This window comes from Pantoea sp. y20 (genome assembly GCF_054903455.1).
The window spans coordinates 1,899,802-2,129,022 of the sequence record NZ_CM142816.1 but is presented as its reverse complement, the minus strand read 5'-3'; the positions used below and the strand labels follow the sequence as shown (position 1 = coordinate 2,129,022).

Sequence of the window (229,221 nt, the reverse complement as noted above, 5' to 3'; positions counted from 1 at the left end):
TCTAACCCGCGTGGAATAAGGCATCATCCGACAATAAAAAATTTTCATCGAAATAAGTGACGTCGTAACAGATGGGGCGCACGCAGAGGAAACTGGTCTGGTGAATTTTCAGCTAGCCTTGTTAGAAATTAAGGAGACGTATGACTGAAACTGCAGAATTGAACACGGAACATCGCCACTGGATTCTTATCGGCTGCATGCTCGCTATGTTTATGGCGGCGATTGAAGTCACCATCGTAGCCACCGCCATGCCGACCATTATTGCCGATCTTGGCGGCTTTTCGCAGTTTGGCTGGGTATTTTCCATCTATCTACTGACGCAAGCCGTTAGCGTGCCGCTGTATGGCCGACTGGCAGATATGTGGGGCCGCAAACGGCTGTTGTTTATCGGTGTTTCGCTCTTTTTACTGGGATCGATTCTGTGCGGATTTGCCCACAGCATGGCGTGGCTGATCCTGTTTCGCGCTTTTCAGGGGTTAGGTGCCGGGGCGATAATGCCGCTAACGTCCACCATTGTGGCGGACGTCTATTCGCCGCGCGAACGCGCCAACGTCCAGGGCTGGCTCTCCAGCGTCTGGGGCGTGGCGGCAATCATTGGTCCGCTGAGCGGCGCGTGGCTGGTGCAGCACTTTAGCTGGTCGGTGATTTTCTGGGTCAACGTGCCGATTGGCGCCATCGCCATGCTGCTGCTGGCGCGTTTTCTTCCATCGCGCGAACAAAATCAGGCCACCACGCTCAATCTCACCGGCAGCTGCTGGCTGATGATCTGCGTAACGGCGTTGCTGGTCGCGCTGCTGCAGGCAGAAGTGCTCGGTTTCTGGCTGGTGCCGTTCCTGCTGCTGGCGGTCATTGCTGCCTGGCGTTTAAAACAGCATGAACAGCGTGCTGATGCGCCGCTGTTCCCGCTGGAAATCTGGCGCAGCCGGCTTATCGTCGCTGGCAACATTGGCAACCTGATCATCGGTGCCAGCATGATGGGCATCAGCGCCTTTCTACCAACCTGGATTCAGGGCATCACCGGCGGCACGCCGCTGCAGGCCGGCAGCGCACTGGCGATGATGTCGATTGGCTGGCCGCTGGCCAGTACATTGAGCGGTAGGTTGATGCTTATCACCTCCTATCGCTTCACCGCGCAGTTGGGCGCGCTGCTGCTGATTGCGGGCAGCGCATTACTGCTGCTACTGCGCAGCGACAGCTCAATCGTGCAGGCCGGATTCACCGCCTTTGTGATTGGCACCGGCATGGGCATGACCAGCACCACGTTTCTGGTATCGGTACAGAACCATGCGCATTACGATATTCGCGGCATTTGCACCGCCTCAATCATGTTCAGCCGCATGATCGGGTCGGCGATTGGTACCGCGTTATTGGGCGCGGTGCTGAACCTCAATTTGTCGCTGCGTCTGCCGCAGGCCGACGATCCGATGCAGAAAATCATGTCGCCTGAAAGCCGTCAGGCGCTGTCGGAGGCGACATTGCATGACTGGACCGGACAAATCGCCAGTTCTTTACATTGGGTGTTTGTAGTGTCGTTGCTGATTGCGCTGCTAACGTTGTGGGTGGCGTGGATAATGCCGCGGCAAAGGCCGGAAGTGGAGTAAAAGCAGGGCGGCCAGAGAGCCGCCCGAAAGTTTACTGCGCTGGCGTATCCTGAGAGCTGCCCGCGCTGTCTGGCACGGTGCTGTCACCATCACGGCCATTTTTCTTGTAGACGATTTTCTGTGTGTCGTTCTCACAATGACCCACAACCTGGCCGCCGACCTGATCGGCTTGATCATTGGCCACGATATCCAGCGTGAAATCCGATTCGGCGACGCCGTTGTTAATGATTTTTTTGCTGATGTCCGCTTTGACGCTTTCACAAGACGCTTGCGCCAATAGCGGCAGCGACAAGATCGCCATCAGCAGAACTGCATTACGTTTTTTCATCATTCACTCCTTTGGTCAGAAATCCTGTCAAAACTATAGCAGTGATAAACGATTAAGGTGCAATTGGACGTCCGGTGCGGCGGTCGAGGCAGCGCAGCGTATTCGGTTCCCAATAGGCGTTAACGTTATAGCTCTTCTCGCAGGAGTCGCGGGTATCAAAGGCTTTGTCCGCTTTATCAAACTCTTTCTCAACGCGCGTATTGACCTTATTACGCAGGTTTTTGGTATCGTTCCACTGCTCTTTGCTCTGGCGCGCGGCTTCATTACTGGAGGCGCTGCTGCCATCTTCAATAATCAGGCGATCGGTTTTGGCCGCAGCGATGGGCGCAGCCATTAAAAGGCTCGACGTCACCACGGTAGCCAGCAGGGCGGAAAACAGTTTTTTCATCGTCATTTCCTTCAGTTAACACCAGCACAGCCGGGATCGCGGCTGTAACAACCATGGCCGCTAGTATATCATCGCTGCTTCTTTGCTCACCAGCGGTGAGCGCTTTGTTTAGCTTAGCGAGAGATTTTCTATGCTGGTCAAAACCGCCTTGCTGTTTTTTATCACTGCGATAGCGGAAATTGTTGGCTGTTTCCTGTCGTGGCTATGGTTGAAGAAGGGCATGACGGCGTGGCTGCTGGTGCCGGCCGCGGCAAGTCTTACGCTGTTTGTCTGGTTGTTAACGTTGCATCCCGCCGCGAGCGGGCGCGTTTATGCGGCCTATGGCGGCGTATACGTGCTGACGGCGCTAATCTGGCTGCGCGTGGTGGATGGCGTAAAACTGAGTACGTGGGATTGGGTCGGTGCGCTGGTCGCCTTGAGCGGCATGTTGATTATCGTGACCGGTTGGGGCCGCGCGTAATCATCGGCCACACCGGCGTGCGATATCAGGGGGAAACATCCCGATGAGGTCGTCGCGGCGAAAGCCGCCGGAGCGCCTCACAGGATGGTCGCCCCGGATATTTCGATCAAACAGCGTGTAACCGCGATTAACCTTTATGCACCTTCAGTCCCGCGGTGGTTTGCGTCACCGGCATAATCTCCAGCGTATTGATGTTGACGTGCTTCGGCAGCGTCGTCACCCAATACACCGCTTCGGTGACATCTTCCGCCGTCAGCGCGGTGGTGCCTTCATAAACCTGGCCCGCTTTATCGTCATCGCCCTTGAAGCGCACGTTTGAGAACTCGGTGCCGCCCACCAAACCTGGCTCGATATCGGTCACGCGCAGCGCGGTGCCGTGCAGGTCGGTACGCAGATTCAGGCTGAACTGGCGCACGAACGCTTTGGTCGCGCCATACACGTTGCCACCCAAGTAAGGCCAGCTGCCGGCAATCGAACCGATATTCACGATATGACCAACATTGCGCTCAACCATTGCCGGCAGCACCGCACGCGTCATGTACACCAAACCTTTATTGTTGGTGTCGATCATATTTTCCCAGTCTTCGATATTGGCTTTGTGCGCCGGTTCCACACCTAACGCCAGGCCAGCATTATTAACCAGCACATCAATATTGCGCCATTCAGCGGGCAGGGAGGCGATCGCTTCATCGATGGCGGCACGATTACGCACGTCCAGCTGAACGGTGTACAGATTGTCGCCCAGCTCATCTTTCAGCTCTTTTAAACGCTCAGCGCGACGTCCGCTGGCGATCACTTTGTGACCTGTAGCAATGAAGCGGCGGGTGATACTTTGACCAAAACCAGCAGTTGCGCCAGTAACAAAAATAATCATCTCACTGTTCCTTATACGATTTCAGGTTATCAGCCACACCTTAGCATTAACCTCGAACCCATGCTCATGAAAACCCAAAGCAGCGTGTTGCAGGATTTTTCCTGCACATTACGAGTGCAATGGCGCACCACAAAGACGCATCCCAACAGGCGATAATCACGCCATACGCAGTAAAACTCGCCGCAATGTTAAATAGCAACCGTTTGCGATAGCAGGCAACCGGTTGCGCATACGTTTGCTCGCCAAGCTTGACACAAAAACGCATCAAAACAACCTATTATATTGAAAGTAAACAATATTTTTTGTTATTTGCATTGGCATGCGCTTTGCAAACTATCTTTAAGGCAATCACCTGCACTCATAAAAAAGCACCAAGGAACCATTATGCCTTACGCACCCGAAACGCTGCTGCGCGCCAGCTTCTTTGATTTCACCGCACTGGCCGCGCAGCCAGACGACATCGCTGCCAATGCACGCTATCTCGAAGATGGCTTATTAACGCTGCGTGACGGCAAAGTGGTCAGCCTTGAAAGCTGGCAAATCGCGGAAGGGCGCGTTGATCCCACGCGCGTCACCGATCTGCGTGGCAAACTGATCGTGCCCGGCTTTATCGATACCCATATTCATTATCCGCAAACCGAGATGATCGGCGCCTTTGGCGAACAGCTGCTGGAGTGGCTCAACCAATATACCTTCCCGGTGGAGAGCCAATATCACTGTCCCGATCACGCGGCAAAAATGTCGGCGTTCTTCCTGCACCAGCTGCTGTCGAACGGCACCACCACCGCGCTGGTGTTCGGCACCGTGCATAAGCAGTCGGTCGACTCGCTGTTCAGCGCCGCGCAGCAGCTGGATATGCGGCTGATCGCTGGCAAAGTGATGATGGATCGCAACGCGCCTGAATACCTGACCGAAACGCCGGAAGAGAGTTATCAGCATACGCGTGAACTGATTGAGCGCTGGCATCAGCGCGGTCGCCTGAGCTATGCGCTCACCCCGCGCTTTGCACCGACCTCGTCGCCGGAATTGCTGGATAAAGTGCGTCAGCTGCGCGAGGAGTTTCCTGATGTCTGGATGCACACGCACCTAAGTGAAAATCCGCAGGAGATCGCCTGGGTAAAAGCGCTATTCCCGGAGCGCGCAGGCTATCTTGATGTTTATCATCATCACCAACTTACCGGCAAACGCAGCGTGTTCGCGCACTGCCTGCATCTGGAAGATCAAGAGTGGCAATGCCTGCATGACACCGATTCATCAATTGCCTTCTGCCCGACCTCAAACCTGTTCCTCGGCAGCGGCTTATTCAACATCAAACGCTGCTGGCAGCAGGGCGTGCGCATGGGCATTGGCACCGACGTTGGCGCAGGCACCACCTTTAATCTGCTGCAAACGCTGGGCGAAGCCTACAAAGTCGGCCAGCTACAGCAATACAAACTCAGCGCCTGCGAAGCGTTTTATCACGCCACCTTAGGCGGCGCGCACGCGCTCGATCTGGATGACGTTATCGGCAATTTTAACCCCGGCAAAGAGGCCGATTTCGTGGTACTCGATGCGGCTGTGTCGCCGCTGCAGAAGCTGCGCAATGCCAACAGCAAAGACATCTGGGAGCGGCTGTTTGTAATGATGACGCTTGGCGACGACCGCAACATCGCGCAAACCTGGGTGAGCGGCAAGCCGGTTTGGCAGCGCGAAAGTGAGGAGCAAATCGCATGATCCAGTTCTTACTCAACGATCGTTTAATCACCGAACGTGAGCTTGATCCCAATCTCACCGTGCTTAACTACCTGCGCGGCCAGCAGCAGCGTCGCGGCACCAAAGAGGGCTGCGCGTCTGGCGATTGCGGTGCCTGCACCGTCACGCTCGGTAAAGTGGTGGATGGACAGATGCAGTATCAGGCGGTGAATAGCTGTTTAACGCTGGTCAGCAGCCTGCAAGGCAAGCAACTGATTACCGTGGAAGATCTCAAACAGGGCCGCGAACTGCACAGCGTGCAGCAAGCGATGGTGGATTGCCACGGCTCGCAATGCGGCTACTGCACGCCGGGTTTCGTGATGTCGCTGTTTACTCTGCAGAAAAACAGCGCTGGCTGGGATCGTCATCAGGCGGAACAGGCGCTGGCGGGTAATTTATGCCGTTGCACCGGCTATCGTCCGATCATGGATGCGGCGCAGCAGGCGTGTGAACAACCTGATGCGGATGCCTTCCGTGCTAATGCACCCGCGCTAGTGCAGCGTTTACAGGCGCTCAGCAACAATGAAGTACAGATCATCGAAGCCGCGGGCAGCCGCTGCTACCTGCCGAAAACAGTAGCGCAACTCGCCGAGCTCTATCAGCAATATCCTGAAGCCCGTCTGGTGGCTGGCGGTACCGATCTGACACTGCAAATCACTCAGCAATATCAGCGCTTGCCGCTGCTGATCGCGCTGGAGCAGATTGATGAGTTGAAGGTCTGCCACGAAGATGAAACGCATCTTTATCTCGGTGCTGCCGCCTCATTGCAGCATTGCTATCAGTTTTTAGCGCAGCACATTCCGGCGTTTAGCAGCATGCTGGAGCGTTTTGCCTCATTGCAAATTCGTAATCAGGGCACGCTCGGCGGCAACATTAGTAACGCATCGCCGATTGGTGATTGCGCGCCGATGCTGCTGGCTTTAAATGCGCATCTGGTTTTGCAGCAGGGTGAAAAGAGGCGAGAAGTCCCGCTCGATCAATTCTTTACCGCCTATCGCCAAACGGTCTTGCTGCCGGGTGAATTCATTCGCAGCATCACCATCGCTAAAGTGACGGTGTCACCCAACTTTGCGGCGTGGAAAGTGGCTAAACGGCTGGATGATGATATTTCCGCAGTTTTCGCCGCTATCAATCTGCACATCGCGGAAGGGGTAATTGTGGAAGCGCGGCTCGCCTTTGGTGGTATGGCCGCCACGCCGAAACGCGCGCTGGCGGCTGAAGCACAACTGCTGGGCCAGCCGCTGCATCTCAGCGCCATCGAAAAAGCCTGCGCCGCGCTAAGTGTGGATTTCCAGCCACTAAGCGACTTCCGCGCCAGCGCCGATTATCGCCTGCAGGTGGCGCGCAATCTGTTGCGCCGCTACTACGCACAAGCGTCTGGCGAGCTGACCATTACTGAGGTATCGCGCTATGTCTCATAACCGTCCGGAACTGAACGAAACGCTGCTGAAAGCCCAGTTTGCCACCGACATGCAAACGGGCGTCGGGCGCAGCAATAAACATGAAAGTGCCGACAAGCATGTCTCCGGTGAAGCGCTGTATATCGACGACAAGCCGGATCTGCCGGGATTGCTGCATCTCTGTCCGCGTCTGAGCGAGCATGCGCATGCGCGCATCACCAAACTGGATGTGCAGCCATGTTACGCGGTGCCGGGCGTAGTCAGCGTGCTGACGTGGCGCGATGTGCCGGGCCTCAACGATGTCGGTCCGCTCGAACCGGGCGATCCGCTGCTGGCGCAGGACACAATCGAATATTTCGGTCAAATCGTCATTGCCGTCGCCGCTGATTCACCGGAAGCGGCGCGTGCCGGCGCCGCAGCGGCGATTGTTGAGTACGAAGCGCTACCGGCCGTCCTCGACGTGCGTGAAGCGCTGGAACAGCGTTTCTTTGTACAGCAGCCGCACATTCACCAACGCGGTGATGCTGACGCTGCGCTGGCGCGGGCGTCACGCCGTATTCAGGGCGAATTTCACATCGGCGGTCAGGAACATTTCTATCTGGAAACCCAGACGGCGCTGGTGATCCCCGGCGAAGATGACAGCTTGCAGGTGTTCTCCTCGACGCAAAATCCCACCGAAGTGCAGAAGCTGGTGGCGGAAGTGATGGGCATCACCATGAACAAAGTCACCATTGATATACGGCGCATGGGCGGTGGCTTTGGCGGCAAAGAGACGCAGGCGGCAGGCGTGGCGTGTTTGTGTGCCATCGCCGCGCGTCAGCTGCGTAAACCGGTAAAAATGCGTCTGGCGCGCCGCGACGATATGAAGATCACCGGCAAACGCCATCCGTTTTTTGTCCGCTACGATGTCGGCGTCGATGACAATGGTCGCTTCTGCGGCGTGAAGATCGATCTGGCCGGCAACTGCGGTTATTCACTCGATCTCAGCGGATCGATTGTCGATCGCGCGATGTTCCACGCCGATAACGCGTATTACCTCGGCGATGCACTGATTACCGGCTATCGCTGCCGCACACATACCGCCTCGAACACCGCGTACCGTGGCTTCGGCGGGCCGCAAGGCATGGTGGCGATTGAGCAGATCATGGATCACGTTGCGCGCGAAGTAGGAGTAGATCCGCTAGAACTGCGCAAACGTAACTATTACGGCAAAACCGATCGCAACATCACCCATTACCACCAGCAGGTGGAAGACAATCTGCTGGATGAGATGACGGAGCAATTAGAAACCAGCAGCGAATACGCCGCGCGGCGTCGTGACATCAGCGCATTTAACGCCAGCAACCGTTTTATGAAACGCGGACTGGCGCTGACGCCGGTGAAATTCGGCATCTCATTTACCTCCAGCTTCCTCAATCAGGCCGGCGCGCTGATTTTGATTTACACCGATGGCACGGTGCAGCTCAATCACGGCGGCACCGAAATGGGCCAGGGCTTAAACACCAAAGTGGCGCAGATTGTGGCGGAAGTGCTGCAGATTGATATCAGCCAGATTCAGGTGACCGCCACCGATACCGGTAAAGTGCCCAACACCTCGCCAACCGCAGCGTCCAGCGGGGCCGATCTCAACGGCAAAGCGGCGCAAAATGCCGCACAAATCCTGCGCGATCGCCTAACCGAGATGCTGTGTCAGCAACATCAATGCGCGGCAGACGCGGTGCATTTCAGCAACGGTATCGTGCGCGTCGGCGAGAAGCACTTCACCTTCGCCCAGGTTGCACAGCAAGCGTGGCTTAATCAGGTGCCGCTTTCTGCCACCGGTTTCTACAAAGTGCCGGGCATCCATTACGATCGCGCCGCCGGACGCGGCAAACCGTTCTATTACTTCTCCTACGGCGCGGCCTGCTGCGAAGTGCTGGTGGATACGCTGACCGGCGAATACCGCTTGCTGCGCGCCGACATTTTGCATGATGTGGGCGCGTCGCTGAATCCGGCCATTGATATCGGCCAGGTTGAGGGCGGTTTTGTGCAGGGCATGGGCTGGCTCACCTGCGAAGAACTGGTGTGGAACGACAAGGGCAAATTGCTCACCGATGGCCCGGCCAGCTACAAAATCCCGGCGATCAGTGATGTGCCCAGTGATTTGCGCGTCACGCTGGTTGAGAACCGCAAAAACCCGCAGGACACGGTGTTCCACTCCAAAGCCGTCGGCGAACCGCCGTTCATGTTGGGCATCGCCGTGTGGTGCGCATTGCAGGATGCGGTTGCCAGCGTTGATAACTATCGTCGCCATCCGCAGCTGGACGCACCCGCCACGCCGGAGCGAGTATTCTGGGGGATTCAGCGCTTATCAGGAGCGGACCATGATTTATCATGACTGGATCAGCGTGTTGCACAGCCTGCGGGAAAAACGCGAAAGCTGCGTACTGATTACCGTGCTCAGCGAGCGGGGCTCTGTGCCGCGCGATCGCGGTAGCAAAATGGTGGTCAGCGCCACTGACACTTTTCTCACCATTGGCGGCGGCCATCTCGAATATCAATGCATTGCTCAGGCGCGAGAGATGCTGCAGCAGCGCTGCACTCAACCGCGCAGTGAAGAGTTTGCGCTGGCTGCACGTCTCGGCCAATGCTGCGGTGGTCACGCCACTTTGCTGTTTGAACCGCTGATGCAGCAGCAGCCGGAAATCCAGGTGTACGGTGCAGGTCACGTTGGCCAGGCGCTGGTAAATCTGCTTGCCACTTTGCCGTGCCGCATCACGTGGATTGACAGCCGCGCCGCGCAGTTTCGCGCCGTGCCGCCCGGCGTGACGGTGCGTCAGGTTGAGGATCCGATTGACTGCGTGCAGGAAGCCGCGCCCGACAGCTATTTTGTGGTGATGACGCACGATCATCCACTCGATCTGGCGCTCAGCGAAGCGATCTTGCGCCGCGGTGATTTTCGCTATGCCGGTGTGATTGGTTCTGCCACTAAAGCGCAGCGCTTTCGCTATCGCTTAGAGGGCAAAGGCATTGCGGCAGATTCCCTCGCACGTTTGCGCTGCCCGATTGGTTTGGCGGATGTGAAGGGCAAGTTACCGGCGGAAATTGCCGTCGCGGTGGCGGGAGAAATCATCAGCGTTTATCAGCAGCAGGCGATAAGTTGTTGAGTGACGAGGAAACTGCCAGGATAGAACCATCCCGCCGCCACCGTGCGGCGTTGCTGATTATCAGGAGCGATAATGAATTCACGAGCTAATCCGTTTTTCACCGCCAGCACCTTGCCGTATCAAACCCCGCCATTTGACCAGATTCAGGAAGAGGATTTTCTGCCGGCGCTGGAGGCGGGGATTGAAGAGAAACGGCGCGAAGTGGCGGCGATCGCCAGCAATCCTGACGCGCCAACCTTCGCCAACACCTTTGAGGCGCTGGAGCGTAGCGGCCAGTTGCTGAAGCGCGTGAATCTGGTGTTTGGTGCCATGACTTCCGCCAACACCAGCGATCGCCTGCAGGAAATCGATGAACTGATTACCCCGCAACTCACCGCGCTCAATGATGAAATCTACCTGAACAGCCAGCTGTTTGCTCGCCTCGATACCGTTTACCAGCATCGCGGTTCGCAGTGCCCGGATGCCGAAGCGATGCGGCTGGCGGAAGTCACCTGGCAGCATTTTCGGCTGGCCGGTGCCAGCCTGAGCGACGCGGATAAAACCCAGCTGCGCGCCTGCAATCAGGAGCTGGCGAGCCTCAGCACCCGCTTCGGTAATAAGTTGCTGGCGGCCACCAAAGCCGGTGCTTATGTGGTGAGCAATGTTGCGGCGCTGGCCGGATTAAGCGAGGAAGAGTTGGCGCATGCCAAAGCGGCGGCCGAAGCACGTGGCTTGCACGGCGAATGGCTGATTGCTCTGCAAAACACCACGCAACAACCGGCGCTGCAGGCGCTGGAAGTGCGCGCCACGCGTGAAGCGCTGTTCCAGCAGGCGCTAACACGCAGCGAGCAGGGCGATGATAACGACACGCGCGACATCGTGTTACGCATGGCGCAACTGCGCGCGCAGCAGGCGAGTTTGCTCGGTTTCAAAACCTATGCCGAATGGAGCATGCAGGATCAGATGGCGAAAACGCCGGAGGCGGCTTTTGCCTTTATGCGCAATATTGTCCCTGCCGCGCGGGCCCGCGCGGAACGCGAAGCCGCCGACATTCAGCAGGCCATTGAAGCCGCGCATCACCGTTTTCCGCTGCGCGCCTGGGACTGGAGTTTTTATGCCGAGCAGGTGCGTAAAGCCCAATACGCGCTGGATGAGAGCCAAATCCGCCCGTACTTTGAGCTGAATAACGTGCTGGAAAAAGGTGTATTCTGGTCGGCCAGCCAGCTGTTTGGCATTCGCTTTAGCCAGCGCCACGATCTGCCGGTTTATCATCCGGACGTTAACGTCTACGAGATTTTCGATGCCGACGACACGCCGCTGGCGCTGTTCTACACCGATTTCTTTAAGCGTGATAACAAAAGCGGCGGCGCGTGGATGAGTAATTTCGTCGACCAAACCACGCTGCTCGGCACCAAACCGGTGATCTACAACGTGTGCAATTACACCAAGCCGCAGGCAGGCCAGCCGGCGCTGCTGAGCTGGGATGAAGTGATCACGCTGTTCCACGAGTTTGGTCATGCGCTGCACGGTTTGTTCGCCACGCAACGCTATCCGAGCTTGTCGGGTACCGCCACGCCGCGCGACTTTGTCGAGTTCCCGTCGCAGATTAATGAGCATTGGGCCAGCAACGAAGCGGTGTTTGCCAACTATGCGCGCCATTACAAAACCGGAGAGGCGATGCCGGCTGAGCTGCGTGACAAGATGGTGCGCGCCGCGAAGTTCAACAAAGGTTACGACATGACCGAACTGCTGGCCGCCGCGCTGCTGGATCTGCAGTGGCATTCACTGACCACGCACGACAATCCGCAGGACGTCAGCCACTTCGAGCTGCAGGCGCTGGCCGCCGAAAACATTGCGCTGCCGACGGTTCCGCCCCGTTATCGCTCCAGCTATTTCCGCCATATCTGGGGCGGCGGCTATGCAGCCGGTTATTACGCCTATATCTGGACGCAGATGCTCGCCGATGATGGCTATCAAGCCTTTGTCGAACGTGGTGGATTAACACGTGAAAACGGTCAGCAGTTCCGCGAACATATTCTGTCACGCGGTAACAGCACCGATTTGCAGCATCTGTGGCTGGCGTGGCGCGGCAAAGAGCCGGAGATCGGCCCTATGCTGAAAAATCGTGGATTAGAGTCGTAGAACCGCCATTGATGGCGACCTGGTTCAACCCAGCGGACCGCCTTCAATGGTATCGCACATGCCGGCCAGCACGCGCTCGCCGGTTTCGTTTTTCAAATCTGCATACCACGCCGCCGTCACTTCCGCGTCTTTAGCGTGCGTCACATCGCAGCGCTTACGGGCTTTCAACACCAAATCTTTGGTGCGCTCAACGCGTCGGGCTTCATAGCGCAACAACGCATCCTCAATCCCTAAAGAGTGTGACGCCAGCGTCTGCGCCAGCACCACCGCATCTTCCATCGCCGCACAACCGCCTTGCCCGATATCCGGCGTGGTGCTGTGTGCGGCATCGCCCAGCAACGCCACGCGACCTTTAACAAAACGGCTAAACGGTTCGATGTCGTGGATTTCCACACGGTTGGTGGTTTCCGGATTGAGGCGTTCAATCAGACGCTGCACCGGTTCGGCCCAGCCGCTGAAGTAGCCTTTGAGATCATTTTTCAACGTTGCGCGATCTTCCGGCAAGCCTTTTGGCAGCGGAACATCAAAGAAGAAATAGAAGCGGTTATCGCTGACCGGCATCAGCGACACGCGTTTGCCTTCACCGACAAAAGTGGTCCATTGATCGGCGGGCGCAATCGCTTCATCAATCGTCACCAGGCCGTTCCAGTTGACGTAACCGGCGTAACGACGTTCCACGCTTTCACCCAGCACATAGTGGCGGATCACCGAGTGCGTACCATCGGCGGCAATCAGAAAATCACCTTCGGCCTGGCTACCGTCATCAAACCATGCGGTGACGCCATGCTCGGTTTGCTCAACCTGCGTGACGCGTTTACCAAAGCTAATGCGCGAACGTCCGTAGGTATCGATCAGCATCGCCTGTAACTCCGCGCGCGCCACCGGATAGGGATATTCCCCCACCTGCTGCACCAGCGGTTTCATGCTGAAGCGGGTGAGCGTGCTGCCGCTGTGCGCATCGTTGTAGGCCATAAACGCCATGTTGCCGCCCAGTGCGCGCAGCGGCTCTTTCATGCCCAACGCGTTGAGACATTTCACGCCGTTAGGCCAGATAGAGATCGCCGCACCCACCGGCTTCATCTCTTTCACTGCTTCAAATACGGCGGTGTCAAAACCCGCTTTCTCCAGCGCAATCGCAGCACTCATACCGCCAATGCCCGCGCCAATCACAATCGCTTTCATATCCGTCTCCTTTGCTATGCATTAAAGACTGCAACTTTTGTACCAGGTTGGAAGATTGGCCGAATGGAGGCTAACTCATTGATTTAAAATCAACGAAGCAGCATCTGATCTTGCCGCTCTGCACTACAGTGGCGCACGCCCATGCACTGCAGCAAGGCAACTTCTGTGTAAGAGTGAATCGATTGTTTCAGCATGGTAATTGGCTCCGCAGCAGCCATACTCATTACACCCGTTCTGCGAGGACTCAATCATGAAATGGATAATGGCTTTTACCTTGTTGTTCAGCGCCAGCGTGCTGGCACAACCGCAATGGCAGCCGGAGCGAAAAGCATCGGTGGTGCAGCTGACGCCGATTGCCGCGAAGTGCGATGTTTCAGCCTGTCAGCAAAACTGCTATGTGCAGCAATCACAGTGTAAAAATGACAATAACGGCGGCTGCGGCTCGCTGGCACAAATTTGCGTACAAAACTGTGCCAGTCAGTGTCGTTAAATGAAATAAATCTGTCATAACCGAGTGCTAGCGTGTTTCCCCGGCAAGGTAATATTTTGATAACAGGGGAAAATAATGAAAACCCGCTTCACACTGATTGCATCGGTTATTCTGCTGGCACAGCAGGCACATGCGGTTTCACTGCCCGATGCGGCCGCGCTGGCAGGCTTAACCTCCACCGGTTCCACCTCCGCTTATAGCGATCTCGAACAGCAATCGCTGCAGGCTGAACGTCAGGCGCTGCAAGGTGACAGCAGCACGTTGACGCGCGAGCAACTGGAAAAAGTCAAACAGACCGCGAAACAAGCTGATACGCAGTGGCTGAAAAACAGCGGCTACGATTTCAAAATGAAAGAGAACCAGCAGGCCGGAATTGCTCTGCTTTCGGGCTTTAGCACGTTGCCCGCCAGCGTACTTGATGCCAGCCAGGCCACCGTCACCCACATCAACCTGAACGCCACGCAAAATGTGCGTCATCAGGCCCTGGCCGATGCAGAAGCCATCAGCTATCTCTATTTCCTCTCTGATGCGCTTGGTCCGCGCCTTGGCAAAGCCTTCCTCGCCGCTTACGACAAAGGTGAGATCGGCAAAGCCGCCGCGCTGATCAAAGCAAGTGAAGTCAGCGCCAGCGCGGCGAAAAAGCACTTTAACTATCCGCGACCGTTCCTGCGCGCGGGCAACAGCATTCATCTGGTGCCGGACGATGTGGTGGTCAAAGACAACGTGCGTTACACCGCCGACGGCGGCTCTTTCCCGAGCGGCCATACCAACACCGGTTATACCGATGCCTTGTTGCTGGCCGAAATGGTGCCGGAACGTTTTGAAGCATTGGTGATGCGCGGCGCACGCTACGGTTATTCGCGTTTAGTGTTGGGCGTGCATTACCCGCTGGATGTGATGGGTTCGCGCATGGTAGCGCAGCGCAACGTGGCGAATTATCTCAACGATGCGCGCTATCAGGCACTGTTTAGGGAAGCGCGTAATCAGTTGCGTGCCGCGCTGGAAAAAGAGTGCGGCACGTCGCTGGCAGAGTGTGCGCGCAGCAATGGCAAGGACGATCCTTATCGCTTACCGGCGATGAAGCAGTTCTATCGTTTCACCATGAGTTACAACCTGCCGAAAGCCAATGTGCAGAACGCGCCTGTCAAAGTCCCGCAGGGCGCGGAGATCCTGCTAAAAACCGCGTTGCCGCAGCTGTCTGATGCGCAGATTCGTAGCCTGATGGTGAAAAGCGCGCTGCCAAACGGCTATCCGCTGTCTGGCAATGATGCAGATCAGTCATTCTGGCAACGTGTGGATTTAACGGCGGCGTATGCTTTAGCGAAACCGGCGCGTTGATATTTTGCTTTAAATTCGGTGCGGGCGCAGACACATCTGCTGCGTCACGGGCCGTCCTCGCGCCGCTAGCGCGGTGCCTTCGGCTTCTACGTTGTGCCAACGGACCGTTCGGGGATCGGCCGTCCTGGCCGGCCCCGAACTGCCTCACGCATCCATGCGTGAGGCTCCTGGCCCAACGTAAAATCCTCAGCGCTGTGGATAGCCCTTTTGCCGCAGCAGACGCGCCAGCGCCTTTAGCAAATGTGTCCTTTTCAACAACTCGCACTGAAGCAATACCCTCGTCACGCTTTAATCCGGCGATCAAGCGCGAAGGGCGCTGAAGTAGCTTGTGCAAATAGGGCCGCAGCGGCGGGATGGTCGGGATTGAGAATGGCGTTGTCTTCGCCGGTCAAAATGCTGGGTACCGTTAATAGCAAAGGAAAGCCGCCTTGCACATCGAGGAATGCGGCGCCAATCGCCTGTGTCTCTTCTTGCTGCTGATACTTTTGCCAATCGTCGGGCAGTTTATTGCTGTCCAGCGCCATGATTTCGCTTTCAGGAATCGGCAGAGTAAAAATCACAAAGCGACTTTTCTCCAGCATCGCTTTACCGGCATGCACCACCAGTTCCAGCGTGGCGAGCGCCTTTGAACTGCTGAGATACACCGTCTTAATGCCGGGCGGATTCCAGCGTCCGCCCCATTTTTCAGCGCCAGCGCCGCTAAATGCCTCGCTGGCGTACTCTTCTTTCACGAGTCGATAAAACAGCCGATAGGGAGCATCCGGTTCCTTCCGTTGCGTCATTACACAATTACTCCGTGTTCCAGGCGACCAATCAGCGTTAACACCGCATCACAACCCGCAGGCGTGCTCAGCATCTCCATCGGCAATGCATCATCCAGTGCCAACGCAGGTTGATACATCCAGTGCATGGCAGCGTCAACGTCACCGGCAAATAATTGCAATACGGCATCCAGAATTTCGAACACCTGATACACGCGCGCACCTTGCTCCACCGAGAGTTGCGATCCGGCTTTCTCGCGGCGGCGATAGGTATTGCGATCGATAGACACCATCTGGGCCACATCCAGCGGCGTTGCTTTTAGCACCGTGGCCGCGCGTTCAACGATGCCGACATCCAGACCTTCGGTGATCAACTGGTGCGCTTTCAGCGGATTACGCGGTAAGCCCATTTGATCCATAAACGATTGCTGAGCGTGCTGGATCAGCGTGGGATCGAAGACGCGTGCGGCATTGCCGTGATTGAATGGGGATGCAGTTGTCATAACAACCTCCTGAACAATGTTCATTTGAACATTTTGATAGCTCAAGTGTACATCACTGCGCAGGGGTTGTCATTTTTTATACGATCTTAAAACTAATGCATTGTTAATAAACAATAATCAACTGGCTTCCTGCCACATCTCGCGCATCGCCAGCTCCAGCTTTTTAAACACCTGATAGCGTACGTCGTGAAACGCAACGCGCTCTGGTCGCGGCAACAATTTGCCGGGATTGATCTGCACCGCCTGCTGCGCGGCCTCGGCAAGATTGCGCCACGCGCCGACGCCCACACCGGCACACAAGGCGGCGCCCAGCGCGCCGGTCTCTTTGCACTCCGCCACGCGAATCGGTATGCCTAACACGTCAGCAAACATCTGCGGCCAGATGCAACTGCGCGCCGCGCCGCCCGACAAAATGGCCTGCGTAAAAGGGATGCCTGCCGCACGCAAGCGATCAATATGCGCCCGATGGGCAAAGGTCACGCCTTCAAACAGCGCAAACAGCATATCGGCGCGCGTATGCCAGCCGCCTAAGCCATAAAACCCGGCCTTGGCCGGTTCCGATTTGCGTCCGGAATAAAGATAAGGATGATAGAGCGGTAGCTGGGCATTGGGTTGCACGTGCGCCACGCTATCGCTGCTGCGCGCCGCGCCCTGACCGCCGCGACCATCGTCAAATTCGCGCAGGAACCAGTCGAGATTCGCCGCCGAGGTGGCGCTGGCCTCAATCGCCATATAACGGTCGGACTCAATAATGGAGTTCATAAATACCGGGCGCAGATAATCGGGTTTATCTACCACCACCTGATTGATGCTCCACGTACCGGCGACAATTGAGGCTTCACCGCTGTTCACCACGCCAGAACCCACGGCGCTGGCCACCACATCAAATATGCCCGCCACCACCGGAATGCCCGCCGGTAATCCGGTGAGTTGGGATGCACGTTCTGTGACATGGCCAACCACCTCGCAGGATTCACGCAGTGCGGGCAGCAGGGCGAGCGCGTCTTCGATGTCGTACAGCGCCATCAATTCACGGCTGTAGCTGCGCGCACGATAATCAATTAAGCCGGCACCGGCGGCATCTGAAAAATCAGCGCTAATCGCACCGCTGAGAAAATGGGCGATAACGTCTTTCGCGCAGAGTAAATGGCCGATTTGCGCCCAGCGCTCGGGTTGATGTTGCTTAATCCAGCTGATCAATACCGGCGTTGCCGCAGGCCAGGGTTTTTGCAGCGAAATCTGGTAGATGCGCTTATCCGCGCCGCTCATTTCCAGCGCGTGCACCGTGTCACAAGCTCGATGATCGATAGATTGAATACCAAACAGCGGCTGCTGATGCTTATCCAGCGCGTACAAACCGTTGCCGTGACCGGCCGCGCCAACCGCAATCACATCGCTGGCGGGCGTCTCCGCCTGCTGCAGACAACGGCTCACCGCATCGCTGACGCCATGCCAGATATCCGCTACCGGCCGTTCGGCGTAGCCTTCCTGCGGACGATGGGTTTCTCCCGCGCACTCGGCCACCGACAATACGCGACCGCTGAGATCAAACAGCACCGCTTTGATCATGGTGTTTCCGGCATCAATACCAACTATCTTCATATCCGACTCCGTGCAACTGGCGAAGACGGCGCACCGCTTAAGCGCCGGTGCAGGTAAGGCTTAACCCTGCTGATAGATTTCCAGGGCGTCCGCGCCGCTGGCGCCCTGATGAATAATCGCCATCAGCGCTTTCACCACGCGTGACGGATTATCGTGTTGATAAACATTGCGGCCATACACCATACCGCTGGCACCTTGCGCCATCAGCGCAGCACTTTTCGTCAGCACGCCAGCCAGTTCACCTTTGCCGCCGCCGCGTACCAGCGTGGGACAGCGCGCCGCTTCCACCACGCGATGAAAATCTTCCACGTTCTCAGTGGGATCGGCTTTGATGATATCGGCACCTAACTCACGCGCCAGCCGCACCAGCGGCACAATTTTTTCGACATCGCCGAGTGAGCCGTAAGCCGCGCCTTGTCCGGCGGGGGCCATCACCAGCGGCTCAATCATCAGCGGCATGGCGTAGCGATCGCAAGCCTGGCGCAAGCGGCCAATATTTTCGACGCACATGCGAAAAATGCCCGGTTCATCCGGGATCAGATAGAGATTCACTACCACTGCGGCGGCGTCCATCTGCAACGCGGCAAGAATCGGTTCATCCGGATTGTGCAGCACCGCCCACATTTCCCGGTGACGCGCCGCGTTGTAGGCATTGCCCACATCGGTGCGCATCACCAGCGCCGGTTTGCGTCCCGCCACACGCTGCAGCAGATCGGCCTGACCGTAGTTGACCTGAATCGCATCCGGTTGCGCGGCGACCAGGTTATCCATCACGCCCTCAATATTCTCCAGTCCGATGAGAAAATCGGGCTCGTTGGCGATACCGTGATCAATGGCGACATCCAGGCATTTACCGTGCTGAAACAGACGCTGCATGCGCACTTTATTGGTTACTAACATGTCGTGTTTCCTCCTGAAAAACCGTCGGGTAAAGGCCGGTAAGCCCGTGCAAACGTGCCAGATTGGCGCAGCCGCGCTGCAGCTGCTGCGCGCGTTCGCTATCGCTCCAGCCGAGCGCTGCGGCCATGATCTGCGCGATCTCCTGCACCAGCGGCGCGGTGAGTTCACCGCAAATCGCCAGCGAGGTGCGGCGCACCAGCAAATCCTCCAGCTGACAAACCTGCTCGTGCTCAATCAGATACCGCAATTCGACATCGCTGTAGGCGGCGTGATGCTGCAACATTTGCTCGCCGTGCTGCTGGATCAGCGCCAGCAGCGGCAGGGCGCGGCTGCCGTAACGTTTGGCGAGTTGCATCACGCGCGGCAGCGGCACGCCATAACGCTGCGCTAGTTGCGCCAGCCACGCGGTTTGTCCTGAAGGTTTGGGGAAATCACGTCCGCCGCCAATCGGCACATCACCACTCGAGACCTGACGTTTTTCGCCGAGCAGCCGCAGCACGCGATCCGCCGCCTCTTCACCAAACTGGCGGAAAGTGGTCCATTTGCCGCCGACTAAACAGAGCGTGCTCCAGGCGCGATTGGCGTCAGCCGGCAACACCACTAACGAGTGATTACGCGAGATTTGGCCGTTGAGTTTAGCCTCGCTGGCGGGCAGCGGACGTACGCCGCAGAAGGTGTAAACGATGGCGGAATCCGCCACCTCGATATGCGGGAAGACGAAGCGCAGTGACTCCAGGATATAACTCTTTTCCTCCTCTTCGCACACCACTGCATCGGGATCGTCCACGCGGATATCGGTGGAACCCACCAGCACCTTGCCAAACCACGGAAACATGATGCAGACGCGGCCTTCCTGGTTTTCGAAATAGACCATTTCGCCGTCCAGCATCTGCAGCAATTCAGGATGATCGAGGATCAGATGCGAACCTTTGGTGCCGCCAATCAGCTTTGGCAGATCGCGGTTGGAGGTGATGCGTTGGTTAAGCTGGTCGATCCATGCGCCACCGGCATTCACCAGCACATGCGGTTGCAGGCTAAATCGCTCACCGCTCAACGCATCCTGCAAAATAACCGTTTCGCCCTCGGCGCTGACCAGCTGCAGATAATTGAGCGCCAGCGCCTCTGGACAGGCTTTTTCGGCATCATCAATCAGCTCAAATCCCAGCCGCTCGGGCGCGCTGATCCAGGCATCGTAATAGCTGGCGCTGTATTTCACCCAGGGCGCGAATCCCGGCCAGCGGTCACGCGTGGCGGCTTCATTGCGCACCTGATGCTTCGGCATCGATCCATATTGGCGGGTGTAAATGTCATACAGGCTAAGCCCGGTTTTGATCAGCAACGCCCCGCGCCGCGTCGGTTTATCGCTCAGGCGTAGAAAACGGCGGGTAGCATTCACTAAACCGCCAGCGAGATTATCGATCGGCACCGTGGTGCGTAGGGGGAAAACATAGTGCGAAGCATTTTTCAGCAGGCGATCGCGCTCGGTAACCGACTCTTTGACCAGCGTAAATTCACCGGTTTCCAGATACCGCAAACCGCCATGAATCATGCGCGACAGCGCACCGCTGGCGGCCTGGCACCAGTCGCCTTTTTCCACCAGAATCGCCGGAATGCCCTGTAACGCCAGCTCACGAAACGTACTGATACCGTTGATGCCGCCGCCGACAATCAACACCGGTGTCGATGAACGCAGGCGCAGGGCGCTCAGACGTTGTTCGCGGGTTTTAATGTTATCCATGAGATGCTCCTCGGCTCAGGGCCAATTCCAGTACGCCTGCCGCAGTCGATTCATCAGTGACCATGCCTTTCAGCCACTGACCGTGCAGCACGCAGTCAATCGGGTCCACTTTGTCACGACCAGCCACCACCGCCATTGAGAAGGGAATGCGTTGCAGTTCAGGCAACGTCAGGCCAACCAAACGCCGGTTGGCATCGAACGGAGCCGGTTGGCCGTTAGCATCCAGCAGCCAGGCTAACAGTTCACTGCGCGCACCGCTGGTTTCAATGCTGGAGGAAGCATGGCGCGCCGAGAGGTTAAGATCGTAGTAGCTGGAATTGTCGCTATGAATTGATCCTAAACCCACTACCGCTAACGTGGCGTTACGCGCTTTATCCAGCACCTGGTCGACGGCGCTAATGCCCATCAGCATGTCGCGTTCATCGGCAGAATCAGTAAAAAGCGGGGCGTGAATCTGCCATGCGTGTCCGCCAAGACGCGCCGCCATTTCCGAGGCCACATGATTGACGTCGGTGTAATGTTTGCCTTGCACGCAGCCCAGCGCGGGTACCACTTGAACATCGTATTTACGTGAGGGTTGTAATGCTTCAACCAGCGCACTTACACCTTTGCCACCAGTAATAGCAATGACATCGCCATCCTTTAAGCGTGATAACAAATATTCTGCCGCCGCTGCGCCGACCATTTGCAGACTATGATCCTCACTGCGTGCAACGTTCGGCGCCACCACCACCTGTTGCAACTGACCGAGGGCAGCCAGATCGCTCTCCAGTTGATGTGCTGAAAGCCAAGGGGATTTGATGGTGATTTCCACCATGCCGCTCTCCTTGCCCTGACGTATCAGACGATTAACACTGGCAACCGATAAGCCGGTTTCAACCGCAATCTCCGACTGTTTCTTGCCATCGAGGTAATACATCACCAGAACCTGGTAAATCTGACGCGCGCTATGAAACGCAGGGTGCTCATTAGCGAATTCCATGGGCGATAATTCCTTATGCAGCACGGTATTTATTCAGTAAGTGATCGATTGAGACGGCGGCCAGTAAAATCAAACCTTTAATCAACTCCTGCCAGTAAACGGAGACGTTGATTAATATTAGCGAGCTGGTGACGATCGACAGCAATGCAACACCAAGCACCGCGCCAAGAATTGAGCCAGTGCCACCTTTCAGACTCGCGCCGCCAATGACCGCCGCTGCAATGACATTCAGTTCCATACCGACACCAAAGGTTGGCGTTGCAGAGCCAAGACGTGCCATATAAATAATGCCGGCGAGTCCTGCCAGCGTAGAGGTCAGTACTGTGACCCACAATTTGATGCGATTAATGTTGATGCCGGAATAGGCGGCGGCACGTTCATTACTGCCGGTGTAGAACACTTTGCGAAATAACGTGGCTTTACGCAGCAAGAAGTCGAACAGTGCGACCAGCACGAAGAACAGCAGGATAACGAACGGAACGCCCCACAGAACGCCCTGGCCGATAAATTTGAAACTCACGGGCAGGGTAAATAATGATAGCGGCGTTCCCTGAGTGACGATCATACACAGGCCGCGCACGATAACCATCGCCGCCAGCGAAGCGATAAAGTGACTGAGGCCGATTTTTGTTACCGTCAGCCCCATTAAAAAGCCAGTCAGCGCCGCCGCCGCAATGCCGCCTACGCCAGCCAGCCAGGGATCCACGCCGCTAAGAAATAGCTGCCCAGCGACCACCATTGAAAGACAAACCACTGCGCCAACCGAAAGGTCGATACCGCCAACTATTAGCAGAATAGTCATGCCAATCACCACAATGCCTTCAATTGAAAACGACAGTAGCATCGCCTTCATGTTGGCCCAGGTGAGAAAGTAGGGGGAAGTGAAACTCATCACCATGAAGATCAGTGCAATGATCGCAATCAGTCCCACTTCGCGCTGTTTATGAATGCCGCCAAACAGAGACCAACGCGATTTTTGCAGTGTAGGCAAGGTGGTATTCATTGTCATACAGCCTCCGCTTCTGGAATGATGCCAGCCGCTAGCCGCATCAGGTTCTCTTCATTCATTGCCTCACCGGTTACTTCTCCGCTCATGCGCCCTTCATGAATCACGATGATGCGATCACACAGGCCAATGAGTTCCGGTAACTCTGATGAAATCACGATTAAACCCACACCGCTGGCCGCCAGTTTGGCGAGGATACTGTAGATCTCAGCCTTGGCGCTGACATCCACGCCACGTGTTGGTTCGTCAAGAAATACAATTTCCGGCTGTACCGATAATACGCGTGCTAGCGCGACTTTCTGCTGATTCCCACCTGATAGCGACGACACCGGATCGCTTAATTTGGCAAGCTTGAGTTTCACTTGCTTTGCCAGCGCCTCTGACTGCTGACGCTCAAGCTGCGGACTGATCAACAAACGATGATGACTGACTGCGTTGACATCCAGAGCCGAAATGTTCCATTCGATCGGCATCGTTAAAAAAAGTCCGGCATCTTTGCGATCCTCCGACAAATAGACCATGCGCAGCGCAATACTCGCGGCGTAATCCCTCAATGTCACAGCTTTGCTCTTGATACGGATTGCGCCACGTTTGATGGGCAGTAAACCGCAGATACCCTGCGCAATTTCGCTGCGTCCTGCCCCCATCAAACCGCCAATGCCAAGGATTTCGCCGGGACGCAAATCAAAATTGATATCGTGGAAGTGTTTGCCATCGCCAAGCTCACGCACTTCAAGCAATGGTGAAGCGGCGCTAACTGGGCGTTTATCAGGATAGAGTTGCGACAGTTCTCGTCCGACCAAACGTGTAATCACTTCATCGGGCGTCATGTTTTGCAGCGATGAACTGTGTACCGTAAAGCCATCGCGCAGAATGGTGACGTGCTGGCATAGCGCAAAAATCTCTGCCATGCGATGGCTGATATAGACCACTGAAATACCTTGCGCCTGCAACTGGCGCACAATCGTAAACAGCGTTTGAGCCTCTGGTTCGGTTAGCGCGGCGGTGGGTTCATCCAGAATGAGCAGTCGACAATCCAACGTCAGCGCTTTGGCGATCTCCACCAGTTGCTGCTGAGAGAGAGAAAGTTCACCGACTTTTTTAGTCACCGCTATCGGCGCGAGTCGATTCATCACCTGCTGCGCTTTATCACGTAGTACTTTATGCGGCATGAGAACGCCGCGCTGGCCAGCGGCATGCGCCATCCAAATGTTTTCATAAATGCTGATATCAGGACAAAGAGCAATTTCCTGATGTACCAGACCAATGCCAAGACTCTGTGCTTCACGTGGTGAGCGAATGGTCACGGCCTTGCCACACAGCAATATCTCGCCACCATCTGGACGCAAAATGCCATCAATAATGTTCATCAACGTTGATTTTCCAGCGCCATTCTCTCCGGCCAGCGCATGAATTTCTCCCGCGCGGAGGGTGAGATCTACCCCCTGTAAAGCCCGTACCGCGCCAAAACTTTTAGTGATGCCACGTAATTCCAATAGTGCTGTCATAATCGTCGCCTTACTCATTGATGCCTTTAGTGCCGCGGCGTTTCAGATAAGCATCCCAGCGGAAATCATCGGCGTTGTCTTTAGTCACCACCGCATAACCGTTATCAAGGATTGGGAAGGCAAAAGGATTGGTCCCGTTGCGTTTGGCGTCATTCATCGGATCGATCAGTTCAGGATGAGCAGCAAGGAACAAGGTCATAAAACCCATATAGCCCTGGATGCCCTGATTTGGATTGATTGCGCCAAATACCTGACCGCTTTTAATCATATCCAGCACCTTAGCGTTGACATCCACGGTCATCACTTTCACTTTGCCGCCGTTTTCAGCCACTGCCTGCGCAGCACCAATCGCAGAGCTGGCTTCCGGCATAAAGATGCCTTTCAGATTGGGGTTCGCCTGCAACATTGAGAGTACGGCGTTATAGGCTTTCGAAGGGTCCTGATTCGTCGCAGCGCGTGCGACTAATTTGTTGTCAGGAAAGGCGGTTTTCATCTCATTAATAAACGCAGTGACACGCCTATCGTGATTATCCTGACCGGGGTTTTCCAGCACCGTAAATTCGGCACCTTTACCCATTGCTTTCCCTAGTTCGTCGGCTGCAGCTTTACCCTCACGGAAATTGTCTGAGGTGATATAAGCAACGCGTTTACTGTTAGGTGAATCGGCGGCAAACGTCACCACTGGAATGCCCATTTCAGCAGCACGATTAATGGGCTCAATAAAGGGGTCAGGATTCATCGGATGAAGAAAAATACCGGCGGGTTTTTGTGCCAGGATTTGTTCAAAGCTTGAGAGTTGCTGGTTAACGTCATAAGCGGGTGTGCCACCGTATACGGTCTTACAGCCCAGCTGATGCGCAGCCTGCTTGAACATTTCGTAAACCGGGAACCAATACTCTACGCCTGTCACCATCACGTTCATGTAGTAAGTTTCGCCGGGTTTACAGCGAAATTGAGGCGCATCCGCTGCTTGCGTGATGCTGGTGAAACTGCCCGCCATGAACAAACTGGCGAGTAGAACAGTGATTTTTTTCATGTTTATTCCCCGGAACTGACGCTGAATGTGTATGGCTCAGCCGTGACGACAAAACGCGGAAAAACGAGCCGGGGTTGACCTTGAAAATTATTTCTTATGCATGAAATAATTTTCAAAAGGTATAAAAGCTGGCGGGGAAAAGATCAAACGTTGGTTAATGAATTGTTTCTGACTTGTGAGTGCGTTCACTAATTGCGCAAGGGGCTCTTACCGTTTTACACATTTAGTGACGAAAGCTATTTACGCATCCAGCGCTGCAAACGTGCCAACTGGGACGTTCAGCCAGGAAAGAGGAAACCTGGCCTGCAGTGATAATAAAAATCGCATTCACCGTCAGGCTAATCACGATTGAACATCAATGTAAAATAGGAATTAATTAATGCTCATCACGTTTAGCGGATTACCCGGCACCGGCAAAAGCACCATTGCGCGCTTATTAGCGCAGCAGATCGGCGCGGTGTATTTACGCGTCGATACTATCGAACAGGCGTTGCGATCGGGTGAAGAGAGCGAGAAAGCGATCGGGCCGGAAGGATATTTCGTTATCTACGGATTGGCGCGCGACAATTTGCTGCTCGGTTCCACCGTTGTTACCGACTCGGTTAACGACCTGCAACTGATCCGCAACGCATATCGCGATATCGCCTTGTTGAGCGGTGCGCCGCTGCTGGAAGTCGAAGTAATCTGTTCCGATCGTAACAAACATCGCTTTCGCGTCGAAAATCGCGCTTCCGATATTAAAGATTTGAAGCTGCCGGATTGGCAGGCAGTTGAACAGCGCGAATATCAAGCCTGGGAGCGCGATCATTTGCAGCTTGATAGCGCCTTAATCTCGGCGCAGCAGTGCGTGGATGCCATTCTACAAGCGCTGCCTAAAACGTCACAATCCTGATCTTTCAGTGGTGGCGTAAAACGCGCCGCCACTTTCACCTGAAACCCATTCTTCGATCTTAATGTGATCAACCTCCGGATTCGGCGGTCGCATTATTGTTTATTGCTGCGCATTTGTTATGAATGAAGCTTACTTTAGTTTCGAATGAAAAGAGCAAGTTAACGAATCGGAGCATGTCATGAATCATACTTTCACTTCATTGCAACAACCTGATGATTTCAAACATAACGTTCGCCTGTTGAAAAGGGTGTTAAGAGAGCAGATCGGCGATGTCGAAGGTCTGTTTGAACAAGTCAGAAGCAAAATCGTCAGCGAAATTGCCGCTGCTCGCGCGGAAGAGGCGCAAAACGGCAGCGCGTGGCCGCAGGTGAGTCAGCAGGATATTGCGGCGGGACGTATCACCGATGAGGTGAAGGATCATATTCGTCGACGCGGTTGTGTAGTGGTGAAGCAGACATTCCCGCGCGATCAGGCGCTGGCCTGGGATGAATCAATGCTCAAATACCTCGATGACAATGATTTCGACAACGTCTACCAAGGGCCGGGCGATAACTTCTTTGGCAATCTTGATGCGTCACGTCCGGAAATCTATCCGATTTACTGGAGCGATGCGCAGATGTCCGCGCGCCAAAGCGATGCCATGGCCCAGACGCAATCTTTCCTCAATCGCTTGTGGACGTTTGAGTCGCGCGGCTCGCGCTGGTTTGATCCTGACGTCAGCATCATTTATCCCGATCGTATTCGTCGCCGCTTGCCGGGCACCACCTCCAAAGGTCTTGGCGCGCACACTGATTCAGGCGCATTGGAGCGTTGGTTACTGCCGGCGTATCAACAGGTGTTCAGCAAAATTTTCACCAACCAGTTTGATCAATACGATCCCTGGGATGCGGCGCATCGCACTGAAGTGAATGAGTATCAATCGGGGACTACCACCAAGTGCTCGGTATTCCGTACCTTCCAGGGCTGGACCGCGCTGTCGGATATGCAGATTGGTCAGGGCTTGCTGCATGTGGTGCCGGTGCCGGAAGCGATGGCCTATTTGTTACTGCGTCCGTTGTTGAAAGATGTACCGGAAGATGAGCTTTGCGGCGTTGCGCCGGGCAAAGTGCTGCCGGTTTCAGCGCAGTGGCATCCGGAACTGATTGAGGGCTTGTGTTCGATTCCCGCGCTGCAGGCGGGCGATTCGGTTTGGTGGCATTGTGATGTGATCCACTCGGTCGCGCCGGTAGAGGATCAGCAAGGCTGGGGCAATGTAATGTACATTCCCGCCGCACCGCTGTGTGAGAAAAATGCCGCCTACGCTACCAAAGTGGCGCAGGCGCTGGCCAGCGGTGCGTCGCCTGGCGATTTCCCGCAGGAGGATTATGAAACGCAGTGGCGCGATCGCTTCACCCTCGACGCGCTGAATGCCAATGGTCGCCGCAGTCTGGGATTGGGCTAAATTTCTGGTAAGCTTGACAAAAATTTCACAGCAGCGGGTGTTATGAACGCACGTCATCAGCAGATTATCCAATTGGTCAGCGAGCGCGGCAGCGTCAGCGTAAATGAGCTGGCGCACACCACCGGCGTCTCAGAAGTGACGGTGCGTCAGGATCTCAATCTTCTGGAGAAAGGCGGCTTTCTGCGCCGCGTGCACGGTTCCGCCGTGGCGCCAGAAAGTGATGATGTTGGCGCACGTATGCAAACCCGCTTCGCGGTGAAAAAGCGTCTGGCCGAGTACGCGGCGTCGCTGGTGAACAGCGGTGAAACGGTGTTTATCGAAGGCGGCAGTACTAACGCCTTGCTGGCGCGTGAACTGAGTGAACGCAACGATATCACCATCATTACCGTGAGCCATTACATCGCCGGATTGCTGCGCGAAAAGGGCGGCGATGTGATCATCCTTGGCGGCCTGTTCCAGAAAAGCAGTGAATCGGTGGTGGGGCCGCTGACGCGTCTGTGTATTCAGCACCTCAATTTCCACAAGGCGTTTATTGGGATTGATGGCTGGGATGCAGTCACCGGCTTTACCGGCCGCGATATGCTGCGCTGTGACGTGGTCAACGCCATCATGGAAAAGCCTACACACACCATCGCGCTGACGGATTCCTCAAAGTTTGGCCAGATTCATCCGTTTGCGCTGGCACCGCTTCAGCCGTTTAACCAACTGATCACCGATGCCGAACTGGAGGCGAGCTATCAAAAAGCGCTGCGTGAGAAGGGCGTGGAAGTGAGTTTGGTCTAGCTCACGCAATCAGCTATTCAAGTGAAAAAGGATTGATGAACTGCCTGTGCCACAAGCTTTCCCAATCCACCTTGCTCAAATCGGCTTCATCACAAACATGATGCCAATAGGTTTCAATCGACGTTTTTAACAGCATGAAATGCGCATGCGCGTCAGCGCGACTCAAAGCAAAGTGATGAGCGGCATCCAGGCAGCTGCTTAAGCGACTAAGATTATTGTTGCCACTTATCAGCATCGCCTGCGAGGCTTCGTTGCCAGCACGACCTTGCGGGCAAATATCATAAGCAGGCGTTAGACTGAAGCTTTTACCATCCCAAAAGGCGGCATGATTGCGGGCATGGTCATCGGTATTGCCGCAGAGAATATTGAAGCAAAGCCGTTTATACAGCTCCAGCAAAGTCTCTTTGGGCGAGGCAAAACGTTGACGAATAATTTCAGCGAGTGTTTCGTAGCTGGCATAACGCGCCAGCATATCGTCGAGTTCAAACAGGGTCAGCGCCGAAAGCATCACTTTTCGCGTCCATCCATCGGCTTTATGTTCGCGATCAAAGCGCTCAATCATGATCACATCGCGTCCGGAGGCTTTGACTAGCTTCACCGGAGCGACATGCAATCCTGCCAACTGCGCCAACCGCATCGCCAGGAATTCGCCTTTCACCACGTTCCAGACATCCGCACTGGCAGAAAATTTCGCGATGTATTTTTTTCCCTCGGCCTCGATCAGCGCTTTTGGCCGCGCGCCACCGATCGACGTCCCATGGAAAAGCGCCTGATCCAGTTCGGGTGTTAGCGGCACGCCTTTTTCAACCCGATCAGCCGACTCCAGTAATTCAGGAAGGGTGACATTTGCAGTTGAGCGCGGAATGTATTCCGTTGCTGAGTGCTGGAAATCCAGGGCACCAATGCGATCTGAACCGGACTCAATGAGATACGTCAGCTCATCGAGTATTCCGGTATCGACGTTCGCGCCTTTCCGTCCCATTCGACGGTTGATAATGACACGGCGTCCCCAGGCATCAGGTGCGCTGTCACGGATACATCCCGCAATGTTTAACCCATTCAGCGGCGGAATAACGCCAGTCCGCAGAGGAAGTTCATTGGGATTGAGCGGAATGCGGTTTTCTCGCTGCAGATAACTACGACCATAGTTGAAAAGCAGCGTACCGCCTTCAGCCTCAAGCCTGCCCGCCACCACTGGTGATGTTTCACCAGGCAGCCATATCCATACGTAAGCGTCTCTAAAACGCGCTTCAGAAGTCATCCTTCACCTTCCTGCTACTCTTTTTTTTACTGGTGTGTTTGGGTAACAGCTTGAGCTTTTCTTCAACACGATTTCGATGACTGACCAATGATGGCAAACTCACCTCTGCATCAAACAGGGGAATGCCCAATATGGCCGCAATCTCGAAATAACTGCCAATCTGACATTTCACGTCGCCTTGCTCAATGCGATGTAAAGTCCCACGCGAAATACCGGCTCTTTCTGCTAACTCGGATACTGGAATTTGCTTCTCGATACGTTCAGCACGAATCAAGGAAGCTAATAGGGCAATCGCTTCCTGAGCATAGCGTGAGGTGGGTGAAGTGAAAGAAGCCATGATTTGTTCCATACAGGGTACCAATAAACATTATATGTACTATATATGGAACATCATAGCCTGGTGTGAAGGGTTTTATCAACGGCGCATCATGTCAGAGATGTTCACTGTGTAGTACCAATTACGCTTATTGTTATTACATAGAGAACATTTCATCATTATACTTCAATCCACTAATGCCTGCGCGGTGACCTCATCCGTGATCAAACCGGTCACCAGACCGCTGGCCAGCACTGCGCGAATCGCGGCGACTTTACTGGCGCCGCCCGCCAGGGCGACAATCTCTGCGCGATGCGAGAGATCGAGATCCACTGACAACGTGCGGGCCGTTAGGTTGGTGTGAATCATCTGTCCGCTGGCATCGAAGAAGTGGCCCAGCAACTCGCCGACCGCGCCGGATGAGGAGATATCATTGATCTCCGCTTCATCAATCATGCCGGCTTCAACCAGCTGAGCGGCGGGTTCCACGGTGCCAATTCCCACCAGTTTGACTTCACTCTGCGCCGCCATGGCAAACACCTCGCTCACGCCGCGCTGCGCCAGTAACACTTCGCGATCTTCCTGGGTATTGGCAAAGAAAGGCACGGGCATCGTGTAGGCCTGCGCACCGGTTTTCTCGGCGATGCGGTGCATAACGTCGTGAGGATTGAGCGCGTAGTTGCGGGTTAAACAGCCGAGCAGCGAGACAAAGCGCATATGCGGCGCATCAATACGTGGCAATTGATGGATGGCGGCGGAAAGGGTGCGGCCATGCCCCAGACCTAAGGTGGTAGAAGGCGACGCGGTGAGCAGGTTACGCAGGTAATCCGCGCCCGCCATGCCCAGCGCGCGCACCGGCAAGCCTTCTTCGCCAAGATCGGGGGCGACATGACAGAAGTTAAGCGCGAATTTCGCGCGCAGCCGATCTTCTAGTGCGACGCAGGCGACGATATCACCATCAATCGACACCTTCACCGCGCCTTCCGCCACCATGCGCGCAATCATGCGGTGCGTTTTCACCGACGGCAGCCCGAGTCGTTTCGCCACTTCCGCCTGCGTTAAACCGCCGACGTAGTGCAGCCAGGCGGCGCGCAGCGCCAGAGATTCGTCGCGTTCAGTCGAGGTTGGTGCCGGTTTCATGGGTTGTCCTTTGGTTTATATGGTGCGCTTAAGCCCTCATCCCAACCTTCTCCCACAAGTGGGAGAAGGGGCCGATCGAGCAGCTTGCGCGGACAGTTCCCTCGCCCGCTTGCGGGAGAGAGTTAGGGTGAGGGGAAACCGCGCACCTCACTCCGCCAAATGCAGATCCTGCACGCCGGTATCAATATGCCCGGCCCAGAAGGCGACGCTTTCGGCGATCTCCGCCACCACGTTGCTATCGGTTGGCTCGCGCTCTTTAAAGCTCAGCTCAAGGCAGATCTCATTATCCTGCGCTCCGCCGCGCGCCAGCGCGTCCAGCAGCGGCTGCGGCTGAATGCGGCCGCCGGCATTGTACTGCAATGTAAAAGGTCTGTGTCCGCCTTTATCCAGCATGCTCTGTTTAATATGGATAATCGGCGAGTAGCGCGGCACCGCTTCAGCCCACGCATAAGGATCGTAATCGCGCGGATCGGCGGAAGTGACATCTCCGTGATCGATATCCGCCATCATCCACATCGGCAGCGCCATTGGGGCAGCACTCAAACGCTGCTGCAGCGCCAGACAGGCCGGAATGGTTTCGCCGAACTCGCGGCCCACGCTCATGGGTTCCCAAAACAGGTATTTCAATCCGGCGGCTTTGGCGTGTTCGGCAACGTCGGCCCAGCAATCAATGGCAATGTCGATCAGTGCGTCGCGGCGCGCAACATCGTTGAAATCCTGCTGGGTAAAGATGGCGAACTGCGAACCCACCGCGTCGCCGCCCAGCTCGGCGGTGATATCAGCGAAGGTTTTAAACCAGCCAACATAATAGCGGCGTACTTCGACATCAGGATGACCAAAATGGTTGAGGCGACCATAGGGTCCGGTCATGCCGGAGGTCACGCGCACGCCGGTGGCGCGTAGCGCCTGCTGCATCTTGCGCGTCATGCGCATGATGGTCGCAGCAGGCCAGCCGGGATTGATAAATTCATGGGTGAGCTGCACATCACGGATGCGGATCTGCTGCGCCACGGTGGTAATCAAATCCTGCGGGTCGGCAAAGCGGTTCACCAACGGATTAGTATTCAGTGACAGCGTTAACGGCATGATTCACCTCTTATCCGGCATGCGCACGCAGCGGCGCGGGAGCAGCAAAGGTGGCGTTGAACCACAGGGTGAAAGCCTGTTGCTGCGCGTCATCGAGGTGCAACTTATGCTTGGTGCGGCGCCACAACACATCCTCGGCCTGCTGCGCCCACTCGTTTTCCACCAGATAACGCACCTCGGCTTCGTACAGCTGCCCACCAAAATGGCGGCCAAGATCGCCCAGCGCATTGGCATGACCGATCAGCTTATCGATACGCGTGCCATACAGCCGCGCATAGTGTTTACGCAGCGCCTGCGGTAGCCACGGCCAGCGCGCTTTGACCTGCTCTAAGAAACTGTCGAAATCGGCGTGTGGCATATCGCCGCCCGGTAAGGTGGCGCCCCGCGTCCAGTCCGCGCCCATGTTGGGGAAGAACGGTGCCAGTTTCTGTATCGCGTGTTCAGCCAGCTTGCGGAAAGTGGTGATCTTGCCGCCAAACACATGCAGCAGCGGGGCGTTTTGTTGATCGTCGAGGTCAAACACGTAATCACGCGTCACCGCCGACGGATTGCCTTTGCCGTCATCAAACAGCGGACGCACGCCGGAGAAGCGCGTGATCACATCACTGGCGCGCAGTTTCACCTTGAAGTAGCGATTCACCACGTCGATCAGGTATTGCTGCTCGCTGTCGTCAGCGGTGACCGCTTCCGCTTTGCCTTGCCACGGAATATCGGTGGTGCCGATCAGCGCTTTATCGCCTTCATACGGGTTGATAAAGATCACCCGCTTGTCGGTGTTCTGCACCAGATACGCCTGCTGACCTTCCCAGAACTTCGGCACAATGATGTGCGAGCCTTTAACCAGCCGCACGTTGCGACTGCTTGTGGTGTGCGTGACCTGATTAACGATATCCAGCACCCACGGTCCGGCGGCGTTGACCAGCACTTTGGCAAACACGGTGCGTGAGGTACCGCTGGCATCCTGCAGGGTGATTTCCCACTTGCCGTTATGACGTGTCGCCGCTACGCAGCGGGTACGCGGCAGAATGGTGGCGCCGCGCTCGGCGGCATCCAGCGCATTCAGCGTCACCAGCCGCGCATCATCCACCCAGCAATCGGAGTACTCGAATCCTTTACTGTAACTGTCCAGCAGCGGCGCACCTTCAGGATCGCGGCGTAAATCCAGCGAACGCGTGCCCGGCAGTTTCTGACGGCCGCCAAGGTGGTCATAAAGAAACAGGCCAAGGCGTACCAGCCACGCCGGGCGATCGGTTGGGCTATGCGGCAAGACAAATCGCATCGGCCAGATGATATGCGGTGCGGCGTTGAGCAGCACTTCGCGCTCGATCAGCGCCTCACGCACCAGTCGAAACTCGTAATACTCCAGATAACGCAGCCCGCCGTGCACCAGCTTGCCGGAGCGCGATGAGGTGCCCTGCGCGAGGTCATCTTTCTCACACATCATTACCGACAATCCGCGACCGGCAGCGTCACGCGCGATACCGGCACCGTTGATACCGCCGCCAATCACAAACAGATCCAGCATGTGTTCACTCATGATTTACTCCTTAAAACTGTTTTAGCGCGTGCCAGGCGGCAGGAAGATCGTTACGCAGCTGCTGATAGGTGGGGAACAGCTGGTTGTAGCGCTGCATCAGTTCGCTCGCTGGCGCTTCGGGCGCATCCAGCAGCGGCATTACCCAGGTTTTGACGCAGCTCTCCATCGACGGATACGCGCCAATCGCCACCGCCGCCATCATCGCGGCACCGGCCGCTCCGGCTTCGTCGCGCTGGCTGATGCGCACCGGCGCACCAATGCAGGCAGATAAAATCTGGCGTAACGGCTGCGAACGCACCGCGCCGCCGGTTAAACGGATTTCTCCCGGCAAACTGCCCATCGCCTGATAGCAATCGCGCGCTGCAAAACCGATGCCTTCAATGACCGCCCGCACCAGATCGCCAAAATTGTGGGTGTAACTCAGGCCGGTAAAGCTGGCGCGCGCCTCGGCATTAACAAACGGTCCGCGCTCACCGGCAATCGAGATATACGGGTGATAGAGCAGGCTGCCGGGCTTCGCCGCGTTGAGCCAGCGATCGATATGTCCCACCAAACGGGCATGATCGATTTCACAGCCAAAGCTGTTAAGCAGATCGCTGGCGAGATTCAGCAACCAGTCGAGATTGAGCGTCGAGGCCATATTGGTTTGCACCTGCGTGACATAGCCCGGCCACGGCAGCGGGATCACGTAGCCGGTTTGTGCCGGATTCAGCCACACCTCATCAATGGTGACGCTGCGCAGATGTACGCCGGTCGAGCCAACAATCGAGCAGGCCGTATTGGCTTCGCCGGTGTGCACGCCTGCGCCAAGCGCGGTCATCGCCATATCGACATAACCGAGGCAGATTGGCGTGCCAGCCCGTAAACCGGTGGCCTGCGCGGCTTCCGCGGTTAACGGATGCGTGGTGTCTGTGCCTTCAATGATCTCCGGCAGCAGATGACGATGCTGTTCCAGCCCCAGCGCGGCAATCACCTGATCGTCATAGCGCTGGTGGCGGAAGTTGCCAAAGGTAAAGCTGGCCTCAGAGGGGTCGGTGGCGCGGATGCCGGTGAGATTGAGGTAGAGCCAATCTTTGCAGTGCAGCGCCACTTCGCTGTTAGCTAACAGCTCGGGATAGAAGTGATCCATGTGCGCCAACTGCGATCCCTGCTGACAGGTGTTGAGTCCGGTGCCGGTGGCGCGAAAGCGGGCGGCGGCTAACGGGTGCTGATTGAGTTTTTCAACCGTTGGTGCCGCGCGCGCATCCAGCCAGATCCAGGCATCGCCGACCGGCTGATTGTTGGCACCCACCAGCCAGCTGCCGTCGCCTTGCGCGGTGACGGCCACGGCAACCACCCGCGCGGCCAGGTTGTCGACACGCTCGCCCAGTTTGCGTATCGCCGTGACTGCATCCTGCCAGGTTTGGCTCATTGACTGCTGCGCTGCGCCGCCTTCGCTGCGGTAATAACGGTTACGCACCGATGCGCATGCCAGTTGCGTGCCTTCCAGATCAAACGCCACCGCTTTAACCACCGAGGTGCCGGAATCCAGACCCAGAATGATATCGCCACTGTCCACATACACCTCCGAAAGAAGAAGAGTTCAATTCATCGCCGCCAAAACCGAAAGGTGTTAACGGGCTGTGATGAATTTGCTAAATAATGTCTTACACCACTTCTCACTGAGATAACATATCAACTGTATTATTTTTCGATAAAACCAATAAATTTCACATGAAATAGCGATTGCGATCACGAATCAGGCGTCAAAACCTTACAGATTGAAATGAGATAACACGGCGAACAGGCTGATAAGGCGGGGTTTATTGCGCTTTGTGATGGGGCCGACATCAATTAAGCGATCCAGATCGCTCTCCTGAAAAAATTGCGCGTCACCTGTTGACAATTTAGTCACATCAGCACAATTCTCATCACACAAGTTATCACATTTATAACATTATCGGCGCGATTATCGCAGCTGATGTCAGTGAGAGGTCACGTTATGTCCGATGTCTCAATCCAGGCCCAGCAAATTTCCCGCAAGCGCGTCCAGCGTTACGCCACCCTCGGCGTGATGGTGATTGCGCTGATCGCGGCGATGGCGCTCGACACCAAGGTGGTAAAAATTGGCTCCGCCGAAGATGCGCAGGAGCAAGGCTTCTCGCCCGAGAGTTACGGCCAGAAAACCTTCCCGACCATCCAGCAGGATGTGGCATCACGCGCAGTAGACGCCAAAACGTTAGCCGATGCGCTGCAAACTAATCAGCAGGAAGCGGTGCAGAAATATGGCGTTGGCGCACCGCTGCCGGTCTTTGCCGTCAAGTTCTCCGGCGTGGTGCAAGCCGGGCAGATGGGCATCTTCCCGATGAAAATCGATGGATTAGCAGGTGATATGCAGGTGCGGCTGCAAACCGGTCCAGCGATCACTGGTACCGATCTGCGTGACGCTAACGGCAAGATCCAGTTCGGTGATTTCACGAACCAAATCGAATATCAAAATGCCGGCTCCGCCATCAATCGTGCGATGAAAAGCGCGGTGCTTGACAAGCTGGATCGTGATGCGTTGCCGGGAAAAACCGTGCAGGTGGTTGGCGTGTTCCGCTTACTCAACGCGAAAAACTGGATGGTGACGCCGGTCAGCTTGGAGGTGAAATGAAACCGTTCAACCTCAATCCCGCCTTGCTGAAAGGCGAAGTGATCCTGCAAGCGCGCAACGTCAGCAAAGTGTACGGCTCCACGCACGCGCTGAAGGGCGTCAATTTCGAAATTCGTCGTGGCGAAGTGACCACGCTGTTTGGTGAAAACGGCGCGGGTAAATCGACGCTGATGAAAATTTTGTCTGGTGTGATTACGCCAACAACCGGGGAAATCTTGCTACACGGCGAGGAGAAGACCTTTCGAGCCGCCACCGAAGCGCGTGACTGTGGCATCTCGATTATCCATCAGGAGCTGAATCTCGCGCCGAATATGAACGTGCGCGACAACATCTTTATGGGCCGCGAAATCATGAAGCCGGGCGGCGTCGATTATGCCGAAGAGGCGCGCGTGACGGCGCACCTGATGGCGGCGCTGGAGGAGGAGATCGATCCGCTGACGCCGGTGGAAAACCTGCGTCTGGGACAGCAGCAGATTGTGGAGATTGCCCGCGCGCTGTCGGTGAATTCGCAGATTCTGATCATGGATGAACCGACCTCGGCTCTGAGCGCGGCAGAAGTGGCGGTGCTATTTCAGGTGATCCGTGATTTAACCAGCCAAGGCGTCGCGATTGTCTATATCTCGCATCACCTGGAAGAGGCGCTGGAGATTACCGATCGGGCGGTGGTGCTGCGCGATGGCGTGATGACCGCCTATGCCAAACGCGATGAGATCGATCTCGAATGGATCGTGCGCAACATGGTGGGCGATCACTTTGATCTGGGATCGCCGCCGCAGGGCTACGACTTCGGGCTGCCGGCGCTAACGGTAAAAGATCTGACGCTGAAAAGTAAAACCGGCATTCGGCTGGTGGACAACTTATCGCTGGCGGTGCAAGCCGGGGAGATTGTCTGCATTTACGGGCTGATGGGCGCGGGGCGCACCGAGCTGCTGGAGTGCATCGCCGGACGTCTGCAGCAAAGCAGCGGTCACATTCTATTGCAGGACACCGATATCTCCGCGCTAACCATCTCACAACGCATTCAAATTGGGCTGGCGCTGGTGCCGGAAGATCGGCAGCGCGATGGCCTGGTACAAACCATGTCGGTGGGTGAAAACCTGTCGCTGGCCAGCATCGGCGACTTTGTACGCGGACTGGTGCTCTCCAGAAGCCGGGAAAAACAGCTGGTCAACGACAGCATTCGTAACGTGACGGTGAAAACCTCTGGCGGCGATGCGGCGATTGGATCGCTCTCCGGCGGCAATCAACAAAAAGTGGTGATCGGCAAAATGCTCGCCACCCGTCCCAAAGTGATACTGCTGGATGAGCCGAGCCGCGGCATCGACATCGGCGCTAAAGCGGAAGTGTTTCGCCTGCTGGCGGAGAACGCCAAAAAGGGGCTGGCGGTGGTGTATACCACTTCGGAAGTGGGCGAATGCCTGAGTATTGCCCATCGCATTGTGGTGATGAGCAAAGGGCGCATCTCCGCCATCTTCGACGCAAGCGTCAGTAAAGAACGCATTATGGCCGCTTCAGGCGAGTCTCTGGTGGCATGACATGAAAAGTGGAGCAAAAGGTATGACTGACAGAACCCAAACGCTGGACACGCCGCCGGTGGTCAACAAGAATAAAAGCGACAAGCAGCTGAATGTGGCGCGTCTGCTGCTGGAAGGGCGCGCGTTTATCGCGCTGCTGGTGATTATTGCTACCTTCTCCATGTTGTCGTCCAACTACTTTACCGGCGCTAACTTTCTCACCATGGCGTCGCACGTGGCGATCTTCGGTTTGCCGGCGATCGGCATGCTGCTGGTGATCCTCAACGGTGGCATTGATTTATCGGTGGGCTCCACGCTGGGTCTCGCTGGAGTGATGGCCGGATTTATGATGCAGGGCATCAACCTCGAAGCGCTCGGCGTGGTGCTCTATCTGCCGGTGTGGGCGGTGGCGATTTTGACGCTGGTGGTGGGCGCGCTGGTGGGATTAGTCAACGGCGTGCTGATCGCTTGGTTCCGCGTTCCGGCCTTCGTCGCCACGCTCGGCACCATGTATGTGGCGCGCGGCATTGCGCTGCTGATCACTAATGGTCTGACCTACAACAAACTCTCCGGCAGCGAAGCGCTGGGGAATACCGGCTTCGACTGGCTCGGTTTTAATCGCCTCTTCAATATCCCGGTTGGCGTGCTGGTGCTGGGCGTGGTGGCGCTGGCGTGTGGTTTCCTGCTTAGCCGCTCAGCGTTTGGTCGCTGGCTGTACGCGTCGGGTGGTAACGAACGTGCGGCCGATCTGTCAGGTGTGCCGGTGAAGCGCATCAAAATCAGCGTCTATGTGTTGTCTGGCGTCTGCGCGGCACTCGCCGGGCTGGTGCTCTCCTCACAGCTCACCTCGGCCGGCCCAACTGCTGGTACCACTTATGAACTGACTGCGATTGCGGCAGTGGTGATTGGTGGTGCGGCCCTGACCGGTGGACGCGGCAACGTGCGCGGCACGCTGCTTGGCGCGTTCGTGATTGGTTTTCTCTCTGATGGCCTGGTGATTATCGGCGTCTCTGCTTACTGGCAGACGGTGTTCACTGGTGCCGTGATCGTGCTGGCGGTATTGCTCAACACCTTGCAATACGGACGACGCGCTCGCTAACTCACGCGCGCTGTTTCAGCAGCGCGCGGATATCCGTAAAACCTGTACCCCAAATAATAACGGAGCACCAACTATGTTCACTAAACGTCTCTTCATCGCGGCTGCGGCTATGGCTATCACCACTTTTGCTGCACCCACCTGGGCAGATAACGGGTTAATGACCATCATCGTTAACGATCCTTCCAACCCTTACTGGCTAACGGAAGGCCAGGTAGCGCAGAAAGCGGCGGAAAAGCTGGGCTACAGCGCCAAAGTCAGTGCGCACAAAGGCGATACCAATACCGAAAGTCAACTGATTGATACGGCGATCACCAATAAATCGAAGGCGATTATTCTCGATCCGGCGAACGCCGATGGTTCGGTCGGCTCGGTGAAAAAGGCCATCGCCGCCAATATTCCGGTATTTATCATCAATGCCGAACTGAACCAGAGCGGGCTCGCCAAAGCGCAGTTGGTTTCTAACAACGCGCAGGGAGCGGCGGTTGGCGCAATGGAGTGGGTGAAGCAGGTGGGCGATAGTGCGAACTATGTCGAGCTGGTCGGCCCGCCGTCAGATAATAACGCCGCTACCCGCGCCAACGGTTTTGATACGGTGCTGTCGCAATATCCCACGCTGAAGAAAGTCGGTCAGGAAGTGGCTAACTGGGATCGCACACAAGGCTTCAACAAAATGCAGTCACTGCTGCAAGCCAATCCCAACATCAAAGGCGTGATCAGCGGCAACGACGAAATGGCGCTGGGCGCGATCGCTGCGTTGAAAGAAGCTGGCAAGCTGAATCAGATCAAAGTCGGCGGTTTTGACGGTTCACCGGATGCGGTTGACGCTGTGAAAGCCGGTACGCTGGCCTACACTGTGATGCAGCCGGTGGCGCAGTTCGCGCAGAAAGCGGTAGAGCAGGCGGATAGCTTCCTGAAAACCGGTAAGACCGGTGCGGCCTCCGAGAAGCAGCTGTTTGACTGCATCCTGATCACTAAAGAGAACGCCGGTAACTTTGCTTCACCGTTTGTTCTGAAGCAGTAAAAGTTGCGCAATAAATTGCGCCACTACGCTATGTGCGTTTTTTATAACAACCACCTTTGAAACGCACGTATTCGTAGCGGCGCGATTTATCACGCAGTGTAACGTTAGTCGCAATTTGCCAAAATCCGTATTAAACGCTGTAATGAGTGCCGAAAACGCTTCTCGCTTCACTTTCCCGGATGAAATATGGCGCATAACCCGCAGGACTCTTCACTTGGCGTATTTATGGCCGAAACCTTACCCAGCGATAGCCGCCAGGCGCGTCAACTGGCCCGTCGCCAGTTAATCGCCGAAGCGGTGATGGCAGAAGGGGCGATCCGCATCGAAGACATCACCGATCGCTTCGGCATCAGTTTGATGACCGCCCATCGTGATATCGACGAAATGGTTGAGCGCGGCCTGCTGCATAAATCGCGCGGCGTGGTGTCTGCGACGCCAACCAGCCTGGTTGAATCCAGCGATATCTATCGCGCCACGCGTCAGCTGGAGGAGAAACAGGCGATTGCCGATGTCGCCGCTACCTATCTCGAACCGGGACAGGCGATTTTCCTCGATGATTCCACCACCGTGCAGCAGATGGCGCGGCTGCTCTCGGCGCGTGCGCCGCTGACGGTAATTACCAATTCCCTGACCCTCATGAACGAGCTGCGCAATGGCCGCGATATCACATTGATGGGCCTCGGCGGACAGTTCTATCACTGGTGCAATGCTTTTATGGGCCGCATGACGCGGGATGAAATTGCCAGCCTGCGCGCGGATGTGTTTTTCGTCAGCATGTCAGCGATTATCGATGATGCAGTGTTCCACCAATCCGCCGAAACGGTGGAGACTAAGCGCGCGATGTTTGATGCCGCGCAGAAGCGCATTCTGATGATGGATAACACCAAGTTTGAACGCCGGGCTTTGCACCGTTTTGCGCATCTGAGTGAATTCGATGTGGTAATTGTTAATCAGGGCACGCCGGTGCCTATTTTGCGACGGATGCAGGATTTAGGCGTAAATGTGGTGGTCGCCCCGGTGAAAATAAATCATTCGGTTAATGTCTGAAAAGGCGGGTACCTTAAATGGCGACCTTTATATGGCATGCCAATCTTTACATTAATTTAAATATATCCCGCCTCGTTGATTTTTTTTACTTTCTTTAATCTGCTCAGCGTCTTATTCGGGGATTTCCTGGTTATGTACGCTGCGTAGTGCTCTATGGTTATTATTCGGCCCTGGTTCAGAATAATGAGGTATCTGATGCTGATTAAACTTAAACGCACACGAACGCATGATGAGGACAGGAATCTGGCAATGTGGCTCGCCACGGCCGCCGGCGTGCTCAATGCAATCGCCTTGGGGGCGTTTGGCTTTTTCCCCTCGCATATGTCAGGTAATACCTCTCAATTATCCAGCGAAGTATCGAACGTTAATTTCCGTGATATCACCTTTTTAGCCACCATCCTGTTTGCCTTTGTTTGTGGTGCGGTCACGGCGAGAATGGTGGTGATCAGCGGATTAGCCAATGGCAATCGCATTATATTCTGCCAAATATTGTGGGTTGAAGGGCTGGCCTTAATAGCGTTATCGCTGTTTGAAATGTTCTTTTATTCGTCGGCCAACAACCGGGAAGTTATTGTCATTCTGGGCTTCCTGATGGGCGTGCATAATTCAACCTCTACGCAGTTATCCAATGGTCGCGTGCGCTCCACCCATATTACCGGCACGTTGACCGATGCCGGAATTTCGCTGGCATCGGTATTAGCCGCTCTGTTCCGCCGCGATCCGTCGAAACAACTCTCGGGCCAGAAACGTCAGCTGTGGACGCATCTGACCACGATATTTTCCTTCCTGATCGGCGGGATTGTAGGCCTGATGATGTTTAAACATCTAGGTTTTAAAGCCATGTCGATTGTCGGCGGCATACTGCTGATTGTTGCCACATTGGCGATGGTGAGAACGGTAGCACGGGTAAAGCGAGCGGCTTCCTGACATGATGGAACGTGTGCAAGGCGGCGACTTTTTCGCCGCCTCGCTAGTGCCAGCCGCAAATAAGAATTTTTACCTTCCGTCTCATCATAAAACACCTTAAATTCACGCCGACGAGCAGTGCCAGTCACAACAGATTGGGTATTTTAACAACAATCAAATAAACACTTTTGCATGCCATCTATTCATGGCAGTGAGGCTTTGTATGCTTTTAAAACGCAGCTGTAATATTGCTATTGTCGTACTGGTCATGTTTTCTGTTACCGCGTGTGGCATGTCGCATCGTGGCAGAAATACCGCGATTGGTGCTGGTGTTGGTGCGGTAGGCGGTGCGGTACTTACCGGTGGTAGCACCTTCGGTACATTGGGTGGCGCGGCGATCGGTGGTTTAATCGGACACGAAGTTAGCAGGTAAGGAAATATTCTCGCGTAACTATGAACTTTATTTCACTCTCATTTATGCTGCATAGGATATCAATACTGTTCCTACCGCAAAATGAGGTGATGACATGGAGTTCCACCGTAAAAACTGGCATGAGAAAGCCTTCGATTTAGCGAATCGAGGTATTTCACTCGATTCGCTGGGTGAACATCAGGCTGCAGCCTGTTCATGGGGTGCAGCCGCTGAATTAGCCAAAGCGCATCTTCGAGATGACGATATCTATTTCTGGATCATGAGCGGCTATGGCGCAATATTAATCCAGTGTCAGCGCTATCAGGAAGCAATTGAAGCGGCGAAAGAAGCCCTCGACAGGGAAGCGCAACTCAACCAAATACTTTCCCGAATGACGCTTGCGCGTGCGCTCTATGCTCTGGGTGCAATTGATGGCGCAAAATTTTATTTTCAGCAAATTTATGATATGAAAGGTGATGGCATTTTTGCTGCTTTACCCGAATTCGAACACGCCACCCTGAAGGATTTAGTCCGTTTCAGGAAATAACCGGAGAGGCTTTCTCTCCGGTTATCCTTCAAAAAACCAGCTGGACTTTAGCCGCACGCTCTTTATCCGCCGCCAGCTCCAGTGCGGCATTACCGGCAGTCTTTGCGCTCCTGCGTTAAGGACCATCACCGGCAGGCACGGACCGGGAGTGGGTATCATCCCGTTTTCCTGTACCAGTTGGGTAAATTCAAGCGCTCTGCTAAGCCGCTTATTGTCGACGACCGCGCCCTGATCAATCTCTGAAAGCCGATCGTAAGTGGAGCAGGGAAGAGCAATGCCGTTTAGACGGGGTTCTTTTTTCCCGTCAGGGTAATGGTAGGCGTCTTGACGAGCAGAAGCTCCATGATTTGGCTGGTTGCATCATCACTATAGACCAGCAGCATGCAGGCAGGACCGCGTTCCTCAAACCAGCGGTGATCGCAGCCGTCGATCTGTATCAGCTCGCCAACGCAGGCGCGACGATAGCGCGGCTGCTGGATCCTCGGCGCACGCATTTTCCGGGGGATCCAGAGTCCGGCGCGAACCATCAGCTGACGCACGGTCTCTTTAGCCAGCACAACGTCATGGAGTTCGGCCAGCTTCTCGCAGGCGAGCGTCGGAACAAAGTCGGCGTAATTATCTCGAATGACGCCCAGAGCAAGTTCAGCAAGGCCAGGAACAAGCTGCCGATTACCGCGCAATCCACGGCGGCGGTTCGCCAGTGCCAGCGGCCCGGACTCGCGGTAACGCGCAAGCAGACGCCGGCAGTGGAGATCCGTAAGGCCAAGTCGTTGTGATGCAAGCGAAGTGGTGAGCCTGCCATCAATGACGTCCTGCAGGATCTTGAGGCGGTTAACTTCATTCATCGTAAAGCACTCCGAACCGTAAGCCGTCATCAGTTGCGTCCTCAGCCGGGAAACCCTGGAAAGAGGACGATAAAGCGGACATCTCAATATAGCCAGAGGCGGACATCCGAATTTAGCCGCTACAACCAAAGGGCGCATAATGTATATTATGTTAAATGAAGTATCTCATTGCGCACTTCAACCATCATCCGCTCATCACCTGCCTTCTTTCACCTCCGTCACCAACAATCCGTAACCCGCGATCATCCCGGCGACGGACTGTTGAACGCACGTTGCCGTTATCTGCGCCCTTTAATCACCGACGCCTTCCAGTTGAAATCACTGACTTCACTCTCTTTCAACGATTCAGGTTTCTTCCTGCGCGTTGGCGTTTTCTTTGCCTTTTCAGCCAGCGCTTTCTCTTTGGCCAGTTTCGTCGTCATAATCTGCTGCCGGGCTTCCGCAGTGAACTCTTTCTCTTTCTTTGCATCCGGCTCTTTGCCAGTGCGCTGGCGATACTTCTCCATCAATCCCTTAAACGCTTCTTCTACTGCAACGCGTTCACTGAGATTGAACTGATCGATGGAAATCATTTTCTTGTCGTTCATAGCGTACCGTCCAATAGTGATTTTCTGGCAACAAGTGTACAGCATTTACCGGCAATGAAGATCGCACCATTGCCGCTTACGTGGCTTTCTTGTAACCTTTGCCGTCAACATTTTAAGGATTTCCTATGAACGATCATCGCTCCAAAGATCCCTTGCACGGCGTCACGCTTGAGATGCAAATTAATGCGCTGGTCGCCCATTATGGCTGGGCCGAACTGGGTAAACTCATCAATATCAACTGCTTCAAAAGCGATCCAAGCGTTAAATCGAGCCTGAAGTTTTTACGCCGCACACCCTGGGCACGCGCTGAGGTTGAAGCACTGTATCTGGATTCACTGGATGATTTTGCTGCGGATAAGGCAGATGATTCCGCGCCAAATCCCTGGACTATGGGCAAGGATCAGTAATTTCTGGCGACAAAACCGGCAGCGCTACGTGAATTCTCGGCAACTTCCACCCTGCTCTTTTTGCAGAATTCACGTAGCGACGTCATATCAACTCCTCCGTTCTATCCATTTCATAACTTCCCAACCTTGCCCGCGTCATCACATTTTCCAATGACCGATCGTATTGTAAGTTTTCATGCTGCATGACAATATCGCCACATGTATATACATGTACCACCAAGAGAAGCCACATCATACTAACAATAATTTCCCATCTTTAGCCGTTTTAGCGAGGAAACTATGTCAGCCGAATCACCTGCAGCAGATCACGCCGGCGCAGAGAAACAGCGCCTGTCAGAAACGCGATCCATTGATTACATTCCTCCGAGCGAACGCCACGGACATCCTTTCAGCCAGTTCACCTTGTGGTTTGGCGGCAATTTGCAAATCACCGCCATCGTAACCGGCGCACTGGCCGTGGTGTTGGGCGGCGATGTGGTGTGGTCGATCATCGGCTTGCTGGTTGGGCAAGTTGTGGGCGCGGCGATCATGTCACTGCATGCCATTCAGGGACCGCGTCTCGGATTGCCGCAAATGATCACCAGCCGCATGCAGTTTGGCGTATATGGTGCGGTGATTCCGTTGGTGTTGGTGTGCATCATGTATGTCGGATTCTCTGCCAGCGGCACGGTGTTGGCCGGACAGGCGCTCGCCAAACTGATTAATACCAGCAATGCGTCAGGCATGATCCTGTTCAGTGCGATTATCGTCGTCATCGCGGTGCTGGGATATCGCGTGATTCACAAGCTCGGTAAAGTAGCCAGCGTGATTGGCGTGCTTGCCTTTGTTTACCTGTTTATCACGTTGCTCTCAACCCATGATCTGTCCGCGGTGTGGCAGAACCAGCATTTCACGGTCGCTAACTTCCTGCTTGCGGTTTCGTTGTCGTCGTCATGGCAGATTGCATTTTGCCCGTATGTTTCTGACTATTCGCGCTATTTACCGGCTAACGTCTCAGCCAAAAAACTTTTCAGCTGCGTTTTCTTCGGCACGGTTTTAGGAACGCAGGCTTCAATGACGTTGGGTGTAATTGTCGCGGCGATTGTCGGTAAGGCTTTCTCTGGCAACGAGGTTGGCTATATTGTCAGTTTAGGCAGCAGCGCTACGATGGCGATGGTGATCTATTTTGCGATCTGCTTCGGCAAAATCACTTTCACCACGCTGAATGCTTACGGCAGCTTTATGTCACTCACCACCATTGTTTCTGGCTTCCGTCAGAAAACCGCATTAAGTCGTGGCGGCCGCATTCTGTTTGTGGTGTTGATGGTGACGATTTCTTGTGTGATTGCGCTGATTAGCGAACCCGCTTTCCTGAAATCATTCACCCATTTCCTGCTGTTTTTACTGGCCTTTTTTGTGCCGTGGAGCGCAATCAGCCTGACCGATTTCTACCTGATCACCAAAGGTAAAGTCGATGTACCGGCACTCTCCCAGCCCAACGGACGTTACGGTCGCTGGAACTGGGCGGGCATAATTGTCTACTTCTGCGGCGTGCTGGTACAGTTGCCGTTCATTGATAATCCACTGCATCACGGTTCGTTAACCTGGATTTTTGCCGGTAATGATGTGTCGTGGATTATTGGCTGGATTGTCACCGCACTGTTGTGGTCAGCCGTAAGAAAGGTCGATCGTCGAGGGACCTTGTCGCACTCTGTTTACCCCAATCAGTGACATTGTCACGCATATCATATTTATGAATCGCGCTCACAAGTGCTTGCAACTTTGAGCGCATTATCATTCAGCCAGCCCACCGCTACACTTTAACTAACGAGAAATATAAGCAACTGTAAGGCGCACCTGGTCGCCATTAATGGCAATCCTTAGGGATTATTTGTAACTCACCACCGTCACCCAATTGGCGTCACCGCCGGCCGGTGCTTCGCCAACGCGCTTTAGCGCCCCGCTTTCTTGATCAATGGCATAGCTGCCGGTCACCGCACTCTTTTCGCCGCTGGCAATCAACCAACGTCCGTCAGCGGTGATCGCGATGCCGCGCGGCTGTTTCTCGACTTGCCAGCTATCAATCAGCGTCAGTTTGCCGTCTGCTTTGTTAATCCGGTATCCGCTGATGGTGCTGCTGGTCCGCTCGCTGACATAGAGAAAACGGCCATCGGGCGTCAGATGAATATCGGCCGCCCAGATGCGCGGCGTGGTGTCGCTGTAGCCCGGCGGTCGCTCTTTGCCGTGTTGCAGTTGATATTTTTCCGCTACCGCATTCGGCGTCTCCGCCACTTTCACCAGCTCACCGCTGGCTTCACGACGAAACTGCGTGATGATGCCGCCCATCTCGCCGATGTTGTAGAGATAGCGATTATCCGGCGACAACACCGAATGGCGCGGTCCGTTTTCTGTCGCCGTTTTCACATAGCCGTTGCCTAACCCCGACAGTTCGCCTTCGGCGCTCAGTTTCAATTGCAGCACGCGGTCGGTGCCGAGATTGCCGACATAAGCCTGCTCGCCGCTCGCATCGACAATCACCGAGTGCGCGGCATGTCCGGTTTTGTAGCTGCCGACCGGCGGCGCCATCAGCTTGCCATCGTTATTGAGTCGGTAAACGTGCACCACATCGCCATCATAGGATGCACCCAGCAGAAAACGACCCTGCGGATCCGTGCTGATGTAGGGATAACTGGCCGCAGCGGATACGCTATTCAACTGGCTGAGATCGCCCGTTATGCTGTCGATGTTCCAGCTCACCAGTTGCAGCGGTTTACTGCGAATCGCGGCGTACAGATGTTTATGATCGGCGCTCAACGCCATCGGCATCACCTTGCCGCCGGCCTGAGTGCGTCCCAATAGTTGCAATGCACCGGTTTGCTCATTCAGCGCGTAGCGCGCGATGGTGCCATCATCGGCTTCTGAAACGTAGACAAAAGTCTGCGCCAGCAACGGCGCGCTGGCGGCCAACGACGCTAATAGCGTTGCCGCGCGTAATAGGTTCTTCATGCTGCTTCCTTAGCGTACCAATGACGGACGTTTGGCGTCATAGCGCCAGTTATCGATCAAAAACTGCATCCCCAGCGCATCGTTGCGATTTTTATCCGGCAGCGCGTTATATAGCGCATGCGCCTGTTCGATGCGATCCATATCCAGCTCGATGCCCAATCCCGGCCCCGGCGGTAACTCCAGATAACCATCGCGGATCTGCGGCGGTTGACGCGTAAGCTGCTGACCATCCTGCCAAATCCAGTGCGTATCAAAGGCGGTTTGACGATCGCCAGGCGCGGCGGCACCCAGGTGCGCCACCATCGCCAGCGAAATATCAAAATGGTTATTGGAGTGGCAGCCGGTTGTCAGCCCCCATTCGTTGCACAGCTGCGCCACCACGTTGGCGTTACGCATCGTCCAGAAGTGCGGATCGGCGAGCGGAATATCAATGGCATTCAGTTGCAGCGCATGATGCAGCTGGCGCCAGTCGTTGGCGATCATATTAGTCGCGACCGGCACGCCGGTGGCGCGGCGAAACTCGGCCAGCGTTTCCCGACCGGAATAGCCTTGTTCAGCGCCACAAGGATCTTCCAGATACGGCACCTTTCCCGCCAGCTGCTTGCCAAAGCGAATCGCCTCATCCAGCGACCAACTGGCGTTAGGATCGACGGTGACGCGTGCTTCTGGGAAGCGCGCCAGTAGCGCTTCCACCGTTGCCACTTCCACTTCGCCTGCCTGCACGCCGCCTTTGAGCTTGAAGTCGCGGAAGCCGTATTGCTCAACTGCCGCTTCGGCCAGTCGCACCACGGCCTCGCTGTCCATCGCCGCTTCATGACGCAGACGGAACCAGCCTTCTTGCTCATGCTCCCCTGATCGATAGTGCATATTGGTGCGCTTGCGATCGGCGATGTAGAACAAATAGCCCAGCACCGGAATGCGGTCGCGCTGTTTACCGCTGGCGAGCAGGTCCGCTACCGGCAGGTTAAACAGCTTGCCCTGCAGATCCAGCAGCGCCGCTTCAATGGCGGCGGCGGCGTTATAAAACTTCTCCGGATTCATCTGCGGGATATGAATGTCGTTGGTGTGTGGGGTTTGTTGCTGACGTGCCTCGCTGCTGAACAACTGGCTCAGCGTCGCGTTGAGACGCAGCAGCGAACTGCCTTCAATCAGCGGGCGAAACTGTTCCAGCAACTGCAAGGTGGATGCATGACACGGCGTTTCGCCAACGCCGGTATGTCCGGCGGAATCGGTCAATATCACGATGATGCGCGTGAAGTAGCAGTTATGGGCGCCGCCAATGTTCAATAACATGCTGTCGTAGCCGGCAACCGGCACGATGCGCATCGATTTAATGACTGGACTGTCTGACATGGTTTCTCTCCGTGTGACCGAAAGCGGGTGGAACAGGTTTGCGACGCAGCAGCAAATAGAGTCCGGTAACCACAGACACGCTGGTTAGCGCGTAAAGTCCGCCGGTGGTGCTGCCGGTGTGCATTTCGAGGTAGCCGAATACCGTGGGCGCAAAGAAGCCACCGAGGTTGCCAATCGAGTTGATCAGCGCAATGCCGGGCGCGGCAATCGAGGCGGGTAATTCACTTTGCGGCATCGGCCAGAAGAACGCCGCGCTCACTTTGGATCCGATGCAGGCCACAATCATCGCCACAAAGCCAAACCACGGCGTACCCAGCGTGGCCATAAAGGTGCCGCACGCGGCGATCAGCATGGCGATGCCGAGCCCTTTGTCCAGTTTATCGCGATAGCGGTCGGTAGCTTTGCCGAGCAGAAACAGCGCGACGATAGCGAACAGCCACGGCACGGCGGTCAGCAATCCGGTTTCAAAGCTGTTGAAGCCCTGAATACGCTGAATGATTTGCGGCAGCCAGAACACTAACGTGTAGCCGGTCATGGTCATGGTGAAGAAGATCAGGCAGTAAGACAAAAGGCTGCGATCGCTGATCAAGCCCCAGCGGCCGTGTTTCACCGCGTGCTCTTCGCGCGCATCATCTTCCAGCGCTAACTGCTGCGCCAGCGCCTGTTTCTCGGCATCGCTCAACCATTTCGCGCCTTGCGGTTTGGATACCAGCACAAAGGCGGCCAGCAAGCCGATCACCATCGATCCGCCGCCTTCCACAAACATCACCCATTTCCAGCCCGCGATGCCGCCAACATCATGCATCATCAGAATGGCACCGGTGAGCGGACCGGAGAATAGAAAAGCGCTGGCGGTGGCGCTCAACACCAACGCGGTAGCTCGCCCTCGCCACGCATTCGGCACCCATTGACGAAAATAGAACAGCACGCCAGGGAAGAAGCCGGCTTCCGCCACGCCGAGCAGGAAACGCAGCAGATAGAAATGCAGCGGCGTACTCACAAAACCGGTAAGCACCACCACCATGCCCCACGTAATCATGATGCGCGTCAGCCACACGCGTGCGCCGAGTTTCTTCAGCATCATGTTGCTCGGCACTTCAAACAGCGCATAACCGATAAAGAACAGCCCCGCGCCTAAGCCGAAGGCGGCCGCACTAATGCCTGCATCCGTTTGCAGTTCGGCTTTTACGAAGCCAATGTTAGCCCGGTCAATCTGGTTCACAATTAACATCAGCGCCAGCATCGGAATGATGCGGCGGAAGAACTTGCCGATAGCCGAGGCGATATGCGCGTCATGATCGGGCGATAATACGTATTGTTGTTGTGTCATGCGTCACCTGTAGGGAGAAAAGCATCGCTATAGGTATATGCAGCAGAGTGTGGCCAGGTGTATGTGGCATTGCCCGAGACCGCTTAGGCAAATGCCCTATGATTGTTAAAATTCATGGTGTTATATTAATTCGCGTCGACAAGTTTACGCTTGGTTTGTGCGCTGGCTCACTACAGGCCCCGTGCCTGAGCATACCTCACATTAAACTGAGCGACTTTCGTTCGCCATAGGCTCAGATTGTTTCAGTTTTGCCGTGCGGCGACCGAGCAAAGGGCGCCTGGCCGCGCCCTCTGCACTCCCGGGCCTTGCGCCAGCCCAATCCGCCGCTGCGCGGTACCTTCAGTCATTCACGATTCCTGACGGACCGGCGCCGATTCGCTCCTGCTCAGAGCCGCCTCTCGCCGCATCCATGCGGCTCGCCCTGGAATCCCTCATTCGTTCAGCGGTTTGGGATGTCGCCTCAACACCCGCGCTGCTGCATCAATGCATTAATTTGACTCACCATCGCTATAAATCCCGTAGGGTCACCATTTATGGTGATCTGGTACACAAATGGCCCAGGTTCCATAAAGTGCTTTCTCAGAAGTTGTTATTTGAAGACATTCGGGTAGTTACAGCTATGAAAACTAAGATAATGTAGATAATTAATTTACCTGAAGGACAAATCCTCCCGATAAAGCAAGTAACTTCAAAAGTTACATATTGAAAATTCATGCAAGGATGAGGTCAATCCTCATCAAATAAAGTGTTTAGGTCTTCTAGCTGTGGAAATGAGAAATCAATGGCTGAAAGTTTCAATCCCAGTGACGTCAAATAAAGAGTAAATGCTTTCAACGATCCCGCGTAATGGCCGTTTTCAATCTGTGAAATAACCGTGCGATGAATGCCTGCACGCGTCGCAGCGTCGGCTTGAGTCCAACGGTTAGCCTTGCGCCTTTCCTGACATTTAGCGCCTATTGCTTGCAAACCAGGCAACATAAAACCTCTATTGTTGGTATATGATAACAATGTCTATATTTTTACCAAAATGTTATCATATAGCAACACTTAAGTTCTGCACAGGCGGCCTTAATGCCTTTTCCTCGTCTACACTTGCCTCACGTGGAAACGCTAATAGAGGTAAAAATGTCGCAATCTAATCAACGTAATCAAGCTTGGCTATTAGCCTCACGCCCGCATGGCGAACCGGTAAAAGAGAATTTCCGCCTGGTGGAGCAGCCCATTCCTGACGTGAAGGACGGCCAAATCCTGCTGCGCACGCTCTATTTGTCGCTTGACCCCTATATGCGCGGGCGCATGGATGACAGCAAATCTTATGCTGCACCTGCTGAACTCGACCAACCGATGGTTGGCGGCACGGTGAGCGAAGTGGTGGAATCTAAACACGCGGATTTCCAGCAAGGCGATGTGGTCCTCGCGCAAAGCGGCTGGCAAAGCTATGCGGTTTCGGACGGAAACGGCGTGGCGAAATTGGGCGATCTGCCCCATCCTTCCTGGGCGCTGGGCATTCTCGGTATGCCGGGCTTTACGGCCTATATGGGCTTGATGGATATCGGCCAGCCAAAACAGGGTGAAACCCTGGTGGTCGCGGCGGCTACCGGCCCGGTCGGTGCAACGGTGGGTCAGCTTGGCAAACTCAAAGGCTGCCATGTCGTCGGCGTTGCGGGGGGTGAAGAGAAGTGTCGTTATGCGATTGAGAAGCTCGGTTTCTCCGCCTGTATCGATCACCATCGTGACGACTTTGCGGAACAACTGGCGGCTGCCTGCCCGGACGGCATTGATATCTACTTCGAAAACGTTGGCGGCAAAGTGTTTGATGCCGTATTTCCGTTGCTGAACACCGCGGCGCGCGTGCCGGTGTGTGGCCTGGTTTCTGGTTACAGCAGCCGCGAATTACCGCCAGGCCCAGATCGCACCCCGCAAATCATGGGCGGCATTCTTAAACGTCGTATTCGCATGCAGGGCTTTATCATCTTCCAGGATTACGGCGACCGTTATCCTGAATTCCTCAAAGCGATGACGCCGCTGGTGGAGCAACAAAAAATCCACTACCGCGAGCACATGATCGACGGGCTGGAAAATGCCCCGCAGGCGTTTTTCGATATGCTAAAAGGCAAAAACTTCGGTAAAACCGTGGTGAAAGTCGCGCAGTAAACCGTTGTGTTAACGCTATTTTTCACTTTGCATAGCCGCAATTGAGATATGGCGCGCGCTGAGCGCATGAGAAGATATTTTCCCTACATCGTCATTATCGGGAGTTCTCATGTCGCTCAGCCAAACCCACATCCTGAAGGTCAATTCCCAACAGCCTGAAGCACCCATTCCCTTACCTGCTGAACCGGCGCATATCATTCGTGATGATGCCGAAGCCATTGAGATTGCTCAACGTCTGGCCACAGAGTTTGCGCGTGACGCCGCACTGCGCGACCGCGAAGGCATCTTGCCGCTCAACGAATTGGATGCATTCTCACAAAGTGGCTTGTGGGCGATGGCGATCCCTAAAATCTATGGCGGCGCGGGCGTATCCTGGGTGACGGTGGCGAAAGTCATCGCCATCATTTCGGCGGCAGATTCCGCACTCGGTCAGCTACCGCAGAACCATTTAGCCGGCGTGGCGCATCTGGTGGCGGATGGCAGCGAGGCGCAGAAACAAGAACTACTGGGCGAAGTGCTGGCTGGCTTGCGCTGGGGCAACGCTTTCTCCGAGAAGAATTCGCGCACCGTCGCCGATTTCCAGACGCGTTTTCAGCGTGAAGGTGATGACGTGGTGATCAACGGCGAGAAATTCTACGCCACCGGCGCGCTGCTGGCGCATCGGATTCACGCAGTGGCGCTCGACGACCAGGATCGCGCGCATCTGATCGTGCTGGATCGCAACACGCCGGGCGTGACCATCATTAACAACTGGTCGAGCTTTGGTCAGCGCACCACGGCATCGGGCACCGTGCTACTGGAAAACGTGCGCGCCCCGCAATCCCGCGTGATCCCGGCTTATCAGGCGTTTGAGCGCCCGACTGCCGCCGGTCCGATTTCGCAGATTATTCAGGCGGCGGTGGATGTGGGCATTGCTCGCGGCACTGTTGAAGACACGCTGCATTTTGTGCGCGAGCGGTCACGTCCGTGGATTGATAGCGGCCAGGAGCGCGCATCCGATGATCACTTTACGCTGGCGGCAGTCGGGGATTTGAAAATTCGCCTGCACGCCGCTGAAGCCTTGCTGTGGCGCGCTGGCGAAGCGATTGATCTGGCGCTGCGGCAACCCGATGAAAGCACGGTTGCAGCAGCAACGGTTGCTACCGCTGAAGCCAAAGTGTTAACTACCGAAATCGCTATTCTGGCAGGTAACAAGCTGTTCGAACTGGCGGGTACGCGCTCAACGCTGCAGGAATTCAACCTCGATCGCCACTGGCGCAATGCGCGCACCCACACGTTGCACGATCCGGTGCGCTGGAAGTATTACCATGTTGGCAATTATTACCTCAATGGCACCCCGCCGCCGCGCCATGCCTGGAGTTAACGGTGGCGAAAACGTGCCGCTGGATGGTCAGCCGTGAGTCGCGGCTGACCAAACAACCGTTCGCGCAAGGTTACGGCGTGCGCAGGCGTTTCGCGGATAAGCCCTCGGCTCCGCAGCACCGGCATCACATGCTGGATAAAATCCTCAAAGCTGCCGGGACTAATCGCCCACGCCAGATTGAAACCATCAACACCCGACTCCGCGGCAAACTGTTCCAGCTGATCGGCAATGCTCTCTGGGCCGCCGATCAGCAGCGGATGCAATCCGCCAATGCCGATGTAGCGCGCCGCATCACGCAGCGTCCAGCGTTTTTGATCGTCAATGCGCGTCAGGCTGGCTAAGGCTGAGCGACAGGCATCGGTTTCACGAAACGCCAGCGGCGTATCCAAATCCTCCTGTGACCAGTCGATACCGGTCCACGCAGAGAACAGTGCCAGCGCGGCCTCTTCGCTGATGTACTGCTGATAATCGCGATATTTAGTCTGCGCGGCTTCATCACTCTCTGCGGTGATCACCGTGATCGCTGTGACGAAACGCAGCGAAGCCGCATGGCGCCCTTCTGCTGCGGCTAACTGGCGAATGCGTTGGATATCCGCAGCAATGGCCTGCGGCGTAACGCCGCCGAGAAATATCACTTCCGCGTTGCGTGCAGCGAATTGCGCCCCGCGACTGGAGGTTCCCGCCTGAAACAGCACCGGCGTGCGCTGCGGACTGGGCTCGCTTAGGTGCGCATCCGGTACCTGATACCAGCGCCCGGCATGCTTGATAGCGTGCACTTTGGCCGGATCGCTATACACGCTGTTTTGCTTATCGCGCCGCACCGCGTCCTCTTCCCACGATCCTTCCCACAGCTTGCCGGTGATATCGAGAAACTCCTGCGCGCGATCGTAGCGTTCATCGTGCGGAATTTGCTGCGTCAGCCCCAGATTACGTGCCGCTGAATCCAGCATTGACGTCACCACATTCCAGGCGATGCGTCCGTTGCTCAGGTGATCAAGCGTGGTGAATTTGCGTGCCAGCAGATACGGCTGTTCGTAGGTGGTGGAAACGGTAATACCAAAGCCCAAATGTTGCGTCACCGCTGCCATTGCAGAAACCAGCAATAGTGGATCGTTAACCGGCATTTGTGTCGCCAGACGCAACGCCGCGTCCGGCTTGTTTTGCCACACGTCCAGCTGGCCCAGCGCATCGGCGATGAACAGCGCATCAAACCCGGCGCGATCCAGCTGTTGGGCAATATCGGTCCAGTAACGCAATTCGGTATAGCGATGAGCCTGATCCTGCGGATGCCGCCACAATCCTGCGGAGATGTGGCCCGGCACATTCATCATAAAACCAAACAGTAAAAACGGTGCCCGGCTCATCTTTGACCTCTCTCAGCTGTGACGACGCGCGCGCAGAGCCCCGACGGCCAGCACAATGAAAATTAATCCGCCGGTGGCGACCTGTTGCCAGTAAAAATTCCAGCCGACCAGCAGCAAGCCGTTGGCGATAAAGCTCAGCAGCACCACGCCAAGCAGCGTGCCTAACACATTGGGCCGACGTGATGGCGCGAAGGTGGCGCCAATAAAACTGGCACCAATCGCATTCAGCAGATAGGCATTGCCCGACAGCGGCACCCAGGCTTTGACGTTGGCCGCCAGAATCAAACCGACGATACCGGCAATCAACGCTGCGAGAATAAACGCCAGCGCAGTGAGTCGTTTCACTGGCACGCCCGAATGCTGCGCAACGCTGTACTGCTCGCCCATCACCCGCAATGAACGGCCGGTGGCGCTGCGATGCAGCAACTGATAGAGCGCCAGCGCTACCAGCAACAATAGCCACAACGGCAGCGGAATGCCGAGCAGCGCGCCGTGACCTATCGCCGAAAACCCATCGGGCAGTTTCTGGCTCAGCAGATAAACCGGTTGTCCGCCATTTGACGACAGCTGCTGCACGCTTTGTCCGATAAACAGCGTGCCAAGCGTGGCGAGAAACGGCTCCACGCCCAACTGTGTCACCAAAAAGGCGTTAAACACGCCAACCAGCAGCGCGGCAATTAATGCCGCGAACAGCGCCACTGGCAAACTGACCTGATGCAGCACCAGTGTCACCAAAACCAGACAGGCAATATCGATCGCCGTGCCCACCGAGAGATCAATCGCGCCAATGCGTGTCACCAACGTCATCGCCAGGGCGACGATCGCCAGCGGCGCGACGTTATTGAGCAACACACTGCGAATATTGGAGACAGTGGCAAAAGCGGGCGCCGCGACAATAAAGAACACGAGCAGCGCTACAAAGGTCAGCACGATGATGGCGCGCAGCCAGCCGGTCTGGCGCGGGCGTGGCGCGACAGGTGATAACAAAGAGTCAGACACCTTGCGTTCTCCTTGACTGGCGACGACGTAACAGCGCGGTTAACGCCACCACTAACAGGATCAACACGCCTTCGACGCCGTTTATCCAGTAACTTGAGACATTGATCAGCTGAAAGCCGTTGGCAATCAGGCTGAGAAATAGCGCGCTAATCAGTGCGCCGCCAAGTGTCGGCACCAGACGACGGGAAAACACCACGCCCAATAGCGCCGCCGCGATCACCATCAACAGATTGTCGTTGGCGCCAGGCGAACTGCCGCTTAGTAGCGACACCGACGCAATTGCCGCGATAGCCGCGCTGACGCCACACAACACGTAGCTCAAACCCTGATAGCGTTTAACGCCGATGCCCGCCGCATTCGCCGCCTGCGGATGGCTGCCCACCGCCTGCAAGCGCAGGCCAAAGGACGTCAGGCGGCTCAAGGCGATCACGCCAAACGCCAGCAGCAGAAACGACCAGCCCAGCCACGACACCGCTAGCGGACCGTTGCCTAACAACAGATTTTGCAGATCGCTGCTGGCTGACACCGAGGCGTTGCTGGTCAGCACCATTTCCAGGCCGATAGCGATATTCATGCTGGTGAGCGTTGCCAGCAGCGGCAAAATCCCCAGCCAGACAATCGCCAGCGCGTTAAACAAACCCACAGCCGCACCGGTTAACAGCGTCAGCAGCAAGGCAATCGCGATGGGCTGACCGGCGTTGAGCTGGCTGGCAAACACCGCCGCACTTAGGCCAAGGTTGGCGGCAATCGACAGATCAATGCCGCCGGTAATACCCTGCAAGCCGCCGCCGCTTAAAACCAGCGTTAAGCCAAGCGCCAGCGTGCCAACCACCGCGGTCTGCTGCAGCACGTTGCCAAGATTCATCACCGTAAGAAAAATCGGCGACAGCCAGGCAAAGACGGCTAAAACCAGCACAATAATCAGCAGCGAAACGTGTTGCAGCCACTGCTGACCGCGCACGCTGCGTGGCGCTGCAACCGGTGCAGATTGGGTAATATCACTCATGAAGCTCGCTCCGTTAACGCGCCGGTGCCCGAAGCCCAGGAGAGAATTTCCTGATGGCTGGTGTGCTGTGCCTCCAGCGTGGCGACATGTTCGCCGCGCGCCAGCACCATAATGCGATCGGCCAGCGTTTGCAGTTCGAGTAAATCGGTGGAGAACACCAGAATCAGGGCGCCATCATCAGCCAACTGCTGCAATGTGTGATAAATCGCCGCCTTAGCCGCAATATCAACGCCCACCGTGGGCTCATCCAGCAAATACAGGCGCGCACCGGTGTTTAACCATTTGGCCAGCACCGCTTTCTGTTGGTTGCCGCCCGAAAGCTGACGCAGCGCCGCCAGCTGCCCCGGCGTGCGAATATCCAGTTGCTGAATGTTCTTCGCCACCAGTTCGCTCTCCGCCTGACGCGAAACGCCACCCCAGCGCAGCAAGCGCTGCACCGTGGTTAAGGTGACATTGTCACGCAGTGACAGATCCAGCGCGACGCCGTTGGCGCGGCGATCCTCCGGTACAAAGGCGATACCGCGTTTCACTGCGGCATGCGGTGAAGCCGGCACGCCGCTCACTTCGCCCAGCGTAACCTTGCCGCTGACGCCGTTTTCCAGCCCGAACAGCGCGCGAATCAGCGCTTTACCGCCGGAACCTAACAAGCCGGTGATGCCGATGATTTCGCCTTGTCGGCCGGTGAACGACACACTGTGAAAACTGCCGGGCGCGCTGAGCGCAGTAACCTGCAGTACTTGCGCACCGGCGCGGCGCGACTGACGCGGTGCCAGTCCATGACGCGCGTCGCCTACCATCGCCGCGATCAGTGCCGCCGGTGATAGTTGATCTGCGTCGAACTGCGCCACGTCTTTGCCATCACGTAGCACCGTGACGCGTTGGCACAGCTCCTGAATTTCATCGAGATAGTGCGAAACATAAAGCAGCGCGATGCCCTGCTGGCGCATGCGTTCAATTACCCGGAACAGCGCATGCACTTCATGGCGCGCCAGCGCGGCGGTCGGTTCATCCAGCACCACCACGCGCGGCGCGTTTTGCAGCACGCGACAGATTTGCACCAGTTGCTGCTCCGCCACGCTCAGCGTGGCGATCAACGCATCAGGATCGAGTTGCAAACCAAAGTGCTGCTGCAGCTGCTGCTCTGCCTGCTGGCGCATACGACGTCGCAGGATAAACGGCGTACCGGCTAAGCGCGGTTCGTTGCCGAGCCACAGCGCTTCTGCCACCGTCAGCGAGCCAGGCAACAATCGCTCCTGATGCACGATGGCGATGCCCTGGCGTTGCGCCTGCGCGGGCGTAGCGAGCGTAAGCGGCTGGCCATCCAGCTCGATGCTGCCGCGATCGGCGGCGTGGATACCGCCTAACACTTTGATCAGCGTCGATTTGCCCGCACCGTTATGGCCAATCAAGCCGTGAACTTCACCGGCATGCACGCTGAGCGACACCGATTGCAGCGCAGGCACGCCATCAAAAGCTTTGCTGATGGCGTGTAGTTGCAGTAGTGGCGCGTTATTTGCCATCCGTTTGACCCAGGGTTTTCTGCGCTTCGGCAGCGTTCTCTTTGGTCACCAGAATCGACGGCACATAGGTTGCGGGTGGCAGCGAACGATCGCCAGCGAGGTATTTCGCCACGTTCTGCACCGCAGTTTGGCCAATCACATACGGCTGCTGCGCCACCACCGCTGCCGCGCTGGATTTGGGATCTTTAACCAGTGACACCACATCCGGGCTGCCATCCACCGCGTACGTTTTGATTTCGTTGCGTCCGGCAGCGTCTACCGCCTGCGTGGCGCCGATTTGCGGCACATCCCACGCCGCCCAAATCGCCTGCACTGAACCTTTCGGATATTTATTCAGTAATTGACTGATTTGCGCATACGCATCCTGCACGGTATTCGGGATGACATCGCGCAATTCAGGTTGGATAATTTTAATTTTCGGATACCACTTCAGCACGGCTTTTAACTGGTCGTAGCGCATTGCGACTACCGGCACGCCATAGAAACCGTTAAATACCAAAATATTGCCTTCGCCGCGCAGGTCATTTACCAGTTTTAACGCTAACTGTTCGCCAATATAAAAATTATCCGATGTGGTGACGTTAATACTGGATGGGCTGGCGGTATCAACGGTAAATAAAGGAATGCCCGCTTCGCGGATTTTTTTCAGCCAGGGTTCCAGCACCGACGCTGTGCCGAGGGTTTCAATGATGGCATCCGGTTTTTGCGCAATAAGCGTCTGAATCTGCGCAATTTGCTGCGACTCTTTACGCCCGCCATCCAGCGCAATCGGCGTTCCGCCAAGGCGCTTCACCTCATCGATTTGTCCCTGATAAGCTTTCAAATCCCAGTAGTGATCGGTACCCGCGACGGTGATGCCAATGCGTTTACCCGCCAGCGACGGAATCGGTTGATCCTCGGCGTGCGCCATTCCTGATAATAGTGATAGAGAAGCCAATAACAGACCTGCCAGGCGGTGCTTTTTCATTCTTAATATCCCTGGAAACTATAAAATAATGTTGTGTGACGCCTGTTATCTGGCGTGTGAAATAAAAATTATCACAGCCATTTTTTATCCATAATGCTATTTTCTCCTTAGGCTAGCTGGCGATTGGTAATAGCCAATCCGCACTAGTTCGGTGCGTTTTTTCCCGCTGCGCTTTGTCGGTTTTTTATGCACAGTTACGTAAAGATACTGGTAATCCATACAGATAAGGTTCAGGATGGTCACTCATCCTGGATTAGCACCCACGGCCATTCACCCTCTATCTGAGGGCTCGTAATGAACTTTTATTCAACTGAAACCGTTTGCGCCATTACCGGTGCCAACCGCGCCAATTTACGTCGCTGGTTGCGCGGTGGATTAATTTCTGAGAATCACGTCAATAAGGATTGGAGCCGACATCAGGTTGATGAAGTGCTCGCCATGATGGCATTGACCTCGGGTGGCGCCACGCTGTGGCAAATCTATCAAGGTCGACACTGCGGGCTCGATTACTCTTCGTCTGGTTGGGTGGCACGCCGCGGCGATCTGTTACGGCAGCTGGAGTTAGGCTCTGATCGAGAACTAGCGCGTACTGTGCGCAATCTGGCGGGCGATTACAGCAGCGACGATTTCGTCAATGTGCTGATGAAACCGCTCAACCGCTGGCTGCGTGATGATACGCGTCGCGGCGCATCACGCAGGTTAACGCGCTTTCATGAAGCGATCGTTCATCACAGCGACTGTGTAAAACGCGCTTCAGCCCGTCAGCAGCAGATGCCACTGTTACTGGAAGTGGTCAGCACCGGCGATGAAACGGAAGTGTGGCTGGAAGCCATTCGCCTTACCGGACAAGGGTTCTGCGTCGAGGTGGATCAAACCTCACAACCGATGCGGTACAGTTCAGAAAGCCGCCACGATCATCACCTGCTGTGGTGCGGAGCCGGGATCAGCCATGAACGCATGACCCAGTTCCAACGCGGATTACGTTCCGGTAAACCGGTGATGCTGAGCGGACCCGATCGCAGCGTTCATCCGGCTGTCGCTGAAGCCAGAGTCGCTTAGCCGGTGCTTTATGCACCGGTCTCATCGCTTATCCCATTCCGCACTTTGCTTATTCAAAAGAAGTAGTTAGCCACGGCAACAACGGTTAAGTCACATCACTCACTCTTCTGCTACGCTCTCGCCTCCCAATCAGGAGGATCCATGAGTTCATTAATCGATATTTTCACCAGTCATAAAAGCGATCGCAGTTTTACCGACCTTCCCGTTGCGGATGCGGTGCTGGATCGCATCATTTCGGCCGCCTATCGCGCGCCAACCTCGGTGAACTCGCAGCAGGTCTCTTTGGTGGTGACGCGCGATGCTGAAAGACGCGCACAAATCTCCCAGATTGCTGGCGGTCAGCCGTGGATTGCCAAAGCCCCGGTGTTTATTACCCTGGTGCTGGATATGCATAAATCGCGTCTGGCGATGAACGCTATCGACCGCGAGCAGATCGCGCAGCAGAGCATCGAAAGCATTGTGTCGGGCTCAACCGATGTGGGTATTGCGTTGGGTTCTATCATGGCGGCAGCGCGTGCAGAAGGTTTGGGCATTGTGCCGATTGGCGGTATTCGTCGCGATGCGCAGGCGTTAATCCGCTTACTGGATTTGCCGGAATATACTTTCCCAGTGGCGGGCGTGGTGATTGGCCATGTCGATCAGCCTGCGCATCAGAAGCCGCGTCTGCCGCTGGCCACCTTCCGCCATGAAGAGCGCTATCAACGTGATGGACTGGAGCAACACATCGCTGCCTACAATCAGGAGATGGTGCAGCACTGGAAAAATACCGGACGTGAGGATGGCGAGAGCTGGAGTGAAAGCGTTAGCGGTTATTATCACAAGATTTACTTCCCGCACGTGCTGGACGCGCTGAAGAAGCAAGGGTTTGGCAACGACAAGTGACGGTTTTTCCCCGCGCGCTGTGCGCGGGGAAAGAGAATTAACGCCCTTTCTTCTTACGACCCGGCTGGGCGAAACGCTGGCGATTAGCCGGTTTTGCCCCCGCTTTTTCACCCGGTTTAGCGCCAACCGCCGCGGGCTTTTTCGCCGCGCTGGCGGGTTTCTTTTTCGCCTGCGTCTTCTGCGTTTTTTGATCTTCGGATGATGAGTCTTCAATCAGTTTGAACAGATCGATCAGCTCGTCATCGGTCAAATCGCGCCACTCGCCGAGCGGAATCCCTTTCAGGCTGACGTTCATGATGCGCGTACGTTCAAGCTTGGTCACTTCAAAGCCGAAGTGCTTGGTCATTCGACGAATCTGACGATTCAGCCCCTGAACCAGAATAATGCGGAAGACAAAGGTCGACTCTTTTTTAACTTTGCACTTTTTGGTGACGGTGCCGAGCATCGGTACGCCCGCGCCCATTCCGGCAATAAATTCATCGGTGATCGGTTTATCAACGGTGACCACATACTCTTTTTCGTGGTTATTACCGGCACGCAGGATTTTATTCACCAGATCGCCGTGGTTGGTGAGGAAAATCAGTCCCTGCGAATCTTTATCCAGGCGACCAATCGGGAACACGCGCTTGCTGTGATTAACGAAATCACCAATGTTGTCACGCTCACCCTCTTCCATGGTGGTGATGATGCCCACCGGTTTGTTCAGCGCAATCAGCACTAAATCTTCTTCGTCACGCGGCTCAATCAGCTGCCCGTTCACTTTGACTTCATCCCCTGCAAACACCTGCGCACCGACGGCAGCGCGTTTACCGTTAATGAACACGTTGCCTTGCTCGATGTAACGATCGGCATCGCGGCGTGAGCAGATTCCGCTCTCGCTGATGTATTTGTTCAGGCGTGTGGATGAGTTAGGCAGCATGGTTCCTCCGAAAAAAAACGGACTATACAGCAACCTTAGGCGTTGGTTAAGCCTCGCGACAATCATCAGCATTTCTCTTACCACGATATAACAGCACACTAACAATGTGGTTGTTGTCAGCGGATCGATCAGCGACAATTCGCACCCATCGTTTTTTCTTATGACAGAGTGATTCCGTAATGACAAATCAGCCATCGGTGACGTGGATAACCTCCGTGCGCACCTTTCTGGCCCGCCTTTGGCCTCATCCGTTACCGGGAGGCAGAAAGCAGATGGTCATCGCCAGCATTGGCGCGGGATTGGGTTTAATGATGACCAGCCTGACCAGCCACTGGCTGCTGGGTGGAGTGAATCTGTGGTTTGTCGCGCCGATGGGCGCTTCAGCGGTATTGCTGTTTGGTCTGCCGAACAGCCCGCTGGCGCAGCCGTGGTCAATTGTCGGCGGCAATCTGGTGGCGGGCGTTGTTGGCGTCACCACCGCGCTGTGGGTTTCCCATCCCGCGCTGGCGTGCGGCATCGCGGCCTGTGTGACGATTGCGTTGATGTTTCAACTGCGCTGTTTGCATCCACCGAGCGGCGCGGTGGCGCTGACCGCAATTTTGGGCGGTAACGGCGTTCAGCAACTGGGTTACCACTTTATTCTGACGCCGGTGCTGTTGAACTCGGTTTGCCTCGCGCTGCTGGCGTTGCTGTTTAACAATCTCGCCGGACGCCGTTACCCGCATCCGCTGGCGGCAACGGAAACCAAAGCGCCGCCTGTGGTGATCAACGTAGCGATTACGCGTGAAGATCTGCATCTGGCGCTGGAGAGCGGTGAAGTGCTGGATATCGATGAGGATGATTTGCAGCAGTTGCTGCAACGCGCCGAAGAGATTGCGACTCTTCGTCAGCGCGGGCAGATGCCGGCATCATCATGAGTGGTCGCCATAAATGGCGACTCGACACCATATTCTTTCACGATGACTTCATCGCCCTCAATTTCAACCACCGCAAACGGCACCTCTTCTGCCCCATCCAGCATCCCTTTGAGCGTATAGAAGCCTGTTTGACCGATGCGCGCAAAGCCGCCGCGATGATCGTGCCCAGAGAAACAGCATTGTATGTTGTAACTAGAAAGCAGCTCTGCCAGCGCGCTGCCGTTGAGTAAGTTGTGGCTGTTATGCGGCGCCAGCGGATAATGCCCAAACACCACCACTTTCTCCCCTTGCTGCTGGGCTTGCTGCAACTGCTGCTCAATCCACGCCATTTGCTGCGTTCCTACCGCACCGTTCCAGGGTTTCGCCTGCGGCTGCTGGCGCGCGGTCAGGTCCACCAGCATCGCCTCCGCCTGCTTGCGATCGTCACCGTTCTGCGTGTTGCAATAGAGGCTGATGTCGTTGCCGTCATAAACAATAAAACGCCAGCCCTGCAGCCCAAAGGCGTAATAGCTTTTGGGTAGCGCAGCGGCTTCGTTGAGATGCTGCGCGATGGTCTGCGCATCGTGATTACCCAGCACCACCGCATGTGGATGTTCGAGGCGATCGTAAATCGGCAATATCGCCGCGTAGCTGTTCCAGTCGCGATCGACTAAATCCCCCAGCGTAACGACAAAATCCAGCGGCTGCTGATTCAACACCGCAATCGCCTGCGGCAGCTTATGCAGCGCGTGACGATAGTAGAGATTTTTCGCCATATCGGCGTCGATGTCGGCATATTGCGGATCGGCAATCAAACCAAAACGCAGCGTGCTGCTCAGCGGCGCGGAACGCACATCGGGCAAGGCATAGAGCTCGGCGACATCGCCCAGCAGTTCACGCTGCAGTTCAGTCAGCGGATGCGGATAAGACACGAAAAGCACTCCTTAGCGAATACCAGCACGCATAAACGATTGAATAAACTGACGCTGGAAGATCAGGAACAGCACCAACAGCGGCAACGTCGTCATTAACGTAGCAGCGCCAATCAACGCCCATTGCACGCCCTGCTCCGGCGCCGAGAACAGTTGCAGGCCCACGGTGAGCGGCCGCACGTTGACCGAATCGGTGATCACCAGCGGCCACAGGAAATCATTCCAGTGGAAACTGATCGACACCAGCGCAAACGCCACATAGATTGGCTTCGCCAGCGGGATGTAAATCTTGCGCAGAATGTAAAAGCGGCTGGCACCTTCCACAATCGCCGCCTCTTCCAATACCAGCGGAATACTTTTAAAGGTCTGGCGCAGCAGAAAGATGGCGAAGGCCGAGGAGAAATACGGCAGCGCGATGCCGGTCAGCGTATCGCGGAAACCCAGCGCGCCGATGGTTTTGTAGTTATTCAGAATCAGCACGTCGGGGCTGATCATCAGCTGCAGCAGGATCAGCGCGAAGATCGCGCCGGAGAATTTCAGGCGGAAGCGCACTAACGCGTAAGCGGCCATGGTCGCCAGAATCAGCTGCACCACCACAATCATCAGCACCAGCAAGCTGGTATTGAGGAAGTAGCGACCAAAGGGCGCGGCGTGCCAGGCATTAACGAAGTTCTGTAAGGTCAGCGGCGAAAAAAGCGAAAAGCCCGCCTGATCGGATGCCGGATGAATCGCCACCCAGATCGCCACCAGAACCGGTAAAAACCACAGCAACGCGGCAAGCCCAATGCCCATATTCAGACACAGGCGACCAAACGTGATTGTCGGCTTCATTGGTAATGGGCTCGCTTGTCCAGCAGGTTGAATTTAAGCAGCGCAATCGCGGCGAGGATCACCAGCAGTACCACCGTCATTGCCGCTGCGGCGGGCATATCCCAGAAGCTGAAGGCAGTGCGATAGATGTAGAACAGCAGCAGGCTACTGCTGTTATTCGGCCCGCCGTTGGTCATCGCGATTACCTGATCGACGATGCGAAACGCATTCATCGAGGCATTGATCAGCACAAACAGTGTGGTAGGCATCAGCAGCGGCCACTGCACGCGGCGGAAGAAATAGCGGCGTGACGCCCCTTCTATCTGCGCGGCTTCGCTGAGGCGCGGATCGATCTGCTGCAAAGCGGCGAGATAAAAGATCATAAAGAAGCCCGCTTCGCGCCATACCGAAACCGCCATCAAACAGTACAAGGCACTACCCGGTTCGCCGAGCCAGTTCATCGCCGGCAGCGAAAACAGCGCCAGCAGCTTATTCAGCAAACCCAACTGCGGCGTGTAGAAAAACAGCCACAGATTGGCGATGGCGATCATTGGCAGCAGCGAAGGAATAAAGAACGCAGTGCGCACCAGCGCATTGGCACGCATGTGACGATTGACCGCCAGCGCCATCAGCAGCGCCAGCGTTACCGCCAGCGGAATGGTGATCAACGCATACAGCAGGTTATTCCACAGCGACTGAATGAAGATGTCGTCATCCAGCAGCGCAAGATAGTTATCTAGCCCAACAAAATGGGCTGGACGACCGTTACGTGCTGCGCTGAACAGGCTTTCCCATACTGTCGCAACCGCCGGATAGTGCGTAAACAGCAGTAAAAAACTCAGTGCCGGTAAAATCAGCAGGTAGCCATACAGCTGCATCGACCATAACCGGGGACGACGAACCGGCGCGGCGGTGAGAATCGTGCTCGTCATTATTGATAAGACTTCAGCAGACGATCGGCTTGCTTCTGCGCGCCTTCCAGCGCTTCGGCTGGCGTTTTCGCCTGCGTCACCGCCGCTTCTACCGCGTGATTGAGCGCATCCTGAATCTGCACGCTGTTGTAAGTCGAGAGTTCTGGCTGCGCATACTTCAGCTGTTCACGCGCCACCAATGCCTGAGGAACCTCTTTAACGTAATCCTTCATCACCGTGGTATCCCATGCCGCCGGAGAGATCGCTACATAACCGGTGGCGATGCTCCAGCGCGCCGCCTGCTCGGGTGAGGTTACCCAACGGATAAACTCCATCGCCGCTTTCTGCTGTTCTGGCGAGGCATTTTTAAAGACATACAGGTTGCCGCCGCCGGTTGGGCTGCCGCGCTGGGTTTTCTCCGGCAGCATCGCCACACCGAACGGGAATTTCGCGTTATCACGCACGTTGGTCAGGTTGCCGGTGGTGGTCACCATCATGGCAGTTTTGCCGCTGATGAAGTCCTGCGGCGTGGTGCCCCACGCAATGGCACCCTTTGGCGACACGTCCTCTTTCTGGCCGAGATCGGTCAACCACTGCAGCGTTTCCACGTTGCCCGGCGTATTGAAGTGCACCGCTGTGCCTTTGCCGTTATCCAGGCGACCGCCGTTGGTGGCGGACAAGCCCTGGAAGTTCCAGTAGCCGTTTGGTGTGGACGGAATCTCGATGCCCCATTGGCTGACGCCGTTGGCATCTTTGATCGTGAGTTTCTTACTGAACTCGACCAGCTGCTGCCAGTTGGCCGGTGGCGTATCGGCATTCAAACCGGCTTTCTCAAACGCCCGTTTGTTCCAGTACATCACCACGGTTGAACGCTGGAACGGTACGCCCCACACTTTGCCGTCAATGTGACGCAGAAACGCCGGGTAGAAACCGTCGATCCATTTTTTGCCTTCCTCGCCCTGCGCTAAATCGCTGGCCGCCACAATCGCACCGGCATCAATCAGTGAATACGCTTCGATATCACCGATTACCGCCAGCTGCGGCGCGTTGCCACCACGAAAGGCGGTCAGCGCTTTGGTCACGGTGGTGGCGTAGTCACCGGTATACACCGGCTGAATGCTCACGTCCGGATGCACTTTCTGGAAATCCGCCACCAGCGAATCAACGGTGTGGCTCACTTTGCCACCCACCGCAATCGGGTAATACATTTGCAGCTTGACCGGTTCAGCCGCAAAAGCTGAGGTGGTGACGGCGAGGACTAATGCAGAAAGACGTGAATAACGAATCGCAGACATGATTTTCCCTTGGGCAAATGACAACGGTTAAACAGCGTATTTTTTCTGTGAAGCAAACATCTGTTGTTCTGCTGGCACGCAGCGCTTACCGCTCTCGCGATGAAACAGATATTGCCGCGCGGCGGACCACTGCAATCCCACTTCACTGCCATCGGTGAAGCGCTGCATGCCCGGCACTTTGATGGTCAGCGGTTCGCTGATGCCAGCAAGCAGGCACACCAGCAAGGTATCAGCGCCCATATATTCAGAACTGATCACCCGCGCGGTCAGCGCCGCCTGTTCTGCGGCTATCAGCTGGATATCTTCGGCACGCAATCCAAGGCTCAGCGGCGCGTCGCGGTATTCCACTACCGGCGCGGTGAGATGCAGCAGATAGTGATGCGCGCCATTGCGCTGCAGCGGCAGGATATTCATCGGCGGTGCGCCAATGAACTGTGCGGCAAACACGCTAGCGGGATTGTTGTAGAGATCGTCTGGCGTGCCGTGCTGTTCGATGTGGCCATCGTTGAGCAGGATAATGCTGTCGGCCATGCTCATCGCTTCAGTCTGATCGTGCGTGACGTACAGCATGGTCAAACCGAGTTTTTTCTGCAGCGCGCGGATTTCACGGCGCATGCTTTGCCGCAGCCTGGCGTCGAGGTTCGACAGCGGCTCATCCATTAAACACAGCGTGTTATTGGCGATCACCGCACGGCCCAGCGCCACGCGCTGCTGTTGTCCGCCGGAGAGCTGCGACGGCAAACGATCCAGCAGCTTATCCAGCTCCATCAGCTTGCTGACGTTATCAAGGCGTGCAGCAAAAGACTGTTTCTCCTCACCGCGCGCTTTCAAACCAAACAGCAGGTTTTCACGCACGTTAAGGTGGGGAAACAGCGCATAGGACTGAAACACCATCGATAGCTTGCGCTGCGACGGCGGCAGATGGGTGATGTCGGCGTGTTTAAAGTGGATCGCCCCGCGATCGGCTGTTTCCAGCCCGGCGATGGTGCGCAGCAGCGTCGATTTACCGCAGCCCGAAGGACCGAGCAGCGCGACAAACGCGCCTTCTGCCGCGTCGAAGCTGATGTCGTCCAGGGCGGTTTTCTCGCCCCAGGCTTTAGTGATGTGGTGAAGCGAAAGGTGGCTCATGCATCCGCAATCCAGAAATCAGAATGGCGGTAAGCTAGCGGAAGGAAATGAAGGTTTTATGTCATTGCGGTGACCGCGCGGTTAATCAGATGCGCAATGAATTGCGCTCTTATGACTTTCTACTGATTAAAATAGTGCTGATGCAAAATCGCAGCACCATCATCAATCGCTTTCATCAATATCTTTTCACTGGTGACCGCATCGCCGGCCTGTAACGCTTCCAGCAGGTGATCATAGTTATGATGCCCATTCACCACCTCGGCCGGCTGCGGATAGAGATAGTTAAAGCACGGACCGATCTGCACCCAAAGCTGTTCGATCAGTGCCTCTAGCGTTGGCATTTGCGCATAGCCATAGAGCGTAAAACGGAACGCGCGATTGGCTTCTAACGCCGACTCGGCATCACCGCTTTGTTTGGCTTGCATAAAGCGCGTGCAGAGTTTTTTCAGCTCGGAAATCTGTTTTTTTCCCAAAAATGGCGTCGCCGCCCTCACCGCTAATCCTTCAAGCTGCTTACGAATTAGCGTAATCTCATCAAAGCGCTGGCGTGTCATTTCCGGCACCAGAAACGCCGCAGCTGGCGTGGCATCCAGCGCTCCGGCAGAAACCAGTCGCAATAATGCTTCGCGTACCGGCGTGATGCTGGTGCCAAGCTGCGCCGCCAGATCGCGCGTTACCAGCCGTGCACCAGGTTTTAACTTGCCAACAATCAGCGCGCTGCGCAGTGACGATTCCACCTGCGCGGTCAAACTCATGCGCTGCGCTTTATCCATTTCGATCATACGTTGAGGGCCTTCTACTGAAATTCGCAAATGGTAAGTTATTTTTAATGTTTTATTGCCAACTTGCCAGATTATAGGATATATCATGTATTACAAATAAGCACAGTCTTGATTCTGGCAGTATCCACTCTTTTCACTACCTTGCCGTTGGCAATTTTGGGAAACGTTATGAGATTACCTGCAGTGAAGTTTGCCACCACCGCGTTGCTATTTGCTCTGATGCCAGCCGTACAGGCAGCGGAACTGACCATTGGCCAACCCACGTCTGCCACGGCGATGGATCCCGGCTTTCTCAAAGAATCTGCCACCTTAGTTGACAACCTCTTCGATACCTTAGTGCGCCGCGCCGATGACATGTCATTACAGCCGGGCTTAGCCACTGAGTGGAAAGCGATTAACGACACCACCTGGCAATTTACCCTGCGCCAGGGCGTGAAATTTACCGATGGCGAGCCGGTGAACGCCGAAGCGGTGAAGTTCTCCATCGATCGTATTTTAGACCCCGCCAATCACGCACCGACGATTTCCTATATCCGCACCATCAAATCAGTGGACGTGATCAACGACTATCAGGTGCAGATCCACACCAACGGCCCGGATCCTCTGCTGCCCACGCGCATGAGCCGCTACCCGGCTTACATTGTGCCGCCAGCGTACGTGAAGAAAGTCGGCGCCAGCGAGTTCGCACGCAAACCGGTAGGCAGCGGCGCTTACAAGCTGGATAGCTTTATCCCGGATGAAAAAGTGGTGATGGTCGCCAATGAAACTTACTGGCGCGGCAAACCGGCGATTGATCGCGTTACCTGGCGTCCGATTCCCGAAGCCACCGCACGCCTCACCGCGCTGCTGACCGGCGAAGTGCAGCTGATTGAAAGCGTGCCTGCTGATTTAGTGCCCGCGCTGAAAAATCGCCCCAATGTCGAACTGGAACAGGTGAAAGGCGGCGGACTGACGATTTATCTCGGCCTTAAAGATGATGAGAAACCGCTGAGTGATGTGCGCGTCCGTCAGGCGCTTTCGCTGGCGTTAAACCGTCAGGCTTATACCCAACAGCTGCTGCACGGCTTTGGCACGCCAACCGGTACCATGGCCGGAGCCAATGACTTTGGTTATCTGGCGGTTCCAGCCACCGCGCAGGATGTGGCGAAAGCCAAATCGCTGCTGGCGGAAGCCGGTTACGCAAACGGCTTTACCCTGCGCTTCCAGGCGCCGCGCCGCTATATTGCCAGCGCCGATGTAGCCCAAGCCATCGTGCAGGATTTAGCCGCCATTGGCGTGAAAGCCGAGCTGGAGGTACCGGAATGGTCGGTTTACACCCAGCAGGTCGCGTCCCAGAAACAGGCTCCGATGTATATGCTGGCGTGGGGATCCACGCAGACGCTGGATGCCGATGCCGCGCTGTTCCCGATTCTGCGCAGCGGCGAGCCCTATTCCACCGTGCATGATGCAGAGCTGGATAAGCTGCTCGATCAAAGCCGCCAGATTGTCGATCCCGTTGCGCGCAAAAAAGTGTTAGAGCAGATTCAGCAACGCGTCGCGGAACAACAGCCGCTGCTGCCGCTGTACCGTGAAGATACCTTGTATGCGCACAGCACGTCGCTCAACTTCAAAGGCCGCGTCGATGCTCGCATCCCGCTGTTTGATCTGAGGCTGAAATGATTTCACCGGGCACCGTGCTGCAGCGCCGTCCGCGCCGCCTGATTTACGGCGATGCGGTGATCGGCAGCCTTTTGCTGATCGTGGTGATTGCCGCGTCGCTGCTCTCTCCGTGGCTGCCGTTGCCCGATGCCTTAAGTAACAATCTCAATGAGATGTTCCTGCCGCCGGGTTCGCCCGGTGCGCAAGCCACGCATTGGCTCGGCACCGATCAACTGGGCCGCGATCTGCTGGCGCGCATTCTCTCCGGGACGCGCTTGTCGCTACTGGTGGTGTTGGTCGCGGCGGCGATTGGCGCGGTGATTGGCGTCGCGCTCGGTATGATCGCCGGTTACGCCGGCGGTTGGGTTGATGCGCTGATCATGCGACTGATCGACATCCAGCTGGCGGTACCCTTTATTCTGTTGATTCTGCTGGTGATTGCGCTGATGGGCGCGTCACTGACCAACATCATTGTGATTATGGGCTGCACCAGCTGGGCGATTTATGCCCGTGTGGCGCGCGCCAAAACCTTAGAGATTCGGGAACTGGAATATATTCAGGCGGTGCGCGCCATGGGCTTTTCGCCGCTGCGCATACTGCTACGGCATATCCTGCCCAATCTGCTGACGCCGCTGGTGGTGTTGCTAACGCTGGATATCCCACGCCTGATCGTGCTCGAAGCCTCAGTGGGTTTTCTCGGTATGGGCATTCAGCCACCCACGCCAACGCTGGGCAACCTGATTGGCGAAGGTCGCTCTTACATGCTGCTGTCGCAATGGCTGGTGCTCTATCCCGGTTTGGTGATTGCAGCGCTGGTGATTGGCTGCAACCTGCTCGGCGATGCGCTGCTACGTCGCACGCATACAAGGCTGGATTAAGATGCTGAACATTCTGCTCAATCGCCTTGGCCAATCGGTATTAGTGCTGCTCGGCGTGTCGCTGCTGATTTTCTTTAGCCTGCACATGACGGGCGATCCGGCGGCACTGATGATGCCGCCCGGCTCCAGCCAGCAGGAGATCGATACTTTTCGTCATAGCATGGGCTTTGATCGTCCGCTGCTGTGGCAATACAGCCACTATCTTGGCGGCGTACTGCACGGGGATTTTGGTGAATCGCTGCGCTACAGCCAGCCGGTATTAGCGTTGATTGCCGAACGTCTGCCGGCGACGGCGCTGCTGGCGGTGAGTGCGCTGGCATGGAGTTCGCTGCTCGGTCTGCTGCTCGGCATTATCAGCGCCCTGCGGCCGCACAGCCTGTGGGATTTGTTATGCCGTCTGCTGGCCTTCTCCGGCCAGGCGATTCCGGTGTTCTGGCTCGGGCTGCTGCTGATTCTGCTGTTCAGCCTGAAGTTACAGTGGCTGCCCTCCAGCGGTTACGGCACTTTCGCCGCGCTGGTAATGCCGGCGCTCAGTCTGGGTGCGTTTTACATGAGCGCCGTGGCACGCCTGACGCGCGCCAGCCTGCTGGATGTGCTGCAACAGGATTATATCCGCACCGCGCGCGCCAAAGGGCTCAGCGCCTGGCGCATCGTGGTACGCCACGGTTTGCGTAACGCACTGATACCGGTGATCACCGTACAGGGCATGTATTTCGCCTCGCTGCTCGGCGGCGCACTGGTGACTGAGATTATTTTTGCCTGGCCCGGCATTGGTCGTCTGGCGATTCAGGCGATTCAAAACCGCGATTTCCCGCTGGTGCAGGCGATTGTGTTGCTCGCCGCCGTGGTGTTTGTAGCGATCAATTTGTTGATCGACCTGCTCTATCTGGTGCTGAACCCGAGGATTCGTTTATGAGTCGCCTTGACGCCACGCTTGAACTGCTGAGTGAACTGACGCGCTGGCCAAGCGTGGCCGGTCAGTTATCCTCGCAGCGCGGGTTGGCTGCCTGGCTGGAACAGTGGATGGTGGCGCAGCTGAATGCCGCGATCGTCTATCCGGTGGCGTCTCAAACCGATGATGTCCCGCCGCTGGTCCATGTACGCATCGATAACGGCAGCAGCAAAACCGTGGTGCTGTACAACATGTATGACGTAATGCCTGCGGATGATGCCGGCTGGGATGTGCCGCCGTTTGTCGGTGGCGTGTGTCACTGGGACGATCTCGGCGCGGTATTTGTCGGACGCGGTGCAGAGAACAATAAAGGCCCGGTCGCCGCCCTGCTGATTCTGCTACGCGAACTGCAGCAGAGCCAGCAGCTCGATTTTAATATCGAAATCCTGCTTGAAGGTGAAGAGGAAGTGGGCAGCGGCGCGCTGCGGCGTTATCTGGCGCAACAGCCTTGCCCGATTGCTCCCGCTGAAGCGGTGCTGTTTCCGTCACTGTGTGAATACGGTGGCGGCGCACCGCGCGTCTATCTCGGCTTTACCGGACTGGCCAGCGGACGCCTCAGCGTCACCGGCGGCGCATGGGGCGGACCGTCCTCCGCGATTCATGCCAGCAATGCCGGTTGGATCGCCAATCCGGCGTGGCGCTTAGTACAGGCATTAGATGCCATCGCGCCAGCAGAACACAGCGGCGTATTGGCGTGTCACGCCACGGACGATGAGGCGAATCAATTATTGGCGACCTTAGCCGCCGAATTCAGCATCGATGACGAACTGCAGTTCCGTCGCAGTCAGCGCCTGATGATCGCAGGCGACACGCTGAGCTGCCTGCAAACGCTGCTCGGCAGCGCGGTTTTAACGCTGGCGGAATTGCACAGCGATCCGCCGGGCGGACGCGGCGTCATCCCGTTCCGTGCCAGCGCGGAACTGGCGTTTCGCATCCCGCCGGGTTTCGATCAGGACGCGATGATTGCCGACGTGCAGCAGCGGCTGGCACAAGCCGATTTAGCCGGCAGCGAGCTGCACCTGTTTGATCGTTATCCCGGCGTGCGCTTTAGCCGCAGCGCCAGCGGCGTCGATGCCCTAATCGCCAGCTATCAAACGCTGGGCGCGGCACCGCAAATCTGGCCGTGGGCGCCGGGCTGTGCGCCCGCCTACGCTTTCGCGGCCGTCGCGCCCGCTTTCCTGATTGGCGGATTAGGCCACGGCGGCAACGCGCACGCCGTCAATGAGTTTGTCACGCTGGCGGGACTCGAACGCTTCCAGCAATCCATGAGCTTATGGCTCAACGCATTCAATGATTCGGCCATTGGCCGGGTCGCGCCTCACCAGGGAAACACCGCAGTACACAAAAATAAAGGTAGTAAATAATGAAATCAGTAGAAGAGTTTGAACGCGTTCCGCTCGGCTTCTTCCCCACTCCTCACGAGCCGCTGCCGCGGCTCAGTGAGGCACTTGGGATTACGCTGACGATCAAACGTGATGACTACAGTGGCTTCGGCGGCGGCGGCAACAAAGTCCGCAAGCTGGAGTATCTGATGGCGGAGGCCTGCAAAACAGGCGTGAATGTGGTGATCACCACCGGCGGGCATCAGTCGAACCACGCCCGCATGGTGGCTGCCGCCGCACGCAAGTTTGGTATGCGTCCGGTGCTGGTGTTGCGAGGCAATCCGCCCGCAAGCTGGCAGGGGAATCTGCTGCTGGATAAGCTGTTCGGGGCCGAGGTGCAGTTCCTCGATCCCGACGGCTATTTCAGCCAGATTGAAGGTGCGATGCAGGCGCACGCGGATGCGGCTCTCGCGCAAGGTGAAACCCCCATGATTATTCCGCTGGGTGGCGCAACGCCACTCGGCGCATTGGGTTATGTACGCGCAGTGGAAGAGATAGCAGCGCAGCTGGCACCCAGCCAGACGCCCGCACCCGATTTCATCGTCGCGCCCACCGGTTCCGGCGGCACGCTGGCGGGATTGCATGTGGGTACGCGTCGCTATTGGCCCAATACCCGGGTGATTGGCGTGAGCGTCAGCGCCAAAGCCGACTGGTTCCAGCCACGCATTGCCGGCATGGCGCAGGATTGTGCCGATCTGCTGCAATGGCCGCAGCAGTGGCAGCCGGAGGATATCTGGATTGAGGATGGTTATGTCGGTCAGGCGTACGGCGTGCCATCGGACGGCGGCATCGCTGCCATCTATCAACTCGCCCAACTGGAAGGCGTGCTGCTGGATCCGGTTTACACCGGTAAAGCGATGCACGGCCTGTTCTCGCTGGTCGAACAGGGGCGCATTCCGCAGGGATCGCGCGTCACCTTCGTGCATTGTGGCGGTTCTCCGGCGCTTTATCCCTTCGCCGATCGCCTGCTGGAGGCGTAATGGAAGCCTTATTGCGTGTACTGGATGAAGCCACCGTCGCGCAATTAGGCGGCGGGGATGTCGCTTTGGCGCTGGAAGACGTCAAAGCGGTGATTCAGCTGATGCGTCTTGGCGAAGCGCAGATGCCCGCCGAAAATCACATCGATCTCGGTACGCCGCTCGGTAAAGCGTATGCCTTACCGGCGCGCGTCGGCGGTAGCTACAATGCCGCAGGCGTGAAGTGGACGGCACATCGTCCACAGCGACCGGATGCGTTGCCCGCCGCCCTAGCCTTGACCCTGATTAACGATGCGCAGAGCGGCATTCCGCGCGGCTTGCTGGCCAGCGGGGCACTCACCGCGGCGCGCACTGCGGCGGTGAGCGCACTGGCGTTACAGCTGGCCGCACCGCGTCCGGTAAAACGCGTGCTGCTGCTCGGCGCCGGTTTACATGCTCAGGCGCATCTACGCATGCTGCAGCAGCTGTTTCCGCAGCTGGAACAGATTGGCGTGTGGAATCGCTCCCCTTTTAAACTCAGTGCGTTGCGCGAAGTGCAGATCGAAACCGATCTGCCGCTCGCTCTGGCGCAGCCTTATGACGCCGTGCTGACCTGTACCAGCGCCGACCAGCCGATTGTCGACGCCGCAGCGGTACGTCCCGGCAGGATCATTTTGCAGGTCGGTTGTCACGAAGTAAGTTTTGCCGCCATCAAAGCCAGCAGCAAGGTGGTGGTGGATGCGTGGGGCGATTTTGCCCAGCGCAGCGCCAAAAGCCTGTTCCAGATGTTCCGCGCCGGGGAGTTTGCTGAGCAGGATGTGGCGGCCGATCTCGCCGCGCTACTGCTGGATCACTGGCGTCCACAGCCCGATGACAGCGTCTATTTCTCCTCATTTGGCCTCAACGTGTTTGATATCGCCCTCGCCGCCCGCGTGTTGCAGGCCGCCGAGCACGACGAGCTCGGTTCGTTGCAGTCGCTGTTTTCAGGAGTCCTGCATGATCATTGATGTGCTTTCACTGCATCAGCGCCAGGCGCACGGCGAAGCGTTTCTGCTGATCGATGTCCGCGAATTTGCCGACTGGCAACGCGCCACCTTGCCTGGCGCGCAGCATTGTAACGTCTACGACTATTTTATTGAGGATTGCAGCGAGACAGGTTTAGCGGTGATGGCAGCCGAAGCCACCACCGCGCTGCAGCCGATGTTTACCGCGTATCCCAACGCCACGCCGGTGTTTTTTGAGCAGCAGGTTGGCATGCGTTCACCGCGCGGCGCCTGGTTCGCATGGCTGCTCAAGCGTGATGATGCGCTGATTCTGGATGGCGGCGTCGATGCGTGGATTGCGGCAGGCTATGAACTCACGCCGGGATTGGGATTAAGCCGTACCGTGGCGCATCCACCTGCAGCCAACGCACCCGCGTGGAATCGCGAGCTGGTGTGCAGCCGTGAACAGGTACTAGCAGCGGATGGCATGGCGGTGATCAACGTGGATGCCCGTCGCCCCAGCGAGTTTGACGGCAGCTTTGCGCATGCCTGCTGCCAGCGCGCGGGACGGATTCCACATTCTCAGCTGCTGTTCTGGGAAGATGTCATCGCCAACGGCCATTTCTTATCAGCGCAGCAGATTGCCGCACGCGCCGCGGCGGCAGGACTGAGTAAAAACGCGAAGTTGCAGGTTTATTGCCATCGTGGTGCCCGCGCCGCCACGGTGTTGGCGGCGTTGAAACTGGCGGGCTATCCCCATGTTTCGGTGTACGTCGGTTCTTGGCACGAATGGGCTGAACATCACGAACTGCCGCTGTTACACGGCAGTTGATCGCAGCGCCAGCGCCTGCTGCACGTCGGGCGCAGCGGCGAGCAGCTGGCGGGTGTAATTGTCCTGTGGATGGTTAATCACGCTGGCGGTTGCGCCGGACTCCACAATCCTGCCGTGATACATCACCACCACGCGGTCGCACAACTGACGCACCGCGCCGAGATCGTGGCTGATAAACAGCACCGATAATCCCAGCTTGTGGCGCAGCGTATTAAACAGCGCCAGAATCTGCCCGCGCACCGATAAATCCAGCGCCGCTACCGCTTCATCCGCCACCAGCAGCTTCGGCTCCATCGCCAGCGCGCGTGCAATGGCAATACGCTGACGCTGGCCGCCCGAGAACGCGCCCGGCAGACGGGTGGCATGTTCGGCCTTCAATCCCACCAACGCCAGCAGCTCTTTGACCCGCGCATCCACCGCCGCGCCTTTGCGCAGTTGCCAGACGCGCAGCGGTTCGGCGATCTGCTCACCAACCGGGATTTTCGGATTCAGGCTGGCATAAGGATCCTGGAAAATAATCTGCGTGTGGCGACGTAAGCTATGCAGCTGACGGCCCTGCAAATGCTGCCCCTGAAAATGCACTTCGCCGCCATCCGCCATAATCAGACCAATCGCCGCACTGCCCAATGTGGTTTTACCGGAGCCGGATTCGCCAATCAGTCCGACAATTTCGCCCTGCGCAATCGACAGATTCGCCGGATGCAACACGGTTTGCCGTTTGGCCGGCCACAGCGGCATGCGGCGCGGCAGCGGATAGCTTTTACTGATGTCGCGCAGCACCAGCAGCGGCGGCTGGGCAACCGGCGCAGTCGCCTCGGGGATTTGCGCTGCCGAAGCAGCAATCAATTTGCGCGTGTAAGGATGCGTTGGCGCGCCGAGCGTACTCAGCACCGCACCCTGTTCAACCAGTTGCCCTTGCTGCATCACGCAGACGCGGTCGGCGTAGCGCGCTACCACCGAGAGATCGTGGGTGATCAACAAGATCCCCATGCCCATCTCCTGCTGCAGTTCCTGCAACAGCGCCAGAATTTGCGCCTGGATAGTCACGTCCAGCGCGGTGGTCGGCTCATCGGCAATCAATAACTCCGGCTGACCGCTGATGGCGCTGGCGATCATCACCCGTTGCCGCATGCCACCCGACAGCTGATGAATATACTGCCGCGCGCGCTGCGCTGGATTGACGATGCCGACGCGATCCAGCAGCGCTATCGCTTCCTGCTGCGCCTGTTTCCAGCCAAACTGACGATGCCGCACCAGCACTTCGGCAATCTGTTCACCAATACGCAGCGTGGGATTCATGCTGGTCATCGGCTCCTGAAACACCGTGGCGATGCGGCAACCACGCAATTGCTGGGTTGTGCGCGCATCCAGCGGCTCGCCATTGAACACCACGCGGCCGCCACTCTGCTGCACGCCCGCCGGCAACAAACTCATCAGCGCCAGCGAGGTCAAGGTTTTGCCAGATCCCGATTCGCCAACTAACGCCAGGATTTCCTTGCGATCGAGATGAAAAGAGATGTTATCCACCAGCAAGCGCTGATCGTGAGTGTGCAGCGAGAGATTTTCAACCGAGAGCAAGCGCGCGTTAGTCATCAGGCAGGGATTCTCAACAAGGAAAAATACAGGATATATCCTGAACATAGCACGAACAAGACCGTTAAGTTATGGCACTGCGCGTGGCGGCATAAGGCTGTACGCCAGGTTTAAAATACGCCGTATTAACGGCGATGATCGCCGTTGAATCGTAAAATGATAAACTTTTTTGTATCATTGGTTTATATTATTTCATATCGACGGCAATAATCGCCGCCAGTTACATGATTCGCAAACGGGTGGCTTATGCTGAATGCTGAAAGTAGAAAGCGGCTGAGAAGCTTGATTCCTGCTGGCTTAATCGCGACGAAAACATGGCTGCAGGAGAACGATTTAAACCCGCACTTCATTGATAATGCAGTGAAGAGCGGCACGTTGATATCGCTTAAACCCGGTGTTTATATGCGTGAACCTGCACCTCTACTATGGAAAGGCGTGGTGACTTCGTTGCAAAGAATGCAGGAACATCCGGTTCATGTCGGCGGATTAACCGCTCTGGAGTTAGACGGTTTGGCGCACTATCAGTCGCGTGGCAAGTTAGCCAGTGTTCAGCTCTACTCGGCGGCGCCGATGCCGACCTGGTTAAACAAACTCGACATCAATACGCATTTTGATTACCACAGTACACGTAAAATCTGGCCAGAATCACTCATGCATGAGAAGAAATTCCTCCGCGAAGAGGTGTGGCATGACTCTTTGCCAGCCTTGCACTATTCCGGACCCGAAAAAGCCATGCTGGAAGTGTTAAACGACGTACCCAAAACGATCAGCTTTGAACATGCCGATCAACTTATGCAAGGACTCTCAACGCTGTCACCGCGTAAAATAGACGCACTTTTGCGAGCCTGCTCCAGTATTAAAGCAAAGCGATTATTTATGTGGCTGGCGGAAAGACATAATCATGCTTGGCTTAAACACCTGCATCCGGAGGCATATGATTTTGGCAGCGGAAAACGTGAACTTGCCAAAGCTGGCCGACTTGATAATAAGTGGAACATTACAGTGCCAAAGGAGATGTGATCGATGGACAGAACGAGTATCTATTATCGGCAGGTACAACTGCTGCTGCAAATTCTGCCATTGGTCTCTCTGCATAACTGCTTCGCCTTAAAAGGTGGAACAGCCATCAATCTTTTCATCCGGGAATTACCTCGTTTATCTGTGGATATCGATCTCGTGTTTTTACCAGCATTAGATCGCATCGCAGCATTAGCCGCGATAAAAAGGGCACTTGATGAAATTGCTGAAGAAATAAGCACCAAGCTGGTCGGCAGCAACGTTATTCGTTCTTATGAAGATAAAAATGATGCATTGCGACTGATCGTGAATCATGCAGGCGTGCAAATTAAAATTGAGTTATCGCCGGTGTTACGGGGAACCGTATATGAATCCAGAATAATGCAGGTCTGTGAATTGGTTGAAGATGAGTTTGGTTTTAGTGAAACCAACGTCGTTTCATTCGCCGACCTGTATGCAGGAAAGATTTGTGCAGCACTTGATCGTCAGCATCCCAGAGACTTGTTCGATGTCAAATTCCTGCTCGAAAATGAAGGCTTAACGGAGGCGCTCCGCAAAGCATTACTGGTTTATTTGATCAGTCACCCTCGCCCGCTTTCTGAACTGCTGCAACCACAGTTAAAAGACATTTCAGGCATCTATGATGGCGAATTTCGTAACATGGCGGAGATAGATGTGCCTCTGCAGGAACTTGAAGCAGCCAGACGTCATTTAATTGAAACGATTAATGCTGCAATTACAGATAAAGAGCGTAAGTTTCTCCTCTCTTTCAAAAATGGCCAACCCGATTGGTCGCTTCTTGAGTTATCGAATATCGATCAACTTCCTGCCGTTCGCTGGAAACTGCAAAATTTAGCGAATATGCCAAAATCCAAACATGTGGCGGCAGTTAATAAATTGAAGAGCGTTTTGAAAATTATTTAGCATTAGGCTTCATGCGCGGTAGTAAGATACGCTAACACCGCGCCGCTGCATTCATCCTTACGACTGACCATCATTAAATTCGCGGTTAATCTAAGTCATACGCCAGCGCAGACGTCGGTTCTGGATGATAGTCAGGCATATAGCCGACATCGAGCAGACCGTTGTTAATCGCCTCATAACAATGGTTGGCCGTTTAACTAAACCTTCTCCTGCGACAAACTCAGAATGGTGCGGATGTTCTGCGCGGTGGTGGCGATAATATCAATCGCGCCAGTGCGCAGTGCGCCGAGGATCGCCATCGCTTTGGTATTTTCCGCGGCAATGGCGATCACGCAGGGAATCTTGCGGAGTTCATCAATGCTCAGCCCAATGACGCGATCGTTCATCACGGTATCCACGTGCTGGCCCTGCGAATTAAAGAAGTCGTAGCCGGCGACATCGCCCGTCACGCCCTGATTAACGCTGGCGTCAATGATTTCGTGCGGCGTGAACCAGCCGAGTTTCACCATGTAGCTGTTTTCATTCATGTCGCCGATGCCCACCAGCGCCACATCCGCTTTGCGCGCGCGGTCCAGCGTCTCTTTGATGGTGCCGTTTTGCATAAACGCATCGCGCAACGCGCGGTTCTCAACATAAGCGGGCGCGTAAAGCGTTTCGCTGATGCCGCCGAACTTCTTCGCCAGACGACGGCTGATATGGTCGGCGTTAATGGCATCACCGGGACGATGCGTGCCGCCAATACCGCTGATAAACAGACAATTACGCGTCGGCACCTGGCCGGGATAATCGGCGACAGCGGCCACGTTGCGTCCTTGCCCAACGGCAACAATGGCGTCGTCTTTCAGCGACTGCGCTAAATGTGACGACACCAGCGCGGCGACCTGACGTCGCTGCTCTTCCTGATCGGGCTGATCGAGCGCTATCAGCGCACGTTGCAGTTGTGGGAAGCGATTTTGCAGCTGTTGTTCGAGGCGGGTGCTGAAGACGGGATGGTAGCGCACGTTGATTTCGACGATGCCCTCTTCGCGTGCGCGTTTGAGCAGCCGGCCGACTTTAATGCGGGAAATACCAAACTTACGCGCAATCTCCTCCTGGGTGATTTCGTCCTGATAATAGGCGACAGCTATTTCCGTCAGCAGCTCGGAGTCCTGAGAAAGCGTGTTTTTTTCCATCCGTAACCTGTCTTTTTGGGCGTTATATGAAGATGTTGCGACCACGCCATGTAGGGTGCGAATTGATGCGCACCAGGTCAACATAAATGGCGACCCTACAAAATGGGGCGAGATCTGACTTTGGCAGGGAGTTATATCATTGATACGACTCGCTTCGCCAGACCACAGCGCCGCGAGTCGATCGAGCGTCACGCTTAGCGCTTGATGGCGTCGATTTTCAGCATACGGGCAATCACGATATCCAGCTCTTTCTGATCGAAGATCTGTTTCCAGTCAGGTTTCACAATCTTCTCACGACCGTACTCCATGGCGATCATGCAGGCATCCGAGAACGGGTTGGTCGCGCGGAACGCCACGGCGAGCGCGATCTGAATATGGCCGTACAACATCGCTTTAGCCGCTTCTTCCGGCACGCCGCTGTGCTTCACGGTTTCATCCAGCGCCTCTTTCATAAACGCACCCACCATGCAGGCTACGGTTTCCACCAGCGTCGGTTCCAGATACGCCAGCTGCGTCACGGTGACCCAATGCACCTGCTCCACCGGGCCGTACATCACGCTGATCACCTTGCTCAGCTCGGCTTTCTGCTCATCAGAACCAGTTTCATAGGAAGCCGCCACGTGCTGAATCGCCGCGATACCACCGAAGGCATCGGCATGTTCTTCTTTGGTGTAACGCTCAAGGAATACCGACGGATGGCAAGGATGCGCCACCGCGTATTCAATACCATCACGATGGGCGATCAGATTGGCGTAGGCCGCCGCCGGATCCAGCGTCAGCAGAATCGCGCCCGGTTTCATCTGTGGCACCACGCCTTCAGACACTTTGCCCAGCACGATATCCGGCACCGCCAGAATCACCACGTCGCTCAATGGCACCACGAAGGCGGCATCAGAAAGTTCGCGCCCCTGCGCGCTCACCTGCTCTTGCGCCTTGGGTGAGTTCTCACAGTAAAACACCTGGTAATCGCTTTTCTGGAAGTTGGCAGAAATACGCATACCCATTTTGCCGCCCGCGCCAATCACGGTGATAGTTTTCAGTTGCACGCTCATGTTGTTACTCCTGATCTTGTTTACTACGTAAGAATTCAACGGTGCGGCGAGTCCATTCGGCTTCTCGCTCGCAGGTTACAGCGGCATCGTCTTGCCACGGCAACCAATGTTCGACGATTTGGTTAATGCCTTTATCCGCCGGGCGCACGCTGGCGATCATCCGGTCGTAATCCAGCAAGCCTTCGCCCATCGGGCAGCCGGCGAAGGTAAAGCCGATCCAGCCATCACGGCGCGTGAAGGCAAAGTCTTTGATGTGCAGATTGCCGACGCGCGCGGCGGTGTTGGCAATCACCTGCTCTGGCAGTTCGAGGCCGGCGACACAGTTGGCGGGATCGAGACACACGCCGAGCCACGGCGACAGGAACTTGTTGATCACTGACATCATCGCGCCGCTGTTCACCTGCTCGTATGTCTCCAGACAGAGACGCACCTGCTGGCGGGCAAAATCCGGCAACACCGCGCCAATCAGCTCGGCGGCTTCGTCGAGCGTGGGACGGTGATCGGCGGTGTAGAACATCGAGCGTATGACGCGCGCATCAAGGATCTCCGCCATGTGCAGATAACGACGCAGATGCGCAGTGCCGAGGCCGCGCGTGCCGAGTTCCAGCGTGATGCCGAGCGCATCAGCCTGCTGACGCAGCGTCAGCAGTTGTGCGTCAGTCCAGCTTTCAATCGCCGGATAATCGCAGATTTGAAACACCGACACATCCAGTTCGGCGGTCTGTTGCAGCATCTGCTCCAGCGTCAGCGGATGAGGGACTTTCGATGACATGCGCCAGAAAAAGGCGTAGGTACTGAGTCCGATACGGCTCATTAACAGCGCTCCTGAGCCAGCTCACTGGCTTCATCAATAATTTTTGCCAGCGCTTTGGGATCGTGGGCAAAGCGACCCAGAAACAGGCCATTTACGTCCGCGCCAAGGCGCTGAATCAGTCCCGGACCGGCACTGCCGCCGTAAATGATTTTCAGGGTGATGCCGGGCGGCGTGGCGAGCTGCTGCAATCCGGCGCACACGGCGCGGATGTAGCTGTCCGGTGCCGGTTGCGGCGCACCAATCGCCCACTGCGGTTCGTAGGCAAAGAACACCTCGCCCTTTAAGCCCTGCTGCGCTGACTCAGCCAGCGCTTCGGCCAGCTGCTGTTGGCACAGCGCGATTGCCTGCTGCGGTTCTGCCTGCACTTCTTCACCGATGCACAGCACCGGCGTGATGCCGTGACGCAGCGACATCGCCACTTTGGCGGCAATTTGCACTTTGTCTTCATGGAAATGACGACGGCGCTCGGCGTGACCAATTTCGGCCAGCGAGCAGCCTAACTCCTGCAACATACTGGCGCTGACTTCGCCGGTCCAGGCTCCGTTCTCGGCCTGGCAAACATCCTGAGCGCCCAAGCGCACCGGCGTGTCAGCGAAGATGGCTGCAACCGCCGGAATCGCCGGATAAGCCGGCAACACAAACAAGCCCACGTCGCCGTTTTTCACCGCAGCATGGTCGGCTAATGCCGCTACATCACGACACCATTGCAAGGTTTGCTGATAGCCGAAGTACATTTTTAAACTGACGCCGAGCCAGATTTTTGGCTGAGACATGCTTCAAGCTCCTTGTTCAGAGGCACTGTGTTCTTTTAGCAGATCGCCGACGGTATTGACGATTAATGCCAGCGAAATGGCTCCGGCATCCGGCGTGCCAACGCTTTTTTCTGCCAGCGGACGCGCACGCCCCATTTTTGGCACCAGCTGCGCGGTGTCCTGCGCAGCTTTATCAGCCACCTGCGCCGCCTTCAGCCAGGCGTCCGTTAACGACGCACCGGCGGCAACCGCCTCATTCAGGCTGTCGCTGAACGGCACCAGCACATCCACCATGGTTTTATCGCCAACGCGCGCTTTACCAAAGTGCATAATGCCTTCTTTTGCTTCACGTACGCCGGTGGCCACACGCTGTGCATCTGGTGTCTGACGATCGCCAAGCGCGGTACCCAATGCAGTAAGCGCCACGCCCCACAACGCGCCGGACGTGCCACCGGCTTTGTCGGCCCAGGCATCCGCCGCGCGGCACAGCAAGCTGCCCGCCCCGGCACCGCGCGCAGCGACTTCACGCGCTTTCTCAACCGCGCCCAGCACGCCGCGCTCCATGCCGATACCGTGGTCGCCGTCACCGGCCACCGCATCGATATCGCCAAGGCGTTCAGCGTTACGCTGTAACATTTCCGCCACGGATTCGAGCAACTGGAGTACGCGTTTCGCGCTCTCTTGCGATTCCGCGGTGGCTGCTGGCAAGGCTTCTTCCGTGCTTTCAATGCGCTCAGCGGCGCTTAACGGTTCGGCCACCAATACGCTGCCTTTGCGGTACGCTGGCGTATTGGTCGGCGCGCGCCACAAGGTTTCCAGCTGATCGTCCAGCCACATCAGCGTCAGTGACGCACCGGCCATATTGAAGCTGGTGACAAACTCGCCGACGTCCGGCTCAACCACCTGCAGGTTGGCGGCCTCCAGCAGTTGCGCGACGCGACGATAGACAACAAACAGCTCTTCATATTTCACCGAGCCCAGACCGTTGAGGATCACCGCCACGCGCTGACCTTCGGCCTGCGGGATATCGGCTGGCAGTTCATTGAGCAAGCGCTCCACGAAGATCTCGGCCAGCTCATCCGCACTCGGCATGTCGGTCTCTTTGATCCCCGGCTCGCCGTGAATGCCAAGTCCCAGCGCCATGCGCCCTTTTTCCACTTCGAACAGCGGATGCGAAGCGCCCGGCAGGCTGCAACCGGAAAACGCCACGCCAAACGTACGCGTGCGTTGATTCGCGTGCTGTGCCAGCTGCAGGACCTGCGATAAATCGTGACCCGCTTCAGCCGCGGCGCAGGCGGCTTTGAACACACAGAGATCGCCAGCCACACCGCGACGCTTCTCCAGCTCATCTTTACCCGCGCTGGAGATATCGTCGGTCACCGCCAGCACTTCGCAGGCGATACCTTCCGCCCGCAGACGCTCGCACGCCTGGCCGAAGTGCAGCACATCCCCGGCGTAGTTACCGAACATCAGCAACACGCCCGCGCCGTTATGGGCCGCACGCGCTACGTTGTAGATCTGCTGCGCTGATGGCGAAGCGAATAAGTTACCCATCGCCGCGCCGTGTGCCAGACCTTGTCCAACCAACCCGGCGAACGCCGGATAGTGACCGGACCCGCCGCCCACAATCACCGCCACCGTATTCGGCTGGCTGCGGGTGCTGCGCACCACGCCTCCGGTGACCTGACGGACTTTATCGGCGTTGGCGGCGACAAAGCCTTCGATAAGCTCAGCGGCAAAGGCTGAAGGTTGGTTAAACAGGTACGTCATATTAATGCTCCTGAGCTAAAGAGGTCGGCTGAGACGGCGAGCGACGGCGATTAAGTAACAGCATGAGGAACGCGGACAGCAGCATGAATCCACCCACCACAAACATCGGCAAGGCGTAGCTGTTGGTGGCGTCGTGCAGCGCGCCGGTGATGTAGCCCGCGGAGAAGCCCGCTACGTTTCCTAAGGTATTGATCAAAGCAATGGCTGCGGCGGCAGACGCGCCGGTCAGGAACTGCGTGGGTAAGGTCCAGAAATTCGGCAGTGCAGCGAAGATGGAGCTGGCGGTAATCGCAATCACCATAATGGTGGTGAACGGCGAATCCATATACAGCGCCAGCGGCACGCTGATGCCGCCTGCCAGCGCTGGAATGGCGATATGCCAGGTTTTGCAACCGCGACGCGTGGCATCTTTTGACCAGAAGAACATCACCACCGCCGCAATCAGGTACGGCACGCCGGTAATCAGCCCTTTCTGCATCACGTTAAAAGTGGTACCGAACTGCTGCTGGAAGCCCGCGATAATGGTTGGCAGGAAGAACGCCAGCGCATACAGGCCATAAATAAAGCCGAAGTAAATCAGGCACAGCATCCAGACGCGGCCGTTGCCCATCACCGAGCGCAGGCTGTGTTTTTGATGGCCCTGCTTCTGTTGATGCTCGGCTTCCAGTTCGGTGGTCAGCCAGGTTTTCTCTTCGGCGGTCAGCCACTTGGCCTGACGCGGCGAATCCACCAACCAGAACAGCGCGACGATACCAATCAAAATCGCGGGAATCGACACGCCCATAAACATCACGCGCCAGCCTTCCATGCCGAACAGGCCGTGCTGCTGAATCAGGGACGCGGCTAATGGCGCACCGAACACCACCGTTAGCGGCTGGGCAAGGTAGAACAGCGACAGAATTTTGCTGCGATGACGTCCCGGCACCCACATGCTGAGATAGAGAATCGCGCCTGGGAAGAAGCCAGCTTCGGCGATACCCAGCAGCAAACGCAGCGTATACAAGCCTTCCACACTGCTCACCCAGGTAAACAGCAGCGAGACAATGCCCCAGCTGATCATGATGCGCGCCAGCCAGCGACGCGCGCCGAACTTATGCAGCGCCAGGTTGCTTGGCACTTCCAGCAGAATGTAGCCAATAAAGAAGATGCCCGATGCCAGGCCAAACTGCAGTGCGGTGAGGCCGAGGTCTTGCGTCATGCCGTTGGGGCCGGCAAACGAAATCGCGGTGCGATCGAGGAAGTTGATAAAGAACATCAGCGCCACGAACGGCACTAAGCGCCAGGAGATTTTTCTGATGGTGGATTGTTCCACCGCTGTCATTGATGGTTGGTTCATAACGCACCTCCACGACGTGCGTGAGTGATCATTTCTTTATGTGGTGTTGACCAATCGCCAAACAGGCGCTGGCTGCAGGAGTACTGAGAGGTACGGTGTAAATGACACATGTTCGAGTCCTCGATGGGTCTTCTTGTACATTGGTATAGTCATGCGAACATATGAACACTACACGGATAATTGTGCATCTCTCAACTGCAACACGTGAAAGTGTGAGCAGCCGCATAAGATTTGATTTTGGTCAATTTATCGGATTACTACGCCCATTCGCCGGCGCACAAGCGATTTCAATGGGTTCAATGAGGTATTCAGGCGCGATCCTGATAGCAATTCATATGAACAACCATTGAACATATGATTGAGTTTGTGGCAGGCTAACTATGAACATCTTCTCGCCTGCTGAACAAACGTGCAGGCGTCATTGCACACCCTGCTGGAGAACGACGATGAAAACTATCGCAATTGGCGCCGATGATGCGGCTATCGAATTGAAAAATGTGATTAAAAAGCTGCTGGAAGAGAAAGAGTATGTGGTGACGGATTACACCAATGACGCGCAAAACGACCGTCCGATGTATCCGGATGTGGCATTTGCGCTCGCCACCGCTATCCAGAAGAACGAATTTGAGCGCGGCATTCTGCTGTGCGGCACCGGCATCGGCGTGGCGATTGTCGCCAACAAGGTGGAAGGCGTGCGCGCGGCGCAGTGCCACGACACCTTCTCTGCCGAGCGTGCTCGCAAGAGCAACAACGCGCAGATCATGACCATGGGCGCGCGCGTCATTGGTCCTGAGCTGGCGAAGAACATCGTGAATGCCTGGCTGGCATCGGAGTTTGAAGGTGGCGGCTCAACTGCCAAAGTAGACAAGATCGGTTACTACGAACAAGTATCCCACGCTAAATAAGCGCCGATGTCGCACCTCTGGAGAACCTTATGTCTACACGCCGGGAAAGAGCCAACGCCATCCGCGCTTTGAGTATGGATGGCGTACAACAAGCCAATTCGGGGCATCCGGGCGCCCCGCTGGGCATGGCGGACATCGCTGAAGTGTTGTGGCTCGACTTTTTGCAGCACAATCCACGCAATCCTCACTGGGCTAACCGCGACCGCTTCGTGTTATCGAACGGTCACGGTTCGATGCTGATTTACAGCCTGTTGCACCTGAGCGGTTACGATTTGCCGCTCAGTGAATTAAAAAATTTTCGTCAGCTGCACTCCAAAACGCCGGGGCATCCTGAATACGGTTACACCGCAGGCGTTGAAACCACCACCGGCCCGCTGGGTCAGGGCATCGCTAACGCCGTCGGTTTTGCCATTGCCGAGCGCACGCTGGCGGCGCAGTTCAACCGTCCGGGACATGACATCGTAGACCATAACACCTACGTGTTTATGGGCGACGGCTGCATGATGGAAGGCATCTCACACGAAGTCTGCTCCATCGCCGGTACGCTGAAGCTGGGCAAACTGGTTGCCTTCTACGATGACAACGGCATCTCCATCGACGGTCACGTTGACGGCTGGTTCACCGACGACACCGCCAAACGCTTCGAAGCCTACGGCTGGCACGTGGTGCGCGGCGTGGACGGTCACGATGCGGACGCGATTAAGAAAGCGGTGGAAGAAGCCAAAGCGGTTTCCGACAAGCCTTCACTGCTGATGTGCAAAACCGTGATTGGCTTCGGTTCGCCAAACAAAGCCGGCACGCACGACTCGCACGGCGCGCCGCTGGGTGCCGATGAAATCGCGCTGACCCGCAAGCAGCTCGGCTGGAACCACGGTCCGTTTGAAATCCCTTCAGACATCTACGCGCAGTGGGATGCCAAAGAAGCCGGCCAGGCGAAGGAGTCCGCGTGGGACCAGAAGTTTGCCGCCTACGCCGCCGCGCATCCGGAGCTGGCTGCCGAGTTCAAACGTCGCGTGAACAATGAGCTGCCGGCGAACTGGGCCAGCGAGTCGCAGAAGTTCATCGAGCAGCTGCAGGCCAGTCCGGCGAAAATTGCCAGCCGTAAAGCCTCGCAGAACGCCATCGAAGCCTTTGGCAAAATCCTGCCGGAATATCTGGGCGGCTCCGCTGACCTGGCGCCGAGCAACCTCACCATGTGGTCCGGCTCGAAGCCAATCAACGAAGATGCGGCGGGCAACTACATCCATTACGGCGTGCGCGAGTTCGGTATGACCGCCATCGCCAACGGTATCGCGCTGCACGGCGGTTTCCTGCCGTACACCGCCACCTTCCTGATGTTCGTCGAGTACGCGCGCAACGCCGCACGCATGGCCGCGCTGATGAAAATCCGTCAGATCATGGTTTACACCCACGACTCGATTGGTCTGGGCGAAGATGGCCCGACGCACCAGCCGGTTGAGCAGATGGCCAGCCTGCGCGTGACGCCAAACATGAGCCTGTGGCGCCCGTGCGACCAGGTTGAGTCAGCGGTGGCGTGGAAGTACGCGATTGAACGCGTGGACGGCCCGTCGGCGCTGATCTTCTCGCGTCAGAACCTGGCGCAGCAGGATCGTAGCGCTGAGCAGTTGGCTAACGTGGCGCGCGGCGGTTACGTGTTGAAGGACAGCGAAGGTACGCCAGAGCTGATCCTGATCGCCACCGGTTCAGAAGTGGAACTGGCAGTGGCTGCGTTTGATCAGCTGACGGCGGAAGGCCGCAAGGTGCGCGTGGTGTCTATGCCATCCACCGACGCCTTCGACAAGCAGGACGCGGCGTACCGTGAATCTGTGCTGCCAAAAGCCGTTGCCGCACGCGTGGCGATTGAAGCGGGTATCGCGGATTACTGGTTCAAATACACCGGCCTAAACGGCGCGATCGTCGGCATGACCACCTTCGGTGAGTCAGCGCCTGCGGATCAGCTGTTCAAAGAGTTTGGTTTTACGGTTGAGAACGTGGTTAACACGGCGAGATCGGTTTTGTGATTTGAGGTCGCTAAATAGCGACCCAACAAAAGAAAAGGCGGCTCTGTTGAGTCGCCCTTTTTACTACGCGGTGATACGAATAATTTTTTGCGTCATGCTCATGGCGGAATCAAATGGGCCGGTATTGCGCACGATTTTCACCATCACGCTGGCGCCCACCCACAGCTGATACAGGCTTTCCGCCACACGGCTCGGTTTATCATCGATAGACAGCGAACCTTCCTCAACACCCGCTTCTAGCGCATGCGCCAGTCGCGCGATAATGCCGGCCGTGCCGGTCTGTAGCGTGCCGCGCATGCTATCCGAGAGATCGGCAACTTCCGCGCCCAGCTTCACCGCCAGACACTTGCCCTGACAATCGGAGAACGATTGCGATTCACGCCACAGCTGCCAGTAGTTCATCAGCCGCTGCGCCATCGTCAGGCCCGGCTCGCTCAAGGTCGCGTCTAGCTCAGCCAGATAATCATCGAAATAGCGCGCCAGCATATCCACGCCAAAAGCCTCTTTCGAGCTGAAGTAGTGATAGAACGAGCCTTTTGGCACACCGGCATCGGTGAGGATTTCATTTAATCCGACAGCCGAAAAACCCTTGCCGGCCATAATGCGTTGGCCAGTGGCAAGGATGTGATCGCGGATTTCATTGTTATGCAATTGGGATGTAGTCGTCATAGCGTTAGATTACCAAATACTAGACCAGTCGTCTAGGCGCTAAGCATGCGTTTACTGCTGCGATAAGGGAGGCGGACAGCGGTTCGCCTCCCGATGCGTTTATTGCGCCAGTTGCTTGATCAACTGTTGCGCCGTCTCTGCTGAAGACGTTGGGTTTTGTCCGGTAATCAGCAAACCATCGCTGACGACATAGGAACTCCAGTCCGCGCCTTTCGAATACAGACCGCCCTTCGCAATCAGTTCGTCTTCCACCAGGAAAGGCACCACCTGAGTCAGGCCGACCGCTTCCTCTTCGCTGTTGGTAAAACCGGTGACTTTACGGCCTGCTACCAGCGGGTTTCCTTGCGGGGTTTTGACGTGGCGCAGCACGCCCGGCGCATGACACACCAGTGCAACGTGCTTGTTGGCGGCCAGGAAGCCTTCGATCAGCGCGATTGAGTGCTGATCTTCTGCTAGATCCCAGAGCGGACCGTGACCGCCTGGGTAAAACACCGCGTCGAAATCGGCTGGCGATACGCTGTCCAGACGCACGGTGGCGGCGAGTTGCGCGGTTGCTGCTGCGTCAGCTTCAAAGCGATGCGTTTGCTCAGTCTGGAAATCGGGCTCATTGCTTTTAGGATCTAACGGCGGATTGCCGCCTTTCGGTGACGCCAGCGTGATTTCTGCGCCAGCATCTTTGAAGGCGTAGTAAGGCGCGGCCAGCTCTTCCAGCCAGAAACCGGTTTTGCGGCCGGTGTTACCCAATTGGTCGTGTGAGGTTAGAACCATAAGAATATTCATAATCAATCTCCTGCTTGCTGGATTAAACGTCTAAACTAGACCAGTCGTCTAGCACTTGAATTCAAAGTAACAGCTAATAGACCAGTCGTCTAGAGATTAATTCATTTTTATTATTGAAATGGAATGGGCTGCTGTTTCTTACCTTTCGATCTGCTTCAGCGTACTCTGTCCCGGTTTGCCCTTTCTCACGGAACCGAAAAAATCATGTCCACCCTACGATTACTCATTTCTGACTCACACGATCCCTGGTTCAACCTCGCAGTAGAAGAGTGTATTTTCCGCCAGATGCCGACAACGCAGCGCGTGCTGTTTCTCTGGCAGAACGCCGAAACCGTGGTTATTGGACGCGCCCAGAATCCGTGGAAAGAGTGCAACACGCGACGCATGGCGGAAGACGGCATCAAGCTGGCACGACGCAGCAGCGGCGGCGGCGCGGTGTTTCACGATTTGGGCAACTGCTGCTTCACCTTTATGGCCGGTAAACCGGAATACGATAAGTCAGTCTCCACGGCGATTATCCTGCGCGCGCTGGAACAGCTCGGCATTCCGGCAACAGCCTCCGGTCGCAACGATATCGTGGTGAATGTGGATGGCGAAGTGCGCAAGATTTCCGGATCTGCTTACCGTGAAACGCCGGATCGCGGTTTTCATCACGGCACCTTTTTGATGAATGCCGATCTGTCGCGTCTCGCCGATTACCTCAATCCAGACATTAAAAAATTACAGGCGAAAGGCATCACCTCGGTGCGATCGCGCGTGGCCAACATTGCCGATTTGGTGCCAGGCATCAGCTTTGAGGCGATCTGTCATGAGGTGATTGCCGCTTATTTCGATTACTACCAGGAAGAGTGCGAACCGGAGCATATTTCCCCCGCCGCACTGCCTGATTTGCCTGGTTTTGAAGAGCATTTTGCGCGGCTAAGCAGCTGGGAATGGAATTTTGGTAACGCACCGGATTTCTCGCATCTGCTGAATGAGCGTTTTGTCTGGGGCGGCGTTGAGATCCACTTTGATGTCGAACGCGGCGTGATTTCTCGCTGCCAGATTTTCACCGACAGCCTGAACCCTTCGCCATTAGAAGCGCTGGCGTTACGTCTGCAGGGCGCGATGTATCGACCTGAAACCATACTGGCGCAATTAGCGCAGTTGAAAGCAGAATATCCTCAGCAGATGAATGAGCTGAGCGAGCTGGAAAGCTGGCTGGTGGCGAGTGTGAGCTAAGCGTAAATTGGTCGCCATAAATGGCGACCAAACATTACTTATTCTCGGGCTGTGCGACTAAATCCGGTTCTTTGCCTACCAACATCAATGTCAGACTAAACGACATAATAAGCGCAATGGCGACGCCGGAAATGGCCCAGATAAAGTACGGGCCAATATAGGCCGGCAAACTGAATATACTGGAAAGAATATAGCCGTATAAACGCACGCCAAAGAAACCGATAAAGGCCGAAGCCAGCGCACTGGAAACCGTTGCCGCAATAAAGGCTTTTTTGTAGCGCGTTAACACGCCAAACAACGCCGGTTCTGTAATGCCTAATAATGCTGAAATGGCGGCTGAAAGTATGACCACTTTGTCCTGCCGATTTTTAGTCAATTTCCAGATAGCAAATGTGGCTCCGGCAATCGACATATTTGCCATAAACATCATCGGCATCAACATGTCATAACCGCGATCGCTGAAATTCTGCAGCGCAATCGGTGTCATCGCGTGATGCATGCCGGTTAGCACCGCAACGGGGCGAATGGCACCGACAATTAAGCCAGCAAAGCTCGCTGAGATACTGAATAAGCCCTCAATAAACAGCGCCAAACCTTTGCCAAGCCAAATACCCATCGGGCCAATTACCACCAGCGCGGTTAATGCCGCCAGGAACAGGGTTAAGGTTGGGGTAAATACGGTTTTCAATACTTCCGGCATAATACGATCCACCCCGCGATGGATATAGCTGAGAGCCAGAATAGAGAAGATGACCGGGATAACGCTGGAAGCATAATTAAATACCGAAACCGGCAGCACGCCCATCAGCCAAAATGCGCTTACTGCGCCCTCCTGATGCGCCGCCAGCGATTTTGCCGCATCAATTAAAGAGGGATACATTAAACACGCCGCCACGGCTGCGGCTAAATACTCGTTGGTTTTAAAGATTTTGGCGGCGGAGACCGCTAAAAAGAACGGCAGGAAATAGAATACGCCGCTGGCGATTAAATCAATCACCATTACCGTATCGCTTTTGGCCGAAACCAGCTGTAACGCCACTAATCCGGCCAGCAAACCTTTGATCATCCCGGCGCCAGCAATGGCGGGAACAATCGGGCCAAATACGCCCGAAACGGTATCCATAAACAGCGATATCAGGCTTTTGCGCGCTTTCTCGTTTTGCGCTGGCTGAACGCCATCGTTATTTAACACCGGTACGATTTGCTCATACCAGCTATTGACCTTGGGCCCGATAATAATCTGGAATTGTTCACTCTGCATTTGCGCGCCCAATACGCCGGGCAAGGTTTTAATTTCGCTCTGGTTAACTTTATTGTCATCAATAAGGTCAAAGCGCAGACGCGTCATGCAATGCCAGACTTTATTGATATTATTCTTCCCACCCACTAAGTGGATTATATTTTTTATTACTTCCTGCGTTCCCATACGTGCTCCTGAGGGAAGAAAAACAGCCTGATGAAATCTGCACTGGATGGTAATAAATGACACTCAACAAAACAAACCAATAAATTATGACTGCGATCACAAAACCCGTTGCAACAGGGCCATTAAGTTTTAAAATAGCAAATTGGTCTGTTTTATCGCGATAAACACTCTTTTTTACTGACCAATATTTATTGGCTGAAAAAGGGTTTGCGTCTCAATAAAAACCCGGTAATGATACGCCAAAATAGCTTATCAACAGGCCTTGAAATTGAGCGCAGTCACTGCGCCACAGGAGTTTTCACGTGACCCCAACCCTCATTGAAAGTATTGAGTGTTTTATTACCCGCCCCGATCGCCATAACCTTATTACCGTACGTGTTACCACCAATAAAGGGATTACCGGTCACGGCTGCGCCACCTTTCAACAGCGTCCTTTGGCGGTAAAAACCATGGTGGATGAGTATCTGGTGCCGCTATTAGTTGGACGCGATGCCAACAATATTGAAGACCTGTGGCAGATGATGAACGTTAATGCCTATTGGCGTAACGGTCCGGTGACCAACAATGCCATTTCGGGCGTGGATATGGCGCTGTGGGATATTAAATCGCAGTTAGCCGATATGCCTTTATATCAGCTGTGGGGCGGCAAAGCGCGCGATGCGATTGCAGCTTACACCCATGCCAGCGGTGAAACGCTGGAGGAACTTTATACCTCCGTTGATAACGCCTTAGAGAAAGGCTATCGCCATATCCGCTGTCAGCTGGGCTTTTACGGCGGAACGCCGAAAGAACTCCACGCACCGGAAAATAGCACCTCCGGCGCTTATTACTCGCAGCAAGAGTACATGACGAATACGGTCGAGATGTTCCGCGCGTTGCGGGAGAAATACGGTCACTGTTTTGAAATATTGCATGACGTGCATGAGCGCTTATTCCCGCAGCAGGCCATTCAGCTGGTAAAACAGCTTGAGCCATATATGCCCTACTTCCTTGAGGATGTGCTCCCACCCGCGCAAACTGGCTGGCTAGCGCAGTTGCGTCAGCAAAGCGCGGTGCCGTTAGCGTTAGGCGAATTATTTAATAATCCCGCAGAATGGCACGAGTTAATTGTCAATCGTCGCATCGACTTTATTCGTTGTCACGTCTCGCAGATTGGTGGTATTACGCCGGCATTGAAACTGGCTGCACTGTGTCAGGCATTTGGTGTGCGACTGGCATGGCACGGACCGGGCGATATGACGCCGATTGGCGTGGCGGTTAATACACATCTGAATATTCACCTGCACAATGCTGCGATTCAGGAATTTATTCCACGCTCAACGCTGACGGATGCCATTTTCCCTGGCGCGCCGGAAATAAAAAATGGCTATCTCTATCCGCCGCAAGCATCAGGTATTGGCGTTGGCTTTGATCAGGCATTAGCGGAAAAATATCCGGTGGTTTATCGTCCGCATGAATGGACGCAGAGTCGCCTGCCAGACGGCACCATGCACACGCCATAAGTTAGCGCTGTTGCTGGCGGAAACGCAGATTATCCGGGTTATGCGGAATCAGATAGGTGCAGGTGTAATGAATATCAACGATGTCGCTGATTTCATACACCTGCCCGCCCTGCAAAATACCACGATTAATAATGTGCATCGCCGGACTGCCTTTTTTACAACCCAGTAGCGTCGCCTGTTCGCGGTTAACGCTAATCGCACGATAGCTGGTGAGTAAATGTGAGATTTGGTAGCCTTTGGACAACACATATTGCTGTATCGAGCGCTCAATAACCTCACCGTTGAGATCGGTAAATAAGGTTGCGGGCATACGCGATATTTCAATTTGTACCGCCACATTATCGACATAGCGCAGGCGGGAAAACTCCCAGATAAATGCGTTGTCGTTAATGGCAAATATCTGTTGCTCATCACTATCGGGGCGCCTTTTACGCAGGCTAAGTGAGCGGTAATGCATCTGATCAAAGCGCTTTTCGGTGATCGAATTATAAACCAGCGGGTTATTACGTACCGTTTCATTAATCCAGATACCTGATCCCTGCACGATACGTACCGCGCCGATACTCACCAGTTTCTCCAGCGCCTGGCGGATAGTGAAACGCGATACGCCATATTCTTCGGCCAGCTGGCGTTCAGGCGGTAATTTGCGCGGCGCGGAGGTATCTTCCTGATAGATCTTGCTCAGCAAATCCTGGGTAACGAACTCTTTCTTTTTCATTGAATTACCCTCCTCCGGTGTTTTATCCGCAGATGATAGCACGATGTTATATGGAGGAAGGGTTAGGTGCCCATGAATGGCGGCTCTACAGGCTTTTCTGCACCAGAAACGCAATCAGCGTTGCATCCCGCTCGCCCATCAACGCTGGCAAAGCCTTGTTATCGCTGACGGAATCGCCTTTGTGCAACCGTTCATTATCCATACGCACAATGCCGTCCAGCACGCTGACCCAGCTGGAAAAGCCTGCACGCTGTGGCACATCCACCTGTTTGCCGCGCTCCAGTTTCAGGTCATAAATGTATACCGCCTGATTCAGCGCCAGCGGCGCCTCGCTGCCGTGCGGCCCTGCCAGTAACGTCCACGCGTTTACTGCCGCACCGTCCGCGCGGGTAAAGGTATTGACCTGCGGCTCACCGCCGGTTTGCGCTGGATTAATGGTGGCCTGCAACATCTCGGTTTCGATAAAAGGCGCAGACTCGGCAAAGCGCATGCCGCTACCGGCACTCAGCAGCAGCGCGCGTTTGGCGTTAAGGGAGTGCGTTTCACCCTGCTCGGTGCTGTGCAGCAGCGAACCGCGCCAAACGTAGCTGAAAATCTCGCTATCCTGATGAGAATGCAGCGGGATAGTGGCATCCAGTTGCAGCGTCATTTGGTCGACAATCGCCAGCGGTCCAAACGCTTCACCGGGACGCTGACGGCGAATGGAAAAAGGACCATATTCAAACAGCTGATCGCGTTGGGCGCGCAGGATGTTCATGATGTTATTCCTTGATGATTTTTTCTGTCCACCATCATAGAGGTCTGAAAAATCATGAACAGCAGGCAAAACTGCTCGCTTAAATCAAAAAAACTGAACAATGCTAAAGCGCCGAAATAATCAGGTTGGGTTAATGTTTTTATTCATCGCCAGTATAGCTTTAATTGCGTAAAATAGCCGCTTTATTCTGCGAGTGTAATAATCATGAACCGAAGCGAACAGATCCTGGCCGCCGCCGAGCAATGCATGCGGCTGAAGGGCTTTCACCAGACATCGATTCAGAATATTGCCAGCCAGGCCGACGTCAGTATTGGTTTAATTTATAAATACTATAAAAACAAAGAGGCGATCATTGAGGCATTAGTCACCAATGTAGTGCAGCGGATGATCACGCTACTCAATGCCGACTTTGAACGTATCGCGCATATGAAAGGACATTATCACGAAGCGGAAGATATTGTGCCGGCGGCAGTGGAAAACAGTATTATTCTGCTGATGGAAGTGTCATCTGAAGCCACGCGTAATAATCGCATCCAACAAATCATGCTCGATGCCTGGCATGATCTTAAAAATAATTTTATTGCTCAGGAGCAGACGCTGCACCCCGAGCAGGACGCCAATGCCATTCACACCCGCTTATATGTGATGTCGCTGATTATTGACGGCATTATTATTCGCCGCTGCATGAAGCAGCGCGATATGGCGTCGGGCTTTATGCCGTTTTTCAATGCGGTGGTGAATGATGTCTATCCGCACGGGGCGGTGTAAATTCAGCCGAACAGATGCTGGCTGAGAACGCCGTTCACCCGCTGCATTTCACGTTGGTCCAGGTCGCTATCGACGAAGGCGCGACAGGCGACGCCATCGACCAGCAGCAATAAAAATTGAATGCGATTGGCGCGCTGTGTTGGATCGATATCAGGTTGTTGCGCGCGAAAAATAGCCGCTAACTCAGCAAGTAATAATTGCTCCTGCTGGGCCAGAATGGTACGCACCGATTCATTACGCGACGCCTCAGAATACATTTCCAGTAATAATTTCCGGTCCTGACTCGGCCAATGCTGCCAGAATGGCGAATCAGCGTTGATAATATCCTGAGTCGATTGTTGTGCGGGCAAATGTTGTATTAAAAACAGGCGCCAGTTCTGCGCGATGCTTTTTATTGTTTCCATTACAATAAGTTCTTTACTGCTAAAGTATCGATATATCTGTCCTGCCCCTAACGCAGATTCGCGGCTAATATCCGCCATGCTGGCGCCATGAAATCCGGATCGACTAAAACAGACTTTCGCCGCAGAAATCACCTGCTGCTGACGCTGTAAGAGAAAATCGTCATGTTCAGAGTGACTCACATTGGCTCCGAAAAAGAATTTATCGTTTTAATCCCGTCATCATACGTGATGCGTTTCCGGTGAGAAACCCAGACAATGTTTCCAATTCTTGCTTCCCCGCACGCAGGCCATGTAGCGACGCAATTTGTTGCGCGATAAATCGCGCCGCTACGAAAAGTGCAATTATTGCGCGCTCATTATTTCAGATTCTTTCAACGCCGTGCCGCCACCCATCACTTTATAGAAGGTGATCAAATTCAGGTAATAGGCTTGCTGCGTACTCACCAGATTGGTTCGGGCACTGTACAGCGTGCGCTGCGCGGTTAACGCATTGAGGTAGCTATCAACGCCGTTGCGGTAGCGCAGATCCGCCAAATGATAATAGGTTTGCGATGCCGCTACATTACGCTGCTGACTGCTGAGCTGATCGTTGATGGTGCCACGACGCGCCAGCGCATCCGCCACTTCCTGGAAGGCGGTTTGCACCGCTTTCTCATACGCCGCTACGTAATACTCTTTCTGTGCTTTGGTGTATTTCAGGTAAGAGACGTTGTAGCCGCCCTGGAAAATCGGCAGTGAAATGCTCGGTGCAAACGACCAAATGCCCGCCCCGTTTTTAAACAGCGTCGACAGATCGCTACTGCCGACGCCGCCGCTGCCCGTCAGCGTAATGCTCGGGAAGAAGTTGGCACGCGCCGCGCCGATACTGGCGTTGGCAGACTTGAGATTATGCTCGGCTTGCAACACATCAGGACGATTCAGCAACGCATCTGATGAGACGCCCGCAGGTACCTCGCGCAGTGCGTTACCTATCGATTCAATGCTGTCAGGCAGCAGGTTATCCGGCACGCTGCGGCCCACCACCAAATCCAGCGCGTTTTTATCCTGCGCCACCAGCGTGCTGTAGCTGGCGACATCGGCCTGCGCGGATTGATAGGTGGTTTCCGCAGACGAGACATCCACCATTGAGGCGATACCATTTTCCATCTGCTTGCGCGTCACCTGCCATGATTGTCGCGCGCTCTCGGCGGTCTCTTTAGCAATCGCCAGATTGCTGCGATCGGCGGCGAGCTGCAGCCAGTAATCCACGGTGTTGTACAACACCGTCAGGCGCGTGCTGCGTGCGCCCTGCAGCGTGCCGAGATAGGTTTCATACTGCTCGCGCGTCAGGCTCTGGTTTTTGCCAAACAGATCGAGTTCAAACGAACTGACGCTACCTTCTGCCGAATAACTGTTGCTGATGGCGGTTTGATTGCCTTCGCCTGTTAACGCGCGCGAACGCGTGCCGCTCACGCCGGCGCTAATAGCCGGGAACAGATTGGCCCGCTCTTCACCGTATTGCGCATGCGCGGATTTAACGCTGGCCACCGCTTCACGCAAGTCGCGGCTGCTATCCAGCGCCATCGCCACCACCTGGCGCAGTTGGGCGTCGAGCACATAATCCTGCCAGCTCAGGTCGCGGTAGTTGCTGGCTGGCGTACCTTGCAATGAACGATAGGCTTCACCGCTCGGCATCTGGCTGCTGACCGCGCCTTGCGGGCGCTCATAGTGCGGATCGAGCGACACACAACCCGACAGCAGAGCGGGAACCAATACCATTAAGAGTTTTGCCGACATGTTATTCCCCCGCCTTGGGCACAGATGCATGATTATCGTCATGCGGTATCGCCGGGAACACGCGACGCACCAGAACAAAGAACAGCGGTACAAAGAAGATTGCCAGCAAGGTAGCGGTCAGCGTGCCGCCAATAATACCGGTACCAATCGCAATACGGCTGTTGGCGCCCGCGCCGGTGGAAATCGCCAGCGGCAATACGCCAGCGGTAAATGCCAGCGAAGTCATAATGATGGGCCGCAGGCGCATCGATGCCGCGTGCGTCGCCGCCTTCACCAAGCTTTCCCCTTTGCGGTAATTGTCTTCGGCGAACTCAACGATCAGAATCGCGTTCTTCGCCGACAAGCCAATGATGGTTAACAGCGCCACCTGGAAGTAGACGTCGTTTTCCAGCCCGCGCAGGCTGATCGCCAGCAGCGAGCCGATCACCCCGAGCGGCACCACCATCATCACCGAGAACGGCACCGACCAGCTTTCATACAACGCCGCCAGGCACAGGAACACCACAATCAGCGAGATGCCATACAGCGACATCGCCTGGTTGCCGGAGAGTTTTTCCTGATAGGACAAGCCGCTCCACGCAAAAGTGGTGCCCGCCGGCAGCTTCGCCGCCAGTTTTTCCATCGCGCTGATCGCATCCCCGGAACTCTTGCCGGCCGCCGCCGAACCTTCGATTTCGTAGGACGCGAGGCCGTTATAACGAGACAGCACATCCGGGCCGTACGCCCACTCTGAGGAGGCAAACGACGCAAACGGCACCATGGTGGTATTGCTGTTGCTATCGCTGCCGCGCACGTACCAGCGATCGATATCTTCCGGCTTGCTGCGGAACTGCTGATCGCCCTGCATGTAAACCTTCTTCACGCGGCCACGATCGGTGAAGTCGTTGATGTAGCTGCCGCCAATCGCCGCGCTGAGCGTGTCGTTGATGTCGCTGATGGTGAGACCCAGCGACTGCGCTTTTTCATCGTCGATATTGACCTGCAGCTGCGGCAAATCCGGCAAGGTGTTGGCACGCACCGCGCTGAGCAGCGGATCCTGATTGGCTTCAGCAATCAGCTGATTGCGCATTTGCAGTAGCTGATCGCGCCCGGTGGCACCACGCGCCTGCAGCTCAAAGGTGAATCCGTCTGACTGCCCTAAACCGGACACCGACGGCGGCGACAGCACGAAGATCTGCGCATCACGAATGCTGGCAAGATTGGCCATGGCACGCGCGGCAATGGCATCGGCACTGTTTTCAGCACCTTTACGCTCGCTCCAGTTCTTCAGCGAGATAAAGCCAATCCCGGCGTTCTGGCCGCTGCCGGCAAAACTGAAGCCATTCACCAGCATACTGACGTTGATGTTGTCTTTTTCTTTGGTGGCGAAGTATTCCTGCACCTGACGACGAACCGCGCTGGTGCGGTTTTCCGTCGCGCCCGGTGCCAGCTGGTATTGCACCATGATATAGCCCTGATCCTCAGTCGGCAGGAAGCCGGTCGGCAAACGCATATACAGCACCGCGCAACCGATCAGCAGCACCGCGTAGAGCAGCAGATAGCGCACCGAACTGTGCAGCACATGACCCACGCCGTTGTGATAACGCGCCTGCACGCGCTCGTAGCTGCGATTGAACCAGCCGAAAAAGCCCTTTTGGCCGCCTTCTTCGTTGTGCGGTTTGAGCAGCGTGGCGCACAACGCCGGCGTCAACGTTAACGCCACGATCACCGACAGCACCATCGATGACACAATGGTGATGGAGAACTGACGATAGATAACGCCGGTTGAGCCGCTAAAGAAGGTCATCGGCAGAAACACCGCCGACAGCACCAGCGCGATACCAATCAGCGCGCCGGTGATCTCTTTCATCGATTTCTCAGTGGCCTGACGCGGCGGCAAACCCTCTTCGCGCATCACACGTTCGACGTTCTCCACCACCACGATTGCGTCATCCACTAACAGCCCGATGGCGAGCACCATGCCGAACATGGTTAAGGTGTTGATCGAGTACCCGAACAGTGACAGCACGCCAAAGGTTCCCAGCAACACCACCGGCACGGCAATCGCCGGAATCAGCGTGGTGCGGATGTTCTGCAGAAACACGAACATCACGATCACCACCAGAATCACCGCCTCGATCAGGGTTTTCACCACCTCTTCAATCGAGATTTTCACGAAGTCGGTGCTGTCGAGCGGATACGCCACTTCATAGCCCGGCGGCATGCTGCTGCGGAACTCGTCGATGGTGGCTTTCACCTGTTCGGCGGTTGAAAGCGCATTGGCGCCGGACGCCAGTTGCACCGCAATCCCTGAAGCCGGATGACCGTTCGCCAGCACGTTGGCGCTGTAATCCTCGTCACCCATTTCCACGCGTGCCACATCACTCAGATGCACCACCGAGCCGTCGCTTTGGCTTTTCAACACGATATTGCGGAACTGTTCCGGCGTTTGCAGACGTGAACGCGAACGCACGGTCGCCACCAGCTGCTGCTCTTTGCTGGCCGGTTGCGCGCCCAGCTGACCGGAGGAAACCTGGGTATTCTGGCTCTCCAGCGCGCTGGTCACATCGGACGGCATCAGCGAAAAGGAGGCGAGTTTGGCGGGATCGAGCCAGATGCGCATGGCGTATTCGGCACCAAACACCTGCACGCTACCGACGCCCGGCACGCGCGCCAGCGTATCTTCCATGTTGCTGACCATGTAGTCCGCCACATCGGCCGAGGTGCTTTGGTTGGTTTTATCGTACAGCGCCAGAATCAGCAGGAAGTCGCTTTGCGCCTTCTCCACCGTCACGCCTTGCGTGGTAACGGACGTCGGCAAGCGGCTTTCGGCCTGCTGCACTTTGTTCTGCACCTGCACCTGCGCAATATCCGGATCGGTGCCCTGCTGGAAAGTGACGCTGATTTTTACCTGGCCGGTTGAGGCGGTGCTGGTGGAATCGAAATAAAGCAAGCCGTCGAGGCCGGTGAGCTGCTGCTCGATCACCTGCGTGACGCTGCTTTCCAGCGTTTCCGCCGACGCGCCGGTGTAAGTGGCCTGAATACTGATCTGCGGCGGTGCGACGTCGGGATATTGCGCAATCGGCAGGCTTTTAATGCTGAGCACGCCAAACATCATGATGCAGATGGCAATCACCCAGGCGAATACCGGGCGGCGAATAAAGAACTGAGCCAACATAATTACTGGCCTCCGCTGCGGGCGCTGTTTGGCGTCACTTCAACTGCTTTTACCGTCATCCCGGCCTGCACTTTGGCGGTGCCTTCGACAATCAGCTTGTCGCCGCTGTTTAAACCGCTGGTCACCAGCCAGGTGTTGCCGATAACCCGATCGGTCACCACTTCCCGGCTTTGCACTTTGTTCTCGTTATCCACCACCAGCGCCGTGGCGTTGCCCTTAGCATCACGCGTGATGCCCTGCTGCGGGGCCAGAATCGCATCCTTTTTAACGCCGTTAGTGACGCTGGCGCGCACATACATGCCCGGCAACAATTCATGCTGCGGATTAGGGAAAATAGCGCGCAGCGTAACGGTTCCGGTGGCTTCATCAACCGCCACTTCAGTCAGTTCCAGCTTGCCGGGATGATCGTAATTGCTGCCGTCTTCCAGTTTTACCGTTACTGGCACCACATCGCTGCTCTGCTGGAGGGAAGCCTGCTGACGCTTCAGTTTCAGCAGTTGCACGCTGGATTGCGTGAGATCGACATAGATCGGATCGAGCGCGCGAATGGTCGCCAGCGCCGTGGTTTGCGCCGAGGTCACCAGCGCGCCCGGCGTCACTGACGAGATGCCGATGCGGCCAGAAATCGGTGCTTTGATTTGCGTGTAGTTGAGGTTGATGCGGGCGCTTTCGACGGCGGCACGATATTGATCAACCGACGCCACGTTCTGTTGATAGGTTGCCAGCGCATCGTCGGCATCCTGACGCGATACGCCATTCTCTTTCACCAGCGCGCTATAGCGCGCGGATTTTAACTGGCTGCTTTTCACTAACGCCTGCGCATTTTTCAACTGCGCAACGGCCTGATCGTAGCTGGCCTGATAGCTGGCTGCATCGATTTGATACAGCACCTGACCGGCTTTGACTTCGTCGCCTTCGGTAAACAGGCGCTTCTGGATGATACCGTCCACCTGCGGACGCACTTCCGACACCATGCTGCCCACCACGCGTCCGGTGAGTTGGCTATCGAGCGTCACCGACTCGGTTTGCAGCGTTTTCACGCCAACTTCGGTGGTCATGTCGCCCGCTGGCGGGGCGCTATTTTGGTCACAGGCGGCGAGCAATAACACCAGCCCGGCGATGACCGTGCGCTGAAAATTCTTCATGAATAATCCTGTAGTGAACGTTCATTCTCAATCGTGAGTCTACCAAATCGCGGATGTGGGCGTATGTCAGGAAAATGAAAAGAGCGCTCCTGAAAAGCGACAGCAGAATAGCGTCCCCTTTGATTGAGGATTTTTAGGGGTTAAATCGCGATAGGTTACAAAGTGTTGCTAACGATAATGAGTAATAAGTATTAATGCAAATGATTATTATTTACATGAAAGTAAACGTTAACCCGATGCGCGGTCTTGCATGCGCACCCTACGAAAAATTATGTACCACCTTTAACGCCAGCTGCGGGCTGGTTAACGGCTGACTATCGGCGCTAAACAGCCTGGACGCCGCCGCCATGGAAACCTGGGCCAGCGCCACATGATCCGCGCCCTGCTGCTTCCCGTCTGCCACCGCTTGCGCAATCATCTGCATATACGCATCCTGATGACCCGCTTTGAACGCCGCCCATGCGCCAGGAATCAGCTGCACAACAGGATGCTGTTCCACCGGCAGCGTCGCTGGGCAAAACAGCGCGCGCGTCGCCGCCAGCGTGGATTCCGCCGCACACAGCACCAGAGATTTACCCGGCAAACGGTGCACTTCATCGGCCAGCATGCGATCGGTGCGATACACCGGGCAATCATGCCCTTCAGCGTTAAAATCATCGGCGACCGGACCCAGCGTCGAGCAGGTAATCAGAATTGCGTCGAACCACGGCGTCAGGCTGCGTAACAGCTGTTCCAGCTTTTGCTGCTGAGAAGCGGTCATGCCACCGGTCAGCTCCGCTTCCGCCAGCAAATGCGGCATCACGATATGACTCAGTGCGCCGTTGCTCATGCCCAATGAGTGCGCGGCATCATCGAAAATAGCGATATTACTGGCAGCGGTATGCAGGCAGGCGATAGTCATACAGTTCCTTATCAGTGGCGTCTTTCACGGAGGTTCAATATAACCTGACAAAAACAAAAAAAGGCGCCACAGCGGGCGCCTTATTCTATTTTACAGCGATTACTTCAAACGGAATGCCACAACGCTGTCACCCGCCTGGGTGCCAAGCGAACCGTGACCGCCTGCGGCAATCACCACGTACTGCTTACCGTCTTTACCCATAAAGGTAGACGGCGTGGCTTGCGCACCGGCACTCAGCTCGGTCTGCCACAGCAGCTCGCCGGTGGTGCTGTCGTAGGCGCGGAAGAAGTTATCCGCTGTTGCACCGTGGAACACCAAATCCCCTGCGGTCAGCAATGGACCACCGTGCGCCACCATGCCCATCGGGAAGCCGATGGGGAAGCGGCCAGGCAGGAAGCTGGTCTTCAGGTTTTTGGTGACGCCCACGCGGCGCAGCCATTCGGTTTTACCGGTCTTCAGATCCACGCCCACCATGCGGCCCCAAGGCGGCGCAACACAGGGAATGCCGAGGCCTGACGCCATCTGCTGGATATGGATCGCGTAGTCACCGTGGAAGTTTTCGTTCCAGTATGGCGTGCCATCTTTGGTGAACAGGCGCTCGGTGGCGGTCTGCTCGGTGCGTTTGATCAGGTTGTACTTGTAGGCCAGGCGCACTGGCGCGGCAATCAGCATTTGACGCTGCGGATCAACCGCAACAGAACCCCAGTTGAACACACCAATGTTGCCAGGGAAGATCAGTGAACCGCCTTCCGTTGCTGGCGTCCACGGATTGCCATCATAGCGCAGGCTACGGAAATCCATGCGGCATGACATCTGGTCAAACGGCGTGATGCCCCACATTGACTTCTCGGTCAACGGCTGCGGGATGAAGTTCAGGCTGGAAACCGGCTGAGTCGACGCAAATTTCTCACCCGCTACGCCACCTTCAGTAGAAACCTTCACCTGGTTCACCGGATACACCGGCTGGCCGGTAAGACGGTTCAGCACAAACAGGTTGCCGGTTTTGGTCGGCAGGATCACCACAGGCTGCTTCTGGCCTTGATAATCGATGTCCACCAACGAAGGCTGTGACGGATTATCGCGGTCCCACAGATCGTGGTTGGAGCTCTGATAGCGCCATTTGAACGCACCGGTTTGCAGATCCAGCGCCACCAGCGCATCACGGAACTTCTCGGTGTTGCTGTTCGGATCGCGTTCAATGCCCACTTCATCCGGTGAAGCGTTACCAAACGGCACATAGACTAGGCCATTTTTCAGGTCAGCACTCAATGTGCCCCACGCCACTGGCGTGTCCTGCGGGTAGTTTTGACCGGCAGCAATTGGCGCGGTGTTATCCGGGTTAGCCGGATCAAAGTTCCACACCAGACGACCGCTTTGCACGTCATAGGCACGGATCACGCCTGACGGGTTGCCGCTGTTGAAGCCGTTATCCATCACGGAACCGCCAACGATCACCAGCTTGCCCGCCACCAGCGGTGCTGCGGTTTGCATCAGCGCATGTGGACGTACTTCACCCATGTTGGCGTGCAGATCAACCACACCGTTCTGACCGAAATCTGCGCACGGTTTACCGGTATCGGCATCCAGCGCAATCAGCTGCGCATCGGTGGTGGCGTTAAAGATACGCTTACGGCAGATGGCCGGATTCGCGGCGCTATCCTGTGCGGCAACCGGAGTTTCTTCGTAGTAGCTTACGCCGCGACAGGTCTGATGCTGCTGCAGGTAAGAGCGGTCTTTATTTGGCGTAAATTTCCACTTCACCGCGCCGGTTTCCGGATCAAGCGCATGCACTTCGTTATGCGGCGTACAGAAATACAGCATACCGTTGGCTTTCAGCGGCGTAGCTTCGAAGGTGTATTCGGTGGCATCCGCATCCTGGCGCAAATCACCGGTGTGATAGGTCCATGCAACTTCGAGGTTTTTGACGTTGTCTTTGCTGATCTGATTCAGCGCCGAGAAACGCAGGCCGTCAGACGAACCACCGTACGCGGTCCAGTCGTTAGCGGCGCCCTGCTCGCTGTTTTGCTCGCGGGCATTGCTGATGGTGCCTTGCTGCGGAACCGGATCGTAGAAGCACAGACCAATCACCACCACGATCATGATAATCACGGTGCCGCCGAGGAAGGCGTGGAAACGGCGTTCACCGCGATACAGCGGCTTCACCACCCACGGCATCGCCAGCCACAGGCCGATCACGCCGAACAGGTCACCGCGTGGGATCCACTGCCATTTATCAAAGCCCACTTCCCAGATAATCCAGGCGAGCGTAATCCACATCAGCACCGCATAAAGCGCCAGCGCGCTGCGCTGGTTGCGGAACAGTAATATTGCGGTGATAAGTAATCCCACCGCCATCAGCGCATAGAAGGCGCTGCCGCCCAGCATCAACAGCTTGCCGCCCATGTACAGCAAGGCAATCGCCAGAATCGCGAGCACGATACTGGTTAATTTGTTAACCATGCTAATCCCTCAACCATATTCATCGAAAAACCTCAAAAATAACCCCACATAAAATCAACAGAATTTTAACTTACGTTACCGTTTAGTAAAAACCCGTTGCGAGGTGTGTCGTTAGCTCCGCTAATGAATGTAGTTTGGCTAATGGCTGCCAGCTACCGCCTGGTTCAATGTGTGACTGAAATCACGTTTCATTTTCGTTGAGAGAATTAATCATTAGTGAGGAAAATTCGCATTTTTTGATAACAAAAATGGCGAGGATGCGCGATTTGGGGGCATTTGCGCCTGAGACATAACCTTGCGCAGATTTGTTACTACGTCCGCTGTAGTAGAAAACTTACGCTGTTTTCTTTTTTACCCGGGAAACGTTATGAAAATCACTTTATTAGCCAGCTCATTGTTGCTCCTCGCGGTGACTTCTCACGCTGCCACTAACCCACTGATCGTCGGCGATCAAAAAGGCAATGCCCGCGCGGTGATGTCCGCCGCTGGCGAGCTCAACAATGTGCCGTATGAAATCAAATGGTATGAGTTCCCCAACGCTGCGCCGCTGCTGGAGTCGCTCAACTCCCAGCATCTGGATGCCGGCTTAGTCGGCGATGGTCCGCTGTCGTTTGCCGTGGCCGCAGGCGCGCAGATCCGCGCCATTCAGGCATCGCAATATCTCGGCAATGCCATCCTGGTGAAAAAGGACAGCGCCCTGCACAGCATCGCCGACCTGAAAGGCAAGAAAGTGGCGACGGTAAAAGGATCGGCCGGGCAAAACATGGTGCTGAATGCGCTGCACGAAGCGGGTTTGCCCGACGACAGCGTCAATTTTGTCTTCACCACGCCGTCGGAAGCGACGCTGGCGCTGGATAATGGCGCGGTGGATGCGGTGGCAACCTGGGAACCTTATGTGTCCTTTGCCGTGGCGCAGTCCGGCGATCGCATCGCCATCGACGGCAAAAATTCGCCGGTTTCAAACTATCTGGTGGCGACCGATAGCGCCATCGCCAGCAAGCGTGAGCAGCTCACGGACTTCCGCGAGCGCCTGATTCGCGCACGTGCGTGGGGCGTGGCGCATCCACAAGCCTACGCCAGCGAGATCGCCAAACTGCTGCGTCTGCCAGATGCGGTGGCGCTGAGTAAAGTGCAGCGTGAAAACAACGCGCCGGTAGAGGATTACGCGTTGGTGGAGAAACGCCAGCAGCTGGCGATTGATACCTTCACCCGCGGCGGCCTGATCAAACCCGGCTTAAAAGCCGACAAGCTGGTGGATGCCTCCTTCTTTAACGCCAACGGAGCCGCCAAGCCATGATGAACCTGGCGCTCTACCTCGACTCCGGCATTCATCAGGGCGGCTGGCGCCATCCCGATTCAGCTGCGACCGGCGGCAGTAACTGGCCGCTGTACCGCAAAATCGCGCAGCGCGCCGAAGACGCGAAGCTGGACATGATTTTTGTCGCGGACAAGCTGGCGATTGATGATGTTTACGGCGAACATCTGGCGCACACCGTGCAGCATCGTCAGGTTGGCTGGTCTGAACCCTTAACATTATTAGCCGCGCTGGCGGCGGTGACTGACCACATCGGCCTCGGCGGCACGGTTTCCTCCTCCTATTCGGTGCCTTACACCACCGCGCGTCAGCTGGCAAACATCGACCATATTAGCGGCGGGCGCGCAGCGTGGAACGTGGTTACCTCGCTGAGCCACGCCGAAGCGCGCAACTTTGGTCGCAGCGAGCACTTCAGCCATGAAGATCGCTATCGCCGCGCGGCCGAATTTATTGATGTCATGAAAGCGCTGTGGGACAGCTTTGAAGAGGACGCGCTGATTCTGGATAAAGCGCAGGCGCACTTTGCCGACCCGGCACGCTTCCATAGGCTTGATCATCAGGGTGAATCTTTCAACGTGCAGGGACCGCTTAATCTGCCGCGTCCGCCGCAAGGCCATCCGGTGGTGATTCAGGCTGGCGTATCAGAAGCCTTTATCGATCTGGCGGCGCAACAGGCGGAAGTGCTGTTTGTGGTGCAACCCAATCGGGAACGCGCGCAGCAGTTTTATCAAACCCTGAAACAGCGTGCGCTGCAGTATCAGCGTCAGCCCGATCAACTGCGCATTCTGCCCGGCATGGTGCCGATTGTCGGCAATACGCAGCGCGATGCCGAGGAGCGTGCGGCGTACCTGAAATCATTGATTACCGTGGAATCGGGCCTCAGCTTTGTTTCGGCCAGCATGAATATCGATCTGTCGCAGTACCCCATTGACGGGCCGGTGCCTGACCTGCGTGAAAAGATCACCGGCAGCAAAGGCCGTTTTCAGTATGTGATCGCCAGCGCCATTGAGCAGAACCTGACGCTGGGCGAGATGGCGAAACGCTACGCCGAGAGCTTGTCGTTCCCGGCGCCGACCGGCACAGCGGATAGCATTGCGCAGCAGATGATTGACTGGTATCAGCATCAGGCCTGCGACGGTTTTGTCATTCTGCCCGCCTACATTGACGAGAACGAAGATCGCTTCCTCGAACAGATTGTCCCGCGCCTGCAGGCTGCGGGCGTCTTCCGCAGCGACTATCAACCGGGCACGCTGCGCGATCGTTTAGGCTTAGTAAAGCCGGAAAATCGCTTTAACCTTTCGTCATCAATTGAAATAACTTAATTAATCATTAATGCGCTGCTGCGATTATTCCTGGCAACAATTATCATAGCAGCGCGAATAAGTGCGGTTTTATTACAGTTTTATTTACCCCCTCTTCATTTAATCTTTTTTAAATTGATTAGCCATTGCGCCGCAATGACTTTTTGAGAGTTTCCTCAGCCTGTTATCCCGGATTAAGCGTGATATAAATCACGTAACTGCTCTGCGGCAAGGCCGCTAATAAAAAGAAGGTTATGATGATCAGCGCAGATTTCTTTTATCGTAAATTACGTTTTCCTTTTAAACTCACACACGCTGCTTTTAAGTTTCCGGTTGCCAATGCGCGAGCCCGGCAATATCAGGTGATGTCGCCTGAACAGACCATTGACCTGCTGCTCAGCAACCACAATCTCTCCGTAAGCCGCTATGGCGACGGCGAACTGGAAATGACCTTGTTCAAAAATATCGGTTTTCAATCTTTCGATGAACGACTCTCTATTCGCCTAAAAGAGATATTACGGCGCGGAAGTCAGCCGAAGAATCCGTGTTTATTATGTATGCCCGATGCCTTTCGCGGCACCGCGAATATGCGTTTTGGTTCGGCCCTATTCTGGTTTTTTCATAAAGCATTTTATTTTCGCCATTATGAAACCTTATTAAAGAAAGATTACCGCTACGGCAACACCTCCGTTACGCGTCCCTATCACGATTATAACGACAAGCAGCAGGCGGTTCGCGTGTTTAATAAGTTCAAGCAGCTGTTCAGCGATAAAAAGATATTAATTGTGGAAGGCAGCGGCACGCGTCTCGGCATCGGTAACGATCTGCTCGATGGCGCGCGGGAGATTAAACGCATCACCACGCTCAATCGCAACGCCTTCTCGGTCTACAACGATCTCTACAGCTCGGTGCTGGCACACGCGCGCGATTACGATATGGTGCTGATGTCGCTCGGCCCCACCGCCACGGTGCTGGCTTACGATCTCAGCCAGCATGGCATTCGCTGCATTGATACCGGCCACATTGATATCGAGTACGAATGGATGCGCAGTGCCGCGCGTGACAAGGTGCAGGTGGCTGGCAAGAACGTCAATGAAGTGGGCGTGTTACTCAGCGACGATGCGCGCGACGCCGACGATCATTATCGCCAGCAGATTTTGCTGCATGTTGGGTTGCCGCAGGAAGCGGTGCTATCGGCGATGGTAATGCATCCGCCGATCTAATCCACATCGCAAGTAATCGCAAAAACAGGGTATTTTGAGATTGCTTGCGATAACGCTGTTACCCTTCGCGCTTTTTCAGCCACTCCTGCAGCTTGCGCAGTGAAACAGGCGCCTGGTACACCGTTCCTTTCCCCTCCTTTAGTGGACGCAACAATCCCTGTTCGGTGAGGTTTTTCAGGCGCGCACGCGCGGTGTTATCCGCGATGCCGAGCCGCGATTTAATCCCGGCAGAGCTGAGTAACGAACCCGGCGCATTCAGCGCGATGGCCATGATATCCAGCTCACCTTTGGCTAAAGTCATATGCTCTTCCACCCACGTCACTAAACGTTCCCGCTCTTTATGCAGCGTGGCGATTTGCTCGGTGAAGGCAGTCACCGCGCGCATCACCACTTCGCATTGAAACTGCACGAAATAGGTCAGATCCATCTCATCAGTTTCGCTGTAAAGATAGGAAATGCCGTACTTTACCGCCGCGGCTTTCAACAGCTTGCTGATGGAGATGTAGCGGAACGCGCTGTAACCGTGACGAATCAGATGATGGTAGAACAGCCCGCGTGCGGTGCGCCCGTTGCCATCATTGAACGGGTGAATGTAGCCGATAGCAAAGTGCATCACGCAGGCCACCAGCAAAGGATGCGTGCCCTGCTGCTCCAGCCAGGCAACTTCGGCGCATAACGCGTCCAGCAGGCTATTGAGCCGCTGATAATCCGGCGGCTGATGAATGATTTCGCCGTCGCGCCCGGCAACAAACACATCGTTATTGTCGCGCACGGCGCCGGGCCGATATTTTTCATCATTAATGCCGGCGCAGGCGATGTGATGAATTTCCAGAATATCGGCGCGCGTCAGCGGCGCGTCACCCAGCGTGGCAATGTGCTGCATCAAGCGCCAGTTGCCCATGATCATGCTTTCATCTTCGTTGCGCGGTGCACGCCCCACCGCCAGCAACTCCATCGCCACGCGCGAGGTGGTCGCCGAGCCTTCCAACTGGCTGGATGAAATCGCCTCTTCCATGATCAGCTGTGACATCAGGTAAGAAGCCGCGTCCTCATTCGTTGGTTCGCCGTTGCGCGCAAAGGTCATACGATCAACCATCGACATCGCCGCCGTGATTTTGGCCGTAAGATTACAGGTCACGGTTTGATCGGCGATCACGAAGTGCTGCGCGCTGCTGCGGCGCTTGAATTTCAGTGCGCTCCACACTTTCTCACGCGTCTGACTATCACTGACACGACGATATAACTCATCGAAATGCAGATAGCGCTCATCCCACTCGGCATGACTGGCGAGGAGCGAATTAATCTCACTGATACTCAGCAAATCAATAAGTTGAGCGGGTGGGCGGCGCAGCTTCATCTCAGGCAATCTCAAAAACAGGGTATTTTGAGTTTACTTGAGATTCGCTGCGACGACAAATGGCGCTTGCAGCGCGGTTAGCTGCCGTGCCGCTGGCAAAATGCGCGGAGATCGGAGGACTGGAAATCGGCCAGATTCGCCATCAGCTTCTCCAGCGGCCAGTTCCACCAGGCAATCGCCTGCAGCTGCGCGGCAATATCCGCCGCGAAACGTGCACGGATCACTTTGGCTGGCACGCCACCGACAATGGTGTATGGCGGCACATCTTTCGTCACCACCGCACCGGCCGCCAGCACCGCGCCGTCACCCACCGCCACCCCCGGCAGTACGATCACGCCATGCCCAATCCACACATCATTGCCAATAATCACGCGATCGGCGCGACGGTCAGCAAAGAAGCCATTATCGCGTTCCGCCTGCGCATCGTAGTATTCCGGACAGTAGGTGAAACGGTGCTGCGAGGCGCGATCCATCGGATGATTGGGTGCGCCAATCCGTACATGATTGGCAATGGCGGTAAAGCGTCCGATTTGCGCATCGGCGACGCAGCAATGCTCTCCCAGATAGGAGAAGTCGCCCAGTTCGCTGTATTCGATATAGGTTTCGGCCAGCACTTCACATTGCGCGCCAATCTGGGTTTCGCGCATGCGCACGCTGGGATCGATAACAGTGTGTTGCAGTTTTGTCGGTTGCAAAGCAGCAAGTGCCATAATCAAAGCTCCGTGTGGTCAGATGTCTGGATGACCGGTTGCGACTGGGCAACCGCGAGCGACAACACTACAGCGGCAAAATGACACTAATGCTATTGTGCGTATCTGTTTCTGGCGATTTGAGGAAAAGGAATGAGAACACCGTGGTCAATACTGGCGCTGTTATGGTCAGCCGGACAGGCATCCGCCGCGCTGCCCGCCGACATCAAAGCCGGTGATATTGTGCAAGTCCAGTTAGCGCAACTCCATCCGACGCAGGCTGCGATTGGCTATCGTCAGCTGGATTACAAACAGCATCGTTATGAAGCCGAACCGAAAAAGCTGTTCGATGATTATTGCGAAAGCATGGGGCAGAAAGGCGTTGATAAATTTGACAGTAAATCACGTCTCTCGCAGCCCAGCAGCTTCAGCTGTAAAGCGCCGGTCGGCAGCGAACCGGGGCCGATGAAAACGGCGGTGATTGCGCCGGATAACGTGTTGTACCTCACCGATGGTCATCATACTTTCAGCAATTTCGCCGATATCGCCGGTCTTAACACGCCGGTGCAGGTGCGCATCACCGATGACTTCCGCAGCCTGAAAACCATGTCCGCCTTTTGGCAAAAAATGGAAAAGGCACATCTGGTATGGCTGGATACGCCTGCTGGCAAAATTAAACCGGATGCGCTGCCGAAAGAGTTGGGCCGCCAGCATATGCAGAATGATGAATATCGCTCGCTGGTCTATTTCGTGCGCGATATTGGCTTTGAGAAGGAGCAGAATCCGCCGCCGTTCCTCGAGTTCTACTGGGGCAAATGGCTGGAAACGCAGCTGCCGCTGAAGAACTATGACCTCAACAATCGCAGCGGTTACGCCAAAGCGCTGGAAACCATCGCTGAGAAGATGACCAGCGTGCCGAAAGACACGGTAATTGCGCACAGCGATAGCGGCCCGCTGACGGCGGATCGGTTAGGCGCACGTAAGAAAGTGAACGAGAAGAAGCTGGAGAAGCTGGTCTCTGACAATGGCAAACTGACGTGGGCTTTTGCGCAATAATCGTGTGGTCGCCATTCATGGCGTAATGCTCGTCAGTTGAGACATGAAAACCCTTAATTATCGAGAGCACACATTGTAGCGGCGCAATTTATCGCGCGATAAATCGCGCCGCTACGGAAGGTGCGGTGATTTGATACGGCGCTTAACTGATCGGCATTACGCCATTCATGGCGACCCATTCACCCATCAGCGCCCTTTCAGCGTTAAACCAATTCGCAGTTTTTCACACCCGCCGATGGCGCCAGCAGATTTTTATCAAATGCGCGCAGTGCCACGCCATCACGAATACGCATCGGCCAGTCGGGATTGGCTAGCGCGCTTTTGCCTATCGACACATAATCCGCGCCCTGCTCCAGCGCCTGCGCCGCCGTGCTGGCATCACTTAACGCGCCATTGGCGATAATCGGCAATTTCGGTGCCGCCTGACGCGCAATTTGCACCAGTGACAGCGGCGAATCGGCAAACGCCGGTTGCAGCGCGTCATATTCAGTCAGATGCAGATAATCCACGCCGGCCTCAGCAATCGCGGCGAATACCAGGCGCGCGCCCGCTTCGCCTTCCCGCCATTTGTGATGAAAATCATTCACTTTGCCCTGTGAGAGGCGAATTCCCAGCGTAACATCCTTGCCTACGCGCTGGCGCACCGCGGCAATCACCGCCAACGTCAGAGACAAACGCGCCACGATATCGCCGCCCCAGCGATCGCTGCGCTGATTAGTGTAATCGGTAAAGAACTGGTCAAGCAGATAGCCGTTAGCGCCATGAATTTCGATGCCATCAAAACCCGCTTCGCCGATTGCCCGCGCCGCAGTGTGCGCAAAGCTGTCGATCACCTGCTGGATCTGCTCTTCATTCATTTCGCGTGGCAGCGGATAGGCGCCATGACCGTGATAGAAACCGAGTTGTTCCCCGCGCGGCTGCACCGCTGAGGGCGCGAGCGTGTCCGGTCGATAGATGTTGCCCTGCGATATCGCCCCAGCATGCATCAACTGCGCAATGATTTTGCCGCCATGCTGATGCACCCGATCGGTGATCGCGCGCCAGCCGGCGCTCTGTTTAGCGTTAATCAGCCCCGCCTGAAACGCATAGGTTTGCGACCAGGCTTCATCGATATAGATGCCTTCGGTGATGATGGCGCTGAAGCCGCCGCGCACGAAGCGCTGATAGTAGTGCTGCATACGTTCGCCTGGTATGCCGTCAACGCTGGCGGAGATGCGCGTCATGGGCGCCACCATAATGCGATTCTTCAGCGCCAGCCGATTCAGTGTGCCGCTCTGAAAAAGATGTTTATCACTCATATTGCTCTCTGGATGCGGATTATCTACAGAGCGCAGTATATTCGGTCGCCACAGGGACAAAAATGGCCGATGATGATACGTCTGTATAACGGAAATCGTTACAATGAACTCAAAAGATGTTGAGGTGTTCCTGATGGTCACCCAGACGCGCAGCTTGACTCAGGCCGCGCGGCGACTGAACACCACGCCGATGACGGTCTCACGCCGACTCGCCTCGCTGGAAGAAGATCTCGGCGTGCGCCTGCTGCATCGCACCACCCGCGCCATTGCGTTAACAGATGAAGGTGAAGAGTTTCTGCCTTACGCCAAAACCCTGACGGAAACCGAACAGAGCGCGCGCAATCTGTTCTCGCCGAATAAACAGGGCGCCACCGGCCAGCTGCGCATCACCGCACCTTCTGGTTTTGGCCGCCGCACCATTATTCCGTTGCTGCCCGCGCTGATGGCGGAGAATCCCGAACTGAAGATCGATTTCCAGCTCAGCGATAACGTCACCGATATTATTGGGCTGGGCTACGATGTCGCCATTCGCATCGCCCCGCTGCGGGATTCGCGCTTAGTCGCGCAGCGGCTGGCGGACAATCCGCGCGTGCTCTGTGCTTCTCCAGACTATCTGGCGCGCTTTGGCACGCCAAAACTGCTGGCCGATTTGCATCAGCATAACTGCCTGCGCTTATCCGGCGTGCCGCAATGGAGTTTTATAGTCGACGACCATATTTCCAGTGTCAGCGTTGAGGGCCGTTTTAGCGGCAGCAATGTGGAAGGCGTGCGTACTTTGTGCGTGGCGGGCAGCGGCATCGCCCAGCTCTCTGCGTGGGATGTGCAGCAAGAGTTGGCGGCAGGTGAACTGACTGAGATTACCTTGCGAGATGCCCAACCGCAGCTTCTCGGCGTCTGGGCGCTGTTTCCCACCGCACGGCACCTGCCAACGCGCGTCACGGTTTTTCTAAACGCCCTAAAACAGGCGATGGCGCGCTAATTCAGAAAATGTGCATGGCGAATCAGGGGCAAAATCTGGATGCGGAAGAGGTGGGATTAACCGCGAAGAAAATTAAAATCGACGCATTTCTTGAATTGATTCTGGCAGGAAAGATCAGCGATGCGACAACGGTTACCGCGTTTTTTTTGGCGCGGGCGAAAGGGTTAATCAACTGATCTCTCTGCTTTATTCCAGGTGCGCATGAATGCGCACCCTACAAATACAACATCGATGTTGTGCCGCCATTCAGGGCGACCGATTACTCCGCAGCAATATCCGCTAACACCGCTTCTGCCTGCGCCTTATCCACCGCCACGCCATCAATAAACAGCTGACGCTGTTCACCCGGCGGCAGCATAATCTTCAGCGTCTGCCAGGCTGGCTGGAAGCTACCTTTGCGCTGGAAGTTAAGGTGAATCGCCTCAGCATCGCTGCGCATTTTCCAGTTGAGCCACAGCGCATTGCCCTGCTGATAAGCCCAGCTTTCGCCATCATCCTCAAACAGCACACCGTGGCTAACCCCTTTGCCTTTCAGCGGGAACAGCTGCAAGGTGCGGCGATCGTCAGTTTTAGTGTCAACATGACGCAGGCGCTCGCTGAGCGGTAAGCCCGCTCCGGCACGCACCAGCATCGGCTGGGTTTCCAGCGGAGCCGCCAGCGTGATCCATTGACCGCCGCTGAACCATTGCTGGGTAGCGAAGTCATACCAGCCAGTTTGGTTGTCGGGCAGCCACAGACGACGCTCGCGCTGGCCGGGTTCGACCACGCTGGCCACCAGCAGATCGCGGCCCAGCATAAACTCATCGCACTCGGCGAACGTCTGCGCATCCTGTTCATGATCGAGGAAAGTCGGACGCAGCATCGGTTCATCGTCAGCATGCGCCTGCCACAGTAACGTATAGAGGTAAGGCAGCAGACGATAACGCAGTTCAATCGCAGCGCGGATCGCAGGCGTAGCCGCCGGATACATCCAGGGTTCATTGACGGTGTGATCGTCATTCCACGAGTGAATGGTGAAACGCGGATGCATCACGCCGTTTTGTACCCAGCGCACAAACAGTTCTGGATCTGGTTTATCGCCGGAGAAGCCACCGACGTCGTGTCCCACGTTGTACAAACCGGACAGGCTCATACCCAATCCCATGCGGATGTTGTAACGCAACGTGGTCCAGTTGGTGCGGTTATCGCCGCTCCAGGTTTGCACATAGCGCTGCATCCCGGCGCAACCCGAACGGGAAATCAGGAAAGGACGTTTTTCCGGCGCGAAGCGCTGTTGCGCTTCCATCGAGGCGCGCATCATCAGCAGCGGCATCACCGGGCGAATGTGTTTGATGGCAATTGGCGTGCCGAAACCGTGGCAACGCGCTTCGCCGTCCCACACTTCATATTCGTTATTATCGTTCCAGGTGGAATCGATGCCCTTTTCCAGCAGCTGTTTGGTGACGTTTTCCTGCCACCAGGCGACGGCTTGCGGATGGGTAAAATCGAGATGTGAACCTTCGTCATCCCAGAACACCGAACGTTCAGGCGCATCTTCTTCGGAGTCACGGATAAACAGCCCTTGTTCCGCCACTTCGTTATAACGCGGATGATCCTGTAACAGGCACGGTTTGATATTGGCGGCGAGGCGCAAGCCGGCGTCGTGAAACGCCTGGCTCATCACCTCCGGCTGCGGCACTTTGTCGTAGTTCCAGTTGAACACGTAGCGCTTGTTGTTAATCGAGGTGTAGCCGGACGAGAGCTGGAATGAATCGCACGGAATATCGTGCTCTTCGCACAGGCGGATGAAGTTCATCAGCTGATGTTGCGCATCCGGCGCATCGGTGTAATGCATGGTTGAACCGCTGTAGCCAAGGCTCCATTTCGGGCCGAACAGCGTTTTACCTGTGAGACGCACGAAGGCTTTGGTGACATCCAGCACCTTGTCACCGACAAACAGGTAATAGTCGATATCACCGCTTTCCGCCTGCCAGCGGCGATACGGTTGGTGATAGTTATCGAGTTCATTACCCAGATCAAACCAGCTGCTGCTGAGGTTATCGTAATAGAGACCAAAGCTAACATCGGTACGACGGGTGATGGTAAACGGCACATGCTTGTACAGCGGATCGGTGGAGGCCGCGTTGTAGCCCATCGCATCAAGGTTACGCATCTCATAGCGCTGGCCATTACGCTGCAAATCACCGGTTTTCTCGCCCAGACCATAATAGCGATCGTCGTTCATGCGGCACTGATAGTGCGCCACGCCATCGCCGTGCGCGTTGATTTGATAAGCGCTGGTTGGACGGTCGCAGGTCAGCAGCTGCCATGCGCCGTGGCTGTCGCAATATTGCCACTCCAGCGCCAGCGGTTGATGGACGATCACCCGCAGCTTATCGGTGGCCACCACCAGCGTGTCGCCCTCTTCTTCCAGCGTGAACGATGGCAAGGTGAATCCGGCCAGGCTGTCACGCTGACGCCCTTCCCACGGCACATCACTTTGTGGCGCGATGCTCCAGGTGCGATCGAGGCTGTATGCGCCATGACGTTTAACCGCCACGCGGAACATGCCCGTTTCCAGCACATACAGACACAGCGTGTGTTTGCCGTCGACGGTTAACGCCACGTGGTGTGCATCGGAACCGGCTAATGACCAATTTTTTAACGTTTTCATCGTTACCTACTTTTTCATGCGCGCTGGGCGCGACGTTCAGCAATAAAAGCAATCAGGAATACGGCGCCAATCAGGTCGAAGAAGCCCATGGCGACAAACAGCGGATTAAAGCCAATGGTGTCGGCGGTAACGCCGATCAGTAGTGAGAACAGGAAGCTGGAGATCCAGGCGAACGAGCCGCGCATGCCGTTGACGGTGGCCATCTGGCCTTTATCAAACTTCTCCACCACCAGCGCGCTCAGCATGCAGGAGATGATCTGATGGCCGAAACCACCAATCGAGATCAGCGCAATCGCTACATAAGGATCTTTAGTCACCGCGACCAGCGCCAGCGACAGCATCAGGAAAGCGCCCGTCACCGAACTCGCCACCACGGAATTAACCTGGGTAAAACCAAAGATTTTGGTGTAGAGCCGCGTCAGATAGCCGCTGGCCGCGCTGCCTAAATCGGCGGCGAGGAACGGCAGCCAGGCGAACATAGCAATCTGCTTCAGATCCATACCCAGCTCTTTCGCCAGATAGAGCGGCACCCAGAAGCTCAGCACGCCCCAGGCAGGTTCAGCCATAAAGGCGGGAATGGCGATGCCGTAAAAACGTTTGTTTTTCGACACGGTTTTCAGCGCGGTGAAGAACGGCAGTTTCACTGCTGGCGGTTCGTTATCCTGACGAATAAATTCCAGTTCCGAGGCCTGCAGATTGGGATGCTGCTCCGGATCGCGATAGAACAACCACCACAGCACCACCCAACCCAACGCCAGGCAGCCGGTGAACAGGAACGCGCCCTGCCAGCCAAAGGAAGCGTGCGCAAAGTAGATAATCGGGGGTGCCAGCATCGCGCCAAGCGAGAAGCCCACCCCCGCCCATCCGGCGGCGATAGGACGCTCTTTTTTCGGGAACCATTCGCCAATCACTTTGGCGTTAGCGGGCGTGGCTGCTGCTTCAGCGCCGCCCATGACAAAACGCAGGATAGCCAGATGCACCCAATTGGCCGCGCCAGCGTGGAACAAACAGGCGACGGCCCAAATGGTGGCGCAGATCAGGAAGCCGACTTTCAGGCCAATAACGTCGATCAGCCAGCCGCAAATCGGTTGAAAGAAGGTATACGCCAGCTGGAATGCGCCGACGATCCAGGAATATTGTTCGGTGGTGATGTTGAGGCTGGTTTTGAGCTCCGGTGCCAGCAAGCCCAACGAGTTACGGGTGATGTAGTTGACCGTGACGCCTGCTAAGAACAGCACCAATACCCACCAGCGCAGATTGCGCAAGGTGCGTTTGGTGCCTGCGGCGGTTATCCCTGGGTTTAAACTGCGGTTCATCTGATTCTCCGTTAGTGAGTCATTTCTAACCATCCGCCAGGAGTGAACCACAGTTGCGAAAAGTGGTCGCCAGATTGATGTCGCAAATGTGATCTGGTTAACCAAAATCACTTACCAGGTTGACTTAACCCCGTAAAGAGCAGAGTTTTAATCCGGAATCGCGTAGTTATTATCTGATGTAATGCGCTAATAAAGAATATTGGTCAACCAATAGTGAGTGAGGTAACAACATGAAGCAGACCTGGCGCTGGTACGGCCCCAACGATCCTGTCTCTCTGGCCGATGCGCGCCAGGCGGGCGCAACCGGCATCGTCACCGCACTGCACCACATCCCTAATGGCGAAGTGTGGTCAGTCGACGAAATCATGCAGCGCAAGGCGCTGGTGGAAGCCGCCGGTTTGGTGTGGTCGGTGGTGGAGAGCGTGCCGATTCATGAAGAGATTAAAACCGGCAGCGGCCGCTGCCAGCACTGGATCAGCAATTATCAGCAGTCGCTGCGCAACCTGGCGCAGTGCGGCATTAAAACCGTGTGCTACAACTTCATGCCGATCCTTGACTGGACGCGCACCGATCTCGAATATCTGCTGCCGGATGGCGCGAAAGCCCTGCGTTTTGATCAGATTGAGTTCGCGGTGTTTGAACTGCACATTCTGCAGCGTCCCGGCGCGGAGCAGGATTACAGTGCGCAAGAGATCGCCGAGGCTGCTGAACGCTTTGCAACGATGAGTGAAGAGCACCGTAACCGCCTGATGCGCAACATCATCGCCGGTTTGCCGGGTGCGGAGGAAGGCTACACGCTGGATCAATTCCGCGCCCAGCTGGCGCGTTATCAAGGTATCGGTAAGGCCGAGCTGCGAGAGAATTTTGCCACCTTCCTGCGCGCCATTGTCGCGGTTGCGGAAGAAGTGGGCGTACGCATGGCGGTACATCCGGACGATCCGCCACGCCCAATTCTCGGCTTACCGCGCATCGTTTCCAACGCCGACGATCTGCAATGGATGATCGATACCGTCAGCAGCCCCGCCAACGGTTTCACCATGTGTACCGGCTCGTACGGCGTGCTGGCAGAGAATGATTTAGCCGGCATGGTCAAGCGCTTCGGCCCACGCATCTACTTCGCGCATCTGCGCTCCACCAAGCGGGAAGAGAACCCCAACAGCTTCCACGAAGCCGCGCATTTGGGTGGCGATGTCGATATGTTTGCGGTGATCAAAGCGATTGCCGAAGAGGAACAGCGACGTAAAGCCGCAGGACAGCCGGATTTGATTCCGATGCGTCCCGACCACGGCCACCAGATGCTGGATGACCTGAAGAAGAAAACCAATCCCGGCTACTCGGCGATTGGTCGCCTGAAAGGATTGGCGGAAATTCGCGGCGTCGAACTGGCGATCCACCGCGCCTATTTTGCTCAGGAAGCCCAATAATGCGCTTTATGGATGAAGATTTTCTGCTGCAGAGCGACATCGCGCGGCGCTTGTACCACGACTTCGCTTCGGATATGCCAATCTACGATTATCACTGTCACCTCAATCCTCAGGAGATTGCTGAAGATCGTCGCTTCGCCAACCTCGGCCAAATCTGGCTGGAAGGCGATCACTACAAATGGCGCGCGCTGCGCGCCGCGGGCGTCGATGAGTCGTTGATTACCGGCAAGAACACCAGCGACTACGACAAGTATCTCGCCTGGGCGCAAACGGTGCCAAAAACCCTCGGTAACCCGCTCTATCACTGGACGCACCTTGAACTGCGGCGCCCGTTTGGCATCACCGATACGCTGTTTGGCCCGGACACCGCGCCTGCGATCTGGCAGCGCTGCGCGGAACAGCTGGCGACGCCGGAATTTTCCGCGCGCGGCATCATGCGCCAGATGAAGGTGCGCATGGTCGGCACCACCGACGATCCGGTTGATTCACTGCACTATCACCGTCAAATCGCCGATGACCGCAGCTTTGATATTGACGTTGCGCCGAGCTGGCGTCCGGACAAGGTCTTCAAAATCGAGCTGGAGGGTTTTGTCGACTATCTTGCTCGTCTGGAAGCCGCCGCCGATGTCGCCATCGACAGCTTCGAGGCGCTACGCCGCGCGATGTTACGACGCCTTGACCACTTCTCCGCCCACGGTTGTCGCGCCTCAGATCACGGTATTGAAACCCTGCGCTTTGCGCCGGTGCCGGACGACCGCGTGCTCGATACGATTTTGGCGAAACGTCGCCGTGGCGATGCGCTGGATGAATTGGAAATCGCCCAGTTCAGCAGCGCGGTGTTGGTGTGGCTCGGCAGCGAATATGCGCGGCGCGGCTGGGTAATGCAGCTGCACATCGGCGCGATTCGTAATAACAGCACACGCATGTTCCGCCAGCTCGGGCCAGACAGCGGGTTTGATTCGATTGGCGATAACAATATTGCCTGGCCGCTGGCGCGCCTGCTGGATGCGATGGACCTCAACGATCAGCTGCCGAAAACCATTCTCTATTGCCTCAATCCGCGCGATAACGAAGTGCTGGCTACTATGGCGGGCAACTTCCAGGGCGCGGGTATTGCTGGCAAGGTGCAGTTCGGTTCAGGCTGGTGGTTCAACGATCAGCACGACGGCATGCTGCGTCAACTGGAGCAACTGTCGCAAATCGGCTTGCTCAGCCAGTTTGTCGGTATGCTGACCGATTCACGCAGCTTCCTCTCCTACACGCGCCACGAATACTTCCGCCGTATTCTGTGCAATCTGCTGGCGCAGTGGGTAAAAGACGGCATTGTGCCGCACGATGAGCCGATGCTCGGCAACATGCTGCGCGACATCTGCTTCAACAATGCCGAACGCTATTTCGCGCTGAAAGCCCAGTGATGGTGGCCTGGTCACTGCACGCCGTGACCAGGCCGATTCTTATTCGCTATGCTATAGTGCGCGTCTCTGAGTGAGGCTGTATCAGAGATTGTGAATCCTTTAACACACAGAAAAGAGCACGATGAAAACTCAAACTTCAGCACAGCGCCCTTATCAGGAAGTCGGGGAAATGCTCCGCCAGATGATCACGCAGAAGCAGTATGCGGTGGGCGAACGACTGCCGCCGGAGCGCGAACTCGCCGCGCTACTGAATGTGACGCGTACGCTGGTGCGTGAAGCGCTGATTATGCTGGAGCTGGAAGGATTAATTGAGGTACGTCGCGGTGCGGGCATCTATGTGATTCACGATTCGCCGCAGCAACCTGTTTCGCTTCACAAAGCCAGCAACGATGCCGGGCCGTTCGAGATGTTGCAGGCGCGTCAGCTGCTGGAGAGCAATATTGCCGAGTTCGCCGCGCTGCAGGCGACGCGTGAAGACATCATGAAGATGCGCCAGGCGCTGGAGCTGGAAGAGAAAGAGCTGGCGTCGGGTGCGGTCAACCAAAGTGAAAACGGCGATCGCAATTTCCATCTGGCGATTGCCGAAGCCACCCACAACAGCATGCTGGTTGAGCTGTTTAAGCAATCCTGGCAGTGGCGTGAAGATAACGTGATGTGGAGCCAACTGCATCGCCATCTGGTCAACAACGATTACCGCAAACAGTGGCTCGACGATCATAAAAAGATCCTCGCGACGCTGATCAAAAAAGACGCGCGCGCCGCCAAGCTGGCGATGTGGCAACACCTTGAAAATGTGAAACAGCGGCTGCTGGAGTTCTCAGACGTTGATGATATCGATTTCGATGGTTATCTGTTTGAGTCATGGCCGCTGTACGCCACCCATAATCCGCCAAACTAATTTGCGTTAACGACTTATCTTGTAAGGCTAATTACCAAGAGCACACATTGAAGCGGCGCAATTCATTGCGCGCTAAATCGCGCCGCTACGGAAGGCGCGCTGATTCGGTACGGCGCTTGACTGATCGGCATTACGCCATTCAGGGCGACCTCACGACATCAACTCACCACGCTTAACGCCTGATCCTTTGCTAAAAAGAACGGCCTTAGATACGCCACGCTATTCGATAAAGGCAAGATATCATCGCTGAGCTGAATGCCGATGGTTTCCCGCAGATAACGGCGGCGGGTTTCGATGCGCTGCCACAAAGCCGGATAATCAGAACGGATGTCGCTTTGCAGCGCCGCATCGGCCAGCACCACGCACTCTTCGGCGCTGGCACCGTTGTAGCCTGGCACCGACGGGATGATATCAATTTGCAGCATCATGCCGCTCTTAAGCAATTCGGTGGACTGATGATAAATCGGCGACGACATCCACTCTTCGTCCGCCACCAGATGTCCCGGATTGAGGTGCCAGCCAAAACGGGCCTTCGGCAAAACCTGCTCGATAAGCTGATACAGCTCGCCACCGCTCATGCCGCAGCGAATGTTTTCCAGCCAGGCCACCACGGCTGAGAAATAGGGTTTGGCGATGCGCTCCAGATAATCTTGCTGGCCTGGCGGCAGCTCACTTTGATCGGCAATGACGAAGCCGCTGCGGCTGGAGAGTCCGCCTTTGAAGGCGGTGGTTAGCGAGAGCGGATCGCCGCGCTGCACTTTTTTGTCGGTGGGATAGAGGTTCGCTTTGTCGAAACGGTTGCCGGTGGCGGCGATAGTCACCACCGTGTTGCATTGCCCTTCGGCGTGCAGTAACGCGCCCAATTCTGTTTCACGCACGCCCACCTCGATGGCATTCAGCGCCTCCAGCATGCACTTTGACGCGAGGTTTGCGCCATATTCGTAATGGGCGATTTCATTGGCATTGCAGGTGGTGCGCGCGCCGTTATCGCCAATAAACAAGTGGATGGCATTTTCTAACATGCCGTCATCGCTGAGCGTGCGCTGAATGGCATCGACAATAAAGTACGGCAGATCAAACATCGCACGCCCATTGCCGGCGGCGGGCGTAAACATCTTCCAGCCCACCAGCCCGACTTTATGGCCGTTCGCTAAGCCCGCATCTTTGAAGAGGCTTTCCAGCGGCACTTCATTGTCCATGGGCTGATTGGGAAGCGAGAAGTACGGCGTGTGCAGCAGCGCGGCCGCTGTGCGTGAAAAGCGCGCCATTTTCAGGTTTTCGTTGCCCAGCACCAGCGTGCAAGCTCCGGAGTGATTCAGCAGCAGCAATCCCTCTTCGAAACGCGGGATAAATCCGCTCAGATATTCGAAATTGCCGCCGTGTTCCTTGTCGGCATAGATCACCAGCCAGTCAAAACCCTCGCGCTGCATGCCCGCCAGCAGCGCGTTCTTGCGCTGCACAAGCGTATCATCGGTGAGAAAAACCTGTTCAACGTCGCTGAACGTCATCGGCGCGGTAATCGGCCCGAACGTGATTGCCATGATGCACTTCCTCGCATTACAGAATGAGATGAGGATAGTCGCGTTTTTAGCGCAGCGGATTTTGATCCACGCGAAAAAAGGCGGAGGGGTGAGCTCCGCCTTGTCTCAAGTTCCAGTCAGTGTGCCTGACCGGTCAGTTGCAAAAGGGCAACGATGATTTGAAGAATGATGCGGACGATGTCCAGCAGCAATCGAACAATTTCCATCACTTTCCTTCTCCTCTGAGAGGAGCGCGCCTTTCAGCTGCCGGAGCTTTGACTCCACCCGCCGACCGCCTAAGCACAATTGTGAGGAGTGCTGAGCGGCTCTCATTGTAAAAGCCACAGGCCAGCACCACCTGAAACCTGCCGGGATTTAACTATCCGCGCCCCTGGAGTCATCAGAAAAACAATGAGGCTTCGCTCGTCACTCAACACCTGTATAACCATACAGTATTATGGCAAAACTTGAAATATCTCGCCGCACATTTTATTATCGCTGTTGTGAGGAGTGCTGAGCACCCCGTTCGCGGCGCGGTTACCAGCCGTTTAGCGAACATAAAAAAAGGATTTGGCTTAATGCCAAATCCTTTTTTATTACCTGCGATTAATTATCTGGCGGAACTGATACGCCAAATGGTATTTCCCGCATCATCGGCAATTAATACGCCGCCCTGCCGATCGGTGGCTAAACCGACAGGCAAACCGCGCACCTGCTTCTGATCGTCGGTGAGGAAACCAGTCACCACCGGCTGGGGTTGTCCCACCGGTTTCCCATTCTCGAATTTCACCCACACCACCTGATAGCCGTTGAGCGGCGTGCGGTTCCAGCTGCCGTGTTCGCTGATAAATGCTCCGCCGCGATACTGCGGCATATTATCCGCGCCGTAAAACAGCAGACCGAGCGGTGCGACGTGCGAACTCAGGGCGTAATCCGGTTTAATCGCCTTCTCTACCAGATCCGGCCTCTGCGGCTGCGCGCGCTCATCCACGTGCTGGCCATAATAGCTGTACGGCCAGCCGTAAAAGCCTTTGTCCTGCACCGACGTCATGTAATCCGGCACTAAATCAGAACCGATCTCGTCGCGTTCATTCACAATCGCCCACAGCTTGCCGCTCTGCGGCTCCCACTGCAATCCGGTGGGATTGCGCAGGCCGCTGGCATAAATCCGGCTGGCACCGCTGGCCGCATCCACTTCCAGCACCGCCGCACGGCGATACTCCTCGCCAATGCCGTTTTCCGTCACGTTACTGTTCGAACCTACGCCAACGTACAGCTTGCTGCCGTCGGGGCTGGCGAGCAGCGATTTGGTCCAGTGATGATTAATTGGCCCGCCCGGCAGCTCGGTCACTTCCACCGGCGGGGTGCGGATCTCGGTTTGCCCGGTTTCATACGGGAATTTCACCAGGCTATCGGCGTTCGCCACATACAGCGTGTTGCCCACCAGCTGCATACCAAACGGCGCCGTCAGGTTGTCGATAAAGCGATGTTGCTCCCATTTGCCGTTAACATTACGCAGCAAGGTAATGCGATTACCGCCCTCGCCGCCCTTGCCAGACGCTTTCTGCACAATGCCCATAATCAGCTGCTTCGGTGCGGTGGTCGGTTTCGGTGTGCCATTGGATTCCGCCACCAGCACATCATTGTTCGGCAGCACCAGCACCTGACGCGGATGCTGCAGATTGTCGGCGATCTTTTCGATCTTTAACCCATCCGCCACTTTCGGCATTTCACCGGCTTTCCACGGCGTGCCTTCCGGCACCTGCATCGGCGGCATAAAGAAGTTTTGCGCCTGCGGCAGTTCAGGATTCGCACCGATTTGCTTTTGAGGATCGATCAACGCTCCGTCGTCACAGGCGCTGAGCAGCATCGCGATGGCTACCGCACTGAGTAAGTGTTTCATACGCGACCTCCTTGCGTGCGACGTTCGCGCAACACCAGCTGCACGTTAGCGATCAGCAGCAGCGCCACCACCAGCGTCGACAGCGTGATGCCCAACGGCACCACCGCGTAAGCATCGCGACTGTGAATAAAGGCATTCACCACCGCCAGCACGATCGCCAGCAGCGACAGCCAGAAATGGGTTTTCTCGTTCGGCCGCGCGCCGCGGAATAAATAAACCAAACTGATTAAACGTGGCAGGATGGCCAGCACCAGACCGATAGTGATCAGCCAACTGGCGGATTTGGTCCACATGATGACGAAGGTTTGCAAATAGAGGATATCGAAAAACCAGGCGGCGACAAAAAAGCCCAGCGGCAACGGTTCCAGCAGCGTATACAACGTCACACCGAACACCGATCTTCCTGAGGTATGAAACATTACTCTCTCCCTTACCGTATTATTGTCAGATGGTGCACGCGTTTCGCTTTAATAAAACAACTTACAGCCACCTGTGAAATATTAGTAAAGATAAACAGTAACGTTTAACACTTATCTAACACACTCTAACTTAAGACTTATCTGCCGGCAGGCTTACCCAATAACCCGGTTGATACGGCAAGGGCAGGAACTTTTCGTGGAACTCACGGAACGTGGCATCCGGATCGAGATCGGCAAACAGTTCAGGATGCAGCCACTTCGCCAGCGCCTGAATCGCGACAAACTGATAGGGGCTGTCGTAGAACTGATGCCAGATGGCATGCGCGTTACCGTTGTGCGCTACCGGCAGTGTTTTGAAGGCATCACGCATCATTAGCAGGCGTAAACGCGCCGTCGCTTCTTTCACATCCGCACCGGGCCCCACGCCAACCCATTTACCCACGGTGTTGTAGTTTTTCCAGTTCGCGCCTGTCACCACCACCACATCGGGACGGCTGGCGATGATCTGCTCGGGATTGAGTGTGCCGAACGTGCCTGGAATCAACGCTTTGGCGATGTTACTGCCGCCCGCCAGTTCCACCATCTGACCAAAGTTCTCGTTACCGAACGACATGCAGCACTCGTCGCTGTAGCCGCCAGCACGATCAATCATCACTTTCGGGCGCGTGCCGTTAAAGTTTTTCAGGCGATCGGTTACTTTTTCGATTTGCGCACGGCGGAACGCCACGATCTCTTCGGCGCGCTGCGGATTGTTCACCAACTCGCCCATAATGCGGATGCTTTGCTCAGCATGCTCCATCGGCTTCTCGCGGAAGTCGATAAACACCACCGGCACGCCCACCGCTTGTAACTTCTCGATCAGCTTGCCTTCGTCGGTCGCGGCTTTGGATTCGAGGTTCATCAGCACCAAATCGGGCTTCAGCGTCAGCGCCTGTTCGACGTTAAAGGTGCCATCTTTCGCGCCACCAAAGGTCGGCAGCTTTTTGATCTGCGGATATTTCTTTTCATACGCCATATAGCCGTCGTAGTCGGCTTTATGGAAATCGTCACGCCAGCCCACCACGCGCTGGAACGGCGCAGCGGTGTCAAACGCCGCCAGCAAATACATCTGACGCCCTTCGCCGAGAATGATGCGTTTAGACTCCTCCTTGACCTCGACCTGTCGTCCAGCCACATCGGTAATGGTTTTCGCCGCAGCGTGCCCCGCCACCGCCAGTAATCCCAGTGCTATCAGCCATGATTTCATTTAATACACCTAGAATGATAATGATTATTATTTAAATTTCGCGGCGTCACTATTACCTGGCAGACAGGAAAAGAAAAGCCCTGGATACACATTTTTTTACATTCCCCGCGCTTTTTCCCGCTGTGCATTCGCTCACAAAACGCCCGTTAATCGTGAAAAACCTCACAGCGCACCGGGCAAATGCACAATTAATCGCCACGCTATCCCGCGCTTTGGCTAATGCGTAAACAAAATGTGAACGCTAAATTACAAAATGAAACGTCGTTTTATTTTTATGTTAATACCCAGTTGGGCAAGCCACTGAGTTGAAGGAGGAGTTACCGTGAAGATCAGTGCCATTGATGTCACCCTGTTTAGCTACCCCACGCGCCGCGTCTCTGACAGCGCCGGACATTCGCATCCCGGTGCAGAGACCGATGCGCAAATGGCGCTGCTGACCATCACCAGCGAAGATGGCGATTGCGGCTACGCGTTTGCCCCCGCCGAAGTGATTCGTCCGCACGTGGTGAATGCCTTCTTCCGCAAGGTGCTGATTGGGCAAAATGCCTTTGATCGCGAGCGTCTGTGGCAGGATCTGGTGCACTGGCAGCGCGGTAGCGCCCATCAGCTCACCGAACGCGCGTTATCGGCGGTGGAACAGGCGCTGTGGGATTTGATTGGTCGCAAGCTCAAACAACCGGTCCACAAACTGCTTGGCGGTTATCGCGAGAAAATTCCCGCTTACGGCAGCACCATGTGCGGCGATGAGCTGGAAGGCGGTTTATCCACGCCCGATGAATACGCGCAGTTTGCCGAAAAACTGGTCGCGCGCGGTTATCAGGCCATCAAACTACACACCTGGATGCCGCCGGTGTCGTTCGCGCCCAGCACCCAAATGGACATCAAAGCCTGCGCTGCGGTGCGCGAAGCGGTCGGCCCGGACATCGCCCTGATGCTCGACGGCTATCACTGGTACAGCCGCAGCGAGGCGCTCACCATCGGCAAAGCGTTGGAAAAACTCAATTTCGCCTGGTTCGAAGAGCCGATGGAAGAGGAAAGCATGGCGTCATACGCGTGGCTGGCGGAAAACCTCAGCATTGATGTGCTCGGCCCGGAAAGTCTCGGCGGCAAACACCACAGCCGCGCCGATTGGGTGCGCGCTGGTGCGTGTGACATTCTGCGCGCCGGTGCTAACGGCGTCGGCGGCATCTCCGCCACCATGAAGGTCGCCAGCCTGGCCGAAGCCTTTGGTATGGATTGCGAAGTACACGGCAACGGTGCCGCCAGCATCGCGGTGGTCGGCGCTATCCGCAACTGCCGCTGGTACGAACGCGGTCTGCTGCATCCGTTCCTCGATTACGAACAGCCGCCGGCCTATCTCAACGCGCTGGTCGATCCCATGGACGCAGAGGGTTTTGTCCATCTGCCAACGCGTCCCGGACTTGGGGAGGACATCAATTTCGCGTGGATTGAGACACACACGCTAAATCGCTGGTAAGCGCCCAACACAAGCAGTACGGCATAAAAACGATAAACCTCTGACCTGCTGGACTTTGCTTATGAACCTGATGAACCCCTGCAGAGCGTGGTGCGCCGCGCTGCTGCTGCTCACCTGTAGCCCATCGTTGCTGGCGGCCACGCCAGACGACCAGCTGATTGTGGGCATGAACATGAATAACCTGCTCACGCTCGACCCCGCCGCCATGACCGGCAACGAAGTGGTCGGCATTGTCGTCAATCTCTATGACGGTTTAGTCGAGTTAGATCCGCAACAGCTCACCAACGTGCGCCCGGCGCTGGCGGAGCGCTGGGAGATCAGCCCCGACAATCGTCAACTCACCTTCCATCTGCGTGACAATGTCACCTTCCACTCCGGCAATCCGTTGAGCAGCGCCGATGTAATCTGGTCGATGCGTCGCGTGCTGCACCTGAACCTGGCACAGGCCTCGGTATGGAAATCTTACGGCTTCAGCAAAGAGAACGTGGATCAGATGATCAGCGCGCCGGATGCGCGCACGGTAGTGATTCGCCTGCCCAAGCCTAACGATCCCAAGCTGGTGCTCTATTCGCTGGCGGCGCTCGGCAGCATGGTGGTACTCGACAGCAAAACCGTGCAGGCGCAGGCGGTGAATAACGATTGGGGCAATCGCTGGCTCACCACCCACGAAGCGGGTTCCGGACCGTTCCGCCTGGATGTGTGGCAGGCCAAAGATGTGCTGCGCATCAGCCGCGATGTCCATTACTGGCGCGGTGCGCCGAAGCTGACGCGTGTGGTGTTCCGTCATCTGCAGGAGTCGCAAACCTTGCGTCTGATGATGGAGAAAGGCGATCTCGATATTGCCAGCAACATGGCGATCCCCGATGTAAAAGCGCTGCGCCACGATCCCGATCTCACCATCGACGCGGTACAAAAAGGCACGATTTATTACCTGGCGATGAGCATGAAGGACGATCACTTCTCCCATCCGCAGGTACGCGAAGCGCTGCGTTATCTGGTGGATTATCAGGGGATTAACAAAACGCTGATGGCCGGTTACGGCACGCTGCATCAGCGGCCAATTCAAGCCGGCATGCCGGCAACGTTGCCCGATCCTGGCTACAAGCTGGATGTGCCGCGCGCCAAAGCCTTGCTGGCCGCCGCCGGTTATCCCAACGGTTTTGATACCACGCTGCGCGTGCTGGCCGATCAGCCGTTCCTCAATGTCGCGATTGCGATTCAGTCCACGCTGATGCAGGGCGGCATTCGCGCCAAAATCATCACCGGCACCGGTAACCAGATTTACGGTGCGATGCGCGATCGTCAGTTCAATCTACTGGTCGGGCGCGGCGGCAGCGGCGTGGAGCCGCATCCGCACTCCAGCCTGCGCGCGCTGGTGTACAACCCCAATAACGCCGACAGCGCGCGCCTCACCAATTTTCAGGGCTGGCGCACCGGTTTTTATGACGCGCAGCTGAACAGCATGATCGATAAAGCGCTGCTGGAGCGCGATGTAAAACAGCAGCAGCAGGATTACTTCGCTATCCAGCAGCGCTACGACCAGCTGATTCCGGCGCTGATGCCGATCTCGCAAATGACCGATTCGGTGGTGGTGAATAATCGGGTGCAGGATTACGTGCCGCATCCGTCGGCCACCACTTTCCTGCGTGACGTATGGAAAACGCCAGACAGCCTGGCGGGAGGTGCGCAATGAAGCTGACAAAAAGCCACTGGCGGCGCCTGCGTAGCCGCACCGTTCAGGTGGCGATCACGCTGTTTGGCCTGCTGTTGCTGACCTTCTTTATTGGTCGCGTGATGCCGCTCGATCCGGTGCTGGCGATTGTCGGACCGGATGCCGATCACAACACCTATCAGCAGGTTTATCACCAACTCGGCTTCGATAAACCGCTGTGGGTGCAGTTTGGTATCTATCTGCAAGGCCTGCTGCACGGCAATCTTGGGTTGGCGCTGCTGACCGGACAACCGGTAATCAACGATATCCTGCGCGTCTTCCCGGCCACGGTGGAGCTGGCGACGCTGGCGATTGTGATTGGTACCGGCCTCGGCGTCCCGCTGGGCGTGTGGGCCGCCGCGCGCCGCAACAGCGTGATTGATTATCTGGTGCGCATCATCAGCCTGGCGGGTTACTCCACGCCGATCTTCTGGGTGGGTATGGTGGGTCTGCTGCTGTTTTATGCCCATCTCGGCTGGGTTGGCGGCGCGGGCCGTGTGGATTTCAGTCTCGATGGCATTGTGCCGCGTCGCACCGGCTTTCTGCTGATCGATGCCTTGCTGGTGGGCAACTTCACGGTGTTCAGCAATGCGCTCAATCACCTGATTCTGCCAGCGTCCCTGCTCGGCTTTCACTCGCTGGCTTACATCAGCCGCATGACGCGCAGCTTTATGCTGGCGCAACTGTCGCAGGAGTTCATTTTGACGGCGCGGGTGAAAGGACTCAGCGAATGGCAGGTGATTTGGCAGCACGCGTTCCGCAATATTCTGGTGCAGCTGCTCACGGTGGTGGCGCTGGCGTACGGCTCGCTGCTGGAAGGCGCGGTGCTGATTGAAACCGTATTCTCATGGCCCGGTTTTGGGTCCTATCTCACCGGCAGTTTGATGCTCGGCGATATGAATGCGGTGATGGGCTGCGTGCTGGTGGTCGGCCTGATATTCGTGCTGCTCAATCTTCTCTCTGACCTGCTCTATCAGGTGTTCGATCCGAGGACCAAAGTATGACGATTTCTCTCGATACGCCGTTAGCCAGCCAGACGCGCGAACGGCTGGCGCGCTGTCGCCGCACCGGCGCGCGCATCGGCCATTTTCTCGGGCAAATGGCGCGCAACCCGCTAACCGCGATTGGCGGCGGCATCATTTTGCTGCTGCTGGTGGTGGCGCTGTTCGCACCCTGGATCGCGCCCTACCATCCGCTGATTCAGGATCTCAACAACGCGCTGACGCCGCCCAACGCGCAGCACTGGTTTGGCACCGATGAATTTGGCCGCGACATCTTCAGCCGTCTGGTATGGGGCGCGCGCATCACGCTGTATATCGTGCTGCTGGTCTCGATCACCGTGGGTCCGCTGGGCTTGCTGCTCGGCGTCACCGCCGGTTACTTCGGCGGCAAAGTGGATAGCGTGTTGATGCGCGTCACCGACATCTTCATCTCCTTCCCTAGCCTGGTGCTGGCGCTGGCGTTTGTCGCCGCGCTCGGTCCGGGGCTGGAGCATGTGGTGATCGCCATTACGCTCACCGCCTGGCCGCCGATTGCCCGTCTGGCGCGCGCTGAAGCACTGTCGCTGCGTCAGGCCGACTTTGTCTCCGCGGTGCGCTTACAGGGCGCCTCGTCACTGCGCATTTTGTGGAAACACATTGTGCCGCTGTGCCTGCCTTCGGTGATTATCCGCATCACCATGAATATGGCGGGCATCATTCTCACCGCTGCCGGACTCGGTTTTCTCGGTTTGGGCGCGCAGCCGCCGGATCCGGAATGGGGCGCGATGATCGCCAGCGGCCGCACATACATGCTGGAGTGTTGGTGGGTGGTGACGGTGCCAGGTCTGGCGATTCTGATCAACAGCTTAGCGTTCAACTTCTTAGGAGATGGCTTACGTGACATCCTCGATCCCCGCAGCGAATAGCGCTGCACCGTTGCTCGACGTGCAGGATTTACAGGTCAATTTCGTCAATGGCCGGCTGGTGACGCCCGCCGTGCGCGGCATCTCCTTCCAGTTGGGCAAGGAGAAACTGGCGATTGTGGGTGAATCCGGTTCCGGCAAATCCACCGTTGGCCGCGCGCTGTTACAGCTGCATCCACGCAGCGCGCAGGTCACGGCACAGCGCATGCAGTTTGGTGAGATGGACCTGCTGCGTGCCACGCCGGCGCAGATGCGCGCCATTCGCGGCAAGCGCATCTCCATGATTATGCAGGATCCGAAATATTCGCTGAATCCGGTGGTACGCGTGGGTGAGCAGATTGCTGAAGCCTGGCGCAGTCATCATCCCGGCCAGCGCGAGGTTGCGCGGCAGCGGGCGATGGAGATGCTCGACGTGGTGCAGGTGCGCGATCCGGGCCGCATCTATCAATGTTATCCGCACGAAATTTCCGGTGGTCAGGGCCAGCGCGTGATGATCGCCATGATGCTGATTACCGAGCCTGAGCTGCTGATTGCCGATGAACCCACTTCGGCGCTGGATGTTTCGGTGCGTTTGCAGGTGCTGGCGCTGCTGGATGATTTGGTGAAACAGCGCGGTCTGGGGCTGATTTTTATCAGTCACGACATCAATCTGGTGCGGCGTTTCTGTGACCGCGTGCTGGTGATGTATGCCGGACGCGTGGTGGAGTCGCTGGCGGCCAGCGAACTCGCTCAGGCGCAGCATCCCTATACGCAAGGCCTCCTCGCTGCACTGCCCGATATGGATCAGCGTCGAGCGCGTCTGCCGGTGCTGCAACGTCAGGCCAGCTGGCTGCAACCCTAAGGAGCAATGATGAACGAGATGATCCGCGTAAGTAATCTCAACCTCAGTTTTGGTGAGGAGGAGCGACGTAATCAGGTGCTGTTCAACGTCAATTTGTCGATTCATCAGGGTGAAATCTTTGGCCTGGTTGGCGAATCCGGATCGGGCAAAACCACGGTGCTGAAGTGCCTCGCCGGGCTGTTCACCCACTGGCACGGCGGGCTGGCGATTGATGGCGTGCCGCTGGCGCATCGCATCGCGCGCGAGCGCTGCCGCAGCGTGCAGATGGTGTTTCAGGATCCGTACGGATCGCTGCATCCACGCCACACCATCGGCGATATTCTCGAGGAGCCGCTGCAGATTCACGGCATCGGCCAGCGTCAGCAGCGCGTTATCGCCATGCTGGAGAAAGTTGGCCTCAATCGCGCGTGGCAAACCCGCTATCCGCACCAACTTTCTGGCGGTCAGCGCCAGCGCGTTGCCATCGCCCGCGCGCTGATTCTCGAACCGCGCGTGTTGCTACTGGATGAACCGACCTCGGCGCTGGATGTCTCGGTGCAAGCGGAGATCCTCAATCTGCTTAGTGATCTGCAGCAGCAGGAGAAGCTGACCTACCTGATGGTGACGCACGATCTCGGCGTGGTGGCGCATCTGTGCCATCGCGTGGCGGTGATGCAACACGGCAAAGTACTTGAGACGCTGGATGTCGATGCGCTGGTGCACAATCGCGCGCAAGTAGCCTATACGCAGATGCTGGTGGATGCGAGCCGGCAGGATAACGGGGTTTTGGTGTAGGGTCGCCATTTATGGCGTAATCCTTACTGATAAGGACATTTTGCTTTGAATAGGTAGCGGGCTCTGACACATCTGCTGCGTCACGGGCCGTCCTCGCGCCGCTAGCGCGGTGCCTTCGGCTTCCACGTTGTGCCAACGGACCGTTCGCGGATCGGCCTTCCCTGGCCGACCCCGAACTGCCTCGCGCATCCATGCGCGAGGCTCCTGGCCCAACGTAAAAGCCTCAGCGCTGCGAATAGCCCTTTTGCCGCAGCAGACGCGCCAGCGCCTCTAACCTATGAGCCCTTTTCAACAACACGCACTGAAGTTTAAGCAGGCCGGGGCCGCTTTTGGGCCGGCAATCCGCAGCGCTGAACGAAGCGAGGAAGCCAGGAGAGCCCGCAGGACGCGGGCGAAAGGCGGAGTCGGGACAAGGATGTCCCGTCTACGCCGGTCCGTCAGGCAGACGAGCGAAGTGAAGGTACCGCGATAGCGGCGCGAGGACCGCAGGACCAAAAGTGGCACCGGCCTGCGTACTCGTCACTGGCTTAACTAACATGCATTACGTCGTCTGTGGTGACTTGAATGAACAATTGAGACGTCTGCAACGGTTGGTCGGTAGGATAAATACGCGTGACTGTTGAATCGAAGGGATAACAAAATCGAGTGCTTCACTGACTCTGAAGCTGCCTTACTCTTAGCGTTTTCTCCGACATTTTTTCCGACATTTCCTCCGACATTTTGATGCCGGAGTGCAAATGAAGAAGGACATAAACAACAAAGCCAGGTTTCCCTGGCTTCGCTCAAACCGTTTTGATTACTGCGTCAGTTCACGCACAAAATCCACGATCTCCTGATTCTGCCCATGTTCAAACAGGCAATGCTGCAGGCGCGGGCCGCTCACGGCGGTTTTCACCAGCTCAGGATCGATGGCGCGCAGTGAATCAAGGTAATTCTCTTTCAGCAGCGCCGCTTTCACTTCGTTCAGAATGCCCGCATTACGCACCTGCGGCTCTTTGCGCTCTGGCGGGTAGCCGTGCCCTTTTTCACCGGTAAAGGCTTTTTCGAAAATAAAGCGCAGGTTTAGTTCCGCGCCCCAGCCGAAGCCTTTGGCGAACGGCAGCGACAGCGCATTGCCGTTGTTGATTTGCGCAAAAAGGTAAGCATCCGCCGGATCGATGCAGTAGCCGCACACCACGCCGGGATGCAGGTTGAGCGACATCAACGCGCCCTGGCCGGTACCGCAACCGGCCACCACGAAGTCCACCGCTTTGCTGTTAAGCAGTACGTTGGCCATGATGCCGAGGTGAATATAGGTAAGATGGTGATCCTGTTCGTCGCTCATACCGACGTTAAACACCTGATGCCCGAGCGGTTGCGCCACAGACTGAAGCTCTTTCAACACCGTTGCGTTCTTCGCAGCCTGGCTGTTTTCCATCATCAAAGCGATTTTCATGATCCATCCTCAGATTAAATTGAAACACTGTTTCATTTTAATCAAAGAACGTTAAAATGCAGCCTTTAAATGCCTTTTTGACTGTGAGTTAAGTCACATATTGACGATGCAACCTGCAAGGAGAAATCATGTTTATCTTTAAAAGCGCAACCCGACTGGACGATTTAGGCAACGGCGTAACGCGCCGAATACTGGCGCACGGCGGCACCCTGATGGCGGTGGAAGTCACCTTTAAGCAGGGTGCCGTCGGTCCGCTGCATCACCATCCGCATGAGCAGCTCACCTATGTGCTGTCCGGACGTTTTGCCTTCACCATTGATGGCGTTACCAAAGAAGTGAGCGCCGGCGATACGCTGTATAAAGCGCCGAACATTGTGCACGGTTGTGTGTGTCTGGAAGCGGGCGTATTGCTGGATACCTTTACGCCGCAACGCGAGGATTTTCTGGCGGCACCTTAACGTGCCGCCAGAACGATTAGCGGGAAGCCCACCAAAGTCGCAGTTTCAGCCCCCAACCGCTGGTCCAGCCGCTGCTGGTGCTGATGACTTTGCCCTGATGCAGCACGATAAAGGTCGGCGTGGCGTTGATATCCCAGCGCTGGCCAATTGCCCCGCTCTCATCATTGATCGCCACGCCTTGCAGCCCTTTCTTCTCCAGCCAGGTTGCCACGCGCGCGTCACTGCCGGAACGCAGCGCCACGCTCACCACCTTGTCACCTTCCTGACTCATCGCCGCCACGGTTGGCGTGGTGAGTTTGCACACCCCACACCAGGTTGCCCAGACGTACACCAGCACTGGCCGTTCCTGACTGAGTTCCGCCAGATTCACCTCACCTTGCAGCGAGGTCAGCGGTTGTTGCGCCAGGTCGGCAGGCAGCTGCGGTGCCCGCATCCAATCCATGCCCCACAGCGCAGCCGCGACAATCAGCACCAGCAGCAGTGCCTCACGCAGCCAGCGCTTTAATCGACTCATTGCTTCGCCTGCAGCGCGCCTTTCACTGCCGCTTCCAGCTGCTCATATGGCACCGCGCCGCTGATCATCTGGTCGCCCACCAGCGTGGCTGGCGTGCCCTGAACGCCGAGCTGCTGCGCCAGCGTCAGGTTGCTGTTGATGGTATCGAGACTCACTTTGCTTGGCTCTTTCAGCTTGATGCCGGTCTTCTCCAGCGCCGCGTCGATGCTGGCGGTATCGTGATTGCCCTTTTTCGCCATCAAACGCTCATGCAGCTTTAGGAAGTTTTTCGGCTGTTGCTCCCACACGGTGAGCGCCAGACGCGCCGAGGTGAGAGAGGTTTCAGCACGATACGGCAGCGGTTTGATCACCACCGCTACCTGAGGATAAGCCTTAATCAGTTTTTCGATATCGGCTTCAAACTTCTTGCAGAACACGCAGTTGTAATCGGTGAAATAGACCAGCGTCAGCGCCGGTTTTTCAGCGCCAATGCGCGGTGAACCGGTGTCGTTGAACAGCGCGTCGTGGTTTTTCTTCACCATCTGCGCCACCACGTTTTGCTGCTGTTGCGCTGCTTCTTTATCAAAGGCATCAGCGGCTTCCGCCAGAATCGACGGATTCTGCACCAGGGTCTCACGGATCAGTTCTTTGATGCGCGCCTCCTGCTCAGGCGTAAAAGGCGCGGCCGCCAGTGCAGGCATGGCAAGGAACATCAGTGGCAGTAACAGGGATTTCTTCATTATTTTTTCGCCTCAGAGAGAGTAGAGATCACCGCTTCACGACTCAGCAGCGGTGACAAAATCTGGCCTTGCGGCAGTGCCGGGCCATAAATTTGGTTGAAAGGGATCGCCACGCGGTCGCGGCGGCGCAGGAATTCACCGATGGCGGGATCGGGCTGCGTCCAGTCGCCGCGCAGCAGCACCACGTCATCGGCTTTGAGCGCAGCACGCACATCTGGCTGATTTAACACGCGGGATTTATTCACTTTACAGGTGATGCACCAGTCGGCGGTGACATCGACAAACACCCGTTTATCCTGCTCAAGTGCCTGATGGATCGCCGCTTCAGTCAACGGCTGCCAGTGCAGCGTCTCCTCTTCCGGCGAGATACGCGTCATCAGGAACAGCGCTCCGGCCAGCGTCAGGGTGATAAATACCACGCCCGCCTGCTGCAGCGCGCGACGCTTCACCAGCCAGCCACACAGCACCACGAGTAACACGCCTGCCAGCACCAGCGCGAAGGTGCTGCCCCAATGCGGCACCAGCAACGTCACCAGCCAGAAGGTGGCGAGCAGCATCAACAGGCCGAGCACGCTGCGCAGATGCAGCATCCAGCGCCCCGGACGCGGCAGGCAGCGCGCCATGCCCGGTAACGCCGCCACCAGCAGCCACGGCAAACTCATGCCAACGCCGAGCGCGACAAACAGCAGCCACAGCTGCGGCAGCGGTGCCGTCAGCGCGTAAGCCACCGCCGTACCGAGAAACGGCGCGCTGCATGGCGTGGCCAGCAAGGTGGCAAACGCGCCCTGGCCGAAGTGGCCGAGCAAGCCATCACCGCCCTGCGTCGCCAGTTTGGTATTCAAACCCGACGGCAAGCGGAAATGCAGCAGATCAAACAGGCTGGCGCTAAACAGGAACATCACCAGCACCATCACCAGCAGGAAGCCGCTGCTCTGGAACTGAATGCCCCAGCCCAGCGCCTGACCGCTGAGTCGCAGTCCCGTCATCAGCAGCGCCAATAGCAGGAAGGAGAAAATGATTCCAGCGCTGGAGGCGAGAAACTGCTGGCGCGTCTGACGCTGCGTTTGCCCTTGCTGCTGCACCAGGCTGCTGAGCTTGATCGCCAGCACTGGCAACACACACGGCATCAGGTTGAGGATCAAGCCGCCGAGCAGCGCCAGCAGCAACACAGACCATAAGGTTTGCGCCGCATCGCCGGACACCAGCGTTTCCGCGCCGATATTTATCGCGCTTTGCTGCGCAATGCCACCATCCGCAACCACCAGCGACAGCGTTTTGCCGCGCAGATCCGGTGCCGCTTCGCCCCATTCATCGGTGACCGCTACGCGCGCGCTGAGCGTGTCGCCATTCACACGGATCGTCGGTGCCGCCAGCATGCTGCCTGGCGGATAATCGAAGAACAGTTCAGGTTGTTGCCAGCCGCCCTGACGCTGTGCGCGGATCTGCAATTCGCCACTTACAAAGCTGGCGTCGAGTTGATCGGTTAAGCCGCTAGCCGCCGGGATGCGCCCCATCGCCTCGGCGAAATCGCGGGCAAAATCGGCGTCTGCGGGCTGCGTCAGATCGAGGCTGAACGGGAAGTCGGTGAGGATACAAACGTCGCTACAGGTTGAGAGCGTCAGCGTTCCCGCAAGTTGCTGGCTCGACAGTTTCGCCAGCGCGATCGGCAGCGTGATATCGCCTTTATAGCCTTGCGTGGTCAAGCCGCTGACGTCAAAACGCTCGGGCGCGGGCCAGAACCATTGCGCCTTGACCGCCGGGGTTTGCCAGCGGATTTCCGGCGCAACGCCGCCTTCGCCTGGCGTGCGCCAGTAGGTTTTCCAGCCGGGTTGCAGGCGAATATCCAGCAGCAGTTGCTGATTATCGTTGTGGCTGGCGCTGCGCAAGCGCACTTCGGCGTGGCTGTTTTGCGCATTGCGCAGCCAGCCAGTATCTGCCGCCTGCGCAGTGATCGCGCAGCTCGCCAGCAGGAGCAGCAGGCTCCTGATCAATACAGTCATGTGAATTCTCCAGTGAATAACAGGGTTTACGCGATGTAACGCGCAGGTGTTATTCCCGGAAGACGCAAAAGGTCAGATGCCGCCGTCGCAGAGGTGGAAACAGCGGTGCGCGGCGATAGCCGACGCAAGTGGTGGTTTGTGTGAAGGTGGCGATCAGTGCCAGCAGCAACAGCAGGAAAGGCAATGCGGTATCAAGGATTGGCGCGGCGGCACTCAGCGATTTTGCGCTCAGCGCACAGGGTTTTTCGCTGCCGCTGGCATCATCACTGCTGTTGGTGTGCGCGGACGCGCTGACCTGCGCTAAAGGTGCGGAAGGCAAATTGAAGCTGCGCTGGACGAGACAAAACGCCAGCACCAGACAAACCAGTGCCAGAATCCATTTTGCGCGTGATAGCGATATCGTCATGCCGCAGCCTCAGAGAAAAGTGCGGGTATTTTAAGCATCTGCAGCAGAAACACCAAGCTTTGCTGTGTAAACTTTTGTCTTTGTGGTGCTCAACGCAGATCCGGCATCGTAGCGGCGCGATTTATCGCGCATCTAAACGAAGGCATATTATCCATCTAAACACGACGCAATATATGGCGCCGCTACGATGATTGCGGCCATCAAAATTTTATCGTTACACGGCGTTAAACAATATCATCCACCACGCCACCATCGACGCGCAGCGCGGCACCGGACGTCGCCGACGCCTGTTTCGAGCAAACATACACCACCATATTCGCCACCTCTTCCACCGTGGCGGCGCGTTGAATCACCGAACTTGGCCGCTGCGCCATCACAAACTCTTTCGCCAGCTCTTCCAGCGGCTTACCGGTGCGCTTCACCTCATCTTCCATCATCGCGGCAAAGCCATCAGAGAGCGTTGGGCCGGGCAACACGGTGTTTACCGTCACGCCGCTGCCCGCCACCACTTTTGCCAGACCGCGCGCCAGCGATAGCTGCGCCGTTTTACTCACGCCGTAATGCAGCATATCGGCGGGAATGTTCAAGGCTGATTCCGAGGAGATAAACACCACGCGGCCCCAACCACGCTGCACCATCTCCGGCAATAAAGCCCGCGACAGGCGCACGCCGGACATCACATTGGTTTGCCAATAGGCGTCCCAGGTGTCGTCATCCACTTCATAAAAATCCTGCGGACCGTAAATCCCGGCGTTATTCACCAGAATATCGATTGGCGGCAAGCCGTTAAGCAGTTGCTTAACGCCCTGGGCACTGCCGAGATCGGCGATAAAGGTGTGAATTTTGGCGCCCGCCACTAATCCGTTGAGCTTCTCGCGCGCACGACTCACCGAGGCTTCACTGCGCCCGTTCAGCACCACTTCCGCCCCGCTGGCCGCCAGACCTTGTGCAATGGCAAAACCGATACCGCCAGTTGATGCGGTAACTAAGGCTGTTTTTCCGTGTAAATCGATATTCATCATGCTTTCCTCTGTGAGCGTAATCACAAAGCCTGGTTCAGACAGGAGAAGATGCATTGACGAATCATGCGATGGTGCTGTCGGCCACAGGGCTGATGTGCGTTCAGCCTGCTGCCGACATTATTTAGCCCGAGGCCGATAAAGCCGGTTGAGCGCTGATCGGCAGCCGCAGTTGACGCTGTAACCAGGCGCAGGCTGCCGCCTGATCCGGATTGCGTGCGTTAAGCTGCAACACCGGACCCAGCGCCATCGGTTGGGCGGTTTCTGCTAACTTGCGCAGTTCTGGCAGATACTCCGCGCCCGGATGTCCCGGCATGCGATCGGTTAAACGAGCCTGATAACGTGTCACCGCCTCATCCGGCGTGATCGCCAGCCACAGCTCCAGCACCCGCGTCACGCCCGCCTGCTGCAATCCCTGCTGCAGCACCTCTTTCGGCTGGAAGCCAAACCAGGCATCGATGACATAGATACAACGCGTCGGTGCTTGCGCCACCACTTGCCAGATCGCCTGATACGCCGCACAACCTAACTGGCGATTGCGCAGGCGATCCACCGGCGCAAAGCTGGCCATAAACGGCTCTTTCAGGCTATCCAGCGTCAGCACCGGAAAGCCGAACTGCTCGGCCAGCGCGCGCGTTAGCGTGCTTTTGCCGGAAGCCGGAATGCCATTCACCAGCACGACAATTTTCTCTTCAGTGTCGGTTGTCATAGGATTTCTATCACCTCCGCGGCACTGCTGGCGTTGCGCAAGCGCACCAACGTCTCCTCATCCTCCAGCAGCGTAACAATCGCGCGGATGCCCTCTTCAATGTGGGCGTTGCTGTCACGCGCACCGAACATAATCACGATGTCGGCTTTGTCACTGCCGTCGAATGAGATCGGCTCATCCAGCACAATCATGCTGAAACAATCTTTCAGCACGCCGGTCTCCGGCCGCGCATGGGGAATGGCGATGCCCTCCTCAAACACGTAATAGGCACCATGCTCCAGCGTGTTAGCGATCACCGCTTCCGGGTAACTGGCTTTGATGTAACCGCCGTTCACCAGCGGCAGCGCCGCCAGCGCGATCACTTCGCGCCAATCCCTGGCGCTGATCCCCACCTGAATCGCACTTGCCTCCTGCAGCAGCTGTTTAATACTCATACTGCCTCCTTAAAACGATTTGCGAATGGTGTTACGCAGTTCATCAATTTTGACAAACAACGGATCAATTTCCTGACGATAGTGTCGACTTTTGGCAAAGATATTTAATGCACGATTATATTCCAGCATTAATTGTTTTTGCGTGTCTGCCGCCTGCGGATTATTAGCCAACTGTTTTTCCAGTTCGCTTATTTTCCCGCTGATGGTTTCAGCCTGAAGATCTATTTCCTGTGAATCCTGGCTCTTATTATCAGAGCCCTTTTTCAAGAATCCAAACATAGCATCTCCTGCCCCGAATGGCGCCGGGCACCTCAGGTTATTACGTCATGAGTAAGTCGGAACTAGCGGAACAGTTGAATCTTTTCTACCAGCACATTGGTCACGGCATCGTTGGCCGGCACAAGGAAATTACGCACGCTGTCGTTGACCTTGCCCTTTTCAAACGTCTGCTTGCAGTTTGCAACCCACTGCACATTCATCTCGGTGCCAACGTTGACTTTCTCAATCCCGCTGCGCACCGCAAGACGCATATCTTCATCGCTGACGCCGGTACCGCCGTGCAGCACCAGCGGCGTCTTAGTGGCATCGGTAATTTCCGCGAGGCGCTGATGCTGAATATGGGCTTTACCGGTGTACAAGCCGTGCACCGTGCCGATGGAGATCGCCAGCATATCGACGCCGGTTTCATCGACAAAGCGTTTGGCTTCATCGACGGTGGTAAACGCCGCATCGTTCATTTCCACCTCTTTGCCATCTTCCGACCCGCCAATCGCGCCCAATTCCGCCTCAACCGAAACCGCCAGCGGGCGCGCCATATCAATAACACGGCGCGTATTGGCGATGTTCTCTTCAATCGGTAAATGTGAACCGTCATACATAATTGAACTGAAGCCCGCATCCAGCGCGGTTTGGATAGCGTCCAAATCCGAACAGTGATCGAGGTGCAAACAGGTCGGCACGTTACGGCTTTCAGACAATGAGCGAATCGCATCCACCAATAATTTATGTCCGAGATATTTGGCGGTTCCGGTTGAGATCTGAATCATTAATGGGCTATTCGTTTTCTCCGCTGCTTTAAAAAAGGCGGGCAACATTTCCAGACAGTGCAAATTAAAGGAACCGAGCGCTTTAAATTCACGTTCTTTAGCCACCTGTAACAGATCGGTAAAGTTATAAAGTTTCATGGAGCTTTTCCTCATGGGATTTAGACTTGGTGGATTTTCCGTTAACAAACCAGGCGATGAGAGTAATAAAGGCGATAAACAGCGCGACGAACAGCCAGTTATTCTGGAATGCATGGCCGAGCACCAGGCCGGTACTGATGACATCCGAATCACTGAAGGTGACTCCGGTAAAACCGTAGCTTTCCAGCATCGGCACCAGAATCGCCGGCAGGAAGGTAATGAACAGACCGTGCACGAAACCGCCAATCATTGCGCCGCGACGCCCACCGAGCGCATTACCGAACACGCCTGCGGTGCCACCGGCAAAGAAGTTAGTCAGCAATCCTGGCAGAATCATCGCCAGACCAAACATCGGGAACACCAGCATGCCAACCACCGAACCCAGCGTGGTGGCGAGGAAGCCGACGATCACCGCGTTCGGGGCGTACGGGAACATCACTGGGCAGTCGAGCGCCGGTTTTGCATCCGGCACCAGACGCATGGCGATACCACGGAAAGCCGGCACCAGTTCGTTCAGCAACAGACGCACGCCGCTATACAGCACGAACACACCGCACACGAACTGAATCGACTGCATAAAGGCGTACATCAGGTAGTTCATGCCGTTGCTGTACTGGCCGATAAATTCCGGACCGGCGGCGACCGCAGGGATCAGGTACATCGGCACCATCACCACCGCCATCGACAGATAGGTGTCCTGCAGGAATTTAAAGTTGTCGGGCAGTTTGAGATCTTCGGTGGAGCGCGACCCTTTGCCTACCACCTTTGCCACCGCCGCCGTCAGCAGATAGCCAATGGTGCAGAAGTGCCCGAGCGCCACGTCGTCAGAATCGGTGATGCGGCGCACCACCGGTTGGGCCAGCGCAGGCATCACCACCGCCATAATGCCGCCAAAAATGCCGCCGGTAAGGATCAAAGGTAAACCTGTCAGCCCCGCTTTATAGCCAATCACCGCACCGATGGTCGCCATCCACAGCAGCGCCTGACCGGTAAGGAAGATGTATTTGAACGGTGTCAGACGCGCAATGATGATGTTGACGATAAAGATCACCAACAGCGTCAGCGCCACTTCTGAACCCAGCTCGCGGTTTGCTAACCCGGCAATGGCGGCAACATCGGTGATATAACCCTGCATGCCAAAGCCGTGGGTGAAAATGGTGTTCAGGAAGGTCAGCGTACCGACAATAATGTTGATACCGGCCATCATAATTAAGAAACCGAGCAGGGTTTTAAAGGTGCCTTCCACCACCTTGCCCGCCGATTTTTTTTGCAGTAGCAGACCAATCAGGGCAATAAAGGCGATCAGTATCGATGCCTGCCCCAATAAGTCTTTTACCAGGAAGTCGATGACACTATTCATGATTAGCAACCTTTAAGTTACGTTCTTTCATAAACGCCACGATTTTCTCTTCAATTTCCGCTTTGTCGGTCAGCTTATTGAGAATAATCACCCGCTTGATCTGTTCCGGGCTGGCATCGGCATTTAACACATCAGCAAAGGCTTTCTGGGTTAAAATCATGTCGGATTTAAAGGCGTTGGCTTCAGAAATGGTGGTGTGATCAATATCAGCATCAATTTCGAGTTTCTTTAATACTGACTTGGCGCTCATTTCAATCGCAAAGCTTGAACCCAAACCACATCCACAGACACATAATATTTTCAGCATGGCTATTTCCTCACAGAATTTGCAGTTGTTTAGCGAGTTTATAATGATGCCCTTCCGTATCGACCAGGCGTTTTTTCATGCTTATTAAATCAATCGGAATCGGTCGATTACTGCCATTAATAATCACCGCTTTATTGCGCATTCCCGACTGAATACAACGCGCGACTTCACTGGCCATAATGGTGCCCTGATAAATCTCTTCACAGGTAGGATCGCCATTACGCAGGCCATAACCGATAATCGTTTTACGAATACGCACACCAATTAACGGTTCAATTTGTTTAATTAAGGTATCGATAGCGCCCTGAAAGCCCGGCGAATATTCACGGGTATAGCCTTCCGAGCACAAAATTATCACGCTGTTCTGCGCCGCCAGCCGCTGCGTGATGCGTTCCGCCAGCTCCTGCGGTGCAATCTGGCATTCCGGTATCAGCGCGAAATCGGCATTGGATTTGATCGCTGACTGCAAGGTTAATTCACCGCAATAACCGCCCAGCAGCTCCACCATAAATACACGACCGGTTAAGGCGCGGCCGGTATTACGTAACTTCGTCACCTCTTTTAACACCTGCTCACAAGCGGTGGAGAAACCGATGCTGTAATCACTGCCAAAGACATCGTTATCGATGGTCATGCCGACGCCAAAACAGTTGACACCAAATTCGCTCAGCGTATGCAGGAATTGTAATGAACCATCTCCGCCCGCCATAATTAATACATCGATGCGCAGCGATTTAAGGTGTTTGGCGATCATCTCATATTCCGGGCGAATTAATTTCCTGCTGGTTCGTCCCGATTGCATCACCGGAATAGCGGCGATGGCGTAATCCACTAAATCACGTCGGGATATTTCCTGATGATTGTTTTCCAGCAAACCTGGAATACCACCATTAAATAACACCATTTCCGCTTGAGTTAAGCGCGATATTTGATACACAAAGTTATTAATCCCGGTGACATCGCCACCGCTGATCACCATGCCAATTCTCATTGTCATCATCCTTTATGCTGTGCGTCTGGAATTCATTCTTCCGATTAACCGCATTGTTATTTGCAACGAATGTCACACTTTTGCGATGAATTTCCCGAGTGAGATAATTGACAGCATCCAACAAAGGCTTATTTTTGTGATATAAATCACATGTCATTTTTCGCCTTAAAACCTTAATAACAAATAAAATCATAGGTTTATATTTATTTTGCGCAGTAAAATCAGCAAGCCAAATAAACGCGCCCTTGGCGATTTTTATTTCGATCTATTTTGTGATTTCCCGCGCATTTTTATCGGTTCCTGCCGATTATTCCGTAAAGTAAAAAGGGATAATGATTCCGTGCGTTATTTACGCGTCAGGGCCAGTGAATGATTGACTCAGTGCAGCTGCGCTTGTCCAATACCGTGGCAGATAAAGAATAAAGAAGAGAAAAATGAGCATGCAGAAGGATATTTTGCTTAAGTTGGCCGCGGTGGTGGGTGACAAACAGTTATTAACCCATGCGGATGATAAAGCCTGGTACATAAAGGGGTTCCGCGTCGGGCGCGGTGACGCGCTGGCGGTGGCGTTACCGCAAACCTTGTTGCAGCTGTGGCAAACACTGCAGGTGTGCGTGGCGCACGATGTGATTGTGTTGATGCAGGCATCAAATACCGGCGTCACCGGCGGCTCAACGCCCGACGGCAATGATTACGACCGCAATATCGTGATCATCAGCACCCGCCAGCTCAGAGGCGTGCAGGTGATCGATCAGGCGCGCCAGGTGATCGCCTTCCCCGGCACCACCTTGACTGAACTGGAACACACCTTACAGCCGCTCGGTCGAGAGCCGCACTCGGTGATTGGATCATCCTGCATCGGCGCCTCGGTGGTCGGCGGGATCTGTAATAATTCCGGTGGCTCGCTGATTCGGCGCGGCCCCGCGTTTACCGAAAAATCCTTGTTCGCCCGTATTCATGAGGATGGTCGCCTGGAGATGGTTAATCATCTCGGCATCGAGTTGGGCGACACGCCAGAAGTGATGCTGGCAAACCTGGCGCAGCAGCAGTATCAAACCGGCGAGCAAGCCGATTGGCAGGGTAAAATCTGGGCCGATGACTACGCCGACCGCTTACGAGATGTGACCGCGGATTCCCCAGCACGCTTCAATGGCGATCTGCGCTACTTGCACGACAGCTCGGGCAGCGCCGGTAAAGTGGTGGTGTTCGCTGTACGCTTGCCCACCTTCGAAGCCAGCGCCGGCAGCGACACCTTCTACATCGGCACTAACGATGAGAACGTGCTGGTGGCGCTGCGCCGTTTCCTGCTAACCGAAATGAGCGAACTGCCGCTGCAGGCGGAATATATTCATCGCAACGCCTTCGATTTAACCGTGCGCTACGCCAAGCATATGTATCTGGCGATTCGCAAACTGGGCCCGCAGGCCATTCCGCAGATGATGGCCAATAAAGCCAAATGGGATGTGCGCGTCAGCCACCTGAAATTCCTGCCGCGCAATTTTGTTGATCGGGTGCTGCAATTCTTCAACCAGCTGACGCCGAGCTTTATCGCGCCGCGCATCATGGATTACCGCAGCGAGTATCAACATCATCTGATGATCAAAGTGGAGTCGCCGCAAACCGCCGAGTTGCAGAGTTTACTGCAGCAATTCTTTGCTGAGCAGCCAGGCGGCTTTTTCCGCTGCAATGCGCGTGAAGCGGCAGATGCGTTTTTGGTGCGTTTCGGCGTGGGCGGCTGCACCATTTCCTACTGCGACGCGCTGGGTTACAACCCCAACGAGCGGCTGGTAGCCTTCGACGTGGCGCTGCGCCGTAATGACGATGCATGGCGTTTGACGCTGCCGGATCATCTGGCGGCGCAGGTGCAGGTTGATTCGTGCTGCGGGCACTTCTTCTGCTTCGTCAATCATCAGGATTACGTACTGAAACCCGGCTACGACGCGAAAGTGTTTAAGGAAGAGGTGAAACGGTATCTGGAACAGCGCGGCGCGAAATATCCCGCCGAGCACAATGTCGGGCACCTTTATCAGGCGTCGTGTGAGCATGTCGCGCACTGGAAACAGCTTGATCCCACCAACAGCTGTAATCCGGGGATTGGTAAAACCAGTAAGAAGAAGTTTTGGCGGGAGATGTAGCATCGGCAACCAGGTCGCCCTAAATGGCGGTCCTACGTGATTTATGGCGAATTAATTCGCGTACGCTTCGGTTGAAATCGTATTTGTGAGCGAAAGTGACTTCACACAATCAATGTCCGGATTGATTTCATAGCCCAAAAGCTATAACTTATCCCATAGCAAATAAGCTATGGGATGGCATTATGTGGGAAATATTAACAACGGATGTTTTTGATCAGTGGTTTGTGGCGCAAAGTGAAGCACTACGTGAAGACGTGTTAGCGGCGATGACGATTTTAGAAGAGATGGGACCACAACTTGGCCGCCCCTATGTCGATACATTAAAGGGTGGCGAATTCCCTAATCTGAAAGAGCTGCGCGTTCAGCACGCCGGTAAGCCCATCAGAGCCTTTTTCGCTTTTGATCCGGTGCGACGCGCTATCGTGTTATGCGCTGGAAATAAGACCGGTTTTAACCAAAAACAATTTTACCGAACGATGATTCGCCTCGCTGAAGTAGAATACTGCAAGCATTTGGCGCGGATGGAGGGATAAGATGGCTACTCTGAAAGAATTAATGCAAAAACAATCACCTGAAAGCCAGCAGCGCATCGCTGTGAAAGTCGAAATATTGCGCCAGGAGATTGCTTTAAGCCAGTTACGCGAAGAGCTCAACCTTTCGCAAACCGAACTGGCACGCACTATCGGCGTCTCGCAGCCCACGCTGGCAAAGATGGAAAATCCAGGCAACGATCCGCGCCTGTCCACATTGAAACGTTACGTCGCGGCATTGGGTGGCGAACTTCGTATCGACGTGACACTGCCCAACGGCAAAACCATCGCCTTTCAGCTTTGATTGACCAAAATCAACCAGCGATGCCGTTCGCGCAGCAGAAGCTGATGCAGTTGCTCGAGTTGCTGCAGCGTCAGTGCCTGAATAGCCGCGCGATTGAGAGTGGCCAGGCCGTGCTGCTGGCGCAGGGTTTCGAGTGCGGCCTCGCCATTATCTTTGCTTGCGCACTGCGTCATTAAGCTTGCCTGCCATGCCGCCAGCTTTTGCGGCGAGATTGCCGCGATCTCGGCTACCATCTCACGCATAAAGCGTTTGCAGTGACCCAGCAGCGCGCGCCAGGAGATATCCGGTGATTGCAGCGCCAGCATCAAGCCATCCACATCCGCCACCCGCTGATAGCGCGCCGACACCACATAGCCAATTTGCTGATCCACGCGCAAGCGCTGGAAAAAGCGCGTTTCCAGCATCAGCGCCAGCACGCGTAAAGCGGCCAAGCTGGCATCGTCGGCCTGCGGTAACGGCATAAACAGCAGCAGCGCCTGATCGCGCCCGTCGCAGGCGATGGGCACGATGCCGTGTTGCAGTCGTACCGGCGGCGTGTCGCGCGCCAGATCCGGCGTAAAATCGCTGAGCAGATGCGCCACGCGCTGGCTTAATGCGGTATTGATGCCGCACCATGCCGCCAGCCATTGTGGCGCGGGTAATGGCTTGATCAAGCGAGTGGGCAACGCGGCGAGCAATTGACGAATCACAATCGAAGGGGTATTCGCTGCGGGCTGCGCCAGCACCGGCGTGTTCAGCGCCTGTATTGCCTGATGCACGCTAAACAACGCGCGATCGGCGGATGCGGGCAGATTGAGCAGCAGCTGCCAGTTGGCATGCGTCTGTTGCCAGCTGCCGTTGCCACCCGCGTGGCGCAATTCCGCCAGCAACGGGCGTAACTGGCGCTGCCGCGCCTGCGCGTCTTCGTCACGCAAGGTCTGATAAAACGCCGGACGCAGCAGCAGCGTTTCAACCTCTTTTACCGGTGCAATCAGCGGCAACGGCTGCGCCACGGGCGGGAGACGAGGGAGCGGAACAGCGGCTGAAGCGGGATAGAAGTGAAACGCTGCGGGTTTGGTCGCAGCCAGTAACGGCGGCAGCCACTCAGCCAGTTGCAGGGTGAAGCCCTGCGTGTGATGCGGCGCGCCGTCAATCTGTTGCTGCGTGAGCAGACGCGTGCGCGGACAATCTGGCAACGCTGCGGCAAAATCCGTGAAGTTGTCTGGCAGCGCGCAACCCGGCGCGAAGCCCAACGCCCGGCCGCGCAACTGTTCCAGCGGCGACAAGGTCGCGAAATCTTCCTGCGCGAGCTGTGCGTAGTGCTGCAGCTGAATCGCATTACATTCAGCTAACGCAGCCAGATGCTGCCAAACGCGTTGCTCAATCTGTTGCGCCTGCGCCAGGGAAATGCGCCTGGCGCTAAAGCGCAGCGCCAGTAACGCTTGCTGCTCATCTTGCCATAACCAATGCGCGTCAAAGGTTTCGCATAACGCCTCAACGCGCAACTGCGCCAGCAAGCTGCCGGGCGCTTCGTCCTGCCAGAATGCTGTTAATAAGGTGACATTGTCACGCACAGTCTGCTCATCGCCCGCGACCAACATCGTCAGCCAGAAATTTTCTTCACCGCCTGATAGCAGTAAACGATCGCCTTGCAACAGCGTAGCTTCAACAGCCGCAGCGCGTTCACCACCCGCCAACAAACTGCCGCCGAAGCGTGCCGCCAGCTGTTCGAGCTCATCCAGTGATTGCGGGCCTTGCAGCCAAAGTTCCATGTTTTCAGCGCAATACAAGCGGCTATGGAAATCGCGTAGTGCGAACTGCAACGCCGTGACATTGTCACCAAAAGCCTGCCGACTGCCGACTCGGAAGCGCTGGAAACGTTCCGGCAACTTATCCAGCACGGCAGCTTCACTCAGCGTGTCGGCATGGTTTTGCAGCAGTTGATACTCAGCCTCAATCACCGCCGCTTCCTGCTGAATGGCCTGCGCCGTCAGCAACGGTGACGCCAACATATCGCACAGCCGCTGCACGCCCGCTGAGAGCTCTGCAGCTGGGAGCTGAAAGAAATAGGCGCTGCGGCTCAACTGCGTGGTGGCGTTCACCTGGCCGCCCTGCTGCTGCAGCCACGGCATCAGGCGATCGTCGCCGTGAAAAGCTTCGCTACCGCAAAACAGCAGATGTTCCAGCAGATGTGCCAAACCCGGCCAGCGATCCGCTTCATCCAGACTGCCGGCCTGCACGCGCATCAGCGCCGCTGCCTCATGCGCGTCGGGCTGATGATAAAGATGGCAGCGCAGGCCGTTGGTGAGCGTGAGCTGGCGCGCGTGCATCAGGTAACGCGCTGCTTAAAGATCAGTTCGGAGTTGCTGCGATTGCGGAACTGCAGCTGCTGGATTTTGATGTCGCTGCAGTTGGCTTCACGTCGTGCTTCGAGGATCTTGCCGTGATGCGGCGATTTGCTGCACACCGGATCGGTGTTATCGGCATCGCCGGTCAGCATAAAGGCCTGACAGCGACAGCCGCCAAAGTCTTTCTCTTTTTCATCGCAGGAGCGACAGGGTTCCGGCATCCAGTCAAAGCCGCGATAGCGGTTAAAACCAAACGAGTTGTACCAGATATCGTCCAGCGTGCGCTCCAGCACCGACGGGAACGCAACCGGCAGCTGACGCGCGCTGTGGCACGGCAACGCGGTGCCGTCAGGCGTGACGCTGAGGAAGATCGATCCCCATCCGCCCATGCAGGGTTTCGGCCGCTCTTCGTAGTAATCCGGCGTCACGAACAGCAGATTGGTGAGATTGCCGCTGGCGCCCATGCGCTGACGATAATCGGCCACCACCGCTTCGGCGTTGGCGATCTGCTCGCGCGTCGGCAGTAATCCTTCACGATTGAGCTGCGCCCAGCCATAGAATTGGCAAGTCGCCAGCTCGACATCGTCGGCTTCCAGTTCGATACAGAGATCGATGATTTTGTCGATCTGGTCGATGTTATGGCGATGCAGCACGAAATTCAGCACCATCGGATAGCCGTGCGCTTTCACCGCTTTCGCCATCTCCAGCTTCTGCTGGAAGGCCTTTTTTGACCCGGCCAGCGCCGCGTTCAGCGTTTCATCGCTGGCCTGGAAACTGATCTGGATATGATCGAGTCCGGCGTCGGCAAAGGCGTCGAGTTTTTTCGCCGTCAGGCCGATGCCGGAGGTGATCAGGTTGGTGTAGAAACCGAGATCGCGCGCGGCGCGAATCAGTTCCGGCAGGTCCTTACGGGTTAGCGGTTCGCCGCCGGAAAAACCGAGCTGCACGCTGCCCATGGCGCGCGCCTGACGAAACACCTCAATCCACTGTTCGGTGGTCAGCTCTTTCTCCTGCTGGGAAAAATCCAGCGGATTGGAGCAATACGGACACTGCAGCGGGCAGCGATAGGTCAGTTCTGCCAGCAGCCACAGCGGTGGCGTCACGCTTTTACTCGGGTTCACGACACTGTATCCATTTTTGTTCGATGGCGGATTGCAGGAACTCTTTGACGTCGTCGCCGACACCGCCCGCGTCCGGAAAACGCGCATCCAGCGTGGCAACGATCGCCGCCACATCCTGTTTGCCATCCACCAGTTCGAGGATCGCCACGGCGGTCTCGTTCAATTTGGCCATGCCTTCCGGATAGAGCACCACATGGCTATCCTGCGCCGCTTCCCACTGCATGCGGTAGCCGCGACGGAAAGCCGGAATCACATTATCTTTCATGTTGTTATACCAGTCTTGTGCTGTGCCAGGACACCTGATCGGTGACCGTATGATAAGGCGGACGTTGCAGCGCATACGCCATGGTCATGGCATCGAGCATGGTCCAGAGAATATCGAGTTTAAACTGCAGGATCTCCAGCATGCGGTTCTGCTGTTCGGCGCGGGTAAACACCTCAAGCGCCAGCGCCAGCCCATGCTCCACATCGCGGTTCGCCTGGCTCAAACGGCTGCGGAAGTAGAAATAGCCTTCCTCTTTGATCCACGGATAGTGCTGCGGCCAGCTGTCGAGACGCGACTGATGAATCTGCGGCGCAAACAGCTCGGTGAGCGAGCTACAGGCCGCTTCCTGCCAGTTAGCACGGCGCGCGAAGTTCACGTAGGCGTCCACCGCAAAACGCACGCCCGGCAGCACCAGCTTCTCGGACAGCAACACGTCACGATCCAGCCCCACCGCCTCACCCAACTGCAGCCAGGCTTCAATCCCGCCTTCGTGACCGTTGCTGCCGTCGTGATCGAGGATGCGCTGCACCCATTTACGCCGCGTCGCCGCATCCGGGCAATTCGCCATGATCGCCGCATCTTTCAGCGGAATATTGGTTTGATAGTAGAAGCGGTTCGCCACCCAACCCTGAATCTGCTCGCGCGTAGCATTGCCGTTGTGCATGGCAATGTGATACGGGTGATGAATGTGGTAGAACGCGCCTTTATCGCGCAGCGCCTGCTCAAACGCGGCGGGCGATAATGCTTCAGTGATGATCACGATGCAAACTCCTGCAGATGAATCGCCATGCCATCCCAACTCACTTCAATGCCCTGCTGCGTCAAATAGGCGCGCTGCGGCGATTGCTCATTAAGGATCGGATTGGTGTTGTTAATGTGAATCAAAATCTTGCGTTTGGCCGGCAGCGCAGCCAGCAACGCCATTAAACCTTGTTCTTCGGCCAGCGCTAAGTGGCCCATCGCTTTGCCAGTATTTTTGCCAACGCCGGTGGCAAGCAGCTCGTCGTCCTGCCACACCGTGCCATCAATCAACAGGCAATCGGCTTTTTGCAGCCACGGCATGATCACCGCATCCGGCTCGCCGAGTCCCGGCGCGTAGAGCAGCGTTTGGCCATTGGCGGTGTTTTCAATGAACAGCGCCACGTTGTGGCCCGGCAGCGGGCGATCACGATACGGCGAATACGGCGGCGCGTTGCTGAGAATCGGAATCGCGGTGAACTGCAAACTGTGGCAGACATCGACGCGGAACGGCTCCAGCGGCGTTAACGCATGATGCTGCAAGCCGCCATTCCAGTGCTGCAACATGGTGAAAATTGGGAAACCGCTGGTGAGATCGCCATGCACTTCCGGCGTGCACCACACCTGATGCGGACAGCCTTCGCGCAGGCTCAACAAGCCAGTGGTGTGATCGATTTGGCTGTCGGTGAGAATGATGCTGCCAATCGCCGTGCCGCGCAGCACACCCTTTTTGATCAGTTCTGGCGTGTGGGCAATTTGCTGGCTGATGTCCGGCGAGGCGTTGCACAGCACCCAATCTTCACCGTTGTCGCTGACAATGATTGAAGATTGGGTGCGCGCCTGCGCCTGAATGCTGCCGTTACGCAGGCCGCTGCAATTGGCGCAGTTACAGTTCCACTGCGGGAAGCCGCCGCCCGCCGCTGAACCGAGGACTTTAATAAACATGAACGTTGACCAAAGAGAGAAAACAAAATGCCCGCACGAACGGCGGGCAGAAGTCTTAGCGGTTGGAGATGTACAGAGTCACTTCCAGGCCCAGACGCAGGTCAATAAACGCAGGTTTTTTCCACATAATGGTCTTCCTCATAAAACAAAAACGCAGAGAGATCTCTGCTGAAGAGGATTGCGGCTGTGACTTAGATCACATCGCAATCCGTACGCGCGCAGATGTTGCGCCAATGTAGCGAGCAGATCAACCCTGATTCGGTAAGGGAATGGTGCTAATCCTGCCAAATTTGTTGCAACACGCGCTGCCAGTTGCCCCATGCGAGCTGCTCAAGTGCTGTTTGATCGTAGTCGAACGAACGCAACAACGCATAAAGATGCGGTAATCCGCTCACGTCTTTCAGCGCCTCAGGCACGCTGATGCCATCAAAATCGGAGCCCAGCGCCACATGATCGCGGCCCATTATCGCGATCAGGTGCTCAACATGTTTAACAATTTCGATCAATGCGGTATCGCTGTCGCGTTTTCCGTCGCTGCGCAGAAAAGCGTTGCCAAAATTCACGCCCACCACGCCGCCGCTGTCGCGGATGGCGCGCAGCTGATCGTCGGTGAGATTACGCGGCTGCGCGCAGAGCGCGTGCGCATTGGAGTGCGTCGCCACCAGCGGCGCGGTTGACAGGCGCGCGGTGTCCCAGAAGGCTTTCTCGTTCATGTGCGACATATCGATCAGCATGCGATGGCGATTGGCAGCGGCGATCAGCTGCTCACCTTGTTCGGTCAAACCTGGCCCGCTGTCCGGTGAGTTGGGGAATGATCCGCTGACACCTTCGCCAAAGCGATTGGGCAGATTCCAGAACGGCCCGATGCTGCGCACGCCCGCCTGGTAAAAAGCATCAAGCGCTTCACCCTCGCCATCAAACCCGTCTGCGCCCTCAATATGCGCCACCAGCGCCAGCACGCCGTCAGCGCGACAGGCGGCAATATCAGCGGTGTTTAGGCATAACCGCACCCGCCCATCAGATTGCGCCGCCAGCGTTTTCAGGATGTCGAGTTGCTGCCAGAGAATCGACAGTGGATCGAGATTTTCCTCCGCTCGCTGCGGCGCGACCTCTTTGACATAGCGCGCTGGCGGCACGAACATCGCGAACAGCCCACCGGCAAAACCGCCCTGCTGCATGCGTGGAAAATCCAGATGGCCCTTTTCGATGCCGTGAAAAAAGGCCTGCGCCGGATCATCGCGATGATGCAGCCACAGATTGAGAAGCAGGTCGTTATGACCGTCGAAGGTTTTTAGCAACATGAGGGGTTCTTTGACGAAACAACATGGCGCCATGCTACGCGCGCGCTGCTGTTTCGCCAAATGCGGGCGCACAAAGGGTTAGTTCTGCGCAACCTTTAAGCCGTGATAAAAAGTCGGTTTCACATCAAGAGGCTGCTGGATCAACCCGTATTTCTGGTAGAAATCGGCGGTCTCCTGCTGCTGGGCGATGGTGGCATCATCAATGCTCTGCCAGTGCGATTTGCGGCGTGAGAAGGATTTCGCCGCCGCCTCTTTCGGGAAACCGATGATTTTTGCCAGCGTGGTGGAGTACTCATCGACATGGCTGTTGGCCCAGCGATCGGCGGCGGCTAAGCGATTGACGTAATCCTGCAGCGCCGCGCGTTTGGCTTCATCGTTTAGCGCGGCGTCGGTGGCGGCGAGGAAGCTGTTGCCACTGGACAGGCCAACGCCGTTCACCAGCACGCGTCCGGTGTGGGTCACTTCCGCCAGCGCGGTATAAGGATCCCACGTTGACCAGGCATCCACCGAGCCATTTGCCAGCGCGATGCGCGCATCCGCCGGCGTTAAGAAGCGCCAGTTAACCTCTTTATCGCTGACGCCCGCTTGCTCCAGCGCTTTGAGCGCCTCAAAGTGACCAATCGATCCGCGTCCGGTAGCGATGTTTTTGCCCTTTAGCTCAGCAACGGTTTTGATGGGTGAATCCGGGCTGACCAGCACCGCCAACCCTTCGGGCACCGATTTGCTCACCGCCACCGCTTTCACCTGCGAACCGGCCGCCAGCGAGAACAGCAGCGGCGCATCGCCAATAATACCGGCATCCACCGCACCGGCATTTAGCGCTTCCGCCAGCGGAGCCGCCGCCGGGAACTCGGCCCATTCGATTTTATAATTGAGGTTGTTCAACTGCTGCGCCGCTTCCATTTCGGCGTGCATATTTCCCTTTTGATCGGCAATGCGCAGCGTCACGGTTTCTGCCGTCGCCGCACCGCTGGCTGTCACGATTAATAGTGCCAAAGCTGCTCTTTTCATTGTGTTTTATCCCATCGCGCAAAACCCCAGCCTAACCCGCGCGCGCCAAATGACCGATGCCGATTTCGCATGAGATATGCCGCGTGGCGCATAAAGACTGTGCATGCAATCACCGCAATTATCGTAGCCGCGCAATTTATTGCGCAATGTCGGGAGAAGCGCGGTGTCGCCTGAAAAATGCGCGATTAATCGCGCCGCTACAGAATGTGCGCGCAAGAGTCTGAACCCGGTTGTCACTTTTGCGCGAGTGGTTGTCAGCAATGCGCGAGCCGCGCCGCGCGATGCCAGGCGAGACTGAACGCCACATTACAAGGAGATCGTTATGCTCACGCAACCCGCTACAAAATACCGCCCGTTTCCGGTTATCGACTTACCCGATCGTCAGTGGCCCTCGCGCCAACTGACGCAGGCACCGCGCTGGCTCTCTACCGACTTACGCGACGGCAATCAGGCGCTGGCGACACCGATGGACAGCGCGCGCAAGCTGGAGTTCTGGCAACTGCTGCTGCGCTGTGGCTTTAAGGAGATTGAGGTGGCGTTTCCGGCGGCATCGCAGACCGATTTTGATTTTGTCCGTTTGCTGATTGAGCAGAAGCACATTCCAGACGATGTGGCGATTCAGGTGTTGACCCAGGCGCGCAGCGATCTGATTGATCGCACTTTCGACGCGCTGCGTGGCGCGCCGAACGCCATTATTCATCTCTACAACGCCACCGCGCCGCTGTTCCGCGAGCGCGTATTCCGCCAGAGCAAAGCCGAAATTATCGAACTGGCCTGCGCCGGTGCGCGTCAAATTCGCGCCCGTTGCGAAGCGCAAAAGGATACCGCGTGGACCTTCGAGTATTCGCCAGAAACCTTCTGCTTTACCGAACCGGAGTTTGCGCTGGAGATTTGCGAAGCGGTGGCGGCGATTTGGCAGCCGGGCCCGGCGCGTCCGATGATCATCAACCTGCCCGCGACCGTCGAAGTGAACACGCCGAACGTCTATGCCGATCAGATTGAGGTTTTCTGTCGCCACTTCAGCCAGCGATCGCAGGTTGCGATCAGCGTGCATCCGCATAACGATCGCGGTACCGGCATCGCCTGCGCCGAGCTGGCGCTGCTGGCGGGTGCCGATCGCGTGGAAGGCTGTTTGTTTGGCAACGGCGAGCGCACCGGCAATGTCGATATCGTCACGCTGGCGCTCAATCTCTACACTCAGGGCATCGCGCCGCAGCTCGATTTCAGCGATATCCAACAGGTGCTGGAAGTGGTGACGCGCTGCAACCAGCTGCCAGTGCATCCGCGCCATCCGTATGCCGGTGAACTGGTGTTTACCGCCTTCTCCGGTTCGCATCAGGATGCGATACGCAAAGGCTTTGCCGCCCGCGCTGAGCGTGAAGAAGCAATCTGGCAGATGCCGTATCTGCCGCTCGATCCGCTGGATATCGGCTGCAGCTACGAAGCGGTGATCCGCGTTAACAGTCAATCGGGTAAAGGCGGCGCCGCCTGGCTGCTGGAGCAGAATCACGGTCTGCAGCTGCCGCGCGGCTTGCAGCAGGATTTCAGCCGTCTGGTGCAACAGCAAACCGACCAGCACGGTCAGGAGATGACCCATCACGCGCTGTGGCAGCTGTTTTGTCAGCATTACGGCTTAACACAGCCCGCGCGTTGTTTGCTGGAAGCGGAAAGTCACAGCGACGATAAAGGCGAAACGCGCCTTAGGGCGCGGCTGCAACAGGGCGCGCAGCAGTTGATGCTGGAAGGTAAAGGCAACGGCTTGCTCTCAGCCGCCGTTGCCGCGCTGCGTCAGCGCTATGACGTAATCATCACCATTGAGGATTATCACGAACACACGCTGGGCAAACGCAGCGACAGTCGTTCGGTGACCTACATCAGCTGCATTAATGCACGCGGTGAACGCGCGTGGGGGGTAGGCATTGATAATGATGTGGCGCGCGCTTCACTGCAGGCGCTGCTCAACGCAGCGCACGCTTTTCTGCCGCAGGAAAGTAGTTCGCTGGCGTGACGCCGAGCACGCGGCGAAACATCGCGCTGAAGGCGCTCGGGCTGTCATAACCGAGATCGAGCGCCACCGTCAGCACGCTATCGCCCTGCGCTAAGCGGGTTAACGCCACGCTCAGTCGCGCGCGGCGCACCCAGTCGCTGAATTGTAACCCGGTTTCGCGACTGAAATGGCGCGCCAGCGTGCGTTCGGCCACGCAGAGTTGCGTAGCCGCGCGGGCCAGCGTCCAGTTTTCCCCGGGCGCTTGCTGGATCTGCTGGCACAAACTCAGCAGCCGCTCGCTCTCCGGCAGCGGCAGACCAAACGGCAGCACATCCATCACGCGGATCTCATCGAGGATCAGCTCGTAAATCCGCTCGGCGCGGCTGCCGGGAACGTACTGCTCCGGCAGCGCCAGCGCGCTAACAATCAACTCACGCAGCAGCGGCGAAATCTGCACCACCTGACAACTGGCGGGCAGATCGGCGCGCGCCAGCGGATCCACAAACAGCGTGCGCGCGGCCACCGCGCCAACTATGTGCAGCGCGTGACGCGTCCCCGCCGGCAGCCAGACGCCGCGACTCGGCGGCACAATCCAGCTGCCGTGCTGCGTTTCCACTTTCACCACGCCGCTCAGCGTGTGGATCAGCTGGGCGCAAGCGTGGTGATGCCACGGCTCCGCGTCGCCATGCGCATAATCGTGCGCATAGGGCACCAGCGGACGATAGGCGAAGTCGAAGTTGAGCCGCGCACTCATGTTAGCGTTTCAGATATTGATAAACCGCCGCCAGATCCTGCTCGCCGTAACCGGCATCTACCGCTTGCTGCCAGACATCGACGATGTTTTCCAGCGCCGGCAGTTTGCTATCGCCCGCCGCATCCAGCGCCAGTTTGGCGTCTTTCAGCGCCCACACCAGATGCATTTGCGGGGTGAAATCGCCGCTGGCAATCATGCCGAGTTTCATTTTGGCGTACGGTGCCGCCAGCGGACCGCCATCCAGCACTTTCCACAGATCGTCAGTGCTGAAACCAAACTCTTCCGCCAGACGCGTACTTTCAGCCAGGCTCTGCATAAGACCAATCAGCCAGCTATTCACCACCAGCTTCATGCGCGAACTGGCGCCCGCCTCGCCCAGCCATTGCGTGCCTTTACCGATCGCGGCGAACACCTGCTCGGCGGCCTGCGCGTTGCTCTGATCGCCGCTGGCCATCACCAGGATTTGCGCATTCTCTGCTGGCGCTTTGGTGCCAGAAACCGGTGCATCGATAAACACCACGTCCGGACGCGTGCTTTTGAATTCCGCGATCAGTTGATCGGTGGCGGCCACGCCGATGGTGCCCATCTGGCAAATTGTCGCGCCCTGCTTGAGCGCGGAGCTGGCGTCGTTCAGCGCCTGACGCGTGGTATCACCGTCGGCCAGCATGGCGATCACCACATCCGCGCCACTCACCGCTTGTGCAGCGCTGTCGGCCAGCGTGATACCTGCATCCAGCAGATCTTCGCCTTTGGCACGCGTGCGGTTCCAGCCACGCACCGTGAAGCCTTTTTTCAACAGGTTAGCGGCAAACGCATGCCCCATCGCGCCCAATCCCAGTACCGCGACCACAGGTTGTTGACTCATCATTCCCTCTCTTTTGTGCCTTAAGACAAAACCGCCAGACTGACAGAATTTCCCTGTCGCAGCCAGGCCAGAGATGCGATGAAAAAACATTTTCAACACCGCAATGATGAATAATCCGTCATACTATTTACGCTTTTCAAACAAATGATAAAACGATTAACATACGCGCCATTAATGTTCCATTCGGTACATTCCACGCCCTTTTTACGGTCTTTCATAATGAAAATAACTTTACTGCGACAGGCTTCGCTGCTGATGCTGCCTGCGATGTTACCGGTCTCGGCGCTGGCGGCAAACGCGGCCAGCAACACCATGGTGGTGAGCGCGGCGCCGTCCGCTTCGGGCCTTTCTGAACTGGATACGCCAGCGGCAGTTAGTGTGGTGTCCGGCGACGATATGCGCCATGCCGCACCGCGCGTCAATTTGTCAGAAAACCTCAGCAGCGTGCCGGGTTTACAGATACAAAATCGCCAAAATTATGCCCAGGACCTGCAGATTTCGGTGCGCGGTTTTGGTTCGCGTTCCACCTTTGGCCTGCGCGGCATTCGTATGTACGTCGACGGGATCCCCGCCACCATGCCCGACGGCCAGGGACAAACTTCCAACATCGATATCGGCTCCATCGATCACATCGATGTGCTGCGCGGCCCCTTCTCGGCGCTGTACGGCAACTCGTCGGGCGGTGTGATTAACGTTGAAACCAAAACCGGACAGCAACCCACCACGCTGGAAGCCAGCAGCTGGTACGGCAGTTACGGCAGCTGGCGCAACAGCGTTAAAGCCAGCGGCGCAACCGGCGACGGTACGCAAGCCGGCGACGTCAACTACACGGTTTCCGCCTCGCGCTTTACCACGCACGGCTTCCGCGATCACAGCTCGGCGCAGAAAAACCTCGGCAACGCCAAACTCGGCGTGCGCATCGATGATGTCAGCACCCTGACGCTGCTGTTCAACAGCGTGCACGTTGAAGCGCAGGACCCGGGCGGTTTGACCGCTGAGCAGTGGAAAAATAATCCACGCCAGGTCGCCAGCAACGTGAGCTTGTACGACGCTCGTAAAACCGTCGATCAGACGCAAGCAGGCCTGCACTATCAGCGCCAGATGAGTGAGAACGATGACCTGAGCGTGATGATGTACGCGGGTGAACGTGAAACTACGCAGTATCAATCCATTCCTAAAGCCACCCAGCTGCGCGCAGGTTATCCCGGCGGCGTGATTGCTTTGTCGCGTCATTATCAGGGCATTGATACCCGCTGGACGCACCGCGACGCGCTGTTCACCTTTCCGGTAACCTTCACCGGCGGGCTCGACTATGAAACCATGACTGAGAAGCGTAAAGGTTATCAAAACTTTAACGGCGACGAGTTGGGCGTACAGGGCGAGATGCGTCGTAATGAACGCAACCTGATGTGGAACCTCGATCCTTATCTGCAAACCGCGTGGCAGCTAACCGATAAACTGTCACTGGATGCCGGCGTGCGTTTCAGCACGGTGAATTTCGACTCCAATGACTATTACGTCACCGACAGCGATCCCGATGACAGCGGCAATCGTCGCTATCACCGCTGGTTGCCTGCCGCTGCGCTGAATTACGCCATTGATAACAGCTGGAACGCCTACGTTTCTGCTGGTCGCGGCTTCGAAACGCCGACACTGAATGAGTTGTCCTATCGCGCCGCCGATCAGGCCGGGCTGAATCTCAACCTGCAACCTGCCACCAGCGAAACGGTTGAACTGGGCAGTAAAAAACGCATCGGCAACGGACTGTTAACGGCGGCGATTTTCCAGACTGACACCAAAAACGAGATCGTTTCTGACAGCAGCTTTGAAGGCCGCACCAGCTACAAAAACGCCGGTGAAACCCGCCGTCGTGGATTGGAGCTGGGCCTCGACCAGCAATTCGGCGAGAGCTGGCGCTTCAAAGCCGCATGGACCTTGCTGGATGCCCGCTACCGCTCTAACGCCTGCGGCACCGAAAGCTGCGACGGCAACCGCATTCCCGGCATTGCCCGTAACATGGCTTACGCCGGACTGGCTTACGCGCCCGATCAAGGCTGGTATGCCGGAACCGATGTGCGCTACCTGAGCGATATCGCGGCGGATGATGAGAATGACGTGAAAGCGCCGTCTTATACCGTGGTCGGCGTGAACAGCGGTTATAAGTGGCTGGTGCAGAACTGGACGTTGGATCTATTTGGCCGCGTCGATAACCTGTTTGACCGCAACTACATCGGTTCAGTTATCGTGAATGAAAGCAACGGTCGCTATTACGAACCGGCGCCGGGTCGCAATTACAGCGTGGGCCTGACGGTGAGTTATGCGTTTCAGTAAATAAACGCGTTGGATAGATGATATTAAAGCCCTGCAAGCCGCTTGCGGGGCTTTTTATTGGTTGAATATTGTCCAGCACGGCATATTGCTTTATAGTTATGTAGCAACATCTCTACATATCATGGAGGTCGTGATGACAGTGACGAGAATCAGCAGTCGAGCTTTTAATCAGGAGGTATCCCGGGCCAAGAAAGCCGCCGAGGAAGGCCCGGTTTATATTACTGACCGTGGCAATCCTGCACATGTTTTACTGACATTTGAAGCGTATAAAAAACTCACGGGTTCAAACCGAAGCATCGTAGATTCACTCGCCATGCCGGACGGCGTAGATATCGATTTTGAGCCAGAACGTGCGACCATAATCAACAGGGATGTGGAGTTCTAATGCGCTATTTGCTGGATACCAATGTTATTTCAGAATTACGTAAGGCAGGGACGCCTAAAGCCAATCCTCAGGTGATTGCCTGGGCTAAAAGCATTGATGCTGAAGAGATGTTTATTTCAGCATTAACGCTGATGGAAATTGAAAAAGGTATCCTTAAGTTCGCCCGTAAAGACCCTCAGCAAGCCCATCATTTACAGCGCTGGTATCAAGAGCAGGTTCTGACAGAATTTGCCTGGCGTACACTCTCTATTGATAGCGGCGTGGCCCGCCTTTGCGCTCAGCTGCATATTCCTGATGAACGCCCACATACCGATGCGCTGATCGCGGCGACAGCGATTCATCACGAGCTGATTCTGGTCACGCGTAACGTACGGGATTTTGATACCACTGGCGTGATGTTGCTGAATCCATGGCAGGAACGGTAGGCTCGCCATTCATGGCGTCCTGCAAGCCAGGTGCGCATGAATGCGCACCCTACGATGATCCTTACTTCAACAACGCCAGCACATCATCGGTGGTGCCGGTTTCGCCCAGGCGCGGGAAGATACGCTCGACGCTGTTTTTATGCGTTTCGGCATTCAGGCAAGTCATGGCGTCGGTTGCCAACGTGACGTTGTAACCCAGCTCATACGCCTGACGCGCCGTGGATTCCACGCCGATGCTGGTGGCGATGCCGCAAACTACAACTTGTGTGATGCCGCGCTGCTGCAGCTGCTCGTGCAGATCCGTGTTGTGGAATGCGCCCCAGGTTTTTTTGGTAACGATGATGTCGCCGCGCTGCTGCGCCAGGTCCGGCACCAACGTCGCCCAATCGGCGGGCAAATCGCCAGCGTGTTTCGGCTGCTCATTACGGCCAGGCGCGCCGCCCGCAACGTTGACCAGCACCACCGGGCGCTTTTGCCCGCGGAATGCATCGGCCAGACGCGCTGAGCGCTCAATCACTTCATGCGCCTCTAACGGTGCGACCGGCAGCGCAACAATGCCGTTTTGCAGGTCAATCACAATCAGCGCGGTGTTGTCGTCAAGGGTAGTTAAAGCCATGTTGAGTCCTCTCAGGATTATTGGTCGGCAAGTCGTTGCAGTAAGGGAAGCGCGGCCAGCAGCGTGTGCTGTTCCTGCGGGTTCAGTTGCGTTGCGATGCTGTTGAGCAGCCAGTCATCGCGTTGTGCGCGGTTGGCAGCAATCAGTTTCAGGCAGGCATCGGTGGGTTGATAGCGGGTTTTGCGGCCATCCAGCGGATCGGCTGCACCCTGCACCATACCCAGCGTCTGCAGGCTCGCCACGGTGGCGCCCATCGACTGCGTGCGCACCCCTTCCAGCGTAGCCAATTCTGTTACCGTCATCGCGCCATCGCGCACCAGATAGCCGAGTACCGACACCTGCGGCCAGGTAAGATCGCCCGGCGGCGCCGATTCACGCAGGCGACGCGCCAGTTTGCCATTGATGCTGCGCAGTAACGCCGCCGCGCTGTTGAGGTCGCTCATGGCACCTTCTCCTTACTGATGAGCCGCGAGTATATAAATACGAAGGCAAACTGTGTAGTTTACCTTCGTATCAATTTGTAATTGTGCCGGATTGTTAGGTGGTCGCCATGCATGGCGATCCTAGGCGCGCTGCAGATAATGAATCAAACTGTGGAAACGCAGCGGCGTGCTGAGGGGATTGCGGTAGCTGTGCGGCGTGTCGGCGGCGAACTGGCTAGCCTGGCCCGAAAGCAAGCGGCGCCATGTGCCTTCCACGCCCAGCAACAATTCGCCTTCCAGCACCACAACCTGCTCAATCACCCCGCTTTCATGCGCTGATGAATCACTCTGCGCGCCACCCGCCAGTGTCACTTCCAGCAGATCAAAATGCAGTCTGGCATCGTACGGCAGCAGCGGCTTAACCTGCATCTGCGCGTTGGGCTCGCTGAAGGTCGCCACGCTGCCCGGCGGTTGATCGCTGCCCTGCACAAAGAAGGAAAACGGCACGTTAAAGCCGGTGGCAATTTTCCACAGCGTCGCCACCGTGGGGCTCGATTCGCCGCGCTCGATCTGGCCGAGCATCGCTTTGCTCACGCCGGTGCGATCCGCTGCCAGCGTCAGGCTCCAGCCGTTGGCCTGACGCAGCTGTTTCAGCGCCAGACTCAAATGTTGATGCAAATTTTCCATGTGTTCTCCCGAAAAGCTCGCGCGCAGTGTAGCACTTGTGCGCTATAACGCTCCATGCCACAATGTGCGTTATAACGCACAATCGGATGTGACCTGATGACCACCGCCACCACACGCAGTGCCTTCTCTTTTCCGATGCTGATTCCGGGTTTTATCGCCGTACTGGTGGGCTACAGCAGCACGGCAGCGCTGATCTTCCAGGCGGCGCAGGCGGCGGGCGCTTCGCCGGCGCAGATTGGCGGCTGGCTGTCGATGCTCGGCGTCGGTATGGGGTTGGCCTCGCTCGGCTTATCGCTATGGACACGCATGCCGATCCTCGCGGCCTGGTCGACGCCTGGCGCGGCGCTGCTCGCCACCAGCGTGCAGGGTTTGACGCTGAATGAAGTGGTGGGCGTGTTTGTCGCCACCAACCTGTTAATTGTGTTGTGCGGCGTCACCGGTCTGTTCGCCCGCCTGATGAATCACATTCCGCAATCGCTGGCGGCCGCGATGTTGGCCGGGATTCTGCTGAAATTTGGCATCGGCACCTTTAGCGGTTTGCAGAGCAATTTCGCGCTGTGCGGCAGCATGTGTCTGGTGTGGTTGTTGAGCCGCCGCTGGCTGCCGCGCTACGCCATCATTCTGGCGTTGATCGCGGGCGTGCTGGTGGCGCTCGGCCAGCAATCGATCCACTTTCCGCCGCATGCGCTGGCGATCAGTCGGCCGGAATTCATCATGCCGCAGTTTACTCTGGCGGCGCTGATTGGCGTGGGTTTGCCCTATTTTCTCGTCACCATGGCGTCGCAAAATGCGCCCGGCATCGCCACCTTGCAGGCGCACGGCTATCAGCCGCCGGTATCTGCGCTCACCGGCTGGACCGGATTTATCGCTTTAGTGCTGTCGCCATTTGGCGGGTTTTCGGTGTGTATCGCTGCGATTACCGCTGCTATCTGTATGGGCGACGATGTCGATCCGAATCCGGCGCGCCGCTGGATGGCATCGGCATTGGCGGGCGTGTTCTATCTGCTGACCGGATTTACCGGCGGATTGATCGCCATCATGCTGAGCGCCTTGCCGCCAGTGTTAATTGCCACGCTGGCGGGCCTCGCGCTGCTGGCTACGCTGTCCGGCAGTTTGCAGCGCGCCTTAGCCGAACCGGATCAGCGCGACGGCGCCATCGTGGCGTTTCTGATCACCGCCAGCGGTGTTTCGCTGCTCGGCATCGGCTCCGCCTTTTGGGGTTTGCTCGGCGGCATGCTGACCTATGTGATCCTTTCCCCGCGCAGCCGCGCTTAAAATTTCAGCAATCTTCTCCGCACGCGGGAAAAACGCCCTGTTTTTCCCCCTTTATCAGCCGTTTGATTTCGCTGCATTTGGCTTAAGATCACTATCATCGCCAAAAACACACACTGTTCTGCCTCAGACAACCACCGATAAGGGCCCAACGAGTGGCAAAAACTTTTCTGCGCAGCGGCAATCTGGACACGGTACTGGCACTGGGTGAAAACGGCCAGCCGGTCTGGACGTCCGCGCTGCAAATCCGTGAAACCCTGCGCCTGCGCCGCCAAACCACGCTGGCCAATTGCCTCGCGATCCCGCAGGTCAACGAGCGCGGTGACCGCCTCGATTGGTACGCCCCGTTTACTGGCAAAGTAAAATCCTGGCTGGGTGCCAGCGATCACGAGCGCCGTCAGGCGCTGGAAATGCTGACGCTAAACCAGCAGGATCTGCAGGCGCTGAGCCTGCGCGCGCGCGACGCGGAGAATCCGGCGATGCGCTTGTTTGGTGCGTTGCTGAGCAAAACGTTGCAGTTCCCGGATCAGCAGTACGTTTATCTGGTGGATGGCAAACCGGTGATCACCTTCTGGGGCTTTGTTGATCCGCAGGCGCGTTCGCGTGATGACGCGCTGGCCTGCCTGCGCGATTCGCTGGAAGATGCGCTGCCGCCGCTGCTGCCAGAACCGCCAGCACCTGCTCCGCTGATGGTTGCGCCGGTAATTGCGCCGCTGATCGAGGTGCCGCCTGCCGCTGCTCAACCGGTGATTGAGCCGGAACCTGAAGCCGAAGAACCGGCGGTTGAGGACATTGCTGAGGCCGCGCCTGAACCGCTACCCGAACCTGTCGCGCCGCCACGTCGCGCCTTTGCCGTGCGTCCGCTGATGCTGCTGTTGCCGGTTGCGGCGCTGGTGGCTGCGGGCGTCGCCTACTGGCTGCACAGCGCGCCGCAACCTGCTGCGATTCGCGTTGCGGATGTGCCGGTGCCGGTGAGTAAGCCGCCTGCCGTGATGGTTAAAGCGGAAAAACTCGCCGCCACGCTGCCACAAACCGCCGCCACCGTCGTTGCCGCCGCGCCGGTTGCCACACCTGTCGCGCCGCCTGAGGTGGTGGCTGAACACACCGAACCGGCCAAAGCCGATGATTTGGTGATGACCACCGAAGATGCGCGCGTTGGATCGGTGAAATTTATTAACGGCACCTGGCGCGTCACGTTGCGTCAAACCAATCTGCCGACCGGCAAACCGCCAAGCCTGCGCTATCAAATCCGCAACGGCAAAGGCACCGCCACCATTACCCAGGGCGACAACATCCGCTGTAAAGCCGATGTCACCGCCGCGATGACCAGTGCCGGCAGCATGGAAGTGCGCAGCCGCTATACTGCGACCTGCAGCGATAAATCGCGTTACCGCATGCCGGAACTGGTGTGTAAAGCCGGTGATGGCATCGCCAGCTGTACTGCGCAATACGGCGCAGATCAGGTCTTCCCGTTGACGATTAAGCGTGAGAGTAAGTAAACATGTTGGCTCCCCTCATCGATGACAAACAGAAAATCACGCTGATTGAAGATAGCGGTGTGCAGTTTCTTGATTTTGGTTTGCGTTTACCTGCGTTGCAGGCTCGCCGCCAGTTCGTGCGTCAAACCGCCAACGGCCCGCTGCTGCGTCTCAACGTCGACGGTAACAGCGGCAAGTTCCTGCTCTATCCGGAAGATGGCGGCGCGGCGGAAGTGGTGCGTCCGGAAACGGATATCGCGTTAGCCGATTCTCTGAAGCTGCTGGCCCATCAATGGCTGCCGCTGCCGGTGCTGCGCTGCACCAGCGGACGTCGTTTTATCGGCGGCCCGGACAACTGGGCACGTCTGCATCTGGCGCCGCTGGCGCAACCCGACGCGGCAGGCAACACCCATCGCATCACCCTCGCCTTTGATACGCGCATTGTGTCTGAGCAGGATGGCGGCGAGCAGCACGGTTTAAGCAAAGCCGATGCGCAGAACGGCGTCAGTTTCGCCCTCGCCTGGCACAACTACGAGCTGGGTGAATTCCTCGACCATACATGGGTTGATGGCTGGCTGCGTGAAACCTTTAGCCAGCAGGTGCATGCGCTGGAATCACGCCGTGAGCAGGAGCTGAACCAGGCGCTGCGTGAATTCGAATATCAGGCGCACTATCTCAACCTGCTGGAACTGCTGGGCGAACAGCTCGATCTGGCGGAAATCTATATTCAGGCAACTTCGCTGCAAACCCCGGCGGTCAACGTCGATATCATTCTCGACGTCGGCAACTCGCATACCTGCGGCATTCTGGTGGAAGATCACGCCGAAGAGAGCAGCGGCCTGCGTCAAACCTACGAGCTGCAGCTGCGCGATCTCTCCGAGCCGCATCAGGTTTACAACGAGCTGTTCGACAGCCGTCTGGAGTTTGCTGAAACCCGTTTCGGTAAGGCCAACTTCTCGCTGGAGAGCGGCCGCGAAAACGCTTTTATGTGGCCGTCGCTGACGCGCGTAGGCCGGGAAGCCAGCCGTCTGGCGTTGCTGCGTGCCGGCACCGAAGGCAGCACCGGTTTGTCCAGTCCGCGCCGCTATTTGTGGGATGAAGCGCGCTATCAGCCAGGCTGGCGCTTCAACGCCAACGGCAGCAGCGATGAGCCGCAAGCCACCGCGCTGCCGTTCACCTTACTGATTAACGACGAAGGCCAGCCGCTGCACGCACTGGCGGAAGACGACCGTCTGCCGGTGTTCTCCGCCAGCTACAGCCGCAGTTCGCTGATGACCTTTATGCTGTGCGAACTGCTGGCGCAGGCGATGATGCAGATGAACAGCGTGGCGCAGCGCCAGCGCATGCCGCAAAGCCAGGCGCCTCGCCAGCTGCGTCATGTGATCCTGACGCTACCGTCAGCGATGCCGAAGCCGGAGCGTGAGATTTTCCGTCGCCGCATGCAGGAAGCCATCGCGCTGGTATGGAAAGCCGAGGGCTGGCATCCGGCCGAAGAGGAATTTACCGCCGCCAGCCAGGCAAACAGCCTGCGTCCGGTACCGGATGTGCAGATGGAGTGGGACGAAGCCACCTGTGGTCAAATGGTGTGGCTATTCAACGAAACCCAGGTCAACTTTGCCGGCCGCGCAGAAGATTTCTTCAGCAGCATGGCGCGCCCGGATCGTCCGCGTGAAGTTGACGAGCTGCCGGGTAAAAGCCTGCGCATCGCTTCGATTGATATCGGCGGCGGCACCACCGATTTAGCCATTACCCAATATCGCCTCGATGACGGCCAGGGCAACAATGTCAAAATCACCCCGCGCTTACTGTTCCGCGAAGGCTTCAAAGTCGCCGGTGACGATATTCTGCTGGACGTGATTCAGCTGTGGATTCTGCCAGCGTTGCAGCAGAGCTTGCAGAAAGCCGGTTTGCAGCTGGCCGAACCGTTGATGAACAAGCTGTTTGGTCACGACAGCCGCATGGACGGACAAGCCACGCTGCGTCAGCAAGTGACGCTACAGCTGTTTATTCCGCTGGCGCAGGCGGTGCTGGAGCAGTATGAAAATTGGGATCCGCTCGACAGCCATAGCGAGATCAACGCGCTGTTCGGCGAGCTGGTGCCGCAAAAACCGGCCAGCAGCGTGCTGGCGTTTGTGAATGGCGAAATTCAGCGCACGCTCGGCGGCGACAGCCGATTCGATCTGCTCGAAGTGCCGCTGGTGGTCAGCATGGCGCAGTTGCACGGCGAGTTCCTGCAACACCGTATGGCGATCATTCCGGCGCTGCGCGCGATGTGTGAAGTGGTGTCGCTGTATCAGTGCGATGTGCTGCTGCTCACCGGTCGTCCGTCACGCTTCCCTGGCATTCAGGCGCTGGTGCGACATCTGCAACCGCTGCCGGGCAGCCGTATTTTGTCGCTGGAAGGCTATCACACCAGCGACTGGTATCCGTTCAACAAGCAGGGCCGCATTGATAACCCGAAATCCACCGCCGCAGTCGGCGCGATGCTGTGCCTGCTGGCGCTCGATCTGCGCCTCAGCAGCTTCTGGTTCCGCGCCGGTGATTTCGAACCGTACTCCACCATTCGCTATCTCGGCGTGCTGGATGAGACCTCGGCGCTCAGCGACGATAATCTGTGTTACAGCGAGATCGATCTCGACAGCAGCAGCTTCGCGCTGGATCGCAAAAGCAGCTTCCGCATTCGCGGCAACGTTTGCCTCGGCTTCCGCCAGCTGGAGAACGATCGCTGGCCGGCCTCGCCGCTGTATAGCCTGAGCATTGTGGACCCGACGCTGGCGCGTCAGGTTGCCGGCGAAAGCGTACTGCGCATTAAGCTGGCGGTGCAGCCCGGCCCGGCTAATCTCGGCCCGGAGCGTTTGGTGCTGAGCGATGCGCGCATGGATGACGGCACGCGTGTGCCGCTGGAGCAACTGAGTCTGAAACTGAACACGCTTTCTGCTACCGGCAACGCGAATGCGCAATATTGGATCGACAGCGGGAGCGTCTGCAAACGATGAGAACTGCCAAAAAAGCCTCGCCGGTTACGCCCGCGAAACGTCTTAGCCTGATGCAGGAAACGCTGGATGGCGCGCTGAACTGGGTGGAAACCCATCAGGCGCACGCGCCGCGTCTGGCAATGGAAGCTGAAACTCTGACGCTGCAGCTGCGCCGCGCGCGCGTGGAGAGCCATGCATTGGCGCGCCAGCTGGCGCGTCCGGTGACGCTGGCGCTGTTTGGCCAGTCGCAGGCGGGCAAAGCCTGGCTGCTGAGTGAGATGGTCGGTGATGCCCAGGGCCAGTTAATTGCGCGCCTTGGCGATAAAACCCTAAATTATTTCCAGAACATCAATCCCGGCAATCTCGATTTCGCCATCGCCACCCGCTTCAGCCACCAGCGTGAAACGCAATCCAACGCCTGGCCGCTGGAGATGACGCTGCTGAGCGAAGTGGAACTGATTCGTTTGATGCTGGCCTGTGCCAACACCGAACTGCAGCCGGACACGGCGCAGATCGATGCCGCGTTGCAGCGTTTGCAGCGCCACCGTCAGGATGAAGCGCAGCCTGGCCTCGATAGCGATGCGCTGATCACGCTATGGGCGTGGAGCCGTCGTCACCATCGTCATGCCGAGATTCTCGATCGTCACTTCTGGCCGCAGGCGGTAGCGCTGGCGCCGTGGCTCAACGTGGACGACCGCGTGCAGCTGTTTGCCCTGCTGTGGCCGGGACAGAACGCCTTGAACGAAAGCCTGCGCAGCCTGATGCATTTGCGCCACCAGCTGCGCCATGCGCCGCGCGTGTTAGCGCCGCTCAGCATGCTGGTGGATGATGCCGCGCTGCCAGCAGAAAAACTGATTGGCAATGATGCCGACTGGCAGGAGATGATCGAAGTGTGTCCGATCGTCGCCAATCGCGTGGGGAAAGCGCAACATGTTCCGCTGGGATTGCTGTCGCTGCTGACGCTGGAGATCACCTTGCCGCTCAGCTCCACGCCGCGTCAGGCGCTGTACGATGATGCGGATATGCTGGAGCTACCTGCACCGGGCACGCCAGCCGATCGCGCGCAACAGGATGAACTGGCCCAGATGCGCAAACGCGATCCGATGCGCGCCACGCTGCTGGAACAGAAACGCGCACTGCTGCCGGGCCTGTACGCCGCGCGTCAGGGCATTGATCTGATGCTGATCTGTACCGCCGCCAGCCAGCGTCACGACACCGATGTCGCCGCCAGCGCGCTGCGCGAGTGGCACATACACCAAACCATCGCCGCCAGCGGTGAGAAGCCGCGTCTGATTTGGGCGATCACGCCACATGATGCGCGCTATCAGCAGCAGCAGATTAACGTTGATGAAGCGGTGCAACGCCAGATTGGTCAGCCGGGACAGAGTTGGGGGTCGATGCTGGCGCTGGATCGCGCGGGCGTCGATCGCATGGGCAGCTGGTTGCAGGATGAGATGCAGCCGGAAGCGCGCCGTGAGCGTTTAGCGTTGCAGCTCAGCGCGCTACAGCACAAGCTGGTGGAACGTTTGCAGCCGTGGACCGAATCCAGCGCCACGCCAGAACAGGCAGCTCGCAAGCAGGCGATTTCCGATACGCTGCTGAAATGCTTGCAACATCGCACCGGTTTGCATGGCGAACTATTGGAGCGTTTGCAGCCGTCGCGTGAAGCGGTACGTCAACTGTGGCTGAGCCAGAGCAGCAGCCATCACATTCAGCACAGCGCCAAAACGGCGGCTGCTGAGCAGAGCTATTTCGGCATCGGCTTCGAGTTCGATCTGTTTAAAGATGAGCCGGTAGCTGCCGCTGAGCCGCGCAGTTCGGGCGGGCAACGCGATCAGCAGTTCCCGCAGCAGGTGTTTGCACTGTGGCTGGAGCACTTGCGTCAGTTGCCGGAGAGCCGCAGCCTGCTGGCGCTGCTCAACGTTGATAAGCCGACGCTGGAGATGCTGGTGGAAGAGTTAATAACCGCTAGCTTCCGTCTCAAGGTGCTGAGCAAACTGCAAAGCGCGCTTAACGAGCCGGATGCGCAGGCCAGCGCCCATGAAGCGCGTACCGATCGCCAGGTTTCACGCGCCATGACGGTGCTGGGGGATTTTGTGGCGTGGCTGGGCTTTTTACAGCGCCCGGAGAGCGAACGTCCTGAAAGCCGCGTCAATCGCGGTCAGACGATTTTTGCCCGTCCGCCTGCGCCGAGCGTCAGCTTCTCGCCGGGACAACGTTTGACGCGCTTGTCTGCCGCGCCCGCCAATCATACCGCTTACTACATTTATGACTGGCTGGTGGGGTTGAATTCGGTGATCGTTGAGAACAATGGCTACACCGGCGGCGGCGATTTGCCCGCGAATGCCCGCCAGATGCTGGCGATTTTGCTGTTACCGCTGCACGCGTAGTTTATTCCCCACGCACCAGGCGCAGCTCGCCTTGCAACTGCTGCTGCGCCTCCTCCAGTAACGCCAGCACCGGCGCGAATTCTGCACTCACGCTGGCGTCATCGGCATGCGCTAAATAGAAGGTGGCCGGCAGCGCCATGCCGCCGGTCAGCCAATCCCATAGCGCATCAAGATTGTTACCGAAATCCACTGGGCAGGCACTCTGCTGCACCAGCGCGCGGTAAAACGCCTGGCGATCTGACAAGCTTGCAAAGTCAAAATGGAGCGTCAACATGGTTAAGGCACCTGTTTGAAGCTGCGATAGTGATCGGTGGTGAGGAAAATCAGCCCATCATTTGAGTAAAGCAGACGATCGGCGTCGCGGTGACCGCAATCGTAATTCACGTCAGCTTCATACCATTGCCTGCCCGCCTGCATCGGCAGCCTTCTTTCGCGGTTGCTAAAGCGATCGCCACCAATCGCGCGGCCCGGCAACACTTCACACAAGTTGCCCTTGCTGGGATTCCAGCCCTGACGACGCGCTTCATTTTTGGTGAGATAGAGATCGGGTAATGTGTGATGCTGCTGCACCCAACGCGCCACGGTGTTGGCATCGGTGAGCTGCGAAATATCGGGGTGGCTAGCTGACCATTTATCGGACAAACGCGGTTTTAGCCCGAGCCACAACGCGGCCAGGATCAGAATTAAGGCAATCCAGAGTTTTTTTGACATGGTGGCATCCTGAAAAACAGGACGACGATAATAACAGATTTAGGGCAGGGAAAAACGCGGGCCAGCAAAGCTGGCCCTGGCGGGGTTTACTGCATCGCGCTGGCGGATGGCGCGGCGTGACGACGCCATGCCCCCGGCGCTACGCCATACTGGCGTTTAAAGCTGCGGTTAAACGACTGCTGCGAGTCGAAACCGAGTGAAATCGCCACGTTAAGAATCGGTTCATTGCTGGTGGTCAAGCGATCCGCTGACTTCTTCAGCTTCTTCTCACGGATGTATTCGCCCAGAGGCAAACCCGTGTGCTCTTTGAACATACGCTGCAGGTGCCATTTCGAATAACCGGCGCGCCCCGCTACGGTATCCAGATCCAGACGCGTTTCAATATTGTTGTCAATCCAGTCGATCAAATCGTGAATAAATGCGGTGGTCATCATCTCGTTTTCTCCGGTCGCCGTTGCGAACAGTATCAGTATCAGTTGCAATTACACTTTAAGGTTGAACGACTATGCCAGTTAATGCAAGTTTTATTATTGCATTAAATGCCGCACTGCGCGTAGGGGCTTTGATCCTTCTGCAACGTAATGATCAAAACCGCACATAAAGTGTATCAGATATTCTTGCAGATGCAGTTTGAGCAAGCCTACACTCGTGGCGTTTTAATGCAATCATAAAAGTTGCAGATTTTTCGTACGTCTCCTTTCATTTTCACCAAAGCGGAATAACAACAATGCATCTGCAAACGTACAGGGTTCAATGGGCGGTAAGCCTGTCAGGAGTGATGTTGCTGGGAAGCCTGCTGGCCGGTTGCGATCGCGGTGTGGCGCAAAACGCCCCGCCGCCACCGCCCGAAGTAAGTGTCGCGCAGGTGGTCGAGCAGAAAGTCAGCCAATGGGATAGCTTTAACGGCCGTTTCGAAGCGGTGCAGAGCGTGCAGCTGCGTCCGCGCGTTTCGGGCTATATCGATCAGGTTAATTATCGCGAAGGCGATGAGGTGAAAAAAGGTCAGGTGCTGTTCACCATTGACGATCGCACCTACCGCGCCACGCTCGAGCAGGCGCAGGCCGAACTCGCCAACGCGCGCAGCCAGGCTACGCTGGCCCGCAGTGAATCGGCGCGTACCGATAAACTGATCGGCACCAATGTCGTGTCACGCGAAGAGTGGGAACAGCGTCGCTCGGCGGCTAATCAGGCGCAGGCCAGCGTGCTGTCAGCACAGGCGGCGGTGGATATGGCGCAGCTGAATCTTGATTTCACCCGCGTTACCGCGCCGATTGAAGGTCGCGCCAGCCGCGCGATGATCACCACCGGCAACTTAGTGACCGCCGGTGACAGCGCCAGCGTGCTGACCACGTTGGTATCGCAGGATCGTATGTACGTCTACTTCGACGTCGATGAAGCCACCTATCTGCATTATCAGGCGATGGCGCGTAAAGGCGAAAATCGCGGGTCGCTGCCGGTAGAAGTAGCGCTGACCGGGGAAGAGGGTTTTCCGCATCGCGGCACCGTGGATTTCCTCGATAACCAGCTGACCGCCAGCACCGGCACCATCCGCATGCGCGCCTCGCTGGATAATCAGCAGCGTCAGTTCACACCGGGCCTGTTTGCGCGCGTGCGCTTGCCGGGCCGCGCCGACTTCACCGCCCTGTTGATTGATGATAAAGCCGTGCTCACCGATCAGGATCGTAAGTACGTTTACGTGGTCGATGCGCAAGGTAAAGCCCAGCGCCGCGATATTCAGGCCGGCGAGTTAGCCGATGGTCTGCGTATTGTGCAGCAAGGCCTGAAGCCCGGCGACAAGGTGATCGTTAACGGCTTGCAGAAAGTCTTTATGCCTGGCATGCCGGTGAACGCCCAACCGGTGGCGATGCGCTCCGCTCAATAACCTTCGAGACTGCCTTTTATGGATTTCTCCCGCTTTTTTATCGACCGACCGATTTTCGCCGCGGTGCTGTCGATTTTGATCTTTACCACCGGACTGATCGCCATTCCGCTGCTGCCGATCAGTGAATATCCCAACGTGGTGCCACCGAGCGTGCAGGTGCGCGCGGAATATCCCGGTGCCAACCCCAAAGTGATTGCAGATTCTGTGGCGACGCCGCTGGAAGAAGCCATCAACGGGGTAGAAAACATGATGTACATGAAATCCGTGGCGGGTTCCGATGGCGTGCTGGTCACCACCGTGACCTTCCGTCCGGGCACCGATCCGGATCAGGCGCAGGTTCAGGTGCAGAACCGCGTGGCGCAGGCTGAAGCGCGTCTGCCGGAAGAGGTGCGCCAACTCGGTCTCACCACGCAGAAGATGTCGCCGACGCTGACGCTGGTGGTGCACATGTTCTCGCCGCACGGCAAGTACGATTCCCTCTATCTGCGTAACTACGCCACCCTTAAGGTGAAGGATGAACTGGCGCGCCTGCCAGGCGTCGGTCAGATTCAGATCTTCGGTGCCGGTGAATACGCGATGCGCGTCTGGCTCGATCCCAATAAGGTGGCGGCACGTGGCTTGACCGCCTCCGATGTGGTCAGCGCGATGCAGGAGCAGAACGTGCAGGTGTCTGCCGGCCAGCTTGGCGCGGAGCCGCTGAAGAAACAGAGCGATTTTCTGCTGTCGATCAACACCCAGGGTCGTCTTGAGAGCGAAGAGCAGTTCGGCAATATCATCCTGAAAACCGCTGACGACGGCACGCTGGTGCGCCTGCGTGACGTGGCGCGCATCGAGATGGGTTCTGGCAGCTACGCGCTGCGTTCACAGCTGAACAACAAAGATGCGGTCGGCATCGGTATCTTCCAGGCACCGGGCGCCAACGCCATCGATCTGTCAAATGCGGTGCGCGACAAAATGGCCGAACTGGCCACCCGTTTCCCGGACGATGTGCAGTGGGCCGCGCCGTACGACCCAACGGTATTCGTGCGTGACTCGATCCGTGCCGTGGTGCAAACGCTGTTCGAAGCGATTGTGCTGGTGGTGCTGGTGGTGATTCTGTTCCTGCAAACCTGGCGCGCCTCGATTATCCCGCTACTGGCGGTGCCGGTTTCGGTGGTCGGTACCTTCAGCATCCTTTATCTGCTCGGCTTCTCGCTCAATACCTTAAGTTTGTTTGGGCTGGTGTTGGCGATCGGTATCGTGGTGGATGACGCCATTGTCGTGGTGGAGAACGTCGAACGTAATATCGAGCAAGGCTTGTCGCCGACGGCGGCGGCGCATCAGGCGATGCGGGAAGTGTCCGGGCCGATTATCGCCATCGCGCTGGTGCTGTGTGCGGTGTTCGTGCCGATGGCGTTCCTGTCCGGCGTGACCGGTCAGTTCTATAAGCAGTTTGCGGTGACGATTGCCATTTCAACGGTGATTTCCGCCATCAACTCGCTGACGCTGTCACCGGCGCTGGCAGCACTGCTGCTGAAGCCACATGATGCCGCAAAGGATATGCCGACGCGCATTATCGATCGCCTGCTCGGCTGGCTGTTCCGTCCGTTCAACCGCTTCTTCCAGCGCAGTTCAGATGGCTATGAATCGCTGGTGGGTAAAACCTTGCGTCGTCGTGGCGCGGTGTTCGGCGTCTACGTGCTGCTGCTGGCCGGTGCGGGCTTTATGTTCCATACCGTGCCGGGCGGCTTTATTCCGACGCAGGACAAGCTCTACCTGATTGGCGGTGTGAAGATGCCGGAAGGTTCGTCGCTGGCGCGTACCGATGAAGTGATTCGCAAGATGAGCGAAATCGGCATGAACACCGAAGGCGTGGCTTATTCGGTCGCCTTCCCCGGTTTGAACGCGTTGCAGTTCACCAACACGCCGAATACCGGCACGGTGTTCTTCGGTTTGAAGCCGTTCAGTGAACGTACGCGCACCGCCGCGGAAATTAATGCTGAGATCAACGCTAAGATCTCGAAAATCCAGCAAGGCTTTGGCTTCTCGATTATGCCACCGCCGATTTTAGGTCTGGGACAAGGTTCGGGTTATTCGCTGTATGTGCAGGATCGCGCGGGGCTCGGTTACGGTGCGCTGCAAACCGCCATCAACACCCTGACCGGTGCGGTGTTGCAGACGCCGGGCATGATGTTCCCGATTTCATCCTACCAGGCCAACGTGCCGCAGCTGGATGTGCAGGTGGATCGGGATAAAGCCAAAGCGCAAGGCGTGTCGCTGACCGAACTGTTCAGCACGCTGCAAACCTATCTCGGATCGTCGTACGTCAACGATTTCAATAAGTTTGGTCGCACCTGGCGCGTGATGGCGCAGGCGGACGGCGATTTCCGCGATAGCGTGCAGGATATCGGTAACCTGCGTACCCGCAACGATCGCGGCGAAATGGTGCCGATTGGCAGCATGGTGAATATCACCACTACATACGGCCCGGATCCGGTGATTCGCTATAACGGCTATCCGGCGGCGGACCTGATTGGTGATGCCGATCCGCGCGTGCTCTCTTCGGCGCAGGCGATGCAGAAGCTGGAGGAGATGTCGACGCAGGTGCTGCCTAACGGCATGAACATTGAATGGACCGACCTGAGCTATCAGCAATCAACGCAGGGCAATACCGCGCTGATCGTCTTCCCGGTCGCGGTTTTACTCGCATTCCTGGTGCTGGCGGCGCTGTATGAAAGCTGGACGCTGCCGCTAGCGGTGATCCTGATTGTGCCGGTAACCATGCTCTCGGCGCTGGTCGGCGTGTGGCTGACCGGTGGCGATAACAACGTGTTTGTGCAGGTTGGGCTGGTAGTGCTGATGGGACTGGCGTGTAAGAACGCGATTCTTATCGTCGAGTTTGCGCGCGAGCTGGAGATGCAAGGCAAGAGCATTGTCGATGCAGCGCTGGAAGCCTGTCGTCTGCGTCTGCGTCCGATCGTTATGACCTCGATTGCCTTTATCGCCGGTACTATTCCGCTGATTCTTGGTGAAGGTGCAGGCGCAGAAGTGCGCGGCGTAACCGGGATTACCGTGTTCTCCGGCATGTTGGGCGTGACGCTGTTTGGCCTGTTCCTGACGCCGGTGTTCTATGTGACGCTGCGTAAGCTGGTGACGCGCAAGCAACCACAGGCGGAAGTGCAAACTGTGTAAGGGTTTTAGGTGAAATGAACAATCCGGGCCGATGTGCCCGGATTTTTTTTGCGTGCAGATTGAGGCAATAAAAAAGGGCGTCATGAATGACGCCCTTACGGATGAGAGTGGTTTTAGCGGCCTTTTTTACACAGGTCGGCGAGTTCGAGATCGGGCAACTCTTCGCAGTTGCTGGTGTCGTTATGCTTCAGTTCGGCCAGCGCGTCAGCTACGGTGCGGGTTTCCAGCACTTTCAGCGACGCTTCTTCAGCCTCTTCAGCAATCGATTTGAAATACCAACACAGGTTGGCACTGACCAGACAACGCGGTGCCACGTCGGGACGTGACGCCCAGAGTTTTTTATCTTCAATCACAGAAGTATAAATGTCGCGCAGTGTGATTTCGGCGGCCGGGCGACCCAGATGAATGGAACCGGTGCGGCCAAGCGTTGAGACGATGATGCCGTCACGCGTGAGCGGAACCATAAGTTTCCGAATGAAACTGGGGTTCGCTTCAAGACCATAAGCCAATATGGCACTGGTCGAGCGTTTGCCCAGTTGCTCCGCCATCGCTACGCTCAAAACCATCTGCAAAGCTGTCGGGAAGCGGTAATCAAGCATTTCAATATCCTGAGTTGCGGTTATCTTGTTGTTTTTATGCCGCGACAATGAGTAATCAATGAGCAATAAATATAACAAACACTGTTGCTTTTTAGAAGTCAACGCCCGTGATCCAGGCACGTATTCCCCATTTAATCGGGCAGAAGCGCACAGGCTGCTTAGTTTATCACTCCCCTTTCCGACTGTGGGCTGGCCTGCGGCAATTTCTGCTGCAAAAGCGCGACCAACAGCACGTTAATCAACGCCAGAACGCATAACAACCACAGCGTGGCGCTGGCACCGAGGTGCTGAAACACATAGCCACCAACCAGCGGCGTCAAGGCCTGACCAATTAAGGCGGGACGCGCCATGCGCCCTACCACAATCGCGTAGGCCTCTGGTTTGACCATCACCAGCGGTAAAGTTCCCCGCACAATGGCACGCAAACCATTTCCAGCACCGTACAGCACCATGCTGAGCACCGCAAACTGCGGATAACACGCCAGCAGCAACAAGCCGAGCGCCACCAATCCCACCGAGAAAAAGGTGGTCCAGATCGGGTGACCGCGCTTGAAGGCGATGTCTACGATGCGCGATGCCACCTGACACGGACCGAGAATCGCACTGATGGCCAGCGCCGACGCCAGCGTGTGGCCGCTGGCCTGCAGCAGGGTGATCAGCTGCACCGAAATCGCCGTCATGATCACCGATGCGAGCGTGAAAATGCTGCACAGCAGCCAAAACAGTGTCGGTGCCAGTTCGTCGCCCTGCGCGGTCGGTTTTACCTTAGCGGCGGCGATTTTCGCTTCTGGCGCGGGTAGCGCGTAGAGATAGGCGGGCAACACTGAAACACATAACAATCCGGCAATGGCAAAACAGGCGTTACGCCAATCCAGCCAGTGAATCAGCAGCGCGGTGCCCGGCCACACGATAGTGGTACAGAAGCCAGAAATCAGCGTAATGCCGGTTATCGCGCCGCGTGCCTGGCCGCCATAGAGCGTGCCGAGCGTGGCAAACAGCGCATCGTACAGGCCCATAGCCATACCCACGCCGATAATCAGCCAGGCAAACAGAAACAGCGGCAGATTGTGGCTCAATCCCATGATCACCAGACCGATTGCCATCACCGCCCCGCTCGCCGCCAGCAATGCGCGGCCATAGGAGCGGGAAATCAGTCGCCCACTCAGCGGCGCCAGCAAACCGGAAATCAGCATGCCGAGCGATAGCGCGCCATACACCCATTGCTGCGACCAGCCGGTTTCCGCCACGATCGGATTGGCCATCACCGCCATCAAATAGAAGGATCCGCCCCACGACAGGATTTGTACTACGCCAAGCGTAACTATGGCGGCGGCAGGTGGCTTTGGCTGAGGCTTCACAACATTATTCCGTTAGCAGGCAAAGCATTGTTATAACACGTTCATCCAGCTTGAAAAATCCCACGTTTCCCTGCTTAACAAAATCCCTGCGCAATGCTGGCAGACCGGCACCCAAGCCAGTACACTGAAAGCATGTTGTAACTATGGAGGCGTTTTATGGCTCGTTATGATTTGGTTGCCGATCTGCACGAATGCGTTAATGCGCTGGAGGCGGGATTGGGCGCGTTACGTCAACACATTGAGCAGCAACCGCTGTTGATTGCGCGCGTGTTTAGTCTGCCGGAAATCGAGAAAGGCCGCGAACATGATGAAATTGAACGCATCGCGGTGACGCAGCATCTTGGTAAAACGGCACGCGACATGGCGCTAATGCATTACTGCCGCCTGTTTATGCAGCATCAATCGGAAAAGCTCAGCACCAAAGCCGCCGTGCGCTTGCCGGGCGCGATTTGCATTGAAGCCGACGGCGATGTGCATGCGCAGATTACGCAGCAGGTTGCCGAGATTAATACTTTGAAGCAGCGGCTGGAACAGCTGATCACCGTGGAGTCGGGCTTGCCGAGCGAGGCGCGCTTTGAGTTCGTCCACCAGCATCTGCGCGGGTTAATTACGCTTAACGCCTACCGCAGCGTCACGCTGCTCAACGCGCCGGACAGTTTGCGCTTTGGCTGGGCGAATAAAAACATCATCAAAAACGTCACGCGTGATGCGGTGGTAGAACAGCTGGAGCGCAGCCTGAAGGCCAATCGTGCGCAGGCACCGTGGACGCGGGAACAGTGGGCGGAGAAAGTGCAGCAAGAGCTTGAAGCAATCCTCGCGTTGCCAGCCGGTGCGAAGCTGAAAATCAAGCGTCCGGTGAAGGTGCAGCCGATTGCCCGCGTATGGCGCGCCAGCGAGAAGAAACAGGTGCAGCTTGCCTGCCCTTCTCCGCTGCTGGTGCTGTGCCGCGATCGCACGCAGGTGCCGATTCTGGGAGAACTGCTGAACTACGATGCCGATAACGTTGCCTGGCGTCATAAACCGCTGGCCGAGCCGCTGCATCTGATCATTCCGCGCCTGCATTTGTGGAGCGATCGGCTGGCGTAAAATTTATTTTTAAATCGCTGCATCCAATTCGCAGGCTGCCCTCGTATATCAGAGTGTGAGCAACTTCTTCGCTCCCTACTACGAGGATTTATGATGAAAAAGCTAATGAGCATTGCAGTCGTATCCAGCACTTTACTGTTCACCGCAGGTGCATTTGCCGCCATGAATAATGACTCCGTGATGGTCGGCGGCGCAGCGATGTATCCGCAAAAGAACATCGTTGAAAACGCGCTGAACTCCAAAGATCACACCACGCTGGTTGCTGCTGTTAAAGCGGCGGGTTTGGTGGAAACCCTCGAAGGTAAAGGTCCGTTTACTGTCTTCGCGCCAACCAATGCGGCCTTCGCCAAGTTGCCTGCGGGCACCGTTGATAGCCTGGTCAAACCGGAGAACAAAGCGAAGTTGACCAGCATCCTGACTTATCATGTGGTGGCCGGTAAATACGACATGAAAGCGCTGGAGAAAAAAATTAAGCAAGGTGGCGGACATGCCGAGCTGAAAACCGTCAACGGCCAACCATTGTGGATTATGAATAATGGCCCGCACAATATTCAGCTGAAAGATGGTCAAGGCAATGTGGCGAATATCAGCACTTATGACGTCAATCAGAAAAATGGTGTGATTGATGTGATTGATACCGTCTTGATGCCTAAGTAATTGCCTATACTCGGATTGGGCATTTTAGCCAACCGGGAAGATGATGGATAACAGGCTTGCAGAACGGTTAGACAACTTATTGCCGGCGATCGCAAAAGGCGATCGCCGCGCGTTTGAGCAACTGTATCGACTTACGTCGCCGCACCTGTTCGCCCTCGCCCTGCGCATGCTGCGTCAGCAAGGTTGGGCGGAAGAGGTGCTGCACGATTGCTACCTCACCATCTGGAACCGCGCCGCCTCTTACGATGATGCCCTGAGCGCGCCGATGACGTGGATGACGCACATTGTGCGCAATCGCTGCATTGACGGGTTACGCAGCGGACAGGCGCGCCTGACGCTGGAGGCAGAAGAGTTTAGCGACCTGCTACCAATCACCAGCGAAGACGAACAGAATAACTGGCACGATCCGGCACAAGCCGATCGCCTGCGACACTGCATTGGCCATCTGAGCAGCGAACAGCAGCAAAGCATCACGCTCGCCTATTATCAGGGGATGTCCCACAGTGATATTGCCGCCTGGCTGCAACAGCCGGTTGGCTCGGTAAAAAGCTGGATTCGCCGCGCGCTGGAGCATCTGCGGGAGTGTGTGGGCCTATGAACGATAAATTACAACGCGATGAGGCCTTATCAGCTGAGTATGCGCTGGGCACCTTAAGCGGGCTGGCGCGTTTGCGCTTTGCACGCAGGTTGCGTAACGAGCCAGCGCTCGCGGCTAACGTTGCGCGCTGGCAAGCCCTGCTGGCGGGCCTGGATAATCAGCTTGCGCCCGTCACGCCACCGGAAAAGGTGTGGAAAAAGATTACATTGAGTTTGCCCGAGCAACGCGTCATTCAACCCAAACGCCATTATGCGGGCTGGCTGGCGGCTGCCAGTGTCGCGGCGTTCGCCCTGCTCGCCTCACTGTTCCTGCAGCAGCCGACGTTAACGCCGTTGACGGTACTGAACGACGCCCAGCATCAACAGCAATGGGTGGTCAGCGCGGACAGCAAACTGGCGCAGCTGAGCCTGACGCCGTTACATCCCGTGACCATCGCCGATAACAACAGTTTGCAGCTGTGGCTGATTCCGCCAGGCAAAGCGCCGATTTCATTGGGTTTGTTGGATAATCAGAAGGCAACGGATGTGGCGTTGAATAGCACGATTTCCCGCTCAGGCATCATTGCCATCAGCCTTGAACCGCGCGGCGGCTCGCCAACCGGCCAGCCAACCGGTCCGGTGTTGTATAGCGGGCGGCTATAAATCACCGCACAATCCGTAGCGGCGCGATTTATCGCGCAATCAATTGCGCCGCTACGAGGGTGCTACGTCTGCCAGTTTTTAACAGCGGTTTACTGCTTCATGCTGCCAACCATCTCCTCCGGACGCACCCACTCATCGAACTGCTCTTCGGTCAGATAGCCCAGCTTCAGCGCCGAGCCTTTCAGCGTCAGCCCCTCTTTATGGGCTTTCTTGGCAATTTCCGCCGCTTTGTCATAACCGATATGGGTATTCAGCGCGGTCACCAGCATCAGCGATTCGTTCAGCAGCTGATCGATGCGCTCGCGCACCGGTTCAATGCCAATCGCGCAGTGGTGATTGAAGCTGTCCATGCCGTCGGCCAGCAGACGCACCGATTGCAGGAAGTTGTGGATCACCATCGGACGGAACACGTTGAGCTCAAAGTTGCCGGACGCGCCGCCAATGTTCACCGCCACGTCGTTGCCCATTACCTGACAACACAGCATGGTTAGCGCTTCGCACTGCGTGGGGTTCACTTTGCCTGGCATGATCGAGCTGCCTGGCTCATTTTCCGGGATCGCCAGTTCGCCAATGCCGCAACGCGGGCCAGAGGCCAGCCAGCGCACGTCGTTGGCAATTTTCATTAGCGAAGCTGCCAGGCCTTTCAGCGCACCGTGCGCGTGCACCAGCGCATCGCAGGTCGCCAGCGCCTCGAACTTGTTCGGCGCGGTGACAAACGGCTGTTTGGTCAAATCGGCCAGCGCTTTAGCCACGCGAACCGCGTATTCCGGATGGGTATTCAGGCCGGTCCCGACCGCGGTGCCGCCCAGCGCCAGCTCCGCTACGTGCGGAATACTGTTCTCGATGTGTTTAAGATTGTGCTCAAGCATCGCCACCCAGCCGGAGATCTCCTGACCGAGCGTTAGCGGTGTCGCATCCTGCAAGTGGGTACGACCAATCTTGACGATATCTTTGAAGGCGTCGGATTTTTCACTCAGCGTCTTTTTCAACACGTGAATCTGCGGAATCAGCTGCTCCCGCACGGCAATGACCGCGGCCACGTGCATGGCGGTGGGGAACACATCGTTGGAGCTTTGGCTTTTATTCACGTCGTCATTTGGGTGCACCAGACGCGACATACCACGCTCGCCGCCAAGAATTTCACTGGCGCGGTTGGCCAGCACTTCATTCATGTTCATGTTGGTCTGGGTGCCGGAGCCGGTCTGCCAAATTGCCAGCGGAAACTCCTCGCTGTGCTTATCGGCCAGCACTTCGTCGGCGGCTTTGAGAATCGCCTGGGCACGATCGGCCGGAAGCAAGCCGAGATCCTGGTTCACCTGCGCCGCCGCGCGCTTGGTCAGCGCCAGCGCATGCACCAATGCTACGGGCATTTTCTCGGTTGAGATTTTGAAATGTTCCAGCGAACGCTGGGTTTGTGCGCCCCACAACTTATCTGCCGGTACTTCGATCGGTCCCATTGAGTCTTTTTCAATGCGATTGGCTGCCATGACTACGTCTCCTTAGCTCAGATTTTGAGGTTTCCGCTCTAAACGCCTTCCCGCGACGCCGTTGAGCGAGCAAGATTGTCACATACAAGAATTTAACATTATGCGAGCCTATCGCCTTTATTGCACTTGTTCGTGTATTTTCTATGGCACTTTCTGCTTTAATAAGCCTATTTACTTACGGTTATTAAGGGTAAACGATGCAAAAATTGAACAATTCGCTGCAAAATTACGCCTGGGGCAGCAAAACTGCGCTGACCGAACTCTATGGCATCGAAAATCCACAAGGTTTGCCGATGGCGGAACTGTGGATGGGCGCGCACCCGAAAAGCCCGTCTACCGTTGAGGTCAATGGCGAAGTGCGTTCGCTGCGTGAGGTGATTGACGCCGACAAAGTCGCCATGCTCGGCAAAGCGGTGGCTGGACGTTTCGGCGAGCTGCCGTTCCTGTTTAAAGTGCTGTGCGCCGATCAGCCGCTGTCGATTCAGGTACATCCCAGCAAAGCTGCTGCCGAACAGGGTTTTGCGCGTGAAAATGCCGCGGGCATTCCGCTGAGCGCTGCCGAACGTAACTATAAAGACGCTAATCACAAGCCCGAGCTGGTATATGCGCTGACACCCTTCCAGGCGATGAACGGTTTCCGTGAGCTGCATGAGATTGTCTCGCTGCTGGAGCCGGTGGCCGGTGCGCATCCGCAGATCGCTCACTTCCTCGAAAACGCTGACGAAGCCAATCTGGCCAAACTGTTCGCTACGCTGCTGTCGCTGCAAGACGAGGCCAAATCGCGCGCCATCGGCGTACTGAAATCGGCGCTCAACGCGCGTGAAGGCGAACCGTGGCAGACCATCAAATCTATCGCCATCGATTATCCGGATGACAGCGGTCTGTTTTCGCCGCTGCTGCTCAATGTTATTACCCTGCAGCCCGGCGAAGCGATGTTCCTGTTTGCAGAAACGCCGCACGCCTATCTGAAAGGCGTGGCGCTGGAAGTGATGGCGAACTCCGATAACGTGCTGCGCGCCGGTCTGACGCCGAAGTTCATCGATATCCCGGAATTGCTGGCTAATCTGAAGTTTCAGGCAAAACCGGCCGCGACGCTGCTAACGCAGCCGCAGCGCGACGGCGAAACCCTGAACTTCCCGATTCCGGTAGAGGACTTTGCCTTTGCCATTCATGGGCTTTCCGCTGCGCCGCAAACGTTGGCACAAAACAGCGCGGCCCTGCTGTTCTGCATTGAAGGTCAGGCGATAATTGAGAAGTCCGGGCAACAGCTGGTGCTGAAGCCGGGTGAATCCTGCTTTGTCGCTGCCAATGAGTCGCCGGTCAACGCGGCAGGCACCGGACGGCTGGCGCGCGTGTTTAATACGCTCAACTGAGATCCGGCTGACGCTGACAGCATTAACTGCTATTCTTTTAAACTATTAATTTAAAACGCCTGCGGGCGTTTTTCTTCACCCGTCGCGCACCGATCAGCGGCGTGCGGACGCAAGGATAAGGACGACACAGCGATGAAAAAGACCCAGGTTGCCGTAGGTGTGATTGTGGCGCTCGGCGTGATTTGGACTGGTGCTGCATGGTTTACCGGTAAACAACTGGAAAGCCATATGGATGAGATGTTGCAGAACGCCAACGCGCAGCTGAATGCTTACGCGCCGAACAGCCGTTTGACGCTGAGCTATCAGGATTATCAGCGTGGCGTGTTTAGCAGCAAAACCAAATTGGTGGTGCAGGCCAGCTCACAAACCAATGACAATCCACTGTTGAAGCCTGGTCAAAGTATCGTGCTGAACGAGACGATCGATCACGGTCCGTTCCCGTTCGCCCAGTTGAAGCGCGGCAGCCTGATCCCAAGTATGGCGTCTGTGCATACCGAACTGGAAAACACCGATGCGGTGAAGAAACTGTTTGAACTGACCAACGGCAAATCGCTGGTCAACGCCGATACCCGCGTCGGCTACAGCGGTGCGACCAATACCGATCTCAACCTGCTGGCGGTGGATTATAACAATCCGCAGACCGGCGATCGTCTGGCCACCAATGGCGGCACGCTGAACATCAGCGCCGACAGCAAAGGTGACAAAGTCAGCCTCGACGGCGACTTCTCCAGCATCGCGGTCACCAGCAAAAACCAGGTCGAACTGCCGGTGCTGTTTACGCTGAATGGCCTGAAACTGAGCGGCGATACCCATCTCAGCCCGGAAGGCGTGCGCGTCGGCGATCAGTCGATCTCTCTGGATAAACTGGATGCCAGCATCAACGGCCAGGAAGGTTTGTCGCTGGAGAAGCTGAAAACCACCTCGTCCTTCGACAATAAAGAAGGCAAGATTGGTGGCCAGCTGGATGTCGATGTTGACAAAATTACCCTACAGAAGCAGCCGTTTGGTGAAGCTAAGCTGGCGATGAAGTTTGCGCAGTTTGATGCGCAGGCGGTGAAAGCCTTCTCCGATACTTACAACGCGCAGATGCAGGATCTGCTGAACCAGCCGGGCGTGGCGGAAGATCCGATTCGCTATCAGGCCAGCGTGCAAACCATTCTGCGTAATAACCTGCCAACGCTGTTGAAAGGCTCGCCAACGCTGAGCATCGCGCCGCTGAGCTGGAAAAATGAAAAAGGGGAAAGCACATTTAACCTGAACGTGGGCTTTAACGATCCGGCCACCGTGAGCGGCGAAGCTCAGAGTTTGGGCGCTGCAGTGGATCGCGTGCTGAAAACCCTCGACGGCAAGCTGGCGATCAATATGCCAATGGCAACAGAAACCATGCGTCATGTCGGTTTGGCGGAAGGTTATCAGGGTGACGATGCGCAGAAGCTGGCGGATCAGCAGGTTAAGGGTCTAGCAGCGATGGGCCAGATGTTCCGCCTGACGCAGCAGCAGGATGACAACATCGTCACCAGCCTGCAATACGGTAACGGCCAGGTCACCATGAATGGCGACAAGATGACGCTGGAGCAGTTCCTGTCACGCTATATGCTGGGCGCACCAACCAGCGAAGGTATGCCAGAGTAATTCGTGGGGCGGCCAATTGGCCGCCCTTACACTTCGCCGCGCATCAGCTGCGGTGGCACAATCAAACTCTGAATCTCCGCTTCCGGCTGCGCCAGCCGCTGCAACATTCGCTCCGCCGCCCTTCTCCCTACATCACGCGCTTCACTACTGACAAAGGTCATGGTGGGATCGTGCAGCTCCCGCAGCGGATCGTCATTAAAGCCCACCAGCGCCAGCTGCTGCGTGTAGTAGCTATCCACCGCGCCTTCACCAAAGGTTCGCCCACAGCGTAACGCGCCAAAATAGCAGCCGAGCGCGGTGCTGCCGTTATGCGCCAGAATCGCGGTGATGCCGGGATGTTGACGCAACAACTGCAGCGTTAACGCGGACACGCTTTGCTGGCGATCGTCGCACTCGATAATCCAGTCGGACCGGAACGATAGGCCGTATTGCAGCAAGGTGGCGCAATAGCCGCCAATCCGCTCGGCGCGCGTCAGTGACGATCCCAAACCGCCCATCCAGGCGATGCGCTGATGTCCCTGTCGAATCAGATACTCCGTTGCCATGCGCGCCGCCTGGCTGTTATCGGGCCGCAGTGAGTCGACATTGTCGAGGCTGCTGGCGCGCGAAGCGCAAACCAACGCGATGTTTTGCTCCTGCGCCTGCGGCACTAGCGTTTCTGCTTGCGCCGCCGCGCCGCCGAGCACAATGCCTTCCGCGCCCTGAGCCACCAGCGTGTCAAAACAGCGTTTAAGGTGTTGTCCGTGCTGACCGCTTTGTGTCAGCACCAGCACTTTGCCCTGCTGCTCCAGCACTTCACTGAGTCCGGCCGTCATCGCGGCATAAAAGGGCTGGCTGAGGTCGCGCACGATCAGGCCGATCACGCCGCTTTCGCCGCCGCGCAAAATCGAGGCTGAGCGATTACGCACGTAGCCAAGCTGCTCAATCGCCTGATTAACGCGTATGGCCGTAGCGGGCGAGATGCGCCCTTTGCCGGAGAGCACCAACGACACGGTAGAGACCGACACCCCGGCGACCAACGCCACATCATGAATAGTGGTTTTCTGCTGGGACATAGTGTTCCGTTACCGACGTCCAAATTCAAAGAGATAAAACGTTACACTGATTGCACCAAAAATAAAGCCTGCAATTAGTCACTCTTTGTGATTATAGCCACAAAAATAAGTGGTAAAACGTTTTATCATCCTTGACCACATTGAAGCCTTTCACTTTTTATTGCAGGAGAATCTATGTCCGCCAGCCGCCCCAAAATGTCACTTTGGGAGTTTTTCCAAAGTCTGGGTAAAACCTTTATGTTGCCCGTCGCCCTGCTGTCGTTCTGCGGCATTCTGTTAGGAATTGGCAGTTCCCTCAGCAGTCATGATGTCCTGACGCTAATTCCTCTTCTCGATCAGCCTTTCCTGCAATACCTGTTTATCTGGCTGGCGAAGATCGGCTCTTTTGCCTTTAGCTATCTGCCGGTGATGTTTGCCATTGCCATTCCGCTCGGTATGGCGCGCGAGAATAAAGGCGTCGCCGCCTTTGCCGGTTTTGTTGGCTACGCGGTGCTGAACCTGAGTATCAACTTCTGGCTCAACATCAACGGCATTCTGCCAACCACCGATGCGGCGGTGCTGAAAGCCAATAACGTACAAAACATCCTCGGCATTCAGTCCATCGACACCGGTATTCTCGGCGCGGTGATCGTCGGTATCGTGGTGTTCTGGTTACATGAGCGCTTCCACAACATTCGCCTGCCAGATGCGCTGGCGTTTTTCGGTGGGACGCGTTTTGTGCCGATCGTTACGGCGATGGCGATGGGCGTGCTGGGCCTGGTGGTTCCGCTGATTTGGCCATTCTTTGCACGCGCGATTACCGGCCTCGGCTGGGTGATTAACAGCGCCGGAGAATTTGGTCCGATGATCTTCGGTACTGGCGAACGTCTGCTTTTACCTTTCGGCTTGCAGCACATTCTGGTGGCAATCATCCGCTTTACCGATGCGGGCGGCACCATGGATGTGTGCGGCAAAAGTGTTAGCGGTGCGTTAACTATCTTCCAGGCGCAATTGGCCTGTGCAGATACCCACGGCTTCGCCGAGAGCGCCACGCGCTTCCTGTCGCAGGGTAAAATGCCAGCCTTCCTCGGGGGTTTGCCGGGTGCGGCCTTGGCGATGTATCACTGCGCCCGTCCGGAAAACCGTCATAAAATTAAAGGCCTGCTGATTTCCGGCGTGGTGGCTTGCGTGGTGGGCGGTACCACTGAACCGCTGGAGTTCCTGTTCCTGTTCGTCGCGCCGGTGCTGTATTTGATCCACGCGCTGTTGACCGGCTTGGGCTTCACCGTAATGGCGATGCTGGGCGTGACTATCGGTAATACCGACGGCAACGTGATCGACTTCTTCGTCTTCGGCGTGCTGCACGGCCTCTCCACCAAATGGTATTGGGTGCCGGTGATTGCTGCGGTGTGGTTCGTGGGTTATTACGCCATCTTCCGCTTTGCTATCAGTCACTTCAACATCAAAACGCCAGGCCGCGAAGTGGAAACCAACAGCGTAGCGCAGCAGGTTAATCGCGCGGCTGTGGGTAAATCCGGCTTTAATACGCCAGCGATTCTGTCGGCGCTGGGCGGCGTGGAAAACATCGCCTCACTGGATAACTGCCTGACGCGTCTGCGCATTACCGTGGTCGATATGAGCAAGGTGGATGATGCATCACTGAAAGCCAACGGTGCGATTGGCGTGGTGCATGTTAATGCGACCAATCTGCAAGTGGTGATGGGCCCGCAGGTGCAATCGGTCAAAGATGAGATGGCACACTTGATGAGCGCGACGGTGTAATGATGCAGGATTTCGCTTTCAATCAGGTGGTGGATCGCCACGGTAGCTGGTGTACGCAGTGGGATTTCGTGGCCGATCGTTTCGGCGTGGCGGACTTGCTGCCCTTCACTATCTCCGATATGGATTTCGCCACCGCGCCATGCATCCTCGAGGCGCTGCAACAGCGCCTCGCACACGGTGTGTTTGGCTACAGCCGCTGGCAGCATGATGATTTTCTCTCTGCCATTCAACATTGGATGCGCAGCCGTTTCGCTACCGAAGTGGCGGCAGAATCGCTGGTTTATGGCCCGTCGGTGATTTACATGGTGGCGCAGCTGTTGCGCCACTGGACGCAGCCGGATGATGAAGTGCTGATTCACACCCCCGCTTACGATGCGTTTTATAACACCATCAATGGCAATCAGCGTCGCGTGCTGGAGCTGCCGCTGCAGCGCCACGCTAACGAATGGCTGTGTGACATGACGCAGCTGGAAAGTTTGCTGGCGCGTCCGCGCTGTAAAGTGATGCTGCTGTGCAGTCCGCACAATCCTGGCGGCAAAGTGTGGCGCGAAGATGAGCTGCGCCAGATGGCGGCGCTGTGCGAAAAGCATGGCGTTAAGGTGATTAGCGATGAAATTCATATGGACATGGTGCTGAGTGATGCGCAGCATACGCCCTGGAGCCAGGTAGCGCAGTCCGCCTGGGCGCTGTTCACCTCGGCCTCCAAGAGCTTCAACATTCCGGCGCTGACCGGCGCGTGGGGCATAATCCCTGATGAGCGCGATCGTCAGGCGTGGTTCCATGCGCTGAAGCAGCAGGATGGCTTATCCTCGCCAGCGGTAATGGCGCTTGCCGCTACCATCGCCGCTTATCGCGCGGGCGCGCCGTGGCTGGATGCGCTGCGCGCCCATTTGCGTGGCAACATGCAGCATATAGCGCAGCGCCTGAACACGGCTTTTCCGCAGCTTAACTGGCAACCGCCTGCCGCGACTTACCTGGCGTGGATCGATCTCAATCCGCTTGGCATTGATGAACAGGCGCTGCAACAGCGTCTGATTCATCAACACAAAGTGGCGATCATGCCGGGTTCGACCTACGGCGCGGCGAGTCGCGGTTATCTGCGTCTCAACGCCGGTTGCCCGCGCAGCAAACTGGATGATGGACTGGATCGCCTGATTGCCGGGCTAAAATCGTTCTAAAATGCCATGGATGCTGATTAATTCAGCATCCGTTTTGCTGTTTGCGCAAATCGCTGGCGCTGTTGCGCAAGATGTTTTTATAATCCTCTGCACTTTATGAAACTTAAGCGAGTGCGCCATGATTGATCCAAAACTCCCCCTTACCGACATTCACCGCCACCTTGATGGCAATATCCGCGCACAAACCATTCTCGATTTAGGTCGTCAGCATAATCTTGCGCTGCCCGCTGAAACGCTTGATGCATTGCGTCCGCATGTGCAGGTCACGGCTAATGAACCGGATCTGGTGAGTTTCCTGCAGAAACTCGACTGGGGCGTGAAAGTGCTGGGCGATCTTGATGCCTGTCGTCGTATCGCGCTGGAAAACGTCGAAGATGCGGCGCGCGCTGGCATTCACTATGCGGAACTGCGCTTCTCACCGGGCTACATGGCGATGACGCATCAACTGCCGATTGCCGGCGTGGTTGAAGCGGTGATTGATGGTGTGCGCGCCGGCATTCAGCAATACGGCGTTGATGTACGCCTGACCGGCATTATGAGCCGCACCTTTGGTGAAGAAGCTTGCCTGCGCGAGCTGGAAGCTTTGCTGGCACATCGCGAGGGCATCACCGCCGTCGATTTGGCCGGTGACGAGCTAGGCTTCCCAGGCAGTGAATTCCTCAGCCACTTTAATCGTGCGCGTGACGCCGGTTTCCGCATTACCGTTCACGCCGGTGAAGCCGCAGGTCCGGAAAGCATCTGGCAAGCGATTCGCGAGCTGGGCGCGGAGCGTATTGGTCACGGCGTGAAGGCGATAGAAGATCGTGCATTGATGGATTTCCTTGCTGAGCAGCGCATTGGGATTGAGTCATGCCTCACTTCGAATATTCAGACCAGCACCGTATCGTCGCTGAGCAGCCATCCGCTGAAAACCTTCCTGCAGCACGGCATTCTCGCCACCATTAACACCGACGACCCGGCGGTTCAGGGCGTTGAGCTGGCCCATGAGTATGAAGTGGCGGCACCGCAAGCGGGATTGACGGCAGAAGAGATGCGTCAGGCACAGGATAATGGTGTAACCATCGCGTTCCTGAGTGATGCAGAGAAAGCCGCGCTGCGCGCGCGCGTAGCGGGATAAAAAAAGGTGCGCATAACGCGCACCTTAGATCGTAGGGTCGCCATTCCTGGCGATCTTTTAACAGAATTAACGCAACGACAGGGTCTGACGCTTCTCGGCGGACTGCAAGCCCAGCTCGATCAACTCCATCACCTGAATCGCCTCTTCTGCCTGCACCGGATTCGCACCTGTGCCCGCAATCGCATCACGGATACCTGCGTAGTACGCCGGATAGTTACCTGGCAAGGTCAGCAGCTCTTTCTCCACCATCACATCGCCTTCCGCCAGCGTCAGCGTGCCGTTGCGCATGTCGTAGCCCCAATCTTCCTGCGGCGGACGTTCACCCGCTTTCAGACGATCTTCCTGCGGATCCAGCCCGTATTTCACGTAGCTGCCGCGCGTACCGTGCACCACAAAGCGCGCGGATTCCGCCGCCACCAGCATGCTGGCATGCAGCACCACGCGACGCGTAGGATAGGTCAACACTGCATGGAAGTAATCGGTGGTTTGCGCGCCCGGACGCAGTTCCGCCATATCGACATTGATCGCAACCGGCGTGCCAAACAGCTGCAAAGCCTGATCCAGCACGTGTGGTCCGAGATCGAACCAAATGCCGCTGCCCGCGCCTTTCATTTCACGCCAGCGCTGACGCACTTCCGGACGGAAACGGTCAAAGTGGGATTCGAAGTAACGCACTTCGCCCAGCGTACCGTCGTTCAGCAGGGATTTCAGCGTCAGGAAATCGCTGTCCCAACGGCGGTTATGGAACACCGACAGCAGCAGGCCTTTGGCTTTAGCCAGCGCATCCAGCTCACGTGCTTGTGACAACGTCACGGTAAACGGCTTATCGACCACCACGTGTTTGCCGGCGTTGAGTGCCGCTTTGGCTAATGGGAAGTGGGTGTCATTCGGGGTCGGAATAACAATCAGTTGCAGTGTCGGGTCGTCCAGCAGCGCTTGTGGATCGGAAACCACCTGCACTGACGGCCAGTCAGCATGCACTTTGCTGGCATCGCTGCTTGAGATCGCCGCCAGCTCAACATCCGGCGTACCGGCGATCAAGGGTGCATGAAAGGTTTTGCTGGCAAAACCGTAGCCGATTAGGCCGACACGTAATTTATCGCTCATTCTCATTCCTCTTGTTCGTTACCAGACTGATTTAAGACGAATCAATCTATAAGAACAAGGCAGAATCACCTGAAAACTCAGGAAATAGCACTCCGTGCGGATTGCCAGCTCTCGTGCGCCACCAACGCATCCTGCGCATCCTGGCTGCGGCGGCGGAAGTCGCTGGGGCTCACGCCAACGCGTTTGCGGAACACGCGCGAGAAGTAGAGTTGGTCATCGTAGCCCACTTCACGCCCGACGGAAGCGATCGGTTCCTGGGTGGTTTGCAGCAGCAGTTTGGCGCGGATCACGCGCTGATCTTCGCGCCAGCGCAGCAGATTAATGCCCATTTGCTCGCGGAACAGATGCGCCAGCCGTGACGGCGACAGGCAAACATGGCGCGCCACTTCTTCAATCTTCACTTCGCCCGCCAGATGATTGGTGACGTATTGGCAAGCTTCAATCACGCGCGGATCGCGGATCTGTTGATGGCTACGCGGATCCTCTTCCACCGCGCGCAGCAGCAAGCGCTCCAGCAGATTCATCGCCAGCTCTTCGGCGAAGCGACGACCGGAGTTGTGGGTTTGCTCGATGCTGGCGAACAGGCGATCAAACTCGGCACGCTGCGCTTCTGACAAATGCAAGCGCCCCACGCCCTGGCTCTCATCCTGCCACTGCAACCAATCGGTCCAGTAAGCGCGCGGGCGGAAATAGACCCAGCGATGGAACCAGCACGGGCTGTCTGGCGCGCGGCCGTAATAGTGCGGGGTTTTCGGTTGAAACAGCAGCAGATCGCCCGGCTCGCAGTCGAAGGCAGATTCGCCATCAAACACGCGCCCCTGACCTTTAATGGTCAGATTAAGGATGTAGCCTTTCATGCCGTGCGGACGATCGATAAAGAAATCGAGTGCGTCATTGGCATTAATCGGCGTTAAGCCTGCCACCAGCCAGGCATTGAACGCATAGCCCGGCAATAAGGGATTCTGCTGCTCACTTGGGGGTTCGCGATGGTACATAATGCCCTCACTTTTCGGTTTCACGGCGCTGAGCGTGCCCACTTTCCGACACGCTCAGCCTGGGTTATCAGGCGGCTTTACTTTTCTGTTTGTAGCGGTCAAAAATCACCGCCGCTAACAGTATCAAACCGCGCACTACATACTGTGAGAATGGCGAGATATTCAATAAATTCATCGCATTCTCAACCGTGCCCAGAATTAGCACGCCCGCCACTACATAGGAAATTTTGCCGATGCCGCCTTTCAGCGAGACGCCGCCCAGCACGCAAGCTGAAATCACAATCAGCTCGTATCCGAGCGAGGTCATGGGCTGGCCGCTGGTCATGCGCGACGCCAGAATGATGCCCGCCGCCGCCGACACTAAACCGGACAGAATGAAGATAATGATGCGCGTGCGTACCACCGGCACGCCGGCCAGACGCGCTGCTTCTTCATTGCCGCCAATCGCCAGCGTGTTGCGACCAAAGGTGGTTTTGTTCAGCAGGAAACCGAACAGCACCATGGTAGCGATGGTGAGCCAAATCGGTGCCGGCACGCCGAGCCAGTTGGCGTAGCCGAGGGTAAAGAAGCGCTCGTCTTCAATCCCCACCGCTTTGCCGTCGGAGAAGATGTAAGCCAGGCCGCGCACAATCTGCATGGTGGCCAGCGTGGTGATCAGGGCGTTGATTTTCAGCCGCGCAATGACGAAGCCGTTGATAAAACCGGTGGCCATGCCGAGCAGCAATCCGGCTGCCACGCCAATCCACAGGCTTTCGGTCATGTTGATCACCACCGCGGTGACCACACCGGCGCAGGCAATCACCGACGCCACGGACAGGTCAAAGTCGCCGGAAGCCAGGCAGAACAGCATGCCGCACGCCACCATGCCGGACATCGACATCGCCAGCCCGAGCCCTTTCATGTTGATGATAGAACCAAAGTTCGGCACGAAAATGGCACACACGATAAACAGCAGTGCGAACACCACCAGCATGCCGAAGTTGTCCCAAATCCGCCCCAGTTGCAGCCCGTTGCGCTGCACCGGTGGCGTGTTGGAAGTGGTAGATGAAGCCATTATTACTCTCCTTTACATCAGGCCACGGCGGCCGCTTGAGTGGTTTTCGGCATCGCCAGGCTCAGCGTCAGCTGCTCTGTGGCCGTGTCATGGGACAGTTCACCGGCAATGGAACCTTCACGCATCACCAGAATGCGGTCGGCTAATCCCATCACTTCCGGCAGATCGCTGGAGGCAAACAGCACCGCAATCCCCTTTTTCGCCAGTTGATAAATCAGGTTGTAGATTTCGTGTTTGGCACCGACGTCAATGCCGCGCGTCGGCTCATCGAGCAGGATCACGTTCATCTCTTCCGACAGCCAGCGGCCCAGAATCGCCTTCTGCTGGTTGCCTCCGGAAAGATTCATGATCAGCTGCTGCGGGCCTGGCGTTTTGATGTTGAGTGAACGAATGTGGATATCGGCGTTTTTCGCTTCCCAGCTCGGTTTGATCAGGCAACCAGCGGTGAGATTGTGGCGACGCGCGCTGATGTTGATGTTATCGCGCACCGAATGCACCGGAATGATGCCTTCAGATTTGCGATCTTCCGGGCACAGCATGATGCCGGCGCGGATGGCGTCGATCGGCTGGCGAATGTTGAGCTTTTTGCCATCCAGCGTCACGCTGCCGCCGCGCAATTTAGTGGCACCGAACAGCCCTTTCATCAGTTCACTGCGTCCCGCGCCCACTAAACCAAACAGGCCAACGATTTCACCGGCACGCACCGTCAACGAAATCGGCGTGCGCACGCCCTTTGCCTCCACCGCGTCCAGCTGCAGACGCACCGGGCCCAGTTCACGCGGCGCGTAACCATAAATATCCCCCAGATTGCGCCCCACCATCGCCTGCACCAAATCATCGTGATGGGTGTTTTTCATGTCGGTGAAGGTGCGCACGTAGCGGCCATCTTTAAACACGGTGATGGCATCGCTCAGGGCAAAAATCTCCTCCATGCGATGCGACACGTACAACACGGTGCGGCCCTGCTCGCGTAGCTGACGGATGACGCGGAACAAGTGATCAATTTCGCGCGCCGACAGCGAGCTGGTCGGTTCGTCAAAAGCGATGATGCGTGCGTTACGCGCCAGCGCTTTGGCGATCTCCACCATCTGCCATTGGCCGAGCGACAGATATTTCAGCGGCATGTCCGGATCGATATCCATGCCAAGATTTTGCAGCTGCAAACCGGCTTCATAGCGCAGCAGTTTGCGATTCACCAGACCGCGCTTGTGCGGCAGCTGGCCGAGATAGATATTTTCCGCCACGCTCATTTCCGGCACCAGATGCAGTTCCTGGTAAATGATCGCCACGCCGGCATCCAGCGCATCCACGGTGGTGTTGAAACTCTTCGGCTGGCCTTTAATGCGGATCTCGCCGCCGCTGGGCTGGTAGCTACCGCTGAGGATCTTCAACAGCGTTGATTTACCGGCACCGTTCTCCCCCATCAGCGCGTGCACTTCGCCGGCACGGCAGCTGAATGAGATGTCCTGCAGCGCTTTCACGCCGGGAAAGGTTTTGCTGATGCCATGAAACGACAGAAAGGCTTGATCTATGTTCATGGTGACTCCTCTAAGCCTTCATGCTTCGCACTGTAACTGCGTTGGCTGCGTGAACTTACCCCGGTCACTTACAAAAGTAAGCTCCCGGGGATAAGTGCACTTGCCGCCTTGTTACAGCACGAATCATTTTGGCTAAACATTTAGATGGTGCTGCTCAAACAACGAACAACGTGATTACTTCAGCCCTTTCTTATCCAGCTCGGCTTTGAAGTTATCGCGGGTAATCAGCACCACATCGGTGACCTCGGTGAACTTCGGCGGCTCCTGATCTTTGGTCACCCAGTTGTAGAGCATCTCGCTGCTCTTATAACCGTGCACGTCCGGGCTTGGCAGCAGCGAACCGTAGAAACCGGTGGCGGATCCTTTCGACAGCTCACTCACCGCATCAACACCGTTAATGCCGATACCGATCACATCGGGCGCTTTAAAGCCCTGGCCTTCGGTGGCGCGAACGCCGCCCAGCACGGTGTTATCGTTCATGCCGAGAATCAGCCAGTGTTTCACTTCCGGATGCTGCACCAGCAGCGAGTTACCGGCGTCAAAGGCGCCTGGGATATCATTGGATTTGGTTGGCACCTGATAGATCTGCTTCTCCGGGAAACCGGCGGCTTTCAGCGCATCCATCGAACCGCTGGTGCGACGGCGTGCGGTGTCGAGTTCGTTGGCGGTGATGGCCATCACGCCGGTCTCTTTCACATCCCAGCCGCGTTTCTGCATCTCTTTATACAGTTCCTGCCCCTGACGCTCGCCGATCTTGGTTGCCGCCATCATCACCAATGGCACGGTATCCATCGGCTTGCCTTTGGCGGTCACGAACTGATCATCGACGGCAATCACTTTCAGACCGTAACCGCGCGCTTTGGCGACAATCGCGGAGCCGAGTTTCGGATCTGGCGTACAGATGACGAAGCCTTTCGCGCCGCTGGCGGCCAGGCTGTCGATGGCGTTGAGGGTTTTCTCACCGTCGGGCACGGCAATTTTGATCACTTCAAAGCCGAGATCCTTGCCGGCTTTATCCGCGAATTTCCATTCGGTCTGGAACCAGGGTTCCTCCGGTTGTTTAACGAGGAAACCGAGTTTCATGGTCTCGGCGATAGCGGATTGTGACATAACCGCAGCGAGACCTAGCGCCGCCAGCGTTTTAGTGAATTTATGCATGATGCTCTCCGGCATAATGTTGTTTTAGGCTGTTATTAACCAATCGGTGTAAACGCTACCAATTAAACCATTCTGTGGGGTACAGCTAAAAATCAGCGCGTTAGCGCAAAGGTTGTACAAAGGCTGCGCAAACGCTGGGCTAGTTGTAGCGGGAATGGACAGGAAAAATGTAGAGCGGTATCACATCCCAAAACGATGACAAAATCCTCCATATATTCAGCAAATTTAACCGGTCGTTAACTTTTGCAGTGGATCACACATCCCCGCCGATGGCAGAAAAGTGCATATTCTCAGCGACTGATGACTAACCGCTTCTGCTGCCCCATTCCAGGATAGAGCCAGATAACTCACACAGGAGAATCCCAATGGGTGCTGGCGCCATAACAATTGGGCTGGATTTTGGCAGTGACTCGGTGCGTGCGCTGGCCGTGGACTGTCACAGTGGTAAAGAGCTGGAAAAAGCGGTGGTCAACTATGCACGCTGGGCCAACGGCGAATTTTGCGATGCGCACGCCAACCGCTTTCGTCACCATCCGCAGGACTATATCGATGCGTTAGAACAGGCGATTGTCACCGTGGTTAACGCCTTAACGCCTGAACAGCGCGCCGCCGTAGTGGGGATTGGCGTGGATTCCACCGGCTCGACGCCTGCGCCCATCGATCGTGATGGCAACGTGCTGGCGCTGCGCCCGGAATTCGCCACCAACCCCAACGCGATGTTCGTGCTGTGGAAAGATCACACCGCGATTGAAGAAGCCGAAGAGATCAATCAGCTGTGTCGTAGCGGTCGTTTCAACGATTACACCCGCTATATTGGCGGCGTCTATTCGTCGGAGTGGTTCTGGGCCAAGATACTGCACGTGTCACGCGCCGATGCTGCGGTACGTGACGCGGCAGTGTCTTGGGTGGAACTGTGCGATTGGGTGCCCGCGCTCCTCAGCGGCACTACCGCACCCGCGCAGCTGCGTCGTGGACGCTGTGCCGCCGGGCACAAATCACTGTGGCATCCGGAGTGGCAAGGTTTGCCGCCGGCTGACTTCTTCCGCGCGCTCGATCCTCTGCTGGTCGAGCAGCTTGATTCCCCCTTGTTCGCAGACACCTGGACCGCCGATGTGCCGGTGGGCACGCTCAGCAGCGAATGGGCGCAGCGCCTCGGCTTATCGCAACAGGTGATTCTTTCGGGCGGCGCGTTTGACTGCCACATGGGCGCGGTTGGTGCCGGTGCGCAGCCTTATACGCTGGTGAAAGTGATTGGCACCTCAACCTGCGACATTCTGATTGCCGACAGCGACACCGTTGGCGACCGCGCGATCAAAGGCATCTGCGGCCAGGTAGATGGCAGCGTAGTGCCGGGCGCGATTGGCTGCGAAGCCGGCCAGTCGGCGTTTGGCGATATTTATGCCTGGTTCAGCCGCCTGCTCGGCTGGCCACTGCAGCAGGCGGCGCAGCACCATCCGGAGCTGCAACCGCAGTTAGCCGCGCTGCAAAAAGATCTGATCCGCAATCTCACCGAAGCCTGGGCGGCCAATCCGCAACTCGATCATCTGCCGGTGGTGCTCGACTGGTTCAACGGCCGCCGCACGCCAGACGCCAATCAGCGCTTAAAAGGCGTGATCACCGATCTCAATCTCGGCACCGATGCGCCCGCGCTGTTTGGTGGCCTGATCGCCGCCACCGCGTTTGGCGCACGCGCCATCATGGAGTGTTTCGAACAGCAGCAGATTCCGGTGCAGAGCATCCTGACGCTCGGCGGCATCGCCCGCAAATCCCCTGCCATCATGCAGGCGTGCTGCGACGTCATGAACCGTCCGCTGGATATCGTCGCCTCTGACGAATGCTGTGCGCTCGGCGCGGCCATTTTTGCCGCCGTGGCCGCGGGCGTGTATGCCAATGTGCCTGCCGCCCAGCAGGTGATGGCCAGTCCGATTGATGTGACGCTGCAACCCAACGCCGCGCGCGTGGTGGTTTATCAGCAACTTTATCAACGTTATCAAAACTGGTGCCAGGCTGCTGAACCGCAGTACGCCGCGCGCACCGCATCCGCTCAGTAAAGGAGAGATTTAATGGGACAGCACAACGCACAACAGGTGTGGTTTGTTATTGGTACGCAGCACCTTTACGGCGCGGAAACCTTGCGTCAGGTAGAACAGCACGCCCGCCAGGTAATGGACGGATTGAATCAGGCCGGCACCTTGCCGGTGTCGCTGGTGCTGAAGCCGCTGGTGAAATCACCAGACGAAGCGCTGGCATTGTGCCGCGACGCTAACCACGATAATCAGTGCGTCGGCATCATTACCTGGCTGCACACCTTCTCGCCGGCCAAGATGTGGATTGGTGGCCTGAGCATCCTGAATAAGCCGCTGCTGCAATTCCATACTCAGTTCAACGCGGAGATTCCGTGGGACAGCATGGACATGGACTTTATGAACCTTAACCAAACCGCGCACGGCGGTCGCGAGTTTGGCTTTATCGGCGCGCGCATGGGTTTGCAGCACAGCGTGGTGACCGGTCACTGGCAGGATAAAGCCAGCCAGCAGCGCATCGGACGCTGGATCAATGCCGCGCTGGCAAAACAGGCCAGCCAGCAGCTGAAAGTGGCGCGCTTCGGCGACAACATGCGCGAAGTGGCGGTGACCGAAGGCGATAAAGTCGCGGCGCAGATTCAGTTTGGTTACTCCGTGAATGGCTGGGGCGTGGGCGATTTGGTCGAGGTGGTGAATAGCGTCAGCGATGGCGACGTCAACGCGCTGATCGATGAATACGAAAGCCAATATCGCTTCACCGATGCCGCCGCCGTCAACGGCGATAAACGTCAAAACGTACTGGATGCGGCACGCATTGAGCTGGGTCTGAAACGTTTCCTCGAAGCCGAGGGCTGCAAAGCCTTTACCACCAACTTCCAGACTTTGCACGGCATGACGCAACTGCCCGGTTTGGCGGTGCAGCGCTTGATGGGCCAGGGCTATGGATTTGCCGGTGAAGGCGACTGGAAAACCGCCGCGCTGCTGCACATTCTCAAGATCCAGGCAGGCACACGCGCGGGCGGCACTTCCTTTATGGAGGATTACACCTATCACTTCTCACCGGGCAATGATTTGGTGCTGGGCTCGCACATGCTGGAAGTGTGCCCGTCCATCGCCAAAGAGGAGAAGCCGCTGATTGATGTGCAGTTCCTCGGCATTGGCGACAAAGCCGATCCGGCGCGCATGATCTTCTCCACGCCGGCAGGACGCGCGGTGAATGCCAGCGTCATCGATCTGGGCGATCGTTTCCGTTTGCTGGTGAATGTGGTGGATGCGATCGAACAGCCCAAACCGCTGCCAAAACTGCCGGTGGCCCGTGCGCTGTGGCGTGCCCAGCCGTCGCTGGCCACCGCATCAGAAGCCTGGATTCTGGCCGGCGGCGCGCACCACACGGTGTTCAGCCAGGCGCTGGATTTGGATGATATGTATCTGTACGGCGAGCTGAATGGCATTGAAGTGCTGGTGATTGATGAGGAGACGCGCTTACCGGCATTTAAAGATGCGCTGCGCTGGAATGAGGCGTATTACCGCCTGGCACGTTGATTTCGTCCTCTGCGATATTCCCCTCATCCTAACCTTCTCCCGCAAGCGGGAGAAGGAACCGTTTTATAAACGCTGTCACTCCGAACTCAACGCCTGCTTTTGCTTCAGGGAAGAGTGCTGCTTATCGCTGCACCGGCGGCTCCCTCTCCCGCGCGCGGGAGAGGGAGCCGTTTTATAAACGCTGTCACTCCGAACTCAACGTATGCTTTTGCTTCAGGAAAGAGTGCTGCTTATCGCTGCACCGGCGGCTCCCTCTCCCGCAAGCGGGAGAAGGAACCGTTTTATAAACGCTGTCACTCCGAACTCAACGTCTGATTTGCTTTAGGGAAGAGTGCTGCTTATCGCTGCACCGTCGGCACCCTCTCCCGCGCGCGGGAGAGGGTTGGGGTGAGGGGAAGGCGGGTGAAGAAGTTAAGAGGTCAAACGCTTAACAGGTGCGTTCTGCTGGCGATCCCACATCACGGTGAGCAGGCGTTGTAGCGCGATAAACGCAAACAGCAGAATGCCGATGGCGATCTTGGTCCACCATGAACTCAAGGTGCCGTCGAAGTTAATCCACGTCTGAATCAATCCCTGAATCAACACGCCGAACAGCGTGCCCAACACCGTGCCCACGCCGCCGGACAACAAGGTGCCGCCAATCACCACCGAGGCAATCGCGTCCAGTTCCACACCCAATCCCGCTAGCGCATAGCCCGCCGAGGTATAAATGGAGAACACAATGCCCGCCAATGTCGCCAGCGTGGTCGACAACATATAAATCCTGATGGTGGTCGCGCGCGTTGACACGCCCATCAACTGCGCCGAAGTCAGGCTGCCGCCAATCGCATACACCTGATTACCAAAGCGCGTACGGTGCGCCAGAATAATCCCGCCGAGTACCACCACCAGCATAATCAGCGCCAGCAAACTCAGGCGTCCGCCGCCGGGGATCTTCCACGCCAGACTCGACAGCGTGGTATAGAGCGGATGATCGATAGGAATCGAATTCTCCGACACCAGATAGCTGCAGCCGCGCAGGAAAAACATCCCCGCCAGCGTAATGATAAACGCCGGGATTTTCAGCGCATCTATCAGCCAGCCCATCATCGCGCCAAACAGCGCGCCCATCGCCAGCACCAGCGCAAACGCCAGAAGCGGATCGAGATGATAATCACCAATCACCCGTGCCAGGAACACGCCGCTAAAGGCAATCACCGCGCCCACCGACAGATCAATGCCGCCGGACAAAATCACGAACGTCATCCCCACGGCGATAATGCCGAGGAAAGCGTTATCGGTGAGGATATTGCAGATCACGCGCGTTGAAGCGAAGCCGGGAAATTGGCTCAGGCAAAACAGATAACCCGCCACAAACACCAGCAGCGTGATCATCAAGGGCAGATGACGTTTCATCATTTCGGGCGTCTCCGTTTCAACATGGCAATAAAGCGTGGCGACTGCAGCAGCAATACGCACATCACCACCACCGCTTTCACCACCTGATTGAGTTCAGGCTGGAAGCCGGACAGCAAAATACCGGTATTCATCGACTGAATAATCAACGCGCCAATCAGTGAGAGCACCAGATTGAAGCGCCCGCCCATCAGCGAAGCACCGCCAATCACCACCGCTAAAATGGCATCCAGCTCCAGCCACAAACCGGCGTTATTGGCATCGGCACCGCGAATATCCGCGGCGACGATCATGCCTGCCACCGCCGCGCACATGCCGCTAATCACATAGGTCGACATCACCACCAGCCAGCCATTCACACCGGCATTGCGCGCCGCGCGCAGGTTGATACCGACCGCTTCGATAAACAGTCCGAGCGCGGTTTTGCGCGTCAGCAGCCACACCACGAGCGCCACCAGCAGCGTAATCCATACCGGCACCGGCAGCAGCCACAGCGAACCGCTACCAAACCACGCCAGGCTATCGCTGTTGAAGGTAACGATTTGGCCCTGTGTAATCAGCTGCGCCACGCCGCGTCCCGCCACCATTAAAATCAAAGTGGCGACAAACGGCTGAATTTTTAGTAGCGCCACCAAAATGCCATTCCATAAACCGCAGGCCAGGCCGGTACCGAGCGTCGCCAGAATGATGAACGCCAAACTATGCCCCGCCACCGTCAAGGTCGCCGCCGTTGCGCCGGCAATCGCCATCACCGCGCCCACCGACAGATCGATGCCGCCGGTGGCAATCACCAGCGTCATGCCAATCGCCAGCAGCGCCACCGGCGCGGCGCGATTGAGGATATCAATCGGGCTGCCGAACAAACGGCCATCCTGAATGTGAATGGCAAAAAAGTTATTCGCCACCAGGCTATCCACCAGCAGTACCAGAATCAGCGCCACAATCTGCGGCATGCCAGGCGGCAGCTTCGGCTTACGCCGTTCGGGTTTGTCATGTGTCATAGGGGATTCAAGCATGTTGTGCTCCTCCATCGGCGATGGCGTTGACGATCGCGGCCACCGACAGCTGCTCCAGCGGGATTTCGGCCACCTGCTTCAAATCGCGCATGATCAACACGCGATCGGCATAGCCCACCAGTTCTTCGAGTTCAGAGGAGATAACCAGCAGCGCCAATCCGTCGGCGCACAGGGTTTCAATTAAGCGAATGATTTCGGCATGCGCGCCGACATCGATGCCGCGCGTTGGCTCGTCGAGGATCAGAAATTGCGGTTTGGTCACCAGCCAGCGCGAAAGCAGCACCTTCTGCTGATTGCCGCCGGACAACAGCTCAACCGGCTGATCGGCATGCGGCGTGCGAATGCCGAGGCTCTTGATAAAGCGCTCGGCGATCTCCTGCTGCTCACGACGCTTGATCGGTCGCAGCCAGCCGCGCTGCGCCTGCAGCGCCAGAATGATATTTTCGCGCACCGACGCGCCACCAATGATGCCGTCGGTTTTACGATCTTCCGGACAGAAACCCATACCGAGGCGCGAAGCCTTGGCGGGCGTGCGGATGTTCTGCACTTTGCCCTTGATGGTCGCGGTGCCACGATCCGCCCGGCGAATGCCGAACAGCACTTCGGCGGTTTCGGTACGGCCTGAACCGAGCAGTCCGGCCAGTCCCACCACTTCACCCGGACGCACCTGCAGGTTGAACGGTTCAATGGTGCCCTTCTTGCCATAATCTTCAAATGACACCACCGGCTGATTGCTGCGCAGCGTGCTGCCCTGACGCTGCAAAGCGGTTTCCAGCAGCTCGCGTCCCAGCATCAACTTGATCAGTTCAATCTGCGGCAGCGTGGCGGTATCGCGCGTGGCAATAAACTGGCCGTTACGCAGCACGGTGATGCGATCGGTAATGCGGTAAACCTGGTCGAGAAAATGGGTAACAAAAATCAGGCTCATCCCTTTGGCTTTTAGCTGCGCCATCAAGGTAAACAGCATTTCGACTTCATTAGCATCGAGGCTGGCGGTCGGTTCATCAAGGATCAGCACCTGCGCGGAGAGATCGACCGCGCGGCAAATCGCAATGATCTGCTGCATCGCCACCGAGAAATGGCCCAGCGGACGCGTTACGTCGAGTACAAAGCCGTAGTTGCGCATCAGCGCATCGGCATCGCGCACCATGCGCTTACGTCCAATCATGCCTAAGCGCCGCGGCTCGCGGCCAATGTACAAATTATCCGCCACCGACATATTCGGCAGCAGGTTCACTTCCTGATAAACCGTGCCAATGCCCATCTCCTGTGCATCAGCGGTGTTGTGCGGCGTAATCGCCTTGCCGTTCAGGGTTACCGTGCCGGCATCACGGGTATACACGCCGGTCAGAACTTTAATCAGCGTGGATTTGCCCGCGCCGTTTTCGCCCAGCAACGCCATGATCTCGCCCTTGCGGATGCTGAACGAGACATTATCCAGCGCCTTCACGCCGGGAAAGCCTTTGCTGACGCCGCTAATGGTCAGCAGTGCGGTTTCATCGGAGGTGCTCATCAGGTTCTCCCTCGCCTTACGTCATCAAAAACCGCCCCGAAGGGCGGTTGCGGGGATCAGTAACCCATGCCTTTTTTGGTATCGAGCTGCGCCTGTGCGGAGTCCGGCAGATACAGTTTCGATTCTGTTTTGATGATTTTCGGCGGCATCGTGCCGTCCTTCTTGAATTTCTCCAGCGCGTCGAATGCTGGACCGGCCATATTAGGCGTCAGCTCCACGTTGGCATTGGCTTCACCGGCCAGCATCGCTTTATAGATATCTGGCACACCATCAATCGAACCGGTCAGGATATCTTTGCCTGGCTTGAGGCCAGCTTCTTTAATCGCCTGAATGGCACCGATCGCCATATCATCGTTATGCGCGTAAACCATGCAGATATTCTTGCCGTTGTTTTCCGCCTTGATAAAGCTCTCCATCACCTCTTTACCTTTACTGCGGGTAAAGTCACCGGACTGCGAGCGAATCACTTTGATATTGTCGTGGCCGGCGATGGCTTCGGCGAAGCCTTTCTTACGGTCAATCGCCACGCTGGCGCCGACGGTGCCTTGCAGCTCGACGACGTTACATTTTTTGTCCGCGACCGTTTTCACCAGCCAGTCGCCAATCAACTTGCCTTCCAGCACGTTGTCCGCAGTGACCACCGCCATGTACAGCGATTTGTCTTTCACCACGATGGCGCGATCGAGTAAGAACACCGGGATTTTGGCGTCTTTGGCTTCTTCCAGCACCGGTTCCCATCCCGTTTGCACCACCGGCGCAATGAAGATGGCATCAACGCCCTGCGCGATGAACGAGCGCACCGCTTTGATTTGGTTCTCTTGTTTCTGCTGGCCATCGGCGATTTTCAGCGTGATACCGCGCTTTTGCGCTTCACTTTTTGCCACATTGGTTTCTGCTGAACGCCAGCCAGATTCCGACCCAACCTGTGAGAAGCCCACCGTCATATCAGCAGCCAACACCGACGTACTCAGTGCCGAGCTCACCATGGCGGTCAAGAGTAAACGTTTCCACATAATTTCATTCCTCTGAAGGGAGTGTGTTGTAGGGGTACAAAACGCGAATTAAGCCTGGCTGAAAAGCGCGTAAACAAGCGCGACATACTTCACAAATCAGAGTGAATTAAAGGAGTTACGTGAACAGGCAATGCTTTATAGATCGTGGCATTATGGACAAAATGCCTGCTAATTATTGCGGAGGGCGTTAAATAAATGTAATAAACAGAATCGGTTATGCTTCTCACTTCTGGAAACGATTACAGCGGGCGCGTAAAGAATGGTTATGGTCTGCAGCGACAATCAATTATTGGTTTTGTGACTGCTCGCACAGAATGTGAGTGCCGGTTTCACGGCGTGTGCATAAATTTGCTGACCAGAGCGGAATAAACAGCGGATTCATTCGCAGCACGATCGCAAATACCTATTATAGAGACGGAGAAATAACGGCTTTCCAATAATGTGTTAATAGCGTGTGATTTTCTCACAAGCCCGCTAAATACCGGCCTCAATTTGCCTTAAATCGTACTTTATATGCGCGTTTAAAACGCGTAAAAGGCAAAAAAGTGTCGTTTCATGAGCGAATTAGCGCATGTTGTCTGAATTTTGTATTTTTTTATGAGTCGCGTATGGACTCTCGCTGCGTGCTCCCTATACTTGGGCACTTCCAAGTACTTTATATTTAAATGGCAATCATGACTGCATTAGATTACCTGCTGAAATTCCGCAAAGTGAATAATCTCGATAGTCTGGAAAAACTCTACGACCATCTGAATTATTCGCTGACTGATGATAAAGAGATCATCAATATGTATCGCGCTGCCGACCATCGACGTGCTGAACTGGTCTCTGGCGGACGTCTGTTCGATATGGGCCGCGTGCCGAAAACCGTCTGGCGTTACGTGATCTAATTGATTTATCCCCTCTCTATCTGCGCTCTTGCGTTGTCCAGGTCGGGCGTGCCCCGTTTGGACATGATACGCTCTGCATCGCCCTCTTCTCTGCAAACAGGATCTTGTCGATGACCCAACTGGTGAACCCGCCACGTATTGCTGGCTGGCTACTGCTGCCGCTGGCGTGGCTGATCATGACCATGCTGACCAGTGCGCTGGTGGTGGCGATGTATCTGAGTCCGCTGTTTAAACCCGAATTACGCACGACGCTGTTCTCACACGGCGGCACTTTGCTGACGCAATGGTCGATCTCGCTGCTGACTGCTGCGGTGGTATGGGCGTATAGCATTTGGGTGTGCTGGATTTTCTGTAAACGTTCGCGTCGCTTACCGCGCCATTACATTCTGTGGCTGCTGATGACCATCTTGCTGGCGTTAAAAACCTTTGCCTTCACGCCGGTGGCCGATGGCAAAGCGATTCAGACTTTACTGCTGTCGCTGCTGGCGGCTGCGGTGTTTGTGCCCTATTTCAAACGCTCTCAGCGCGTAAAACAGACGTTTATCCAGCCATAATGACGTGAGTTTCGTCAGCAATTTAATTCTGAGTGCTCTCAATGCTCACACAAACCCGTTGAAGGTTGAGATGCACCTCTCAATTCCGGATAATAGACGCCTTTCGGCTTCCCAGGTTAAAAAATGACCGATTACTTACTTCTCTTTGTTGGCACAGTGCTGGTGAACAACTTTGTGTTGGTCAAATTCCTCGGCCTTTGCCCATTTATGGGCGTGTCAAAAAAACTGGAAACGGCCATTGGCATGGGACTTGCCACCACTTTCGTGATCACGCTGGCGGCGATCTGCGCCTGGCTGGTGAATCACCTCATTCTGGTGCCGCTTGATCTGGTCTATCTGCGCACCCTCGCCTATATTCTGGTGATTGCTGTTGTGGTGCAGTTCACCGAAATGGTGGTGCGTAAAACCAGTCCGTCGCTCTATCGCCTGCTGGGTATCTTCCTGCCGCTGATCACCACCAACTGTGCGGTGCTGGGCGTGCCATTATTGAGCGTTAACCTCAATCACACCTTCCTGCAGGCGGCGCTGTATGGCTTCAGTGCGTCACTCGGCTTCTCGCTGGTGATGGTGCTGTTCGCCGGCATGCGCGAGCGTCTGGTACTGGCGAATGTTCCCGCGCCGTTTAAAGGTAACTCGATTGCGCTGATCACCGCAGGTCTGATGGCGCTGGCCTTTATGGGCTTTACCGGGCTGGTGAAATTCTAATGACCGCGATTTGGATTGCGATTATCGCGCTGGCTGCATTGGGCCTGGTGTTTGGTGCCCTGCTGGGTTACGCCTCACGTCGCTTCGAGGTGGAAGAAGATCCGATTGTTGAGCAGATCGATGAGATTTTGCCGCAGAGCCAGTGTGGTCAGTGCGGCTATCCCGGCTGCCGCCCGTATGCCGATGCGGTGGGTAACAACGGTGAAGCGATCAATAAGTGCGCGCCCGGCGGCGAGCAGACCATGCTCAAGCTGGCCGCGCTGCTCAACGTTGAACCGCAACCGCTCGACGGCGGCGCAGACGTGCTGGAGCCGATACGTACCGTGGCATGGATCGATGAAGAGAACTGCATCGGCTGCACCAAATGTATTCAGGCTTGCCCGGTGGACGCCATCGTGGGTGCCACGCGCGCCATGCACACCGTGCTGAGCGATGTCTGCACCGGCTGCGATCTCTGCGTTGCGCCTTGCCCGACCGACTGCATTGAGATGCGCCCGGTTGCCACCACCACGGCCAACTGGAAGTGGAATCTCGACACCATTCCTGTACGGGTGATCCCGGTAGAAACCCATGCTTAATTTGTTAAACCTGTTCCGCAAAGAGAAGCTGTGGGATTTTCAGGGCGGCATCCATCCGCCTGAGATGAAAACACAGTCCAACGGTACGCCGCTGAGCCAGTTACCCCTGCCTGAGCGCTTTATCATTCCGTTAAAACAGCATATCGGCCATGAAGGCGAGATTTGCGTGGCGCCCGGCGACAAAGTGCTGCGCGGCCAGCCGCTGACCTTTGGCGGCGGACGCATGCTGCCGGTGCACGCGCCAACGTCCGGCACCATCGAAGAGATTGCGCCACACATGACGGCGCACCCTTCTGGCCTCTCCGAGCTGTGCATTTTCCTGCGTGCCGACGGCGAAGATCGCTGGACCACGCTCGATCCGCAGCCCGATTACCGCGCCCTGTCGCGTGAAGAAGCGGTAAAACGCATTCACAATGCCGGCATCGCCGGATTAGGCGGCGCGGGCTTCCCGACCGCCACCAAACTGCGCGGCGGCCTGCGCGGCGTAAAAACCCTGATCATCAACGCCGCCGAGTGCGAGCCGTACATCACTGCCGATGACCGTTTAATGCAGGATTGTGCCGCCGAAGTGTTGGAAGGCTGCCGCATTCTGGCGTGGGTGTTGCAGGCGGAACGCGTGCTGATCGGCATAGAAGATAACAAACCGGAAGCCATTGCCGCGCTGAAACAGGCATTGGGCGGCGATCGTGAATTGCAGATTCGCGTGATTCCTACCAAGTATCCGTCTGGTGGCGCGAAACAGCTGACGCAGATTCTCACCGGCCTCGAAGTGCCACACGGCGGACGTTCCACCGATATCGGTGTGCTGATGCAAAACGTCGGCACCGCGTGGGCGGTAAAACGCGCCATCGTAGACGGCGAACCGATCACCGAACGCGTGGTGACGCTGACCGGCGCAGCGCTGGCGCGCCCGCGCAACGTCTGGGGACGGCTCGGTACGCCGATCAGCCACCTGCTGCAGCATGCCGGTTTTACGCCGGGATCGCGCCAGATGGTGATCATGGGCGGTCCGCTAATGGGCTTTACCCTGCCGTCGCTGAACGTGCCGCTGGTGAAAATCTCCAACTGTATTCTGGCGCCGTCGGCCAGCGAAATGGGCAACGATCAGCAAGAGCAATCCTGTATCCGCTGCAGCGCCTGCGCGGATGCCTGCCCAGCGAAACTGCTGCCGCAGCAGCTGTTCTGGTACAGCCAGGGCGGCGATCACGAAAAAGCACGCGCGCACAATATTGATGACTGCATTGAGTGCGGCGCCTGCGCTTACGTCTGCCCGAGTAACATTCCGCTGGTGCAATATTACCGCCAGGAAAAAGCCGAACTGCGCGCCATCGATCTTGAAGCGAAACGTACCGCCGAAGCGAAAGCGCGTTTCGAAGCGCGTCTGGCACGCCTGGAACGCGAAAAACAGGCGCGTGAAGCGCGTCATGAACAGGCTAAACAGCGCGTGGCGCGTAGCGATCAGGGTGAACTCGACGCCGCCGTGGCACGCGTGAAAGCGCGTCAGGAAAAAACGCCGGAGCAGGATGCTGCGGAACGCGAAGCGCGTCATACACAAGCCTTAGCGCAGCAGGCCGAGAAGCAAGCTGAAACGCAGGCGCTGAGTCGTCAGTCCGGCGATCCGCGTAAAGCGGCGGTGGAAGCGGCAATTGCCCGGGCGAAAGCGAAGAAAGCGGGCGCACCAGCGGCTGACGTCGCGCTTGCCGAGCCGCCAGCTGATGCGCCTGCGGCAGAAGTCGATCCGCGTAAAGCGGCGGTGGAAGCCGCGATTGCGCGTGCGAAGGCGAAAAAAGCTGCCGCTGCGGCAGAACCCGCACCCGCTGAGCCGCCAGCCGTCGCGCCTGCTGCTGAAGTCGATCCGCGCAAGGCCGCCGTTGAAGCGGCGATTGCGCGCGCCAAAGCCAAAAAAGCCGCCGCTTCCGCACAACCCGCTGCACCGGCACCCGCCGAGCCGTCAGCTGATGCACCTGCTGCTGAAGTTGACCCGCGCAAAGCCGCCGTTGAAGCGGCGATTGCGCGCGCCAAAGCGAAGAAAGCCGCGGCTGCCGCGCAGCAGGCTGAAGCCACACCTCCTGAAGTGGAGGCTGCTGCCTCTCCTGACTCCGCCGACCCACGCAAAGCGGCGATTGCCGCTGCGGTCGCCCGTGCCAAAGCGCGTAAAGCGCAGCAGCAGCCTTCGACGACTGAGGATTAAATGGCTTTTCGTATTGCAAGTTCTCCCTATACCCACAACCGCCGCAGCACCGGCAATATCATGCTGCTGGTGGTGTTTGCCGCGCTGCCGGGCATGGCCGCACAATGGTATTTCTTTGGCGTCGGTTTCTTAATTCAGGTTTTGCTGGCCACCGCCACCGCGTGGGCCACCGAAGGGGCGATTCTGCGCCTGCGTAAAACGCCGGTGTTGCCGACCTTATCCGATAACTCTGCCCTGCTCACCGCGTTGCTGCTGGGCATCAGCCTGCCGCCGCTCGCGCCGTGGTGGTTGGTGGTGTTAGGTACCATTTTCGCCATCGTCATTGCCAAACAGCTGTACGGCGGTTTGGGGCAAAACCCGTTTAACCCGGCAATGGTCGGTTACGTGGTGCTGCTGATCTCCTTCCCGGTGCAGATGACCAGCTGGTTGCCGCCCGATAGCCTGCAGGCGATCAAACCCGGCCTGCTGGATTCGCTCAGTATGATCTTCACCCATCACACGCTGGCCGGTGAAACCATGCAGCAGCTGCAGCTCGGCGTTGATGGCGTCAGCCAGGCGACACCGCTCGATACCTTTAAAACCGGCCTGCGTGCTGGGCACAGCGCTGAACAGCTGCTGGCGGAGCCGATCTACAGCGGCGTGTTAGCCGGTGTTGGCTGGCAGTGGGTTAACCTCGGTTATCTGCTGGGCGGCGCGCTGCTGCTGGCAAAGAATGCTATCCGCTGGCACATTCCGGTCAGTTTCCTCGTCTCGCTGGCGTTCTGCGCCACGCTGGGCTGGGTGTTCTCGCCGGAGTCGCTTAACTCACCGCTGATTCACCTGTTCTCCGGTGCCACCATGCTCGGCGCGTTCTTTATTGCTACCGATCCGGTGACCGCCTCCACCACCAATCGCGGCCGCCTGGTTTACGGCGCGCTGATTGGTTTGCTGGTGTGGCTGATTCGCAGCTTTGGTGGCTATCCGGACGGCGTCGCCTTCGCGGTATTGCTGGCCAATATTTGTGTGCCGCTGATTGATTACTACACTCAGCCGCGCGTTTACGGCCATCGCAAGGATTGAAGATGATCGAAGCTATTCGTAAAAATGCGGTGACGCTGGCGGCCTTTGCGGTGATCACCACCGGCGTGACGGCGGTGGTTAACTATGTCACCAAGCCGACGGTGGAGCATCAGACCGCGCTGCAACAGAAAAATCTGTTAGATCAGGTGGTGCCGACCGATCTGTACGACAATCACATCCAGCAAGAGTGTTATCTGGTGACCGATGCGCTGGCGCTGGGCAATGATCGCCCGCACCATCTCTATTTAGCGCGTAAAGGCGATCAGCCGGTGGCGGCCGCGCTTGAGACCACCGCGCCAGACGGCTATTCTGGGGCGATTCAGATGCTGGTCGGTGCCGATTTCCACGGCAAAGTGCTGGGCGTGCGCGTGGTTGAGCACCATGAAACGCCGGGCCTCGGCGATAAAATCGAACTGCGTATTTCAGACTGGATTAACAGCTTCAATGGCAAAGTGATCCACGGCGCGGATGACAAAAATTTTGCGGTGAAAAAAGACGGCGGTGAATTCGACCAATTTACCGGCGCAACCATTACGCCACGCGCGGTGGTCAACGCCACCAAGCGCACCGCGCTGCTGATTGAAACACTGCCAGCGAAGCTTGCTTCGCTGCCTGAATGTGGAGATGCAAATGAGTGAAGCCAAAAATTTACTGGTCGGCGGCCTGTGGAAAAATAACTCCGCGCTGGTGCAGCTGCTCGGTCTCTGTCCGCTGCTGGCGGTGACCTCAACCGCGACCAACGCTCTCGGTTTAGGCCTGGCGACCACGCTGGTGCTGACCATCACCAACAGCGCAATTTCCGCCTCGCGTCGTTGGGTGCCGGCCGAAATCCGTATTCCGATTTACGTGATGATCATCGCTTCAGTGGTGAGCTGCGTGCAGATGCTGATCAACGCCTATGCGTACGGTTTGTATCAGTCGCTCGGCATCTTTATCCCGCTGATCGTCACTAACTGCATTGTGGTGGGTCGCGCCGAAGCGGTCGCCTCAAAGAGCAGCATTCCGCTCTCGGCGCTGGACGGTTTTGCCATCGGCATGGGCGCAACCTGCGCGATGGTAACGCTGGGATCGATTCGTGAACTGATTGGCAGCGGCACGCTGTTCAACGGGGCGGATCAGCTGCTGGGGCCGTGGGCCAAAGCGCTGCGTATTGAAGTGGTGCACTTTGATTCGCCGATGCTGCTGGCGATGCTGCCACCGGGAGCCTTTATCGGCCTTGGCATGCTGCTGGCGGCAAAATACCTGATCGATCAGAAGATGAAACAGCGTGCGGCCACCCGTGCGGCAGCGCCTGAAACGGAGCCGCAAGGCGCAACCGGGAAAGCGGTGTGAATAAAGAGAAACGCGCGCAGATCCTGACGCGCCTGCGTGATGAGAATCCGCATCCGACCACAGAACTGAACTTCAGCACGCCGTTTGAGTTGTTGATTGCGGTGTTACTCTCCGCGCAAGCCACCGACGTCAGCGTCAACAAAGCTACCGCGAAGCTCTATCCGGTGGCGAATACCCCGGCAACGATGCTGGCGCTGGGCGTGGATGGCGTGAAGGAGTACATCAAAACCATCGGCCTGTTTAACAGCAAGGCGGAGAACGTCATCAAGACCTGCCGCATCCTGCTGGAACAGCACGGTGGCGAAGTGCCGGAAGATCGTGCGGCGCTGGAAGCGCTGCCGGGCGTCGGGCGTAAAACCGCCAACGTGGTATTGAATACCGCTTTCGGCTGGCCGACCATCGCCGTTGATACCCATATTTTCCGCGTCAGCAATCGCACCCGCTTTGCGCCGGGCAAGAATGTGGAAGAAGTGGAAGATAAGCTGCTGAAAGTGGTGCCGGCGGCGTTTAAAGTCGATTGCCATCACTGGCTGATTCTGCACGGTCGCTATACCTGCGTGGCGCGCAAACCGCGTTGCGGATCCTGTCTGATCGAAGATCTGTGTGAATTCGACGCCAAAACCGAACTCTGAATCGCGGGCTCTGACACATTTGCTGCGTCACGGCAAATGTGCCCTTTTCAACTGCGCGCACTAAAGCTTCATAGCGGGCCCCGGCCAGCGCACTCGCTGCTGGCTTAAGTGACACGCATTACGCCATAGACAAGCTGCGTATTTAACCTGCGGCGGCCTGCAACCAGGCGACCACCAGCGGCGACAGCCGGTTTTGTAACGCTGCCCGCTCGGACTGGAACAAGGTGGCGACAAAGAACGGGTGATCGGTCAATTCAATGCCGCGCACGTCGCCTTCCATATCCCACGACGTGATCTGCAGATTCTGCGTCGCCAGCGCTGCGCTGAACTCGGCGTTGACGCCAAAGTTGCAGTGATAACCCTCATCGCTCTGTAACGCACCGTAAGCCCGAGCAATACGTGAACCCGGCTGGAAGGTCACGCTGCCACGCTGTTCCACCAGCGAACAGGCCAGTGGCGCAATCACCCAGCGACCGCTGGGATCGGTTTCCGCATGCGCAGCATCTTCCCAGCCCAGCACATTGCGCGCGTACTCAACGATGGCGTACTGAAATCCGCCGCACGAACCCAAAAATGGCTTACCGCTTTCCCGCGCCCAGCGAAGGGTGGCAAACACGCCCGTATCATTGAGATAAGGACTGCCCGGAACCAGCCAAATCGCCTGGTAATCATTGAGGTTGTGCTGATTGAGTTCCGGCGTGGCGATCCAGTCGGCGCTGACGTTGAGTGAAAGGGTTTTTGCAGCGAGTTGTACAGCGGGAGGAATGGCCTGATGCGCAACGGCATTAGCACGGTAATCGCCAATCAGGGCGACACGAATCGACTTCATCATGACTACGTCCTTTCAGGGAAAAAAGGAGGTTACAGCAAAGTTAACCCGCTGTCTAAACGCCTTTAAACGTCGATTTATGCGGCTTTCGTTTCCACGCATTGCGCTTATGGACGCCTTTTTATCTGCCAAATAAGGTGTCAGACCGCGCTAATCTTCGCCAGATGTCAGCTACGCAAACGTTTTCTTCTTTTACCCTGATAATTAATTCGTGGTTTTGTGCGCAGGATCAACTAATTAGCGTTCTGGAATCTTTTGACTGCTTATTACGCTCACCAATCAAGCTGTTGTGCTTATATTGTGCACAACGGCAATAATAATCTCTGTATAAATTATGGTCTTTAGCGTTATGTTCTGATAAATCCGCTCTGAGCAGTTTATATCAGGAAAATGATCTTCACGATCTGCATTTCACCTGTTTATCCTGATATAATGCCCTCAAGCGAGATTTAACACTGATTTACAACTTTGTATAACGGCATTAACCCTACCTATTGCAAGTATTTCAGCGTGCAGAAAATGCTTGCCCTGTTGGACTGATTCAGCCAAATTAGTCGCCGTTTTTCCTTTCTAATAACAATGTTGCGCGGGATTACCCAGCCCGACGCAGACTTAATTCCTGTCGCAAAACAGGCTATGTTAAAACTGAGGTATACGTGTCAACTGCAAACAAACACACTGACGGGGCGCCAAGCCTCAACGCTTTTAAGCAACCGAAAGCGTTTTATCTGATCTTCTCCATCGAACTGTGGGAACGTTTTGGTTACTACGGCCTGCAAGCCATCATGGCGGTTTACCTGGTTAAACAGCTGGGCATGTCCGAAGCGGACTCCATTACGCTGTTCACCTCGTTTAGCGCGCTGGTGTATGGTTTAGTCGCCATCGGCGGCTGGCTCGGCGATAAAGTGCTGGGTACCAAACGCGTCATCGTGCTCGGCGTAATGGTGCTGGCGCTGGGTTATGCGCTGATTGCCTTCTCCGGCCATGACACCTCAATGGTGTATATCGGCATGGCGACTATCGCGGTAGGTAGCGGTTTGTTTAAAGCTAACCCGTCTTCCCTGCTGTCGACCTGCTACGAGAAAGATGACGCGCGCCTCGACGGTGCCTTCACTATGTTCTACATGTCGATCAACATCGGTTCGCTGTTCTCGATGATGCTGACGCCGTGGCTGGCCGCGAAATATGGCTGGGGCGCCGCGTTCTCGCTGTCGGTTGTCGGTCTGGTGATCACGCTGCTGAACTTCCTGTTCTTCCAGCGTGTCGTGAAAAACTACGGATCCAAGCCGGATTTTGCCCCGCTGCAGATGGGTAAACTGCTGATGACGCTGATTGGCGTGGTAGCACTGATTGCGCTGGCGGCTTGGTTGCTGCATCACCAGAGCATCGCACGTATGACGCTGGGCGTCATCGCCGCAGGTATCGTGGTGATCTTCGCTAAAGAAGCCTTCGCGCTGAAGGGGGCCGCACGTCGTAAGATGATCGTGGCCTTCCTGCTGATGGTTGAAGCGATTGTGTTCTTCGTGCTCTACATGCAGATGCCGACCTCACTTAACTTCTTCGCTATCCGCAACGTTGAGCACGCGATTCTCGGCATCACCTTTGAGCCGGAGCAGTTCCAGGCGCTGAACCCGTTCTGGATTATGCTGGCAAGCCCGATTCTGGCCGCGGTGTACAACAAGCTTGGCGATAAAATGCCGATGCCACACAAATTCGCCTTCGGTATGGTGCTGTGTTCAGCGGCCTTCCTGGTGCTGCCGTTTGGTGCCAAATTTGCCAACGAAGCCGGTATCGTCTCAGTGAACTGGCTGATCCTTAGCTATGCGCTGCAGAGCATTGGTGAGCTGATGATTTCCGGTCTGGGCCTGGCAATGGTGGCACAGCTGGTACCACAACGTTTAATGGGCTTCATCATGGGTTCGTGGTTCCTGACCACCGCGGGTGCGGCAATGATTGCCGGTAAAGTCGCGAACCTGATGGCGGTGCCAAATGATGTGACCGATCCACACACGTCACTGGCGGTCTACAGCCATGTATTCCAGCAGATTGGTATCGCCACCGGCGTGATCGCCCTGCTGATGTTAATCACCGCGCCACTGCTGAACCGCATGACGCAGGATGATAGTCAAACTGAACTGAAACGCGCCAGCGCCAATCAGTAAGCAGAAAGCCGGGCGTGTCCCGGCTTTTTTCTACCGACTATTTCGCCGCCATTCACATTTCCTTTAACGATTTCTGCTACCCACACTTCGCTTTTTGCTCGCTTAACTTCATGATGTCGGCTCACTGTTAATCTGAGTGGAATAAGCATGGACAGGTTTGATGAGCTTGAGGTATTTGTCGCGGTTATCCAGCAAGGCAGTTTGGCCGGTGCCGCACGTTTGTTACAGCGATCGCCACCGGTGATCACGCGCACCCTCAACACTCTTGAAGCCCGCCTCGCCACCACTTTGATTGAACGCACCACGCGCCAGCTGGCACCCACCGAAGCTGGCTGGCAGCTGTTTGAGCAGGCACAGCGCGTGCTGAGCGATTATCAGCGCGCCATCGACAGCGCTCACCACAGCGGCCTGCATGGCTTGCTGCGTTTAACCGCGCCGGTGCAGTTTGGTCGTCGCCACGTCATGCCCCTGGTGAATGCCTTCCTGCAACAGCATGCGGAGATGCAGATTGAAGTGGTGCTCAGCGACAGCTATCAGGACCTGATCGAAAACGGCCTCGATATCGCGCTGCGCATTGGTGCACTGCAGGACTCTTCGATGGTGGCGCGTCAGGTTGGCACTGTGCGTTCAACGCTGGTTGCCAGCCCCGACTATCTGCAACAGGCTGGCACGCCTGTTCATCCCACTGAACTGACTCAACATGCGTTAGTGACGAGCTTGCGCCATACGCGCGAGTGGCGCTTCGCTCACGACCTGCGCGTGCGCATCACGCCGCGTCTGCGGGTTAATGACGTGGAGAGCCAGCTGGAAGCGCTGCGCAGCGCACACGGCATCGGACGGCTGCTGTCGTATCAGGTTCTTGACGATATCCACAGCGGGAAACTGCTGCGCTTGCTGCCAGAATGGGAACCCGCGCCGCTTCCGGTGCAGTTAGTGACCCAGCGTGTGAAGAATATGACGCCTAAAGTGCGGCAATTTTGGGCTTTTGCGCTCGAAAAGCTGCCGTTACTACCATGCTTTGCTGAATAAACCTGAACGGTGACCGCAATTCCTGATCGCAGTCACGGGTAAATATCCCTGGCAGACTTATACTGCTTTGATCACCACAACACTTAAGGAGAAGCCATGATGAAACTCTATTGTAAGCCCGGTGCCTGTTCGCTATCACCGCATATTGTCGCGCTGGAATGCGGACTCGACTTCACCCAGGTGAACGTGGACCTGCAGAAGAAAGTGACCGAGCAGGGAGAAGATTACTGGCAGATTAACCCGAAAGGACAAGTGCCGGCGCTGCAGTTTGACGATGGCAGCATCCTGACCGAAGGCGTGGCGATTGTACAATATCTGGCGGATCTTAAGCCGGATCGCCACCTGCTGGCACCGACCGGCAGCCTGACGCGCTATCACACGCTGGAGTGGTTGAGTTTTGTCAGCAGCGAACTGCACAAAAGTTTTAGCCCGCTGTTCCGTCCGGATACGCCGGAAGAGTACAAAACCATTGCCCGTGCGCAGCTGGAGAAAAAGTATCAGCAGGTGAATGAGGCGTTGCAGGATAAACAGTGGCTGCTGGGATTACGCTTTACCGTTGCCGATGTGTATCTGTTCGTGGTGACGCGCTGGGCTAAAGCCATCAAGCTGGATTTAGCGGGGCTGGATGCGCTGGAAGCCTGGTTTAATCGGGTTGCAGAGCGCCCAGCGGTGCAGGCGGCATTGAAGGCGGAAGGTTTGGTTTAATCCGGCGCTATTCTTCGTCGGGTCGCTATCAGTGCGTACGCCCCAGATCGTTGGATCGTCATTCATGGTGAGCTGAATGGCAGGTGCGCAGGACTGCGCACCTCACGGGGAATTTACAGCTTTTCAGCGGCGAAATGCTGTGTCGGCTTGGCAATCGCATCCTGCGCGGCCACCAACTGCAATTCGTACTCGCCCATTTCGTGGGTTTTCAGCATCACTTCATAAACCGCCGCGGTGATGTGCTCGAGCGCATCCTGCAGCGACTTGCCGTGCAGCAGATCGACCAGCAGCAGACCGCTGGTGAGATCGCCCACGCCAACCGGCTGACGCACGCCAAAGTCCACCAGCGGACGGCTGATGTGCCAGCACTCATCGGCGGTCACCAGCAGCATCTCAAAACGATCGCTACGACGTCCGGCACGCGCCAGATGTTTCACCAGCACCACTTTCGGGCCTTTGCTAATCAGTTCTCGTGCCGCAACCACCGCTTGCTCGACGTTGGCCACTTCATGGCCGCTGAGCATCTCCAGCTCCAGCAGGTTCGGGGCGATGATGTCACTGGCGGGCAACGCCATTTTACAGTGAAACTCCGCCACGCCCGGCGCCACGATGCAGCCTTTCTCCGGATGGCCCATCACCGGATCGCAGAAGAACCACGCATGCGGATTGGCTTCTTTCACCAGACGCACGATCTCCAGAATCTGTTCGCCCTGCTCCGCCGATCCCAAATAGCCGCTCAGCACCGCATCACAGGTTTTCAGGCGGTCAACTGCCGCAATGCCTTTAACGACGTCGGTCAAATGCGTGGCGGGCATCACGGTGCCGGTCCAGTGTCCATATTGAGTGTGATTAGAAAATTGCACGGTATTCAGCGGCCAAACGTTTGCGCCCATGCGGCGCATCGGGAATTCGGCAGCGCTGTTACCGGCGTGTCCGTAAACAACGTGAGATTGAATTGCGAGAATATTTTTCATTTTGCCCTGTACTGCTGTCTTGCCATAAAAAAGGGCCGGAAGCCGGCCCTGAACGCTTACTGCCAGTTAATCAGGCAGTAATGTTTTTTACCGCGACGCAACAACGTAAAACGTCCAAACAGTTTATCGCTGTCGCTGAAACGGTACTCCGCATCTGACTGTTTTTCGCCATTCAGCGATACCGCGTTAGAACCGATCATGGTGCGAGCCTGGCCGCGTGATGGCACCAGCTCAGCCGCCACCAGCGCCTGCTGCAAATCGTCTTCTGCCGTCAGCGTGATGGTTGGCATGCCGTCCTGCGCCAGCTGCTCGAAGTCCGCTTCGGTCATCGCGCTCAGGCTGCCGGAGAACAGGCTCTCGGTGATGCGTTTTGCCGCAGTTAAGCCGCTTTCGCCGTGCACCAGACGCGTCACCTGCTCAGCCAGCACGTATTGCGCGCGTGGCGCTGTGCCGCTGTTTTTGTCTTCTTCTTCCAGCGCATTGATCTCTTCAATGCTCATGAAGGTGAAAAACTTCAGGAAACGATATACGTCGGCATCCGCAGTGTTGATCCAGAACTGGTAGAACTTGTATGGACTGGTTTTCTTCGCATCCAGCCACACTGCGCCACCTTCGGTTTTACCGAACTTGGTGCCGTCAGACTTGGTGATCAGCGGTACGGTCAAGCCCCACGCCTGCTGCTGATGCAAACGACGCGTCAGATCGATACCGGAAGTGATGTTGCCCCACTGATCGGAACCGCCAATCTGCAGCACCACATCGTGACGCTTGTTCAGCTCCGCAAAGTCATAACCCTGCAGCAGGTTGTAGGAGAACTCGGTGTAAGAGATGCCCTGATCTTCGCGGTTCAGACGCTGTTTCACCGCTTCGCGGTTGATCATCTGATTCACAGAGAAGTGCTTACCGATGTCGCGCAGGAAGGTCAGCACGTTCATGCCGCCAAACCAGTCGTAGTTGTTCGATGCAATCGCGCTGTTGTCGCCGCAATCGAAGCTGAGGAAAGGCGCGACCTGGTTGCGGATCTTATCCACCCACTCGCCAACGGTTTCAGCGGTGTTAAGTTTACGTTCTGCTGCTTTAAAGCTGGGATCGCCAATCAGACCGGTGGCACCACCCACCAGCGCGACCGGCTTGTGTCCGGCATCCTGAAAACGTTTCAGGCAGAGCAGCGGCACCAGATGGCCCAAATGCAAGCTATCAGCGGTAGGATCGAAGCCGCAATAGAGTGCAATTGGCCCTTGCGCCAGTCGCTCTGCTAACGCTTCTTCATCCGTTACCTGGGCGACTAAGCCCCTTTCTTGCAATTGTTGTATCAGGTTACTGCTGGTCATCACTGACTCCAAATTGATCAGACTGCACCTAGGCTGGTACACAGCTTTCCGCTGACGTGCGGAGACGAAAAAAAAGAGGGCTATAGCATAAAGCGCTGACGCCAACTGCGCCAGCGTTGAAAGGGGATAAAACGCAGTTTTACGGGGCTAAACGGTCAATCGACCAGCCATTGTCATTACGCTGGTAGAGGAAGCGATCGTGCAGACGATGTTCGCCGCCCTGCCAGAACTCCACGGTGTGGAATCTGACACGGTAGCCGCCCCAGAAACTCGGCAGCGGCACGTCGCCCTGCTGGAATTTCTGTTTGAGTTCGAGGAACTTGCCTTCCAGCACGCCGCGCGCCGAGATGCGGCTTGATTGCTTCGACACCCATGCGCCAATCTGGCTATCACGCGGGCGGCTGCTGAAGTACTTCAGCACCTCCAGCGGCGACAGTTTTTCCACTTCGCCCAGCACCATCACCTGACGCTCAAGGAAGTGCCATGGAAAGTGCAGCGAAATACGCGGATTCTCTGCCAGCTGCAGCGCCTTGCGGCTGCCGAGATTGGTATAGAACACCATGCCTTGCTCATCGTAATGCTTCAGCAGCACAATGCGCTGATAAGGTTGGCCGCTGCTGTCAACGGTGGCGACCGTCATTGCCGTCGGATCCGGCAACTGCGCGGTGCAGGCCTGCTGCAGCCACTGCTCAAACAGCGCCAAAGGGTTATCGGGCAGATCTTTACGTCGCAGCCCGCCGCGGGTGTATTCACGACGCAGATGGGCAATATGTTGCAAGCTGTCACTGTCGCTCATGCTGTTTCTCTTTCTCACGTTTACTGAACGGAGGTATCCGCGTTCTGCAATTCACAATCATTAATCACGATTTTGTTATTACGTTCAACAAAAGCGCCATTGCCTTTTGACCAGAAGACGTAAGTGCCGTCGCTGTAGCGCGCGCCAGAGGCCGACACCGTTTGTGCCAGCGTCAGAGGCTTACCATCCAGAATAAAGCTCACCTGCTGCTTCGCGTTATCCTGAGTGACCGTCAGCGGCAAAGTCCCGCACTGATAGCGCAGCTGTTGCGGCGCCTCTTCCTGCTTATGCATCATGCCGCAGCCACTTAATAGCGCCACGCTGCTCAGTATCATCATTATTTTTTTCATTTTTACCTCTTAACGACCAAGTCGGGGATTGGCGGGGTAAATTGCGCCCAATACGCTCATGTCCCGCGCGCCCGTTACCGCTGGCAGGTTGCCCGGTAACCCATTTAATGTGCGAAACGCCAGCCACGCAAAGGCCAGCGCTTCCATATCATCACCGCTGATGCCCGCTTCGTCGGTGGTACCGACTTCCGTTCCCGACAGATGCGTGGCCAGCCGCGCCATCAGCAGTGGATTTCGGCTGCCACCACCGCAGACCAACAGACGATCGCAACCGTCGTTGAGCTGCACCTGCTGCGCAATGGTTAACGCCGTCAGCTCGGTCAGCGTAGCCTGTACATCCTGTGGCGCCAGCGCCGGGAAACGCTGCAACTGCTGCTCGATCCAGCTGAGATTGAAATATTCGCGCCCGGTGCTTTTTGGCGGCGGCAGGGCAAACCACGGATCGCTGAGCATCAACTCCAGCAGCGCTGGAACCACCTGTCCGCTGCGCGCCCAGGCGGCATCTTTGTCGTACGGCAAACCTTTATTGCGCCAAATCCACGCATCGATCAGCATATTGCCCGGCCCGGTATCAAAACCGCGTACCGGCTGGCCGGGGATCAGCAGTGACAGATTAGCGATGCCGCCGATGTTCAGCACCATGCGGCGCTCAGCGCTGTCCATTAATAACGCCTGATGGAAAGCCGGCACCAGCGGCGCGCCCTGCCCGCCGAGCGCCATGTCGCGGCGACGAAAATCCCCAATCACCGTGACGCCGGTTGCCGCCGCGATCTGGTTGTTATCGCCAATTTGCAGCGTATTTGGCGCATCACTTTGCGGCTCATGCCACACCGTTTGTCCGTGGCAGCCAATCGCCATGATGTCGCTGGCCTCCAGCGACTGCTGGTGCATCAAGGTTAAAACCGCCTCGGCGAACAGCTTGCCCAGCCGCGTATCCAGCTGCCCGAGCTGCGACAGCGTCAAGGTTTGCCCCTGACAAATGGCCAGCACCTGCTGGCGCAATTCCTGCGGGATGGGATGACAATAGCTGGCCTGCTGCGCCACCATTTGACCATCAATGGCCGCCAGTATCACGTCCACGCCATCAAGGCTGGTGCCGGACATCACGCCAATATAGCGTCCTGATTTCATAGCGGTTCACTCCCTTAACATCGTCTGGCTTAAGCCTGGCAAATTACCGGGTCTAATTCTATGATAAAATTCCGCTTTTCAGCGTCACTGCACAGTGCATTCCAGCTCAGAAATATTTTCGTTGGGTAATTGAATTTTTGTTGAGGGACGATGGTCTATGCTTCGCCCCAGCCGCGTTTTATACGGACTTAGCGTCATTTGCCAGTTTTCTGTCTTATACTCTGTGCAGTACAGGATGAGAAACATGGCGTTTTTTTGCATTAAGGAGCGTTCTGATGATTAAGCGTTTTTTAGCCGTGGCGTTGACCGGCTTAACTCTGGCAGGTTGTGCCAACGACAGCACCCTTTCCGGTGACGTTTACAGCGCCAGCGAAGCTAAACAAGTACAAAGTGTTTCCTATGGCACGCTGGTTTCTGTTCGTCCGGTGAAAATCCAGGGCGGCGATGAAAACAACGTGATTGGCGCAATTGGTGGTGCAGTACTGGGCGGTTTCCTCGGTAACACCATTGGCGGCGGCAGCGGTCGCAGTCTGGCAACCGCTGGCGGTGCGGTACTCGGTGGCGTAGCCGGTCAGGGCGTTCAGGGTGCGGTCAACAAATCTGACGGTGTCGAGCTGGAAATCCGCAAGGATGATGGCAACACCATCATGGTGGTGCAGAAGCAAGCTGCCACCCGTTACTCGGTTGGCCAGCGCGTCGTGATGGCGTCAAACGGCAGCCAGGTTACCGTTTCGCCACGTTAAGCGAACAGATAAAAAAAACCGACGCCTGGCGTCGGTTTTTTTATTTCTCGCGGTTATGAAACTCAAGAATGTTTTTTTCCAGCCGCGCAATCAGCGTCACCATCTGATTGATCTCCTCCAGGCTGATGCCGGAAAGAATGTCATCGCGCGTGGCATCAATTACATTCTCAACCTGCTCGATAATTGGCTCAGCCTGCTTGGTCAACTTGATGCGCTTGGCGCGACGATCGTTGGCGCAGGTCGCGCGGGTGATCAATCCTTTCTCTTCCAGCTGATCCAGCGTGCGCACCAGTGAAGGCTGCTCAATGCCGATCGCTTTGGCCAGCTGAATTTGAGACTGCTCTGGCGGGAGTTGATGAATATTGTGTAGCGTCACCCAGTGTGTTTGTGTCAACTCAAGCGGTTTTAAACGCTGATCGATTAACGCGCGCCAAATGCGCACCAGACGAGACAGATCGGTTCCCAAGGGCGTATCCATTGCATCTCCTTATAATTAGCTTGCTAGCTATTAAGCCAGATTTTACACTATTCTGCGAGTTTACCTGGCAAATTACAAATACCAGGCCTGCATATACGCTTGCCGTCTACGCGCTATTTAGATGATTCCCGGTCAAAAAGGATGATGACACGTGTCCCTAACCGCCTTTTCCCCCAGCGCGCCGCTTACCGACCTGGTGTTCGGTGCGTCGCTGTTTTTTCCGCCGCTGTTTAAAGCGGTGTTACTCGGTTTCTTTTTCTGGTTGTTGATTCACCCGCTGATACGCGGCTGGATCTACTCTGGCGATGTCTGGCATCCCACCTTGATGGACCTTTCCCTGTTTGTACTGTGCGTCGCTGGCGCATTGTGGTTACTGAGCCTCGGATAAATCACTATGAAATTCAACCCTTTTAAGTATTTTTCAACCCTGGTGATTTTTGCGCTGGCCCTGCTTGCCGGATGGTGGATGTGGAATTACTACATGCAATCGCCATGGACGCGTGACGGCAAAGTGCGCGCCGAGCTGGTGGATATCACGCCGGAAGTGTCCGGTCGCATCATCGCTCTGGAAGTGCGCGACAATCAGTTCGTGCATAAAGGCGATGTGCTGCTGAAGCTCGATCCGGTGCCGTGGCAAATTGCGCAGGCCAACGCCGAAGCCCAACTGGCTAAAGCGCAGGCCGATC

Annotated in this window: 208 protein-coding genes and 1 pseudogene (1 of these 209 only partly in view); 96 read left to right on the top strand and 113 right to left on the bottom strand. The window is 56.4% G+C overall.

Going from position 1 to position 229,221, the window contains the following annotated elements:
* Positions 1–140: 140 nt before the first annotated feature.
* Positions 141–1,601: an MDR family MFS transporter gene (locus ACYAC5_RS10005; protein WP_101764355.1), complete on the top strand. Its 1,461-nt coding sequence runs from the start codon at positions 141–143 to the stop codon at positions 1,599–1,601.
* A gap of 31 nt (positions 1,602–1,632) precedes the next feature.
* On the opposite strand, the gene ACYAC5_RS10000 is transcribed toward ACYAC5_RS10005, so the two are convergent.
* Positions 1,633–1,929, bottom strand: coding sequence for a DUF1161 domain-containing protein (locus ACYAC5_RS10000; RefSeq protein ID WP_277974923.1), 297 nt, complete (start codon positions 1,927–1,929; stop codon positions 1,633–1,635).
* Positions 1,930–1,981: 52 nt separating this feature from the next.
* Entirely contained in the window at positions 1,982–2,317 is a 336-nt protein-coding gene (locus ACYAC5_RS09995; RefSeq protein ID WP_101764357.1) for a DUF1283 family protein, read from the bottom strand.
* 130 nt (positions 2,318–2,447) lie between these two features.
* Here ACYAC5_RS09995 and ACYAC5_RS09990 point away from each other — a divergent pair, with 130 nt between their 5' ends.
* Positions 2,448–2,777, top strand: a complete 330-nt coding sequence (locus ACYAC5_RS09990; protein ID WP_462061676.1) for a YnfA family protein — start codon at positions 2,448–2,450, stop codon at positions 2,775–2,777.
* Positions 2,778–2,904: 127 nt separating this feature from the next.
* Here ACYAC5_RS09990 and ydfG read toward each other — a convergent pair whose 3' ends face one another.
* Entirely contained in the window at positions 2,905–3,651 is a 747-nt protein-coding gene (gene ydfG, locus ACYAC5_RS09985; RefSeq protein WP_101764358.1) for a bifunctional NADP-dependent 3-hydroxy acid dehydrogenase/3-hydroxypropionate dehydrogenase YdfG, read from the bottom strand.
* 384 nt (positions 3,652–4,035) lie between these two features.
* Here ydfG and guaD point away from each other — a divergent pair, with 384 nt between their 5' ends.
* The 5 genes from guaD to dcp all read left to right on the top strand — a co-directional run bounded on the left by guaD (position 4,036) and on the right by dcp (position 12,049).
* A complete protein-coding gene (gene guaD, locus ACYAC5_RS09980; protein ID WP_192233899.1) occupies positions 4,036–5,364 on the top strand; it encodes a guanine deaminase in 1,329 nt (442 codons plus the stop codon).
* Positions 5,361–6,803: a xanthine dehydrogenase small subunit gene (xdhA, locus tag ACYAC5_RS09975; RefSeq protein WP_462061675.1), complete on the top strand. Its 1,443-nt coding sequence runs from the start codon at positions 5,361–5,363 to the stop codon at positions 6,801–6,803. The genes guaD and xdhA overlap by 4 nt, the downstream gene beginning before the upstream one ends.
* Entirely contained in the window at positions 6,793–9,159 is a 2,367-nt protein-coding gene (xdhB, locus tag ACYAC5_RS09970; protein ID WP_192411811.1) for a xanthine dehydrogenase molybdopterin binding subunit, read from the top strand. The genes xdhA and xdhB overlap by 11 nt, the downstream gene beginning before the upstream one ends.
* A complete protein-coding gene (gene xdhC, locus ACYAC5_RS09965; RefSeq protein ID WP_101764362.1) occupies positions 9,146–9,928 on the top strand; it encodes a xanthine dehydrogenase accessory protein XdhC in 783 nt (260 codons plus the stop codon). The genes xdhB and xdhC overlap by 14 nt, the downstream gene beginning before the upstream one ends.
* A 72-nt stretch (positions 9,929–10,000) precedes the next feature.
* Positions 10,001–12,049, top strand: a complete 2,049-nt coding sequence (gene dcp / locus ACYAC5_RS09960; protein ID WP_192411812.1) for a peptidyl-dipeptidase Dcp — start codon at positions 10,001–10,003, stop codon at positions 12,047–12,049.
* Positions 12,050–12,073: 24 nt separating this feature from the next.
* On the opposite strand, the gene hpxO is transcribed toward dcp, so the two are convergent.
* Positions 12,074–13,231 carry an FAD-dependent urate hydroxylase HpxO gene (hpxO, locus tag ACYAC5_RS09955; protein WP_101764364.1) on the bottom strand — a complete coding sequence of 386 codons (1,158 nt, stop codon included), beginning with the start codon at positions 13,229–13,231 and terminating at the stop codon, positions 12,074–12,076.
* Between the two features lie 250 nt (positions 13,232–13,481).
* On the opposite strand from hpxO, the gene ACYAC5_RS09950 reads away from it, so the two are divergent.
* A complete protein-coding gene (locus tag ACYAC5_RS09950) occupies positions 13,482–13,721 on the top strand; it encodes a hypothetical protein (protein WP_462061672.1) in 240 nt (79 codons plus the stop codon).
* Between the two features lie 75 nt (positions 13,722–13,796).
* Positions 13,797–15,059: an acid phosphatase gene (locus ACYAC5_RS09945; protein WP_462061671.1), complete on the top strand. Its 1,263-nt coding sequence runs from the start codon at positions 13,797–13,799 to the stop codon at positions 15,057–15,059.
* A gap of 281 nt (positions 15,060–15,340) precedes the next feature.
* Here ACYAC5_RS09945 and ACYAC5_RS09940 read toward each other — a convergent pair whose 3' ends face one another.
* The 9 genes from ACYAC5_RS09940 to ACYAC5_RS09900 form a co-directional block, all read right to left on the bottom strand.
* Positions 15,341–15,841: an RES family NAD+ phosphorylase gene (locus ACYAC5_RS09940; RefSeq protein ID WP_101764367.1), complete on the bottom strand. Its 501-nt coding sequence runs from the start codon at positions 15,839–15,841 to the stop codon at positions 15,341–15,343.
* A complete protein-coding gene (locus ACYAC5_RS09935) occupies positions 15,841–16,323 on the bottom strand; it encodes an antitoxin Xre/MbcA/ParS toxin-binding domain-containing protein (protein ID WP_154193487.1) in 483 nt (160 codons plus the stop codon). The genes ACYAC5_RS09940 and ACYAC5_RS09935 overlap by 1 nt, the downstream gene beginning before the upstream one ends.
* A gap of 117 nt (positions 16,324–16,440) precedes the next feature.
* Positions 16,441–17,925: an FGGY-family carbohydrate kinase gene (locus tag ACYAC5_RS09930; RefSeq protein ID WP_462062942.1), complete on the bottom strand. Its 1,485-nt coding sequence runs from the start codon at positions 17,923–17,925 to the stop codon at positions 16,441–16,443.
* Positions 17,926–17,985: 60 nt separating this feature from the next.
* Positions 17,986–18,825 (bottom strand): class I fructose-bisphosphate aldolase, encoded by an 840-nt coding sequence (locus tag ACYAC5_RS09925; protein WP_222182112.1) that lies wholly within the window; start codon positions 18,823–18,825, stop codon positions 17,986–17,988.
* Entirely contained in the window at positions 18,809–20,563 is a 1,755-nt protein-coding gene (locus ACYAC5_RS09920; RefSeq protein WP_462062940.1) for a glycerol-3-phosphate dehydrogenase/oxidase, read from the bottom strand. Before ACYAC5_RS09920 ends, ACYAC5_RS09925 begins: the two co-directional genes overlap by 17 nt.
* Positions 20,556–21,545: a sugar-binding transcriptional regulator gene (locus ACYAC5_RS09915; RefSeq protein WP_101764372.1), complete on the bottom strand. Its 990-nt coding sequence runs from the start codon at positions 21,543–21,545 to the stop codon at positions 20,556–20,558. Before ACYAC5_RS09915 ends, ACYAC5_RS09920 begins: the two co-directional genes overlap by 8 nt.
* 13 nt (positions 21,546–21,558) lie before the next feature.
* The gene (locus tag ACYAC5_RS09910; protein ID WP_462062939.1) at positions 21,559–22,554 is read right to left on the bottom strand and encodes an ABC transporter permease; all 996 of its coding nucleotides are present in this window, start codon (positions 22,552–22,554) and stop codon (positions 21,559–21,561) included.
* Positions 22,551–24,059, bottom strand: coding sequence for a sugar ABC transporter ATP-binding protein (locus ACYAC5_RS09905; protein WP_462062938.1), 1,509 nt, complete (start codon positions 24,057–24,059; stop codon positions 22,551–22,553). The genes ACYAC5_RS09910 and ACYAC5_RS09905 overlap by 4 nt, the downstream gene beginning before the upstream one ends.
* A gap of 10 nt (positions 24,060–24,069) precedes the next feature.
* A complete protein-coding gene (locus ACYAC5_RS09900; RefSeq protein WP_462062936.1) occupies positions 24,070–25,095 on the bottom strand; it encodes a substrate-binding domain-containing protein in 1,026 nt (341 codons plus the stop codon).
* 379 nt (positions 25,096–25,474) lie between these two features.
* Between ACYAC5_RS09900 and ACYAC5_RS09895 the strand changes: the two genes are divergently transcribed.
* The 3 genes from ACYAC5_RS09895 to ACYAC5_RS09885 all read left to right on the top strand — a co-directional run bounded on the left by ACYAC5_RS09895 (position 25,475) and on the right by ACYAC5_RS09885 (position 28,211).
* The gene (locus ACYAC5_RS09895; RefSeq protein ID WP_462062935.1) at positions 25,475–25,987 is read left to right on the top strand and encodes a P-loop nucleotide/nucleoside kinase family protein; all 513 of its coding nucleotides are present in this window, start codon (positions 25,475–25,477) and stop codon (positions 25,985–25,987) included.
* A gap of 178 nt (positions 25,988–26,165) precedes the next feature.
* Positions 26,166–27,428: a DUF1479 domain-containing protein gene (locus ACYAC5_RS09890; RefSeq protein WP_462062934.1), complete on the top strand. Its 1,263-nt coding sequence runs from the start codon at positions 26,166–26,168 to the stop codon at positions 27,426–27,428.
* Positions 27,429–27,470: 42 nt separating this feature from the next.
* On the top strand, positions 27,471–28,211 hold the full coding sequence (locus ACYAC5_RS09885) for a DeoR/GlpR family DNA-binding transcription regulator (protein ID WP_192411823.1): 741 nt from the start codon (positions 27,471–27,473) through the stop codon (positions 28,209–28,211).
* Positions 28,212–28,224: 13 nt separating this feature from the next.
* On the opposite strand, the gene ACYAC5_RS09880 is transcribed toward ACYAC5_RS09885, so the two are convergent.
* The 6 genes from ACYAC5_RS09880 to ACYAC5_RS09855 form a co-directional block, all read right to left on the bottom strand.
* Positions 28,225–29,472 carry a type II toxin-antitoxin system HipA family toxin gene (locus ACYAC5_RS09880; protein WP_462062932.1) on the bottom strand — a complete coding sequence of 416 codons (1,248 nt, stop codon included), beginning with the start codon at positions 29,470–29,472 and terminating at the stop codon, positions 28,225–28,227.
* Entirely contained in the window at positions 29,462–29,809 is a 348-nt protein-coding gene (locus tag ACYAC5_RS09875; protein ID WP_192233872.1) for a helix-turn-helix domain-containing protein, read from the bottom strand. The genes ACYAC5_RS09880 and ACYAC5_RS09875 overlap by 11 nt, the downstream gene beginning before the upstream one ends.
* Before the next feature lie 165 nt (positions 29,810–29,974).
* Complete coding sequence (locus tag ACYAC5_RS09870; RefSeq protein WP_462062930.1) at positions 29,975–30,928, bottom strand: sugar-binding transcriptional regulator; 954 nt, start codon at positions 30,926–30,928, stop codon at positions 29,975–29,977.
* Positions 30,929–31,075: 147 nt separating this feature from the next.
* The gene (locus ACYAC5_RS09865) at positions 31,076–32,014 is read right to left on the bottom strand and encodes a sugar phosphate isomerase/epimerase family protein (RefSeq protein ID WP_462062928.1); all 939 of its coding nucleotides are present in this window, start codon (positions 32,012–32,014) and stop codon (positions 31,076–31,078) included.
* 10 nt (positions 32,015–32,024) lie between these two features.
* Positions 32,025–33,551 carry a glycerol-3-phosphate dehydrogenase gene (locus tag ACYAC5_RS09860; RefSeq protein WP_192411827.1) on the bottom strand — a complete coding sequence of 509 codons (1,527 nt, stop codon included), beginning with the start codon at positions 33,549–33,551 and terminating at the stop codon, positions 32,025–32,027.
* 10 nt (positions 33,552–33,561) lie between these two features.
* Positions 33,562–35,109, bottom strand: a complete 1,548-nt coding sequence (locus tag ACYAC5_RS09855) for an FGGY family carbohydrate kinase (RefSeq protein ID WP_462062926.1) — start codon at positions 35,107–35,109, stop codon at positions 33,562–33,564.
* Between the two features lie 423 nt (positions 35,110–35,532).
* On the opposite strand from ACYAC5_RS09855, the gene ACYAC5_RS09850 reads away from it, so the two are divergent.
* The 8 genes from ACYAC5_RS09850 to ACYAC5_RS09815 all read left to right on the top strand — a co-directional run bounded on the left by ACYAC5_RS09850 (position 35,533) and on the right by ACYAC5_RS09815 (position 42,732).
* Positions 35,533–36,186, top strand: coding sequence for a DUF2291 domain-containing protein (locus ACYAC5_RS09850; protein WP_312463815.1), 654 nt, complete (start codon positions 35,533–35,535; stop codon positions 36,184–36,186).
* A complete protein-coding gene (locus tag ACYAC5_RS09845) occupies positions 36,183–37,721 on the top strand; it encodes a sugar ABC transporter ATP-binding protein (protein ID WP_312463814.1) in 1,539 nt (512 codons plus the stop codon). The genes ACYAC5_RS09850 and ACYAC5_RS09845 overlap by 4 nt, the downstream gene beginning before the upstream one ends.
* Before the next feature lie 22 nt (positions 37,722–37,743).
* Complete coding sequence (locus tag ACYAC5_RS09840) at positions 37,744–38,799, top strand: ABC transporter permease (protein WP_462062924.1); 1,056 nt, start codon at positions 37,744–37,746, stop codon at positions 38,797–38,799.
* 73 nt (positions 38,800–38,872) lie between these two features.
* On the top strand, positions 38,873–39,820 hold the full coding sequence (locus ACYAC5_RS09835) for a D-ribose ABC transporter substrate-binding protein (protein WP_101764388.1): 948 nt from the start codon (positions 38,873–38,875) through the stop codon (positions 39,818–39,820).
* Positions 39,821–40,006: 186 nt separating this feature from the next.
* A complete protein-coding gene (locus ACYAC5_RS09830) occupies positions 40,007–40,867 on the top strand; it encodes a DeoR/GlpR family DNA-binding transcription regulator (protein ID WP_192411832.1) in 861 nt (286 codons plus the stop codon).
* Positions 40,868–41,062: 195 nt separating this feature from the next.
* Entirely contained in the window at positions 41,063–41,794 is a 732-nt protein-coding gene (locus ACYAC5_RS09825; RefSeq protein ID WP_462062923.1) for a YoaK family protein, read from the top strand.
* 202 nt (positions 41,795–41,996) lie between these two features.
* Entirely contained in the window at positions 41,997–42,206 is a 210-nt protein-coding gene (locus ACYAC5_RS09820; protein WP_061718879.1) for a glycine zipper 2TM domain-containing protein, read from the top strand.
* A gap of 94 nt (positions 42,207–42,300) precedes the next feature.
* Positions 42,301–42,732: a hypothetical protein gene (locus ACYAC5_RS09815; RefSeq protein WP_192411834.1), complete on the top strand. Its 432-nt coding sequence runs from the start codon at positions 42,301–42,303 to the stop codon at positions 42,730–42,732.
* A gap of 118 nt (positions 42,733–42,850) precedes the next feature.
* Here the strand turns inward: ACYAC5_RS09815 and ACYAC5_RS09810 are convergent.
* Together ACYAC5_RS09810 and ACYAC5_RS09805 are read right to left on the bottom strand one after the other, a co-directional pair.
* Positions 42,851–43,607: pseudogene (locus ACYAC5_RS09810) on the bottom strand (helix-turn-helix domain-containing protein); the annotation flags it as partial.
* A gap of 248 nt (positions 43,608–43,855) precedes the next feature.
* A complete protein-coding gene (locus ACYAC5_RS09805; protein WP_110866151.1) occupies positions 43,856–44,164 on the bottom strand; it encodes a hypothetical protein in 309 nt (102 codons plus the stop codon).
* A gap of 125 nt (positions 44,165–44,289) precedes the next feature.
* Between ACYAC5_RS09805 and ACYAC5_RS09800 the strand changes: the two genes are divergently transcribed.
* Complete coding sequence (locus ACYAC5_RS09800) at positions 44,290–44,571, top strand: VF530 family protein (protein WP_110866150.1); 282 nt, start codon at positions 44,290–44,292, stop codon at positions 44,569–44,571.
* A gap of 279 nt (positions 44,572–44,850) precedes the next feature.
* On the top strand, positions 44,851–46,281 hold the full coding sequence (locus tag ACYAC5_RS09795) for a purine-cytosine permease family protein (RefSeq protein WP_462062922.1): 1,431 nt from the start codon (positions 44,851–44,853) through the stop codon (positions 46,279–46,281).
* A gap of 156 nt (positions 46,282–46,437) precedes the next feature.
* Here the strand turns inward: ACYAC5_RS09795 and ACYAC5_RS09790 are convergent, their stop codons facing one another.
* The 4 genes from ACYAC5_RS09790 to ACYAC5_RS09775 form a co-directional block, all read right to left on the bottom strand.
* Positions 46,438–47,556, bottom strand: coding sequence for a lactonase family protein (locus ACYAC5_RS09790; RefSeq protein WP_462062921.1), 1,119 nt, complete (start codon positions 47,554–47,556; stop codon positions 46,438–46,440).
* Between the two features lie 9 nt (positions 47,557–47,565).
* Entirely contained in the window at positions 47,566–48,909 is a 1,344-nt protein-coding gene (locus tag ACYAC5_RS09785) for an enolase C-terminal domain-like protein (RefSeq protein WP_192411837.1), read from the bottom strand.
* The gene (locus tag ACYAC5_RS09780; RefSeq protein WP_192411838.1) at positions 48,887–50,239 is read right to left on the bottom strand and encodes an MFS transporter; all 1,353 of its coding nucleotides are present in this window, start codon (positions 50,237–50,239) and stop codon (positions 48,887–48,889) included. The genes ACYAC5_RS09785 and ACYAC5_RS09780 overlap by 23 nt, the downstream gene beginning before the upstream one ends.
* 726 nt (positions 50,240–50,965) lie before the next feature.
* Positions 50,966–51,217, bottom strand: a complete 252-nt coding sequence (locus ACYAC5_RS09775; RefSeq protein ID WP_192411839.1) for a helix-turn-helix domain-containing protein — start codon at positions 51,215–51,217, stop codon at positions 50,966–50,968.
* 147 nt (positions 51,218–51,364) lie between these two features.
* Between ACYAC5_RS09775 and ACYAC5_RS09770 the strand changes: the two genes are divergently transcribed.
* On the top strand, positions 51,365–52,393 hold the full coding sequence (locus ACYAC5_RS09770; RefSeq protein ID WP_192411840.1) for an NADP-dependent oxidoreductase: 1,029 nt from the start codon (positions 51,365–51,367) through the stop codon (positions 52,391–52,393).
* A 109-nt stretch (positions 52,394–52,502) separates the two neighbouring features.
* Positions 52,503–53,756, top strand: a complete 1,254-nt coding sequence (locus ACYAC5_RS09765; RefSeq protein WP_462062920.1) for an SfnB family sulfur acquisition oxidoreductase — start codon at positions 52,503–52,505, stop codon at positions 53,754–53,756.
* Here the strand turns inward: ACYAC5_RS09765 and ACYAC5_RS09760 are convergent.
* From ACYAC5_RS09760 to ACYAC5_RS09740, 5 genes are read right to left on the bottom strand one after another with little or no spacing between them, the layout of a single operon-like run.
* Complete coding sequence (locus ACYAC5_RS09760; RefSeq protein ID WP_462062919.1) at positions 53,753–55,120, bottom strand: LLM class flavin-dependent oxidoreductase; 1,368 nt, start codon at positions 55,118–55,120, stop codon at positions 53,753–53,755. The two genes, ACYAC5_RS09765 and ACYAC5_RS09760, sit on opposite strands and share 4 nt — an antisense overlap.
* Positions 55,121–55,132: 12 nt before the next feature.
* Positions 55,133–56,119 carry an ABC transporter permease gene (locus tag ACYAC5_RS09755; protein WP_277974868.1) on the bottom strand — a complete coding sequence of 329 codons (987 nt, stop codon included), beginning with the start codon at positions 56,117–56,119 and terminating at the stop codon, positions 55,133–55,135.
* Positions 56,112–57,125, bottom strand: coding sequence for an ABC transporter permease (locus ACYAC5_RS09750; protein ID WP_312463808.1), 1,014 nt, complete (start codon positions 57,123–57,125; stop codon positions 56,112–56,114). Before ACYAC5_RS09750 ends, ACYAC5_RS09755 begins: the two co-directional genes overlap by 8 nt.
* The gene (locus ACYAC5_RS09745) at positions 57,122–58,645 is read right to left on the bottom strand and encodes a sugar ABC transporter ATP-binding protein (RefSeq protein ID WP_462062917.1); all 1,524 of its coding nucleotides are present in this window, start codon (positions 58,643–58,645) and stop codon (positions 57,122–57,124) included. Before ACYAC5_RS09745 ends, ACYAC5_RS09750 begins: the two co-directional genes overlap by 4 nt.
* Positions 58,635–59,612, bottom strand: a complete 978-nt coding sequence (locus tag ACYAC5_RS09740) for a sugar ABC transporter substrate-binding protein (RefSeq protein WP_101764408.1) — start codon at positions 59,610–59,612, stop codon at positions 58,635–58,637. Before ACYAC5_RS09740 ends, ACYAC5_RS09745 begins: the two co-directional genes overlap by 11 nt.
* A 294-nt stretch (positions 59,613–59,906) precedes the next feature.
* Between ACYAC5_RS09740 and ACYAC5_RS09735 the strand changes: the two genes are divergently transcribed.
* Both ACYAC5_RS09735 and ACYAC5_RS09730 read left to right on the top strand, forming a co-directional pair.
* Positions 59,907–60,671: a hypothetical protein gene (locus ACYAC5_RS09735; RefSeq protein WP_462062915.1), complete on the top strand. Its 765-nt coding sequence runs from the start codon at positions 59,907–59,909 to the stop codon at positions 60,669–60,671.
* A 141-nt stretch (positions 60,672–60,812) separates the two neighbouring features.
* Positions 60,813–61,553, top strand: coding sequence for a nitroreductase family protein (locus ACYAC5_RS09730; RefSeq protein ID WP_101764410.1), 741 nt, complete (start codon positions 60,813–60,815; stop codon positions 61,551–61,553).
* Positions 61,554–61,590: 37 nt separating this feature from the next.
* Here the strand turns inward: ACYAC5_RS09730 and rluF are convergent, their stop codons facing one another.
* Positions 61,591–62,472, bottom strand: a complete 882-nt coding sequence (gene rluF / locus ACYAC5_RS09725; protein ID WP_137385783.1) for a 23S rRNA pseudouridine(2604) synthase RluF — start codon at positions 62,470–62,472, stop codon at positions 61,591–61,593.
* A 179-nt stretch (positions 62,473–62,651) separates the two neighbouring features.
* Between rluF and ACYAC5_RS09720 the strand changes: the two genes are divergently transcribed.
* Positions 62,652–63,389, top strand: coding sequence for an HPP family protein (locus ACYAC5_RS09720; protein ID WP_462062914.1), 738 nt, complete (start codon positions 62,652–62,654; stop codon positions 63,387–63,389).
* Here ACYAC5_RS09720 and ACYAC5_RS09715 read toward each other — a convergent pair.
* The 6 genes from ACYAC5_RS09715 to ACYAC5_RS09690 all read right to left on the bottom strand — a co-directional run bounded on the left by ACYAC5_RS09715 (position 63,359) and on the right by ACYAC5_RS09690 (position 69,226).
* A complete protein-coding gene (locus ACYAC5_RS09715; RefSeq protein WP_462062912.1) occupies positions 63,359–64,300 on the bottom strand; it encodes a metallophosphoesterase in 942 nt (313 codons plus the stop codon). The genes ACYAC5_RS09720 and ACYAC5_RS09715 overlap by 31 nt on opposite strands.
* Positions 64,301–64,312: 12 nt before the next feature.
* Positions 64,313–65,131 carry a carbohydrate ABC transporter permease gene (locus ACYAC5_RS09710; RefSeq protein WP_462062910.1) on the bottom strand — a complete coding sequence of 273 codons (819 nt, stop codon included), beginning with the start codon at positions 65,129–65,131 and terminating at the stop codon, positions 64,313–64,315.
* On the bottom strand, positions 65,128–66,042 hold the full coding sequence (locus ACYAC5_RS09705; protein ID WP_312463802.1) for a carbohydrate ABC transporter permease: 915 nt from the start codon (positions 66,040–66,042) through the stop codon (positions 65,128–65,130). The genes ACYAC5_RS09710 and ACYAC5_RS09705 overlap by 4 nt, the downstream gene beginning before the upstream one ends.
* Entirely contained in the window at positions 66,042–67,316 is a 1,275-nt protein-coding gene (locus ACYAC5_RS09700; RefSeq protein ID WP_312463801.1) for an ABC transporter substrate-binding protein, read from the bottom strand. Before ACYAC5_RS09700 ends, ACYAC5_RS09705 begins: the two co-directional genes overlap by 1 nt.
* Before the next feature lie 27 nt (positions 67,317–67,343).
* The gene (locus tag ACYAC5_RS09695; protein ID WP_312463800.1) at positions 67,344–68,444 is read right to left on the bottom strand and encodes an ABC transporter ATP-binding protein; all 1,101 of its coding nucleotides are present in this window, start codon (positions 68,442–68,444) and stop codon (positions 67,344–67,346) included.
* Positions 68,445–68,563: 119 nt separating this feature from the next.
* On the bottom strand, positions 68,564–69,226 hold the full coding sequence (locus ACYAC5_RS09690) for a GntR family transcriptional regulator (protein ID WP_462062907.1): 663 nt from the start codon (positions 69,224–69,226) through the stop codon (positions 68,564–68,566).
* Positions 69,227–69,394: 168 nt separating this feature from the next.
* Here ACYAC5_RS09690 and ACYAC5_RS09685 point away from each other — a divergent pair, with 168 nt between their 5' ends.
* Genes ACYAC5_RS09685 through ACYAC5_RS09655 form a run of 7 tightly spaced genes read left to right on the top strand, consistent with a single transcriptional unit; the run spans position 69,395 to position 76,847 of the window.
* Positions 69,395–70,885: an ABC transporter substrate-binding protein gene (locus ACYAC5_RS09685; RefSeq protein ID WP_312463798.1), complete on the top strand. Its 1,491-nt coding sequence runs from the start codon at positions 69,395–69,397 to the stop codon at positions 70,883–70,885.
* The gene (locus ACYAC5_RS09680) at positions 70,882–71,742 is read left to right on the top strand and encodes an ABC transporter permease (RefSeq protein WP_312463797.1); all 861 of its coding nucleotides are present in this window, start codon (positions 70,882–70,884) and stop codon (positions 71,740–71,742) included. The genes ACYAC5_RS09685 and ACYAC5_RS09680 overlap by 4 nt, the downstream gene beginning before the upstream one ends.
* 1 nt (position 71,743) lies before the next feature.
* Positions 71,744–72,658: an ABC transporter permease gene (locus ACYAC5_RS09675; protein ID WP_110866134.1), complete on the top strand. Its 915-nt coding sequence runs from the start codon at positions 71,744–71,746 to the stop codon at positions 72,656–72,658.
* Entirely contained in the window at positions 72,655–74,058 is a 1,404-nt protein-coding gene (locus ACYAC5_RS09670; protein WP_192233829.1) for a M20 family metallopeptidase, read from the top strand. Before ACYAC5_RS09675 ends, ACYAC5_RS09670 begins: the two co-directional genes overlap by 4 nt.
* Positions 74,058–75,056: a 1-aminocyclopropane-1-carboxylate deaminase/D-cysteine desulfhydrase gene (locus ACYAC5_RS09665; protein ID WP_101764422.1), complete on the top strand. Its 999-nt coding sequence runs from the start codon at positions 74,058–74,060 to the stop codon at positions 75,054–75,056. The genes ACYAC5_RS09670 and ACYAC5_RS09665 overlap by 1 nt, the downstream gene beginning before the upstream one ends.
* On the top strand, positions 75,056–76,039 hold the full coding sequence (locus ACYAC5_RS09660) for an ornithine cyclodeaminase (protein WP_462062906.1): 984 nt from the start codon (positions 75,056–75,058) through the stop codon (positions 76,037–76,039). The genes ACYAC5_RS09665 and ACYAC5_RS09660 overlap by 1 nt, the downstream gene beginning before the upstream one ends.
* Entirely contained in the window at positions 76,029–76,847 is an 819-nt protein-coding gene (locus ACYAC5_RS09655; RefSeq protein WP_312464839.1) for a sulfurtransferase, read from the top strand. The genes ACYAC5_RS09660 and ACYAC5_RS09655 overlap by 11 nt, the downstream gene beginning before the upstream one ends.
* Here the strand turns inward: ACYAC5_RS09655 and ACYAC5_RS09650 are convergent.
* Positions 76,833–78,440 (bottom strand): dipeptide ABC transporter ATP-binding protein, encoded by a 1,608-nt coding sequence (locus ACYAC5_RS09650; protein WP_462062905.1) that lies wholly within the window; start codon positions 78,438–78,440, stop codon positions 76,833–76,835. The two genes, ACYAC5_RS09655 and ACYAC5_RS09650, sit on opposite strands and share 15 nt — an antisense overlap.
* A gap of 246 nt (positions 78,441–78,686) precedes the next feature.
* On the opposite strand from ACYAC5_RS09650, the gene ACYAC5_RS09645 reads away from it, so the two are divergent.
* The gene (locus tag ACYAC5_RS09645) at positions 78,687–79,460 is read left to right on the top strand and encodes a type IV toxin-antitoxin system AbiEi family antitoxin domain-containing protein (protein ID WP_312464837.1); all 774 of its coding nucleotides are present in this window, start codon (positions 78,687–78,689) and stop codon (positions 79,458–79,460) included.
* Between the two features lie 3 nt (positions 79,461–79,463).
* Positions 79,464–80,381 carry a nucleotidyl transferase AbiEii/AbiGii toxin family protein gene (locus ACYAC5_RS09640; protein WP_312464836.1) on the top strand — a complete coding sequence of 306 codons (918 nt, stop codon included), beginning with the start codon at positions 79,464–79,466 and terminating at the stop codon, positions 80,379–80,381.
* Between the two features lie 197 nt (positions 80,382–80,578).
* Here ACYAC5_RS09640 and ACYAC5_RS09635 read toward each other — a convergent pair whose 3' ends face one another.
* The 6 genes from ACYAC5_RS09635 to ACYAC5_RS09610 form a co-directional block, all read right to left on the bottom strand.
* Positions 80,579–81,553, bottom strand: coding sequence for a sugar-binding transcriptional regulator (locus tag ACYAC5_RS09635; protein WP_008104043.1), 975 nt, complete (start codon positions 81,551–81,553; stop codon positions 80,579–80,581).
* A gap of 194 nt (positions 81,554–81,747) precedes the next feature.
* Positions 81,748–82,605 carry a phosphogluconate dehydrogenase C-terminal domain-containing protein gene (locus tag ACYAC5_RS09630; protein WP_277974856.1) on the bottom strand — a complete coding sequence of 286 codons (858 nt, stop codon included), beginning with the start codon at positions 82,603–82,605 and terminating at the stop codon, positions 81,748–81,750.
* Between the two features lie 4 nt (positions 82,606–82,609).
* On the bottom strand, positions 82,610–83,419 hold the full coding sequence (locus tag ACYAC5_RS09625) for a sugar phosphate isomerase/epimerase family protein (protein ID WP_210080639.1): 810 nt from the start codon (positions 83,417–83,419) through the stop codon (positions 82,610–82,612).
* Positions 83,419–84,192: a triose-phosphate isomerase family protein gene (locus ACYAC5_RS09620; RefSeq protein ID WP_277974855.1), complete on the bottom strand. Its 774-nt coding sequence runs from the start codon at positions 84,190–84,192 to the stop codon at positions 83,419–83,421. The genes ACYAC5_RS09625 and ACYAC5_RS09620 overlap by 1 nt, the downstream gene beginning before the upstream one ends.
* Positions 84,193–84,195: 3 nt before the next feature.
* A complete protein-coding gene (locus tag ACYAC5_RS09615; protein WP_277974854.1) occupies positions 84,196–85,941 on the bottom strand; it encodes a dihydroxyacetone kinase family protein in 1,746 nt (581 codons plus the stop codon).
* Between the two features lies 1 nt (position 85,942).
* Positions 85,943–87,277 (bottom strand): MFS transporter, encoded by a 1,335-nt coding sequence (locus ACYAC5_RS09610; RefSeq protein ID WP_101764431.1) that lies wholly within the window; start codon positions 87,275–87,277, stop codon positions 85,943–85,945.
* A 446-nt stretch (positions 87,278–87,723) separates the two neighbouring features.
* On the opposite strand from ACYAC5_RS09610, the gene ACYAC5_RS09605 reads away from it, so the two are divergent.
* Together ACYAC5_RS09605 and tkt are read left to right on the top strand one after the other, a co-directional pair.
* On the top strand, positions 87,724–88,182 hold the full coding sequence (locus ACYAC5_RS09605; protein ID WP_101764432.1) for an RpiB/LacA/LacB family sugar-phosphate isomerase: 459 nt from the start codon (positions 87,724–87,726) through the stop codon (positions 88,180–88,182).
* A gap of 29 nt (positions 88,183–88,211) precedes the next feature.
* Positions 88,212–90,203, top strand: a complete 1,992-nt coding sequence (gene tkt, locus ACYAC5_RS09600; protein ID WP_462062903.1) for a transketolase — start codon at positions 88,212–88,214, stop codon at positions 90,201–90,203.
* A gap of 63 nt (positions 90,204–90,266) precedes the next feature.
* Here the strand turns inward: tkt and ACYAC5_RS09595 are convergent, their stop codons facing one another.
* Positions 90,267–90,872: a TetR/AcrR family transcriptional regulator gene (locus tag ACYAC5_RS09595; protein WP_309834696.1), complete on the bottom strand. Its 606-nt coding sequence runs from the start codon at positions 90,870–90,872 to the stop codon at positions 90,267–90,269.
* Positions 90,873–90,971: 99 nt separating this feature from the next.
* Positions 90,972–91,652 (bottom strand): type 1 glutamine amidotransferase domain-containing protein, encoded by a 681-nt coding sequence (locus tag ACYAC5_RS09590; RefSeq protein ID WP_462062902.1) that lies wholly within the window; start codon positions 91,650–91,652, stop codon positions 90,972–90,974.
* A gap of 204 nt (positions 91,653–91,856) precedes the next feature.
* On the opposite strand from ACYAC5_RS09590, the gene ACYAC5_RS09585 reads away from it, so the two are divergent.
* Positions 91,857–92,873 (top strand): lipoate--protein ligase A, encoded by a 1,017-nt coding sequence (locus ACYAC5_RS09585; RefSeq protein WP_462062901.1) that lies wholly within the window; start codon positions 91,857–91,859, stop codon positions 92,871–92,873.
* 34 nt (positions 92,874–92,907) lie between these two features.
* On the opposite strand, the gene ACYAC5_RS09580 is transcribed toward ACYAC5_RS09585, so the two are convergent.
* Complete coding sequence (locus tag ACYAC5_RS09580) at positions 92,908–94,299, bottom strand: PTS transporter subunit EIIC (RefSeq protein WP_462062900.1); 1,392 nt, start codon at positions 94,297–94,299, stop codon at positions 92,908–92,910.
* A 302-nt stretch (positions 94,300–94,601) separates the two neighbouring features.
* On the opposite strand from ACYAC5_RS09580, the gene ACYAC5_RS09575 reads away from it, so the two are divergent.
* Positions 94,602–95,801, top strand: coding sequence for an enolase C-terminal domain-like protein (locus tag ACYAC5_RS09575; protein ID WP_192233810.1), 1,200 nt, complete (start codon positions 94,602–94,604; stop codon positions 95,799–95,801).
* Between the two features lies 1 nt (position 95,802).
* Here ACYAC5_RS09575 and ACYAC5_RS09570 read toward each other — a convergent pair whose 3' ends face one another.
* Together ACYAC5_RS09570 and ACYAC5_RS09565 are read right to left on the bottom strand one after the other, a co-directional pair.
* Positions 95,803–96,519 (bottom strand): GntR family transcriptional regulator, encoded by a 717-nt coding sequence (locus ACYAC5_RS09570; RefSeq protein ID WP_192411866.1) that lies wholly within the window; start codon positions 96,517–96,519, stop codon positions 95,803–95,805.
* Between the two features lie 85 nt (positions 96,520–96,604).
* Positions 96,605–97,276, bottom strand: coding sequence for a pirin family protein (locus tag ACYAC5_RS09565; protein ID WP_280172809.1), 672 nt, complete (start codon positions 97,274–97,276; stop codon positions 96,605–96,607).
* Positions 97,277–97,480: 204 nt separating this feature from the next.
* Here ACYAC5_RS09565 and ACYAC5_RS09560 point away from each other — a divergent pair, with 204 nt between their 5' ends.
* Positions 97,481–98,044, top strand: a complete 564-nt coding sequence (locus tag ACYAC5_RS09560) for a TetR/AcrR family transcriptional regulator (RefSeq protein ID WP_217546678.1) — start codon at positions 97,481–97,483, stop codon at positions 98,042–98,044.
* Between the two features lie 2 nt (positions 98,045–98,046).
* Here the strand turns inward: ACYAC5_RS09560 and ACYAC5_RS09555 are convergent, their stop codons facing one another.
* The 6 genes from ACYAC5_RS09555 to ACYAC5_RS09530 all read right to left on the bottom strand — a co-directional run bounded on the left by ACYAC5_RS09555 (position 98,047) and on the right by ACYAC5_RS09530 (position 107,887).
* Complete coding sequence (locus ACYAC5_RS09555) at positions 98,047–98,628, bottom strand: TetR/AcrR family transcriptional regulator (RefSeq protein ID WP_222182904.1); 582 nt, start codon at positions 98,626–98,628, stop codon at positions 98,047–98,049.
* A gap of 162 nt (positions 98,629–98,790) precedes the next feature.
* Complete coding sequence (locus ACYAC5_RS09550; RefSeq protein WP_462062899.1) at positions 98,791–100,224, bottom strand: efflux transporter outer membrane subunit; 1,434 nt, start codon at positions 100,222–100,224, stop codon at positions 98,791–98,793.
* A 1-nt stretch (position 100,225) separates the two neighbouring features.
* On the bottom strand, positions 100,226–103,381 hold the full coding sequence (locus tag ACYAC5_RS09545) for an efflux RND transporter permease subunit (RefSeq protein WP_462062898.1): 3,156 nt from the start codon (positions 103,379–103,381) through the stop codon (positions 100,226–100,228).
* A 2-nt stretch (positions 103,382–103,383) separates the two neighbouring features.
* Positions 103,384–104,526, bottom strand: coding sequence for an efflux RND transporter periplasmic adaptor subunit (locus ACYAC5_RS09540; protein WP_462062897.1), 1,143 nt, complete (start codon positions 104,524–104,526; stop codon positions 103,384–103,386).
* A 259-nt stretch (positions 104,527–104,785) separates the two neighbouring features.
* The gene (locus tag ACYAC5_RS09535) at positions 104,786–105,427 is read right to left on the bottom strand and encodes a glutamate racemase (RefSeq protein ID WP_462062896.1); all 642 of its coding nucleotides are present in this window, start codon (positions 105,425–105,427) and stop codon (positions 104,786–104,788) included.
* 99 nt (positions 105,428–105,526) lie between these two features.
* Positions 105,527–107,887 (bottom strand): membrane-bound PQQ-dependent dehydrogenase, glucose/quinate/shikimate family, encoded by a 2,361-nt coding sequence (locus ACYAC5_RS09530; RefSeq protein WP_462062895.1) that lies wholly within the window; start codon positions 107,885–107,887, stop codon positions 105,527–105,529.
* Positions 107,888–108,254: 367 nt separating this feature from the next.
* Here ACYAC5_RS09530 and ACYAC5_RS09525 point away from each other — a divergent pair, with 367 nt between their 5' ends.
* The 3 genes from ACYAC5_RS09525 to ACYAC5_RS09515 all read left to right on the top strand — a co-directional run bounded on the left by ACYAC5_RS09525 (position 108,255) and on the right by ACYAC5_RS09515 (position 111,726).
* Positions 108,255–109,184: an ABC transporter substrate-binding protein gene (locus tag ACYAC5_RS09525; RefSeq protein WP_280172803.1), complete on the top strand. Its 930-nt coding sequence runs from the start codon at positions 108,255–108,257 to the stop codon at positions 109,182–109,184.
* Positions 109,181–110,524, top strand: a complete 1,344-nt coding sequence (locus tag ACYAC5_RS09520) for an NtaA/DmoA family FMN-dependent monooxygenase (RefSeq protein WP_462062893.1) — start codon at positions 109,181–109,183, stop codon at positions 110,522–110,524. Before ACYAC5_RS09525 ends, ACYAC5_RS09520 begins: the two co-directional genes overlap by 4 nt.
* A 236-nt stretch (positions 110,525–110,760) precedes the next feature.
* Entirely contained in the window at positions 110,761–111,726 is a 966-nt protein-coding gene (locus tag ACYAC5_RS09515) for a GT-D fold domain-containing glycosyltransferase (RefSeq protein ID WP_462062966.1), read from the top strand.
* 58 nt (positions 111,727–111,784) lie between these two features.
* Here ACYAC5_RS09515 and ACYAC5_RS09510 read toward each other — a convergent pair whose 3' ends face one another.
* On the bottom strand, positions 111,785–113,083 hold the full coding sequence (locus tag ACYAC5_RS09510) for a Fic family protein (protein WP_462062892.1): 1,299 nt from the start codon (positions 113,081–113,083) through the stop codon (positions 111,785–111,787).
* A gap of 77 nt (positions 113,084–113,160) precedes the next feature.
* Positions 113,161–113,793, bottom strand: coding sequence for a DapH/DapD/GlmU-related protein (locus ACYAC5_RS09505; protein WP_462062891.1), 633 nt, complete (start codon positions 113,791–113,793; stop codon positions 113,161–113,163).
* A 132-nt stretch (positions 113,794–113,925) separates the two neighbouring features.
* Here ACYAC5_RS09505 and ACYAC5_RS09500 point away from each other — a divergent pair, with 132 nt between their 5' ends.
* The gene (locus ACYAC5_RS09500; RefSeq protein ID WP_462062890.1) at positions 113,926–114,828 is read left to right on the top strand and encodes a ParB/Srx family N-terminal domain-containing protein; all 903 of its coding nucleotides are present in this window, start codon (positions 113,926–113,928) and stop codon (positions 114,826–114,828) included.
* 203 nt (positions 114,829–115,031) lie between these two features.
* Here ACYAC5_RS09500 and ACYAC5_RS09495 read toward each other — a convergent pair whose 3' ends face one another.
* On the bottom strand, positions 115,032–116,126 hold the full coding sequence (locus ACYAC5_RS09495; protein ID WP_462062889.1) for an oxidoreductase: 1,095 nt from the start codon (positions 116,124–116,126) through the stop codon (positions 115,032–115,034).
* Between the two features lie 103 nt (positions 116,127–116,229).
* Between ACYAC5_RS09495 and ACYAC5_RS09490 the strand changes: the two genes are divergently transcribed.
* Together ACYAC5_RS09490 and ACYAC5_RS09485 are read left to right on the top strand one after the other, a co-directional pair.
* Positions 116,230–117,105: a LysR family transcriptional regulator gene (locus ACYAC5_RS09490; protein WP_137385749.1), complete on the top strand. Its 876-nt coding sequence runs from the start codon at positions 116,230–116,232 to the stop codon at positions 117,103–117,105.
* Between the two features lie 14 nt (positions 117,106–117,119).
* On the top strand, positions 117,120–117,281 hold the full coding sequence (locus tag ACYAC5_RS09485) for a hypothetical protein (protein WP_462062888.1): 162 nt from the start codon (positions 117,120–117,122) through the stop codon (positions 117,279–117,281).
* An 83-nt stretch (positions 117,282–117,364) separates the two neighbouring features.
* Here ACYAC5_RS09485 and ACYAC5_RS09480 read toward each other — a convergent pair whose 3' ends face one another.
* Both ACYAC5_RS09480 and ACYAC5_RS09475 read right to left on the bottom strand, forming a co-directional pair.
* Positions 117,365–119,758 (bottom strand): glycoside hydrolase family 31 protein, encoded by a 2,394-nt coding sequence (locus ACYAC5_RS09480; protein WP_462062887.1) that lies wholly within the window; start codon positions 119,756–119,758, stop codon positions 117,365–117,367.
* Positions 119,759–119,772: 14 nt separating this feature from the next.
* Entirely contained in the window at positions 119,773–121,074 is a 1,302-nt protein-coding gene (locus ACYAC5_RS09475; protein ID WP_280172796.1) for an MFS transporter, read from the bottom strand.
* A 230-nt stretch (positions 121,075–121,304) separates the two neighbouring features.
* Here ACYAC5_RS09475 and uxuA point away from each other — a divergent pair, with 230 nt between their 5' ends.
* The 3 genes from uxuA to uxuR all read left to right on the top strand — a co-directional run bounded on the left by uxuA (position 121,305) and on the right by uxuR (position 124,811).
* Positions 121,305–122,498, top strand: coding sequence for a mannonate dehydratase (gene uxuA / locus ACYAC5_RS09470; RefSeq protein ID WP_462062886.1), 1,194 nt, complete (start codon positions 121,305–121,307; stop codon positions 122,496–122,498).
* Complete coding sequence (gene uxaC, locus ACYAC5_RS09465; protein ID WP_462062964.1) at positions 122,495–123,913, top strand: glucuronate isomerase; 1,419 nt, start codon at positions 122,495–122,497, stop codon at positions 123,911–123,913. Before uxuA ends, uxaC begins: the two co-directional genes overlap by 4 nt.
* Positions 123,914–124,034: 121 nt before the next feature.
* Positions 124,035–124,811: a Uxu operon transcriptional regulator gene (gene uxuR / locus ACYAC5_RS09460; protein ID WP_137385745.1), complete on the top strand. Its 777-nt coding sequence runs from the start codon at positions 124,035–124,037 to the stop codon at positions 124,809–124,811.
* Between the two features lie 158 nt (positions 124,812–124,969).
* Here the strand turns inward: uxuR and ACYAC5_RS09455 are convergent, their stop codons facing one another.
* From ACYAC5_RS09455 to ACYAC5_RS09440, 4 genes are all read right to left on the bottom strand, one after another.
* The gene (locus ACYAC5_RS09455; RefSeq protein ID WP_462062883.1) at positions 124,970–126,352 is read right to left on the bottom strand and encodes a M24 family metallopeptidase; all 1,383 of its coding nucleotides are present in this window, start codon (positions 126,350–126,352) and stop codon (positions 124,970–124,972) included.
* 589 nt (positions 126,353–126,941) lie between these two features.
* Positions 126,942–128,234, bottom strand: coding sequence for a PQQ-dependent sugar dehydrogenase (locus ACYAC5_RS09450; RefSeq protein WP_101764461.1), 1,293 nt, complete (start codon positions 128,232–128,234; stop codon positions 126,942–126,944).
* Positions 128,231–128,653 carry a DUF2231 domain-containing protein gene (locus ACYAC5_RS09445; RefSeq protein ID WP_192411885.1) on the bottom strand — a complete coding sequence of 141 codons (423 nt, stop codon included), beginning with the start codon at positions 128,651–128,653 and terminating at the stop codon, positions 128,231–128,233. Before ACYAC5_RS09445 ends, ACYAC5_RS09450 begins: the two co-directional genes overlap by 4 nt.
* A gap of 130 nt (positions 128,654–128,783) precedes the next feature.
* Positions 128,784–129,899, bottom strand: a complete 1,116-nt coding sequence (locus ACYAC5_RS09440) for an ABC transporter substrate-binding protein (RefSeq protein WP_192233767.1) — start codon at positions 129,897–129,899, stop codon at positions 128,784–128,786.
* A gap of 322 nt (positions 129,900–130,221) precedes the next feature.
* Here ACYAC5_RS09440 and ACYAC5_RS09435 point away from each other — a divergent pair, with 322 nt between their 5' ends.
* From ACYAC5_RS09435 to ACYAC5_RS09410, 6 genes are all read left to right on the top strand, one after another.
* Positions 130,222–131,376, top strand: a complete 1,155-nt coding sequence (locus ACYAC5_RS09435) for a mandelate racemase family protein (RefSeq protein ID WP_192411886.1) — start codon at positions 130,222–130,224, stop codon at positions 131,374–131,376.
* 61 nt (positions 131,377–131,437) lie between these two features.
* Entirely contained in the window at positions 131,438–133,069 is a 1,632-nt protein-coding gene (locus ACYAC5_RS09430; RefSeq protein ID WP_462062880.1) for an ABC transporter substrate-binding protein, read from the top strand.
* Positions 133,066–134,091, top strand: coding sequence for an ABC transporter permease (locus ACYAC5_RS09425; protein ID WP_064741146.1), 1,026 nt, complete (start codon positions 133,066–133,068; stop codon positions 134,089–134,091). Before ACYAC5_RS09430 ends, ACYAC5_RS09425 begins: the two co-directional genes overlap by 4 nt.
* Positions 134,088–134,993 (top strand): ABC transporter permease, encoded by a 906-nt coding sequence (locus ACYAC5_RS09420; RefSeq protein WP_101764467.1) that lies wholly within the window; start codon positions 134,088–134,090, stop codon positions 134,991–134,993. The genes ACYAC5_RS09425 and ACYAC5_RS09420 overlap by 4 nt, the downstream gene beginning before the upstream one ends.
* Positions 134,965–135,831: an ABC transporter ATP-binding protein gene (locus tag ACYAC5_RS09415; RefSeq protein ID WP_336767521.1), complete on the top strand. Its 867-nt coding sequence runs from the start codon at positions 134,965–134,967 to the stop codon at positions 135,829–135,831. Before ACYAC5_RS09420 ends, ACYAC5_RS09415 begins: the two co-directional genes overlap by 29 nt.
* Positions 135,832–135,849: 18 nt before the next feature.
* Positions 135,850–136,605: an ABC transporter ATP-binding protein gene (locus tag ACYAC5_RS09410; RefSeq protein ID WP_462062963.1), complete on the top strand. Its 756-nt coding sequence runs from the start codon at positions 135,850–135,852 to the stop codon at positions 136,603–136,605.
* 796 nt (positions 136,606–137,401) lie between these two features.
* Here ACYAC5_RS09410 and ACYAC5_RS09405 read toward each other — a convergent pair.
* Positions 137,402–138,040 (bottom strand): RpiB/LacA/LacB family sugar-phosphate isomerase, encoded by a 639-nt coding sequence (locus ACYAC5_RS09405; RefSeq protein WP_277974829.1) that lies wholly within the window; start codon positions 138,038–138,040, stop codon positions 137,402–137,404.
* Between the two features lie 128 nt (positions 138,041–138,168).
* Here ACYAC5_RS09405 and ACYAC5_RS09400 point away from each other — a divergent pair, with 128 nt between their 5' ends.
* Complete coding sequence (locus tag ACYAC5_RS09400; protein ID WP_101764470.1) at positions 138,169–138,498, top strand: cupin domain-containing protein; 330 nt, start codon at positions 138,169–138,171, stop codon at positions 138,496–138,498.
* 16 nt (positions 138,499–138,514) lie between these two features.
* Here ACYAC5_RS09400 and ACYAC5_RS09395 read toward each other — a convergent pair whose 3' ends face one another.
* The 12 genes from ACYAC5_RS09395 to ACYAC5_RS09340 form a co-directional block, all read right to left on the bottom strand.
* Positions 138,515–139,012, bottom strand: coding sequence for a protein disulfide oxidoreductase (locus ACYAC5_RS09395; RefSeq protein ID WP_462062878.1), 498 nt, complete (start codon positions 139,010–139,012; stop codon positions 138,515–138,517).
* A complete protein-coding gene (locus ACYAC5_RS09390) occupies positions 139,009–139,731 on the bottom strand; it encodes a DsbA family protein (RefSeq protein WP_192411891.1) in 723 nt (240 codons plus the stop codon). Before ACYAC5_RS09390 ends, ACYAC5_RS09395 begins: the two co-directional genes overlap by 4 nt.
* On the bottom strand, positions 139,731–141,731 hold the full coding sequence (locus ACYAC5_RS09385) for a protein-disulfide reductase DsbD family protein (RefSeq protein WP_192411892.1): 2,001 nt from the start codon (positions 141,729–141,731) through the stop codon (positions 139,731–139,733). The genes ACYAC5_RS09390 and ACYAC5_RS09385 overlap by 1 nt, the downstream gene beginning before the upstream one ends.
* A gap of 49 nt (positions 141,732–141,780) precedes the next feature.
* Positions 141,781–142,137 carry a hypothetical protein gene (locus ACYAC5_RS09380; RefSeq protein WP_101764474.1) on the bottom strand — a complete coding sequence of 119 codons (357 nt, stop codon included), beginning with the start codon at positions 142,135–142,137 and terminating at the stop codon, positions 141,781–141,783.
* A 224-nt stretch (positions 142,138–142,361) separates the two neighbouring features.
* The gene (locus ACYAC5_RS09375) at positions 142,362–143,156 is read right to left on the bottom strand and encodes an SDR family NAD(P)-dependent oxidoreductase (protein ID WP_192411979.1); all 795 of its coding nucleotides are present in this window, start codon (positions 143,154–143,156) and stop codon (positions 142,362–142,364) included.
* 124 nt (positions 143,157–143,280) lie between these two features.
* Positions 143,281–143,865: a P-loop nucleotide/nucleoside kinase family protein gene (locus ACYAC5_RS09370; protein WP_192411893.1), complete on the bottom strand. Its 585-nt coding sequence runs from the start codon at positions 143,863–143,865 to the stop codon at positions 143,281–143,283.
* A complete protein-coding gene (locus ACYAC5_RS09365) occupies positions 143,862–144,299 on the bottom strand; it encodes a PTS sugar transporter subunit IIA (protein ID WP_091003163.1) in 438 nt (145 codons plus the stop codon). Before ACYAC5_RS09365 ends, ACYAC5_RS09370 begins: the two co-directional genes overlap by 4 nt.
* Positions 144,300–144,308: 9 nt before the next feature.
* Positions 144,309–144,578, bottom strand: coding sequence for a hypothetical protein (locus tag ACYAC5_RS09360; protein ID WP_192411894.1), 270 nt, complete (start codon positions 144,576–144,578; stop codon positions 144,309–144,311).
* A gap of 62 nt (positions 144,579–144,640) precedes the next feature.
* Positions 144,641–145,483, bottom strand: coding sequence for a class II fructose-bisphosphate aldolase (locus ACYAC5_RS09355; RefSeq protein WP_101764478.1), 843 nt, complete (start codon positions 145,481–145,483; stop codon positions 144,641–144,643).
* Positions 145,470–146,843, bottom strand: a complete 1,374-nt coding sequence (locus ACYAC5_RS09350) for a PTS sugar transporter subunit IIC (protein WP_008110085.1) — start codon at positions 146,841–146,843, stop codon at positions 145,470–145,472. Before ACYAC5_RS09350 ends, ACYAC5_RS09355 begins: the two co-directional genes overlap by 14 nt.
* Positions 146,836–147,150, bottom strand: coding sequence for a PTS sugar transporter subunit IIB (locus ACYAC5_RS09345; RefSeq protein WP_008110086.1), 315 nt, complete (start codon positions 147,148–147,150; stop codon positions 146,836–146,838). Before ACYAC5_RS09345 ends, ACYAC5_RS09350 begins: the two co-directional genes overlap by 8 nt.
* A gap of 10 nt (positions 147,151–147,160) precedes the next feature.
* Entirely contained in the window at positions 147,161–148,141 is a 981-nt protein-coding gene (locus ACYAC5_RS09340) for a 6-phosphofructokinase (RefSeq protein WP_192411895.1), read from the bottom strand.
* Between the two features lie 434 nt (positions 148,142–148,575).
* Here ACYAC5_RS09340 and dld point away from each other — a divergent pair, with 434 nt between their 5' ends.
* From dld to ACYAC5_RS09325, 3 genes are all read left to right on the top strand, one after another.
* Complete coding sequence (gene dld / locus ACYAC5_RS09335) at positions 148,576–150,276, top strand: D-lactate dehydrogenase (protein WP_192411896.1); 1,701 nt, start codon at positions 148,576–148,578, stop codon at positions 150,274–150,276.
* 182 nt (positions 150,277–150,458) lie between these two features.
* Positions 150,459–150,809 carry a type II toxin-antitoxin system RelE/ParE family toxin gene (locus tag ACYAC5_RS09330; RefSeq protein WP_137385729.1) on the top strand — a complete coding sequence of 117 codons (351 nt, stop codon included), beginning with the start codon at positions 150,459–150,461 and terminating at the stop codon, positions 150,807–150,809.
* A 1-nt stretch (position 150,810) separates the two neighbouring features.
* Entirely contained in the window at positions 150,811–151,110 is a 300-nt protein-coding gene (locus ACYAC5_RS09325) for a helix-turn-helix domain-containing protein (RefSeq protein WP_137385728.1), read from the top strand.
* On the opposite strand, the gene pqqF is transcribed toward ACYAC5_RS09325, so the two are convergent.
* The 8 genes from pqqF to ACYAC5_RS09285 all read right to left on the bottom strand — a co-directional run bounded on the left by pqqF (position 151,101) and on the right by ACYAC5_RS09285 (position 158,818).
* Complete coding sequence (pqqF, locus tag ACYAC5_RS09320) at positions 151,101–153,419, bottom strand: pyrroloquinoline quinone biosynthesis protein PqqF (RefSeq protein ID WP_462062876.1); 2,319 nt, start codon at positions 153,417–153,419, stop codon at positions 151,101–151,103. The genes ACYAC5_RS09325 and pqqF overlap by 10 nt on opposite strands.
* Positions 153,419–154,558 (bottom strand): pyrroloquinoline quinone biosynthesis protein PqqE, encoded by a 1,140-nt coding sequence (gene pqqE, locus ACYAC5_RS09315; protein WP_101764482.1) that lies wholly within the window; start codon positions 154,556–154,558, stop codon positions 153,419–153,421. The genes pqqF and pqqE overlap by 1 nt, the downstream gene beginning before the upstream one ends.
* Positions 154,545–154,823 (bottom strand): pyrroloquinoline quinone biosynthesis peptide chaperone PqqD, encoded by a 279-nt coding sequence (pqqD, locus tag ACYAC5_RS09310; RefSeq protein WP_061720121.1) that lies wholly within the window; start codon positions 154,821–154,823, stop codon positions 154,545–154,547. Before pqqD ends, pqqE begins: the two co-directional genes overlap by 14 nt.
* A 4-nt stretch (positions 154,824–154,827) precedes the next feature.
* On the bottom strand, positions 154,828–155,583 hold the full coding sequence (gene pqqC, locus ACYAC5_RS09305) for a pyrroloquinoline-quinone synthase PqqC (RefSeq protein ID WP_462062874.1): 756 nt from the start codon (positions 155,581–155,583) through the stop codon (positions 154,828–154,830).
* Positions 155,580–156,506, bottom strand: a complete 927-nt coding sequence (gene pqqB, locus ACYAC5_RS09300) for a pyrroloquinoline quinone biosynthesis protein PqqB (RefSeq protein ID WP_061720123.1) — start codon at positions 156,504–156,506, stop codon at positions 155,580–155,582. Before pqqB ends, pqqC begins: the two co-directional genes overlap by 4 nt.
* Positions 156,507–156,561: 55 nt before the next feature.
* Positions 156,562–156,633 (bottom strand): pyrroloquinoline quinone precursor peptide PqqA, encoded by a 72-nt coding sequence (gene pqqA, locus ACYAC5_RS09295; RefSeq protein ID WP_002905689.1) that lies wholly within the window; start codon positions 156,631–156,633, stop codon positions 156,562–156,564.
* Positions 156,634–156,781: 148 nt separating this feature from the next.
* Complete coding sequence (locus ACYAC5_RS09290; RefSeq protein WP_462062872.1) at positions 156,782–157,807, bottom strand: dipeptidase; 1,026 nt, start codon at positions 157,805–157,807, stop codon at positions 156,782–156,784.
* A gap of 78 nt (positions 157,808–157,885) precedes the next feature.
* The gene (locus tag ACYAC5_RS09285; protein ID WP_462062870.1) at positions 157,886–158,818 is read right to left on the bottom strand and encodes an ABC transporter substrate-binding protein; all 933 of its coding nucleotides are present in this window, start codon (positions 158,816–158,818) and stop codon (positions 157,886–157,888) included.
* 322 nt (positions 158,819–159,140) lie between these two features.
* On the opposite strand from ACYAC5_RS09285, the gene leuA reads away from it, so the two are divergent.
* Positions 159,141–160,826, top strand: a complete 1,686-nt coding sequence (leuA, locus tag ACYAC5_RS09280) for a 2-isopropylmalate synthase (protein WP_222210478.1) — start codon at positions 159,141–159,143, stop codon at positions 160,824–160,826.
* On the opposite strand, the gene ACYAC5_RS09275 is transcribed toward leuA, so the two are convergent.
* Positions 160,777–161,559, bottom strand: a complete 783-nt coding sequence (locus tag ACYAC5_RS09275; protein WP_101764486.1) for an AraC family transcriptional regulator — start codon at positions 161,557–161,559, stop codon at positions 160,777–160,779. The two genes, leuA and ACYAC5_RS09275, sit on opposite strands and share 50 nt — an antisense overlap.
* A 1-nt stretch (position 161,560) precedes the next feature.
* Positions 161,561–162,514 (bottom strand): NAD(P)-dependent oxidoreductase, encoded by a 954-nt coding sequence (locus tag ACYAC5_RS09270; protein ID WP_192411902.1) that lies wholly within the window; start codon positions 162,512–162,514, stop codon positions 161,561–161,563.
* Positions 162,515–162,643: 129 nt separating this feature from the next.
* On the opposite strand from ACYAC5_RS09270, the gene pqqU reads away from it, so the two are divergent.
* The 3 genes from pqqU (at position 162,644) to ACYAC5_RS09255 (ending at position 165,565) form a co-directional block, all read left to right on the top strand.
* On the top strand, positions 162,644–164,755 hold the full coding sequence (gene pqqU / locus ACYAC5_RS09265) for a TonB-dependent receptor PqqU (protein ID WP_462062869.1): 2,112 nt from the start codon (positions 162,644–162,646) through the stop codon (positions 164,753–164,755).
* 133 nt (positions 164,756–164,888) lie between these two features.
* Positions 164,889–165,140: a type II toxin-antitoxin system prevent-host-death family antitoxin gene (locus tag ACYAC5_RS09260; RefSeq protein ID WP_101764487.1), complete on the top strand. Its 252-nt coding sequence runs from the start codon at positions 164,889–164,891 to the stop codon at positions 165,138–165,140.
* Complete coding sequence (locus ACYAC5_RS09255) at positions 165,140–165,565, top strand: type II toxin-antitoxin system VapC family toxin (protein WP_280172781.1); 426 nt, start codon at positions 165,140–165,142, stop codon at positions 165,563–165,565. The genes ACYAC5_RS09260 and ACYAC5_RS09255 overlap by 1 nt, the downstream gene beginning before the upstream one ends.
* 61 nt (positions 165,566–165,626) lie before the next feature.
* Here ACYAC5_RS09255 and ACYAC5_RS09250 read toward each other — a convergent pair whose 3' ends face one another.
* The 3 genes from ACYAC5_RS09250 to ACYAC5_RS09240 all read right to left on the bottom strand — a co-directional run bounded on the left by ACYAC5_RS09250 (position 165,627) and on the right by ACYAC5_RS09240 (position 167,290).
* On the bottom strand, positions 165,627–166,181 hold the full coding sequence (locus tag ACYAC5_RS09250; RefSeq protein ID WP_462062868.1) for an isochorismatase family protein: 555 nt from the start codon (positions 166,179–166,181) through the stop codon (positions 165,627–165,629).
* A gap of 17 nt (positions 166,182–166,198) precedes the next feature.
* Positions 166,199–166,624 (bottom strand): MarR family winged helix-turn-helix transcriptional regulator, encoded by a 426-nt coding sequence (locus tag ACYAC5_RS09245; RefSeq protein WP_192411906.1) that lies wholly within the window; start codon positions 166,622–166,624, stop codon positions 166,199–166,201.
* Positions 166,625–166,744: 120 nt separating this feature from the next.
* Complete coding sequence (locus ACYAC5_RS09240; RefSeq protein ID WP_192411907.1) at positions 166,745–167,290, bottom strand: helix-turn-helix domain-containing protein; 546 nt, start codon at positions 167,288–167,290, stop codon at positions 166,745–166,747.
* 96 nt (positions 167,291–167,386) lie between these two features.
* Here ACYAC5_RS09240 and ACYAC5_RS09235 point away from each other — a divergent pair, with 96 nt between their 5' ends.
* The 4 genes from ACYAC5_RS09235 to ACYAC5_RS09220 all read left to right on the top strand — a co-directional run bounded on the left by ACYAC5_RS09235 (position 167,387) and on the right by ACYAC5_RS09220 (position 175,405).
* Positions 167,387–168,565 (top strand): benzoate/H(+) symporter BenE family transporter, encoded by a 1,179-nt coding sequence (locus tag ACYAC5_RS09235; protein ID WP_462062867.1) that lies wholly within the window; start codon positions 167,387–167,389, stop codon positions 168,563–168,565.
* Positions 168,566–168,717: 152 nt separating this feature from the next.
* Positions 168,718–170,061, top strand: coding sequence for an SrfA family protein (locus ACYAC5_RS09230; protein ID WP_462062866.1), 1,344 nt, complete (start codon positions 168,718–168,720; stop codon positions 170,059–170,061).
* A 2-nt stretch (positions 170,062–170,063) separates the two neighbouring features.
* On the top strand, positions 170,064–173,036 hold the full coding sequence (locus ACYAC5_RS09225) for a virulence factor SrfB (RefSeq protein ID WP_309834789.1): 2,973 nt from the start codon (positions 170,064–170,066) through the stop codon (positions 173,034–173,036).
* Complete coding sequence (locus ACYAC5_RS09220) at positions 173,033–175,405, top strand: virulence factor SrfC family protein (protein ID WP_462062865.1); 2,373 nt, start codon at positions 173,033–173,035, stop codon at positions 175,403–175,405. Before ACYAC5_RS09225 ends, ACYAC5_RS09220 begins: the two co-directional genes overlap by 4 nt.
* Before the next feature lies 1 nt (position 175,406).
* Here the strand turns inward: ACYAC5_RS09220 and ACYAC5_RS09215 are convergent, their stop codons facing one another.
* The 3 genes from ACYAC5_RS09215 to ACYAC5_RS09205 form a co-directional block, all read right to left on the bottom strand.
* Entirely contained in the window at positions 175,407–175,679 is a 273-nt protein-coding gene (locus tag ACYAC5_RS09215) for a barstar family protein (RefSeq protein ID WP_462062864.1), read from the bottom strand.
* Positions 175,680–175,681: 2 nt separating this feature from the next.
* The gene (locus ACYAC5_RS09210; RefSeq protein WP_192411912.1) at positions 175,682–176,116 is read right to left on the bottom strand and encodes a ribonuclease domain-containing protein; all 435 of its coding nucleotides are present in this window, start codon (positions 176,114–176,116) and stop codon (positions 175,682–175,684) included.
* Between the two features lie 86 nt (positions 176,117–176,202).
* Positions 176,203–176,550 carry a helix-turn-helix domain-containing protein gene (locus tag ACYAC5_RS09205; RefSeq protein WP_008110158.1) on the bottom strand — a complete coding sequence of 116 codons (348 nt, stop codon included), beginning with the start codon at positions 176,548–176,550 and terminating at the stop codon, positions 176,203–176,205.
* 293 nt (positions 176,551–176,843) lie between these two features.
* On the opposite strand from ACYAC5_RS09205, the gene ACYAC5_RS09200 reads away from it, so the two are divergent.
* Positions 176,844–177,998 carry an efflux RND transporter periplasmic adaptor subunit gene (locus tag ACYAC5_RS09200; protein WP_101764498.1) on the top strand — a complete coding sequence of 385 codons (1,155 nt, stop codon included), beginning with the start codon at positions 176,844–176,846 and terminating at the stop codon, positions 177,996–177,998.
* Between the two features lie 18 nt (positions 177,999–178,016).
* The gene (gene oqxB, locus ACYAC5_RS09195) at positions 178,017–181,169 is read left to right on the top strand and encodes a multidrug efflux RND transporter permease subunit OqxB (RefSeq protein WP_277974810.1); all 3,153 of its coding nucleotides are present in this window, start codon (positions 178,017–178,019) and stop codon (positions 181,167–181,169) included.
* Positions 181,170–181,282: 113 nt separating this feature from the next.
* Here oqxB and ACYAC5_RS09190 read toward each other — a convergent pair whose 3' ends face one another.
* Positions 181,283–181,768 (bottom strand): RrF2 family transcriptional regulator, encoded by a 486-nt coding sequence (locus ACYAC5_RS09190; protein WP_008110154.1) that lies wholly within the window; start codon positions 181,766–181,768, stop codon positions 181,283–181,285.
* 158 nt (positions 181,769–181,926) lie between these two features.
* On the bottom strand, positions 181,927–183,126 hold the full coding sequence (locus ACYAC5_RS09185; protein WP_192411915.1) for an MFS transporter: 1,200 nt from the start codon (positions 183,124–183,126) through the stop codon (positions 181,927–181,929).
* Between the two features lie 156 nt (positions 183,127–183,282).
* Here ACYAC5_RS09185 and tus point away from each other — a divergent pair, with 156 nt between their 5' ends.
* The 4 genes from tus to ACYAC5_RS09165 all read left to right on the top strand — a co-directional run bounded on the left by tus (position 183,283) and on the right by ACYAC5_RS09165 (position 186,108).
* The gene (gene tus, locus ACYAC5_RS09180; protein WP_101764501.1) at positions 183,283–184,212 is read left to right on the top strand and encodes a DNA replication terminus site-binding protein; all 930 of its coding nucleotides are present in this window, start codon (positions 183,283–183,285) and stop codon (positions 184,210–184,212) included.
* 93 nt (positions 184,213–184,305) lie between these two features.
* Positions 184,306–184,869: a fasciclin domain-containing protein gene (locus ACYAC5_RS09175; protein ID WP_192411980.1), complete on the top strand. Its 564-nt coding sequence runs from the start codon at positions 184,306–184,308 to the stop codon at positions 184,867–184,869.
* Between the two features lie 43 nt (positions 184,870–184,912).
* The gene (locus ACYAC5_RS09170) at positions 184,913–185,467 is read left to right on the top strand and encodes an RNA polymerase sigma factor (RefSeq protein WP_277974919.1); all 555 of its coding nucleotides are present in this window, start codon (positions 184,913–184,915) and stop codon (positions 185,465–185,467) included.
* The gene (locus ACYAC5_RS09165) at positions 185,464–186,108 is read left to right on the top strand and encodes an anti-sigma factor (RefSeq protein WP_137385709.1); all 645 of its coding nucleotides are present in this window, start codon (positions 185,464–185,466) and stop codon (positions 186,106–186,108) included. Before ACYAC5_RS09170 ends, ACYAC5_RS09165 begins: the two co-directional genes overlap by 4 nt.
* Before the next feature lie 89 nt (positions 186,109–186,197).
* Here ACYAC5_RS09165 and fumC read toward each other — a convergent pair whose 3' ends face one another.
* Positions 186,198–187,595, bottom strand: a complete 1,398-nt coding sequence (gene fumC / locus ACYAC5_RS09160; protein ID WP_101764505.1) for a class II fumarate hydratase — start codon at positions 187,593–187,595, stop codon at positions 186,198–186,200.
* 197 nt (positions 187,596–187,792) lie between these two features.
* On the opposite strand from fumC, the gene manA reads away from it, so the two are divergent.
* Positions 187,793–188,968, top strand: coding sequence for a mannose-6-phosphate isomerase (gene manA, locus ACYAC5_RS09155; protein WP_462062860.1), 1,176 nt, complete (start codon positions 187,793–187,795; stop codon positions 188,966–188,968).
* A gap of 132 nt (positions 188,969–189,100) precedes the next feature.
* Positions 189,101–190,600 (top strand): YdgA family protein, encoded by a 1,500-nt coding sequence (locus ACYAC5_RS09150; protein WP_277974807.1) that lies wholly within the window; start codon positions 189,101–189,103, stop codon positions 190,598–190,600.
* Between the two features lie 26 nt (positions 190,601–190,626).
* Here the strand turns inward: ACYAC5_RS09150 and malI are convergent, their stop codons facing one another.
* The gene (malI, locus tag ACYAC5_RS09145; RefSeq protein WP_462062859.1) at positions 190,627–191,655 is read right to left on the bottom strand and encodes a Mal regulon transcriptional regulator MalI; all 1,029 of its coding nucleotides are present in this window, start codon (positions 191,653–191,655) and stop codon (positions 190,627–190,629) included.
* Between the two features lie 174 nt (positions 191,656–191,829).
* Here malI and malX point away from each other — a divergent pair, with 174 nt between their 5' ends.
* The 3 genes from malX (at position 191,830) to add (ending at position 195,711) form a co-directional block, all read left to right on the top strand.
* Positions 191,830–193,416 (top strand): maltose/glucose-specific PTS transporter subunit IIBC, encoded by a 1,587-nt coding sequence (malX, locus tag ACYAC5_RS09140; RefSeq protein WP_462062858.1) that lies wholly within the window; start codon positions 191,830–191,832, stop codon positions 193,414–193,416.
* Complete coding sequence (locus ACYAC5_RS09135) at positions 193,416–194,594, top strand: MalY/PatB family protein (protein ID WP_462062857.1); 1,179 nt, start codon at positions 193,416–193,418, stop codon at positions 194,592–194,594. The genes malX and ACYAC5_RS09135 overlap by 1 nt, the downstream gene beginning before the upstream one ends.
* A 118-nt stretch (positions 194,595–194,712) precedes the next feature.
* Complete coding sequence (gene add, locus ACYAC5_RS09130; protein ID WP_101764511.1) at positions 194,713–195,711, top strand: adenosine deaminase; 999 nt, start codon at positions 194,713–194,715, stop codon at positions 195,709–195,711.
* A gap of 66 nt (positions 195,712–195,777) precedes the next feature.
* Here the strand turns inward: add and ACYAC5_RS09125 are convergent, their stop codons facing one another.
* The 5 genes from ACYAC5_RS09125 to ACYAC5_RS09105 all read right to left on the bottom strand — a co-directional run bounded on the left by ACYAC5_RS09125 (position 195,778) and on the right by ACYAC5_RS09105 (position 201,563).
* Complete coding sequence (locus ACYAC5_RS09125) at positions 195,778–196,818, bottom strand: oxidoreductase (RefSeq protein ID WP_061720150.1); 1,041 nt, start codon at positions 196,816–196,818, stop codon at positions 195,778–195,780.
* Positions 196,819–196,895: 77 nt separating this feature from the next.
* On the bottom strand, positions 196,896–197,813 hold the full coding sequence (araC, locus tag ACYAC5_RS09120; protein WP_101764513.1) for an arabinose operon transcriptional regulator AraC: 918 nt from the start codon (positions 197,811–197,813) through the stop codon (positions 196,896–196,898).
* A 67-nt stretch (positions 197,814–197,880) separates the two neighbouring features.
* Positions 197,881–198,867, bottom strand: a complete 987-nt coding sequence (araH, locus tag ACYAC5_RS09115) for an L-arabinose ABC transporter permease AraH (protein WP_008110235.1) — start codon at positions 198,865–198,867, stop codon at positions 197,881–197,883.
* Between the two features lie 17 nt (positions 198,868–198,884).
* Positions 198,885–200,405 (bottom strand): L-arabinose ABC transporter ATP-binding protein AraG, encoded by a 1,521-nt coding sequence (araG, locus tag ACYAC5_RS09110; RefSeq protein ID WP_192411919.1) that lies wholly within the window; start codon positions 200,403–200,405, stop codon positions 198,885–198,887.
* A 174-nt stretch (positions 200,406–200,579) separates the two neighbouring features.
* Positions 200,580–201,563 carry an arabinose ABC transporter substrate-binding protein gene (locus ACYAC5_RS09105; RefSeq protein ID WP_101764515.1) on the bottom strand — a complete coding sequence of 328 codons (984 nt, stop codon included), beginning with the start codon at positions 201,561–201,563 and terminating at the stop codon, positions 200,580–200,582.
* Between the two features lie 365 nt (positions 201,564–201,928).
* Here ACYAC5_RS09105 and ACYAC5_RS09100 point away from each other — a divergent pair, with 365 nt between their 5' ends.
* Together ACYAC5_RS09100 and araA are read left to right on the top strand one after the other, a co-directional pair.
* Positions 201,929–203,614 carry a ribulokinase gene (locus tag ACYAC5_RS09100; RefSeq protein ID WP_462062855.1) on the top strand — a complete coding sequence of 562 codons (1,686 nt, stop codon included), beginning with the start codon at positions 201,929–201,931 and terminating at the stop codon, positions 203,612–203,614.
* 12 nt (positions 203,615–203,626) lie between these two features.
* A complete protein-coding gene (araA, locus tag ACYAC5_RS09095; RefSeq protein ID WP_277974804.1) occupies positions 203,627–205,129 on the top strand; it encodes an L-arabinose isomerase in 1,503 nt (500 codons plus the stop codon).
* Between the two features lie 411 nt (positions 205,130–205,540).
* On the opposite strand, the gene yjfF is transcribed toward araA, so the two are convergent.
* Genes yjfF through ytfQ form a run of 4 tightly spaced genes read right to left on the bottom strand, consistent with a single transcriptional unit; the run spans position 205,541 to position 210,066 of the window.
* Entirely contained in the window at positions 205,541–206,527 is a 987-nt protein-coding gene (gene yjfF, locus ACYAC5_RS09090) for a galactofuranose ABC transporter, permease protein YjfF (RefSeq protein WP_101764518.1), read from the bottom strand.
* Positions 206,524–207,540 carry a galactofuranose ABC transporter, ATP-binding protein YtfT gene (gene ytfT, locus ACYAC5_RS09085; RefSeq protein WP_192411921.1) on the bottom strand — a complete coding sequence of 339 codons (1,017 nt, stop codon included), beginning with the start codon at positions 207,538–207,540 and terminating at the stop codon, positions 206,524–206,526. The genes yjfF and ytfT overlap by 4 nt, the downstream gene beginning before the upstream one ends.
* On the bottom strand, positions 207,533–209,053 hold the full coding sequence (locus tag ACYAC5_RS09080; protein WP_462062853.1) for a sugar ABC transporter ATP-binding protein: 1,521 nt from the start codon (positions 209,051–209,053) through the stop codon (positions 207,533–207,535). The genes ytfT and ACYAC5_RS09080 overlap by 8 nt, the downstream gene beginning before the upstream one ends.
* 56 nt (positions 209,054–209,109) lie before the next feature.
* Positions 209,110–210,066, bottom strand: a complete 957-nt coding sequence (gene ytfQ, locus ACYAC5_RS09075) for a galactofuranose ABC transporter, galactofuranose-binding protein YtfQ (RefSeq protein WP_008110249.1) — start codon at positions 210,064–210,066, stop codon at positions 209,110–209,112.
* Between the two features lie 674 nt (positions 210,067–210,740).
* On the opposite strand from ytfQ, the gene ydgT reads away from it, so the two are divergent.
* From ydgT to nth, 9 genes are all read left to right on the top strand, one after another.
* Positions 210,741–210,956 (top strand): transcription modulator YdgT, encoded by a 216-nt coding sequence (gene ydgT / locus ACYAC5_RS09070; RefSeq protein WP_167391211.1) that lies wholly within the window; start codon positions 210,741–210,743, stop codon positions 210,954–210,956.
* A gap of 110 nt (positions 210,957–211,066) precedes the next feature.
* On the top strand, positions 211,067–211,510 hold the full coding sequence (locus ACYAC5_RS09065) for a DUF2569 domain-containing protein (protein WP_101764523.1): 444 nt from the start codon (positions 211,067–211,069) through the stop codon (positions 211,508–211,510).
* Positions 211,511–211,633: 123 nt separating this feature from the next.
* Positions 211,634–212,215, top strand: a complete 582-nt coding sequence (gene rsxA / locus ACYAC5_RS09060) for an electron transport complex subunit RsxA (protein ID WP_101764524.1) — start codon at positions 211,634–211,636, stop codon at positions 212,213–212,215.
* Positions 212,215–212,793, top strand: a complete 579-nt coding sequence (gene rsxB, locus ACYAC5_RS09055) for an electron transport complex subunit RsxB (RefSeq protein ID WP_110866053.1) — start codon at positions 212,215–212,217, stop codon at positions 212,791–212,793. The genes rsxA and rsxB overlap by 1 nt, the downstream gene beginning before the upstream one ends.
* The gene (rsxC, locus tag ACYAC5_RS09050; protein WP_309834820.1) at positions 212,786–214,984 is read left to right on the top strand and encodes an electron transport complex subunit RsxC; all 2,199 of its coding nucleotides are present in this window, start codon (positions 212,786–212,788) and stop codon (positions 214,982–214,984) included. The genes rsxB and rsxC overlap by 8 nt, the downstream gene beginning before the upstream one ends.
* A complete protein-coding gene (gene rsxD / locus ACYAC5_RS09045; protein ID WP_110866051.1) occupies positions 214,985–216,043 on the top strand; it encodes an electron transport complex subunit RsxD in 1,059 nt (352 codons plus the stop codon).
* 2 nt (positions 216,044–216,045) lie between these two features.
* Positions 216,046–216,681: an electron transport complex subunit RsxG gene (gene rsxG, locus ACYAC5_RS09040; protein ID WP_101764528.1), complete on the top strand. Its 636-nt coding sequence runs from the start codon at positions 216,046–216,048 to the stop codon at positions 216,679–216,681.
* A complete protein-coding gene (locus tag ACYAC5_RS09035) occupies positions 216,674–217,375 on the top strand; it encodes an electron transport complex subunit E (protein ID WP_110866050.1) in 702 nt (233 codons plus the stop codon). The genes rsxG and ACYAC5_RS09035 overlap by 8 nt, the downstream gene beginning before the upstream one ends.
* Entirely contained in the window at positions 217,372–218,007 is a 636-nt protein-coding gene (gene nth / locus ACYAC5_RS09030; protein ID WP_101764529.1) for an endonuclease III, read from the top strand. The genes ACYAC5_RS09035 and nth overlap by 4 nt, the downstream gene beginning before the upstream one ends.
* 142 nt (positions 218,008–218,149) lie before the next feature.
* Here nth and ACYAC5_RS09025 read toward each other — a convergent pair whose 3' ends face one another.
* Positions 218,150–218,839: a CTP synthase C-terminal region-related (seleno)protein gene (locus ACYAC5_RS09025; protein WP_312465189.1), complete on the bottom strand. Its 690-nt coding sequence runs from the start codon at positions 218,837–218,839 to the stop codon at positions 218,150–218,152.
* Positions 218,840–219,492: 653 nt separating this feature from the next.
* Here ACYAC5_RS09025 and dtpA point away from each other — a divergent pair.
* From dtpA to gstA, 3 genes are all read left to right on the top strand, one after another.
* A complete protein-coding gene (gene dtpA / locus ACYAC5_RS09020) occupies positions 219,493–220,998 on the top strand; it encodes a dipeptide/tripeptide permease DtpA (protein ID WP_101764531.1) in 1,506 nt (501 codons plus the stop codon).
* A 147-nt stretch (positions 220,999–221,145) separates the two neighbouring features.
* Positions 221,146–222,027, top strand: a complete 882-nt coding sequence (locus ACYAC5_RS09015) for a LysR family transcriptional regulator (RefSeq protein ID WP_192411927.1) — start codon at positions 221,146–221,148, stop codon at positions 222,025–222,027.
* A gap of 99 nt (positions 222,028–222,126) precedes the next feature.
* A complete protein-coding gene (gene gstA, locus ACYAC5_RS09010) occupies positions 222,127–222,732 on the top strand; it encodes a glutathione transferase GstA (RefSeq protein WP_192234504.1) in 606 nt (201 codons plus the stop codon).
* 113 nt (positions 222,733–222,845) lie between these two features.
* On the opposite strand, the gene pdxY is transcribed toward gstA, so the two are convergent.
* The 5 genes from pdxY to anmK all read right to left on the bottom strand — a co-directional run bounded on the left by pdxY (position 222,846) and on the right by anmK (position 227,314).
* Positions 222,846–223,706: a pyridoxal kinase PdxY gene (gene pdxY / locus ACYAC5_RS09005; protein ID WP_192411928.1), complete on the bottom strand. Its 861-nt coding sequence runs from the start codon at positions 223,704–223,706 to the stop codon at positions 222,846–222,848.
* A gap of 56 nt (positions 223,707–223,762) precedes the next feature.
* Positions 223,763–225,037 (bottom strand): tyrosine--tRNA ligase, encoded by a 1,275-nt coding sequence (gene tyrS / locus ACYAC5_RS09000; RefSeq protein ID WP_192411929.1) that lies wholly within the window; start codon positions 225,035–225,037, stop codon positions 223,763–223,765.
* Positions 225,038–225,176: 139 nt separating this feature from the next.
* Positions 225,177–225,833 carry a pyridoxamine 5'-phosphate oxidase gene (gene pdxH / locus ACYAC5_RS08995; protein WP_101764536.1) on the bottom strand — a complete coding sequence of 219 codons (657 nt, stop codon included), beginning with the start codon at positions 225,831–225,833 and terminating at the stop codon, positions 225,177–225,179.
* Positions 225,834–225,853: 20 nt separating this feature from the next.
* Positions 225,854–226,183: an MliC family protein gene (locus ACYAC5_RS08990; RefSeq protein WP_192411930.1), complete on the bottom strand. Its 330-nt coding sequence runs from the start codon at positions 226,181–226,183 to the stop codon at positions 225,854–225,856.
* A 9-nt stretch (positions 226,184–226,192) separates the two neighbouring features.
* On the bottom strand, positions 226,193–227,314 hold the full coding sequence (gene anmK, locus ACYAC5_RS08985; protein WP_462062852.1) for an anhydro-N-acetylmuramic acid kinase: 1,122 nt from the start codon (positions 227,312–227,314) through the stop codon (positions 226,193–226,195).
* 275 nt (positions 227,315–227,589) lie between these two features.
* On the opposite strand from anmK, the gene slyB reads away from it, so the two are divergent.
* Positions 227,590–228,057 carry an outer membrane lipoprotein SlyB gene (gene slyB, locus ACYAC5_RS08980; protein ID WP_462062851.1) on the top strand — a complete coding sequence of 156 codons (468 nt, stop codon included), beginning with the start codon at positions 227,590–227,592 and terminating at the stop codon, positions 228,055–228,057.
* 40 nt (positions 228,058–228,097) lie between these two features.
* On the opposite strand, the gene slyA is transcribed toward slyB, so the two are convergent.
* The gene (gene slyA / locus ACYAC5_RS08975; RefSeq protein ID WP_007892783.1) at positions 228,098–228,535 is read right to left on the bottom strand and encodes a transcriptional regulator SlyA; all 438 of its coding nucleotides are present in this window, start codon (positions 228,533–228,535) and stop codon (positions 228,098–228,100) included.
* Positions 228,536–228,686: 151 nt separating this feature from the next.
* On the opposite strand from slyA, the gene ACYAC5_RS08970 reads away from it, so the two are divergent.
* Positions 228,687–228,923 carry a DUF1656 domain-containing protein gene (locus tag ACYAC5_RS08970; protein WP_008110284.1) on the top strand — a complete coding sequence of 79 codons (237 nt, stop codon included), beginning with the start codon at positions 228,687–228,689 and terminating at the stop codon, positions 228,921–228,923.
* 6 nt (positions 228,924–228,929) lie between these two features.
* Positions 228,930–229,221, top strand: the beginning of a protein-coding gene (locus tag ACYAC5_RS08965; RefSeq protein WP_192411931.1) for an efflux RND transporter periplasmic adaptor subunit. The gene runs 566 nt beyond the window's last position; only the first 292 of its 858 coding nucleotides appear in the window; its start codon is at positions 228,930–228,932; its stop codon lies beyond the right edge, outside the window.

What these genes read in the sequence shown, in the direction of transcription:
- ACYAC5_RS10005 (WP_101764355.1), top strand. Translation starts at nt 141, where the DNA reads ATGACTGAAACTGCAGAATTGAACACGGAACATCGCCACTGGATTCTT.
- ACYAC5_RS10000 (WP_277974923.1), bottom strand. Translation starts at nt 1,929, where the DNA reads ATGAAAAAACGTAATGCAGTTCTGCTGATGGCGATCTTGTCGCTGCCG.
- ACYAC5_RS09995 (WP_101764357.1), bottom strand. Translation starts at nt 2,317, where the DNA reads ATGAAAAAACTGTTTTCCGCCCTGCTGGCTACCGTGGTGACGTCGAGC.
- ACYAC5_RS09990 (WP_462061676.1), top strand. Translation starts at nt 2,448, where the DNA reads ATGCTGGTCAAAACCGCCTTGCTGTTTTTTATCACTGCGATAGCGGAA.
- ydfG (WP_101764358.1), bottom strand. Translation starts at nt 3,651, where the DNA reads ATGATTATTTTTGTTACTGGCGCAACTGCTGGTTTTGGTCAAAGTATC.
- guaD (WP_192233899.1), top strand. Translation starts at nt 4,036, where the DNA reads ATGCCTTACGCACCCGAAACGCTGCTGCGCGCCAGCTTCTTTGATTTC.
- xdhA (WP_462061675.1), top strand. Translation starts at nt 5,361, where the DNA reads ATGATCCAGTTCTTACTCAACGATCGTTTAATCACCGAACGTGAGCTT.
- xdhB (WP_192411811.1), top strand. Translation starts at nt 6,793, where the DNA reads ATGTCTCATAACCGTCCGGAACTGAACGAAACGCTGCTGAAAGCCCAG.
- xdhC (WP_101764362.1), top strand. Translation starts at nt 9,146, where the DNA reads ATGATTTATCATGACTGGATCAGCGTGTTGCACAGCCTGCGGGAAAAA.
- dcp (WP_192411812.1), top strand. Translation starts at nt 10,001, where the DNA reads ATGAATTCACGAGCTAATCCGTTTTTCACCGCCAGCACCTTGCCGTAT.
- hpxO (WP_101764364.1), bottom strand. Translation starts at nt 13,231, where the DNA reads ATGAAAGCGATTGTGATTGGCGCGGGCATTGGCGGTATGAGTGCTGCG.
- ACYAC5_RS09950 (WP_462061672.1), top strand. Translation starts at nt 13,482, where the DNA reads ATGAAATGGATAATGGCTTTTACCTTGTTGTTCAGCGCCAGCGTGCTG.
- ACYAC5_RS09945 (WP_462061671.1), top strand. Translation starts at nt 13,797, where the DNA reads ATGAAAACCCGCTTCACACTGATTGCATCGGTTATTCTGCTGGCACAG.
- ACYAC5_RS09940 (WP_101764367.1), bottom strand. Translation starts at nt 15,841, where the DNA reads ATGACGCAACGGAAGGAACCGGATGCTCCCTATCGGCTGTTTTATCGA.
- ACYAC5_RS09935 (WP_154193487.1), bottom strand. Translation starts at nt 16,323, where the DNA reads ATGACAACTGCATCCCCATTCAATCACGGCAATGCCGCACGCGTCTTC.
- ACYAC5_RS09930 (WP_462062942.1), bottom strand. Translation starts at nt 17,925, where the DNA reads ATGAAGATAGTTGGTATTGATGCCGGAAACACCATGATCAAAGCGGTG.
- ACYAC5_RS09925 (WP_222182112.1), bottom strand. Translation starts at nt 18,825, where the DNA reads ATGTTAGTAACCAATAAAGTGCGCATGCAGCGTCTGTTTCAGCACGGT.
- ACYAC5_RS09920 (WP_462062940.1), bottom strand. Translation starts at nt 20,563, where the DNA reads ATGGATAACATTAAAACCCGCGAACAACGTCTGAGCGCCCTGCGCCTG.
- ACYAC5_RS09915 (WP_101764372.1), bottom strand. Translation starts at nt 21,545, where the DNA reads ATGGAATTCGCTAATGAGCACCCTGCGTTTCATAGCGCGCGTCAGATT.
- ACYAC5_RS09910 (WP_462062939.1), bottom strand. Translation starts at nt 22,554, where the DNA reads ATGACAATGAATACCACCTTGCCTACACTGCAAAAATCGCGTTGGTCT.
- ACYAC5_RS09905 (WP_462062938.1), bottom strand. Translation starts at nt 24,059, where the DNA reads ATGACAGCACTATTGGAATTACGTGGCATCACTAAAAGTTTTGGCGCG.
- ACYAC5_RS09900 (WP_462062936.1), bottom strand. Translation starts at nt 25,095, where the DNA reads ATGAAAAAAATCACTGTTCTACTCGCCAGTTTGTTCATGGCGGGCAGT.
- ACYAC5_RS09895 (WP_462062935.1), top strand. Translation starts at nt 25,475, where the DNA reads ATGCTCATCACGTTTAGCGGATTACCCGGCACCGGCAAAAGCACCATT.
- ACYAC5_RS09890 (WP_462062934.1), top strand. Translation starts at nt 26,166, where the DNA reads ATGAATCATACTTTCACTTCATTGCAACAACCTGATGATTTCAAACAT.
- ACYAC5_RS09885 (WP_192411823.1), top strand. Translation starts at nt 27,471, where the DNA reads ATGAACGCACGTCATCAGCAGATTATCCAATTGGTCAGCGAGCGCGGC.
- ACYAC5_RS09880 (WP_462062932.1), bottom strand. Translation starts at nt 29,472, where the DNA reads ATGACTTCTGAAGCGCGTTTTAGAGACGCTTACGTATGGATATGGCTG.
- ACYAC5_RS09875 (WP_192233872.1), bottom strand. Translation starts at nt 29,809, where the DNA reads ATGGCTTCTTTCACTTCACCCACCTCACGCTATGCTCAGGAAGCGATT.
- ACYAC5_RS09870 (WP_462062930.1), bottom strand. Translation starts at nt 30,928, where the DNA reads ATGAAACCGGCACCAACCTCGACTGAACGCGACGAATCTCTGGCGCTG.
- ACYAC5_RS09865 (WP_462062928.1), bottom strand. Translation starts at nt 32,014, where the DNA reads ATGCCGTTAACGCTGTCACTGAATACTAATCCGTTGGTGAACCGCTTT.
- ACYAC5_RS09860 (WP_192411827.1), bottom strand. Translation starts at nt 33,551, where the DNA reads ATGAGTGAACACATGCTGGATCTGTTTGTGATTGGCGGCGGTATCAAC.
- ACYAC5_RS09850 (WP_312463815.1), top strand. Translation starts at nt 35,533, where the DNA reads ATGTCCGATGTCTCAATCCAGGCCCAGCAAATTTCCCGCAAGCGCGTC.
- ACYAC5_RS09845 (WP_312463814.1), top strand. Translation starts at nt 36,183, where the DNA reads ATGAAACCGTTCAACCTCAATCCCGCCTTGCTGAAAGGCGAAGTGATC.
- ACYAC5_RS09840 (WP_462062924.1), top strand. Translation starts at nt 37,744, where the DNA reads ATGACTGACAGAACCCAAACGCTGGACACGCCGCCGGTGGTCAACAAG.
- ACYAC5_RS09835 (WP_101764388.1), top strand. Translation starts at nt 38,873, where the DNA reads ATGTTCACTAAACGTCTCTTCATCGCGGCTGCGGCTATGGCTATCACC.
- ACYAC5_RS09830 (WP_192411832.1), top strand. Translation starts at nt 40,007, where the DNA reads ATGGCGCATAACCCGCAGGACTCTTCACTTGGCGTATTTATGGCCGAA.
- ACYAC5_RS09825 (WP_462062923.1), top strand. Translation starts at nt 41,063, where the DNA reads ATGCTGATTAAACTTAAACGCACACGAACGCATGATGAGGACAGGAAT.
- ACYAC5_RS09820 (WP_061718879.1), top strand. Translation starts at nt 41,997, where the DNA reads ATGCTTTTAAAACGCAGCTGTAATATTGCTATTGTCGTACTGGTCATG.
- ACYAC5_RS09815 (WP_192411834.1), top strand. Translation starts at nt 42,301, where the DNA reads ATGGAGTTCCACCGTAAAAACTGGCATGAGAAAGCCTTCGATTTAGCG.
- ACYAC5_RS09805 (WP_110866151.1), bottom strand. Translation starts at nt 44,164, where the DNA reads ATGAACGACAAGAAAATGATTTCCATCGATCAGTTCAATCTCAGTGAA.
- ACYAC5_RS09800 (WP_110866150.1), top strand. Translation starts at nt 44,290, where the DNA reads ATGAACGATCATCGCTCCAAAGATCCCTTGCACGGCGTCACGCTTGAG.
- ACYAC5_RS09795 (WP_462062922.1), top strand. Translation starts at nt 44,851, where the DNA reads ATGTCAGCCGAATCACCTGCAGCAGATCACGCCGGCGCAGAGAAACAG.
- ACYAC5_RS09790 (WP_462062921.1), bottom strand. Translation starts at nt 47,556, where the DNA reads ATGAAGAACCTATTACGCGCGGCAACGCTATTAGCGTCGTTGGCCGCC.
- ACYAC5_RS09785 (WP_192411837.1), bottom strand. Translation starts at nt 48,909, where the DNA reads ATGTCAGACAGTCCAGTCATTAAATCGATGCGCATCGTGCCGGTTGCC.
- ACYAC5_RS09780 (WP_192411838.1), bottom strand. Translation starts at nt 50,239, where the DNA reads ATGACACAACAACAATACGTATTATCGCCCGATCATGACGCGCATATC.
- ACYAC5_RS09775 (WP_192411839.1), bottom strand. Translation starts at nt 51,217, where the DNA reads ATGTTGCCTGGTTTGCAAGCAATAGGCGCTAAATGTCAGGAAAGGCGC.
- ACYAC5_RS09770 (WP_192411840.1), top strand. Translation starts at nt 51,365, where the DNA reads ATGTCGCAATCTAATCAACGTAATCAAGCTTGGCTATTAGCCTCACGC.
- ACYAC5_RS09765 (WP_462062920.1), top strand. Translation starts at nt 52,503, where the DNA reads ATGTCGCTCAGCCAAACCCACATCCTGAAGGTCAATTCCCAACAGCCT.
- ACYAC5_RS09760 (WP_462062919.1), bottom strand. Translation starts at nt 55,120, where the DNA reads ATGAGCCGGGCACCGTTTTTACTGTTTGGTTTTATGATGAATGTGCCG.
- ACYAC5_RS09750 (WP_312463808.1), bottom strand. Translation starts at nt 57,125, where the DNA reads ATGAGTGATATTACCCAATCTGCACCGGTTGCAGCGCCACGCAGCGTG.
- ACYAC5_RS09745 (WP_462062917.1), bottom strand. Translation starts at nt 58,645, where the DNA reads ATGGCAAATAACGCGCCACTACTGCAACTACACGCCATCAGCAAAGCT.
- ACYAC5_RS09740 (WP_101764408.1), bottom strand. Translation starts at nt 59,612, where the DNA reads ATGAAAAAGCACCGCCTGGCAGGTCTGTTATTGGCTTCTCTATCACTA.
- ACYAC5_RS09735 (WP_462062915.1), top strand. Translation starts at nt 59,907, where the DNA reads ATGAACTTTTATTCAACTGAAACCGTTTGCGCCATTACCGGTGCCAAC.
- ACYAC5_RS09730 (WP_101764410.1), top strand. Translation starts at nt 60,813, where the DNA reads ATGAGTTCATTAATCGATATTTTCACCAGTCATAAAAGCGATCGCAGT.
- rluF (WP_137385783.1), bottom strand. Translation starts at nt 62,472, where the DNA reads ATGCTGCCTAACTCATCCACACGCCTGAACAAATACATCAGCGAGAGC.
- ACYAC5_RS09720 (WP_462062914.1), top strand. Translation starts at nt 62,652, where the DNA reads ATGACAAATCAGCCATCGGTGACGTGGATAACCTCCGTGCGCACCTTT.
- ACYAC5_RS09710 (WP_462062910.1), bottom strand. Translation starts at nt 65,131, where the DNA reads ATGAAGCCGACAATCACGTTTGGTCGCCTGTGTCTGAATATGGGCATT.
- ACYAC5_RS09705 (WP_312463802.1), bottom strand. Translation starts at nt 66,042, where the DNA reads ATGACGAGCACGATTCTCACCGCCGCGCCGGTTCGTCGTCCCCGGTTA.
- ACYAC5_RS09700 (WP_312463801.1), bottom strand. Translation starts at nt 67,316, where the DNA reads ATGTCTGCGATTCGTTATTCACGTCTTTCTGCATTAGTCCTCGCCGTC.
- ACYAC5_RS09695 (WP_312463800.1), bottom strand. Translation starts at nt 68,444, where the DNA reads ATGAGCCACCTTTCGCTTCACCACATCACTAAAGCCTGGGGCGAGAAA.
- ACYAC5_RS09690 (WP_462062907.1), bottom strand. Translation starts at nt 69,226, where the DNA reads ATGATCGAAATGGATAAAGCGCAGCGCATGAGTTTGACCGCGCAGGTG.
- ACYAC5_RS09685 (WP_312463798.1), top strand. Translation starts at nt 69,395, where the DNA reads ATGAGATTACCTGCAGTGAAGTTTGCCACCACCGCGTTGCTATTTGCT.
- ACYAC5_RS09680 (WP_312463797.1), top strand. Translation starts at nt 70,882, where the DNA reads ATGATTTCACCGGGCACCGTGCTGCAGCGCCGTCCGCGCCGCCTGATT.
- ACYAC5_RS09675 (WP_110866134.1), top strand. Translation starts at nt 71,744, where the DNA reads ATGCTGAACATTCTGCTCAATCGCCTTGGCCAATCGGTATTAGTGCTG.
- ACYAC5_RS09670 (WP_192233829.1), top strand. Translation starts at nt 72,655, where the DNA reads ATGAGTCGCCTTGACGCCACGCTTGAACTGCTGAGTGAACTGACGCGC.
- ACYAC5_RS09665 (WP_101764422.1), top strand. Translation starts at nt 74,058, where the DNA reads ATGAAATCAGTAGAAGAGTTTGAACGCGTTCCGCTCGGCTTCTTCCCC.
- ACYAC5_RS09660 (WP_462062906.1), top strand. Translation starts at nt 75,056, where the DNA reads ATGGAAGCCTTATTGCGTGTACTGGATGAAGCCACCGTCGCGCAATTA.
- ACYAC5_RS09655 (WP_312464839.1), top strand. Translation starts at nt 76,029, where the DNA reads ATGATCATTGATGTGCTTTCACTGCATCAGCGCCAGGCGCACGGCGAA.
- ACYAC5_RS09650 (WP_462062905.1), bottom strand. Translation starts at nt 78,440, where the DNA reads ATGACTAACGCGCGCTTGCTCTCGGTTGAAAATCTCTCGCTGCACACT.
- ACYAC5_RS09645 (WP_312464837.1), top strand. Translation starts at nt 78,687, where the DNA reads ATGCTGAATGCTGAAAGTAGAAAGCGGCTGAGAAGCTTGATTCCTGCT.
- ACYAC5_RS09640 (WP_312464836.1), top strand. Translation starts at nt 79,464, where the DNA reads ATGGACAGAACGAGTATCTATTATCGGCAGGTACAACTGCTGCTGCAA.
- ACYAC5_RS09635 (WP_008104043.1), bottom strand. Translation starts at nt 81,553, where the DNA reads ATGGAAAAAAACACGCTTTCTCAGGACTCCGAGCTGCTGACGGAAATA.
- ACYAC5_RS09630 (WP_277974856.1), bottom strand. Translation starts at nt 82,605, where the DNA reads ATGAGCGTGCAACTGAAAACTATCACCGTGATTGGCGCGGGCGGCAAA.
- ACYAC5_RS09625 (WP_210080639.1), bottom strand. Translation starts at nt 83,419, where the DNA reads ATGAGCCGTATCGGACTCAGTACCTACGCCTTTTTCTGGCGCATGTCA.
- ACYAC5_RS09620 (WP_277974855.1), bottom strand. Translation starts at nt 84,192, where the DNA reads ATGTCTCAGCCAAAAATCTGGCTCGGCGTCAGTTTAAAAATGTACTTC.
- ACYAC5_RS09615 (WP_277974854.1), bottom strand. Translation starts at nt 85,941, where the DNA reads ATGACGTACCTGTTTAACCAACCTTCAGCCTTTGCCGCTGAGCTTATC.
- ACYAC5_RS09610 (WP_101764431.1), bottom strand. Translation starts at nt 87,277, where the DNA reads ATGAACCAACCATCAATGACAGCGGTGGAACAATCCACCATCAGAAAA.
- ACYAC5_RS09605 (WP_101764432.1), top strand. Translation starts at nt 87,724, where the DNA reads ATGAAAACTATCGCAATTGGCGCCGATGATGCGGCTATCGAATTGAAA.
- tkt (WP_462062903.1), top strand. Translation starts at nt 88,212, where the DNA reads ATGTCTACACGCCGGGAAAGAGCCAACGCCATCCGCGCTTTGAGTATG.
- ACYAC5_RS09595 (WP_309834696.1), bottom strand. Translation starts at nt 90,872, where the DNA reads ATGACGACTACATCCCAATTGCATAACAATGAAATCCGCGATCACATC.
- ACYAC5_RS09590 (WP_462062902.1), bottom strand. Translation starts at nt 91,652, where the DNA reads ATGAATATTCTTATGGTTCTAACCTCACACGACCAATTGGGTAACACC.
- ACYAC5_RS09585 (WP_462062901.1), top strand. Translation starts at nt 91,857, where the DNA reads ATGTCCACCCTACGATTACTCATTTCTGACTCACACGATCCCTGGTTC.
- ACYAC5_RS09580 (WP_462062900.1), bottom strand. Translation starts at nt 94,299, where the DNA reads ATGGGAACGCAGGAAGTAATAAAAAATATAATCCACTTAGTGGGTGGG.
- ACYAC5_RS09570 (WP_192411866.1), bottom strand. Translation starts at nt 96,519, where the DNA reads ATGAAAAAGAAAGAGTTCGTTACCCAGGATTTGCTGAGCAAGATCTAT.
- ACYAC5_RS09565 (WP_280172809.1), bottom strand. Translation starts at nt 97,276, where the DNA reads ATGAACATCCTGCGCGCCCAACGCGATCAGCTGTTTGAATATGGTCCT.
- ACYAC5_RS09560 (WP_217546678.1), top strand. Translation starts at nt 97,481, where the DNA reads ATGAACCGAAGCGAACAGATCCTGGCCGCCGCCGAGCAATGCATGCGG.
- ACYAC5_RS09550 (WP_462062899.1), bottom strand. Translation starts at nt 100,224, where the DNA reads ATGTCGGCAAAACTCTTAATGGTATTGGTTCCCGCTCTGCTGTCGGGT.
- ACYAC5_RS09545 (WP_462062898.1), bottom strand. Translation starts at nt 103,381, where the DNA reads ATGTTGGCTCAGTTCTTTATTCGCCGCCCGGTATTCGCCTGGGTGATT.
- ACYAC5_RS09540 (WP_462062897.1), bottom strand. Translation starts at nt 104,526, where the DNA reads ATGAAGAATTTTCAGCGCACGGTCATCGCCGGGCTGGTGTTATTGCTC.
- ACYAC5_RS09535 (WP_462062896.1), bottom strand. Translation starts at nt 105,427, where the DNA reads ATGACTATCGCCTGCCTGCATACCGCTGCCAGTAATATCGCTATTTTC.
- ACYAC5_RS09530 (WP_462062895.1), bottom strand. Translation starts at nt 107,887, where the DNA reads ATGGTTAACAAATTAACCAGTATCGTGCTCGCGATTCTGGCGATTGCC.
- ACYAC5_RS09525 (WP_280172803.1), top strand. Translation starts at nt 108,255, where the DNA reads ATGAAAATCACTTTATTAGCCAGCTCATTGTTGCTCCTCGCGGTGACT.
- ACYAC5_RS09520 (WP_462062893.1), top strand. Translation starts at nt 109,181, where the DNA reads ATGATGAACCTGGCGCTCTACCTCGACTCCGGCATTCATCAGGGCGGC.
- ACYAC5_RS09515 (WP_462062966.1), top strand. Translation starts at nt 110,761, where the DNA reads ATGATCAGCGCAGATTTCTTTTATCGTAAATTACGTTTTCCTTTTAAA.
- ACYAC5_RS09510 (WP_462062892.1), bottom strand. Translation starts at nt 113,083, where the DNA reads ATGAAGCTGCGCCGCCCACCCGCTCAACTTATTGATTTGCTGAGTATC.
- ACYAC5_RS09505 (WP_462062891.1), bottom strand. Translation starts at nt 113,793, where the DNA reads ATGGCACTTGCTGCTTTGCAACCGACAAAACTGCAACACACTGTTATC.
- ACYAC5_RS09500 (WP_462062890.1), top strand. Translation starts at nt 113,926, where the DNA reads ATGAGAACACCGTGGTCAATACTGGCGCTGTTATGGTCAGCCGGACAG.
- ACYAC5_RS09495 (WP_462062889.1), bottom strand. Translation starts at nt 116,126, where the DNA reads ATGAGTGATAAACATCTTTTTCAGAGCGGCACACTGAATCGGCTGGCG.
- ACYAC5_RS09490 (WP_137385749.1), top strand. Translation starts at nt 116,230, where the DNA reads ATGAACTCAAAAGATGTTGAGGTGTTCCTGATGGTCACCCAGACGCGC.
- ACYAC5_RS09485 (WP_462062888.1), top strand. Translation starts at nt 117,120, where the DNA reads ATGGCGAATCAGGGGCAAAATCTGGATGCGGAAGAGGTGGGATTAACC.
- ACYAC5_RS09480 (WP_462062887.1), bottom strand. Translation starts at nt 119,758, where the DNA reads ATGAAAACGTTAAAAAATTGGTCATTAGCCGGTTCCGATGCACACCAC.
- ACYAC5_RS09475 (WP_280172796.1), bottom strand. Translation starts at nt 121,074, where the DNA reads ATGAACCGCAGTTTAAACCCAGGGATAACCGCCGCAGGCACCAAACGC.
- uxuA (WP_462062886.1), top strand. Translation starts at nt 121,305, where the DNA reads ATGAAGCAGACCTGGCGCTGGTACGGCCCCAACGATCCTGTCTCTCTG.
- uxuR (WP_137385745.1), top strand. Translation starts at nt 124,035, where the DNA reads ATGAAAACTCAAACTTCAGCACAGCGCCCTTATCAGGAAGTCGGGGAA.
- ACYAC5_RS09455 (WP_462062883.1), bottom strand. Translation starts at nt 126,352, where the DNA reads ATGGCAATCACGTTCGGGCCGATTACCGCGCCGATGACGTTCAGCGAC.
- ACYAC5_RS09450 (WP_101764461.1), bottom strand. Translation starts at nt 128,234, where the DNA reads ATGAAACACTTACTCAGTGCGGTAGCCATCGCGATGCTGCTCAGCGCC.
- ACYAC5_RS09445 (WP_192411885.1), bottom strand. Translation starts at nt 128,653, where the DNA reads ATGTTTCATACCTCAGGAAGATCGGTGTTCGGTGTGACGTTGTATACG.
- ACYAC5_RS09440 (WP_192233767.1), bottom strand. Translation starts at nt 129,899, where the DNA reads ATGAAATCATGGCTGATAGCACTGGGATTACTGGCGGTGGCGGGGCAC.
- ACYAC5_RS09430 (WP_462062880.1), top strand. Translation starts at nt 131,438, where the DNA reads ATGAACCTGATGAACCCCTGCAGAGCGTGGTGCGCCGCGCTGCTGCTG.
- ACYAC5_RS09425 (WP_064741146.1), top strand. Translation starts at nt 133,066, where the DNA reads ATGAAGCTGACAAAAAGCCACTGGCGGCGCCTGCGTAGCCGCACCGTT.
- ACYAC5_RS09420 (WP_101764467.1), top strand. Translation starts at nt 134,088, where the DNA reads ATGACGATTTCTCTCGATACGCCGTTAGCCAGCCAGACGCGCGAACGG.
- ACYAC5_RS09410 (WP_462062963.1), top strand. Translation starts at nt 135,850, where the DNA reads ATGATCCGCGTAAGTAATCTCAACCTCAGTTTTGGTGAGGAGGAGCGA.
- ACYAC5_RS09405 (WP_277974829.1), bottom strand. Translation starts at nt 138,040, where the DNA reads ATGAAAATCGCTTTGATGATGGAAAACAGCCAGGCTGCGAAGAACGCA.
- ACYAC5_RS09400 (WP_101764470.1), top strand. Translation starts at nt 138,169, where the DNA reads ATGTTTATCTTTAAAAGCGCAACCCGACTGGACGATTTAGGCAACGGC.
- ACYAC5_RS09395 (WP_462062878.1), bottom strand. Translation starts at nt 139,012, where the DNA reads ATGAGTCGATTAAAGCGCTGGCTGCGTGAGGCACTGCTGCTGGTGCTG.
- ACYAC5_RS09390 (WP_192411891.1), bottom strand. Translation starts at nt 139,731, where the DNA reads ATGAAGAAATCCCTGTTACTGCCACTGATGTTCCTTGCCATGCCTGCA.
- ACYAC5_RS09385 (WP_192411892.1), bottom strand. Translation starts at nt 141,731, where the DNA reads ATGACTGTATTGATCAGGAGCCTGCTGCTCCTGCTGGCGAGCTGCGCG.
- ACYAC5_RS09380 (WP_101764474.1), bottom strand. Translation starts at nt 142,137, where the DNA reads ATGACGATATCGCTATCACGCGCAAAATGGATTCTGGCACTGGTTTGT.
- ACYAC5_RS09375 (WP_192411979.1), bottom strand. Translation starts at nt 143,156, where the DNA reads ATGAATATCGATTTACACGGAAAAACAGCCTTAGTTACCGCATCAACT.
- ACYAC5_RS09370 (WP_192411893.1), bottom strand. Translation starts at nt 143,865, where the DNA reads ATGACAACCGACACTGAAGAGAAAATTGTCGTGCTGGTGAATGGCATT.
- ACYAC5_RS09365 (WP_091003163.1), bottom strand. Translation starts at nt 144,299, where the DNA reads ATGAGTATTAAACAGCTGCTGCAGGAGGCAAGTGCGATTCAGGTGGGG.
- ACYAC5_RS09360 (WP_192411894.1), bottom strand. Translation starts at nt 144,578, where the DNA reads ATGTTTGGATTCTTGAAAAAGGGCTCTGATAATAAGAGCCAGGATTCA.
- ACYAC5_RS09355 (WP_101764478.1), bottom strand. Translation starts at nt 145,483, where the DNA reads ATGAAACTTTATAACTTTACCGATCTGTTACAGGTGGCTAAAGAACGT.
- ACYAC5_RS09350 (WP_008110085.1), bottom strand. Translation starts at nt 146,843, where the DNA reads ATGAATAGTGTCATCGACTTCCTGGTAAAAGACTTATTGGGGCAGGCA.
- ACYAC5_RS09345 (WP_008110086.1), bottom strand. Translation starts at nt 147,150, where the DNA reads ATGCTGAAAATATTATGTGTCTGTGGATGTGGTTTGGGTTCAAGCTTT.
- ACYAC5_RS09340 (WP_192411895.1), bottom strand. Translation starts at nt 148,141, where the DNA reads ATGAGAATTGGCATGGTGATCAGCGGTGGCGATGTCACCGGGATTAAT.
- dld (WP_192411896.1), top strand. Translation starts at nt 148,576, where the DNA reads ATGAGCATGCAGAAGGATATTTTGCTTAAGTTGGCCGCGGTGGTGGGT.
- ACYAC5_RS09330 (WP_137385729.1), top strand. Translation starts at nt 150,459, where the DNA reads ATGTGGGAAATATTAACAACGGATGTTTTTGATCAGTGGTTTGTGGCG.
- ACYAC5_RS09325 (WP_137385728.1), top strand. Translation starts at nt 150,811, where the DNA reads ATGGCTACTCTGAAAGAATTAATGCAAAAACAATCACCTGAAAGCCAG.
- pqqF (WP_462062876.1), bottom strand. Translation starts at nt 153,419, where the DNA reads ATGCACGCGCGCCAGCTCACGCTCACCAACGGCCTGCGCTGCCATCTT.
- pqqD (WP_061720121.1), bottom strand. Translation starts at nt 154,823, where the DNA reads ATGAAAGATAATGTGATTCCGGCTTTCCGTCGCGGCTACCGCATGCAG.
- pqqB (WP_061720123.1), bottom strand. Translation starts at nt 156,506, where the DNA reads ATGTTTATTAAAGTCCTCGGTTCAGCGGCGGGCGGCGGCTTCCCGCAG.
- ACYAC5_RS09290 (WP_462062872.1), bottom strand. Translation starts at nt 157,807, where the DNA reads ATGTTGCTAAAAACCTTCGACGGTCATAACGACCTGCTTCTCAATCTG.
- ACYAC5_RS09285 (WP_462062870.1), bottom strand. Translation starts at nt 158,818, where the DNA reads ATGAAAAGAGCAGCTTTGGCACTATTAATCGTGACAGCCAGCGGTGCG.
- leuA (WP_222210478.1), top strand. Translation starts at nt 159,141, where the DNA reads ATGCTCACGCAACCCGCTACAAAATACCGCCCGTTTCCGGTTATCGAC.
- ACYAC5_RS09275 (WP_101764486.1), bottom strand. Translation starts at nt 161,559, where the DNA reads ATGAGTGCGCGGCTCAACTTCGACTTCGCCTATCGTCCGCTGGTGCCC.
- ACYAC5_RS09270 (WP_192411902.1), bottom strand. Translation starts at nt 162,514, where the DNA reads ATGTTTTTTCATCGCATCTCTGGCCTGGCTGCGACAGGGAAATTCTGT.
- pqqU (WP_462062869.1), top strand. Translation starts at nt 162,644, where the DNA reads ATGAAAATAACTTTACTGCGACAGGCTTCGCTGCTGATGCTGCCTGCG.
- ACYAC5_RS09260 (WP_101764487.1), top strand. Translation starts at nt 164,889, where the DNA reads ATGACAGTGACGAGAATCAGCAGTCGAGCTTTTAATCAGGAGGTATCC.
- ACYAC5_RS09255 (WP_280172781.1), top strand. Translation starts at nt 165,140, where the DNA reads ATGCGCTATTTGCTGGATACCAATGTTATTTCAGAATTACGTAAGGCA.
- ACYAC5_RS09250 (WP_462062868.1), bottom strand. Translation starts at nt 166,181, where the DNA reads ATGGCTTTAACTACCCTTGACGACAACACCGCGCTGATTGTGATTGAC.
- ACYAC5_RS09245 (WP_192411906.1), bottom strand. Translation starts at nt 166,624, where the DNA reads ATGAGCGACCTCAACAGCGCGGCGGCGTTACTGCGCAGCATCAATGGC.
- ACYAC5_RS09240 (WP_192411907.1), bottom strand. Translation starts at nt 167,290, where the DNA reads ATGGAAAATTTGCATCAACATTTGAGTCTGGCGCTGAAACAGCTGCGT.
- ACYAC5_RS09235 (WP_462062867.1), top strand. Translation starts at nt 167,387, where the DNA reads ATGACCACCGCCACCACACGCAGTGCCTTCTCTTTTCCGATGCTGATT.
- ACYAC5_RS09225 (WP_309834789.1), top strand. Translation starts at nt 170,064, where the DNA reads ATGTTGGCTCCCCTCATCGATGACAAACAGAAAATCACGCTGATTGAA.
- ACYAC5_RS09220 (WP_462062865.1), top strand. Translation starts at nt 173,033, where the DNA reads ATGAGAACTGCCAAAAAAGCCTCGCCGGTTACGCCCGCGAAACGTCTT.
- ACYAC5_RS09215 (WP_462062864.1), bottom strand. Translation starts at nt 175,679, where the DNA reads ATGTTGACGCTCCATTTTGACTTTGCAAGCTTGTCAGATCGCCAGGCG.
- ACYAC5_RS09210 (WP_192411912.1), bottom strand. Translation starts at nt 176,116, where the DNA reads ATGTCAAAAAAACTCTGGATTGCCTTAATTCTGATCCTGGCCGCGTTG.
- ACYAC5_RS09205 (WP_008110158.1), bottom strand. Translation starts at nt 176,550, where the DNA reads ATGATGACCACCGCATTTATTCACGATTTGATCGACTGGATTGACAAC.
- ACYAC5_RS09200 (WP_101764498.1), top strand. Translation starts at nt 176,844, where the DNA reads ATGCATCTGCAAACGTACAGGGTTCAATGGGCGGTAAGCCTGTCAGGA.
- oqxB (WP_277974810.1), top strand. Translation starts at nt 178,017, where the DNA reads ATGGATTTCTCCCGCTTTTTTATCGACCGACCGATTTTCGCCGCGGTG.
- ACYAC5_RS09190 (WP_008110154.1), bottom strand. Translation starts at nt 181,768, where the DNA reads ATGCTTGATTACCGCTTCCCGACAGCTTTGCAGATGGTTTTGAGCGTA.
- tus (WP_101764501.1), top strand. Translation starts at nt 183,283, where the DNA reads ATGGCTCGTTATGATTTGGTTGCCGATCTGCACGAATGCGTTAATGCG.
- ACYAC5_RS09175 (WP_192411980.1), top strand. Translation starts at nt 184,306, where the DNA reads ATGAAAAAGCTAATGAGCATTGCAGTCGTATCCAGCACTTTACTGTTC.
- ACYAC5_RS09170 (WP_277974919.1), top strand. Translation starts at nt 184,913, where the DNA reads ATGGATAACAGGCTTGCAGAACGGTTAGACAACTTATTGCCGGCGATC.
- ACYAC5_RS09165 (WP_137385709.1), top strand. Translation starts at nt 185,464, where the DNA reads ATGAACGATAAATTACAACGCGATGAGGCCTTATCAGCTGAGTATGCG.
- fumC (WP_101764505.1), bottom strand. Translation starts at nt 187,595, where the DNA reads ATGGCAGCCAATCGCATTGAAAAAGACTCAATGGGACCGATCGAAGTA.
- manA (WP_462062860.1), top strand. Translation starts at nt 187,793, where the DNA reads ATGCAAAAATTGAACAATTCGCTGCAAAATTACGCCTGGGGCAGCAAA.
- ACYAC5_RS09150 (WP_277974807.1), top strand. Translation starts at nt 189,101, where the DNA reads ATGAAAAAGACCCAGGTTGCCGTAGGTGTGATTGTGGCGCTCGGCGTG.
- malI (WP_462062859.1), bottom strand. Translation starts at nt 191,655, where the DNA reads ATGTCCCAGCAGAAAACCACTATTCATGATGTGGCGTTGGTCGCCGGG.
- malX (WP_462062858.1), top strand. Translation starts at nt 191,830, where the DNA reads ATGTCCGCCAGCCGCCCCAAAATGTCACTTTGGGAGTTTTTCCAAAGT.
- ACYAC5_RS09135 (WP_462062857.1), top strand. Translation starts at nt 193,416, where the DNA reads ATGATGCAGGATTTCGCTTTCAATCAGGTGGTGGATCGCCACGGTAGC.
- add (WP_101764511.1), top strand. Translation starts at nt 194,713, where the DNA reads ATGATTGATCCAAAACTCCCCCTTACCGACATTCACCGCCACCTTGAT.
- ACYAC5_RS09125 (WP_061720150.1), bottom strand. Translation starts at nt 196,818, where the DNA reads ATGAGCGATAAATTACGTGTCGGCCTAATCGGCTACGGTTTTGCCAGC.
- araC (WP_101764513.1), bottom strand. Translation starts at nt 197,813, where the DNA reads ATGTACCATCGCGAACCCCCAAGTGAGCAGCAGAATCCCTTATTGCCG.
- araH (WP_008110235.1), bottom strand. Translation starts at nt 198,867, where the DNA reads ATGGCTTCATCTACCACTTCCAACACGCCACCGGTGCAGCGCAACGGG.
- araG (WP_192411919.1), bottom strand. Translation starts at nt 200,405, where the DNA reads ATGAACATAGATCAAGCCTTTCTGTCGTTTCATGGCATCAGCAAAACC.
- ACYAC5_RS09105 (WP_101764515.1), bottom strand. Translation starts at nt 201,563, where the DNA reads ATGCATAAATTCACTAAAACGCTGGCGGCGCTAGGTCTCGCTGCGGTT.
- ACYAC5_RS09100 (WP_462062855.1), top strand. Translation starts at nt 201,929, where the DNA reads ATGGGTGCTGGCGCCATAACAATTGGGCTGGATTTTGGCAGTGACTCG.
- araA (WP_277974804.1), top strand. Translation starts at nt 203,627, where the DNA reads ATGGGACAGCACAACGCACAACAGGTGTGGTTTGTTATTGGTACGCAG.
- yjfF (WP_101764518.1), bottom strand. Translation starts at nt 206,527, where the DNA reads ATGATGAAACGTCATCTGCCCTTGATGATCACGCTGCTGGTGTTTGTG.
- ytfT (WP_192411921.1), bottom strand. Translation starts at nt 207,540, where the DNA reads ATGCTTGAATCCCCTATGACACATGACAAACCCGAACGGCGTAAGCCG.
- ACYAC5_RS09080 (WP_462062853.1), bottom strand. Translation starts at nt 209,053, where the DNA reads ATGAGCACCTCCGATGAAACCGCACTGCTGACCATTAGCGGCGTCAGC.
- ytfQ (WP_008110249.1), bottom strand. Translation starts at nt 210,066, where the DNA reads ATGTGGAAACGTTTACTCTTGACCGCCATGGTGAGCTCGGCACTGAGT.
- ydgT (WP_167391211.1), top strand. Translation starts at nt 210,741, where the DNA reads ATGACTGCATTAGATTACCTGCTGAAATTCCGCAAAGTGAATAATCTC.
- ACYAC5_RS09065 (WP_101764523.1), top strand. Translation starts at nt 211,067, where the DNA reads ATGACCCAACTGGTGAACCCGCCACGTATTGCTGGCTGGCTACTGCTG.
- rsxA (WP_101764524.1), top strand. Translation starts at nt 211,634, where the DNA reads ATGACCGATTACTTACTTCTCTTTGTTGGCACAGTGCTGGTGAACAAC.
- rsxB (WP_110866053.1), top strand. Translation starts at nt 212,215, where the DNA reads ATGACCGCGATTTGGATTGCGATTATCGCGCTGGCTGCATTGGGCCTG.
- rsxC (WP_309834820.1), top strand. Translation starts at nt 212,786, where the DNA reads ATGCTTAATTTGTTAAACCTGTTCCGCAAAGAGAAGCTGTGGGATTTT.
- rsxD (WP_110866051.1), top strand. Translation starts at nt 214,985, where the DNA reads ATGGCTTTTCGTATTGCAAGTTCTCCCTATACCCACAACCGCCGCAGC.
- rsxG (WP_101764528.1), top strand. Translation starts at nt 216,046, where the DNA reads ATGATCGAAGCTATTCGTAAAAATGCGGTGACGCTGGCGGCCTTTGCG.
- ACYAC5_RS09035 (WP_110866050.1), top strand. Translation starts at nt 216,674, where the DNA reads ATGAGTGAAGCCAAAAATTTACTGGTCGGCGGCCTGTGGAAAAATAAC.
- ACYAC5_RS09025 (WP_312465189.1), bottom strand. Translation starts at nt 218,839, where the DNA reads ATGATGAAGTCGATTCGTGTCGCCCTGATTGGCGATTACCGTGCTAAT.
- ACYAC5_RS09015 (WP_192411927.1), top strand. Translation starts at nt 221,146, where the DNA reads ATGGACAGGTTTGATGAGCTTGAGGTATTTGTCGCGGTTATCCAGCAA.
- gstA (WP_192234504.1), top strand. Translation starts at nt 222,127, where the DNA reads ATGAAACTCTATTGTAAGCCCGGTGCCTGTTCGCTATCACCGCATATT.
- pdxY (WP_192411928.1), bottom strand. Translation starts at nt 223,706, where the DNA reads ATGAAAAATATTCTCGCAATTCAATCTCACGTTGTTTACGGACACGCC.
- tyrS (WP_192411929.1), bottom strand. Translation starts at nt 225,037, where the DNA reads ATGACCAGCAGTAACCTGATACAACAATTGCAAGAAAGGGGCTTAGTC.
- pdxH (WP_101764536.1), bottom strand. Translation starts at nt 225,833, where the DNA reads ATGAGCGACAGTGACAGCTTGCAACATATTGCCCATCTGCGTCGTGAA.
- ACYAC5_RS08990 (WP_192411930.1), bottom strand. Translation starts at nt 226,183, where the DNA reads ATGAAAAAAATAATGATGATACTGAGCAGCGTGGCGCTATTAAGTGGC.
- anmK (WP_462062852.1), bottom strand. Translation starts at nt 227,314, where the DNA reads ATGAAATCAGGACGCTATATTGGCGTGATGTCCGGCACCAGCCTTGAT.
- slyB (WP_462062851.1), top strand. Translation starts at nt 227,590, where the DNA reads ATGATTAAGCGTTTTTTAGCCGTGGCGTTGACCGGCTTAACTCTGGCA.
- slyA (WP_007892783.1), bottom strand. Translation starts at nt 228,535, where the DNA reads ATGGATACGCCCTTGGGAACCGATCTGTCTCGTCTGGTGCGCATTTGG.